The following is a 230,686-nucleotide window of genomic DNA, read 5'->3' on the forward strand; positions in this document are numbered from 1 at the left end:
GAGAGCGCGGCGACGACGTACAGCGGCCACACCGCCGGTCGCGGCATCAGCGCGTTGACCAGCAGTCCGCCGCACAGCAGCCCCTGCCCGGCCTCCGTGTAGAGGATCAGTTTCCGTTTGTCGAGGGCGTCGGCGAGGGCCCCGCCGTACAGCCCGAACACGATCAGCGGTACGAGTTCCACGGCCCCGATCGCCCCCACGGCCACCGCGGAGCCGGTCAGCACCTTCATCTGCACCGGCAGCGCGACGAAGGTCAGGAAGCTGCCGAAGTTGGTGATCAGCCCGGCCAGCCACAGCCGCCGGAAGTCGGCCGACGCCCGCCAGGGTGCGAGATCGGGCAGCAGCGACCGCAGTCGCGCACCGGCACCGGCACCGGCAGCGGTAGCGGCACCGGGTTCAGTGTGCGTGGGCAGCGCGGCGGGGGATACGGGGGCGTCGTCGGTCACGACGGCTCATGCTGAGCGGCGTCCTTCCTCGGCGGCAACTGCTTTTCCACCGCCCGGGACCGCCCCACTTCCCGACCGCCCCGCCGTCCCACTTCCCGACCGCCCCGCCGGCTCACCGCCCGCCGTGGCCTACCACCGCGCCGCCGGCGGAGCCGTCAGCTGGTCGGCGAGGCGGGAGAGCCGGTCGCGCAGGCGGCGCCGCCCCCGCGGCGAGGGCAGGGAGTTCTCCCCGGCCGCCGCGCTGACGAGGTGCTGCACGGTGTCCAGGTCGAGTTCCTGATCAGGCGGTACGGTCAGCGACTCGTGCGCCATCGCCCCGAGCTCACGGTCACCGGCGTCGAGCGCGAGCACGGTCGCCCCGGCCCGCCGCGCGTCGTGGATCCGCTCCAGGAGCGGCGCCCCGGGTGCGGCGGGCGACACCACGAGCAGCGTCTCGCCGCGCCGCGCCGCCTCGATTCGGCCGAGGCCCACGGCGAGATGGGCCGGGTCCGAGGCCCGCGCCCCGTGCCGCACCAGCGTCGGCGACAGCTCCGGCGTCCCCGACCAGGCCGCCTCGTCCACCAGGTGCGCGGCCAGGTGCCACGGCTCGTACTCCGCCGTGCCCACGAGCAGCAGCCCGCCCCCGTACGACACCACGGACCCCCTCAGGCCCTCCGCGAACCGCCGCGTGGCCCCCAACCACTCGGTTCCGGCGAGGACTTCGCGCAGCAACGCGACCCGTACGGCATCCATGCGCACGCATCCTGCCGCAATCGGCAACTGATCAGGCGGAGTTCACCATGAATTCGCCCAAGTGGGGCAGATCCCGGCGCATGACGGAAACAACCGGAACCGTTCCTAGAGACTGAGCGGGAGTGAGTCCTGTTGCCAGGTCTCATGCTCGGCCGAACGCCCCGGACGGTGTTGGGCGTTCTGATTGCCCGCGTTCGCTCCGCGCCCGGGCCCGACGGATTGTGTCCGTGGTCCGGGGATGCGGGGGCGGGTTCCCTCACGCCCAGGGACGCCTGGTCCGGCCTGGACGGTCCGATGCCCTTGCTCATCTCTCCGGTGAGCAGGGGGCGGTGCCGTCCGTCGCCGGATCGGGTGTCCCTGGGCGCGCCTTCCGATCGCCACGGCAGCAGCATCGTGGCGAGTGGTCTTGCGAGTCGTGCTGGTAAGGGGTTTCTGCCAGTATTGGGCGCCCCATCGGCTGGTGTAGGCCGGATCGACGGCGATGACCGCGACACCCGTCTGATCCGCCATCGAAGACAGCCGGGCGCGGAGCTTCCCGGTGGGCATGCCAGAGATGAGCTGCCGGAATCGTTTGCGGCGGCCGTGCTTATCGCGGGTCTTCTCCGCGGCGAAGTCCAGGTCCTCCACGGCGATCGCCTTCACGCCGCAGATGCGGGCCCAGTGCAGGAGGCGGGTGAGGGCGTGGCGGATCTGGGCGTCGCGGTGTTCGGCGGTGCCGGTCAGGTCGTAGAAGAAGCGGCGCGGGGCGCCGATGGGGTTGCCGTGGATGTCGAGGCGCCAGGCGGCGACGTGATCAGCGTTCATGTCGACGCCGATCACACCGTGCGCAAGCGCCGCCTCGATGGGCAGGGTGGGAGTGGGTGGTATCTGCCAGGACGCGGTCACGTACCAGCGGCCTCGGCCAGTGTCCAGGTGGATGCGGTAGGCGGTCGCCTGGTTGGCCGCGACCCTGTCGGCCCACTCGGTGCCCCGGTACACGAACGTGACCCGGCATGTCAGGACGTATCGCCCGTGCGGGGCGTTCGCCAGATGACCCAGCGGTACGGGGAGTTTGAGGCTCACCTCACCGTCCGGGCTGATACGGATCGTCTCGTTGCCGTACCGCTTGCCGGACTCCCCGTCCGCCTGACAGAACCAGCGCTCTGCCTCCCAACGCCCGCGCCACGCGGACTCCGTGAGCTGGGCCGCCTCCAAGTGATGGCGGGTGCGGGCCAGACGTTTGCCGCCCCGTGCGACGTGGACGACTCCGGCCTCCCGGTCGGCCCGCGCGGCGGCCAGCCGGTCCTCCAGCACCCGCAGCCGCCGTGACTTGGCATGCCATTCCCGCTGGGACCGGTAACCTCCGGGTGCCTTCTTCGTCCCCTTCTGCCCGACCGGTAGGGACAGCCGGTCCTCAATGGTGCGGACACCGGCTTCCAGGTTCTGGATGTGCGCCAACCGGCAGCGGCGGGCCAGCGCCCACTGGTCGTGAGTGGCTTTGGTGATACTGCCCGCCCACCGCGACGAGGAGAGCGGCGTCAACTCCCGCTTACGCGCCGCCCACGTCTCACCGGAGTGCTCCAGGCCGTCCCGGCAGCGGGCCTTGAGGTCCTTCGAGGCCAGCGAACCTAGATGCGCGCCCACCAGGCGCAACACCTTCTCATCGTCCGGCGTCAGGTGCTTGAGACGGGTCCGGACGGCCACACCACTCGGGCCGGACGCGACGAACGACGGCGCGATGTTCCTCAGCTCGCCCACCCCGTCACCCCCGCCCGGCCACACCTGAAGATCTCGTCGCCATGGGAAACGAGCGTCGCCCATGAAGGTCACGCATTCGATGAAAGAACGTCAGTTCGCCACGGAGAGCCAACCCCACGGCCGAGGCGCGCGACACGACGCTGAACACGCACGCTCACTCCCACTCACCAGAACGCTCTTGAACACACTCCAGCGGTAGCAGCTCCAGACCCCCACGGCAACAACCGCGGTCACCAGCACCCCCTTCCACGCGGGCCGCGAGGGCTACGCGAGCTTCCGAGTGACGACCCTCACCCGGGCCGCCGAAGCCCCCGAGGCGGGAACCGCGCCACGTAAGGTCGGCCCATGACCTCTACTGACAGTGCACAGAAGGCCCCCGCGAAGGACCCCTGGGACCTTCCGGACGTGTCCGGGCTCGTCGTCGGCGTGCTCGGCGGCACCGGCCCCCAGGGCAAGGGCCTGGCCTACCGGCTCGCCAGGGCCGGCCAGAAGGTGATTATCGGTTCGCGTGCGGCGGAACGCGCCCAGGCCGCCGCCGAGGAGCTGGGCCACGGTGTCGAGGGCGCCGACAACGCCGAGTGCGCGCGGCGCAGCGACATCGTGATCGTCGCCGTACCGTGGGAGGGGCACGGCAAGACCCTGGAATCGCTGCGCGAGGAGCTGACCGGCAAGCTCGTCGTCGACTGCGTCAACCCGCTCGGCTTCGACAAGAAGGGCGCCTACGCCCTGAAGCCGGAGGAGGGCAGCGCCGCCGAGCAGGCCGCCCTCCTGTTGCCGGACTCCCGGGTCGCGGCCGCCTTCCACCACCTCTCCGCCGTCCTCCTCGAGGACCCGGAGATCGACGAGATCGACACCGACGTGATGGTCCTCGGCGAGGAGCGCGCGGACGTCGAGATCGTGCAGGCGCTGGCCGGCCGTATCCCCGGCATGCGCGGCGTCTTCGCGGGCCGGCTCCGCAACGCCCACCAGGTCGAGGCGCTGGTCGCGAACCTGATCTCCGTGAACCGCCGCTACAAGGCCCACGCCGGCCTGCGGGTGACGGACGTATAGCGGGCGTACGGGCATGGGGGACATGAGGGACACTGGACGCCGTACGACTTCGTAGACCTCGTACGACCTCGTTCGAACCCTCCCGACAGGAGCCGACCCCCATGCCCCGCCTCGCCCTCTACACCCTGGTCGTCTGCGTCCTCTCCGTCGCCGCGGCCGTCGTCTCCTTCGTCCAGGGCAGCTGGCTGGGGATCGTGTGGGTGCTGCTGGCCGGACTGTCGTCCAACATGACCTGGTACTACGCGCGGCGCGGCCGCAGCGGGTCCTCGGTCAGCGGCTGACGGTGCAGTACTCGTTGACGCCGTCCCAGAAGCGGTACAGGTTCTGACCGCAGTAACGCTGGACGTCGTCGATGCCCAGGGCGCCCAGGATCGAGTAGATCGCGTCGAAGAACGCCGTGTTCACCGAGGGGATCCACAGCACCGCGAACACGGCGAGCAGGCCGAACGGCGCGAACGGCTCGACCTGGCGGCGGATGTTGTACGACAGCCAGGGCTCGATCACGCCGTAGCCGTCCAGGCCCGGGACCGGCAGGAAGTTCAGGATCGCGGCCGTGACCTGGAGCAGCGCGAGGAACGCCAGCGCGTAGCGGAAGGTGTCCGGGACGCCGTCCAGGGTGTGCAGCCAGAACGGCGCGGTGCACAGGACGGCGAACAGCACGTTCGTCAGCGGACCCGCCGCCGAGATCAGACTGTGCTTCCAGCGGCCCTGGATCCTGCCCCGCTCGATGAAGACCGCCCCGCCCGGCAGACCGATCCCGCCCATGATCACGAAGATCACCGGGAGCACGATGCTCAGCAGGGCATGGGTGTACTTCAGCGGGTTGAGGGTCAGATAGCCCTTGGCGCCGATCGAGATGTCGCCGCTGTGCAGGGCGGTGCGGGCGTGCGCGTACTCGTGCAGACACAGGGAGACGATCCACGCGGCCGTCACGAAGAGGAACACGGCCACACCGGGCTCCTCGGCGAACCCGGTCCATGTCGCCCACCCGGTCACCGCCATCACGGCCACGATCCCGACGAAGACGGGGCTGATCCTCCGGTCGCTGCTGCGACGGGAAGCGGCGGTGGTCATGGGGCTCCCTGGACTGGTACGCATGGTGCTGGGACTGCCCGACCGTACCGGGCTCACGGGGAAAACGTCTCGCGATCGGTCATTGGTTCCGGAGAGGGTGGGGGCCTGAGACAGTCATGCCACCGGAGACAATGGACCCCGTGCGCTACCGCATCCTCGGCACCACCCAGGCACTCCGCCCCGACGGCACGCCCGTCGTGCTCGGCGGGGCGCGGCTGCGCGCCCTTTTGACCGTGCTCGCGCTGCGGTCCGGACGGACCGTGCCCGCGGCCGTTCTGGTGGACGAGGTGTGGGACGGCGATCCGCCCGCGGACGCATCCGGCGCGCTGCAGGCACTGGTGGGACGGCTGCGCAGGGCGCTCGGGCCGGACGCGGTGGACTCGGGGGACGGCGGCTACCGGCTGGCCGCGGGCGCCGACGACATCGACCTGCACCGTTTCGAGCGGCTCGCGGGCGAGGGCGTACGCGCGCTCGCCGACGGCGACCCCACGAAGGCGGCCGAGGCCCTCGACGACGCCCTCGCCCTGTGGCACGGGCCGGCCCTCGCGGACCTCCCGGACCGCACCGCCGAGTCGGCCCGCTGGGAGACCCGCCGCCTCGACGTACGGCGCGCGAGGCTCACCGCGGCCCTCGCCCTCGGCCACGCCGAACAGTCCCTGCCCGAGCTCACCGCCCTGTGCGACCTCCACCCCTTGGACGAGCCTCTGCACGTCCTGCGCCTGCGCGCCCTGCGCGACGCGGGCCGCCCCGCCGAGGCCCTCGCCGCGTACGAGTCCGTACGGGAGCTGCTGGCCGACCGCCTCGGCTCCGACCCGGGCCCCGAGCTGCGCGCCCTGCACGGGGAGCTGCTCAGCCCCGCCGACGGTGGCGGCGGGGCGCACGCCCAGGGCCCACGGTCCGGCGCCGCGGGCCGGACCGGGAGCCACCCGCCACCGGCCGGGCGTGGCCGCTCCGTACCCCCGCCCCCCGGCAACCTCCGCGCCCGGCTCACCTCCTTCGTCGGGCGGGCGGCGGACATCGACACGATCCGGGGGGATCTGGCGGCGGCACGCCTCGTGACCTTGCTCGGGCCCGGTGGGGCCGGCAAGACACGGCTGTCGCAGGAGGCCGCTGAGACCATGGCGGACACCGCGCCGGACGGGGTGTGGCTGGCCGAACTCGCGCCGGTCGACGACCCGGAGGCCGTGCCCGAGGCCGTGCTCACCGCCGTCGGAGCCCGCGAGACCGTGCTGCGCGGCGCCGGTGCCGAGGAGATGCGGGCCGCCGCCGACCGGCACGACGACCCCCTCCAGCGGCTCGCCGAGCACTGCGCAAAGCGCCGCATGCTGATCGTCCTGGACAACTGCGAGCACGTCGTGGACGCCGCCGCGCGTCTCGTCGAGGCGTTGCTGGAGCGGTGCCCGGGACTGACGGTGCTGGCCACCAGCCGTGAACCCCTCGGCGTACCGGGGGAGTTGCTGCGTCCCGTGGAGCCGCTGCCGGAGCCGTTCGCGCTGCGGCTGCTGGCCGACCGGGGGGCCGCCGCCCGCCCGGGTTTCCGGGTCGAGGACGACCCCGCGGCCACCGCCGAGATCTGCCGCCGCCTCGACGGGCTGCCGCTCGCCATCGAACTCGCCGCGGCCCGGCTGCGGATGCTCACCCCGCGTCAGATCGCCGACCGGCTCGACGACCGGTTCCGCCTGCTGACCTCCGGCAGCCGTACCGTCCTGCCGCGCCAGCAGACCCTGCGCGCCGTCGTCGACTGGTCCTGGGACCTCCTCGACGAGGACGAGCGGGACGTGCTGCGGCGGCTGTCCGTCTTCGCGGGCGGCTGCGACCTCGCCGCCGCCGAGGCCGTCTGCGGACCGGCCGCCCTGGAAGCGCTCGGCTCGCTCGTCGACAAGTCCCTCGTCGTGGCCGCCCCTTCGGGGGACGGCGAGATGCGCTACCGGCTCCTGGAGACCGTCGGCGAGTACGCGGGCGAGCGCCTCGACGAGTCGGGGCAGCGCCCCGCCGCCGAGCGCGCCCACCTCACGCACTACCGCGAACTGGCCCGCACCACCGACCCCCAGCTGCGCGGCAGGGGCCAGCGCGCCGCCATCGAACGGCTGGAGACCGAGTCGGAGAACATCCGCGCCGCCCTCCAGCACGCCGTCGCCGCCCGCGACGAGCAGGAGGCGCTCTGCCTGGTCCTCTCCCTGGCCTGGTACTGGCAGATGCGCGATCTGCGGCTGATGGCCCGCCACTGGTCCCGCGAGGTCATGGCCCTCGGCCCGGACCCCTTCGACGGGCCCGTACGGCCGGCCGCCCCGTTGGTGGAGAGCTGCACCGACGCCCCGCCGCCGATGCGCCCCGAGGTCCTCGAGGAGGCCCGCCGCGGTGCCCACCTGGTCCATCTCTCCTGCATGGACATGGACATGGCGTCCTGGGACACCCCGCAGGCCAAGCGGAAGCTGCGCGTCATCAGCGAGACCTACCGCCCGGGCCAGCCGCAGACCTGCCGCAGCCCCGGCAACCTCTGGTTCTACGCCCTGATCCTGACCAGCGACATGGAGCGGATGCGCGCCGTCATCGACGCGACCGTCCAGACCTGCCGCGAACTCGGCTACGGGTGGGAACTCGCCGTCTCCCTCCAGATGCGCGCCAACATCCTCGCCAACCGGGCCACCTGGGCGGGCGACGCGACCCGGGACGCCGACGAGGCACTGGAACTCTTCACCCGGCTCGGGGACGCCTGGGGCGCCGCCGAGGCCCTCTCCGCACGTGGTGAGGCCCACGAGCGCCGGGGCGAGTTCGCGCTCGCCGCCGCGGACTACACGGAGGCCATGACCCACGCCGAAGGGCTCGGCGCGCACGCCCAGACGGCTGTCCTGAACACCCGGCTCGGCACCGTGCTCATCGAGTCCGGCGACACCGAACGCGGTGAACGGTTGCTCCGGGAGGTCCTGGAGCGCGGCGAGGGGGCCTACAACGAGGCCATGCCCGCCTCCCGGCTGTTCCTGTCGATGTGGCTGGGCCGCAGCGGCCGGGTCGCCGAGGCGCGCGAACAGATGCGGTTGCTGCGCGCGAACTTCGAAGCGGTCACCTTCGTGGTCTTCGACGGCTTCGTGGTGGGCATCGAGGCCTGGCTGGACGCGATCGAGGGCCTGCACGAGTCCGCCCTGGAGAAGGTGCGGCAGGCGCTGGCGCGGGCGGGCGACCCGTTGTCGCAGATCCTCGCCCCGCACATGTCCTCCGCGCATCTGACCACCGCCGCCATCGCCCTCACCGGCCTGGACGGCGGCCGCCGTGTGCGCGACGCGGCCGTGCTGCTCGGGGCCGCCGACCACCTGCTGCCGCCCGGGCACTTCGTGGGCCCGATGGAGGACGAGGTGCGCGCGCAGGCGGAGGCCGACGTACGGGCCGTGCTGGACGACGCGACGTACGAGGCCGCGTACGCCGAGGGCGGCGGGCTCTCCCTGGAGGAGGCCGCCGCCCTCGTATGACGCGGACCGGGGGTTTCCGTGTCCTGTGGACGAACGTCAGCTCTTGGTGCGGAACTTGTGGATCGCGATCGGCGCCATGACCAAGGTGAGTCCCGCCGTCCAGGCGAGGGTCACCCACAGGTTGTGCGTGACCGGTCCGCCCACCATCAGGGCGCGTGTGGTGTCCGCGAGCGCGGACAGCGGGTTGTAGTCGGTGAAGGCCTGCAGCCAGCCGGGCATGGTTCCGGTCGGCGAGTAGATGGACGAGCCGAACTGCAGGGGCATCAGCACCAGGAAGCCCATCGCCTGCACGGACTGCGCGTTCTTCATCGTCACCCCGAGGACCAGGAAGATCCACATCAGGGACGAGGCGAAGAGGACGGAGAGCCCCACGGAGGCGAACAGACCCGGCCAGTTCGTGATGTCGAAGCCGACCAGCACGCCGACGATCATGAGGACCGTCGTCGCGACGAGCATCCGCATCAGCTCCACCACGATCTTGGCGAAGAGCACCGAGCCCTGGCCGATCGGCAGGGTGCGGAAGCGGTCCATCACTCCCTTCTGGAAGTCCTCGTTGAAGCCGGTGCCGACGGCCGTCGCGATGTTCATGGCCGTCATGGCCATCAGACCGGGCACCACGTACTGGACGTACGCGTCCTGTCCGCCGCCCAGCGACTGCCCGATGGAGCCGCCGAAGACGTACACGAACAGCAGGGTGAAGATGACCGGCATCAGGACGGCGTCGAACATCGACTCCGGGTCCTGGCGGATCCACAGCAGGTTGCGGCGGACGAGGGCGCCGATGTGGCGCGCGTGCGCGCGGGGCGAGATACGGGGGTCGCCCTTCGCGGCGAGGGGGGCTTCGACAACGGCGGTACTCATGCGGAGACCTCCTCGTAGACACGGGCGGGGGTCTCGTCCTGTGGGGCACTGGCCTTGTGGCCGGTGAGGGACAGGAACACCTCGTCCAGACTGGGCAGTTCGGTGGAGATGGAGCCGATCGTGATGCCGCGCGCGGTGACCGCGCCGACCACGGCGGTGAGCTGTTCGTCGCTGAGGATCGGCACCAGCACGGTGCCGGTCTCGGTGTCCACGACCGAGGCGGCGAGACCGGTGAGGCCCAGCTCGTCGAAGAGCGAGGCCAGCGGGCGCAGCTCCAGCGGGTCCACCGGGCGGATGCGCAGCGTACGGCCGCCGACCCGGGCCTTCAGCTCGTCGATCCGGCCGCTGGCGACGATCTTGCCGCGGTCGATGACCGTGAGCTCGGAGGCCAGCTGCTCGGCCTCCTCCATGTACTGGGTGGTGAGCAGCACGGTGGCGCCGTCCGCGACCATCCGCTTGACCTCCTTCCACACCTCGTTGCGGGTGCGCGGGTCGAGCCCGGTGGTCGGTTCGTCCAGGTAGAGGACGGACGGGTGGCCGATCATGGAGGCGGCGAGGTCGAGACGGCGGCGCATACCGCCGGAGTACGTCGATGTCGGGCGCTTGGCCGCCTCGGTGAGCGAGAAGCGCTCAAGGAGCTCGTCGGCGCGCCGGCGGGCGTCCTTGCGGGGCAGGTCGAGCAGCCGCCCGATCATGTACAGGTTCTCCCAGCCGGGGAGCTTCTCGTCGACCGAGGCGTACTGACCGGTCAGGCCTATCACTCGGCGCAGCTGGCGGGGCTGGGTGAGCACGTCGTAGCCGGCGACGGTGGCCCGGCCGGCGTCGGGGGTGATGAGGGTGGACAGGATACGGACGAGGGTGGTCTTGCCGGCACCGTTGGGACCGAGCACCCCGAGGACGGTTCCCTCGCGGACGTCCAGGTCCACGCCGTCCAGTGCCTTGGTCTCGCCGTAGTGCTTGACCAGCCCCCGCACGGAGACGGCGCTGCGGGCGCCGCTGTCGGGGTTCTTGTCGATTCGCGTCATGCCCATCAAGGTGCCAGCCCCCACCGACAAACCACCTACAGCTCACCTACAGCGCCGGACGCTCACCGATATATCGCCGACAGACGTTCGCGCGTATCACTGCGGTGCGTGGGCTTCGCGCACGGCGACAGCCCGCCGATGGGGGAATTCGGCGGGCTGTCTTTGGTGCCGCAGTGGCTCAGTGGGCCTCAGTCGCTCAGTGGACCGAGTGCTCCTCGAGAGGGAACGTTCCGCCGACGACGTCGTCCGCGAACGCGCGCGCCGCGTTGCCCATGACCTCGCGCAGATCGGCGTACTTCTTCACGAACTTCGGCATCTTGCCGCCGGTGAGGCCGAGCATGTCGGTCCACACCAGGACCTGCGCGTCGGTCTCCGGACCCGCGCCGATGCCGACGGTCGGGATGTGCAGGGTGCGGGTGACCTCGGCGGCGAGCTCCGCCGGGACCAGCTCCAGGACGACCGCGAACGCGCCCGCGTCCTGGACCGCCTTGGCGTCGCGCAGCAGCTGCTGGGCAGCCTCCTCGCCGCGGCCCTGGACGCGGTAGCCCATGGAGTTCACGGACTGCGGGGTCAGGCCGATGTGCGCCATCACGGGGATGCCGGACTCCACGAGCAGCTCGATCTGGCGGTGCGAGCGCTCGCCGCCCTCCAGCTTCACCGCGCCGACCCCGGCCTCCTTGACCAGCCGGGTGGCGGAGCGCAGCGCCTGGACGGGGCCCTCCTGGTACGACCCGAAGGGCAGGTCGCCGACGATCAGGGCGCGGCTGGTGCCGCGTACGACCGCGGCGGAGAGCATGGTCATCTCGTCGAGGGTGACGGGGACGGTCGTCTCGTACCCCAGGTGGCAGTTGCCCGCCGAGTCACCGACGAGCATGACCGGGATGCCGGCCTCGTCGAAGACGGACGCGGTCATCGCGTCGTAGGCGGTGAGCATCGGCCACTTCTCGCCGCGCTCCTTGGCTGTGGTGATGTCGCGGACCGTGATGCGGCGGGTGCTCTTGCCTCCGTACAGCGCCTTGCTGCTGTCGGTGGTCGCCCGCGCACCCTCCGCGGACTGCTTCGGGGCAGCCGAAAGCTGCGTCATCGCAACGGCTCCTTCTGTCATCTCGAGGCGCCCTGACGGCGTCCCCGGATCCCCTACATGGTGGCACCTCGTGCCACCGCGTGCCAGACCGGGGCGAGCGGCGTGCGTCTCCCGTCCGCCGGTGCTCCACCGGTGCTCCGCGGGGACACGGGCGGTCGGAGGCCATCTCTTCGTAAGGTCTCTGTAAAGTATTTTCGATACGAGACGGTCCCGTATCGGAAATCGATAGGCTCCGCCCCATGACAACTCCCGCAGCTCACGTCGAACGGCGCGTGCCCGAAGAGGTCCATCGGCGCCGCTGGGCCATTCTCGGCGTGCTCATGCTCAGCCTGTTGATAGTGGTGCTGGACAACTCCATCCTCAACGTCGCGATCAAGACGATCTCGACGCCGGCGCCCACCGGACTCGGTGCCACCCAGAGCGAGCTGGAGTGGGCCATCAACGCCTACACGCTCGTCTTCGCGGGGCTGCTCTTCACCGCGGGCCTCTTCGGCGACCGGTTCGGCCGCAAGAAGGTCCTGCTCGCCGGACTCGCCGTCTTCGGCACCGGGTCGGCGCTGGCCGCGGAGGCAGGCTCGCCCGTCCAGCTCATCGTCTTCCGCGCGGTGATGGGCTTCGGCGCCGCCTTCGTGATGCCCGCCACCCTCGCCGTCCTCATGAACGTCTTCGAGCGCGAGGAGCAGCCCAAGGCCATCGGCATCTGGGCCGGCGGCGTCGGCATCGCCATCGCCATCGGCCCGATCACCGGCGGCGTGCTCCTCGCCCACTTCTGGTGGGGCTCGGTCTTCCTCATCAACGTGCCGATCGTGCTGCTGGCGCTCGGCCTGATGTTCTGGCTGGTCCCGGACTCCCGCGACCCGAACCCCGGCCGCATCGACCTCGTCGGCGTGGTCCTCTCGGTCATAGGGCTCGTCCTGCTCGTCTACGGCATCATCAAGGGCGGCCAGCTGGCCTCCTTCACCGACGCGGCGGTCCTCGCGACCATCGGCGCCGGAATCGCCGTCCTCGCCTGCTTCGTCATCTACGAGAAGCGCAGCGACCATCCGTCCATCGACATCACCTACTTCAAGAACAAGGTCTTCTCGGCCGCCATCGCCGCCATCGCGCTCGTCTTCTTCGCGATGATGGGCGTGACCTTCTTCTCCGTCTTCTACACCCAGAGCGTGCGGGGCTACTCGCCGCTGAAGACCGGTGTGCTGCTGCTGCCGCTCGCCGCGGCCCAGCTCTTCTTCGCACCGCGCGCCCGCCTCGTCGTCGACCGCTTCGGCAACCGGGCCACCTGCACGGCGGGCCTGCTGCTGCTCGGCGCGATGCTCGGCGCCTTCGCGACCCTGGACGCGGACACGCCGATCTGGCTCCTCGAGGTCATCTTCTTCCTCATGGGCGCCGGCATGGCGCACATCATGACCCCGACCAGCGTCGTCATCATGCAGGCCCTGCCGCGCGAGAAGGCGGGCTCCGCCTCCGCCCTGAGCAACGTCTTCCGTCAGGTCGGCGGCGCCCTCGGCATCGCGGTCCTCGGCTCGGTCCTGTCCTCGGCCTACCGCAACGGCATCGAGGACAAGCTCACCGTCCTCCCGGCCGGCCTGCGGCACACCGCGGGCGAGTCCATCGAGGCCACGCTCGGCGTCGCCGCCAAGCTCGGCCCCCGGGGCGACGCCCTCGTCACCCCGGCCAACGACGCCTTCCTGCACGCCATGCACGTCACCGCCCTGTGCGGTGCGGGTATCGCGCTGGTCGGCGCCGTGATCGTGGCCCTGTTCCTGCCGGGCCGCAGTTCGACCCCGGAACAGGGCAAGGAGGAGACGGAGTTGGTGGCCGCCGAGCACTGACAGGGCGCGGCAGGGAGAATTGCGCCAGCACCACCAAGGAAGGGAGCGACACATGAGCCTCGCGGACAGCCGAACCAGGCAGGAGGGTGCCCCCCGGGGGCGCCCCCGCAGCGAGGCCGTGGAGCGCTCCATCATCGAGGGCGCGATAAAACTCCTGGAGGACGGCGTCCCCCTCGGGGAGATCTCCATCGAGCGCCTGGCCCGGACCGCGGGCGTCGGCAAGGCGACCATCTACCGCCGTTGGAGCGGCAAGGAGGAACTCTTCGTCGACGTCATGCGCGCCACCGAGCCTCCGGACGCCGAACTCCCGGGCACCTCGATGCGCGACGACCTGATAGCCCTTCTGGAGCCGCTGCGCCAGCGGGGCCTGGCCAGCCGCTCCTCGGCGCTCCTGCACAACGTCTACGCCCAGATCAAGTCCAGCCCCAAGATCTGGGCCGCGTACCAGGCGATCGTCATCGAACCGCGGCGCCTGACCACCTTCGAGGTCCTGCGCCGCGGACAGCGGGACGGTGAACTCCGCGACGACGTGGACATCGAGGTCATCAACGACCTCTTCGTCGGACCCATGCTGGTCCGCGCCGTCATGCGCCCGGACGCCGAACTCCCCGAGAACCTGGCCGAACAGATCGTCGACACGGTACTCGCGGGACTGCGCCCCGCCGGAACCTAGGGCCTGTCCGGCGGACCGTGCCACAGACCTGGTTCACCCGCTCGGCGGGCGGCGCGAATGTGCGCGTTTCGTCACAGAGGCCGCACTCCGACCCCGTATTCGGAACCCCGGACACCGAGTTGTTCGTCCTCGTGCCCGTACGGCCGTCCCGGTACGGCGAGAACGACGCCGATCATCCCCTAGGGTCGTAGCCGAGGGGCTGACGGTGTGCACGGCAGGTTGTGAGGCGACGGTATGGCGCAGGCGTACATGACGGAGACAGGCAGCGACGGCTCAGGGCCCGAGCGCCGAGGTCCCCGGCTTCGGCGTCTGCTCGACAAGTTCCGGCGCCGGCTGGCCGCCTGGCGGGGCGACCGCGGCATCTGGCGCCGCGGACTGATCCTCGCCGCGCTCGCCCTGATCCTCGCCCTGGTGATGCTGCTGCACGCGCGGATCCCCAACAGGATCGGCAACCTGGGCAGTCTCACCGAGACGTTCCTGCCGTGGTTCGGCATCCTCATCCCCGTCCTGCTGGTCCTCGGCTTCGTACGGAAGTCCGCGACCGCCCTGATCGCCGTCCTGTTGCCCGCGATCGTCTGGCTGAACCTGTTCGGCGGACTGCTCATCGACCGGACCGGTGCCGGCGGCGACCTGACCGTCGCCACGCACAACGTCAACGCGGAGAACCCGGACCCCGCCGGCACCGCCCGTGACGTGGCCGCGTCCGGCGCCGACGTGGTGGCCCTGGAGGAGTTGAAGGCCGGGGCGGTCCCCACGTACGAGAAGGCGCTCGCCCCGACGTACAGGTACCACTCCGTGCAGGGCACCGTCGGGCTGTGGAGCAAGTACCCGCTGACCGGCATCAAGCCCGTCGACATCAAGCTGGGCTGGACCCGCGCGATGCGCGCCACGGTGACGACCCCGAACGGCCAGGTCGCGGTGTACGTCGCCCATCTGCCCTCGGTCCGGGTGAAGATGAAGGCCGGGTTCACCGCCCGCCAGCGCGACCGGAGCGCCGACGCGCTCGGCGAGGCGATCGCCGACGAGCCGCTGAAGAGGGTCGTCCTGCTCGGCGACCTCAACGGCACGATGAACGACCGCGCGCTGAACGCCGTCACCTCGCAGATGCGCTCCACCCAGGGCGCGGCGGGCAGCGGCTTCGGGTTCAGCTGGCCGGCGTCGTTCCCGATGGCCCGGATCGACCAGATCATGGTCAGGGACATCGAGCCGGTCACCTCGTGGACCCTGCCCGAGACCAGCAGCGACCACCTTCCGATCGCCGCCCGCGTCAAGGTCACGGCAACCGGGTCTTAACCTCCTGGAATACTGGGCCTGCGAGACTTTGTTCCACAGGTGAACTTATGGAGCCCGTGCACACCGGTGTGCACGGGCGCGTCCGTGCGTGTGTGTGCTCCCGGCCACGGTGGTGCACGCCCACGAAGCCGGGCTCGTCCCCGCCCGTCCGGTTCTCCCTTTTGCACTCCGCTCTTCTGAAAGGCCCCTCATGCCACTGGCCCTGCTCGCCCTAGCCGTGGGCGCCTTCGGCATCGGTACCACCGAGTTCGTGATGATGGGCCTGCTGCCCGACGTCGCGGACGACCTCCACATATCCATCCCGAGCGCCGGACACCTCGTCTCGGCCTACGCCCTCGGCGTGGTGATCGGCGCCCCGCTGCTCGCCGCGGCCACCGCCCGGATGTCCCGCCGCAAGGTCCTCATCGCCCTGATGGGGCTCTTCGTGGCCGGCAACGCGCTCTCCGCCTTCGCCCCCGACTACCACTGGCTGCTCGCCGCCCGCTTCGTCAGCGGCCTGCCGCACGGCGCGTTCTTCGGCGTCGGCGCCGTCGTCGCCACCAACCTCGTCGCCCCCGAGCGCAAGGCACGCTCCGTCTCGCTGATGTTCCTCGGCCTGACCGTCGCGAACATCGCGGGCGTCCCCGTCGCCACCTTCATCGGCCAGCACTTCGGCTGGCGGGCGACCTTCCTCGGCGTGAGCGCGATCGGCCTGGCGGCGATAGCCTCGCTCGCGTCGCTCATCCCGCGCGACCACACGCACGCCCCCACGGGCGGCCTGCGCGGCGAACTGGCCGCCCTGCGTTCGCTCCCCGTCTGGCTGGCCCTCGGTACGACGGTCGCGGGCTTCGGCGCCCTGTTCTCCGCGTACAGCTACATCACGCCGATGCTCACGGACTCCGCCGGGTACGCCGACTCCAGCGTCACGCTGCTGCTGGCGCTGTTCGGCGTCGGCGCGACGGCCGGCAACCTCGTGGGCGGCCGCCTCGCGGACCACTCCCTGCGCGGCACCCTCTTCGGCGGACTCGCCTCGCTGGTCACGGTCCTCGCCCTCTTCCCCGTCCTCATGAGCGCCCAGTGGAGTGCGGCCGTCGCCGTCACCCTCCTCGGTACGGCCGCCTTCATCACCGGCTCGCCGCTCCAGCTGATGGTCATGGAGAAGGCCTCCGCGGCGCCGTCCCTGGCGTCCTCCGCCAACCAGGCCGCGTTCAACCTCGCGAACGCCGGCGGTGCGTGGATCGGCGGCGTCGCGCTGGCCGCCGGCTTCGGTGCGACGTCACCGGCGCTGGCGGGAGCGCTGCTCGCGGTCCTCGGCCTCGCGGTCGCCGCGACGGCGTACGCCGTGGACCACCGCCGCGCCGAGGTCCTCGCACCCACGCCGGGCCGCCTGGTGGCGACCCACGTCCCCCCGCACCCGGAACACGCCCATCACTGACGCAAGGACCCGCGCCCAAGGGGCGCGGGGAACTGCGCGCCCAGCCCCCACAGTCCCGCAGGCAAGGAACTCACCCGGGGGTCTGGGGGGCGGAGCCCCCGGTTACGGGACGGGACGGGTAGGGGCGGCGGGGGCGAAAGAACTCACCCCCGCCCCCCACGGCGTCACGCGTGCTCGCGCCACCGATTCGTGATGGGAAGCCGCCGGTCCTTGCCGAACCCCTTGGCGGAGATCTTGGTGCCCGGCGGATACTGCCGGCGCTTGTACTCCGCCGTGTCCACCATCCGCAGCGTCTTCACCACCAGCTCCCGGTCGAACCCCGCCGCGACAATCCCGTCCGCGCCCTCGTCCCGGTCCACATACCGCTCGAGGATCGCGTCCAGCACGGGATAGTCGGGGAGGGAGTCCGTGTCGACCTGGTCGGGACGGAGCTCCGCGCTCGGCGGCTTGGTGATCGAGTTCTCGGGGATCGGCGGGGTCTGCCCCCGCTCGGCCGCCGCCCGGTTGCGCCACTCCGCCAGCCGGAAGATCGACGTCTTGTACACGTCCTTGATGGGCCCGTACGCCCCCACGGAGTCGCCGTACAGCGTCGAATACCCCACCGCCAGCTCGGACTTGTTCCCCGGCGCCAGCACGATGTGCCCCTCCTGGTTGGAGATGGCCATCAGCATGGTGCCCCGCAGGCGCGACTGGAGGTTCTCCTCGGCCAGCCCGGTCAGCCCCAGCGACGACATATACGCGTCGAACATCGGCTCGATCGCCACGGTCCGGAAGTTGAGCCCGGTCCGCCGCGCGAGCTCCGCCGCGTCCCCCTTGGAGTGGTCGGACGAGTACTTCGACGGCATCGAGACCCCGTACACGTTCTGCGCGCCGAGCGCGTCGCACGCGATCGCCGCGACGAGCGCCGAGTCGATGCCACCGGAGAGTCCGATCAGTACGGACCGGAACCCGTTCTTCGCGACGTACGCCCGCAGCCCGACGACCAGCGCCGAGTAGACCTCCTCGTCGGCGTCGAGCCGCTCCGCGTACCCGCCGGCGACCTCCGCCTCGTACGCGGGCAGCGGCTCCTGCGAGAGCACCAGCCGCTCGATGCGCAGCCCGTCGTCCACCACACCCGTCACCGGCTCGGCGGCGCCCGCCGGCAGCTCCAGGTCCAGTACGACGCACCCCTCCGCGAACTGCGGCGCCCGCGCGACGACCTCCCCGTCCCGGTCGACCACGATGGAGTCGCCGTCGAAGACCAGCTCGTCCTGCCCGCCGATCATGGCGAGGTAGGCGGTGGTGCAGCCGGCCTCCTGGGCCCGCTTGCGCACCAGTTCGAGGCGGGTGTCGTCCTTGTCGCGCTCGTAGGGGGAGGCGTTGATGGAGAGCAGCAGCCCGGCCCCGGCGGACCGGGCGGCCGGTACGCGCCCGCCGTCCTGCCAGAGGTCCTCGCAGATGGCGAGGGCCACGTCGATCCCGTGCACCCGCACGACCGGCATGGTGTCGCCGGGCACGAAGTAGCGGAACTCGTCGAACACGCCGTAGTTCGGGAGGTGGTGCTTGGCGAAGGTCAGCGCCACCCGGCCCCCGTGGAGCACGGCGGCGGCGTTCTGCGGGGCGCCGGCCGGCTGCCCGTACTTCGGCTGGGCGGTCTCGGACCGGTCGAGGTAGCCGACGATCACCGGCAGCTCCCCGAAGCCCTCGTCGGCCAGCCGCGCGGCCAGCGCGCGCAGCGCCGTGCGGGAGGCCTCGACGAAGGACGACCGCAGGGCCAGGTCCTCGACGGGATACCCGGTCAGCACCATCTCGGGGAACGCCACCAGATGCGCTCCCTGCTCGGCGGAGTGCCGGGTCCAACGGACGATCGCCTCGGCGTTGGCGGCGAGATCGCCGACCGTCGAGTCGATCTGATTCAGGGCGAGGCGTAGTTGAGGCACGGGCCCAGTGTAATCGTCAGAGCGACACAATGGGGTGTGGGGCGCCCCACGTGGAGACGCCCCGGCCCCTCAGGCCTCCAGGTCCTCAGCTCCGGTAGCCGAGGATGGTCATCATCCCCGCCTCCGAGTGGTAGACGTTGTGGCAGTGGATCATCCACAGCCCCGGGTTGTCGGCGTCGAAGTCGACCGTCAGCGTCCCGTTCGGCAGCACGATCGCGGTGTCCTTGCGCGCTCCGCCCGTGCCACCGGCCCCGCCGGCCAGGGCGAAGGTGTGCCCGTGCAGATGCACCGGGTGCCACATGCTCGTGGAGTTGGCGAACACCAGTCGCACCCGCTCCCCGGACCGCACGGGATGCCGCTGATCCGCGCGGTACGGCTTCTTGTCGAAGGCCCAGTCGTACTTCTCCATACCGCCCGTGAGCTGCAACTTCACCGTGCGGTCCGGCTCCTTTCGCGACAGCGCCACGGACTCGTCCGCCGTCAGTTTCTCGGCCGTCAGCAGCCGTCCGTCGAGCTCCTTCGGCCGTACGGAGGCGGCGGGCGCCGTCCCCGCGCCCGTACGCAGCAGTGCCCGCGTGGACGCCTTCTTGCCCTCGGCCAGCGCGGTCAGCGGGAAGACCCCGTCCTCGGCGGTGACCAGGACGTCGTAGCGCTCGCCCATGCCGAGCAGCAGCGCGTCCGTCGTCGCGTGCCGTACCGGGAAGCCGTCCGTGTGCGTCACCGTCATCTCGTGCCCACCGAGGGCGACCCGGAAGGCGGTGTCCCCGGCCGCGTTGATGATGCGGATGCGGATACGGTCACCGGGGCGGGCGCCGAAGGTGGAAGGGGCCTGCGCCGTACGCCCGTTGACCAGGTAGTGCGGGTACGCGACATCCCCCGCGTCGCCGCCCAGCAGCTCACTCTCGGCACCCATGAGCATGTGCGACCCGCTCATGTCCATGCCCATGTCCATGCCCTCGTGCATGCCGCCGCTGAGCTCCTTGAGCACGGCGTCCGGCGTGGAACCGTCCACCCCGTCGACCCAGTCGTCGAGGACGACCACCCACTCCTTGTCGTACGAGAGCGGCTCCTTGGGGTCCTCGACGATCAGCGGGGCGTACAGTCCGCGGTCCTGCTGGGTGCCCGAGTGGGGATGGAACCAGTACGTCCCCGGGTCCGGCACCGTGAAGCGGTACGCGAACTCCGCGCCCGGCCTGACCGCCCGCTGGGTGACGTCCGGCACGCCGTCCATGTCGTTGCGCAGGGCGATGCCGTGCCAGTGCAGGGACGTGGACTGGGGGAGGTGGTTGGCGAGGGTGAGGTCCAGCGTGTCGCCCGCGGTCACGCGGACCTCCTTGCCGGGCAGCTCGCCGCCGTACGCCCAGGACCTGACCGTACGGCCGCCGAGGTCGAGGGAGGTCGCGGCGGCGGTGAGGCGCACCTTGCGGACCGGGCCCGAGCCCCGCTTCCTCTCGGCGGCGGCGACCTCCGGGCCCGCCGGATCGACGTACCCCTTCGGTACGCTCCCGCTTCCCTCGTTCCCCTCGTTTCCTTCGTGGCCCGAATGTCCCGAACCCGGGCCGGAGTCCGAGCCCGAGCAGGCGGACAGAACTCCCGTGCCGACGGCCGTCCCGGCGACGGCGATCGACGCACCGAGAACGGTGCGGCGCGTGTGTATGCGCATGACTGAGTAACACCTCGTCGTGGTGATGTCGTGATGATGCGGCGTGCTGATGGGCGCGTCCGCCGCTTCCGGTACGAAGCGGCCGATGCGCCGGCCTAGATGCGCAGCACCGACAGACGGGCGAGGAGGGTTCGGGGTGGGGGAGCGTTCGGCCACAGGGCGTGCGGCAAGCGGATGCGCGCGGGTGGGCGGAGGAGGTCGGCCCCTGGGCGGCCCGGGGCCACCGCGAGCAGCAGTACGAGGGTGAGGCCCCCGAGCACGGCCAGACAGACGGAGAGCGGGTCCATGCCGCTCATGGGCGGCATCTTGGGTTCAGGGGCGGCGGACGGGGCCGACATGGCGGACGGGGCCGGCATGGCGTACGCGGAATGGTCGGAGCCGTTGTCCGCGCTCGTGCCCGCGCCGGTTCTCATGGCGGCGCTCATGCCCGTGCCCGTGCCGTGTCCGGAGGGGTGACCCAGCGTGTGCATGGTGACGATCCCGAAGAGCAGCGCGGCGAGCAGCGTCAGCTGTCCCCACCGTGCCCGGCTCCTCGTCGTCATGCTCGGCAGCTTACCCCCACCGGGTATCCGTACCACGCAGCCGCATGCCCGGAGACGGCGACGCCCGCCCCTCGACGAGGGGCGGGCGCAGTGGTGACGGGGGACCGTCAGTGACCGTGGTTCGAGCGGAACGACTCGATGTAGCCGGAGGTGGGCGTGCCCACACCGGTGACGTCGTCGTAGCCGCGCACGGCCTTCAGGGAGCTGTCCTTGCCGAGGCTGCGGACGGAGGTGAGCAGACCGGCCGACGCGTCGAAGGAGTTGGCGAAGTCCACGCGCGCCACGGCGAGTTCGGAGCCCGTGGGGGTGTCCGTCACGTCGTGGTACGCCTTGGAACCGTACTTCGCGTAGATCGACGGGTTGGCGAAACCGATCGCCTTGCCGCCACGCGCCTCCTGGGCCAGGGCCTGGACGGCCGCGATCACCGGCGCGGCGAGCGAGGTGCCGCCGATCCGGTACTCGCTGTACTGCTGGGACCCGTCCGGGAAGGTCTGCGTCTGGCCGACCTTGAAACCGGTGTTGGGGTCGGCGACCGCCGCGATGTCCGGCACGGTGCGCATGGCCGTGGTGCCGTTGGCCGTGGCGAGCGCGCCGGGCACGACACCCTTCTGGTAGAAGGGCTGCGCCACGGTCTTGCTGGTGCCGCCGCCCGCGCCCGAGGTGAACGCGCCCGGGAAGCCGGTCCAGCTCTTGCCGTCGGCCGCGAGCGAGGCCTTCTCGGTGCCCCAGCCGGTCTCGAACTGGTACTTGTCACCCTTGCCGACCGCCAGCGAGGTACCGCCGACCGCCGTCACCCACGCCGAGTTGGCCGGGGTGTCGACCTGCTTCGTACCGGTGTTGGCGACCTCGTCACCGTTGTCACCGGAGGAGAAGTAGAAGCCGATGCCCTCGACCGCGCCGAACTGGAAGGTCTGGTCGTAGGCGGCCGCGAGGTCCGGCGTCTGGTTGGCCTCGATGTCGCCCCACGAGTTGGAGACGATGTCGGCCAGGTGGTTGTCGACGATCTTGTTCAGCGAGTCGAGCAGATCGTTGTCGAAGCAGGACGCGGCACCGACGTACGTGATGCTCGCGTCCGGCGCGACGGCGTGCACGGCCTCGACGTCGAGGGTCTCCTCGCCGTACCAGCCGGCCGCCCCGCACGCCTCGGTCTGCGTGTAGGTGCCGGGCAGCACCTGACGCAGCTGGCTGCTGCTGTACGCCGCGTCACCGTGCTTCTTGGCGTACGTGGCCGCGTCGAACGCGATGGTCGGCGAGGCGTACGCGTCGGTGATGGCGACCCGCACCCCCTTGCCGGTGCGCTTGCCCGCGCCGTAGGCGGCGCGCAGCTGCTTGCCCGTGTAGCCCTGGATCGCGTACGGGATCTTCTTGCCGTACGCGTTCGGCAGCGTGCTCGCGGTGTTCGAGCCGTAGTACGAGGAGAACGGCCCGGAGTTCTTGAACACCGCGTCCGGGGGCGGCAGCGTGTCGTCGTGCGTCGCCTTGTGCGGGGCGTTGTCCAGGCCGGTGACGGTCAGGACGGCGCCGTTCAGGGCGGCCGGCGCGGAGGCCGTCTTCGACGGCGCCCGGTAGGTCTTCTTGCCCTTGGTGTAGTTGTGCAGCTGGGTGCCGAACGCCTTCTCGGCGGCGGCCACGTCACCGGTGACGGAGACGTAGTGCTGCGTGGTGCCGGTGACCTTCAGACCGGCCGACTTCAGCCACGAGGTCACCGCGGCGACCTGCGCCTTGGTGGCGCCGAAGCGGGCCTGCGTCTGCTTGGCGCTGAGGTACTTGCCGTACGAGGCCGAGTTCGGGTCGGACACGGCCTTGGCGTACGCGGCCAGACCGGCGGCGTTCCGGCCGGCCAGGTAGACCCGGGCGGAGACCTGGGAACTGTCGGACGCGGCTCCCTTGTCCGCCTTCGCCGTGGCCCACGCGGGCTTGGTGCCCGTGAGGGTGTCCCGGCTGGGGCCGTCCGCGGCGTTGGCCGTGGGTATACCGAGCGCCAGCGCACCGGCGAGCAGCGGCAGTGTCGCTGCCATGCTCACCCCGGCGCGCACGATGGCGCGATTGGATCTCATAAAACCCCCTGCGATGCGGTTCGTCGCATGTCCGGTCGTTCGTGATGTGCGAGACCGTGTGCCGGAATTGAGGGCACAGGGACTGGATCACGCTGGGGGTCACTCTGGCGATGATCCGTTCATGCCAGGGGAATGAGAAAGCCAAGGAAACACCAAGTGGCTGTGATTGAAGGGCATTTGGGGCGGTATGGCGGCACCCTCGCCCTCGATGTAGGGATATCCCTCGTTATCTTGTAAAGGGGTTCCCCACATTCGTCGGCGTATTGCGACATCGGCGGGTTCGTGGTTGGTCCCGGCGCTGGTGGGCGCATCCCGGCTCGGAGCGTGCGGGGGCTTTGAAGCGGCTGGATTCATACGACACGAAGGGTTCCGCCGGTGCGGCCATGCGAAGGCCCCAGGCGTCGACCGCGCCACGAAGGCCGAGTCGACGCCTGGCGAGGACGGCATCGGCGGCCGACCACCGATCCGCCGCGTGAACAACCCTGCGGGTCAATATTCCTGGGGTCTGTCCGGCGTGGGGTCCGTCCGGCATGGTCCGCCGGGCAGGTCCTAGTCGCGGGCCTTGGCGCCCCGCTCCTTGAGCATGTCCGCCATCAGCTGGATCTCCGACTGCTGCGCGTCGACCATGCCCTGCGCGAGCTTCTTCTCCACGCCGACCGTGCACTTCGCGACGCAGCCCTCGGCCATGTGGATGCCGCCCTTGTGGTGGTCGGTCATCAACTGCAGGTAGAAGACCTCCGCCTGCTTGCCGCTCAGCGTGTTCAGCTTCTTCATCTCGGTGTTGGTCGCCATGCCGGGCATCAGCGCGCCGTCCTTGCCGGACGCCATGTCGCCCATGCCCATCCAGGTCATGGGCGCGTCCGCCGACACCTTCGGCAGCTCCCACAGGTCGAGCCAGCCCAGCAGCATGCCGCGCTGATTGGCCTGCGTCTGCGCGATGTCGTACGCGAGCCGCCGTACCTCCACGTTGTTCGTACGGTCGCGCACGATGTACGACATCTCGACGGCCTGCTGGTGATGGACCGCCATGTCCCGCGCGAAACCCGCGTCCGCGGAGTCGGCCGACGGCACCTTCGTCCCGGAGGACCCCGAGCCGTCGCTCTCGGCGACCGCGTACGTGATCGCGCCGGCGGCGACCAGCGCGGCCGCCGTGGTCCCCGCGATCCAGCCCATCTGTCGCATCTGGATCACTGCGAGAGACCGTTGGTGCAGGCGGCGCCCGGCTCGGGCGTCTGCTTGCCCTGCACGAACTCCGAGAAGAACTTGTCGACGTTCGGGTCGCTCGCACTCGTCACCGTGCGCTGCTTGCCCCACGCGCTCAGCATGATCGGGTCCTTCTGGTCTTCGACCGGGCTCATCAGGGTGTACGGCGTCTTCTTGACCTTCGCTTCGAGCGCCTTCACGTCGGCGTCGGAGGCCTTGCTGTTGTACGTCACCCACACGGCGCCGTGCTCCAGCGAGTGCACGGCGTTCATGTTGTTGATCGCCTTGCCGTAGACGTCGCCGTTGCAGTTCATCCACACCGGGTTGTGGTTGCCGCCGACCGGGGGCTCCATCGGGTACTTCACGGTCTTGGTGACGTGGTTGCGGGACAGCGTCCCCGACCAGGTCTCCACACCGTCCTTGCCCGTGACGAAGTGCCCCGAGCCGCCCTTCGAGTCGCTGGCCGAGGTGCCGCTGTCGTCGGACTGCGACCGGACCAGGACGACACCGCCGACGACGAGACCGGCGACTATGACCGTGCTGGCCGTGATCGTGAGGATCCGGTTACGACGCTCCCGGGCACGCTCGGCCTTACGCATCTCTTCTATGCGCGCCTTGCGCTGCGCGGAGGTGGTGTTCTTGGCGGAACCCATGGCGAGTCCTTATGGGGATGGGACGGTCGGGTCCGCTGATCGTAATGGGGCGAGGGTGCTCAGCACGAAGGGAGGTCACAGAATGTCCAAAGGACAGCCTTGCGGCGGAGCGCCACGGAGGCGGGACGCGCCCCCTGTCCGAATGATCCATATGGATAATTTGAGCCGCAGATGCGTATTAAGTAGGCTGCCGGCATGAGGCTGCTGCGCTCCACCGACCTGGCCCTGCGAGTCCTGATGCGGCTCGCCGTCGCCGACGGGGCGACCCCCACCACCCGCGAGGTCGCCGCGGACATGGATGTCCCCTATACCCATGCCGCTAAGGTCGTCGCCGAACTCCAGCACCTCGGACTGCTCGCGGCCCGCCGCGGCCGCGGCGGCGGCCTCGGCCTCACCGAGGCGGGGCGCACGGCTTCGGTCGGTGCCATCGTCCGCACCTTCGAGGGCGACGGTGATGTGGTCGACTGCGAGGGGACCACGCCCTGCCCGCTCCGCTCCGGCTGCCGACTGCGGGGTGCGCTGCGGCAGGCTCAGGAGGCGTTCTTCGCCTCGCTGGACCCGCTGACGGTGGCGGACGTGGTCGCGGCGCCTACGGGGCCGCTGCTGCTGGGGATCTCCGGCAGGCCGACCTCGGCTCTGACGTCGGATGACGGCTGACACCTGACGAAATCTGTCATCTGTCATCCGTCATCTGTTATCTGACGTCTGATATCTGTTACCTGAAGTCCGCCGCCTGCCATCTGCCGCCTGCCGTCAGGTATCCGTCATCCGTCAACCGCCTCACCCCTGCGCGAGCCAGAGATCCGGCCCGAACACCTCGTAGTGGATGTCGGCCGGAGCCACACCCTTGTCGATGAGCTGCCCCCGCACCGCCCGCATGAAGGGCAGCGGCCCGCACAGGTACGCGCGCGTGCCCGACGCGACGGCCACGGAGGAGAGGTCCGCGCGCCCCGGGCGGCCGGCGCCCTCGGCGTCCCGCTCGTACCAGAAGTGGACGGCGGCGTCCGCGAGCTTCGCCGCGTACGCCTCGTGGTCGGCGCGCAGGGCGTGGTCGGCGGGGGAGCGGTCGGCGTGGACGACCGTGACGGGGGCGCGGTGTCCGGTGAGCGCGAGCTGCTCCAGCATGGCGATCATCGGGGTGACGCCGATGCCGGCGGAGGCGAGCAGTACCGGCGCGTCCGTGTCGTCGAGCACCAGATCGCCGTAGGGCGCGGAGAGCTCGAGCGTGCTGCCGACGTGTACACGCGCGTGGAGGTGGTTGGAGACCTCGCCGTCGGGCTCCGGGACGCTGCCGTGTATCCGCTTGACGCCGATCTGTCGTAGGGGGGAGCCGGGGGCGCTGGAGAGGCTGTACTGGCGTATCTGGTGGGCGCCGTCCGGCAGCTCGACGCGTACGGACACGTACTGGCCCGCCCGGAAGTCCGGCAGCGGCCCCCCGTCGGCCGGGCGCAGCCGGAAGGTGGCGACGTCGGCGGTCTCCTCGACGCGTTCCACGACCTCCCAGAGCCGCCACCCGCCCCTGCCGTCGCCGTGCTGTGCGTACAGCCGCCGCTCGATGTCGATGAGGGCGTTCGCCATCAGCCAGTAGACCTCGTCCCAGGCGGCCGCGACCTCGGGCGTGACCGCGTCGCCGAGGACCTCGGCGATCGCCGCGAAGAGGTGCTCGCGCACGATCGCGTACTGCTCGGGGGCGATCCCCAGGGAGGCGTGTTTGTGCGCGATGCGGTTCAGCAGCACGTCGGGGCGCTCGTCCGGCCGCTCGACGAGGTGGGTGGCGAAGGCGGCGATGGATCCCGCGAGCGCCCGGCGCTGGGTGCCGGAGGCCTGGTTGCCGCGGTTGAAGAGGTCGCGGAGCAGCTCCGGGTGGGCGGCGAAGAGCCGCTCGTAGAAGCGGTCGGCGATCTCTCCGATGGCCGCGCCGACGGCGGGGAGGGTGGCGCGCACGGTGGCGGCGGACTGCTCGGACAGCATGGGGACTCCTCAAGCACCTAGGACGGAACGGGGGGTTGCGGTCCCCGTGTCTGCCCCGCAGGGTAATAAAACTTGCATATAAGATGCAAATTAAAGCCCTGGTGGAGAGAGTCTCGGGGTCGGCCATTACAGACAGGCGGATGAGCAGGCAGTATGGGCACCAGAGCAGGACACCTGGCGTACGCGAGGCGTTCAGACCGTGGTCGCCCGGGCGATCATGGTCCGCAACGCGCATGAAATGGTGTTGTGGTGGGATGCTCAGGTGCCCCGACCGTCCCCGAGGCGTGGGAGCAGGCGGCCTGACCAGCAAGGATGGGTGGAAGCGGAAGATGGACAAGCAGCAGGAGTTCGTGCTCCGGACACTGGAGGAGCGGGACATCCGCTTCGTACGCCTGTGGTTCACGGACGTGCTGGGCTTCCTCAAGTCGGTGGCCGTCGCCCCGGCCGAGCTGGAGCAGGCCTTCGACGAGGGCATCGGCTTCGACGGCTCGGCCATCGAGGGCTTCGCCCGTGTGTACGAGTCCGACATGATCGCCAAGCCGGACCCGTCGACGTTCCAGGTGCTGCCGTGGCGCGCGGAGGCCCCCGGCACGGCCCGTATGTTCTGCGACATCCTGATGCCGGACGGCTCCCCGTCCTTCGCGGACCCGCGCTACGTCCTCAAGCGCGCCCTCGCGAAGACCTCCGACCTGGGCTTCACCTTCTACACCCACCCGGAGATCGAGTTCTTCCTGCTGAAGGACCGCCCGCTGGACGGCTCACGCCCGACCCCGGCCGACAACTCCGGGTACTTCGACCACACCCCGCAGAACGTCGGCATGGACTTCCGCCGCCAGGCGATCACCATGCTGGAGTCGATGGGCATCTCGGTCGAGTTCTCCCACCACGAGGGCGCCCCCGGCCAGCAGGAGATCGACCTGCGCTACGCCGACGCGCTCTCCACGGCCGACAACATCATGACGTTCCGCCTGGTCATGAAGCAGGTCGCGCTGGAGCAGGGCGTCCAGGCCACCTTCATGCCGAAGCCGTTCTCGGAGCACCCCGGCTCCGGTATGCACACCCACCTCTCCCTCTTCGAGGGCGACCGCAACGCGTTCTACGAGTCGGGCTCGGAGTACCAGCTTTCGAAGGTCGGCCGCTCCTTCATCGCGGGCCTGCTGAAGCACGCGGCGGAGATCTCCGCCGTGACCAACCAGTGGGTCAACTCCTACAAGCGCATCTGGGGCGGCTCGGAGCGCACCGCGGGCGCCGGCGGCGAGGCACCCTCGTACATCTGCTGGGGGCACAACAACCGCTCCGCCCTCGTCCGCGTCCCGATGTACAAGCCCGGCAAGACCGGCTCCGCGCGGGTCGAGGTCCGCTCGATCGACTCGGGCGCGAACCCGTACCTGGCGTACGCCCTGCTCCTGGCCGCGGGCCTGAAGGGCATCGAGGAGGGCTACGAGCTCCCGCCCGGCGCCGACGACGACGTCTGGGCCCTCTCCGACGCCGAGCGCCGCGCGATGGGCATCGAGCCCCTGCCCCAGAACCTCGGCGAGGCCCTCACCCTCATGCAGCGCAGCGAACTGGTCGCCGAGACCCTCGGCGAACACGTCTTCGACTTCTTCCTCCGCAACAAGAAGCAGGAGTGGGAGGAGTACCGCTCCGAGGTGACGGCCTTCGAGCTCCGCAAGAACCTGCCGGTGCTGTAGGCGCAGGCCGGTTCGGGTATCCCGGTACAACGGCACGTAGGGCCGACGGTCGCTGACCGTCGGCCCTACGGCGCCTTACGGGCCCTGGGCCGTCTGTGGGCCGTCGGGCGCTGAATCGATGCCCGCGACCCTGGCTACGCGTCAAGCCGGTTGTCGCGAGGGGCCTTTCCGCGCTAGTGGCGGTTGATGAGAAGCAGGGCGGAGCAGACGACGCAGCAGGCCAGCCCCGCGTACAGCAGGGGCGCGGCCCAGAACCACACCTCTTGGGTGCTGTAGCCGCTGGTCCAGTGGCAGGTGATGGACGGAGGGAAGCTGTCCACGCTCACCGCTGTCAGGCTGTAGTCCCGCCCGGCATCCATGTACACGCCGTTGCCGGTCTTGTCCCCGCACACGTCGAGCGGGTTCGTGAAGGCGAGCCCGTAGACGGTCCCAGCCCCATAGGCGGCGATCGATGCCGCGATCCCGATCACGGCCCAGCGGGCCGGCCTGGAGGGCTTCCTCCAGGCCACCCACAACGCGTACGGCAATGTCCCGACGGCGAAGAGGACGACCGTGATCGCGGGCGGGCCGAAGAGTGCGAAGAGAGACACCATGCACCTTGACGTTATTTCGAGCTGAGGAACCGTTACTGGTTCGCCTGGTACTCAGCCCGTCGGATCGTCTCCGTGGCGGCGGGCTGTACCAGGTAGTTGCCGAACGCGTCGCACCAGTCGTCGAGTTGACCGCTGGGAGAAGATACGGCATCAGGGTGGGCACGCCGCCGAATTTCCAGATCGACTGCTTGACGGGTGAGAGCAGAGAGGCCGACTGCCCCCGCCGTTGTGAGTCGGGGCAGTCGGCCTCGGAGGAACCGGGGCGCACGGTGAAGTGCATGACGTTCGCTGCGTCGCCGGTCTCGTCGTGGAAGAGGAGGCGGACGCACTTGCCGCCGGCGTGGCCGGCCATGTAGCCGTCGTTGTGGTTCTTGTCGCCGGGAAGCCGAACCGGCCCTGCTGGAACGGCGCAGAGCCGCGATGTGAGTCGCGCGTCGTCTACCCGGGCCTATGCGCATCCCGCTCGACGCTCACGATGGTGATGCGCGGGTTCGCGGGAGGCATGTGGCCGGGGTCCCTCGGAGAAGGGAAGAGACAGGCGATGGTCAGTCGCAGGCACCGACATGCGTCTGCCGGTCGATGATCGCCACGCTGCCCTCCCACATCAGCGCGTTCACCACGGCGCAGGCGGGATCGAAGTGGCTCTCGCTGCTCTCGAACTTGACCGGACCCGCGTACTCCAGGAACGTGCCTTCATCGACCTTGCACGTGGTCCAGCACAGCTTCAGCTTCATGTGCTTCTTGACCCCGACGTTGTTGTCGAAGACGGCACATGCCCCGTCCGCCCCGCCGCTCACGTACTTGGTGTACGTGAACAGGGTTCCGAACCGGCGGGAATCCGGAAGAACTTCCGCGATTGACAGCTTGTATCCGCTTCCGCACAACGTGGCGGCGGCCTGTACCGCTGCGGGATTGGCCGCCGCGAGGGCGCGCGTCTGCGAATCGCGCGCCGCGCTCGGCGAAAACTCCACACTGGTGCCGGGCACCTTCTCGGAAACCGGCTTCGAGTCCTGGGCCAAGGCTTGCGGAGCTGCCAGAACCGAGGAGATGAAAGCTGTGGACAGGGCGAGAGCAGGTAGCCACTTGCGCATGGCAGTGATCCCCCGTGTTGAAGGCGCAAGGAGACCGACCTGCGGCGGCACGCGCCTGTGTGGTCCCCGTTGCGCTGAGTGTGTAGTGGTCGTCCGCTCCCGTCCGGCCCGGATGTGACGGGCAGGCAGTTCCCCAACTGAACCGGGAGCAGGTCGTCACTTTAGCCACATAACTCACAGCAGACGCAAGGGCATAAGAGGGCACATGGCGAAAAAACGATGCATGCCGACGCGTAAGCGGAACCGTCGAGCATCCAGGTTCCCCATGCGTCTGCTGTGGAAACCGGAGTCAGTGGGCCGGTGTGAGTCATGGCGGAAACGCACCTCACCGTTACGGCCGGGAATCGCAGGAGCACACCGCCCTACGGTGCGGCGCACCGTCAGTTCCTCGACACCGCGACGCCGTCCTGTGAGGGGCGGCTCGGCTTCATTAGGGGTACGGCAATTTGCCTAAAGGTGTTAGGTAAATGCATAATCCGCCATAAAGGCTGAGGTTGAGACTGAGGGAGAGGGTATGGCTCGCGTCGGGCTGACCACTGAACGTCTGACCCTTGCCGGGGCGGAGCTGGCCGACGAGGTCGGCTTCGACCAGGTGACCGTCTCTGAGCTCGCCCGACGGTTCGACGTGAAGGTCGCGAGTCTGTACTCGCACGTGAAGAACTCCCAGGACCTCAAGACCAGGATCGCCCTGCTCGCTCTGGAGGAACTCGCGGACCGGGGCGCCGCCGCGCTGGCCGGGCGGGCCGGCAAGGACGCGCTGGCCGCTCTCGCGAACGTCTACCGGGACTACGCCCGGGAGCATCCCGGCCGCTATGCCGCCGCCCAGTTCAGGCTCGACCCGGAAACGGCCGCCGCCAGCGCCGGCGGTCGGCACGCGCAGATGACGCGGGCGATCCTGCGTGGCTACGCGCTGACGGAGCCGGACCAGACACACGCCGTTCGGCTGCTGGGCAGCTTCTTCCACGGCTACGTCAGTCTGGAGATGGGGGGAGGGTTCAGCCACAGCGCCCCCGATACACAGGAGACCTGGGTACGGATGCTGGACGCCCTCGACGCGCTACTGCGGAACTGGCCCGCGAGCGCGACAGCCTCGACAGCGGCAACAGCGTCCTGATCGTCCCTCCGGGTGAATCGGGCACCCGAGCCAGGCCCTAGTCCACGTACGCGGGAGACACCGCCGCGGTGCTTACACGGCGCGGCTCTCCCGTGCCGTCGGACGGGACGGTGTAGAGGTCGGCCCCGTAGTCGCCGGGGAGGGCGTAGACGAGGGTGCGGTCGTCGCGCCAGACCGCCTGGTCGTCGACGCTGCGCGGCTCGGCCAGCGGGGTTTCGCGCATCGTGCGCAGGTCGAGGACGTACAGGCGCCAGGGGGCGTCCTTCGACAGGCCCGGCACGCGCTTCTTGTAGGCGACGCGTGTGCCGTCGGGGGAGAGGGACGGGCACTCGACGTTGGTGTGGAGGGTCGTGAGGGTGCGGGCCCGGAGGTCTCCTCGGACCAGGTACGTCCTGCCCTTCGTCGCCAGGGTCGCGTAGAACGTGCGATCGTCGGCCGCGAACGTCACGCCCCAGTAGTTGACGTCCGCCGCGTGGTACGTCCTGCCGTCCTTCACGACGCGGAACGCCTCCAAGGAGGGGGTCAGTTTCCCTGTCCGCGTGTCCACGATCGCCGCGCGTGTGGAGAAGTTCGTCCCCGCGTACGAGTCACCGCCCACGAACGCCGTCCACGCGGCGTACCGGCCGCTGGGGGAGACGCGGGCGCGGGACGGGATGCCGGGGACGTCGTAGCGGGCCGTCTCGCGCAGGTGCGCGTCGAGGATGACGGCCCGGTAGGTGTCCTGCACCGGGCCGTGAACCGACTGGAGGCAGACGCCGGTGCCCGCGGCCGTGTAGAAGCGGAGGCACTTGACCTTGGACGCTGTTCTCGGGCCCGACGGGTTCGACGCCGGGACCGTGGTGAGTTCGTCGCGGTGCGGGCCCCAGGCCATGTTCCGGAAGATCATGCGGCTCCCGGCCCCGGTGGTGAGTGCGACCGTGCCCGCGCTGATCCTCGGGCCGCCCGGCTGCGGCTCGTTTTTGCGGTCCGCGCGGGCCGAGGCGTGCAGGACGGAAGCGGTGGCCACGCCCGCAAGGACGACCAGCGCCGAGATCAGGACCAGGATGCGGGTACGGAGGGTCATGCGAGGCCTTCTGAAGGGGCGGAGGGGGTGGGGCGCCGGAGCGTGAGCGCGAACAGGGCGCAGAGCGCCAGTGCCACCGTCGACGCCGTGAGCGCCGTACGGTCGCCCCAGGCCGTCCACGCCGCGCCGAAGCCGAGCGAGCAGACGAAGCGGGCCAGGGCCTGCCCGGTCTGGACGAGTGCGAGACCGGACGAGCGCAGTTCCTCGGGCACGCTCTCCGAGGCCACGGCCATCAGTACGCCGTCGGTGGCGGCGTAGAAGCAGCCGTGCAGGAGCAGGACGGCGTACGGCAGCGCCGTGCCGTGCCAGGACGTGAGCAGGAGCGCGTACGCGAGCAGCAGGGCGCCGTGGCCGGCCAGGAACACCCGCCAGCGGCCGATCCGGTCCGCGAGGCGGCCGAGCGGGACGGCCAGGAGGAGGAAGGCCGCCGCCGTGCCGAGGGGCAGTAGCGCGAACCAGCGGTCCGGTACGCCCAGGCGCCGCTGGAGGAGCAGGTAGACGAAGGAGTCGCTGACCGTCGCGAGGCCCAGGAGGAGCGCGCAGAGCGTGACGCGGCGCAGGTCGGGACGGGTGAGCAGGGCGAGGGCCGCGCGGAGGGTGGGGCGAGGTGCGGTGCCCCCGGAGGCTGCCTTCGGTGGCGTCCCCGTCGCTTCCGCCTTCGTACGAGCGCCGTTCGGCACGAACAGCACCAGGACCAGTACGCCCACCACCGCCACGCAGAAGCTCACCGTGAACACCGCGTCGTACCCGTCGACCGTGGCCCGCAGGATCAGGAAGGCCACGAGGGGACCGAACAGAGCGCCCGCCGTGTCCATCGCCCGGTGTACGCCGAACGCGCGCCCCCGTGTCTCCGGCGTGCTCGACAGCGAGATCAGCGCGTCGCGCGGGGCCGTGCGCAGGCCCTTGCCGGTGCGGTCGGCGGCCAGGATCAGGCCGATCGGGGTGAGCGTGTGGGCCAGGAGCAGCAGGGGCTTGCAGGCCGCCGAGAGGGCGTAGCCGAAGCCCGCCACCCACTTGTGGCGGCCGCCGCCGCGGTCGGCCAGGTGGCCCCCGATGAGCCGTACGAGTGCCGAGAAGCCGTTGTAGATGCCGTCCAGGAGACCGAAGCCCAGCGGTGACAGGCCGAGGCCCGTCACCAGGTACAGGGGCAGTACCGCCGTGACCATCTCCGACGAGACGTCGGTGATGAGACTGACCGTGCCGAGCGCCAGCACCGTGGGCGCGACCGCGGCGCGGCGCCGCCCGGCACGAGGCCGGACGGCGCCGTCCGCGGACACCGCACTGGTGGAGGCGCGGCTGTCCGCCACGTACATCTCAGGACGTCCAGATGCCGGTGATGTCCTTGCCGGAGGCGGCGTTGCCCGCGTGTGTCGACAGGCCCTGCGAGTCCTCCAGGGTGCGCAGCAGGTCGTAGTGGTTGTAGGTGGTCGAGCTGGTGGATCCCGCGGTCACCTGCTGGCCGTAGAACACGGTCGGGATCTTGTTGCCGCTGAGCCGGTTGTCCTCGTCGAAGGTGACGACGAGCAGGCTGTTGTGGGTCTTGGCCCAGGTCGCGTACGCGCCCAGCTTGTTCTTCAGCCAGGTGTCACCGGTCGACACCGAGCAGTCGTGCATGTCGCTGCACAGGTTGGGGACCACGAAGGAGACCTGCGGAAGCGTCGTGTAGTCCGTCGGGAACTGGGTGAAGGTCTTCGCGGTCGACGCGGGTACGTTGCTGAAGCCGAACCACGGGTTGTGCTTCTGCGCGTAGTTGCCGCTGCTGCACGTCGTGGAGCCCTGGCTGGGCAGCGTCTCGTTGTAGCTGGCCCAGGTCCTGCCCGCCGCGATCACCTCGGAGGCGAGGTTCGCGGCGGAGGAGAAGCCGGGGGTGACACAGCTGTCGTCGGTGACGCCCTGGGTGGAGCCGGAGAAGAGGGCGTAGTAGTTGGGCTGGCTCGGGTGCGTCTCGGCGTACGACGAGGTGAGGTTGGCGCCGCCGGTCTTGAGCGAGTTGATGTACGGGGCGCTGGAGGAGCCGATCACCTGGCTGTACGCGTGGTTCTCGAAGACGACGACGACCACGTGGTCCGGGGTGGGTACCCCGGCCGCGGCCTGGGCGGTCGTGGAGCCGCCGAGGCCGGTCCACAGGCCCACGGCGGCCGCGGTGAAGGCGAGGGCGGTCGCCACGAGGGTACGACTGCGGCGGTACACGGTTCTGCCGGACACTTCAGACCTCCGGTGGGGGGGAAGGTGGCGGTGGCGGTGCGGACAGAGCATGCACACGCCAACATTCCCCTGGCCCAAGCGCCCCAACCGGCGGGATGAAGACCGGATGAACTGATGGCCATGGGGCACTTCCAAGGGCACCTCCTACGGAAGCCGAATCCGGCGCGGGGCGCCACCGAGGGGACCGGGGTTAGGCTCAGCCTCGTACGACCTTGATCGGACCGGTCGTGCGACCTGATCCGACGGGAGGGCCCAGGATGATGGTGCCGGGGCGCAGGAGCAGTACCTTCACGCGGCTGCTGCGGCACGGCTTCACCGATCCCTCCGCCGCCGAGCGGCTCCTGGACGGCGCCGAGCTCGCATCCGTACGGTCCGATCCGGTACTCCTCGACGCACTCGGCGCCACCGCGGATCCCGACCTCGCGCTGCTCGGGCTCGTCCGGCTCGTCGAGGCGCAGGACGGTCACATCGCCGAGCGGGAACTGCTCGACACCCTGATCGCGGCCAAGCCGCTGCGCGACCGGCTGCTCGGTGTGCTCGGTGCCTCCGCCGCCCTCGCCGACCACCTCGCCCGGCATCCGAGCGACTGGCAGGAGCTCGTGACGTACGAGCCGCAGGACCTCCACCCCGGGGTGCGGGAGTTCGAACGGGGCCTGGCGCAGGCGACCGATCCCGTCCTGCTGCGCGTCGCCTACCGGCGCTGCCTGCTGTCCATCGCCGCGCGCGACGTGTGCGGTACCACCGACCTCGCCCAGACCGCCGCCGAACTCGCCGACCTCGCCACGGCCACCCTGCGCGCCGCGCTCGCCATCGCCAGGAGCGCCGCGCCCGACGACGCCGCGCTGTGCCGGCTCGCCGTGATCGCGATGGGCAAGTGCGGGGGACACGAGCTCAATTACGTGTCCGACGTCGATGTCATCTTCGTGGGGGAGGTCGTGGAAGGGGCTGACGAGCGCAAGGCGCTGCAGGCCGCCACCCGGCTCGCCTCCCACATGATGCGGATCTGTTCCGAGACCACCGTCGAGGGCAGTATCTGGCCTGTCGACGCGAATCTGCGGCCCGAGGGGCGCAACGGACCGCTGGTACGGACCCTGAGCAGCCATCTCGCCTACTACCAGCGGTGGGCCAAGACCTGGGAGTTCCAGGCGCTGCTGAAGGCCCGGCCCGTGGCCGGGGACCTTGAGCTCGGCGAGGAGTACGTGGCCACGCTGGCGCCCCTGGTGTGGCACGCCGCCGAGCGGGAGAACTTCGTCGCCGACGTGCAGAAGATGCGGCGGCGGGTCGTGGAGAACATTCCCGCCGCCGAGATCGAGCGTGAGCTGAAGCTCGGGCCGGGGGGACTGCGCGATGTCGAATTCGCCGTGCAGCTGCTCCAGTTGGTGCACGGGCGGGCCGACACCTCGCTGCGGAGCGGGACCACGCTGGACGCGTTGGGGGCGCTCGCGGCCGGTGGGTATGTCGGGCGGGCCGACGCCGTACAGCTCGACGAGGCCTATCGGTTCCTGCGGTCCATGGAGCACCGCATACAGCTCTACCGGCTGCGGCGGACTCATCTGGTGCCCGAGAACGACGCCGATCTGCGGCGCATCGGGCGGTCGCTCGGGCTCCGGGCCGATCCCGTCGTCGAGTTGAACCGTGAGTGGAAGCGGCACGCGGCTGTCGTACGGCGGCTGCACGAGAAGCTGTTCTACCGGCCGCTGCTGGACGCCGTGGCCCAACTCGCGCCGGGCGAGAGCCGGTTGAGCCCGACAGCGGCCAGGGAGCGGCTGGTCGCTCTTGGCTATGCCGATCCGGCGGCGGCGTTGCGGCATTTGGAGGCGCTGGCTTCCGGGGTCTCGCGGAAGGCGGCGATCCAGCGAACCTTGCTGCCCGTGTTGTTGGGGTGGTTCGCGGATTCCGCCGATCCCGATGCCGGGTTGCTGAACTTCCGCAAGGTGTCGGACGCCTTGGGCAAGACCCCTTGGTATCTGCGGCTGTTGAGGGACGAAGGAGCCGCGGCCGAGAACCTGGCGCGGGTGCTGTCGGCCGGGCGGCTCGCCCCCGACCTGTTGATGCGTGCGCCGGAGGCCGTCGCGCTGCTCGGTGACGGGGACGCGGGCGGACTCGGACCGCGCGGCCGTGCCCATCTCGAGCAGGAGATCCTCGCCGCGGTGCGCCGGGCCGACGGGGGCGAGCAGGCGGTGACCGCCGCGCGTGGTGTGCGGCGGCGGGAGCTGTTCCGTACGGCCGCCGCGGACATCGTCGCCTCGTACGGCACCGAGGAGACGCCGGCCGTCGCCGATCAGGGCGCGCTGGTGGACCAGGTGGGCGGTGCGGTGTCCGACCTGACGGCGGCGACGCTGGCGGGGACCCTGAGGGCCGTGGTGCGGGACGGGTGGGGGGACACACTGCCCACCCGGTTCACCGTCATCGGGATGGGGCGGTTCGGGGGGCACGAACTCGGTTACGGGTCCGACGCGGATGTGCTGTTCGTACATGAACCTCGCGAGGGAGTCGACGAGCAGGAGGCGTCCCGGGCCGCGGGCGCGGTGGTCTCCGAGATGCGGCGGCTGCTTCAGGTGCCCAGCGCGGATCCGCCCTTGCTGATCGACGCCGATCTGCGGCCCGAGGGGAAGTCCGGGCCGCTGGTACGGACGCTGAACTCGTACGAGGCGTACTACCGGCGGTGGTCGCTGGTGTGGGAGTCGCAGGCCCTGCTGCGGGCCGAAGTGGTGGCCGGGGAAGAGGACTTGGGGCGGCGGTTCATCGAACTGGTCGATCCGTTGCGGTATCCCATGGAGGGGCTCGGAGACGATGCCGTACGGGAGATCCGGCGGCTGAAGGCCCGGATGGAATCGGAACGGATGCCCCGTGGGGCCGACCCGACGCTGCACACCAAACTGGGGCGGGGTGGGCTGTCCGACGTGGAGTGGACCGTGCAGTTGTTCCAGTTGCAGCACGGGTGGGCGGAGCCGGGGCTGCGGACCACTCGGACGCGGGAGGCGCTGGGCGCGGCGTGTGCGGCGGGGCTCGTGTCCGGAGAGGACGCGGCCATCCTGGACGAGGCGTGGGTGCTGGCCACGCGGGTGCGTAACGCGGTGATGCTGGTGCGGGGGCGGGCCGGGGACACTTTTCCCTCCGATGGGCGTGAACTCGCCGCGGTCGGGCGGTACTTGGGGTACGGGCCCGGTCATGTCGGCGACATGCTCGAGGACTATCGGCGGACCACTCGGCGGGCTCGGGCCGTGGTGGAGGTGCTGTTCTACGGGGCGTGATCCTTGAGGGACCTGTGGTTTGTGGTCTGTGGTCTGTGGCCTGTGGTTCGGTGGCGTGCCCGCGGTCCGGTGGGGGTGGCGGGGCCGTGCCGGTACGTCAGCCCGTCGCCGCCGGATCAGGCGTTGCCCTGTGGGGAGCCGCTTCCAGACCCGGACGTAAGCGACGGGCTTTGACGTACCGGCACGGCCCCTTCCGTCCGGGGGCGGGTGCGGGTGGCTGCCACTCCGGCCAGGACCACCGCCATGCCCGCCAGCGTGCGGAGGCCGAGCGTCTCGTTCAGGACCAGTGCGCCTAGCGTCACGGAGACCACGGGGAGCAGGTAGCCGACCGTGGCCGCGCTGGTGGGGCCCTCTTCGGCGATCATGCGGTAGTTGAGGTAGAAGGTCAGGCCGGTGGAGAAGATGCCGAGGACGGTGACCGCCAGCAGGGCCGTGGTGTCGGGGTGGGTGGGGGCCGCGGTGGGGAGGGCCAGGGTGGCCCAGGCCGTGGCCATGAGGAGTTGGGCCGCCGATACGGCCAGGGGGGCGCCGCGGGGGGTGAGGTGGCGGGCCATGTAGGTGAAGGCGATCGCATAGCTGGCCGCGGCGGCCAGAAGGGCTCCGGCGCCCCAGCCGGCCAGGCCGTCGTGCTGCCAGGGGGCGAAGATCAGCAGGACGCCCGCGAAGCCCAGGAGCAGGCCGGTCAGGCGGAGGGGGTGGAGGGAGCGGTCCGTGCCCAGGACCGCGCCGAGCAGGAGCGACCAGAGGGGAGTGGTCGCGTTCATGACGCCGGCGATCCCCGAGTCGACCGTCTGCTCGCCCAGCGCGAAGAGGGCGAAGGGGATCGCGTTGCAGAACAGGGCCGCGACGGTCACGTGGACCCAGAGGGCGCGGGAGCGGGGGAGGCGTTGGTGCGCCCTGCCGGCCAGGAGCAGGAGGACCGTCGTGCCCAGGGCGCAGCGCGCGAGGGTGAGGTGGGCGGGGGACAGGCCGTGGTCCAGGGCCAGTTTGATCCAGAGGAAGCCGGAACCCCAGAGGAGCGCCAGGGTGGCCATGCGGAGAGAGGAACGGAGGGGGGAAGGGGGCGAGGTGGAGACGGGGCTCGGCATGCGTACTACGGTCGGTGGGTTTTGGATTGAGGACAAGTGAAGTGTTTTGCATGCACTGTTAAGGTGTGCTTCATGCTTGATGTGCGGCGTATGCAGGTTCTGCGGGCTGTGGTCGGCAGGGGGTCGGTGACGGCGGCCGCGGCGGATCTGGGGTACACGCCGTCCGCCGTCAGCCAGCAGATCGGGGCGCTGGAGAAACAGGCGGGGACCGAGCTGCTGGAGCGGGTCGGGCGCGGGGTGCGGCCCACCGCGGCGGGGCTGCTGCTGACCGAGTACGCGGACGCCATCGGGCGGCAGGTCGCCGAGGCGGAGACCGCCCTCGCGGATCTGCGGGCCGGGCGGACGGGACAGCTCTCGGTGCGGTACTTCGCCACGGCCGGGGCCGCGCTGGTCGCTCCCGCCATCGCGCGGTTCCGGCGCGAGCATCCCGGCGTGCGGGTGGAGTTGAGGCTGATCGACACGGAGGATCCGCTGCCCGACGTGAAGGAGGGGCGGGCCGATCTCGCGCTCGTGGTGCGGGCCGACGGCGCCGGGCCCGAGGGCATCCACCTGGTGCGTCTGCTCGACGACCCGTACCGGGTCGTGCTGCCCAGGGGGCATCGGCTCGCGGGGCGGCGGCTGCTCGAACTGGCGGAACTCGCCGATGAGCCGTGGGTCGGGAGCGAGTGGCCGGGGCCCTGCCTCGACGCGCAGTTGGACGCCTGTGCGGCTGCGGGCTTCAGGCCCTCGTTCGCGGTGCAGAGCGAGGACTACGCCACCGCTCAGGGGTTCGTGGCGGCCGGGCTCGGGCTGAGTCTGATCCCCCTGCTCGGGCTGGGCAGCCGGCATCCCGATGTGGCGGTGCGCAAAGTGCGCGCTCCCGAGCCGGTGCGGGTCCTCTACGCGGCGGTGCGGGAGACGGCTCCCGGTGCGGCGGACCGGCCGGCGTTGCGCGGGCTGCTGGCCGCGCTCCGGGACGCGGCCCACGCCGACCGGTAGCTCCGGCGGGCGACGCACGCGGCCCTCGCCGCGGGGGAGAGCCGCGAGACGGGACGTATCGCTGCGACCGGAACGGCGGCGATGTCAGGCCTCCAACGGCACCAGGGGCGCGCCACGCGTCCCGGGAACCCAGCGGGGCAGGGCGTACGGCAGGGCGCCGTACCAGAGACGGGTGACCGTGAAGCCGAAGGTCAGGCAGAGCAAGCCGCCCACCGCGTCCAGCCAGAAGTGGTTGGCGGTGGAGACGATGACCAGCAGCGTGGCCGCCGGGTAGAGCAGGCCCAGGACGCGGACCCACGGCACCGAGGCCAGGGCGAAGATCGTCAGACCGCACCACAGCGACCAGCCGATGTGCATCGACGGCATCGCCGCGTACTGGTTCGACATGTGCTTGAGGTCCCCGGAGGCCATCGAACCCCAGGTGTGGTGGACGACCACCGTGTCGACGAAGTCCCCGCCGTTCATCAGGCGGGGCGGGGCGAGCGGGAAGAAGTAGTAGCCGAGCAGGGCCACCGCCGTGGTGGCGAAGAGCGTGAGGCGTGTTGCCGCGTACCGGCCGGGATGGCTGCGATAGAGCCACACCAGGACAGCGAGCGTCACGACGAAGTGCAGCGTCGCGTAGTAGTAGTTCATCCCGATGATCAGCCATGACACCGAGTTCACGGCGTGGTTGACCGACTGCTCGACGGCGATCCCGAGGTGGTGCTCCGTACGCCAGAGCCAGTCGGCGTTGCGCAGCGCTTCCTGCTTCTGCTCGGGCACGGCGTTACGGACCAGTGAGTACGTCCAGTAACTCACGCCGATGAGCAGGACCTCGAACCAGACGCGGGGGCGACGCGGGGTGCGCAGCCGGCGCAGGAACGCCTTCCCCGCGTTCTCCTCCGCGACGGGGCGTGGAGCGGCCCGGTCCTGGCCTTCCAGTGTCGTCACGGTCGTCTCACCCATAGGGACAAAGTCTGCCAGAAAAGCGTTCCGCGACCGATCATCCCCTGGTTGGGTGCCGGCCGCACGTTCTACGACGGGAGGAGTCCTACGATGAACGTAGTCACTCCTCCTTAGGGACGATTTCGGTCCCCAGGGGCCGAAGCGGTCGAACCGCGCACCACCAGTTCCGGCATGAACACGAACTCACTGTGCGGCGCCGGAGTTCCACCGATCTCCTCCAGCAACGTCCGCACGGCCGCCTGTCCCATGGCCGGGACCGGCTTGCGGATCGTCGTCAGAGGCGGGTCGGTGAACGCGATCAGGGGGGAGTCGTCGAAGCCGACGACCGATATGTCCTTCGGGACCTCCAGGCCCCGCTGACGCGCCGCCCTTATCGCGCCCAGCGCCATCATGTCGCTCGCGCAGACCACCGCCGTGCACGCCCGGTCCATGAGGGCGGCGGCCGCGGCCTGACCGCCCTCCAGGGTGTACAACGAGTGCTGGACCAGTCGCTCCTCGATGTCGGCCGGGCTCAGCCCCAACTGCTCCTGCATCGTGCGCACGAAGCCCTCGATCTTGCGCTGCACGGGCACGAACCGCTTCGGACCCAGGGCGAGTCCGATGTTGGTGTGCCCGAGCGAGACGAGGTGCGTGACCGCGAGCGCCATCGCCGCGCGGTCGTCCGGGGAGATGAAGGGCGCCTGGACCTTCGGCGAGAACCCGTCGACCAGGACGAACGGGACGCCCTGGGCGCGCAGCTGCTCGTAGCGCTGCATGTCCGCCGAGGTGTCGGCGTGCAGACCGGAGACGAAGATGATCCCGGCGACGCCCCGGTCCACCAGCATCTCCGTCAGCTCGTCCTCGGTGGAGCCGCCCGGCGTCTGGGTGGCGAGGACCGGGGTGTAGCCCTGGCGGGTCAGGGCCTGGCCGATGACTTGCGCCAGGGCCGGAAATATGGGGTTCTCCAGCTCCGGCGTGATCAGGCCCACCAGGCCCTCGCTGCGCTGCCGCAGCCGGACCGGGCGCTCGTAGCCCAGGACGTCGAGCGCGGCCAGGACGGACTGGCGGGTGGTCGCGGCGACGCCCGGCTTCCCGTTCAGGACGCGGCTGACAGTCGCCTCGCTGACCCCCGCCTGGGCTGCGATGTCGGCAAGCCGTGTGGTCACAGGATTGGACTGTACCGGTCGCATCTCAGACTGCCCACCAGACCGTTGAATCCGCGGGCAGTTCGGTCGTTTCGGCACCCGGCTCGACGTCCGTGCTGGCCAGCAGCAGGGTGCCAGGGGTGGGCAGCGTGAGAGGGGCCGCGGTGAGGTTCACCGTGCAGACGAAGGAGCCCTCGGCGGTGTCGCGGCGGAAGGCGAGGACGCCGTCGGGCGTCGGCAGCCAGGTCACCTGGCGGCCCGCGCCGAGCGCCGGGTGCTCGCGGCGCACGGCGAGCGCGCTGCGGTAGAACTCCAGTGTCGAGGTGGGGTCGCCCTCCTGCGCCTCGACCGTGAGGTCCTTCCAGGACGCCGGCTGCGGCAGCCAGCTCGGGCCGCCCTCGACCGGACCGAAGCCGAACGGCGCGACCTCGCCGGACCACGGCAGCGGCACCCGGCAGCCGTCGCGGGTGCCGTCCTGGCCCGCGCTGCGGAAGAACGCCGGGTCCTGGCGGACCTCGTCGGGCAGGTCGACGACCTCGGGCAGCCCGAGCTCCTCGCCCTGGTAGAGGTACGCCGAGCCCGGCAGCGCCAGCATGAGCAGGGTCGCCGCCCGGGCCCGGCGCAGACCACGCGCCTCGTCCCCTTCCGCGAGACGCGTGGAGTGCCGAACCACGTCGTGGTTGGAGAGCACCCAGGTCGCGGGCGCGTGCACGGCGTTCATGGCGCCGAGCGAGCGGTCGATGACCTCGCGCAGGTCCGGGGCGTTCCAACCGGTGGTCAGGTAGGAGAAGTTGAAGGCCTGGTGCAGCTCGTCCGGGCGCAGGTACAGCGCGCTGCGCTCGACGGTCGGCGTCCACGCCTCGGCGACGGCGATACGTTCACCGGTGTACTCGTCGAGGATCCGCCGCCAGCTGCGGTAGATCTCGTGCACGCCGTCCTGGTCGAAGTACGGCACGGCCTCGGTGCCGAGCAGCTTGACCTGCTCGTCGTGGCCGATGTCGGGCAGACCCGCCGCCTTGACCAGGCCGTGGGCGACGTCGATGCGGAAGCCGTCGATACCGAGGTCCAGCCAGAAGCGCAGGATGGAGCGGAACTCGTCGTGGACGGCCGGGTGGTCCCAGTTGAAGTCGGGCTGCTCGGGCGCGAACAGGTGGAGGTACCACTCGCCGTCCGCGACACGGGTCCACGCCGGGCCGCCGAAGATCGACTCCCAGTCGTTCGGGGGCAGTTCGCCGTTCTCCCCCTTGCCGGGACGGAAGTGGAAGCGCTCCCGGATCGGCGAACCCGGGCCCTCGCGCAGCGCCTGCTTGAACCACTCGTGCTGGTCCGAGCAGTGGTTGGGCACCAGGTCGACGATCACCCGCAGCCCCAGGCCGTGCGCGTCCCGTACCAGGTCGTCGGCGTCCGTGAGGTTGCCGAACATCGGGTCCACCGCACGGTAGTCGGCCACGTCGTAGCCCGCGTCCGCCTGCGGGGAGGCGTAGAAGGGGGACAGCCACACCGCGTCGACACCGAGGCCCTTGAGGTAGGGGAGCCGGGCCCGGATGCCCGGCAGGTCACCCATGCCGTCGCCGTTGCCGTCCGCGAAGCTGCGCGGATAGACCTGGTAGATGACCGCGTCGCGCCACCACTCCCGGCGCCCGGAGGCGGCGGAGGAGGCGTCGGTGGGGAGTGCGTCGGTGACGTGCTGGGTCATGGATTCCCTTAGGGGTGCGGGGGGAACGACAGAAGCGCTTGCTAAGTACGAGGGGCCCGCTAAGTGCGGGCGGGCCGTCAGGATTTCGTGCCGCCGGCCGTCAGCCCGGAGACCAGGCTGCGCTGCACGAGCATGAAGACGAGGGCCGCCGGAATGGTGATGATGATCGCGGTGGCCGAGGTCCACGCCCAGTCGGGCCGCTGGTCCTGCGCGAAGGTGCGGATGCCGACGGCGAGCGTGTAGTGGTCGGACTGCATGAACTGCGTGGCGTACGCGACCTCGCCCCAGGCGGTGAGGAAGCTGTAGAACGCGGTCACGGCGAGGCCCGGCTTGGCCAGCGGCACGATCAGGCGCCAGAACGTGCCGAACGGGGTGAGCCCGTCGACCCGGCCCGCCTCGTCTATCTCCTTGGGAATGGTGTCGAAGTACCCCTTCATCATCCAGGCGCAGAACGGCACCGCCGTCGTCGCGTACGCCAGGATCAGACCGAGGTAGTTGTCCAGCAGGTTCAGCTCGGACATAAGGAGATAAAGCGGCACGATCAGCACGATACTGGGGAACATCTGCGTGACCAGGAAGGTCCACATCAGCTGCCTGCTGCCGGGGAACTTCATCCGGGACACCGCGTATCCGGCGGTCGCCGCGAGGAAGACACCGAGGACGGTGGTGCCGCCCGCCACGACGACGGTGTTCAGGAACCACTTCGGCAGGTCCGTCTGCGACAGCACATCGCTGTAGTTGTGCAGGCTGAGGTGCGAGAACACCTCGCCCGGCTGCTGCCAGGCGTTCTTCGGGCCGAGCGAGATGAACAGGATCCACATCACCGGGAAGGCCGCGATCACCGTGGCGACGATCAGCGTGCCGTGCAGGGCGATCGAGGAGCCGAGGCCGCGCTCCTCGCGGCCGCGCACCTTGTGGGGGGTGGTCACGGCGGACCGGTCGACGGGAGCGGTCGCGGGGGACTCGTGGGTTGCTGCGGTCATGGCGAGGGCTCCTTACGCCTGCTCGGACTTCAGGGTGCTGCGGCGGTAGAAGGTCGAGAAGGCCAGCAGGAGGGCGAGGATGATGATCCCGTACGTCGCCGCGCCCGCGTAGTCCGAGATGCCGGTGAACGCCTTGCGGAAGGCGAAGGTGACGAGGATGTCGGCGTCGCCGCTCGTGTTGTTGCCCAGCAGCAGATAGATGACGTTGAACATGTTGAACGTCCAGATGCAGCCGAGCAGGATCACCGTGTTCGACACCGGGCGCAGACCGGGCAGCGTCACGTTGACGAAGCGCTGCCATGGGGAGGCGCCGTCCATCTCGGCGGCCTCGTACAGCTCCCTGGGGATGGACTGGAGTCCGCCGAGCACCGCGACCATGTTGAAGGGGACGCCGATCCAGACGTTCACCATGATGACGGCGATCTTCTGGGCGAGCGGGGTGCCGAGCCAGTCCTGGGCCGGCAGGCCGAACGCGGTGATGATCTCGTTGAAGACGCCGTACTGGGAGTTGAGCATCAGCCGCCAGGCGAAGACGCCGATGAACGACGGGACGGCCCAGGGCAGGATCAGCATGGCGCGGTAGAAACCGCGGAAGCGGACCTTGCGGTTGAGCAGCACCGCGAGGCCCATGCCGATGCCGACCTGGAGGGTCACGCAGGACACCGTCCAGATGACCGTCCACAGCAGGCGGGGGTAGAAGTCGCTGTCCGCGCCCGACAGCACGTGCCAGTAGTTGTCGAGGCCGACGAACTTGTAGGTGGCCGGGCGGTGGAAGGCGCCGATGGTGGACGCCACGTTCGACTCGTTGGCGTCGGTCAGCGACTGGTAGATGCCGTACCCGAGCGGATACAGGACGAGGACGGTGAGGACGATGGCGACCGGGGTCACCATGGCCCAGGCGTACCAGTACTTGTCCCAGGACCGCCGGAGCGCCGAAACGCGCGGGGGGCGCGCGGCGTTCTTGCCGGGCGCTGGCTGGTCGGTCTTCTCGGTGCTCGCTGCGGTCGTCATCCTCATCGGCTCTTTCGCGGCGGAAATGCGGAGGTCTGGGGGGCGGGAGATCCGGTGACCCGGGGTCTGGTGACCTGGGGTCTGGTGGATCCGGGATTCGGGGGCTCGGGGGTCTGGGACCCGGTGGCCCCGGGATCCGGGATCCGGAATCCGGGTTCCGGTGGGTCTGGTGGCTCGGGGGGTCTGGTGGCTGGTGGGCTCGGATCCAAGGTCCGGTGGGCCCGGGGTCCGGGGTCCGGGCCTGGTGGATCCGGGATCCGGGACTCGGTCGACCCGCGGGGCCAGGGCCCTGGGGCCCCGGTGGATCTAGGGTCCGGTGACCCGGGGTCTGGTCAACCCCCGGGGGGTCTGGTGGGCCCTGAGATCCTGAGGGAACCGGTGATCGCAGCCCCGGGGGAGCCCCGTTCGGGGCGGCAGCGGGGAAAGCGTTCCCCGGGGCTGCGCGTTCTTCGGTTACCGGTGGGTCAGGGGGTGCCGGGTCAGCCGATGGTGTAGCCGGGCAGGAGCTTCTGGAACTCCTTGGCGGTGGCGTCGAGACCGGCCTTGACGTCCTCGCTGCCCTGAAGGATCTTCACGTAGTTCTGCGCGAGCGGCGTGAAGAGCGAGCCGACCTGCGGCAGCGCGACGCGCGGGCGGGCGGTCTGCTCCAGGATCGGCTTGAAGCCGGCGATCTTGGCGTCCGCGGTGACCTCGGCCGTGTAGGCGGACTTGCGGGTCGGCAGGGTGCCGGTGCCCTTGGCGATCTCGACCTGGCTGTCGGTCGAGGTCATGAACTGGGTGAAGAGGTACCCGGCGTCCAGGTTCTTGGAGCCCTGGTAGACCGCGAGGTTGTGACCGCCGGTCGGGGCCTGGGCCTTGCCGCCGGGGCCGGCCGGGACGGGCGCGTAGCCGAGGTTGGCCTCCTTGCCCTTGAAGGCGCTGCCGCTCAGGTCCTCGCTGACCGACCAGGGGCCCTGGATCAGCATGGCGACCTTGCCGGTCTTGAACGCCGTCTGCATGTTCTGGTAGGCGTTGGCGTAGTCGACCTTCATCGACGCCTCGTCCTGGATCTTCTTCGCCGTGGTGATCGCGGTGACGGCGTTGGCGTCGGAGATGGTGATCTTCTTGGCCGAGGTGTCGGCCATGTCCGCGTTGTTGCTGTAGAGCAGCGGGAGCAGGAAGTACGAGTCGGGGTTCAGGTAGGTGCCGTACGCCCCGGTCTTCTTCTTGATGGTCTTCGAGTCGGTGATGAACTCGTCCCAGGTGGTCGGCGGCTGCGCGATGCCGGCCTTCTTCAGGAGGTCCTTGTTGTAGAGGAGACCCAGGGTGTCGGTGACCGAGGGGACGCCGTACGTCTTGCCGTTGTACTTGGTGGTGTTCAGCGGGCCCGAGTTGAAGTCCGAGGTGTCCTTCAGCGCGATCGTGCCGTCGAGGGGCGCGATGTAACCGAGCGAGGCGTACTCGGCCATCAGGCCGACGTCGGTGCGGACGACGTCCGGGGCGCCCTTGCCGCTCTTCGCCGCCGACTTGAACTTCTGCTCGACGTCGCTGAACGGGACGCTCTGGTAGTTCACCTTGACCTTCGGGTACTTGGCCTCGAACTTCTTGATGAGAGCCTTGTACGTCGGGGCTTCGGTCGCCGCGTCCGATGTGTCCCAGTACGTGATCGTCCCGGAAATGTCGCCGACGGCCTTCGGCTTGCTCGACGAGTCGTCGTCGGAACCACCACAGGCGGTCGCGGTCAGCGCGATGACGGTCACCGCGGCGGCGATCGATATGCCACGTCGCATATGAACTCCTAGAAGAGGGTTTGCCCGGATCTTCCCTTGGGAGGACCGCGGGTGCCGTCTGTCCCATCGACGGCCGCCGGGCTGGGGAGGAAACTAACAGCGTTGCAAGTCCTTGCGAAAGACGTTGCAAGGAAATTTCCACAAGATCCCGCAAGCGTGACGTTCCCGTTACCGCGAGGTGTCGCGAAGAGGTCGCAAAGAGGAAAGCGCCGTATCGGGTATGTCCGATACGGCGCTTTCGGTACGGGTTCTGTGCGGGGTACCGCACGCCCTCCCGTACGGGCTTTCGCGCGGTCGGCGGACCTCGCTCAGCAGCTGGTCTTGCCCGCGTAGAGCGCCAGCGCCGTGTTCGCGCCAAGGGTCGCCGTGAACTGCCCGGAGCTGTTCACGGTCACGCTGGTGTTGTTCTGGACGTTGCAGTACATCCCCGCCGCGAGGGATGTCTGATAGGTCCGGGTCAGCGAGCCCGACTCGTGGTTGATGGCCACGTACCCCTTGGCGCCGCGGCCGAAGGCGATCGCGTCATTGCCGTCGTCCCACCAGTCGGTGACCGACTGGCCCCGGGTGGCGTTGCGGAAGGCGACCATCGACTTGATCTCCGGCCAGGCGTGCTGGCACTTCCAGCCGTCCTGCCAGCAGGCGTTGACGGTGCCACCATTGGGCGGGCCGGCGTCCACGTCCGACCACTCGTAGCCGGAGTTGATGTCCGGGGCGCCGTAGGGGTAGGCGAGCATGAAGACGTTGGCGAGGGTGTAGTTCGCCCCGTCCTTGTAGTTGAGCGTCGAGCCGTTGCGCTCGGTGTCGTGGTTGTCGACGAAGACCCCCGCGACGGAGCTGCTCATATAGCCCCAGCCCTCGCCGTAGTTCTTCAGATAGGCGAGGTTCTCGTTGTTGAAGACCCGCTTGAGGTCGTAGGCGTACCGGAACTCCTGCACGTCGCCGTTGCCGGTGTACTCGGTCGGCTGGACCGCCTCCCCGGTGCCGTAGATGACCTCCTGCTTCCAGTACACCGACGGATTGGTCAGCCGCGACTTGATGTTGGCGAGGTCGGCCGCCGGGATGTGCTTGGCCGCGTCGATGCGGAAGCCGTCCACGCCGTACCCGAGCAGGCTGTTCATGTATCCGGCGATGGTCTTGCGGACGTACTCCTCGCCGGTGTCCAGGTCGGCGAGCCCGACGAGCTCGCAGTTCTGGACGTTGGCGCGGTTGGTGTAGTCGCTGACCGCCGCCGTGCAGTCGTCCATGTCGTACGAGGAGTACAGGCCGGGGTAGTTGTACTTCGTGTACGAGGATCCGCCGGTGCCGGTGCCGGAACCCGCCGCCATGTGGTTGACGACCGTGTCCGCGACGACCTTCACGCCCGCCGCGTGACAGGTGTTGATCATGTTCTGGAAGGCGGTCGCGTCACCGAGCCGCCCGGCGATCCGGTAGCTCACGGGCTGGTACGAGGTCCACCACTGCGAGCCCTGTATGTGCTCGGCGGGTGGCGAGACCTGGACATAGCCGTAACCGGCCGGGCCCAGTGTGTTGGTGCATTCCTTGGCGACCGAGTCGAACTTCCACTCGAACAGAACGGCGGTGACGTCCTTCGTGCCCGGCGGGGAGGCCGCCGCGACACCCGGGGGGAGGGCCACCGAGACCGCCAGGCCCGCCGTGAGGGCGAACGAGGCGGCAAGTGTTTTCCTGGCCATGTTTCTTGCCATGTGGGTGCTCCTGCACTTCGTCGTGCGGGTGGGGGGAACGGAAGCTATCCGTTGGTTCGGGTTTCAGCAAGATGTCGAAAGAACTTCCAACGCGTGTATTGACGGGGCCCCTTGACCGCGCCCACTCTCGCACCGCGGTCAACTTGCTTCCCCAGCAACCCAGTTGGCCGCGATCCCGCACCTCCGTCCCCCGCAAGGAGTTGCTGTCATGCGCTGGATCAGATCACGGGCGTTACCCCTGGCCACAGCCGGATTACTGGCCCTCGGCGGGGCCGCCGCGCTGCCCGCCCCGGCCGCCCGCGCCGCCGTCTCCGACACCGGCATCCCCAACGGCGATGTGATCGCCAACCTGTGGGAGTGGAACTGGAAGTCGGTCGCCGCCGAGTGCACGAACGTCCTCGACCCGGCCGGCTACGGAGCGGTCCAGGTCGCCCCGCCCGCGGAGTCGTTGAAGCAGACGAACTACTACTGGTGGGACGTCTACCAGCCCTACGCCTACAACCTGAACAGCCGCTTCGGTACCGCGGCCCAGTTCAAGACCATGGTCGACACGTGTCACGCGGCCGGCATCAAGGTCTACACGGACGCCGTGATCAACCACACCGCCGCCCAGACCGGTACCGGCTACAACGGCACGGTCCTCACCAGCAAGTACGACACCCCCGACTACGACCCCGCCGACAGCGACGACTGCACGAAGACCATCTCCAACTGGTCCGACCGGTACGAGGTCCAGCACTGCGAGCTGCTCGGCCTGCCCGACCTGGACACCGCCGAGAGCGGCGTCCGCACGAAGGTCATCGGCTTCCTCAACCAGCAGATCGACCTGGGCGTCGACGGCTTCCGGGTCGACGCGGCCAAGCACATCGACGCCGCCGACCTGAGCGCCATCGTCGCCGGACTGCACACCACGACCTCGGGTGCGGCGCCGTACCTCACCCAGGAGATCTACCCCGGCACCCCGCCCGCGCAGAGCGAGTACTACGGCACCGGTGACGTCCTCGACTTCACCTTCGCCGCGCAGGTGAAGTCGCAGTTCCAGGGCGACATCGCCAACCTCGCGAGCTTCGGCAGCAGTTGGGGCCTCGCGGCCGAGGACAGCTCCAACACCTTCGTCACCAACCACGACACCGAGCGCAACGGCTACTCGCTCAGCTACAAGGACGGCGACACCGCGGTCCTGGCCAACGTCTTCCAGCTGGCCCGGGGCTACGGCCGCCCGTCCGTCTACTCCGGCTGGACCTTCAGCCAGAGCGACGAGGCCCCGCCGAACTCCGCCGGTTTCGTCACCGACACCGACTGCGCGAGCCGCTGGTACTGCCTCGACCGCAACACCGCCGTCTCCGGCATGATCGGCTGGCACAACGCGGCGAGCGGCTACGCGGTCGCCAACTGGCAGTCCCCGGCATCCAACGTCATCGGCTTCGGCCGTGGTGGGGCGGGCTTCGTCGCCCTCAACAACAGCTCAGGCGCCAACACGTACACGTACACGACCGGCCTGGCCGACGGGACGTACCCGAACGTGATCGACGGTGGCGCGACCACCGTCACGGTCACCGGTGGCAGGGCCTCCCTGACCGTGCCCGCGAAGTCGGCGGTCGCCTTCTACGACCCCGACTACATCTGCACGGTGAACTGCGGCGGGGACGGCGGGGGTGGAGGCGGCGGTGGCTCCACCAACGTCACCGCGACCTTCGACGAGTACGCCTCGACCACCACCGGCACCGATGTGTACGTGGTCGGTTCGGTCGCCGCGCTGGGCAGCTGGAACACGGCGAACGCGGTGAAACTGTCGTCGTCGGGCTACCCGGCCTGGAAGGCCGACGTCTCCGTTCCGGCGAGCACGAGCATCGAGTTCAAGTTCATCAAGAAGGACTCGTCCGGAAACGTCACCTGGGAGTCCAACGCCAACAGGACGCTCACCACCGGTACTTCGGCGGTCGAGGTCAACAGCTCCTGGAACGTGGCCGCCGCCGACGCCACGGACGTGACCTTCGGAGTGAACGCCACCACCGACTACGGCACCAACGTGTACGTCGTCGGCTCCCTCCCCTCCCTCGGCTCCTGGAACACCGCCGACGCCATCCCGCTGTCCTCGGCGTCGTACCCGTACTGGGGGCGGCTGGTCATCGTGCCCAAGTCGACGTCGTTCGCGTACAAGTACATAAAGAAGGACTCCTCCGGAAACGTGACCTGGGAGTCCGGCAGCAACCGTTCCTACAGCACCGGTTCGGGAACGGGCTACAGCGTCAGCGACACCTGGCGCTGAAAGTTCTTGCTCGAAGTTTCAAGACTCTTGCTGTAAGGCTTGCGTGGGCGATACCGTCGCGCCGGTCGCCCGGCATCGAGGCCGTGTCTCGGCTTGAAGCCGGTCCGGACGAGCTGTTCGAGCCGTAGCCGTACTGAGCCGTATTCACTAGGAGTTCACGCCTGTGGCCCTGATACCGAGATGGCCGGCGCCCGGGGCGCGCCGCCGTACCCCGCACCAGCGAAGAATCGCGGCCGTCGCCGTGGCCGCCCTCGCGGCGGCGTTCCTTCAGCCGATCGCGGCGCGGGCGCAGACCCCGCCCGCGCCGCCCTCGGACGCGAAACTCGCCGCCGAACCGGCCCGGCACGACGACACGCGCGAGCAGTTCTACTTCGTGATGCCGGATCGTTTCGCCAATGGCGACACGTCCAACGACCGGGGAGGGCTGTCCGGTTCGCGCCTTGCCACCGGGTACGACCCCACGGACAAGGGCTTCTACCAGGGCGGCGACCTGAAGGGGCTGACCGGCAAGCTCGACTACATCAAGGGGCTCGGCACCACCGCCATCTGGATGGCGCCGATCTTCAAGAATCAGCCCGTGCAGGGCGAGGGCGGCAACGCCTCGGCCGGGTACCACGGTTACTGGATCACCGACTTCACCCAGGTCGACCCGCACTTCGGCACCAACAAGGACCTCTCGACTCTCATCTCCAAGGCGCACGCCAAGGGCATGAAGGTCTTCTTCGACGTCATCACCAACCACACGGCCGATGTCGTCGACTACGAGCAGAAGTCCTACGACTACCTCTCCAAGGGGGCGTTCCCGTATCTGACCAAGGACGGGAAGCCCTTCGACGACGCCGACTACGCGGCGGGAGGCGCCGGCTTCCCGTCCGTGGGCGCCGGCTCCTTCCCCCGTACGCCCGTCGTGCCCGCCGCCAAGAAGAACGCCAAGGTGCCGTCCTGGCTCAACGACCCGACGATGTACCACAACCGCGGCGACTCCACCTACGCCGGCGAGTCCACCACCTACGGCGACTTCTCGGGCCTGGACGACCTGTGGACCGAGCGTCCCGAGGTCGTCAGCGGCATGGAGAAGATCTACGAGAAGTGGGTCAGGGACTTCGGCGTCGACGGCTTCCGGATCGACACCGTGAAGCACGTGGACATGGAGTTCTGGACGCAGTGGGCCACCGCGCTCGACACGTACGCGGCCGAGCGGGGCCGGAAGAACTTCTTCATGTTCGGCGAGGTCTATTCCGCCGACACGTCGATCACCTCCCCGTACGTCACCCAGGGCCGGCTCGACGCCACCCTCGACTTCCCCTTCCAGGACGCGGCACGCTCGTACGCCTCCCAGGGCGGCAGCGCCAAGAAGCTCGCCTCGGTCTTCGGTGACGACTACAAGTACACGACCGACAAGGCCAACGCGTACGAGCAGGTCACCTTCCTCGGCAACCACGACATGGGCCGCTTCGGGTACTTCCTGAACCAGGACAACCCGAAGGCCACCGACGCCGAGCTGGTGAAGAAGGACGAGCTCGCCAACGAGCTGATGTTCCTCGGCCGCGGCAACCCGGTCGTCTACTACGGCGACGAGCAGGGCTTCACCGGCGCGGGCGGCGACAAGGACGCCCGTCAGACGATGTTCGCCTCCAAGGTCGCCGACTACCTCGACGACGACGAACTCGGCACCGACCGCACGCACGCGAGCGACGCCTACGACACGAGCGCACCGCTCTACAAGGAGATCGCCGGTCTCTCGAAGCTCCGCAAGGACAACCCGGCCCTCGCGGACGGGGTGCAGACCGAGCGCTACGCGGCCGACGGGGCGGGCGTCTACGCCTTCTCCCGCACGGGCGGCGACAAGACCGAGTACCTCGTCGCGCTCAACAACGCGGACGAGGCGAAGACGGCGACCTTCGCGACCGGCTCCGCCGACATGACCTTCCGGGGGATCTACGGGACCTCCTCCCGGCTGACGAGCGACGCCGACAAGAACGTCACCATCACCGTCCCGGCCCATTCCGCCCTCGTCCTCAAGGCGGCCCGCCCGCTCGGCGCCCCCGCCGCGAAGCCCTCGCTCACCCTGAAGGCACCGGACGCGGGCGCGACCGGCACCGTCGAGCTGGGCGCCGACGTCACCGGCGGTCAGCTCGACCGTGTCGTCTTCGCCGCCCAGGTGGGCAACGGCAGGTGGCGGACGCTCGGCTCCGCCGACCACGCCCCGTACAAGGTCACCCAGGTCATCGGCAAGGACGTACCCGCCGGGACCGCCCTGCGCTACAAGGCGGTGGTCGTCGACTCGGCCGGGCACACGGCGAGCGCGACGGCCACGAGTACGAGTGGCACACCGCCCACCGCCGAAGTCCCCACCGCCTCCTCGCGCGACTACGCGATCGTCCACTACAAGCGCACCGACGGCGACTACACCGACTGGCGCCTCTACGCCTGGGGCGACCTGGCCGACGGCGAGTCGACGACCTGGCCCGTGGGCCACGACTTCATCGGACGGGACGCCTACGGGGCCTTCGCCTACGTGAAGTTGAAGCCGGGCGCGTCCAGTGTCGGCTTCCTCGTCATCGACAAGGACGGCAACAAGGACGTCGCCACCGACCGTACGATCGACGTCACCAAGACGGGCGAGGTCTGGGTCGAGCAGGGCAAGGAGGCCGTACAGACCCAGCGGCCCGACTACCCGGCGCAGGACACGACCAAGGCCGTACTGCACTACCACCGCGCCGACGGCGACTACACCGGCTGGGGACTGCACGTCTGGACCGGGGCCGCGACGCCCACGGACTGGTCCAAGCCCCTGGAACCGGTGAAGACCGACGCCTATGGCGCTGTCTTCGAGGTGCCGCTCGCCGAGGGTGCCACCAGCCTCAGCTACATCCTCCACAAGGGCGACGACAAGGACCTCCCGACCGACCAGTCCCTCGACCTCGCCGCGAACGGCCACGAGGTGTGGCTGGTGAACGGCCAGGAGAAGTACCTGCTCCCACAGCCCGCGGGCAGCGCGGCCGCGCTCGACCTGACCACCTCCAAGGCGGTCTGGATCGACCGGAACACCGTCGCCTGGAACGGCTCCGAGGCCGCGGCCTCCACCCAGTTGCTGTACTCCCACGACGGCTCGATCGCCGTCAAGGACGGGACGCTGACCAGCGACGACGAGCGGTGGCTCCGGCTGTCGAAGACCACCCTCAGCGACGCCCAGAAGGCCGCGTTCCCGTACCTCAAGGACTACACCGCCTGGTCCGTCGACCCGCGCGACCGAGGCCGGGTCAAGGAGGCCCTGAACGGTCAGCTCGTCGCCTCCGGGCGGGCCGCCAACGGCGCCGTGCTCGCGGCGACCGGCGTCCAGATCGCCGGCGTACTGGACGATCTGTACGACGCGACCGAGGCACAGCTGGGTCCGACGTTCCGCGACGGGCGTCCCACGCTGGCCGTGTGGGCGCCGACCGCGCAGAGCGTGGCGCTGGAGCTCGACGGCTCCACGGTCGCCATGAAGAGGAACGACACCACCGGCGTCTGGTCCGTCACCGGCGCGAAGTCCTGGCGGAACAAGCCCTACCGGTACGTCGTGAAGGTGTGGGCGCCCACCGTCCGCAAGGTCGTCACCAACAAGGTCACCGACCCGTACTCGCTCGCCCTTACCACCGACTCCGAGCGCAGCCTCGTCGTCGACCTGACGGACAAGTCCCTCGCCCCGAGCGGCTGGTCCTCGCTGAAGAAGCCCAAGGCCGTACCGCTGCGGGACGCCCAGATCCAGGAGCTGCACATCCGGGACTTCTCGGTGGCGGACAAGACCGTCCCCGCGAAGGACCAGGGCACCTACCTCGCCTTCACCGACAAGAACAGCGACGGGTCCAAGCACCTGCGGGCCCTCGCCCGGTCGGGCACCTCGTACGTCCACCTCCTGCCCGCCTTCGACATCGCCACCATCCCCGAGAAGAAGTCCGACCAGGCCACCGCAGGCTGCGACCTCGCCTCCTACCCCGCGGACTCCCAGAAGCAGCAGGAGTGCGTCGCCGCGATCGCCGCCAAGGACGCCTACAACTGGGGCTACGACCCCTACCACTACACGGTCCCGGAGGGCTCGTACGCGAGCGACCCGGACGGCACCGGCCGTACGGTCGAGTTCCGCCGGATGGTGAAGTCGCTGAACGAGGACGGCCTGCGGGTCGTCATGGACGTGGTCTACAACCACACCGCCGCCAGTGGTCAGGCGGACACCTCCGTGCTCGACAGGATCGTGCCCGGCTACTACCAGCGGCTCCTCGCCGACGGGTCCGTCGCCACCTCCACCTGCTGCGCGAACACGGCCACTGAGAACGCCATGATGGGCAAGCTGGTGGTGGACTCGATCGTCACCTGGGCCAAGGAGTACAAGGTCGACGGCTTCCGCTTCGACCTCATGGGGCACCACCCCAAGGCCAACATCCTGGCCGTCCGCAAGGCCCTCGACGCGCTGACCCCGGCGAAGGACGGGGTCGACGGCAAGAAGATCATCCTCTACGGCGAGGGCTGGAACTTCGGCGAGGTCGCCGACGACGCCCGATTCGTGCAGGCCACCCAGAAGAACATGGCCGGGACGGGCATCGCGACCTTCTCCGACCGGGCGCGCGACGCCGTACGCGGCGGGAGCCCCTTCGACTCCGACCCCGGCGTCCAGGGCTTCGCCTCGGGGCTGTACACCGACCCAAACTCCTCTCCTTCCAACGGCACTTCGGCCGAGCAGAAGGCCCGGCTGCTGCACTACCAGGACCTCATCAAGGTCGGGCTCAGCGGCAACCTCGCCGCGTACCGCTTCACCGACACCGACGGCAAGGAGGTCAAGGGCTCGGAGATCGACTACAACGGCCAGGCGGCCGGATACGCGGCGGCACCGGGCGACGCCCTCGCGTACGCCGACGCGCACGACAACGAGTCCCTGTACGACGCGCTCACCTACAAGCTGCCCGCCGCGACGAGCGCGAGCGACCGGGCCCGGATGCAGGTCCTCGCCATGGCGACCGCCACCCTCTCCCAGGGTCCGTCGCTCTCCCAGGCGGGCTCCGACCTGCTGCGCTCCAAGTCCCTCGACCGCAACTCGTTCGACAGCGGCGACTGGTTCAACGCCATCCACTGGGACTGCCGGGACGGCAACGGCTTCGGACGCGGACTGCCGATGGCGGCCGACAACGCGTCCAAGTGGCCCTACGCCACACCCCTGTTGAGCACCGTCAAGGTGGGATGCCCGCAGATCCAGGGCAGCTCGGACGCGTACCAGGACCTGCAGCGGATCCGGACGACCGAGAGCGTCTTCTCGCTGTCCACCGCTGGCCAGGTGCAGTCGAAGCTCTCCTTCCCGCTATCCGGCAAGGACGAGACACCCGGCGTGATCACGATGGAGCTCGGCGACCTCGTCGTCGTCTTCAACGCGACGCCCAAGGCGCAGGAGCAGACGGTCGGCGCCCTGGCCGGGACGGCGTACGCGCTGCACCCGGTGCAGGCGGCGGGCGCCGACCCTATCGTCAAATCCTCCTCGTACGCGGCGAAATCGGGCACGTTCGCCGTTCCGGGGCGCACTGTGGCGGTATTCTCCCGGATCTCCTGAAAGGGCATTACCTTGGTGGGGCAGACCTCGAACCCCGGTCTGCCCCACCGGTGTGTCCCAGGGCTGGCAGATGGACGTCAACGGCAAGCGGACTGACGCGACCGTGCTGGTCGTGGACGATGTGGCGGCCAGTCGGTACGCCATGAGCGCCGTGCTGCGCCGCGCCGGTCACCAGGTCGTCCCGGTCGCCACCGGCTCCGAGGCGCTCGTCGAACTCGACGTACGGCTGCGCAAGGGCGCCCTGCCCGACGTGGCGCTCATCGACGTGGACCTGCCGGACATGAGCGGCTTCGAACTGTGCCGTCGGCTCAAGGCCCGGCCGCACATGGCCGGCCTGCCCGTCGTGCACTTCTCGGCCGCCGCCATGGCTCCCGGCGACCGGTGCCGGGGCCTGGACGTGGGCGGCGAGGCGTATCTGACGGTGCCCGCCGAGCCCGAGGAGATCGACGCGGTGGTCCGGGCCGCCGTGCGTTCGGCTCGGCTGCGCGCCGACGACCAGGCGCTGGCACGGCGGCTGACGCGGCTGGCGGAGACGGTCGTCGCCATCCAGACCGCGCGCTCCCCGCAGGAACTCGCCAACGCCGCCGCCGACGGCGCCGCGCGCCTCACCGGCTCTCCCGCCGCCGTCTTCGTCCTCGGCCCGGACGACGAGCTGTACCGCGGCACCTCACGGGACCGTACCTCGCTCGCGATGCCCGACGAGGGCGCTCACCAGACCGTGGCCGGTCTGCTCCGACGGCTCGTCCGCGGGCAGTCGGGAGTCCAGATCACCACGGTGCCCGCGCCGCTGTGGCCCGCCGGGTTCTTCCGGCCGGGAGTGCAGCACGACGCCCGTATGGCGCTGATCCCCATCCAGGAGGGCCGGGCCTCGGTGTGCCTCGCCACGCCCACCCGCGGCGTGCGCCGGGTCGACCCCGACGACGAGGCGCTGCTGGCCCGGCTCGCCGAGGCCACCGCGCTCGCCGCCGAGCCGCTGCTCATGTACCAGGTCGAACGGCATGTCGCCCTCACCCTCCAGCGCAGCTTCCTGCCCCAGCCGCACCGGCTGGCCGAACTGCCGGGCGTCGACGTCGTGGTCCGGTACGTGCCCGCGTCCCAGGAGACGGAGATCGGCGGCGACTTCTACGCGGCCCTGCGCACCGACGAGGGCGTGCTCACCGCGGTCGGCGACGTCGTCGGGCACTCGCTGGAGGCGGCCACCGTCATGGTCGAGATCAGGCACGCGCTGCGCGCCTACAGCGTCGACGAGAGCGACCCGGCCGTGCTCGCCGAGCGCCTCGACCGGATGCTCCAGCGCTACCACGCCGAGGTCACCGTCACCGTCTGCCTGGTCCTGGTCGACCCCGCCACCGGACGCACCCGTATCGCCAACGCGGGCCACATCCCGCCGCTGATCGTCCGGGACAGCGGCAGCGCCGACTACGCCAAGGCCGCCGGCCCACTGCTCGGAGTGGGTCTGCCCCACCCGCCGCCCACGGAGCTGTTCCTCGAACCCACCGACCGGCTCCTCATGGTCACCGACGGCCTGATCGAGACCCGGGGCACCGACCTGGCGGTGTCGATGGAGCACCTCCGCGCGGCCGCCATCGGCGCCCTGCCCGGCCTGGACGCCCTGTGCGACACGCTCCTCGCCTGCTTCGGCCACGACCGCGAGGACGACATCGCGATGCTGGCGCTGCGACTAGGGTGACCGGGAATCCCTAGAACAGGAGTGCCCATGCCGAACATCACCGTCGAGCATTCCCCGGCTCTCGACCACGTCGACTGGCGCGCCTTCGCCCTCGCGCTGCACCCGGTGGTCGTCGAGACCGCCGCCGCGAAGATCGAGGCGTGCAAGACGCGGACGCTGCGCACCGAGGACGAGGTGGTGGGAGCGGAGGCGGACCCGGACGCGCACGCCATCGTGCACGTCACGCTCGCCCTGCTGGCCGGCCGCACCGAGGAGACCAAGGCGAAGCTCACCGAGGCCACCCTCGAGCTGCTGCGCAAGCACATCGATCCCACCGACGGGCTCACGCTGCACGTGTCCGCCGAGGTGCGCGACCTCGACCCGTCGTACCGGAAGTACGTGCAGTAACCGCTATGAGGCGACCGGGGGTGAGGCCAGTGCGAGCAACCGGACGGCGAGGTCGGTGAACGGCCCGTCGCCCGGCTCGCCCTTGAGCGCCTGGTGCAGCAGCGCGCCGAGTTCCTCGTCGTGCGTGGCGCTCACCGCCGCCAGCGCCGCGAAGTCCTGCACGAGCTGCACCTCCAGCTCGCCGCGCGGAATCCGCCGCCCGTCCAGCCAGATCAGCGCCGTCGACTCGACGAGCGAGATCCAGGAGCGGATCACCAACTCCAGGCGGGCGGGCGGATCCTCGATCATCAGATGCGACAGGATCTGGACGTACGCGGCCTGCCGCACCGCGTCGACGAGCGCGTTGGTCTTCGAGGAGCCGACCGCGGGACCGCCGCGCATCAGCGCCGCGAAACCGGGCCCGTGGTCGTCCACGAAGTCGAAGAACCGGCGCATGACCCGCAGCAGCCGCGAGCCCAGCGAGCCCTCGTGCGGTTCCACGAACCGGCTCGCGAGATCGTCCGAGGCGCGCTGCAACGCCGCCTCGTACAGGCTGAGTTTGCCGGGGAAGTAGTGGTAGACCAACGGCCGCGAGATACCCGCGGCCGAGGCTATCTCGTCGATGGAGACCTCGTCGGGTGAGCGTCGGCTGAAGAGGTCGAGGGCGACGCCGATCAACTGCTGCCGCCGCTCCTCGACACCCATCCTGCGGCGTACCCGGGTTGTCATGCGAACACCTTACCGATCGAATCCGGCCCCGAACGGGCCGGTCCGGCCATGGTCGTTCACAGGTCCCACACGATGCGGTCACCGCGCGCCTTGGCAGGTCCCGCGGAATCCCTGCTCGCCATCAGGCTCCCGGACCTAGCGCAGTCCGCTGACCGTCCGCCCGTCCGTCAGGGTTCCCTCCAGCCCGGCCTGATCCCCCTGCTTCGTGCGTACGGCGAGCAGCGCGCCGCGCGCCGACCCGCTCACCCCGCCCGTCGTGCTGATCGAGGCGGTGTCCTTGCTGCCCGCCGCGAGGAGGTACCAGTCGCCCGTGCCCGACTTCCACAGCACGCCCGCCAGCACATGGGGGTCACGGGGGCCGCACGCGGGCGAGTTCTGGGCCTTCGCCGCGACCGCGCCGTACGGCCCGCCAGGCGTGTGGAACTGCGCCAGGACACGGGTGCCGTCGCCCCGCCAGGTGTCGGCCCGGGTGCACACCCACGCGGCCTGCCCGCTCGCGTCGGGCAGCGGCTGCTGCGCGTACTGCCAGGCGTTCACGGACCGCACGCCCTCGGAACGCACGGCGGCCAGCGAGCAGGCGAACGGTGCCCAGTTCCGCAGCGCCGCCGGGCCCGCGGCCTCGTGGGGTGCGGCGGGCGGTCCCGAGGTGAGATGGGCCGGGATCAGCTCGCCGAGGTCGGTCAGCAGGTGCGGGCCCGAGGTGTCGGTCACCTCCATGACGTTCCACGAGGTGCAGCTGCCGGTCGGGGCCGGACCGGCCAGCGGGGTGCTGACGCCGTCGGCCGAGAGGGTGAGGGGCGTCGGGCCCGCGGTCGGCTTCAGCAGGTCGCGCTCGGCGGCCTTGGTCACCCAGGGGGCGGTCAGATAGCGGACGTTGCCGTCGGCCCTGTCCAGGACGAGCGCCTCCGCCTCGGCACCGGTCGCGCCGTCGACCCGGGCGAAGTCGAGGGCCGCGCCACCCGTGCCGTCGCGCGGCTCGGCGTACCGGGCGATGCGCAGTCCGTCGTAGAACAGCACCACGCGCGCCTGGTCCACGTCACCGGCGTACAGCAGTTGCGGTGGCCCGGCCGGGGCGCCCGAGGGGGTACCGGGCGTGGCCGAGACCTGCACGGACTCGCCGGGCCGGGCCCAGACGGCGAGCGCGCGGCGCAGCAGCGCGGTGTCCCCGGCGAGGTTGCCGCGCGCGGGCCAGACGGAGAAGTCGGTGCGTGCGGACGACCGCCACGCCGTCGGGGCGATCCGTGTCAGCCTCCCGGGGTCGAGGGCGGCCTCGGCGGCCGGGTTCTGCGCGTACGGCGGGGCCGCGGCGCCGTCGGGTCCCCAGCCGCCGCTGGGCAGGGCGAGCAGCGCGCCGCAGACGGCCGCCGCGACGCCGGCGGCGAGCGCGGCCTTCATGTGCTGCCTGCGCCGCATCAGGTCGGTGGGCCGGGCGTGCAGCGAACAGGGGTCAAACTCGGGGGACAGGAGCAGGGCGTCCTTGGCCTCGACGCCGCCCGCCTCCTTCAGCGCCGCGCCCGGATCGTCGACGCCCGCCGCCGTCAGCACCTTGCGCACGTCGGACTCGGGCAGCCTTTCCAGGCCGCGCAGGACGTACGCCGCGCGGGCGGCCGCGGACAGGGCCGACAGCCGCTGGTCCAGGGCGAGTTCGTCGGCGCCGCCCGAGCGCGGGAAGAGCCTGAGGCCCCACACCTGGGGCAGCAGCGGCGGCAGTTGGGACCGCTTGGGCCAGGCCGCGCGCCGCAGCGGTACGCCCGCCTCCAGTGCCGTACGCACGACCTGGAGGCGCACCAGGGCGTAGCCGAGGTCGCCGTCGCGGCCGGTGGCCTGGGCCGGGATCAGGGTGGCGGTCCTGCGGCCCCGGGGCAGGGCGCGCTGGGTGAGGGCGTGCGCGGTCAGTACCCGCCGGTTGCGGCCGAGGCTCGGCGGCAGCACCAGATAGGCGAGCCGGACGAGCCGCGGGTAGTGCTCGACGAGGGCGGCCTCGGCCTGCTCGACGTCGACGACCGGTCCTGGGGAGGCTGCGGAGCGCTGGGCTACATCCTGTGACTGCACGTTCAGCAAAACGAGCGAATCGGTCGATGGTCACCCCGGGGGCAGGAAGCCCGGAGGGGGCGCGTTCCGCCTCCGGGGCCAGCGTTGGTCGAGTGAGGTTCGCCATCGACCCCTGTTGACGCCCTCCCCCGCCAGAGGCGGGAGATTCCGGTCCGCACTACTAGACGAGTCATTCCGATGTGGTCAGTGGTCATAAGCGATCAAGGATCGTATGACGGGCTGGCCGGTCTTGTGGTTGTGCCAGATCGCGGCGGCCATCGCGAGGATGCGTTGGGCGACGCGGACGGCGACACCTTCGAAGGTCCGTCCACCGTGCCGTTCCAGGTCGAGCTGGCCTTTGAGGGTGTCGTTGACCGACTCGATCAGCTGCCGCACCGACTTCAGGAGGCTCTCGCCCCTGCGCTTCTTCTCGCGCTTGAAAGAAGGACGCAGCAACTCCGCGCCCCGGAAGGCCAGATCGGCCTCGAACTCCTTGGAGGCGAAGCCTTTGTCTGCGATCACCAGCAGGCTCGGCCGGTCCGTGGACAGGTGCGGTTCGCGGTCCAGCATCGCCGACAGCACCTCCCGCTCATCCAGTTTCGGGTTCGCCAGTGCCCACAGGATGGGCATCCCGGTCGGGGTGCATACCAGGAACAGGCGCAGGCCCCAGAAGAACCGGGAGTGCGAGGCGCAGTACCCGTATCCGGCCCAGCCGGCCATGTCCGACCGCTTCACCGTCGGACGCGAGCGGCCGCACTCCACCGGTGTGGAGTCGATGATCCAGTGGTTGTCGAACCAGAAGTCCGTATCGACGGCCAGCAGTCGTATTGCCCTCTTGACCAGTGGCAACGCTGCCCGCAGCCGCTTGTTCCAGCCCGGCTGCCTGGGCACGTACGGGAACATCGCTCCCAGTCGGGAGTCCACGAACCGCAGCCAGCGCGACTCCGAGGTGAAGCCCAGCAGCGCCTGGGCGACGGCAAGGGTGACCAGCTCAGAATCCGCCAGCTGCGGCGGTCGGCCAAGCCATCGGCTACCTCCGATCTCGTCGTCGATCTTCACGTACAGTGCGGTCAGCAGGGCGTCTAGGTTGTTCGTCACACAACGATCTTGGACGCCCTGTCTGCGTTCCCAGACACACCGTCAGCATTCGGAATGACTCGTCTAGTGCCGCGACAGGCAACGTTCGCCCCGTCCGGCGGTAGTCCGCCAGCTGTGCTGATCGGACAGCATGACCGTAGCGTGAGTTGATCGACTTCGGAGCCTACGGGCTTACGAGTGTGCCGGTTTCCGCTCCAGGGCGTGACGCAGTGGGCCTACGTTCGACTGAACTGTTCTTGGGCGGCGCGTCGATCACCGCCCGGAAGTCCGCCGCGTCCGCTTCTTCGTAGTCGTCGAACGTGGCCCAGGCCGCCGCCGTACGCTCTTCCCAGTCTTCGGTCACGGCCACACCTTCGCACGCACGTGCCCGTTGCGGCATCGGCACTCCCACAGGGTGTCTTTCCGTCCGTAACGGGGGCGATTGAGCACTTGGCGTGCCGGAGCCGTATCGAAGGCCAGGGCCCTCGCCGGGGCTCCCCACGGCGTGGGCGCCGACAGGCACCGGAGGAACGTATGAGGTTGACACGCGAAAAGCTGAGCGGGCACGGTCTGGCGGTCGTCGCGGCCGCGGCCCTGCTGGCGCTGACCGGCTGCGGCGGGTCGGGTGGCGGGGGAGGGACCAAGAGCGACTCGGCCGACCAGGTCCCGGCCACCGCGACCGGCAGTCTGGAGGATCTGGCGGCCGAGGTGAAGTGCAAGCCGAGCATTCAGACGGATGCCGACGAGATCCGTCAGGCGATCTGCAAGAACCCCGACGGCAAGTTCGTCCTCGCCACCTTCGCCACCGATCGCGGCCAGCGTGAGTGGATCAACGACGCGAAGGACTACGGGGGGTTCTATCTCGTCGGTGCCAAGTGGGTCGCCGTCGCCGACCAGAAGGTGGTCACGTCGCTGCGCGGCCAGCTCGGCGGGACCTTGGAGGAGGGGGTCTCGCACCACTCGGGCGGGAGCGGTGGTGGGGGAACCGAGACCGCGCACTCCGGTCACAGCGGCTGACCGCGCAGGATCTGGGGTAGGGGCTCCGATCGGAATCAGCGCCCGGCTCGCGACGCCCGGCACACATGCTCGTGGCGTTGCCGGAAGGCCCTCGTAGCTTCTCCGCTACGAGGGCCTTTTGGCGCCTTGCGATCGTACGCACCGGGCGCCGTGAGCTGATCGGACTCTCGTTCTGTTCGGAGCTCCAAGCGAAGGCCGGCGGCGGGAGATCCCACCGCCGGCCTTCTCAGTGCCGTGCTAGTTCTTCGGTGAAGCGACTACTGCCTTCGGTGAAGCGACTACTACCTGCACTGCTGGCCGGAGTTGACGCAGTTGGCGATCTTGTTCGCCAGGCCACCGGTCGTGACGCTGATGAAGTCGTCGTGGTCGGTCGCCGCCTTGTGGAGCTGCTCCGGGAAGCCGTCCACCGCGTACGCGTTCTTCACCACGCCGTTCTGGATGGTCGGCGGTGCGATGTTGTACGTCAGGCGCATCGTCAGCTGCGGGATCGCCTTGAAACCGTTGCCGCAGACACCGCTCGCGGGGTCGGCGAAGGCCACGTGCGTGCGGTGGTTGGCGCTGTCGATGTTCTGACCGTCCCAGCAGCTCTGGAAGGCGAACGTGCGCACCACCTTGCTGCCCTGCGGGCAGATCGGGTACTGCGACGTCAGCTGGACCTTGTTCTCGAAGCCGGTGCAGCTCCAGTGCGCGTTGGCGTTCGCCAGACCGTTGGTCGTGGTCTTGGCGTCACCGGTGATGATGCGCAGGAACTGCGGCATCGCGACGACCTTGCTGGCCGGGTTGCCCACGTACTTGATCTGGGCCGAGACGGGGGTCAGGATCTTACCGACGTTGCCTTCCTTGCCGCCGCCGTCCTTGTTCTGGTCGAAGTCCTGCGTGCCGTTCTGGATACGGACCACGGGCCAGTAGTACGACGACAGGTCGTTCTTGTTCGCGCAGCTGGTCCCGCCCTGCAGGAACGTCTGGTTGCTGGAGAACGCGTTGACCTTCTGGTTGCCGACGTAGTCGTGCAGGTGGTGCGCGCCGTTGGTCACGCCGGGCGCCACGATCACGTTGTCGGTGTTGAAGTTCTTGTTCGCGTTCACACCGCACTGCGTGGTGAACGTACCCCGCGAGGCGTTGGCGCCCTTCTGCGGCTTGCCCTGGACGTTCGCCGCGACCTTGGTGATGTCGACGAAGTCGGCTGCGACGGGGCCGTTTCCGGCCTGACCGCCGATGTTGGCCGGCGCGCTCGCGCTCGGAGCCGCGCTGGCCTGGGCGCCACCGTTGTTCTGCTGGCCGCCGTTGTTCTGGCCGTTGTTCTGCTGGCCACCGTTGTTCTGGCCGTTGTTGTTCTGCCCGCCGTTGTTCTGGCCACCGGCGGTGGTCTGAGCCTGGGCGGCGGTGGTGCCGGTGCAGGCGGCGAGACCGTCCAGCGTGGTGGGGGCGGCGGCGCCCACCCGCGTGAAGTCGATCTTGATTCGTCCGATGACCGCGTTCCGCTTTTCCTGGAGCGGAGACAGGATCGCGTTCTGGACGAAGCCCGCGTCATTGGCCTGGGCCTGACGCGACGAGGCCAGCCGGGCGTATGCCTCGGTGATCTGCTTGTCGAGCGTGGCCAGCTCCGCGTCGACATTCGACTTGGCGTTGGCGGGCACGTTGGTGAGCTTCTGCCCGATGTCGGGGCAGGAGATGGTGGCGACCTGGGCGGCGGCGGCCTTGACGGTGTTCGGGCTCGAGTTGGTCTCGTGCGCCGAGGCGTAGAAATTCGCCCAGATCAATCCGCCCCCACCGATCGCGAGCGCCGCGGATGCGGCAACGGCGCGAACAGCCAGTGGCGAACGTCGTTTGCGAGTGTTGCGTCCCATGGAACTCCTCTGACTTCCTTGCGGGGCATCGAGGCGCCCGACAGGAGTGAAGCGGCGTCCATCAGTACGCAGGTGACTCCTGAGGCGTTCAGAAACCCAGGAAAATCTTAGAAGTTCGTGAGGTCATTTCCGGCGCAATGGGCTCAGAAGTGCATGTTTTTCGGGGAGTTGATCTCGAAAAACAGGTTTGAATGATATTCAACGGTGTCGGTGGCCCCTCTCTCACGGTATCCATCCGCTGCCGCTCGGTGTTCCCTCAGTGGCCGCCGCGATCCAAATACGCCAGTACGGCGAGTACGCGCCGGTTGTCGTCGTCGGATACCTCCAGCCCCAGTTTGGTGAAGATGTTGGAGGTGTGTTTGGCGATCGCCCGTTCTGTGACCACGAGTTGGGCCGCGATCGCCGCGTTCGAGCGCCCCTGCGCCATCAGTTCGAGCACCTCGAGCTCGCGCGGGGTGAGCCGCCCGAGCGGCCGGCCGGTGTGCGAACGCCGCGCCAGCAGCTGCTGGATGACCTGCGGATCCATCGCGGTCCCGCCCGCCGCCACCCGCCGTACGGCATCGATGAACTGCTCCGCGTCGAACACCCGGTCCTTGAGCAGATAGCCGACCCCGCCGGTGCCGTCCGCGAGCAACTCCCGCGCGTACAGCTGCTCCACGTGCTGGGAGAGCACGAGCACCGGCAGCCCCGGCCGCTCCCGGCGGGCCTGGAGCGCGCACTGCAGCCCCTCGTCCGTGTGCGAGGGCGGCAGCCGTACGTCGACCACGGCGACGTCGGGCGCCAACTCGGCCAGGGCCCGGGTGAGTTCGGGCCCGCTCTCGACGGCGGCGGCGATCTCGAAGTCGTACGCCTCGAGCATCCGGACCAGCCCGTCGCGCAGCAGGAACAGGTCTTCGGCTAGGACAACGCGCAAGGGATCTCCATGGTGACCATGGTGGGACCGCCCGCGGGGCTGCTGACGGCCAGGACGCCGTCGAATGTACCGAGCCGTCGCTCGACCCCGGTGAGCCCCGAGCCCGCGCCGACCCGGGCGCCGCCCTCCCCGTCGTCGGTGACGGTGATACGGAGCATTCCGTCCCTGTGCTGGAGGTCGACCCAGAGGCGCTCGGCACCGGAGTGCTTGACCGCGTTGGTCAGTACCTCGCTGACGGCGAAGTACGCGGCGGACTCGACGGGTGCCTCCGCGCGGCCGTCCATGTCGACGTCCACCTCACTCGCGAGAGGCAGCCGAAGCGCCAACGCCCTTACGGCGTCGCAGAGTCCACGCTCGGCGAGCACGGGGGGATGGATACCCCGTACGAGGTCGCGCAGCTCGGTGAGCGCCTCGGCGGAGGACCGGCGGGCCTGGGTGAGCAGCCGGCGGGCCTTGGCCGGGTCCTTCTCGATGAGGGCGTCGACGGTCCCCAGATCCATCCCCATGGCGACCAGTCGCGCCTGTGCTCCGTCGTGCAAGTCCCTCTCGATACGGCGTAGTTCGGCAGCCGACGTGTCCACGGCGGCACGGCGGGTCTCGGTGAGGACGCGGACCCGCTCGGCGAGTTCGCCGTCGCCGGAGGCGAGAACGGAGCGGGCGAGGAGGAAATGGACCCGCAGGAGGGCGGGGGAGAGGAAGTAGGAGGTGACGAGGAGCGCCGCGCCGAGTACCCCCGCGAGGAGGGCGGAACCCTGCCCCGACACCGGCACGAAGCCGTACCACCACCCCACGTGGGTCCCGTCCGTGAAGACTCGCCACAGGCCGGCCGCCAGCGCGAAGCCCTCCAGGGGGTAGAGGAGGAGGGCGGCGGGCAGCAGCGCGGTCACGAACCCGGCGGTCATGTCGACCACCAGCCAGCCGAGGTCGCGCCAGGTCGCCGGGTCTCCCAGCATCCGCAAGCAGCGCGTCCATGGGCTCAGACCCGCGGGCAGACTCCTGTACGTGGACGGAATCCGTATCCCGCACCACTCGGCGGCGCTGATCCGCCGGCGGTCCGCGAAGGCCCGTACGCCGGTCAGGACCCAGGGGGTCGTGACGATCCCCACCCCCACGGGCACCAGCAGGATCGACACGACGGAGAGCACGAACAGAACGACCGCGCCGGTGAACCCCCCGACGGCCAGCACCAGCCCTCGCCCCCCGGCGACCAGCACTTCCGGCCCGCGTGCCCGTATGCCCCTGCCGCTCCACATCTCCATACCGCCAGTCTCGCCGACCCACCCCGCACGGTCACTGGGCCGAACCCCCGGGCGGAGGGTGGTGCCAGGTGCACCCCCGATCGGCCTGAAGATGCGGGGCGAAGCCCCCGCTCCAGGGGCGCGGGGAACTGCGCGACCAGCCCCCACGCACCCGCAGCGAAGAACACACCCCGGGGGGGTCTGGGGGCGGAGCCCCCAGGGATGGGACGGGTAGGGGCGGCGGGGGCGAGGACAAGGAGTGGGGTTACTGGGCGAGCACCTTGGCCTCCACGTCCGGCGGCAGCCCCACCGGCGGGCGCCCCGGCCGCTGAGGGGCCACCCCGCCGATGTCCTGGAGCCAGGCCCACGTGTCCGCGACCGTCTCCGCGACGGACCGACACCGCAGACCCGCCTCCACCGCCCGGGAGACATCCGCCCGATGAAGAGCGTCATGCATGTCGGTCCCCACCGGCACCCAGACCGGCAACTGCGTCCACGGCTGGATCCCGGCGTCGAGGACCACGGAAGGCTCGGTCCAACGGAGTTCCGCCCGCGCCCCCGTGACGCGAACACACGCGTCGAGCAGCTCGCCCATCGTCGTATGCCCCTGCGGACTCATCAGGTTGCACGCCCCGCTCACCCCCGCTTCCGCCGCCCCGAGAATCCACTCCGCCAGGTCACGGACATCGACGTACTGGAGGGGAAGCGACCGGGGTCCGGGCGCGAGCACGGGGCCGCCCCGGGCGATCCGGGTCAGCCACCACGGCAGTCGGCCGATGTTCTCGTACGGCCCGAGGATCAGCCCGGACCGTACGAGCAACGAGCGCTCCGCGCCGAACGCGGACACGGCGGCCAGCTCGCCGCCCAGTTTGTCCTGCGGGTAGTCGGTCTGTTCGGCGTCCTCGGACGCCCCCTCCACGAGCGGCGCGTCCTCGGCGTAGTCGGCGGGCGGAGCCCACGCGTAGACCGAGCAGCTCGACACGTACACATACCGCCCGGCCCGGTCGGCCAACAGGCGTGCCGTGTCGCGGACGGCCCGCGGCGCCGCCGACCAGGTGTCGACGACGACATCCCACTCACCCTCGGCGGAGGCGTCGGCGAGCGCCGCGAGCCCGTCCGGGGCGGTGCGGTCGCCCAGCAACGACCGCACCCCGGCGGGCGGTTCGCGGTGCCCCCGGTGGAAGACGGTCACCTCCCAGCCACGGCCGAGCGCCGCCTCCACCACGGCCCGCCCCGCGAAGTCCGTACCGCCCAGCATCAGCAGTTTCTTGGGTTTCATACGGACGACTCTGCCCGCACGGTCCGCCGGGCGGAACGGGAATCTGCTGACAGAAGAGTCGTTGAGCGGCGGGGTGGGTCAACGCCCCGTCGGAGGCGCGTACTTGTACCCGACCCGCCGTACCGTCTGGATCGCCTGCCGGTGCTGCGCCCCCAGCTTGCGCCGCAACCGCGCGACGTGGACGTCGACGGTCCGCCCGTCGCCCACGTGCCCGTAGCCCCACACCGTGGTGACCAACTGGTCACGGGTGTGCACCCGGTGCGGATGCGCGACGAGGTGCGCGAGCAGCTCGAACTCCAGGTAGGTGAGGTCGAGCGACTGCCCGTCGACCTCGGCGGTGCGCTGCACGGGGTCGATGCGCACGAGCGGGTCGGCCCCGACGGCGGCGTCGGCGGGGGCCGGCGAGTTCGGGACGGCGACCGGCAGCGGGGGCTGCTGGTCGGCCGGTACGAGGACCAGGTAGCCGATCATCGGCGGCTGGCCCGGCAGTACCGGCAGGGTGTGCGGGGGAGCGGGCAGCCAGGTGGCGCCCGGCGGCAGGAAGTCCGCGACGTCGGCCACCTCGTCCCGGTGGACGGCACGGAGTCGGTGCCGTGCGGGGGTGGGCACGGGTGCGGAGGGGGCCGCGACGGATGTGAAGGAACGAGTGGTCGCCATGAGAGGTCAGCTCTTTCGCGCGAGAAGTTCGTCGGGAAGGTCGACGACCGCGAGTTCGTGGTCGGGGCCGTCGAGGACGTACGTCGTGCGCGCTGGCCGAAGGCCGGGGTGTACGGCTTTAGAGGGCCCGCGCGTTCGTCGCGCGGCAACACACCCGGTCGAAGTCGTGATGCTGACGGGACGGCCAGAAGGGCTCCAGGTCGGGGCGACCCGTCGCGGTGTACCTCTGGAAGCTGGCCATGTCTCCATTGAAGCAGACACCGGGGCCGGGCAGGAGAGTCCTCTCACAGGTCGGACGCGTCCTTGGCGTGAACTTGACGTCGTTCTACGAGGTCGCCGTCGCGACGCGAGGAGGCGCCCACCGTGACGGTGAGCGCCTCCTCGTTCGAGTGCGGGGCGGATCAGACCTGGCCGGCCTTCTCCAGGGCGGCGCAGCAGGTGTCGACGAGCAGGCGCGTCACGACGTACGGGTCGACGTTGGCGTTCGGGCGGCGGTCCTCGATGTAACCCTTGCCGTCCTTCTCGACCTGCCACGGGATGCGGACCGAGGCGCCACGGTTGGAGACGCCGTAGGAGTACTCGTTCCACGGGGCGGTCTCGTGCAGGCCGGTCAGGCGGTCGTCGATGCCGGCGCCGTAGTTCTTGACGTGGTCGAGCGGCTTCGAGCCCTCGCCCAGCGACTCGCACGCGGTGATGATCGCGTCGTAGCCCTCGCGCATCGCCTTGGTGGAGAAGTTGGTGTGCGCGCCGGCGCCGTTCCAGTCGCCCTTGACCGGCTTGGGGTCGAGGGTCGCGGAGATGTTGAAGTCCTCGGCGGTGCGGTAGAGCAGCCAGCGGGCCACCCACAGCTGGTCGGAGACCTCGAGCGGCGCCAGCGGGCCGACCTGGAACTCCCACTGGCCGGGCATGACCTCGGCGTTGATGCCGGAGATGCCGAGGCCCGCCTTGAGGCAGTTCTCGAGGTGCGCCTCGACGACGTCACGGCCGAAGATCTCGTCCGCGCCGACGCCGCAGTAGTAGCCGCCCTGCGGGGCCGGGAAGCCGCCGACGGGGAAGCCGAGCGGGCGCTCCCCGTCGAAGAAGGTGTACTCCTGCTCGATGCCGAAGATCGGCTCCTGCGCGGCGAACTTCTCCGCCACCTCGGCGAGCGCGGCACGGGTGTTGGACTCGTGCGGCGTCATGTCGATGTTCAGGACCTCGCACATGACGAGGACGTCGTCACCGCCGCGGATCGGGTCCGGGAAGACGGCGACAGGCTTGAGTACGCGGTCCGAGGCGTGACCCTCGGCCTGGTTCGTGGAAGACCCGTCGAAGCCCCAGATCGGCAGCTCGGCACCCTTGGCTGATTTTTCGGAGTCCGCCAGTATCTTCGTCTTGGAACGGAGCTTGGCCGTCGGCTCGGTGCCGTCGATCCAGATGTACTCAGCCTTGAAGGTCACGGGCCACATCCTTCGGGGTGTGTCTTTGGGCGCACTGCGGGTGCTGCGGCGCTGCGGCACTGGGGCGCCGCGGTACTGCCCGGCAGCCTGTCAACAGGCGATTTCCCGATCATTGCTCGAATGTGAACCCCGTGTTACCGGGTACCTCTGTGCTGCGACTCACTCGCCGAGAGCGATTCGCGACCGCTATCAGCGGCCCGTTCGCGAAGCCCGCGATCATACGCGTCGGCCCATCGTGATCCTCCCGGCCCCGGTCGCGGCGGCTCGTATGCGATGGGTTTGCGGGCGCGCACCGGGCTCCACCTCTATGTGCCGGTCGTGCCTCGGCGTACCGGTCGCGCCTCGACGCGCCGGTCCCGCTGTTCGTGGCCGCGAACAGCGGGACCGGCACGCCGCGCCGGGTGGCGGAGTTCCTCAGCCGTCAGTCTGAGGCGCTCACCCCACCTTCTCGATCCGGGCCCGGCGGATCAGGAACTTGCCCGGCTCCCGGACCTGCTCGAACGCCGCGTTGTTGAGCAGTACGCAGCTGCCCGACACGGAGGTGACCTGCACGGTCGTGGACTTGTTGTTGTCCAGGTTCGTGACCTTGAGCTTGGTCCCGGCCGGGAACTGGTTGCTGGACGCGGCCGGGGCGCCGGCCTCACCCGAGAGGGTGACGGTCGAGCCGTTGCAGACCTGCTGGCCGGTGGCGGCGCCACCCCCACCCGCCCCCTGTGCGGGTGCGGTGGTCTGCTGCTGCGCGGGCGGGGTCTTCGCCGGCTGGGCGGACTGCGCGGGCTGCGTGGTCTGGGAGCCCTGAGCCGACTCCCCAACCGCGCAACCGGACGCCTTCTGCTGCACCTTGATCTGAGCGATGACCGCCTCGCGGTTGGCGATGCGTGCCGTCGACTGCGCGTCGGGATTGGCCCGCTGGCCGTCGATGAACTTCTGGTTGTTGCCGAGGGCGGTGGCGAGCCCCTGGCAGACCGTCGAGTCCGCGGCGGACAGAGTCCGGGCGTTCGAACTCGGCGCCGCGTTCGAGGTGGCCGCCATGGCGAAGGCGCCGCCTCCGGCCACGGCCGCGGCAGCGGCCAGCAGCGCGACCTTCTTCTTGCCGCTGAGAGTTCTCCTACGCGACATGCGCGCCTCCTGTCCGTGGCCGCCTCCGTCGGTGGCCTGTCGTGATCCGTATGCCGCTAAGTACGAGATCCCGAACAGGGTTGCTCAATGGTCGACACCAGTCATTGAAGTGGCCTGGATCACACGGGGAGTTGGCCGGGGAGGCGGCGGAGAGGACGTGCGCCGAGAAAACCGGGACCACCGCGCCTCTCGGGACCACCGCGCCTCTCGGGACTACCGGGACTACCGGGACAAGGCTTCCCGTACCGCTTCCTCCGTGCGTGCCACGACGGCCGTCCCGTCGTCCGCCGTGATGATCGGGCGCTGGATGAGCTTCGGGTGTTCGGCCAGGGCCTTGATCCACTGCCCGCGCGCGCTGTCGTCCCGCGCCCACGACTTCAGCCCGAGCTCCTTGGCGACGGCCTCCTGCGTCCGGGTGATGTCCCACGGCTCGAGGCCCAGCCGGTCCAGTACGTCCCGGATCTCGTCCTCCGTGGGTACGTCCTCCAGATAGCGGCGGACGGTGTACTCCGCACTTTCCGCGTCGAGCAGGCTGATGGCGCTGCGGCACTTCGAACAGGCCGGATTGATCCAGATCTCCATGCCGTACACGTTACGCGAGACGCCCTTTTCCACTGGCGTCACGCCACCCCCAAAGGCCCTGTGGCCAGGGGCTTTTGTCAGTGCCGGGCGGTAGAATAGAAGCAGTGTTCGAGGGTGTCGCCGGGGGGTCCGGATGGCGCCCTGACCGCGACAGGAGGATGCCTGTGCCCGCTGCCGCACTGAAGCCGCTGCCCACTCAGTCCACGTCCAAGAGGGCGGTCCTGATGGACCTGCCGTACGAGCCCGTGACGAAGCGCCCGCTGCCGCCGGGGCGGCCTCGCGAGTGGTACGTCACGCACAACCGCCGGCTCAAGGCGATGCGTCTCGCGATCGCTCTGCTCGATTCCGGTGTGTACGTTCCGAACCAGGCCCGCGACGAGAAGATCCGCAGCACCGCGGAAGCGATCGGTGTTCATCCGCCGTCGGACACCACGTGCCACATGGTGCGCGCGCTGATGCGTTACGCGCGCTGATGCGTTACGCGCGCTGAGCGCCGGGGCGGCGGGGCGGCTTTCCTCGCCCCCGCCGCCCCTACCCGTCCCATCCCGAAGATGCGGGGCGAAGCCCCGCTTCAGGGGCGCGGGGCTGTGACATTGTGCGGCTCCGCCGCGTGGGCGCGACCAGCCCCCACCCACCCGCAGTCGGTCGGCCTCACCCGATCGACGCCCCTGGCATGCGTACGCCCTGCTCACAGCCTTGACTGAAACGGGAATCCACAGCGGAACGTGGGGAGACGACATGGCGCGGCACGCGACGCAACGGATACGCGGGATGCGAGGGCTCGGCGTTCCGGGGGCGGGGGCTCTCGTCCTCCTTGTGGCCGTCGGCGCGTCCCTGACCGGCTGTTCCAACGGCGCCACCCCTTCCGACGTGGCCTCGTCCCTCGCGTCCGAGGCGGGCAACGCCCTCGCCTCCGCGACCGCCGAGGCCGGGCGGAGGCTCGACGAGTTCAAGAGCGGCCTGGACGCCAAGGACGAGGTGAAGGTGGGCGACCAGGTGACCACCGACTCCGCGGGGCGGGCCACCGTCAAGGTCACCGCCACCAACCCGACGTCCTCGGCGAGGAAGTACGCGGTCCAGGTCGACTTCCGCGACAAGGGCGGCAACCTCCTCGACACGGTCGTCGTCACCCTGAACGACGTCCCGGCGGGCGCCGCCAAGGACGCCACCGCCCGCAGCAACCGGGCCCTCTCCGGGGACGTCACCGCCGACGTCTCCCGAGCCGTGCGGATCTGACGGCCGTGCACCGGAACGGCACCTCGGCCCCCGGAGTCTGAACGCGGCCAGCCCCGCGGTCGCTCAGCCGTACAGCTCGAACAACCCGGTCACATACGCCGTCAGCCGTTCGCCCAGCAGCTCGGGGGTCAGGTCCGTGCGTCCCAGCTCCCGCCACGGCACCGCGAGCTTCTCGGCATCGGGGGAGTAGGCGAGCGCGTCCAGCAGCCGCCAGTACAAGTGACTTTCGGCGTCGGCCGGCGGACGTCCGCCGTGTGCCTCGTACCGTGCGCGGAACCCCAGGCCGTACTCCTCCCCGTGCAGCAGCGCGAGGGCCGTGGAGCAGTGGGCCACGTCCAGGTCGGCGGGTCCCCACGAGGTCTCCACCCAGTCGATCACCCCGCTGATCCGCAGCGTGTCACCTACTCCGTCGAAGAGCACGTTGCCGGGATGGAAGTCCCGGTGCAGGAAACACCCTTCGTACGCCGGGGGTTCGCGCCGGATCACGTCCACGGCCCGCTCCCACAGCGCGCCCCGGGGCGTACGGACGCGTTCGGGTGAGGTCCATGCCTGGTAGGTGCGCGGACGGTCGGCCGGAACCACCGCGTGGATACGGGCCAGTTGGCGGGCCAGCAGGTCGATGCGGCGGTCCAGGTCCTCCTCGTCGACCCGTACCCCGCCCGGCAGCGAGGACATCAACAGGGAGGGGTGGTCGCAGTGTTCGGCGGCGGCGTCGACGGCGCGCAGCTCGGGCGTGGGCACGTCCTCGTACGGGGCGAGCAGGGTGAGGACGGATGCCTCGCGGGCCAGCAGGCCGGGCGCGTGCCGGCGGTAGAAGGGCTTCACGAACGACCGCAGCACCAGACCCGTACCGTCGTCGAGGGTGAGCCGGCGCATCTGGGAGCTCCAGCCGCCGCGCAGGGCCGTGGACTCCCGGATGCTCCTGCCGGCCGGAAGCTGCTTGGCCACCCAGCTCCGGGTCGCGGTCCACCCGCGCTCGCCCAGTCCCAGGAGCACGGAGTCCACGAACCGCGCCCGGTCGGCGGAGTGTTCGCGCAGCCACAGGCCCAGCATGTGGTCGGCGTCGGGGAATTCGAGCCGGGTGAACTGGGCACGGGCGGTGAGCGCGTCCGTCACGGCCTCGGTGACGGCGGGCGGGATGACGGCGTCCGTGCCGGGTACGGCGAGGACGGCACGGCCGTCGTACCCGCGCAGCACATCGAGCGCGGGGGCCTGCCGCCAGCTGTCCGGCGCCCGGATGATCTCACTGAAGCGCCCGGCGCCCTCCCCGAACGGAACCGGCCAGGCCTCGGCGCCGTACACCGCGGGCGCGCACAGGCCCAGCGCCACCACGCGCCGCCCGTAGTGCCCGGCGAGATCGGCCACCGTCTGGCCGCTCATGCTGAATCCGACGAGGATCAGCGGACCGTCCGCCGGGACCGACGCGTCGATGACGGAGACGGCCTGCTCGAAGCGTCGGCGCAGGCTCAAGTCCTTGAGTTCGCCCGAGCTTTCGCCGTGTCCGGAGAAGTCGAGGGCGAGGCCCCGGCAGCCGCGCGCCACGAATTCCTCCAGCAGCGGGAGCAGGCGCTCCTTGTTGCCGACGCCCGCGCCGTGCAGCAGGACGACGGTGGCCGCGGTGCCAGGACCGTCGTCACCGCCGCCGCCGACGCAGCTCAGTCGTTCACCGTCATGATCGTGTGCGAAGGAGGCGAGCATCCCCCCATTTACCCACGCCCGCTCTTCCACTCTCCACGTACCGACGGCCCCGGCCCGGTCACAGGCCGGGGGCGCCCCAGATCGGGAACCAGCGGCTGAGGTCCTGCTCGATCCGCAGATCGTCCGCGAGTGCGGCCTTGACCTGCAGTTCCAGCGCGTTGTCGCGTCGTTGGGTCTCGCCGGCCAGCGGCGCGAAGGGATAGAAGGTGCCGCGCTTGTAGAGATAGACGAGCCCGAGCCGTCGCGGTCCGCCGTCCTGGAAGCCGGCCACGGAGCAGAGCAGTTGCGGTCCGAAGCCGCTGCCCTCCAGCGCGCTGTTGACCGCGTGCAGATCACTGACCAGCGCGGGCAGATCGTCCGGCTCCCGCCGCGAGACCAGCCACGAGTACCCGTACTCGTCCCGGCTGACCTCCACCGGCGGGCCCGTGCGTTCGGCATCCGCGTCGAGCAGCTCCTGCACCTCCCGGTGTGCCTGGGCGAAGGCCCCGCCCTCGACGCTCGCGAAGCACACCGCGCCCGTCCCGGTCGGCTTGAACCCGGCGGCGGCCTCCAGGGTCACGGCCGCCGACGGCAGCCCGAAGAGCTGGTCGAGATCGGGCGCGACGGCCTTGGTGCGCCCGAGCAGGATGTCCAGGAACCCCATACAGTCGGCTGCCTCTCGGGAAAGGACGATAGGGAAACGGCTCAGGACGGGTCAGGCCGTGTTCTCGGGAGTCGCCGCCTCGCCCAGCTCCGCCGAGATCCTGCCCAGTTGTTCGAGCCGCTGCTCCAGGCTGGGGTGGGTCGAGAAGAGCTTCGCGATCCCCGGTTCGGCGCCGAGGGCCGGCGTGAAGTAGAACGCGTTGAACGCCTGTGCCGTCCGCAGGTCCTCGGTCGGGATCCGCGCGATGTCCCCGGAGACCTTCGTCAGCGCGGACGCCAGCGCCGAGGGCCGGCCGGTGAGCAGGGCGGCGGACCGGTCGGCGGCCAGCTCGCGGTACCGGGACAGGGCCCGGATGAGCAGGAAGCTGATCGCGTACACGGCCGCGGAGACGGCCATCACCGCCATGAAGATCGCCACGGTGTTCTGGTCCTTGCGGCCGCGCCCGCCGAAGAGCTGAGAGTAGAAGGCGAACCGCACGATCAGCCCGGCGATCACCCCGAGGAAGGAGGCCACGGTGATCACGGCGACGTCCTTGTGCGCCACGTGCGACAGCTCGTGGGCGAGCACGCCCTCCAGCTCGTCCGGCTCCAGCCGCCGCAGCAGCCCGGTGGTCACGCAGAGCACCGCGTGATCGGCGTTCCGCCCGGTCGCGAACGCGTTCGGCATGTCGATGTCCGACACGGCGACGAGCGGCTTCGGCATGTCCGCGACGGCACACAGCCGGTCGACGACCCCGTGCAGCTGCGGATACTCCTCGCGCTCCACGATCCGGCCGTGCATCGCGTAGAGCGCGATCCGGTCCGAGAACCAGTACTGCGCGCCGAGCACCAGGGCCGCGACGATCACGACGAGCACCCAGGACTTCAGCAGCACGATCAACGCGGCGACGAAGGCCACGTACAACAATCCGAGCAGGAACAGCGTGACCGTCATGCGCATGGTCAATCGCGGATCGCTCCGGAAACGGCTCTGCATGTGTATCACCCCCGCAGTAGGGCACTCGTCCCACTGCCCAGTGTGCACCTGCGGATGCCCATGAAGCGGTTCCGAAGAGCCCTAGGAGGTGCAAAGGCAGCCTGTGGGATTTCCGTGTGTTCCCGGGTGCGCCCGGCACCCGTCCGCACCCGTTCCCGCCCACGTTTCGGCGCCCCGTTCTAGTCCAAGATGCTGAGTGGTCGATCACGGACTAGCCTTTACTCGCGACCAGCTCTCAATGAAGAGAGCCGCGATTGGGGTACGCCCGCTCGACGCGTCGACGGTTTGAACGTACTCCTCGTACTCGGGCGAGCACCGCGCCGGACCAATCCACTGCGGTCGCGGCCATCTGCCATCCGTCTCGCGCCCCCGAAAGACGGCACGAGAGGGTGGAAGGAGGATTCATCCATGAAGGCACAACGCGCCAGGCGCTTCTTCGCTGTATCCGCAATCGGCGTTCTGATGGCCGGTGGCGCCGCGGTCGGCGCAGCAGGCACGGCCTCAGCAGCCGCCCCGGCTCAAGCCTCGACGCAAGTCATCACCCATGGCTGTTCCAACTGGGGTGGCCGGGGCAACTGTGGCTTCGGCTTCAACAACGGCTTCGGCTTCAACAACGGCTTCAACACCGGCTTCGGCTTCAACAACGGCTTCGGCTTCAACAACGGCTTCGGCTTCAACAACGGCTTCGGCTTCAACAACGGCTTCAACAACGGCTTCAACCGTGGTGGAGTCGTAGTGATTGTGGTTCCCTGACGGACCACGTGCGAGGGCCGCCACCTGTACTCACAGGTGGCGGCCCTCGGCGTTGCGTCTGCCGTGCTCTTTAGACGCCGTGCTCTTTAGACGTCGTAGTAGAGCTCGAACTCGTGCGGGTGCGGACGCAGCTGCAGCGGCGCGATCTCGTTCGTGCGCTTGTAGTCGATCCACGTCTCGATCAGGTCGGACGTGAAGACGTCGCCCGCGAGCAGGAACTCGTGGTCGGCCTCGAGGCGGTCGAGGACGGCCGGCAGGGAGGTCGGGACCTGGGCGACGCCCGCGTGCTCCTCGGGAGCGAGCTCGTAGAGGTCCTTGTCGATCGGCTCGGCCGGCTCGACCTTGTTCTTGATGCCGTCGAGGCCCGCGAGCAGCAGCGCCGAGAAGGCGAGGTACGGGTTGCCGGAGGAGTCGGGCGCACGGAACTCGACGCGCTTGGCCTTCGGGTTCGAACCGGTGATCGGGATACGCATGGCAGCGGAGCGGTTGCGCTGCGAGTACACCAGGTTGACCGGGGCCTCGAAGCCGGGGACCAGACGGTGGTACGAGTTCACCGTCGGGTTCGTGAAGGCGAGGAGCGACGGGGCGTGCTTGAGGATGCCGCCGATGTAGTAGCGGGCGGTGTCCGAGAGGCCCGCGTAACCGGCCTCGTCGTAGAACAGCGGGTCGCCGTTGCTCCACAGCGACTGGTGGACGTGCATGCCCGAGCCGTTGTCGCCGAAGATCGGCTTCGGCATGAAGGTCGCGGTCTTGCCGTTGCGCCAGGCGACGTTCTTCACGATGTACTTGAAGAGCTGGAGGTCGTCGGCCGCGGCGAGCAGCGTGTTGAACTTGTAGTTGATCTCGGCCTGGCCGGCGGTGCCCACCTCGTGGTGCTGGCGCTCGACCTGGAGGCCGGACTTGGCCAGCTCCAGGGAGATCTCGGCACGCAGGTCGGCGAAGTGGTCGACCGGCGGGGTCGGGAAGTAGCCGCCCTTGTAGCGGACCTTGTAACCACGGTTGTCCTCGAGGGCACCGGTGTTCCAGGCGCCGGCCTCGGAGTCGATGTGGTAGAAGGCCTCGTTCGACTTGGTGTCGAAGCGCACGCTGTCGAAGACGTAGAACTCGGCCTCGGGGCCGAAGAACGCGGTGTCGGCGATGCCGGTCGACGCGAGGTAGGCCTCGGCCTTCTTCGCCACGTTGCGCGGGTCACGGGAGTACTGCTCGCCCGTGATCGGGTCGTGGATGAAGAAGTTGATGTTGACCGTCTTGTCGCGGCGGAAGGGGTCGACGCGCGCGGTGGACAGGTCGGCGCGGAGCGCCATGTCGGACTCGTGGATGGCCTGGAAGCCGCGGATCGAGGAACCGTCGAACGCGAGCTCCTCGGCCGGGTCGAAGGCCTCGGCCGGGATCGTGAAGTGCTGCATCACGCCCGGCAGGTCGCAGAAGCGGACGTCGACGAACTTGACGTCCTCGTCCGCGATGAACTTCTTGGCCTCGTCGGCGTTCTGGAACATCCAGCTCCTCCTACTCCCGCCCACAGTGGACCGGGGTGGTAGTTCGTTCGTGCGGCCAGTGCGGTGGCACACGCTGGAGCCGACCATAGGGATGGGGGATTTCTCCAGCGTGACCCATTTGTTTCGCCCAAGTTAACCGACCCGGGGCAGTCGGGCCCCTCCTGTCCGTATGCCAAAACGGGCGCAGTACCGTGGACGGGTGGACAATAGGCAAGCAATCGGATCGTGGCTCTCCGGACCCCGCGCGGCCATGGAGGACGCGGGTGCCGACCTCGGTTACCGGGGCAAGCAACTCGGCCTGCCGGAACAGGGCCCCGGCTCCATCGCCCGCCCGGGCCGCCGTCTCGGCGCCCTCGCGATCGACTGGGCCCTGTGCCTGTTGATCGCATACGGACTGCTCACCCACGGCTACAAGCCGGGGGCGACCGGCAACTGGGCGCTCCTCGTCTTCTTCGTCCTGGGCGTCCTGACCGTCGGCACGGTCGGCTTCACCCCGGGCAAGCGCCTCCTCGGCCTGCGGGTCGTCCCGGAGGGCGGCGGCCACCTCAACCCGCTGCGCGCCCTGCTGCGCACCGCCCTGCTGTGCGTGGCCGTCCCCGCCCTGATCTGGGACCGCGACGGCCGCGGCCTGCACGACCGCCTGGCCCGCACGATCGAGGTCCGGATCTAGCGTCCTTCCAGCAGGTCGTACGACGATGGGGGCGCCCGGAGTGATCCGGGCGCCCCCATCGTCGTAACTCTGCTCAGAGGAGTGTCAGCGGGCCTTCGGTCCGCCGCGCGGCATCCGCATGCCCTTGGGCATCGGACCCTTCGGAAGGGGCATGTTGCTCATCAGGTCGCCCATCGCGCGCAACCGGTCGTTGGTGGCCGTCACCTGCGGGCCGGTCAGGACGCGGGGGAACTTCAGCATCGTCGTGCGGAGCTTCTTGAGCCCCACCTGACCCTCACCGGTGCCCACGAGCACGTCGTGCACGGGCACATCGGCGACGATCCGCGCCATCTTCTTCTTCTCGGCCGCCAGCAGGCTCTTCACCCGGTTCGGGTTGCCCTCGGCCACCAGCACGATGCCGGCCTTGCCGACCGCACGGTGCACCACGTCCTGGCTGCGGTTCATCGCCACCGCCGGAGTCGTGGTCCAGCCCCGGCCGATGTTGTCCAGCACGGCCGCCGCGGCGCCGGGCTGGCCCTCCATCTGTCCGAAGGCGGCTCGCTCGGCCCTGCGCCCGAAGACGATCGCCGTCGCGAGGAAGGCGAGCAGAAGGCCGAGAATGCCCAGGTAGTACGGGTGGTCGATCAAGAGGCCGATCGCGAGGAAGACACCGAAGGTGACGATTCCGACTGCCGCGAGTACAAGACCGATCTTGGAGTCGGCCTTGCGAGTCATCTTGTAGGTCAGGGCGATCTGCTTGAGTCGCCCGGGGTTCGCAGCGTCCGCTGCAGTTTCCTTCCTCGCCATGCCACGAAGTCTACGTGGCCCGACAAGTGCCGACGACGGCAGTGTCCGGGCGGGCGGCGGCAGTGCCCGCACGGAGGGTCCGGCGACGGCTACGAACGCGTCGCCACGGACTCCAGCACGCGCTGTGCCTCGACCCGGTCCTTGGCGCGGCGGCGGTCCTCCAGGACGGAGGTCCAGGCGTTGCGGCGGGCGGTGCGCTGGCCACTGCTCATGAGCAGCGACTCGACGGCACGGAGTGCATCGGTGAACGACGGGATGGCGGTGGCGCGTACGGGCGCGGCCTGCATGATGGAGGTCCCCCCTCGGGATAGCGGCTCTGGACGGGGCGGTACGTGGCGTAAGACCAGGGTCACTGATTGGTGTTACCAGGGCGTGACCGACCGGTCAAACACCAATGAAGCCTTGATGCGTCGGGCCTCCGTCCTGACGCCGTCCTGACTCCTGTCCCCATCTGCGCGGACAGTCGGCAGCGCGGTGAATTGGCCACATTGTGAGGGGAGTTGCTTGTGCGCCGATTCACACGCGAGCGGTGGCACTGAGTGCCACCGCTCGGGTCTTACGACGTTTCCAATTGTGTCGCCCGCACTGGTCTGTACGGGTGTTCAGACCGCCTGCGAGGCGACGTACGCGCCCCGCTTCTCGACGGCCATCTGGTACAGCCGGCCGGCGCGGTACGAGGAACGCACCAGCGGGCCCGACATGACACCGGAGAAGCCGATCTGCTCGGCCTCCTCCTTCAGCTCCACGAACTCGTGCGGCTTGACCCAGCGCTCCACGGGGTGGTGGCGCACGGAGGGACGCAGGTACTGCGTGATGGTCACCAGCTCGCAGCCCGCCTCGTGCAGCTGCGTGAGGGCCTCGCTGACCTCCTCGCGGGTCTCGCCCATGCCGAGGATGAGGTTCGACTTCGTGACCAGACCGTAGTCCCGCGCCTCGGTGATGACCTTCAGCGAGCGCTCGTAGCGGAAGCCCGGGCGGATGCGCTTGAAGATCCGGGGGACCGTCTCGACGTTGTGCGCGAAGACCTCCGGGCGGGACGAGAAGACCTCGGCGAGCTGGGCGGGCTCGGCGTTGAAGTCGGGGGCGAGGAGCTCGACCTTGGTGCGGCCCTCCTCGCGCTCCGCGGTCTGCCGGTGGATCTGGCGGACCGTCTCGGCGTACAGCCACGCCCCGCCGTCCTCCAGGTCGTCGCGGGCGACGCCGGTGATGGTGGCGTAGTTCAGGTCCATCGTGACCACGGACTCGCCCACGCGACGGGGCTCGTCGCGGTCGAGTGCCTCCGGCTTGCCCGTGTCGATCTGGCAGAAGTCACAGCGCCGGGTGCACTGGTCGCCGCCGATGAGGAACGTGGCCTCGCGGTCTTCCCAGCACTCGTAGATGTTGGGACAGCCCGCCTCCTGGCAGACCGTGTGCAGGCCCTCGCTCTTCACGAGGTTCTGCATCTTCGTGTACTCGGGGCCCATTTTCGCCCGGGTCTTGATCCACTCGGGCTTGCGCTCGATGGGGGTCTGGGCGTTCCTGACCTCCAGGCGCAGCATTTTGCGTCCGTCGGGTGCGACTGCGGACACATCGGCTCCCTGTAGCTTCGATTCTTCGGCGTACACCAGGGTACGCCCGTATGGTTCTCGGTCCCCGTGGTGGGCAACCTTGCGGACCGGGGGTGCATTCCCGGGGGCTCCGCCCCCGGACCCCCGCATCGGCCTGAACGGCCTCGTCCTCAAACGCCGGACGGGCTGAAGGATGCGCGCCAGCGCCCTGAAGGGGCGCGGGGAACTGCGCGACCAGCCCCCACCCGCCCGCAGCCGAACGAATCGGCCGGGCGGGGGAGGCGGGGCGGAGCCCCGCTCTGGGGGCGCGGGGAACTGCGCGAGCAACCCCCACCGGCCCGCGGCCGGGCCACTTCGGACGGGCGGGGGATCAGGGCTACGCGGCATGCGTCAGGCCGAGGCCCGTTCGACCTCGCGGGGGCGCAGGTCCGCGTTCTCCAGGACGTCGCGCAGGTGCTTCTCGGCGACCGGCAGCACCTCCGCGATGGTGACGTCGCGCCCCAGCTCGTACGCCAGGGACGTCACCCCCGCGTCCCGGATCCCGCACGGGATGATCTTGTCGAAGGAGGATGTGTCCGGATTCACGTTCAGGGCGAAGCCGTGCATCGTGACGCCCTTGGCGACCCGGATGCCCATGGCGCAGATCTTCCGGTCCTCGCGCCGCTGCCCGGCGTTGGAGGGCGCGTACTCGGGCCCGTTCAGACGGGGGTCGAACTCCTCGTCCGTCAGCCGCGGGTCGAAGTCGAGGGAGAGCCCGCCGAGCGAGGGGCGTGAGTCGACGGGGTCGCCCAGGACCCAGACGCCCGCCCGGCCCTCCACCCGGCTGGTCTCGACGCCGAATTCGGCGCAGACGCGGATCATGACCTCTTCGAGCCGCCGCAGGTGAGCCACCACGTCCACCGGGCGCGGCAGCTTCTGGATCGGGTAGCCCACGAGCTGTCCGGGCCCGTGCCAGGTGATCTTGCCGCCGCGGTCCACGTCGACCACGGGCGTGCCGTCGAGGGGCCGTTCGTTCTCCGCCGTGCGCCGGCCCGCCGTGTAGACCGGCGGGTGCTCCAGGAGCAGGCAGGTGTCGGGGACCTCGTCCAGGAAACGGGCGGCATGCACACGGCGCTGCTCGTCCCAGGCCTCTTGGTACTCCACGGCCTCGGCACCGAATCCCATGCGGACGAACCGCAACTCACTCACGGCAAGCGCCTCCCTAGAAGAAGCCTCAGAACCTTCAGAACCTTTGGTACGGCATCCGACGGGCCCGTTGTCCGGCAGGCGAAAGAACCTTTCGTCAGGTACGTAACGCGCCCACGCCACTGTACGTCCGGGCCGCACGCGTCAGCCCAGCGGTCAATCCTCACACGATCGGATGAATGTATGTCGAAATGTGCGATCGGGTGCTTACTCTCCGCTACATTCGCGCCGTCCACGAGGCCATAAGGGCTGCTCACAGGCAATCCGGGCACCCAGTGATGTCCGGAAGGCAGGAGACCGCACCGCAGATGACGGAACGACCCGCGCAGCGCACTCCCAATCGTCAGCTCGCCGCGCTCATCGCAGAAGCGGGGTTCTCCAACGCAGGTCTCGCCCGTCGCGTGGACCAGCTCGGCCTCGAACACGGACTTGACCTGAGATATGACAAGACATCGGTGACGCGGTGGCTGCGCGGGCAGCAGCCCCGCGGCACCACGCCCGCCCTCATCGCCGAGGTGTTCACGAGACGCCTCGGCCGCCGCCTCACCGCGCAGGACCTCGGGCTCGACGCCTGCGCACCCGTCTACGCGGGCCTCGAGTTCGCCGCGACCCCCGAGGAGGCCGTCGACATCGTCAGCGGCCTGTGGCGCAAGGACTCCGGCAGCCATGCCGAACTCCGCAAGATCGCCTTCACCCCGGCGGGACTCGTCGTGCCCAGCCGCGACTGGCTCATCGGACGGGCCGACGACCGGGTGAGCCGGGGCGACCAGTCCGCCGCGCGCATCCCCGCCCAGGGGCGCCCCGCGGTCCCCCGCCAGCGCGGCCAGACCGAACGCGGACCCGGCCAGAAGGTCACCGGCGGGGACATCGCCGCCCTTCGGTCGGTCGGTGAACTGTTCCGCGCCCTCGACCACGCCTACGGCGGCGGCCACGCCCGCCAGGCCCTGGTCCGCTACCTGGAGCACGAGGCCGAGCCGATGCTGCGCGGCGTGTACGGCGAGCAGACCGGACGGCGTCTGTTCGCGGCCGCCGCCGACCTCACCCGCCTCGCCGGCTGGACCTCGTACGACATCGCCGCGCACGGGCTCGCGCAGCGCTACTTCGTACAGGCGCTGCGGCTGTCGCAGGCGGCCGGGGACCGGGCGTACGGCTCGTACGTCCTGGTCACCATGAGCCGGCAGGCGGTCTACCTCGGCCACGGGCGGGAGGCCGTGCAGCTCGCCCGGGTCGCCCAGCAGGGCGTCGGCTCGTCCGTGCCGCCCGTCGTCCAGGCGCTGCTGCACTCCGTGGAGGCGCGCGGGCACGGCGTCCTCGGGGAGGTGCGGGCCTGCACGGCGTCGCTGGTGCGTGCCGAGCGGGCCCTCGAATCCGCCCGGCCGGGGGACGAGGCCCCGCCCTGGGCGCGGTTCTTCGACGAGGCGCAGCTCGCCGACGAGTTCGGGCACTGCCACCGGGATCTGCAGCAGTACCGGGCCGCGGCGCAGCACGCCGAGCGCTCGCTGCAGTTGCGGGCGCCCGGGTTCGCGCGCAGCCGGCTGTTCTGCCGGGTGGTGCTCGCCTCGGCACGGCTCGGGCTCGGGGAGCTCGACCAGGCCTGCCAGTTGGGTGCGGAGGCCGCGGGGCAGGCGGCGGAGATGCGGTCGGTCCGGGCCGTCGAGTACGTACGGGACTTCGAGCGGCGGCTCGAACCGTACCGGGACGCGGCACCCGTACGGGGCTACCGGGATCGGGTGGCGGCCCTGGGCTGACTCACGCCGCCGTTTCCAGACGCTCCTCCGCGGCGGCCGGACGGGCGCCCAGGTCCATGAGAAGGGCGTGGGCGGCCCGGCGGCCCGAATGCAGGGCGCCCTGGACCGTTCCGGTGTCCCGGTGGTCCCCGCAGACGTACAGGCCCGCCAGGAGGCGTACAGGGCGGCGCAGGTCGTGCGGAGGGGGCATCGCGGGGACCGCGTCAGGGGTGTGGTGGACCGCGAGGAGTTCCCAGCGGGTCGTCGACGTCCTGTAGAGGCGGGCCAGTTGGGCGCGGACCGCGGTGTCCAGATGGGCGGCGGCCGGGGGAGTGCCCAGCACCGTCGAGGAGACGAGCGCCCGTCCGGCGGGGGCGCGGGAGGGGTCGACCTGGCTGATGACCGCCGTCTGCGCCACCGGGCCGCTGCGGTCGGCGTCCAGGAGCAGGGCGGGGTCGGTCAACGGGGGCTCGTCCGTGGTGTGGTGCAGGACCGTCACCGGATGGAAGGCCGGGACGCGCAGACCGGGCAGCAGCCGGGCCGCGGCGCGGGCTCCGGTCGCCAGCAGGATGGCCCGGCAGGTGAGTTCGCCGTGGTCCTTCGTCGTCACGGTGGTCGTGGAGACCGCGGTGACCTCGACACCGGTGTGGACGGTGCCCGGGGGCAGGGAGGCGGCGAGGAGTTCGGGCAGGGTGTCCGCGCCGCCCTCCGGCAGGCACAGCCGGCCCGACGCGAACGAATGCAGCGCCAGATCGGCGGCGCGGCTGGAGGTGGCGAGGGTGGGGTCGCACAGGAGTGCGGCGAGCAGGGGGCGCAGAAAACCGTCGACCGTACGGGGCGGGAGACCACGGGTGGTCAGCGCCTGTGCGGTGGGGAGATCCGGGCGGGTGAGCAGGCGTTCGGGTGGAGTGACGGCCAGGCGGGCGAGAGCGGTCGCCAGGCGGGTCTGGTCGAGGTGGCCGCCGAGGGGGCCGGGGCGGGAGGCTTGGCTCCGGGGGAGACGGGGGGCGCTTGCGAGGGCGCGCGCGGCGGTGAGTGCGCCCCTTGCGCTCCGGGGGATGACGGGGGCGGCGGCGCGGTGGTGACGGCCGTCGCTGTGCAGCAGCACGCCCGGGGAGAACGGGCGCAGGGCCAGGGTGTTCAGCCCCGGGGTGCGGTGCAGTTCGGGATACGAGGTGGACAGGAGCCGGCCGATGCGGTCGAGCCGGAAGCCGTCCACCTTCTCCGTCGTCATGCGGCCGCCCACGGTGGGGGCGGCCTCCAGAACCTTCGTCGTGAGGCCCGCCCTGGTCAGGTGCTGGGCGGCCGCGAGTCCCGCGGCTCCGGCCCCGACGATGACGACGTCCACGTCCGCCTTGCTTACGGGCTCTAGCACGTGCCCCTCCTCGAGGTTGCGCGGCCGGTGGAGACGTCATGCCCCCAACGGGCTCTAGGGATACCCGAGTTCGGTTCGAAGGTAGGTGCGCGGAGGGCCGCGGACAGTCGCGCGTCGGGCGTGCACGGTCGCATGGGGGTGCACGGGTTCCCTGTCTGCGGGCGAGTGGGGACTGATCGCGCAGTTCCCCGCGCCCCTGGGGCGGGACTCTGCCCCGCATCCCCCGTGTGCCCGATTCGTTTGGCTGCGGGTGCGTGGGGGCTTGGCGCGCAGTTCCCCGCGCCCCTGGGGCGGGGGCTTCGCCCCGCATCCCCGTCCGCCGTTGTCTTTTGGCCGACGGCCGGTGGGGGCTGGTCGCGCAGTTCCCCGCGTCCCTGAAGGGGCGCTGCGCGCATCTTCAGCCTGTCCGGCGTTTGAGGACGAGGCCGTTCAGGCCGATCGGGGGGCTGGGGGCGGAGCCCCCAGGTCGAGGATGGGACGGGTAGGGGCGGCGGGGGCGAAAGACGCTTGTCAGCGCAGGGCCGCTCGCAACGCTCCCTCGATCGACGGGAACGCGAAGGTGAAGCCCGAGGACAGCAGGCGGGAGGGGTGGACACGCTGGCTGCCCAGGATGTCGCCGGACATGTCGCCGAGGGCGAGGCGCAGGAGGGGAGCCGGGGTGGCGAAGACGGTCGGCCGGTGCAGGACGCGCCCCATCGCCTCGGTGATCTCCCGGTTGGTGAGGGGCGTCGGCGCGGTGAGATTCACCGGCCCGGACACCGACGACGTGTCGATGAGGTGCCGGATCGCGGCCACCTCGTCATGGAGGGAGATGAAGCTCCAGTACTGCCGGCCGTCTCCCATCCGCCCACCGAGCCCCGCCTTGAAGAGCGGAAACAGCTTCCCCCACGCCCCGCCCTCCCGCGCCACCACCAGCCCCGTACGGGCGAAGACGGTACGGACACCCGCCTCCTGGGCCGGCGCCGCGGCCCCCTCCCACGCCACGCACACGGAGGGAAGGAAACCCTCCCCGGGCGGCGCCGACTCGTCCACCACCCGGTCGCCCGTCTCGCCGTAGAACCCGATCGCACTCCCGTTGACGAACACCCGCGGCCGCTCGTCGAGCGAGGCCACCGCCTCGGCCAGCGTCGCCGTCCCCCGCACCCGGCTGTCCCGGATCTTCCGCTTGTACGCCTCCGTCCACCGCCGTGAAGCGACCCCCGCCCCCGCGAGGTTGACCACCGCCGCGCACCCGGCGAGCCCCCCGGCGTCCATCCGCTGCCCGTCCGGGTCCCACCGCAGCTCGTCCGTCCCGCGGGGCGCACGCCGTACGAGGCGGACCACCTCGTGTCCGTCCGCGATCAGGGAGCGCGTCAGTGCCGAACCGATCAGGCCGGACGCGCCGGCGATCGCGATACGGGACCTACGGGAATCCGGGGCAAGCGGTGAGTCGTTCATGCGCCCATCCTGCCGCGCGCACGGGGGAAACACCGGCCGGGACTCCACGGGGCCGCCGTACAGTGACCTTCATGCCGGTACCACAGATACGCATCGCCACCCTCGACGACGAGGACGCGCTCGGCCGTCTCGACCGTGCCACCTGGTCCACCCTGCACGCCGTCAAGCCGCGCCCCCAGCCGCCGTACGAATCCTTCTACAACGAGCGGTTCGGCCCCCGGGACCACCACGTGGCCGAACTCGACGGCGTCCTCGTCGGCTACATCAAGCTGGGCTATCCCACGCCCCTCGTCTCCAACTCCCACGTCCGGCAGATCCAGGGACTCGCCGTCGCCGAGGAGGCGCGCGGCACGGGCGTCGGACGGGCGCTGCTGCGGGCCGTGCGGGACGAGGCCCGACGCCAGGGTGCCCGGCGGATCACCCTGCGCGTCCTCGGCCACAACACCCCGGCACGGAAGCTGTACGAGTCCGAGGGCTTCGAGGTGGAGGGCGTCCTGCCCGAGGAGTTCCTGCTCGACGGCGAGTACGTCGACGACGTGTTCATGGGCCGCTTTCTCTGAGCGGCCCCGAAGCCGACCGCCCCGGAGCCGACCACCTCGGGGCCGATGGCTACGAGGTGATCAGGTCGCCCGTGTCCACCTGGGTCGTCGCGGTCGCCGCGCGCCGGGCGTCGCCCGCGACCTCGTCGGCCGTCAGGACGTAACCCGTCTCGTTGTCCGAGGTGGAGCGGGCGAACACGACGCCGTACACCCTGCCGTCGGTGGTGAGGAGCGGGCCGCCGGAGTTGCCGGGGCGGACGGTGGATCGGATCGAGTAGATCTCCCGGGTGACCATGCTCGAGCTGTAGATGTTCTGGCCCCGCGCGTTGATCCGGTTCGCGACCGTGGCCGCCTGGAGATCCAGACCGCCGTCCTGCGGATAGCCCGCGACGACCGCGGAGTCGCCGCGCTCGGCGCTGTCGTCGAAGCGCAGAAGAGGGACCCTGAGGTCCGGTACGTACAGGACCGCGACGTCCTTGCGAGGGTCGAAGAACACCACCCGCGCCGGGTACGCGCGGCCCACACCGCCCACCCGCACGGTCGGGTTGTCGATGCCCGCGACCACATGGGCGTTGGTCATCACATGCTGCGCCGCGTACGCGAACCCGCTGCCCTCCCGGCCCTGGTTGCCCGCGGCGCCCTCGATCTTCACCGTGCTGAGCTTGGCGGCGCTCGTCGCGGCCGCGGTGACGCTGTCGCCGGAGGGCTTCGCGACGCTCGTCGTCGGCTCGTTCTCGAACGGGTTGAAGACCTGCGGGAAACCCGCCTCCGTCAGCGCCGAGGTGGCCCGCGAGAACCAGGTGGGCGTGGTGTCCGGCATCGCGTTCTGTACCGCGCCCAGCAGCGCGGAGTTGCTGATCGACTGGGTGATGAGGGTGGACGAGGAGGCTCCCAGGACGCTCGCGGCCACCCAGGCCACCAGCAGCACCGCCACCGTGTTCGCCGCCGCGCCGCCGATCCCGTCGGCCACCCGCAGCGGCCCCTGGTCCAGTTCGCGGCGGAGTTTCAGCGCCAGCCGGCCCGCCAGCTCGTGGCCCACCACAGCAGGCACCAGCACCGTCAGCACGGCCGTCACCGTCGCCGCCGACGTCCCCGCCGCGACCAGGTCCATCATCCACGGCAACACCCATACGCCGATGACGGCACCGCCGACGAAACCGGCCAGCGAGACACAGCCGGCGACCAGGCCGCGCCGGTAGCCGGACGCCGCGTAAGCAAGGATCACCAGCAACAGCAGGATGTCGAGCAGGTCCACGGAGCCGCCTTTCTCTTGGGCCCCTTAGTACGTGTGGGGCGGGCCCAGTGATCAGGCACGCGCGCGGGGAGCCGGGAAACGGCCGCGCGCGCGTGGACCTGTAAAAACGTCCCGGACCAGGACGATGGTTCCACCAGGTGGCACAGCACACATCGCGGGGGGATCGGAACCGGGCCAGGGTGGCTCCATGCGTGTCTTCCGAAAAGCGTGGGGGGCATGGACGCGGCCCACGCCGAGAGGGCGGGCGCGGCGCGCCGCCGTCGTGCTCGGGTGCGTGCCCGGTCTGCTCGCCGTGCTCACGTTGGTGGTGTGTGCGGCCGGGGTGGACCGGAGGGTCGTCGAACCCGAACCCGAACCCGGATCCGAACGGCCGGCGGCCGCGCCGCTGCCCACGGTCATGCATCGCGCGGTGCGGCCGGTCATCGTGCCGCGGTCGCGGTGGCTGGACGCCAGGAGCACGCGCGCGCAGCCGCCCGCCCGCTACGACGACCACGTCGTCGCGGTCTTCGTGCACCACACCGACTCGCCGAACGCGTACGAGTGCGCCGACGTGCCCCGCATCATCCGCTCCCTCTACGACGGTCAGACCGGTGTCCGGCGGTGGGACGACATCGGGTACAACTTCCTCGTCGACCGCTGCGGCACGATCTACGAAGGGCGGGCGGGAGGGGTCGAGCGGGCCGTCACCGGTGCGCATACGCAGGGGTTCAACCACGGCACCGCGGGGATCGCGGCCATCGGTACGTTCGGGGCGGGGACGCCGGTGCCGCGGGCGCTGACCGAGGCGATCGCCGCGTTGGCGGCGTGGAAGCTGGGGCTGTCCGACGTGGACCCCCGTGCCACGGTGCGGCTCGTCTCCAGCAACAACCTCAGCCGGTACTCCGCCGGTACGGGTGCGCTCCTGCCCACGCTGGCCGGCCACGACGCCGGCTTCATGACCAACTGCCCCGGCGCCGCGCTGACGTCCCAACTCCCCCACATCCGAGCCCGAGCCGCCCACCTCCAGGGCCGCTGACCACGAACGCGTTCACAGACAGGCCACAGTCGGGTCAACGGTGTCTCAGATCGCCGCTCTCTAGCGTTCTTCCCGTAACAGCCGACTGGAGGTGGGGAAGATGAGCAGCAGGCGTACTGAGAAGACGGGCAAGGCGAACAAGGCGGCCGGTGCGGGGGGTTGGAACACCGCTTTGCGGACCCCGTGGACCGTGGCGTGCGCCGTGGTGACGGTCCTCGTGGGACCCGCCGCGGCCACCGCCTCGGCACTGGACCGAGCCAACGCCGCACCCCCGTACCACGCCCACGACAACCACGGGACACACCTCCCGTACGTCACCCCGTACGCCACACTGCCTCAGCCCCTGAAGCGCTCCCACAGCCTGGGATAGCGCTCGGAGAGCACGGACTCGTTCTCGAAGTCGAGCGGCGTACCTTCCGGCTCGGGCGGCGCCGGCGGAATGCCGAGGTCGGGCGCGACGACCCCGGTCAGCTGCTCGTACGCCTCGTCCGCGGCGTAACCGAGTTCCTCACCGTCCCCGTCGAGATCCTCGTCGAAGTCCTCCAGGAGGTCGGCGAGCGCGTCGGGATCGTGCATCGCGCCCTCGAAGACCTCCCGGCCCTGGCCGATCAGCCAGCAGCGGAAGAAGTCGAAGGCGTCGTCGCTCACCCCGTCGAGCAGGACCCATGCCGCGCCCCACAGATCCCAGCGGTAGGCGCGGTTGTAGCGGGCCTCGAAGTGACGGGCGAAGTCGAGCACGGCGTCCGGGTCCAGCTGGACGAGCCGCTCGACGAGCAGGTCGGCGTGGTCCTCGGGGTCGCCCTCGACGGCCTCGCGGGTCGTGTCCACCAGCTCCCAGAACTCCGTCTCGTCCATCACGGGTCCAGCATCGGGCCTGAACGGGAGTGACGCACGCGGAGTGCCGCAGATTGTTATGCGTGCACATGCCGACGGTAAAACCGCGGGCTACGAGGCGTTTTCCCGGTACAGCGCCGCCAGCCGCACCGCGTCCCCCGCGAAACGGCCCCGCAGCGCCGCGGGCGAGAGCACCTCCACCTCCGGCCCGAGCCCCGTCAGTTGCGCATGGGCGACCTCCTCGGACTCGACGGGGAGGGTGACCGTCACCCAGCCCCGCCCGTCGGGGTCACCGCACCCGCCCAGCGCCTGCCTCGCGGACGCGGGGTCGACGGCGTACGGAAGTCTCCGCACGCCCTCCGGAGACAGTCGCACGACGGCCTGCGCCCGCAGGATGGACCGCGCGAACTGCCCGGCCCGCTCGGCCCAGAACCCGGGCAGGTCGAACCCCGCCTCCCGGGTGAAGCACTCCGCGGCGGGCCGCACCTCGGTGAAGCGGTCGATGCGGTAGACCCGGAAGGGGCCGGGTCCGTCTTGCCCGGGTCCGTCTTGCCCGGGTTCGGGCACCCGCGCGCACAGGTACCAGATCCCCGCCTTCAGCACGAGCCCGTACGGTTCGAGGACCCGCTCCACCTCCGCCGTCCCGCGCCGGTACCCCGCGGTGATCCGACGGTCGTCCCAGACCGCCTCCGCGATCGCGGGCAGCAGCTCGGGCGTCTCCGGCTCGTCGAACCAGGCGGGCGCGTCCAGATGGAACCGCTGTCCCGCCGCCCGCGAGGCGTCCCGCAGGGAGGGGAGGAGGGCGGCGGACACCTTCAGGCGGGCGGCCGAGGCGGCGTCCTGAAGACCCATGTCCCGCAGGGCCCCCGGCACACCGCTCAGGAACAGCGCCTCCGCCTCCGTCCGCGCCAGGCCCGTGAGCCTGGTGCGGTAGCCGCCGATCAGGCGATAGCCCCCGGTCCTGCCTCGATCGGCGTACACCGGAACGCCCGCCTCCGACAGCGCCTGCGCGTCCCGCGTGATGGTCCGCTCGGACACCTCGAGCTCCCGCGCCAGCTCGGCGGCGGTCATCGACGGCCGCGACTGGAGCAGCAGCACCATCTTGATCAGGCGGGCAGCGCGCATACGGCCATGATGCCGGGCCCCACTGACAACGAAGGGGCGCGCCGGAAGGCCGAGGAGCGAGCCGGAACGCCGAAGGGCGCGGCGGCCGTGGCCACCGCGCCCCTCATGAAACAGGCGGACCGTCAGAGCCCGTAGCGCTCCCGCGCTTCCTTCACCGCGGACGCCTTGACCTCGCCCCGCCGTGCCAGCTGCGCCAGCGCCGCGACGACGATCGACTGCGCGTCGACGCCGAAGTGGCGACGGGCCGCCGCACGGGTGTCGGAGATGCCGAAGCCGTCGGCACCGAGCGAGGAGTAGTCCTGCTCGACCCACTGCGCGATCTGGTCCGGGACCTGGCGCATGTAGTCGGAGACCGCGAGGACCGGGCCCTCGGCGCCCTGCAGCGCCCGGCGGACGAACGGCACCCGCTCCTCGCCGCGCAGCAGGGCCGCGTCGGCCTCCAGCGCGTCGCGCCGCAGCTCCGTCCAGGAGGTCGCGGACCACACGTCGGCGGCCACGCCCCACTCCTCGGCGAGCAGCTTCTGCGCCTCGAGGGTCCAGTGGATCGCCGTGCCGGAGCCCAGCAGCTGGATGCGCGGGGCGTTGGCGACGGGGGACAGGCCCGCCGACTCGGCCGTGTTGAAGCGGTACAGGCCCTTGACGATGCCCTCGTCGACACCGAGGCCGCCCGGCTTGGCGGGCTGCGGCATCGGCTCGTTGTAGACCGTCAGGTAGTAGAAGACGTTCGGGTCCTCGCCCGGGGTCGCCTCGCCGTACATCCGGCGCAGACCGTCCTTGACGATCGTCGCGATCTCGTACGCGAACGCCGGGTCGTAGGACAGGGCGGCCGGGTTGGTCGCGGCGATGACCGGGGAGTGGCCGTCGGCGTGCTGGAGGCCCTCGCCCGTCAGCGTCGTACGGCCGGCCGTGGCGCCGACCAGGAAGCCGCGGCCGAGCTGGTCGCCGAGCTGCCACATCTGGTCGGCAGTGCGCTGCCAGCCGAACATCGAGTAGAAGATGTAGAAGGGGATCATCGCTTCGCCGTGCGTGGCGTACGCGGTGGACGCGGCGATGAAGTCCGCCATGGAGCCGGCCTCGGTGATCCCCTCGTTGAGGATCTGGCCGTCCGTGGCCTCCTTGTAGTACATCAGCTGGTCGCGGTCGACCGGCTCGTACGTCTGGCCCTTGGGCGAGTAGATGCCGAGGGAGGGGAAGAGGCTCTCCATGCCGAAGGTGCGCGCCTCGTCGGGGACGATCGGCACCCAGCGCTTGCCGGTCTGCTTGTCGCGGACCAGGTCCTTGACCAGGCGTACGAAGGCCATCGTCGTCGCGATGTTCTGCGAGCCGGAGCCCTTGTCGAAGGACGCGAACGCCTTGTCCGCGGGGGCGGGCAGCGGGGCGAGGGCGTGCGTACGGCGGGCCGGGGCCGGGCCGCCGAGGGCCGCGCGGCGCTCCTGGAGGTAACGGACCTCGGGGGCGTCGGCGCCCGGGTGGCCGTAGGGGACCACGCCGTCGATGAACTGGCTGTCGGAGATGGGGAGTTCGAGCAGGTCACGCATCTGCTTGAACTCGTCCACCGACAGCTTCTTCATCTGGTGGTTGGCATTCTTGGACGCGAAGCCCTTGCCGAGGGTGAAGCCCTTGACCGTCTGGGCCAGGATCACCGTCGGCGCGCCCTTGTGGGCAAGGGCGGCGCGGTAGGCCGCGTACACCTTGTGCGGCTCGTGGCCACCGCGGGAGATGTGGAAGCACTCGAGGATCTTGTCGTCGCCGATCAGCTTCGCCATCTCGACGAGGGCCGGGTCGGAGCCGAAGAAGTCCTGGCGGATGTAGGCGGCGTCGCGGGTCTGGTACGTCTGTACCTGCGCGTCGGGTACCTCGCGCAGACGGCGTACGAGAGCGCCCGTGGTGTCGAGCTGGAACAGCTCGTCCCAGGCCGAGCCCCACAGCGACTTCACGACGTTCCAGCCGGAGCCGCGGAACCGGGCCTCCAGTTCCTGCACGATCTTGAAGTTGGCGCGGACCGGACCGTCGAGGCGCTGCAGGTTGCAGTTGATGACGAAGGTCAGGTTGTCCAGGCCCTCGCGGGAGGCGAGCGTGAGTGCGGCCGTCGACTCCGGCTCGTCCATCTCGCCGTCACCGAGGAACGCCCACACGTGGGACTGCGAGACGTCCTTGATGCCGCGGCTGGTCAGATAGCGGTTGAAGCGCGCCTGGTAGATCGCCGACAGCGGGCCGAGGCCCATCGAGACGGTCGGGAACTCCCAGAGCCAGGGCAGGCGCCGCGGGTGCGGGTACGACGGGAGGCCGTTGCCGCCCGCCTCCTGGCGGAAGTTGTCGAGCTGCTGCTCGTTCAGCCGGCCGTCGAGGAAGGCGCGGGCGTAGATGCCGGGGGAGGCGTGGCCCTGGATGTAGAGCTGGTCGCCGGAGCCGTCCCCCTCCTTGCCCTTGAAGAAGTGGTTGAAGCCGATCTCGTAGAGCCAGGCCGCGGAGGCGAAGGTGGCGATGTGGCCGCCGACGCCGGCTTTCGCGCCCCGGGTCACCATCGCCGCCGCGTTCCAGCGGTTCCAGGCGGTGATCCGGGCCTCCATCGCCGCGTCGCCGTCCATGACGGGCTCGGAGGCGGTGGGGATGGTGTTGACGTAGTCGGTCTCAAGCAGCTTGGGCAGCGCGAGACCGTTGCCCTCGGCGCGCTCCAGGGTGCGGCGCATCAGGTACGCGGCACGGTGCGGCCCGGCCGCCTGGGTGACGGCGTCCAGGGAGGCCTGCCATTCGGCGGTCTCCTCGGGGTCGCGGTCCGGGAGCTGGTCGAGCTCGCTCGGCTGGATAGCGGTGGGGTCGGTCATTGCGCCGCCTTCCGGAGTCGAAGGGGTTCCCTACGAGGGTTGTTCGGGTGCCCTTTGTCTTTGGCAGGACAGGGCGGCGGGCTCTGGTGAAAGCCCACCGATGACTCTAACTCCCTGATCGATGATCGATCAAAGGGTTCAAGCCGAAAACCTCTTCGTATCGCGAAAGTCGGCACGGGGTGCCTTGACGGTAGGCACCGGGTGCCTTGGATTCCCAGGGTTTCCCCAGGTGAGCGTGGGTGTGCTCGGCTGTGTCACGGGCGCGGCGCGCAGCCCAGCACGTGTGCCTTCACCAGGTCGGCGATCAGTGGATCCCGGCGCCGGAAGGCGTCCACGAGCGCCTCGTGCTCCTCCGCGTACGACTGCTGGACGGTTCCCAGCCAGCGGATGGACAGGGCGGTGAAGACCTCGATGCCCAGGCCCTCCCAGGTGTGCAGGAGGACGGAGTTGCCCGCGGCGCGCACGAGTTCGCGGTGGAAGGCGACGGTGTGGCGGACCTGGCCGGTGCCGTCCGACAGCCGGTCGGCCTCGTACAGCGCCGCGACGTGCGGCTCCAGGGCCGAGCAGTCCTGGGCGAGCCGCTCGGCCGCCAGTTCGGCCGCGATGGCCTCCAGACCGGCCCGTACGGGGTAGCTCTCCTCCAGATCGGCGGCCGTCAGGTTGCGCACGCGTACGCCCTTGTTGGGCGCCGACTCGATCAGCCGCAGGGACTCCAGCTCGCGCAGCGCCTCCCGGACCGGGGTCTGGCTGACCTCCAGCTCGGTCGCGATCCGCCGCTCGACGATCCGCTCGCCCGGCTTCCAGCGCCCGCTGACGATCCCCTCCACGATGTGCTGGCGGATCTGTTCGCGCAGCGAGTGGACGACGGGCGCGGTCATGACGGGCTCCTTCACTCGGGGCGGGCCGGCCCCTAGGGCGTTGACCTTTAGACAATAAGGCCGCAGCCCTGTCGGGGAGAGGCGCACGGGGGCGCTTTCCCGCAGGTGAGACGAGACTTACACGCTGTCAGAGCGGCCGCGGCTGTCAAGACCCGTACCGGGTGGGATCCGGAGGCGTCACGTCCGTGTCACCCGGAGAACCCGCGGACCCCGCACGGTGTGTGGGTCGACACAGGGGTTTCGGCGCGGGGGCTTCCCCGGGGCTCGCGTGAACGGCAGGGGGTCGGCATGGGCGGATGGGGACGGAAGCGGGGATTTCGCTGGGCGGTGGCGGCCGGGGCGCTCGTGGCCGTGGCAGCGTGCGGGCCCGTGGACACGGGGGCGGCCGCGCAGCCGGGTGTGACGCGGGCCCACGGCACCTCGGACGCCTCCGGCGGCGCGTGTGTCTTCGTCAAGCCGGACGGCGCGCAGAAGTTCGGGCACGTCGGCTGGGGCTTCCGGATCACCGGCACCGACCGGTGGGTGTACGGCGCGGTGGAGAACCCGTCGAACGCGCTCTACACCCCGCCCGGCGGTGACATCGGCGCCTGGCACGCGGAGGGCACGTACGCCCGGATGCTCGGCGACATGTCACGTGACGCGGAGTATCCGGGGAAGTCCACGCATCCGTACAGCCGCTACCGCTGCACCGGCTCGTCGACCAGTGACGTGCGGGCCGCCCGCGCCATGATCCGTACGGTCGAGAAGCGGGGATTCCTCGTCGGCGTCGACCCGGCGACGGGGGACCTCGGTTCGCGCGACTGCCTGGACGCCACGTACGACGTCCTCAAGGCGTACCGGACGCGGCACCTGACCCCCGCGTACCAGACGGAGATCCCGAACATGTGGGTGGAGACGCTGGTGCTGTGGTCGGACGGCGCTCTGAAGCCGCGGTGACTCGGAGGGGAAACGCGAAGCCCCCGTCCGGAAGGTTCCGGACGGGGGCTTCGCGCGAGCGGGGGTTGTTACAGGCCGAGCTCGACCTCGAACTCGCCCGCCTCCAGGATCGCCTTGACCGCGGTCAGGTAACGGGCCGCGTCGGCGCCGTCCACCAGACGGTGGTCGTAGGAGAGCGTCAGGTACGTCATGTCGCGGACGCCGATGACCGTACCCTCCTCCGTCTCGATGACGGCCGGACGCTTGACCGTGGCACCGATGCCGAGGATCGCGACCTGGTTCGGCGGCACGATGATCGTGTCGAAGAGCGCGCCGCGCGAGCCGGTGTTGGAGATGGTGAAGGTCGCGCCGGACAGCTCGTCCGGAGTGATCTTGTTCGCCCGGACCTTGCCCGCCAGGTCGGCGGTGGCCTTGGCGATACCGGCGATGTTCAGGTCGCCCGCGTGCTTGATGACCGGGGTCATCAGGCCCTTCTCCGAGTCCACCGCGATACCGATGTTCTCGGTGTCGAAGTAGGTGATCGTGCCCTCGTCCACGTTGATCCGGGCGTTGACGGCCGGGTGGGCCTTCAGCGCCTGGGCCGCCGCCTTCACGAAGAACGGCATCGGGGAGAGCTTGACGCCCTCGCGGGCCGCGAAGGAGTCCTTCGCCTGCGCGCGGAGCTTCATCAGGCGGGTGATGTCGACCTCGACGACCGAGGACAGCTGGGCCTGCTCGTGCAGGGCCTTCACCATGTTGTCGCCGATGACCTTGCGGATGCGGGTCATCTTGACGGTCTGACCGCGGAGCGGGGAGACCTCCAGGGTCGGGGCCTTCTTGGCCACCGGGGCGGCGGCAGCGGCCGGAGCCGGGGCAGCGGCGGCGGCCTTCGCGGCCTCGGCGGCGGCGATGACGTCCTGCTTGCGGATACGACCGCCGACGCCGGTGCCCTTGACGGCGGCCAGGTCGACGCCGTTCTCGGCGGCGAGCTTGCGCACCAGCGGGGTCACGTACGCGCCGTCGTCAACAGCGGCGGCGGCGGGCGCCGGAGCCGGGGTGACGGGGGCGGGCGCGGCGACCGGCGCGGGGGCCGGAGCCGGCGCGGCGGGCGCGACCGGGGCGGCGGCCTGGACCGGAGCCGGGGGAGCGACGGGGGCGACCGGGGCGGCCGGAGCCGGGGCGGGCGCCGGAGCAGCGGGGGCGGCCGGGGCCGGGGCGGCAGCGACGGGGGCCGGAGCCGCGGGAGCCGGAGCGGCGGCCGGAGCCGCGCCCGGGGCACCGATGACGGCGAGCTTCGCGCCGACCTCGGCGGTCTCGTCCTCGGCGACCACGATCTCCAGCAGCACGCCGGCGACCGGCGCGGGGATCTCGGTGTCGACCTTGTCCGTGGAGACCTCGAGCAGCGGCTCGTCCTCCGCGACCTCCTCGCCGACCTCCTTGAGCCAGCGGGTGACGGTGCCCTCGGTGACCGACTCGCCCAGCGCGGGCAGCACGACGTCGGTGCCGGAGGCGCCACCGGCCGGAGCGGCGGGGGCGGCGGCGGGGGTGGCGGCGGGGGCCGGAGCGACCGGAGCCGCGGGGGCCTCGGCGACCGGGGCCGGAGCCGGAGCCGGGGCGGCCACGGGCTCGGCGGCCGGAGCGGGGGCGGCGGCGGGCGCGCCCGTGCCGTCGTCGATGACGGCCAGCTCGGCGCCGACCTCGACCGTCTCGTCCTCGGCGACCTTGATGGACGCGAGCACACCGGCGGCGGGGGAGGGGATCTCGGTGTCGACCTTGTCGGTCGACACCTCGAGCAGCGGCTCGTCGGCCTCGACGCGCTCGCCCTCGGCCTTCAGCCAGCGAGTGACAGTGCCCTCGGTGACGCTCTCACCGAGCGCCGGAAGGGTTACGGAAACCGGCATGGTTTCTGTTGCTCCTTACGAATGGTGCGGAAGTCTGTGGTCGTCGTCGCGCCCAGGGGCGACGCGGTGACTGAAATCAGCCGGGGACTGGATCAGTCGTGCGAATGCAGCGGCTTGCCCGCGAGGGCCAGGTGGGCCTCGCCGAGCGCCTCGCTCTGCGTCGGGTGGGCGTGGATGAGCTGGGCGACCTCGGCGGGCAGCGCCTCCCAGTTGTAGATCAGCTGGGCTTCGCCGACCTGCTCGCCCATGCGGTCGCCGACCATGTGGACGCCGACCACGGCACCGTCCTTCACCTGGACGAGCTTGATCTCGCCGGCGGTGTTGAGGATCTTGCTCTTGCCGTTGCCCGCCAGGTTGTACTTCAGGGCGACGACCTTGTCCGCACCGTAGATCTCCTTGGCCTTGGCCTCGGTGATGCCCACGGAGGCGACCTCGGGGTGGCAGTACGTCACCCGGGGAACTCCGTCGTAGTCGATCGGAACGGACTTGAGCCCCGCCAGACGCTCCGCCACCAGAATGCCCTCGGCGAAGCCGACGTGCGCGAGCTGGAGCGTCGGGACCAGGTCACCGACGGCGGAGATGGTCGGGACGTTCGTCCGCATGTACTCGTCGACCAGGACATAGCCGCGGTCCATCGCGACGCCCTGCTCCTCGTAGCCGAGACCGGCCGAGACCGGGCCGCGGCCGACGGCGACGAGCAGCACCTCGGCCTCGAACTCCTTGCCGTCGGCGAGGGTGACCTTGACACCGGTCTGGGTGTACTCGGCCTTCGAGAAGAAGGTGCCCAGGTTGAACTTGATGCCGCGCTTGCGGAACGCGCGCTCAAGAAGCTTGGAGGAGTTCTCGTCCTCGACCGGGACGAGGTGCTTGAGGCCCTCGATCACCGTCACGTCGGTGCCGAAGGACTTCCACGCGGAGGCGAACTCGACGCCGATGACGCCGCCGCCGAGCACGATCGCGGACTGCGGGACGCGGTCCAGGACCAGCGCGTGGTCGGAGGAGATGATCCGGTCGCCGTCGATCTCCAGGCCCGGCAGCGACTTCGGCACGGAGCCGGTCGCCAGCAGCACGTGGCGGCCCGTGATGCGCTGGCCGTTCACGTCGACCGAGGTCGGGGACGACAGGCGGCCCGTGCCCTCGATGTACGTCACCTTGCGGGACGCGATGAGACCCTGCAGACCCTTGTACAGGCCCGAGATGACCCCGTCCTTGTACTTGTGGACGGCCGGGACGTCGATGCCCTCGAAGGTGGCCTTGACGCCGAACTGCTCGCTCTCGCGGGCCTGGTCGGCGATCTCGCCCGCGTGCAGCAGGGCCTTGGTGGGGATGCATCCCCGGTGCAGGCAGGTACCGCCGACCTTGTCCTTCTCGATCAGGGCGACGTCCAGACCCAGCTGCGCCCCGCGGAGCGCCGCGGCGTAACCGCCACTGCCACCGCCGAGGATCACTAGGTCGAAAACGGTGCTGGCGTCGTTCGCCACGTCACGTCCTCCATGCATGTGCGCCACGCCGGTCTCCAGTGACCGGTCGGCGGCTGGTGTCCGGCCGCTCTTCTTCGGCCCTGTGGTGGGGGCCCTGTCCTGCCGAGAACCCATCTTCGCACTTGTCGGGAGCGTTCGAGACGCCGGGCCCGTGTGTGAGACGTCGCACTGTCCGAATACGGCGGTACCCCCGCGCCCTTGTCAGGGCCCGGGGGTACCGCGCGTCGGCCGCGAATCACCCGCGACCGCGGAACTCGCTCAGCCGAGATCGCCCGAGGCGGTCAGCTCGGCGAGCCGCACCAGCGTCCGCACCGCGGACCCCGTACCACCCTTCGGCGTGTAGCCGAACGGGCCGGACTCGTTGAACGCGGGCCCGGCGATGTCCAGGTGGGCCCACGTGATGCCCTCGCCCACGAACTCCTTGAGGAACAGACCGGCGACCAGACCACCGCCCATCCGCTCACCCATGTTGGCGATGTCGGCGGTCGGGGAGTCCATCCCCTTGCGCAGGTGCTCCGGCAGCGGCATCGGCCAGGACTCCTCGCCGACCTCCTCGGCGGCCTCGACGATCGCCGTACGGAACGCGTCGTCGTTGGCCATCACACCGAAGGTGCGGTTGCCGAGCGCGAGCACCATCGCGCCGGTCAGCGTCGCCACGTCGATGATGGCGTCCGGCTTCTCCTCCGACGCCTTCCACAGCGCGTCGGCGAGCACGAGACGGCCCTCGGCGTCGGTGTTGAGGACCTCGACGGTCTTGCCGCTGTACATGCGCAGCACGTCACCGGGGCGGGTGGCGGAACCGGAGGGCATGTTCTCGGCGAGCGCCAGCCAGCCGGTGACGTTGACCTCGAGGCCGAGACGCGCCGCGGAGACCACGGCGGCGAAGACCGCCGCCGCGCCGCTCATGTCGCACTTCATCGTCTCGTTGTGCCCGGCGGGCTTGAGGGAGATGCCGCCCGAGTCGTAGGTGATGCCCTTGCCGACGAACGCGAGGTGCTTGGTCGCCTTCGGGGAGGTGTACGACAGTTTCACCAGGCGGGGAGCGGCGGCCGAGCCCGCGCCGACGCCGAGGATGCCGCCGTAGCCACCCTTCTGCAGGGCCTTCTCGTCGAGCACCTGCACCTTGATGCCGTGCTCCTTGCCGGCGGCGGTGGCGACGGCGGCGAAGGCCTCGGGGTAGAGGTCGTTCGGCGGGGTGTTGATGAGGTCGCGGGCGCGGTTGAGCTCCTCGGTCACGGCGGTGGCGCGCGCGAGGGCCGCCTTGTACGCCGCGTCCCGGGGCTTGCCGCCGAGCAGCGTGACCTCGGCGAGCGGAGTCTTGCCGTTCTTCGCGTCCTTGCCGTTCTCCTTGTAGGCGTCGAAGGCGTACGCGCCGAGCGCCGCGCCCTCCGCCAGGACGCCCGCGTCGGCGGCGTCGGTGATCGGCAGGGCGAAGACGGCCTTCTTGGCACCGGCGAGCGCGCGGGCCGCGGCACCGGCCGCGCGGCGCAGCGCCTCGGCACTGAACGTGTCGTCGTTCTCCGGGACGGCTCCCAGTCCGACGGCCACGACGACGGGCGCCTTGAAGCCGGTCGGTGCGGGCAGCTTCGTCACCTCACCCTCGCCGCCGGATGCGCCGAGGGTCTCCAGGATTCCGGCGAGTGCGCCGTCGTACGCCTTGTCCACGGCCTCGGCACCCGGTGCGACGACCGGGCCCTTGGCGCCCTTCGCTACACCGACGACGATCGCGTCGGCCCGCAGGCCGGACGCCGCGGCGGTGCTGAGAGTCAGAGCAGTCACTGTGGTGAGATCTCGCTTCCATTGTTTTGCTGCGGCCGAATAGGGATGGGTCGACCGGGCCCTGACGAATGACCCTAGATCCGGCCTCAGGGAGTGTCTTTACCTGGGTGCCACATATTCGTGACGAGCCTACGCGCGCCGCCGGGTTTCGCTCATTCCTACGCTCGCTGGAAGTTCAGCCGAGGGAAAGCACCACGAGGGCGGTGGTCGCTGCCATCTCCGCGAGGCCGCCGAAGACGTCGCCGGTGATGCCGCCGAAGCGGCGTGTGCAGTGACGCAGAAGCAGTTCGGCGCTCGCGCAGCCGGCGAGAACGGCCAGCGGGGCGCGTACGAGGTCGTACGAGCCGAGGAGTGCGCCGGCGCCCGCCGCCGCGCCGACGACGGCGAGGGTCACCAGCAGCGCCGCGCGCACGGGCACCGTGCCCGCGACCGCGGCGCCCAGGCCCTCGGGGCGGGCCGGGGGCACCCCGGTACGCGCGGCCAGGGTGAGCGCGAGACGGGCCGCGGTCGCCGAGACGACGGCCGCGAGCACACCCCGGCCCCACGAGTCCTCGTAGGCCTGGAAGAGTGCGGCGACCTGCGCCATCAGCACGAAGAGCAGGGTGATCACGCCGAACGGGCCGATGTCGGACTGCTTCATGATCCGCAGTGCGTCCTCGGCGGGCTTGCCGCTGCCGAGGCCGTCCGCGGTGTCGGCGAGCCCGTCGAGATGCAGACCGCGGGTGAGCGCGGCCGGTACGGCGGCGGTGGCGACGGCGGCCAGCAGCGGGCCCGCGCCCATCGCGAGCAGCGTCACGCCCACCAGGGCCGCGCCCGCCCCGACGACCAGCCCGGCGACGGGGGCGCACAGCATTCCGCCGCGCGCCGCCTCACGGTCCCAGCGGGTGACCGTGACGGGGAGCACGGTCAGGGTGCCGAAGGCGAAGCGGAGGCCGTGGGGGAGAAGGGTCCTGAACACCGGCGCAGGCTACCCGGGGAGGTGGCGGGCCGACCGGGCGCGGGTGTGGCGGCCGGGCACGAGAGCCGCGGATAAAGTGCGCAATATGGGTCATTGGTTGCACAGAAACATCATCGAACCGGGAAAGCTGCCACTTCTGCTGGCACTGGCCTCCTTCGTGCTGACCTTTGTGATCACCCGTGTCATCGTCCGCCTCATCCGCGCCGGCAAGGGCCCGTTCGGCAACGTCAAGGCGGGCGGTCTGCACATCCACCACGTCGTGCCCGGTGTCGTCCTGACCGTGATCGGCGGCTTCGGCGCGGTGGCCAGCTCCCGGCACGGCGGCTTCGGCGCCGCCCTGTTCGCGGTGGTGTTCGGGATGGGCGCCGGGCTGGTGCTCGACGAGTTCGCGCTGATCCTGCACCTCGACGACGTGTACTGGAGCGAGGAGGGCCGCAAGAGCGTCGAGGTCGTCCTGGTCACGGCGGCCCTCGTCGGCCTGGTGCTCGGCGGTTTCCTGCCGTTCGGGGTCAACGACATGACCCAGGAGGAACTCCAGGACCGCGGCGGGGTCATCCTGAGCGTCGCCGTGAACTTCCTCTTCGCCCTGCTCGCCCTGAGCAAGGGCAAGGCCCGCATGGCGATCTTCGGCGTGATCGTCCCGTTCGTCGCCCTCATCGGCGCCGTCCGGCTGGCCCGCCCGGTCTCGCCGTGGGCCAGGCGCTTCTACCGCCGCAGGCCGCGCGCCCGGGCCAGGTCGGTCCTGCGCGCCTACCACCACGACCGGCGCTGGTTGGGCCCGCGCCGCAGGCTTCAGGACTGGATCGGCGGGAAACCGGATCCCGTCCGGCCGCTGCCCGGCCGCCGATGACGGTGGCGGCGGCGGTGACGCAGGATCGAGATCCCGTAGAGCACGAGGACCGCGACGAGCGCGGCGATGTGCTCCTTGCCCGCGAGGTTCCCCTTGAACGCCACCTCGATCACCATCGCCGCGATCACCCCCCACGCCGTCCAGTACGCGTGATAGCGCCAGGCGACGAAGACGGCGAGGCCGACCACGGCCGCCGAGGGACCGGTGTCCACGACCTGCGCGTCCGTCACGGGCAGCCCCAGCACAGTGTCCGGGCCCAGTGAGATCGCCACGCGCGCGTAGAGCGTGCCGGCCAGCGTGGTGACGTACGCGATGACGAGCATCCGCCACCAGCCCAGACAGATCTCGGCGATCCCGAACACGACGAGGAGCTGCAGCAGCGCGCCCCACACCGGCAGGTCGAGGGCCGGCACGAACAGGGAGAGCGGTGTGCGCAGCAGGTCGAGCCACAGCGGCTCCTCGGCCCGTACGGAACCGATGTCCTGGACGAACCGGAAGCCCCAGGGCTGGTTCTGGACGAACTGGAGGACGGCCGTCAGACAGACGGCCGTGAGCGTCACCGGAATCGCCCGCCAACGCTTCCTGGCGAGTGCCTCGCGCACGGTGACGTAGATCAGTCCCCATTCGGCGCGGGCGAGGCGGGCGAGGGTGTTCATGCAGCGGTCCCCATCTGTCCTGCCGTCCCGGTCCCCGTCCCCGTCCCCGTCCCCGTCCGCCGGACTCTCCCCGACTGTCCGGCCGTCCTCATCTGTGCGAGTCCAGGTGCCTGCGGTGCAGCCACTTCGGCAGTCCGGGTGCCTCGAGGAACCCCTCGGCGCGCGCGGCCGCGACGCCGATGCGCAGCAGGTCCGCGCTCTTCTCGAAGATCAGGAACCGGGGTTCCCAGATCGGCCGGTACTTGGCGTTGGCCCGGTACAGCGACTCGATCTGCCACCAACGCGAGAAGAAGCTGAGCAGGGAACGCCACAGCCGCAGCACCGGCCCGGCGCCGAGGCGTCCGCCACGTTCGAAGACGGAACGGAACATGGCGAAGTTGAGCGAGACCTGGGTGATCCCGATTTCCTGGGCGCGGCGCAGGAGCTCGATCACCATGAACTCCATCAGCCCGTTCTCGGAGTCACGGTCACGCCGCATGAGGTCGAGGGAGAGCCCCTGCGGCCCCCACGGCACGAACGACAGCAGCGCCCTCAACTCGCCCTGCCCGTCCGTGCACTCCAGCATCACGCACTGCCCGTCGTCCGGGTCGCCGAGCCGCCCGAGCGCCATGCTGAACCCGCGCTCGGTGGCCCCGTCGCGCCAGTCGTCGGCGCGCCGCAGGAGATACGTCATCTCGTCGGCCGGGATGTCCTCGTGCCGGCGGATGCGCACCTCGTACCCGGCCCGCTTCACCCGGTTGTAGGCCTGGCGGACCGTGCGCATGGCGCGTCCATCGAGGGTGAACTCGGCGGTTTCGACGATCGCCTCGTCACCGAGTTCGAGGGCGTCGAGACCGTGCCGCGAGTAGACGGTCCCCGCCTCCTCGCTCGCGCCCATGACCGCCGGGATCCAGCCGTGCGCGCGGGCCTCGGCGAGCCAGGGCTCGATGGCGCCGGGCCACGCCTCCGGGTCGCCGATCGGGTCGCCGGAGGCCAGTGACACCCCGCCGACGACGCGGTACGCGACCGCGGCCTTGCCGGTCGGCGACCAGACCACGCTCTTCTCCCTGCGCAGCGCGAAGTAGCCCAGCGAGTCGCGGTCGCCGTGCCGGTCGAGCAGGGCGCGCAGCCGTTTCTCGTCGTCCTCGGTGAGCGGGTCGACGGCGCGGCGCGAGCGGAAGGCGGCGTAGAACACGGCGAGGACCAGCAGGGTGCTGAGCACGTTGATGGTGACGTTGACCCAGTTGGCGATCTCCAGGCCGTGGAAGCGGGAGTCGTCGGCGGCGACCGACACCAGGCGCAGGGCGCCGTAGCGCCAGCGTTCCCAGAAGGTCGAACGGTAGGCGTCCCGTGCGCTGTTGGTGACCGTCACCAGCAGCACGGCGAGCAGGGAGGCGACGAGCAGACCACCGACGGCGACGGCCGCGGCGAGCCTGGGGTTCGAGCGGTCGCCCTTCGCGTAGAACTCCCGGCGGCCGACGACCAGCGTGATGACGAAGGCGGCGGTCAGGGCGAGCGAGACCCAGTTCTGGGCGTACTGGCGGATCTCCGGGAACGTCATCGCGACGGCGAACAGCATCAGGAACAGTCCGCTGAGCACGAAGTTGAGGATCCACGCGGCCCGTTTGCGGCGACGCATCGTGATGGCCAGGAACATGGTGAAGACACCCGACGCGAATCCTGCCGTCAGCAGGTACGGGGTGAAGAAGTTCTCGGTGTTGTGTCGCCGTACGTCCTGCCCGAGCGACACCCACACGGCGCTCAGGAAGTTGATGAACGCGACGGCCCGCAAGTACCAGACCGCGAAGGCGGCGGCTCTGCGCGACGCTCCCGTGGACAGGCGGTCCCCTTCACCCTGACGGGCCGGGACCCGCTCCTGATCAGCGGCAATTCGGGCATCTCCCATAAAGGGCGATGATATGGGGCGGGCCGCGTCGGGCGGGGGAGGGGCGGTGCGGGTGATGCGGGCCGGGGTTGTGTTGTCGAGTGGGTTTCCTCGGCGGCCGGGGGTGATCTCGCGGGTGCGGCCGGAAGGGACCTGATCGCGCGGTTCCCCGCGCCCTCAAGAGCCTTGGGGCGGGCGGCGTTTGTGGGCGAGGCCGGGGTGGGCGTACCCCGCCCACCCCGGCCCGCGGGGGTTACTTCTCGTCCTCGCCGGAGGCCTCGGCCTCGGGGGCGGCCTCGGGGTCGGGGGTCGGGGTTTCCGGGAGTTCGGCGGAGAGGGCGGCGGCGGCCTGGACGAGAGGGAGGGCGAGGAGGGCTCCCGCGCCCTCGCCGACGGTGACGCCGTGGTCGAGGAGGGGTTCGAGGGCCATCCGGTCCAGGGCCTTCGCCTGGGCCGGCTCGCCGCTGTTCTGGCCGGCCAGCCACCAGTCCGGCGCCCGGAAGGCGACCCGCTGCGCCACGAGGGCACACGCGGCCGAGACGACCCCGTCGAGGATCACCGGCATCTTCCGCACCGCGCTCTGCAGGAGGAACCCGGTCATCGCCGCGAGGTCGGCGCCGCCCACCACCGCGAGCAGCTGCAGCTGATCCCCGAGCACCGGCCGGGCCCGCCGCAAGGCGTCCCGCACGGCCGCGCACTTGCGCATCCACGCGAGGTCGTCGATGGGCCGCCCGCCCCGCCCGGTGACCACGGACGCGTCGGTCCCGCACAGCGCCGCGACCAGCACGGCCGCCGCGGTGGTCCCGCCGACGCTCACATCGCCGAGCACCACCAGATCCGTACCGGAGTCCGCCTCCTCGTCCGCGACGGCGACCCCCGCGCGGAACGCGGCCTCCACCTCCTCCGAGGTCAGCGCGTCCTCGACGTCGATGCGCCCCGAACCGCGCCGCACCCGATGCCGTACGACGTCCGCGGGAAGCTGCGCCGGATCGCAGTCCAGCGCCATGTCGACGACCCGTACCGGCACGCCGAGCCCGCGGGCCAGTACCGCCGCGGGGCTCGCGCCCTCCAGGACGGCCCGCACCAACTGGTCGGCGGTACCCGCGGGCCGCGCCGACACGCCGAGTTCGGCGACCCCGTGGTCGCCCGCGAACAGCACCACACGCGGGTGCTCGATCGGCCGCACCGGCACCGCGGACTGCGCCGCCGCCAGCCACTCACCCAGGTCGTCGAGGCGGCCCAGTGCCCCGGGCGGCACGATCTGGCGCTCCCGGCGCGCCTCGGCCTCCCGGCGCACGCCTCCGTCGGGGCGCTCGATCAGATCGGTGAAGTCGTCGAGATTAAGCGAGCTCATTCGCCGAACAGTACCGGCACCGATCGAACACGTCCGCGCCACGTCGTTGCGCCCCGGATCACGATCCGCTACGTACCGTTTGTGTCGGATTGTCGTACGGCTCGCTCGCGCACCCCACCGTCCCCCCACCCTGCCGTCCCCAGGAGCGCCCATGCCCCCCACGCCACCCCCGAGCGCCGAGCGCCGCGCCGCCTACGCGGCCGAACTCGCCCGAGGCACCGACCGGTTCCACGAGCCGCGCCGGGAGGACTGTCCCTGGTGCGGCTCGAAGCGGTTGCGCACCCGGCTGCGGACGCCGGACCAGGTGCAGCGCAAGCCCGGCACGTTCGTCGTCGACGAGTGCGCGGACTGCTCCCACGCCTTCCAGAACCCGCGGCTCAGCGCGGAGGGACTGGCCTTCTACCACCGGGACTTCCACGAGGGACTCGACGGCCTCACCGACCGGCTCCTCGGCGCCCGCGGCAGCAGAGGACGCCACCGCGCCGCAGCCCGCGCGCTGCTCCCGCACGCCGAGCCGGAGAGCTGGCTCGACGTCGGCACCGGGCACGGGCACTTCCCGGCCGTCGCCCGGGAGGTCCACCCGTACACGTCCTTCGACGGCCTCGACCCCACCCGGCGGGTCGAGAAGGCGCGGGCGGCCGGGCACATCGAGGAGGCCCACCGCGGCCGGCTCACCGATTCTCGGATCACCGGGCGGCTGCGCGCCCGCTACGACGTCGTGAGCATGTTCCACCATCTGGAGCACACCCGCGACCCGCGCGAAGAGCTGCGCGCCGCGCTGACGGTCCTGCGGCCGGGCGGTCACCTCCTCGTCGAAGTCCCGGACCCCGACTGCGCGTTCGGCGCGCTGCTGGGCAGATGGTGGGTGTCGTACGGCCAGCCGCGCCATCTGCACCTGATGCCGCTGCCCAACCTGTTGGGCGAACTCGAGTCCCTCGGCTGCGAGATCGTCGCGACGGACCGCCGCGAACCGCACATCCCGTACGACCTCGCGGGCGCCCTCGCGCTGGCCCTCGGCCGCGTCCTGCCCGACCTCGACGCCCCCTGGCGCCCCACCCCGCCGACGCCGCTCCAGCGCACCCTGCACACGGTCCTGGCCCGGGCCAGCGTTCCGCTGCTCGCCTCGGCCTCCGCCCTGGACCACGCGATGGCCCCGGTCTTCCGCCGCACCCGCTTCTCGAACGCGTACCGGATCATCGCCCGCAGGCAACCGTGAGCCCCGGTCAGCCCCGCAACACCAGTGCCTGCCCCGCCACCACCAGCAGCACGTGCTCGCACTCCGCCGCGAACCCCGCGTTCAGGCGGCCGAGTTCGTCGCGGTAGCGGCGTCCGGAGGCGGTGGCGGGGACGATGCCGGAGCCGACCTCATTGGAGACGGCGACGAGGGTGCGGCGGGTGTAGCGGACGGCGGAGGTGAGTTCCTCGACGCGCCCGCGCAGCGCGCGTTCACCGCCGCCGCCCCACTCCGCGTCGTCCCAGGCGTTCACGGAGTCCATCGCGTCCGTGAGCCAGAGGGAGAGGCAGTCGATGAGGAGGGGAGGGCCGGAGTCCTCCAGGAGCGGCACCAGGTCGCAGGTCTCCACCGTGCGCCAGGAGCCGGGCCGCCGCTCACGGTGGGCGTGCACGCGCGACGCCCACTCGTTGTCGCCGCTGCGGGATCCGCCCGTCGCGACGTACAGCACCTCGGGGAAGGACTCCAGACGCCGTTCCGCCTCCACGGACTTGCCCGAGCGCGCCCCACCGAGCACGAGGGTGCGGCGCGGTACGTCGGGTGCGTCCTCGTAGACGCCCACGTCCAGCGTCGTCCCGTCCGGGACCGCCCGCGCACCCGCCGCCGCGAGCCGCCGCCGCAGTTCGGGGCCCGGCGGCACGTCGTGGTCGAGGTGGACCGCGATCACGTCCGTCGTCGGCCCGACGGCCCCGACCGCGCGCAGCTTCGCCAGGGCGTCCGGCCGCCCCACCACATCGGCGACCACCATGGCGTACGAGTCGCCGTTCTCCTCCAGTCCCGCGGGCGCCGCGCCCGGCGGCAGATACAGCAGCCGTTGTCCGTCCGGCCCGGTGACGGCGTATCCGGTGCCGGGCGAGTCCATCGGCACCGCCCGCACCCGGTGCCCGGTCAGCAGCGCCAGTTCGCCGCCGTCCGGAACGCGTACGGGCTGCGGCAGCCCCGCCGGTACCTCGACCGCGGGCCCGTCGTGCGGATGCGACAGCAGTACCTGCCGTACGCCGCCCAGCGAGTGCCCGGCGCGGGCCGCGGCGAACGCGGCGCCGGGCGTGAGGTCGAGCAGCAGCGTGCCGTCCACGAGCAGCGCGGTGGCCGCCCGCGCGTCCTCGCCGAGCGCACTCGCACAGGCCGCACAGGGACAGTCGGGACGGGGCAGGCCCTCGGGGGCGCCGGTGCCGAGCAGAGTGAGTTCCACGCCCTGATTTTCCCGTGTCGTCGTGGGCGGCGCGCGTTCGGGTACAGCACCTGGAGGGGCGTGGGGCCGTTCACGACCCGCGCCCCGTGCCGCGACTCGCGATCTTCTGTTCCGCGCCCGGCTCAGCGCCTAGGCTTCGGACGGGAGCCGGATCTTGTGCGGTTTCCGCTGTGCAGTGTGCTCATACCTGGGAGGCGTACATGGCGGCATGGACGTGGCGGTTCGAGAAGTCCGACGGGACAGAGGTCCAACCCGCGGTGCAGCCCGAGGAGTTCACCACGCAGGGGGATGCGGAGTCCTGGATCGGCGAGGTCTGGAAGGACCTCCTGGAGGGCGGCGCGGACCAGGTGTTCCTCTTCGAGGACAGCACGAAGATCTACGGGCCGATGAGCCTGCACGCCGAACCGGAGTAGGCCGGCCGGGGTTGCCGGGACTGCTCCCGGCAACCCCGTTCGCCATGCGTCAACCCCTCGCCGCCGCCTTCACCCCGTGCCTACTGCTCGCCCAGCCGCACGCCGACCGTCCGCTCGGTCCCGCCCCGCAGGAACGTCACCCGGGTCCGCCGGCCGGGCTTGTCGGCCGCGAGCGCCTCGGCGAGCGAGGTGAGGGTGGTGATGTCGTTCGTGCCGATCCGGGTGATGATGTCGCCGGGCCGGATGCCCGCCGTGTCGGCCGCGCCGCCGGGCTGCACCTCGACCACGGCGACACCCGCGGGAGCGTAGGTCGCGTCGAGCACCGTACGGCCGGTGATGCCGAGCGCGGCCCGTCCCGAGTCGGTGACCTTGCCGGTTCTGATGATCTGGTCGGCGATCGTCCGCACCATCGAGGCGGGGATCGCGAATCCGATACCGGGCGCCGTGCCGCCCCCGAGGCTCGGGTCCGTCGCGGCCAGCGTGGGAATGCCGATGACCTGACCGTTCAGGCCGACGAGCGCGCCGCCGCTGTTGCCCGGGTTGATCGCGGCCGACGTCTGCACCATGTTGGCGATGGTGGCCCCCGTCCCGCCGTCGGCGCTGCCCTCGCTGACGGTGCGCCCGGTCGCCGACACGATGCCCTGGGTCACGCTGGACGACAGCCCGAGGGGCGAGCCCATCGCCAGCACGATCTGGCCGACCTCGACCTTCTCCGAGTTCCCCATGGTGGCCGCCTTCAGCCCGCTCGGCACCTTGTCCAGCTTGATGACGGCGAGATCCTGGCCCGGGTAGGTGTACACGAGCCTGGCCGTCAGCACGTTCTGGCTGTTGGCCGTCGTCACCCTGAACGTCGTCTCGTTCCCGACCACGTGCGCGTTGGTGACGATGTGTCCCCGGTCGTCGTACACCACCCCCGAGCCCAGTTCGTCGCTCGCCTGGATCTGCACCACCGAGGGCAGGACGTTCTTGATCACCTTCAGGTACGCGTTCTGCAGATCCTCGGCCGCGAGCGGGGCGACGGCCTGCGTCGTCCCCTCCTTCGTGGCGCCCTTCTCGGCCGGCGCCCCGGAGCCGGAACAGCCGCAGATCAGGACGGCGGCGCAGCCGAGGGCGGTTATGGGGAGCGACGGGCGCGGCACGTGGACACGGGTGGCAGCCATGTCCCGAGTGTCCCTTTCGCGGCTCCGCTCCGGCTTGTGGTGCAGGGCCGAACAGGGGGATCGGGCGGCGGTCGGCCGCGTCCGCCGCAGGAACCGGTCAGCCGCGTACGCCGCGGAGATACGTCAGCCGCGTCAGCCGCGTACGCCGCAGAGATGCAGCAGGGCCGCGACCTGGCGATAGGGGTCCGTCCGCCCGGCCCGCTCCTCCGCGGCCAGGAGAGTCTCCACGTCCTCGGGGACGGGGGTCCCGTCGGGCGCCGTGTCCGTGAAGACCCGTACGCCGTACCAGGCGTGCAACGGCGCCCCGATGCCCGCGAGAGTGGACGTGAGCGTGGCGAGCCGGTCCGCGCGGACGGCGAGGCCGAGCCGATTGACGTAGGCGTCCGTGTCGAACGCGGCCAGGGTCGCCGGCCAGTCCCCGGACAGGCCGGGCCGCACGGCCAGCGCGTCGGCGTTCCGTACCAGCAGCGAGAGCAGCCCGCCCGGGGCGAGCATCCGCGCCAGCCCCGCGAGCAGCGGGTCCGGCTCCTCGACGTACATGAGTACGCCGTGGCACAGCACCACGTCGAAGCTGCCGGGCAGGAAGTGCACGCCCGTCTCGCGTCCGTCGCCCTCGATGAGCCGCACCCGGCTCCGGATGCCCTCGGGCTCGGCGGCCAGCGCCTCCCGGGCCACCGCGAGCATCTTCGCGTCCTGCTCCAGGCCGGTCACCTGATGCCCGGCCCGGGCCAGCCGCAGCGCCTGCGTGCCCTGGCCCATTCCGACGTCGAGCACCCGCAACCGCTGCCCGACCGGGAAGCGCCCGGCTATCTGCTCGTCGAGCTGCCGGGCCACCAGCTCCTGTCGTACGACATCACGCAGCCCGCCCAGCTTGCTCAGCCAGGCATCCGCCGCACCTCCGGAGAACGATGTCGTGCTCAGGGCCGCTCTCCGCGCTTGACCTGCGGCTTGGGCAGCCGGAGGCGACGCATCTGGAGAGTGCGCATCAGCGCGTACCTGACCGCGCCCTTCGTGGGCACGTCGGGGAAGCGGGCGGGCAGCTGCTTCCTCAGCTGGATCACGATGACGATCGAGTCGACCACGATCATCACGATCACCACGAGCCACAGCAGCAGCGCGATGTTCTGCAGCGGGCCCACCCGCACCATGCTCAGTACGAGGATGACCACGGCCATCGGCAGGAAGAACTCCGCGACGCAGAAGCGCGAGTCCACGAAGTCGCGCGCGAACTTCCGCACCGGCCCCTTGTCACGGACGGGCAGATAGCGCTGGTCGCCGCTGGCCAGGGCCTGGCGCTGCTTCTCCATCTGGACACGACGCTCGTCGCGCTGGCGCTTGGCCGCGTCCTTGCGCGTCGTCGGCGTCTGGGCGACGCTGCGACGCTGGGTCTGGGCCTCACTGCGCTTGGGCGTGGGGCGGCCCTTAGGGGCCTGCGGGTCACGGGTCTGCTTGGAGTCGGTCACCGGCGCCTTGTCGGCGGGGGCCTTCTCTTCCTTGGCACGGCTACGGAACACAAAACCCAAGGGTACGGGGTGCGGCGGCATGGACGTCGTTCGAGTGGGGAACGATCCGGCAACACCGCGCGTCTGTAGTGGGACAGAGGGGACGTTGTGCACGGGTGGACCCCGAGTCCCACCTACTCCCTACGCCGGAGCGGTGCCGTACGCAGTCGTCCTTGGGGATGAGCGCATCCGTCCCCGAACAGTGCGGTAATGGATGCAGGGCCCGTACTGTGGGTTCTGTTGCAGTACCTGGAGCTGGAGTCCGTCAGAAGGGGGCGCGCGAAGCCCATGAGCGGTGTCATGAAGCGTATGGGGATGATCTTCCGCGCGAAGGCGAACAAGGCCCTTGACCGGGCCGAGGACCCGCGCGAAACCCTCGATTACTCGTACCAGAAGCAGCTGGAGCTGCTGCAGAAGGTGCGCCGCGGCGTCGCGGACGTGGCGACCAGCCGCAAGCGCCTCGAACTGCAGCTGAACCAGCTCCAGAACCAGTCCACCAAGCTGGAGGACCAGGGCCGCAAGGCGCTCGCGCTCGGCCGGGAGGACCTGGCCCGCGAGGCGCTCTCCCGCCGGGCGGCGCTCCAGCAGCAGGTGACGGACCTGGAGACGCAGCACCAGACCCTCCAGGGCGAGGAGGAGAAGCTCACCCTCGCGGCGCAGCGGCTCCAGGCCAAGGTGGACGCCTTCCGCACCAAGAAGGAGACCATCAAGGCGACCTACACGGCGGCCCAGGCGCAGACCCGCATCGGAGAGGCCTTCTCCGGCATCTCCGAGGAGATGGGCGACGTCGGCATGGCGATCCAGCGTGCCGAGGACAAGACCGCGCAGCTGCAGGCCCGCGCCGGCGCGATCGACGAGCTGCTCGCCTCCGGTGCGCTCGACGACCAGTCCGGTCTGGCCAAGGACGACATCCAGAGCGAGCTGGACCGGCTCTCAGGTGGTACGGATGTAGAGCTGGAACTGCAGCGCATGAAAGCCGAGCTCGCCGGCGGCTCCTCGCCGCAGCAGGCGATCGAGGGCGGTAGCGGACAGTCCCAGTCGCAGTCCCGGCCGCAGGACACTCCGCGCTTCGACAAGCAGTGACCCACACCTAAGGCGCCTGAGGAGGGCGACATGATCGTACGGATCATGGGGGAGGGGCAGGTGAGGTTGGACGACAGCCACCTCACCGAACTGAACAAGCTGGACGACGAGCTGCTCGCCGAGATGGAGAGCGGTGACGGGGCGGGCTTCCGGCGCACCCTGACCACTCTCCTGGACCAGGTACGGCGGCTCGGCGCTCCGCTCCCCGACGACGCCCTCGAACCCTCGGACCTCATCCTCCCGTCCCCCGACGCGACCCTCGAAGAGGTCCGCGAGATGCTGACGGACGAGGGCCTGATCCCCGGCTGACGGTTCCCTCCGGGGGTTGAGCGGGGGGACCTCCTCAGCTTCGGAAGTGCCTTGGCCGCAGGCCGGTGGGGGCTGGTCGCGCGGTTCCCCGCGCCCCTGAAAGCTCCGGCCCGTCCGGCGATCGAGGAACCGGCCGACGGTAGCCAGTAGCCCCGTTCCGCCCCCTGCGAGGGCCCCGTACCGTAAACCGGGTGAGCACCCTAGAGCGCACGAAGTACAGACTCCGCGCGCACCCGATGGCCCTGGACGCCGCCCTGGCGACCGGCGTACTCGTGACGATGATGGCCAGCTCCTTCATCGACCCCCACGGGGACGACGGAGCGACCTGGGGCGCGCACACCCCGAACCTCCTCAGCCTCACCCTCATGGTGCTCAGCGCCGCCGCCCTCGTGCTCCGCCGCCGCGCCCCCAGAACGATCCTCGCCACGACCGGCGCCCTCTCCGCCCTGGAACTGGTGGCCAGCGACCCCAGAGCCCCGGTGGTGATGTCCGCCGTCGTCGCCCTCTACACCGTCGCGTCGGCCACGGACCGCCCCACCACCTGGCGTGTCGGCCTGCTCACGATGACGGTGCTGACGGCCTGCGCGATGCTGGTCGGCCCCCTGCCCTGGTACGCGCAGGAGAACCTCGCGATCTTCGCCTGGACGGGCATGGCCGCCGCCGCGGGCGACGCCGTACGCAGCCGTCGTGCCTTCGTGCACGCCATCCGCGAACGCGCCGACCGCGCCGAGCGCACCCGCGAGGAGGAGGCCCGCCGCCGGGTCGCCGAGGAGCGGCTGCGCATCGCCCGCGACCTGCACGACGTCGTCGCCCACCACATCGCCCTCGTCAACGTGCAGGCCGGAGTCGCGGCTCATGTGATGGACAAGCGCCCCGACCAGGCCAAGGAAGCCCTCGCGCACGTCCGCGAGGCCAGCCGCTCGGCCCTCAACGAACTGCGTGCCACCGTCGGCCTGCTGCGCCAGTCCGGCGACCCCGAGGCACCCACCGAACCCGCTCCGGGCCTCGCCCGCCTCGACGAACTCGCCGACACCTTCCGCAACGCCGGACTTCCCGTCGAAGTCGCCCGCGCCGACCACGGCACCACCCTTCCCGCCGCCGTCGACCTCGCCGCGTACCGAGTCATCCAGGAAGCCCTCACCAATGTGCAGAAACACGCGGGTGCGGAGGCGAAGGCCGAGATCAGCGTCGTCCGGGTGGGACCGAACGTGGAAGTGACCGTCCTCGACAACGGACCCGGCCAGGACGACGGACCCGGCCAGGACGACGGTCCGCAGGAGGGCGGTCCGCAGGAGGGCGGCGGGCACGGTCTGCTCGGGATGCGCGAGCGGGTCACCGCGCTCGGCGGCACCTGCACGACCGGTCCCCGCTACGGAGGCGGCTTCCGGGTCCATGCGATCCTTCCGGTCAAGAACCGTGCCGCGCCCGCCCTGGGGGACTCCGCATGACCATCCGTGTCCTGCTCGCCGACGACCAGGCGCTGCTGCGCAGCGCGTTCCGTGTCCTCGTCGACTCCGAGCCCGACATGGAGGTCGTGGGCGAGGCGTCCGACGGAGCGGAGGCGCTGCGGCTCACCCGGGAGGCCCGCGCCGACGTGGTGTTGATGGACATCCGGATGCCGGGGACCGACGGCCTGGCCGCCACCCGGCTGATCAGCGCCGACCCGGGGCTCGCGCACGTGCGGGTGGTCATGCTGACGACCTTCGAGGTCGACGAGTACGTGGTGCAGTCGCTGCGGGCGGGGGCCTCCGGCTTCCTCGGCAAGGGCGCGGAGCCGGAGGAGCTGCTGAACGCCATCCGGATCGCGGCGGGCGGCGAGGCACTGCTGTCCCCGGCGGCCACCAAGGGACTGATCGCCAAGTTCCTCGCCCAGGGCGACGGCTGCGACGAGGGCCGGGACTCCGCCCGGGCCGAGCGGCTCGAGGCGCTCACGGGGCGCGAGCGCGAGGTGCTCGTCCAGGTCGCGGGAGGACACTCCAACGACGAGATCGCCGAGCGGCTGGAGGTCAGCCCGCTCACCGTGAAGACGCATGTCAACCGGGCCATGGCCAAGCTCGGCGCCCGCGACCGGGCCCAACTCGTCGTCATCGCCTACGAGTCGGGCCTGGTACGCCCCAGGGCGGAGTGATCCCCGGGTTACGGCAGCGCCAGCATCCGCTCCAGCGCCAGCTTCGCGAACGCCTCCGTCTCCTTGTCCACCTCGATGCGGTTGACCAGGTTGCCCTCGGCGAGGGACTCCAGGGTCCACACCAGGTGGGGGAGGTCGATGCGGTTCATGGTGGAGCAGAAGCAGACCGTCTTGTCGAGGAAGACGATCTCCTTGTCCTCGGCCGCGAAACGGTTCGCCAGGCGGCGGACCAGGTTCAGCTCCGTGCCGATCGCCCACTTGGAGCCGGCCGGGGCGGCCTCCAGGGCCTTGATGATGTACTCCGTGGAGCCGACGTAGTCCGCCGCCGACACGACCTCGTTCTTGCACTCGGGGTGGACGAGGACGTTCACGCCGGGGATGCGCTCGCGGACGTCGTTCACCGAGTCCAGCGAGAAGCGGCCGTGGACCGAGCAGTGGCCGCGCCACAGGATCATCTTGGCGTCGCGCAGCTGCTCCGCGGTGAGGCCGCCGTTCGGCTTGTGGGGGTTGTAGAGGACGCAGTCCTCCAGGCTCATCCCCATGTCACGGACGGCGGTGTTGCGCCCGAGGTGCTGGTCGGGCAGGAAGAGGACCTTCTCGCCCTGCTCGAACGCCCACTCCAGGGCCCGCTGGGCGTTGGAGGAGGTGCAGATCGTGCCGCCGTGCTTGCCGGTGAACGCCTTGATGTCGGCGGAGGAGTTCATGTACGAGACGGGTACGACCTGCTCGGCCACCCCGGCCTCGGTCAGCACGTCCCAGCACTCGGCGACCTGCTCGGCCGTCGCCATGTCGGCCATGGAGCAGCCGGCGGCGAGGTCGGGAAGGACCACCTTCTGGTCGTCGGACGTCAGGATGTCCGCGGACTCCGCCATGAAGTGCACACCGCAGAAGACGATGTACTCGGCCTCGGGGCGCGCGGCGGCGTCGCGGGCCAGCTTGAAGGAGTCGCCCGTGACGTCGGCGAACTGGATGACCTCGTCGCGCTGGTAGTGGTGGCCGAGCACGAAGACCTTGTCCCCGAGCTTCTCCTTGGCCGCGCGGGCCCGTTCCACGAGATCCGGGTCGGACGGCGAGGGCAGGTCTCCGGGACACTCCACGCCGCGCTCGCTCCTCGGGTCGGCCTCACGGCCGAGCAGCAGCAGGGCGAGGGGCGTCGGCTGTACGTCGAGCTCCTGGGTCTGGGCGGTGGTCACGACACGCACCCTTTCTGTTCTGCGGCTCGCTTGGATCACGGGGGCGATCCAGCGGAACATGCCTTTTCGTCGAATTGACGCTATCTATCATAACTGCTTCACGTCATATTGACGACGCCCATAGCGTCGATGTGACGTGAATCCCGGAGGTTGTCCACAGGCCGCTGTCCGTGCTCTGGAGCATGTGCGAGCATGAGAGGAGAGAACGAGGCGACCACGGAAAGGCAGACTCTCGGCCCGGAATGAATCCGCGGCCCCGACGGTTGCAGACGTCGGCAAGCAGTCTCCGTACAACCCGGGAGAAAAGCAGATGTCCGTATCGGACGAGAAGACCACCGTGAGCGACGGCATCGTGCTGTCCGACTCCGCCGCGGCCAAGGTCAAGGCCCTGCTCGACCAGGAAGGCCGCGACGATCTGGCACTGCGCGTCGCCGTTCAGCCCGGCGGCTGCTCCGGCCTGCGCTACCAGCTCTTCTTCGACGAGCGTTCCCTCGACGGCGATGTCGTCAAGGACTTCGGTGGCGTCAAGGTCGTCACCGACCGCATGAGCGCTCCGTACCTGGGCGGCGCGTCCATCGACTTCGTGGACACCATCGAGAAGCAGGGCTTCACGATCGACAACCCGAACGCGACGGGCTCCTGCGCCTGCGGCGACTCCTTCAGCTGAGCCCGGCCGACTGCTGAACGCGTAACGCGTACGAAGGCGGCGTCCCCCTCCGACAGGGACGCCGCCTTCGCGTGTTCGGGACCGACCGTCCGCAGAGCTCCCGCTCCCGCGCCTACCGCGCCTGAGGCGTCTTCAACGAGGCGCCGGCCACCTTGCCCTCCGGGATCGGCCTGCCGTCCGTGCCGACGACCTTCCGGTCGCCGAGCGGCTGGTCGAGACGCACCGTCTTCTCGTACACCTTGGCGATCAGGATGCAGATCTTGCCCTGCCACGGCGTCGCGGTGACCTTGACGGTCACCTTGTCCGTGGTCTCGCTCGCCGAGGCGGAGTAGTCCGCGCACACCCCGCCCGTGAAGCTCACGGTCAGGTCCTTGCCGTCGGCCGTGTAGCCCTGCACCTGGACGTCGTGGGAGGTCGGCGCCGCGGACGGCCGCGGGCTGGGGGTGGCGGTCGGCGCCCGGGTGGGCTCCGATGAGGTCAGATACTCCGGGTCGACCGCCGGATGCGTCACCGTGAAGGCGGAGTCCGTGCCCTTCGGCCGTACCTCGAACAGCCAGGACGGCACCAGCGTCCGGTGTCCGGACACGAAGTGCGAGGCCAGCCCGAAGACGGCCTTCTCGACGGCCACCGACTCCCGCTTCGGCACCACCGTCGACGCGCCGCACGGCGTCTCGTCACGGTCCTTCAGCGGTACGGCACTGGCGCAGCCGCCGGGTCCCATGCGCCCACCGCCCGGCGGCGCCACAGAGGCCGAGCCGTTCATAAGGTCCAGGGTCTTCTGTGCACCGAGCACGGGGTACGTGTCCCCCTTCACCGGCGTCTTCGCCTGGCCGTTGCCGCCCACCACCTGGCCGTCCGGGCCGACCTGGACGCCGGTGGTCCAGCCGTACGTGGGCAGGCCCCCGACCTTCGGGTCCGCGTTCACCACCCGCACGGCGCCCATGAGCTGACTCGCGTCCAGCTTGGCGTCGTCCTGGCCCAACGACTTCAGTACGGGCGCGGCGGCCTTCTTCGCGGCGGCCTCGCTCACCGCGTGGCTGCTCGGGGAGCCGGGGTCGCTCCTGCACACGGCGCCCTTGCAGTTGTCGGTGCCGGGCGCGTACCGGCTGAACGTCCAGGTCCCGGGAGCCCGCTGGTTCACCTGGAGGCTCGGTCCCGAGCCGTCCTTGTCCTGGCCGACCTTCCAGGTCTCGCCGGTGAGCTTCGGGGTGCCCGCGATGTCGAGGGCCTTCGCCAGGCGGGTCACCTCGGCGGCCGTGACCTCGCCCTTCGCCGCGTAGACGGGCGCGGAGTCCGGGCCGCCGGGCAGCTTGCCGTCCGCGTGATAGGTCGTGCCGTAGGGGTTGGGCTCACCGGGCGCGATGCCGCCCGTACCACTCGTGCCGCCCTCGGTGGAGCCGTCGAGGGCCAGCGGCGGGGGAGTGCCGTCGGTGCCGGGGGTCGCGGAGTGGCCGCGGTCGCTCCCGCCGCCGGATGCGGTCGCGGCGAAATACGCCCCGCCGCCTCCGACGATCAGCACGGCGGCGGCGACCGAGGCGACGGCCACCGGGGAATGGCGGCGGTGCGGCTTCACCGTCTCGCCGCCGTCCTCGGGGGGCTGGGTCGCTTCGCTGTCGGGTCGCTCGGTGCTCACCGCATCGCTCCTTCTGGTCGTACACCGCATCCCCTATACGGGGGACAGCGATGGGACGCAGCGGGGGAGCGCACGGTTCCCTGCGGGCGCCGTTCGTGGCCGCCCTTTTCGAGGTCCTTTCGGGCCCTGTCAGTCGCCGTAGTCGGACATCGCGTCCAGCAGGCGGGCGGACGCGGGCGGCACGGTCACCCCGTGGATGCGCGAAGGGGACACGGGAAGGTCGGGACGGGAGATGATCGGGTCCGGTGCCGCCCAGTCCCGGGCCATGGCGCCGTCGCCGCGCAGCGACGCCAGATCGCCTTCGAGGTCGTGCGGAGCGGAGCCGTGGATCTTGCGGTTCGTCATGACGGAACCGTATGCACGCCGAGTGTTACGAAGAAAGACCTACTATCGGGTAGTTTTGACCGCTTCAGAGGGCACGTGTCGACCGGGTAGCGTGAACTGTCAATCCCCTTCCGTCGCAGGAGCGTGTCCTCGCCGTGCGTATCGCAGTCACCGGCTCCATCGCCACTGACCACCTCATGACCTTCCCCGGCCGTTTCGCCGACCAGTTCGTCGCGGACCAGCTGCACACGGTCTCCCTGTCCTTCCTGGTCGACAACCTCGACGTACGCCGGGGTGGCGTCGGCGCGAACATCGCCTTCGGCATGGGACAGCTGGGCACCCGGCCGATCCTGGTCGGGGCCGCGGGCTCCGACTTCGACGAGTACCGGGCGTGGCTGGACCGCCACGGCGTCGACACCAGCTCGGTCCGCATCTCCGAGGTGCTGCACACCGCGCGCTTCGTGTGCACCACGGACTCCGACCACAACCAGATCGGCTCCTTCTACACGGGCGCGATGAGCGAGGCCCGGCTGATCGAGCTCAAGTCGGTCGCGGACCGGGTCGGCGGCCTCGACCTCGTCCTGATCGGCGCCGACGACCCGGAGGCGATGCTCCGCCACACGGAGGAGTGCCGCTCCCGCACGATCCCCTTCGCCGCGGACTTCTCGCAGCAGATCGCCCGTATGAACGGCGACGAGATCCGGATACTGCTGGACGGGGCGACCTACCTCTTCTCCAACGAGTACGAGAAGGGGCTCATCGAGTCCAAGACGGGCTGGAGCGACGAGGAGATCCTGTCGAAGGTCGGTCACCGTGTGACCACCCTCGGCGCACGGGGCGTGCGCATCGAGCGGTCCGGTGAGGACCCGATCGAGGTCGGCTGCCCGGACGAGGAGCGCAAGGCCGACCCGACGGGCGTGGGCGACGCGTTCCGCGCCGGTTTCCTCTCCGGCCTCGCCTGGGGCGTCTCCCTGGAGCGCGCCGCCCAGGTCGGCTGCATGCTCGCCACGCTGGTCATCGAGACGGTCGGCACCCAGGAGTACCAGCTGCGCCGCGCCCACTTCATGGACCGCTTCACCAAGGCGTACGGCGACGACGCGGCCATCGAGGTCCGGGCCCACCTGGCCTGATCAGGACACCCGGCGGACCACATAGGCGAAGCCGTGGTCCGCCGGCTCCTCCCCGACGTACTCCTGGCCCCGCATCTCGCACCACGCCGGGATGTCCAGCCGGGCCGCCTCGTCGTCCGAGAGGACGCGAACCGTGCCGCCCACCGGCACGTCCCCGATGACCTTGGCCAGTTCGATGACCGGGATGGGGCAGCGCTTGCCGAGGGAGTCCACCACCAGCGCGTCGGAGGGGGACGGGGAGGGCGGCGCCGGCGCCGTCGGGGCGCCGAGTCTCTCGCGTACGTCCGAGACCGCGTCCGGCAGTACCGACAGGAACCGGTCGACGTCCTCGGACGGCGTACCCGGTGGCAGCGAGACCCGGACGTTGCCCTCGCTCAGGACACTCATCGCCTTCAGGACATGGCTCGGGGTCAGTGTGCTGCTCGTGCAGGAGGAGCCGGAGGAGACGGAGAAGCCCGCCCGGTCCAGTTCGTGCAGGAGCGTCTCCCCGTCGACGTACAGACAGGAGAAGGTGACGATCCCCGGCAGACGGTGAACCGCGTCCCCGACCACCTCGACGTCCGGGACCAGTTCGGGCACCCGTACGCGGATCCGTTCCGTCAGTTCCCGTAGGCGCGCGGCCTCCGCGGCCGCCTCCGCCCGAACCGCGCGCAGTGACGCCGCCGCGGCCACGACGGCCGGGATGTTCTCGAAGCCCGCCGCCCGGCCCGACTCCCGCTCGTCCACGGGTCCTTGGGGAGCGAACCGCACCCCCTTGCGCACGACGAGCAGTCCGACCCCCGAAGGACCGCCCCATTTGTGGGCACTTGCCGTCAGCAGGGACCAGTCGCCCTCCACCCGGCTCCACGGCAGTGACTGCGCCGCGTCCACCAACAGCGGCACCCCCGCCACCCGGCACGCCTCCGCGACCTCCCGCACCGGCTGCTCCGTGCCCACCTCGTGGTTGGCGGACTGGAGGCAGGCGAGCGCGGTGTCGGGGCGCAGGGCGGCGGCGTAGGAAGAAGGAGAGACCCTGCCCGCGCGGTCGACGGGCACCGTCGTCACCGAGCCGCCCGCCGCCTCGTGGACCTCCGCCGAATGGAGTACCGACGAATGTTCGACCGATGACACGATCAGGTGGCGTCCGACGCGCCGACGGCCCGCCAGGGCGCCCTCGATTCCGGAGTGCACCGCCCGGGTGCCCGACGAGGTGAACGTCAGCTCGTCCGGGCGGCAGCCCACCGCCTCGGCCGCCGCCTCGCGCGCCGCGTCGAGCAGCATGCGGGCCCGCCGCCCTTCCCGGTAGAGCCGTGCGGGATCGGCCCATCCCTCGTCGAGCGAGGCCTGCAGGGCCTGCCGGGCGACGGGGTGGAGAGGAGCAGCGGAAGCAGCATCGAAGTAGACCACCCCCCAACGCTAAAGCCCCGGTCGGCCCAGCGCCGCAAAGGGGCGCGAGGCGGTGACAGCTGCGGCTCCGCCGCGGGGCGCGACAAGCCACAACAAGCCCGCAGCCGCCTTGATGTCTCCCCGTCCCGAGCTCCTGGGCGCCCCAAACCTCCGTCAGAAGTAGCCCGGAGCAGGGCAACCCACCCCCTTCGGCTGACCCAGCGGCGCGTTGGGCACCCTCCCCGCGCGACCCCAAATAGCGTCCAGTAGGGTTTGGTCCGCATAAACATCCAAACCCCTGCCCGACGCAGGGCGGCGACCGACCAGCGAGAAGGCCGCAGCCGACCGCGCGGGCGAGACTCTCGGGAAGGCGCTACGTGAGTCCCAACGGCTCCGACCGCTCGCCGCGGCGCCCGATGCGGCGGAAGCTGCTGCAGGCACTGACTGCGGGCCTGGTCCTGGCGACCGCCACCGGTTGCACATACAAGGACTTCCCCCGCCTTGGTATGCCCACCCCGACCACGGAAGAGGGTCCGCGGATCCTCTCCCTGTGGCAGGGGTCCTGGGCGGCCGCGCTCGCCGTTGGCGTGCTGGTGTGGGGCCTGATCCTGTGGAGTGTGTTCTTCCACCGGCGCAGCCGCACCAAGGTCGAAGTTCCTCCGCAGACCCGGTACAACATGCCCATCGAGGCGCTGTACACGGTAGTCCCGCTCATCATCGTCTCGGTGCTGTTCTACTTCACCGCCCGCGACGAGACGAAGCTCCTCAGCCTCAAGCCGAAGCCGGACGTCACGGTCAACGTGGTCGGCTATCAGTGGAGCTGGGGCTTCAACTACATCGAGGACGTTCCCGGTGTCACCGGCAACGCCAAGATCGACCCGAACCTGGCCGCCATCCCGGACCGGTTCAAGAAGGACTTCCCGGCGAACGCCGGCGGTGTCTACGAGGTCGGTACGCCGGGTGAGCGGAACCCGCAGACGGGCAACCCCGGTCCGACCCTCTGGCTGCCCAAGGGCAAGACGGTCCGCTTCGTCCTCACTTCGCGTGACGTCATCCACTCCTTCTGGGTGGTGCCGTTCCTGATGAAGATGGACGTCATCCCGGGCCACACCAACTCCTTCCAGGTGACCCCCAACAAGGAGGGCACCTTCCTGGGCAAGTGCGCCGAGCTGTGCGGCGTCGACCACTCCCGGATGCTCTTCAACGTGAAGGTCGTCTCCCCCGAGCGCTACGAGGCCCACCTCAAGCAGCTCGCGGCACAGGGACAGACCGGTTACGTCCCGGCCGGCATTGAGCAGACGGGCCACGAGAAGAACCGGGAGACGAACAACCTGTGAGCATCCTCAACGAACCTCAGGGTGCCGGGGCAGCCGAAGACTCGTACGAGAACGAGCTGCCGGTGCGGCGCAAGCAGCCGGGCAACGTCGTGATCAAGTGGCTCACCACCACCGACCACAAGACGATCGGCACGCTTTACCTGGTCACGTCGTTCGCGTTCTTCATCATCGGCGGCGTCATGGCGCTGCTGATGCGTGCCGAACTGGCGCGCCCCGGCACGCAGATCATGTCGAACGAGCAGTTCAACCAGGCGTTCACGATGCACGGCACGATCATGCTGCTGATGTTCGCGACGCCGCTGTTCGCCGGTTTCACGAACTGGATCATGCCGCTGCAGATCGGCGCGCCCGACGTGGCGTTCCCGCGGCTGAACATGTTCGCCTACTGGCTCTACCTGTTCGGCTCGACCATCGCGGTGGGTGGCTTCCTCACCCCGCAGGGCGCGGCCGACTTCGGCTGGTTCGCCTACAGCCCGCTGTCGGACGCGGTCCGCTCGCCGGGTGTCGGCGCCGACATGTGGATCATGGGTCTGGCCTTCTCCGGCTTCGGCACGATCCTCGGTGCGGTCAACTTCATCACCACCATCATCTGCATGCGCGCCCCCGGCATGACGATGTTCCGCATGCCGATCTTCGTGTGGAACGTGCTGCTCACCGCGGTGCTGGTGCTGCTGGCCTTCCCCGTGCTGGCGGCGGCGCTGTTCGCGCTGGAGGCGGACCGAAAATTCGGTGCGCATGTGTTTGACGCCGCCAATGGCGGAGCCTTGCTATGGCAACACCTCTTCTGGTTCTTCGGCCATCCAGAGGTGTACATCATCGCGCTACCGTTCTTCGGCATCATTTCCGAAGTCATCCCGGTGTTCTCCCGCAAGCCGATGTTCGGCTACATGGGCCTGATCGCCGCGACGATCTCGATCGCCGGTCTGTCCGTGACCGTGTGGGCGCACCACATGTACGTCACCGGTGGCGTACTGCTCCCGTTCTTCTCCTTCATGACGTTCCTCATCGCCGTACCGACAGGCGTGAAGTTCTTCAACTGGATCGGAACGATGTGGAAGGGGTCCTTGAGTTTCGAGACCCCGATGCTCTGGGCGGTCGGCTTCCTGATCACCTTCACCTTCGGTGGTCTGACCGGTGTCATCCTGGCCTCGCCGCCGATGGACTTCCACGTCTCGGACTCGTACTTCGTGGTGGCGCACTTCCACTACGTGATCTTCGGTACGGTCGTGTTCGCGATGTTCTCCGGATTCCACTTCTGGTGGCCGAAGTTCACCGGCAAGATGCTCGACGAGCGCCTCGGAAAGATCACCTTCTGGACGCTGTTCGTGGGCTTCCACGGCACGTTCCTGGTGCAGCACTGGCTGGGTGTCGAGGGCATGCCGCGTCGCTACGCGGACTACCTCGCCGCCGACGGCTTCACCGCGCTGAACACGATCTCGACGATCAGCTCGTTCCTGCTCGGCCTGTCGATCCTGCCGTTCTTCTACAACGTGTGGAAGACCGCCAAGTACGGCAAGAAGGTCGAGGTCGACGACCCGTGGGGTTACGGCCGCTCGCTGGAGTGGGCCACGTCCTGCCCGCCGCCGCGCCACAACTTCCTCACGCTGCCGCGGATCCGTTCCGAATCCCCGGCCTTCGACCTGCACCACCCGGAGATCGCCGCTCTCGACCAGCTCGAGAACGCCGGTCACGGTGAGAAGGCCCTCTCCGGTGGCAAGGAGGCCGGCAAGTGAAGGTCCAAGGCAAGATGTTCCTCTGGCTGGCTGCCTTCATCCTCGTCATGGCGATCGTCTATGGCGTGTGGTCGAAGGAGCCGGCCGGCACCACGGCGCTCTTCCTGGCCTTCGGCCTGAGCGTGATGATCGGCTACTACCTGGCCTTCACGGCCCGGCGGGTCGACCAGCTGGCGCAGGACAACGACGAGGCCGATGTCGCGGACGAGGCCGGCGAGGTGGGCTTCTTCAGCCCGCACAGCTGGCAGCCGCTCGCGCTCGGTTTCGGTGGGGCGCTCGCCTTCATGGCCGTCGTCTTCGGCTGGTGGCTGCTGTACTTCGGGTTCCCGATCATCCTGATCGGCCTGTGGGGCTGGGTCTTCGAGTACTACCACGGTGAGAACCGCACCCAGTAGCACGCTCACGGTCCCGTAGCGATCGCTGGACACCCGGGAAGCCCGGATTCTCCTGACGGAGAGTCCGGGCTTCCTCTTTTGCCGTACGCCACATCCCCCGCACGGCTCACTCGCCGCGCCGAGGCTGACGGGTGTTCATAGCGTGAGTCCATGAATCACGCACCGCGAATCCGCACGGTCGTCAGCCGCACCACGCTGGTGGTCGCCCTCGGCGCGGCCGCCGCTGCCTGCGGCGGAAGCGGCCACCCGCTCTCCGCCCGGCCGTACGACGCGGCGGGTCAGCTCTCCTTCACCGACGTGGTCGGCGACAGCCGCAAGGTCGACCCGGACAAGCCCCTGGAAATCACCGCCAAGGGCGACGACGAGCGCATCACCGATGTGACGGCCGTCGACGCGTCGGGGCGCTATGTGGCGGGCGAACTCGCCGCCGACGGCACCCGTTGGCACAGCACCTCACCGCTGGCCGCGGGCGCCCACTACACGGTGCATGTGAGCACGGAGGACGAGGACGGCGCACCCGGCCGGCAGATCGTCGCCTTCGAGACCACCGCGCCCACCACGAACAAGCCCCTCAACGTGACTCTGGGGCCCGCCGCGGGCGAGTACGGCGTCGGTCAGCCCATCACCGCCGAACTCAGCGCCCCGGTCAAGGACAAGGCCGCACGCGCGATCGTCGAGGGCGCCCTGAGGGTCGACTCCGTGCCCGCCGCGGAGGGCGCCTGGCACTGGGTGGACGACAAGACGCTGCACTATCGGCCCAAGGAGTACTGGCCCACCCACGCCACCATCCAGGCCCACAGCAACCTCAAGGGCATCAAGATCGCCGACCGGCTCTGGGGCGGCGACGCGAAGCCCCTGACGCTCACCACCGGGGACCGCTTCGTCGCCGTCACGGACGCCGCCGCGCACTCCATGACGATCTACAAGAACGACCAGGTGATCAATCAGATCCCCGTCACCACCGGCAAGCCGGGCTTCGAGACCCGCAACGGCGTCAAGGTCGTACTGGGCAAGGAGCCCTTCGTACGGATGCGCGGCACCACCGTCGGCATCGCCGAGGGCAGCGCGGACTCCTACGACCTGCCCGTCTACTGGGCGACCCGGGTCACCTGGAGCGGCGAGTATGTGCACGCCGCGCCCTGGTCGGTGGGGGAGCAGGGCTCCGCCAACGTCAGCCACGGCTGCACCGGGATGAGCACCAGCAACGCCGAGTGGTTCTTCAAGAACGTCCGCCAGGGCGACATCGTGAAGGTCCAGAACTCCAACGGCGACGCCATGACCCCGTTCAACAACGGCTTCGGCGACTGGAACGTCGCCTGGAAGGACTGGCGCAACGGCAGCGCCCTGACAGCGGGCGTCCCGGAGGGCCCGAAACTGACGGACCGGGCGAGGCTACGCCCGGAGAGCGTTTGAGAACGACCTGCCCCGCGCCCCGAGAGAGGCGCGGGGCTGTGTCCTTCCGCGGCTCCGAACTCTCAGGCGCCCAGGAGGGCCTTGCGGCGGAGCAGGGAGGCCAACGCGGAGGCGAACTCGACCGGATCCACCGGAAGGGTCACCGCCGCGTCCGCACGGCTCCACGTGGCCAGCCAGGCGTCCTGGGGCCGCCCGATGAGCACCAGCACGGGCGGGCAGTTGAAGATCTCGTCCTTGATCTGCCGGCAGACGCCCATGCCACCCATCGGAACCGCCTCGCCGTCCAGCACGCAGACGTCGATGCCGCCCTTGTCGAGCTCCGTCAGGACGGCGGCGGGCGTGGCGCACTCGATGAACTCGACCTGGGGAACGTCGGGGGCCGGTCTGCGGCCGGTCGCCAGCCGCACCTGCCCCCGGGTGTTGGAGTCGTCGCTGTAGACCAGCACCGTGGCGGTCGGCTGCATTGTTCCTCCACGCATCTAAGAAGCACAGCATTGGTCGGGAACTCCTGGTACCGATGGCGCGGATGCTACTCCCTCAAACACCTCGTCAACACCGGTTCGGACAGGGCTTCGATGGGCCATACGGGCTGGACACACCCCATCAACACCCCGAACGGCACCCCCGGGCGTGAGGGCGGGATAAGCGACCGACATAATGTCGGTCGTGGCGACAGCAACGACAGTAGAAACCGGGCACGCGCACCCGTCGGTCAATCGACCGAACCTCACCAGCGTCGGAACCATCATCTGGCTGAGTTCCGAGCTGATGTTCTTCGCGGCCCTCTTCGCGATGTACTTCACCCTGCGATCGGTGACCGGGCCGGATCACTGGAAAGAGATGGCCGACCATCTCAACATCCCGTTCTCGGCCTCGAACACCACGATCCTGGTGCTCTCCTCCCTGACCTGCCAGCTCGGCGTCTTCGCCGCCGAGCGCGGGGACGTGAAGAAGCTCCGGATGTGGTTCATCGTCACGTTCGTGATGGGTGCGATCTTCATCGGCGGTCAGATCTTCGAGTACACCAATCTGGTCAGGGAGGACGGGATCTCGCTCTCCTCCGACCCGTACGGCTCGGTGTTCTACCTGACCACCGGCTTCCACGGCCTGCACGTGACGGGTGGCCTCATCGCCTTCCTGTTCGTCCTCGGCCGCACCTACGCGGCCAAGAGGTTCACTCACGAGCAGGCGACCGCCGCCATCGTCGTGTCCTACTACTGGCACTTCGTCGATGTCGTCTGGATCGGCCTCTTCGCCACGATCTACTTGATCAAGTAACCGGGCGGCGTCCGCGGCGAACCGATCGCACGCGACGAACCGATCCATTTCCAGAAGCATCGACGCAGAAGATCCTGACACCGGGGTAATCCGTGAAAAAGCTCTCCGCACGACGACGCCATCCGCTGGCGGCGGTCGTCGTCCTACTCCTCGCGCTGGCGGCCACCGGGGGGCTGTACGCCGCGTTCGCACCCGCGAGCAAGGCGCAGGCCGATACGACCGCCCAGTCCCTTGCCATTGACGAGGGCAAGAAGCTCTACGCCGTGGGCTGCGCCAGCTGCCACGGAACCGGCGGTCAGGGGTCCTCCGACGGTCCGAGCCTGGTGGGCGTGGGCGCCGCGGCGGTCGACTTCCAGGTCGGCACCGGCCGTATGCCGGCCCAGCAGCCGGGCGCTCAGATCCCGAAGAAGAAGGTCATCTACTCGCAGGCCGAGATCGACCAGCTCGCGGCGTACATCGCCTCGCTGGGCGCTGGTCCCACGGTGCCTACGAAGAGCCAGGTCAGCCCCGAGGGCGCGGACATCGCCAAGGGCGGTGAGCTCTTCCGTACCAACTGCGCGCAGTGTCACAACTTCACCGGCAAGGGTGGCGCGCTGACGCACGGCAAGTTCGCGCCGAGCCTTGAGGGTGTCGACCCCAAGCACATCTACGAGGCCATGCAGACCGGCCCGCAGAACATGCCGTCCTTCCCCGACACCACGCTGTCGGAGAAGAACAAGAAGGACATCATCGCGTACCTCAACGCGGTCAACGGTGACGACACCGAGAGCCCCGGCGGCCTGGATCTGGGCGGCCTCGGGCCGGTCAGTGAAGGCCTCTTCGGCTGGATCTTCGGTCTTGGCGCCCTGGTCGCCGTCGCCGTCTGGGTCGCCGCTCGGACCGCAAAGGCCAAGAAGTCATGAGTAGCAAAGAGATTCCAGAAGAGAACCTGCCCGCTGAGCAGGTCGACGAGCACGGTCACAGCGCGGTAGCCGTCGCGGACGAGACCAACCCGTTCGCGGACCCGGGCCTGCCGCCCCACGAGCACCGCATCCAGGACATCGACGAGCGGGCCGCCAAGCGGTCCGAGCGCGTCGTCGCCATGCTGTTCACGTTGTCGATGCTGGCCACTGTCGGCTTCATCGCCTCGTACGTGGCGATCCCGCCGGACAAGTCGATCTTCGTGTTCCCCCTCGGCCACATCAGCGCGCTGAACTTCGCGCTGGGGATGACCCTCGGTGTGGCGCTGTTCTCGATCGGCGCGGGAGCGGTCCACTGGGCCCGCACCCTGATGTCCGACGTGGAGATCGCCGACCAGCGTCACCCGATCGAGGCGGAGCCCGAGGTCAAGGCCAAGGTCATGGCCGACTTCAAGGAGGGCGCCAAGGAGTCCGCGCTCGGCCGCCGCAAGCTGATCCGCAACACGATGTTCGGCGCGCTGGCCCTGTTCCCGCTCTCCGGCGTCATGCTGCTGCGCGACCTGGGCCCGCTGCCCGGCACCAAGCTGCGCCACACGCTCTGGTCCAAGGGCAAGCTGCTCGTCAACATGAACACGAACGAGCCGCTGCGCGCCTCCGACGTCGCCGTCGGCTCGCTCACCTTCGCCAAGCCCGAGGGCCTGGAGGAGCACGACGAGGACTTCCAGCTCCAGATCGCCAAGGCGGCCCTGATGATCGTCCGGCTCCAGCCGGAGAACATCAAGGACAAGCGCGAGCTCGCCTGGTCACACGAGGGCATCGTGGCGTACTCGAAGATCTGCACCCACGTCGGTTGCCCGATCTCCCTGTACGAGCAGCAGACGCACCACGTGCTCTGCCCCTGCCACCAGTCCACCTTCGACCTCTCCGACGGTGCCCGAGTGATCTTCGGCCCGGCCGGTCACGCCCTGCCGCAGCTGCGCATCGGTGTGAACGAACAGGGTTACCTCGAAGCGCTCGGCGACTTCGAAGAGCCCGTCGGTCCTGCCTTCTGGGAGCGCGGATGAGCACTACCACCACTTCCGACTCGGGCTCCTCGCGCGAGAAGGCCCCGGCCGGCGAGAGGGTCGCCGACTGGGCCGACGGACGGCTCGGGATCTACTCCCTTGCCAAGTCCAACATGCGCAAGATCTTCCCCGACCACTGGTCGTTCATGTTGGGTGAGGTCTGCCTCTACAGCTTCATCATCATCATCCTCACGGGTGTGTACCTGACGCTGTTCTTCCACCCGTCGATGAACGAGGTCACGTACCACGGCAGCTACGTCCCGCTGCAGGGACAGCTGATGTCCGAGGCGTTCAACTCGACGATGCACATCTCGTTCGAGGTGCGCGGTGGTCTGCTGGTCCGGCAGATCCACCACTGGGCCGCGCTGATCTTCCTCGCCGGCATGTTCGTGCACATGATGCGCGTGTTCTTCACGGGTGCGTTCCGCAAGCCGCGTGAGGTCAACTGGCTGTTCGGCTTCCTGCTGTTCGTCCTGGGCATGTTCACCGGCTTCACCGGTTACTCGCTCCCGGACGACCTGCTCTCCGGCACCGGTGTCCGCTTCATGGAGGGCGCGGTCCTGTCCGTGCCGATCGTGGGCACGTACCTGTCGTTCTTCCTCTTCGGCGGACAGTTCCCGGGCGGCGACTTCGTCGCGCGGTTCTACTCGGTCCACATCCTGCTGCTGCCGGGCATCATGCTCGGCCTGCTGGTAGCCCACCTGATCCTGGTCTTCTACCACAAGCACACGCAGTTCGCGGGCCCCGGAAAGACGAACAACAACGTCGTCGGCATGCCGCTGCTGCCGGTCTACACGGCCAAGGCCGGAGGCTTCTTCTTCCTGGTCTTCGGTGTCATCGCGGCCATCTCGGCGATCGCCTCGATCAACCCGATCTGGACCATGGGCCCCTACCGTCCGGACATGGTGTCCACGGGCGCGCAGCCCGACTGGTACATGGGCTTCTCCGAGGGCCTGATCCGTGTCATGCCGGGCTGGGAGATCAACCTCTGGGGTCACACACTCGTCCTGGGCGTGTTCCTCCCGCTGGTGATCTTCCCGCTGGTCCTGGTCGCGATCGCGGTCTACCCGTTCATCGAGTCCTGGGTCACCGGCGACAAGCGCGAGCACCACATCCTGGACCGCCCGCGCAACGTCCCGACCCGGACCGCGTTCGGCGCCGCCTGGATCAGCTGGTACTTCGTGCTGCTCGTCGGTGGTGGCAACGACATCTGGGCCACGCACTTCCACCTGTCGATCAACTCGATCACCTGGTTCGTGCGCGTCAGCTTCTTCATCGTGCCGTTCATCGTGTTCGTCATCACCAAGCGGATCTGCCTCGGCCTCCAGCGCCGCGACAAGGACAAGGTGCTGCACGGCCGCGAGTCGGGCATCATCAAGCGCCTGCCGCACGGTGAGTTCATCGAGGTGCACGAGCCGCTCAGCCAGGAGGCCCTGCACACGCTCACCGCGCACGAGCAGTACAAGCCCGCCGAGATCGGCCCGACGGTCGACGAGAACGGTGTCGAGCGCAGGGTGAAGGGCACGGAGAGGCTCCGCTCCAAGCTCAGCGAGGGCTTCTACGGGGAGGAAAGCCAGATCCCCAAGCCCACGGTCGAGGAGTTCAAGGAGATCACGAGCGGCCACGGCCACCACTGATCTTCCGACCGGTTGACCGGTCCTTACTGATCGCCACGGCGAGAGCCTCCGTCCATTGCCTGGACGGGGGCTCTTTGCCGTCTCCGGGCCTGGATAGGGTGTTCCCATCTACACGGAGTCCCTTTCCGGGACGGACCCAGGAGCGGCTTATGAGCGCTGTGAACCCCGCTGGAGGCAACACCGCGGCGGGCCGTTCCTGGCCCATGGTGCTGAACGGCCTGCTCGAGGGCCGCGACCAGAGCGCGGACGACACCGCCTGGGCGATGGACCGCATCATGAGCGGCGAGGCGACGGACGCGCAGATCGCCGGGTTCGCGGTGGCGCTGCGGGCCAAGGGCGAGACGGTCGAGGAGATCTCCGGTCTCGTCCGGACGATGTACGAGCACGCCAATGTGATCGAGGTGCCGGGGGACACCGTCGACATCGTCGGCACGGGAGGTGACGGCGCGAAGACGGTGAACATCTCCACGATGTCGTCGATCGTCGTGGCCGGTACCGGTGCCAAGGTCGTCAAGCACGGCAACCGGGCCGCGTCCTCGGCGTCCGGCGCCTCGGACGTCCTGGAGAAGCTCGGCGTCAATCTGGACCTGACGACGAAGCGGGTGGCCGAGGTCGCGGAGGAGGCCGGGATCACCTTCTGCTTCGCGGTGAAGTTCCACCCGGCGCTGCGTCATGTCGCTGCGGCGCGGGGGCAGTTGGGGATCCGGACCACGTTCAACGTGCTGGGTCCGCTGACGAACCCGGCACGGGTGAGGGCACAGGCCGTCGGAGTCGCGGACCTGCGCATGGCGCCGATCGTGGCGGGCGTGTTCGCCGAGCGCGGCAACTCCTCGCTCGTCTTCCGCGGCGACGACGGCCTGGACGAGCTGACCACCACCGCGACGTCCCGGGTCTGGATCGTCCGCGACGGCAAGGTCACCGAGGAGCGCTTCGACCCGCGTGACGTCGGCCTCGAGCTCGTCCCGGTGGAGGCCCTGCGTGGCGCCGACGCGTCCTACAACGCGGACATCGCCCGGCGGCTGCTCAACGGCGAGACGGGGCCCGTACGGGACGCCGTGCTCCTGAACTCCGCGGCGGCCCTCGTCGCCCTGTCCCCGACCGACGCACCGCTCGCGGACCAGCTCCGCGCCGGGATGGCGAAGGCGGCGGAGGCGATCGACTCGGGGGCGGCGAAACGAACGCTGGAACGCTGGGTGGCCGCCAGCCAGGCGTAGGCGTCCGACGGAGCCCCGGTTCTCCGTCCACGGGCCGGTGGGGCTTGCTCGCGCCGTTCCCCGCGCCCCTGAGGCGGGGCTGCGCCCCCATTTCCCCGTCCCTTCAGGGGCGCGGGGAACTGCGCGATCTTTTGGGGGTCTGGGGGCGGAGCCCCCAGGTAGGGATGGGACGGGTAGGGGCGGCGGGGGCGAGGAACGTGGGTGGCGTCCCCACGACCCGGCGTCCCGGTATACGGACGCCGGGTTGCGGGCGAAAGATCGTATGGCAGGATGCGGTATCAGGTCATGAGCGACAGCCATCAGGCCCCGGCCGGCTGTCCGGCAACCCTCCGTCCGTGGCGGGGTGCCCCGGGTGAAGACCAGGCCGTAGGCAGCGAGGTCTACGGCAAGCGCGGACCCCTCGAGAATCCCAGGGGTCCTGGTCGTTCGAGGGAGCCTTCTGTGAGCAAGCGAATGCGATAGGGCGTAGAGCCCCGCTTCCGCGTACCCCTTTTGCCTTTCCTCCCTGCGCCGAGCCGCGCGGGTGCACAGCGATACCCCCGTGCACCCGGCCCGCGCAGCGATTCCGCCTGCCTCTCACAGGAGCCTCGCCATGTCTGTCTCCACCGCTGCCGCCGACCAGACCTTTTGTGCCCCGCTGCCCGTTCTGGGCCGGGATGTCACCGTCCCGCTCGTGACCGGCGGCGAGGTCACCTACGCCGCGCTCGACTACGCCGCCAGCGCCCCCGCCCTGCAGCGCGTGTGGGACGACGTCGCCGCGTACGCCCCGTACTACGGCAGCGTGCACCGCGGCGCCGGGTACCTCTCCCAGTTGTCCACCGACCTCTTCGAGAACGCCCGCAGGACCGTCGCGGAGTTCCTCGACTGCCGAGGCGACGACCAGGTCGTCTTCACCCGCTCCACCACCGACTCCCTCAACCTGCTCGCCGCCACCCTCCCGGCCGACTGCCAGGTGTTCGTCTTCGAGACGGAACACCACGCCTCCCTGCTGCCGTGGAAGGACGCCCGGGTCACCTACCTCGACGCGCCCCGCACGCCCCAGCAGGCCGTCACGGCCCTCGAGCGGGCCCTCGCCGACCGCGACCCCTACGGCCCGGCCCTCGTCTGCGTCACCGGCGCCTCGAACGTCACCGGCGAGCTGTGGCCGGTGCGTGAGCTCGCCGCCGCCGCGCACGCGCACGGCGCCCGTATCGTCCTGGACGCCGCGCAGCTCGCCCCGCACCACCCGGTGTCGGTCCGGGACCTCGACGTCGACTGGGTCGCCTTCTCCGGGCACAAGCTGTACGCGCCGTTCGGCTCCGGCGTGCTCGCGGGCCGCGCCGACTGGCTGCGCGAGGCCGAGCCGTACCTCGCGGGCGGCGGCGCCAGCCGCAAGGTCACGCGGCGGACGAATGGGGGAGTCGACGTGGAGTGGCACGAGAGCGCCGCCCGCCACGAGGCCGGCTCCCCGAACGTCATCGGCGCCTACTCCATCGCCTCCGCCTGCAAGGCGCTCACCGAGGCCGGCTTCGACACCCTGGTCGCCCGCGAGCGGTACCTGATCGAGAAGGTCCGCGAGGGTCTCGCCGAGGTCCCCGAGGTCCGTGTCCTCTCCCTCTTCGGCGACGACGCCCCCCGGGTCGGTGTCATCTCGTTCGTCGTCGAGGGGTGGAACAGCTCGCACTTCGCGGCCGCGCTGTCCGCCGAGTACGGGATCGGGGTGCGGGACGGTCTCTTCTGTGCCCACCCGCTGGTGCGGACGCTGCTCGGCAGTGATCCGCAGACGCAGGGGGAGTGCGGGGCGCCCGAGGCGGCGCCGGGGGAGAAGTCCCTGAACGCGATCCGTGTCAGCTTCGGGGCCGGTACGCCCGACGAGCACGTGGAGCGGTTCGTCCGGGCCGTGAAGGAACTGGTGCGGGACGGGGCGAAGTGGAACTACCGCACGGAGGAAGGCCGCTGCGTTCCGGCGGTCTGAGGTTGGCTCGGGGTGCGTGGGAGTGCGTGGGGGCTCCGCCCCCACATCCCCCGAAGGACCGCGCGGCCGTGCCTAGCTGTCGAGGCCGATGGCGAACGCCGCCTCCAGGTCGTGCTGGGAGTACGTGCGGAAGGCGACATGGGTGTCGGTCCCCTCGACGCCGGGGATTTTGCTGATCTTGCCGGGGATGACGTCCGCCAGGTCGTCGTGGGCCTTCACCCGGACCATGGCGATCAAGTCGTACGTACCGGTGACGGAGAAGACCTCGCTGACACTGTCCAGCGCGGCGATCGACTCGGCGATCTCGGGGATCCGGTCCACGCTGGTCTTGATGAGCACGATCGCGGTGATCACGGCTGGTTTTCTCCCTCGGGGGCTGCTGCTGGGGTTTTCACTCTAGTCGGCCGCCCGAACCGCACCCACGCGTAGACGAACCCCAGCGAGAAGCCCACCAGGTGGGCCAGATAGGCGACCCCGGGGCCCGAGGGGCTGCGGCCCGCCGCCAGCCATTGCAGGGTCACCCAGAAGGGCAGCACGACCCAGGCGGGGAAGCGCAGCGGCAGGAAGAAGAGGAAGGGGAAGAGACTGGTCACCCGGGCCTTGGGGAACAGGTACAGGAACGCTCCGAGGACCGCGGAGATCGCCCCCGAGGCGCCGACCAGGGTCTGCTCGGAGCCGGAGTTGGCGATCGCGTAACCCAGCAGGGCGAGGTATCCGCAGACCACGTAGAAGACGGCGAACTGGACGTGGCCCATGCGTTCCTCGGTCATCGCTCCGAAGACGTAGAAGAAGAGCATGTTGCCCAGGAGGTGCAGCCAGCTGCCGTGGATGAACAGGGCCGTGGCCGGGGTGAGCCAGGCGCTCGGGATCCCGTCGAAGAGCTCGACGGGGATCACGCCCCAGCGCCGGAAGTAGGTCCGCTGGGCGACCACCAGCGCGTCCCCGGTGCCGAACGACGGATTGAGTCCCGAGGCGGGGCCGATCAGGAAGATCAGGCAGCACACGAAGATCAGTCCGTACGTCACCGGCGCGGACTGGCCGCGCATCGTCCTGCCGACCGCGGTACCCCAGGTACTGATCATGGAACAGAGCATGACGTAACCGGACCGATGTACACAGAGTGCCTCGCCGCTGTGGACGGCCGAGCGTCGAGTACCCGCCAGGCCGTAGGGTAACGAGCCACACGCACCAGAGACTGGCGCTGGACGGACACTAGAAGGAAAGCGACTGCCACATGACGGTTCCCCTCCCGACCGCCGAGACTCGCTGGCGCTGCACACTCTGCGGCAACCTCACGCGATTCGACGTGACCCGCTCGTCCAAGGTCGTCGAGTATGTGCACCTCGACCTGGCCGGTGAGCCGAACGTCGAGGAGCGCAAGGTGGTCAGTGAGACCATCGAGTCGGTGCGCTGCCGGTGGTGCAACGCGGTGGATCAGGTGGAACTGGTGGACAGGCCGGGCGCCGGCTCCTGAGGGAGCGGGCTCCGCACAGACATTGGGGTGACGGATGGTGGAGACCACAGGCGGGGAGCCGGACGACGGCGCCGCTGAGGTGCTCGACCGTCCGCTGCCCGACGGCGTGCGCCGACGGGTCGTGCAGATCGTGTCGGACGGGTTCGGCGGTTTGACCGTCGCGGAATTGCCCGCCCAATTGCGGCAGTATGCGCGGTTCGCTCCCAACCGGCGGGCGAAGTTCGCAGGCAACGCCATGGCCGCCGCGCTGGAGACCGACCCGCTGTTCCGTCAGCGTATCGCCGAGAAGCTCAGAGAGGCGCAGCCGGAGCTCACCGGCGCCCTCGACTCGGGCGCGCCGCCGCCGGCCGCGGATCCCCTGGACGTGGCGGCCGCGGCCTATGTGCTGCGCCCCACGGGCTGGGTGAAGCTGGTGACCGCCGCGGGCGAGGAGGCCCTGCGGGCCGACGCCGAGCGCGCCGACGACGAGAGCCGGGCGGAGCTGGAGCGGCTGCGCGAGGAGCTCGCGCACGCGCGCGGGCAGACCAAGGCCGAAACCGAGCGGTTGCGCACGGAGTTGGAGTCCGCGAAGAAGGAAGCGGAATCGCTTCACCGCAAGCTGCGCGGAGCCCTCAGCGACGTCAAGCGGGGCGAGGCCGCGCTGCGCAAGCTGCAGGGCGAGATGGACACGGCGCGGGCGGAGGGGCAGGCCCAGGTGTCCGCCGCCGAGAGCGAGACCCGGCGGCTCAAGGCGCGGCTCTCGGAGGCCGAGGCGGCCCTGGAGGCCACCCGCAAGGCGGCGCGCGAGGGGCGCAGCGTCGAGGACATGCGCGTACGGCTGTTGCTCGACACCGTGCTGGACGCGGCGCAGGGGCTGCGCCGTGAGCTCGCGCTGCCGCCCGTGTCCGTACGGCCCGCGGAGACCGTGGACGCGGTCGAACCGGGGCGCATGACGCCCAAGGACATCGCCGCACGCGCCCTGTCCGAGAACGATCCCGCGATCCTCGACCAGCTGCTCGCGCTGCCGCAGGCGCATCTGGTGGTCGACGGCTACAACGTCACCAAGACCGGCTATCCGCAGATGCCGCTCGAGAAGCAGCGACTCAGACTCCTGGGGCAGCTGTCGCAGCTCGCGGCGCAGAGCGGGGCCGAGGTGACGTGTGTCTTCGACGGGGCCGAGCTGGCGGCGCCCGTGCTGCTGGCACCGCCGCGCGGGGTGCGGGTGCTGTTCTCCAAAGCGGGTGTCACGGCGGACGAGTTGATCCGCCAGCTGGTGCGCGCCGAGCCGCCCGGGCGGCCCGTCATCGTCGTCTCCACCGACCGTGAGGTGGCCGACGGGATCGCCAAGGCGGGGGCCCGTCCGGTGGCCTCCGTGGTGCTTCTCAAGCGCTTTTCGCGCGGCTGAACCAGCGGCGAACCGGCGACTGAACCGACGGTCGGCGATCTGCGCCGTGTGTCCCAATAAGCCCGTACGCACCATGTGCAACATCCAGGCGTTGTGCCCGAATTGGCGAAACCTTCACGCAACGTAGCGTCAGCCCCGCATCACTGCATGTGAGTTGAGTGCAAAGAATGCGCTGGGGGACAAAGAATTTTCAGGTTTGGATTTGAACTGATCACAGGAAGGTCACTAGGGTCTGGGCTCGAACCTCCACTCGGGTGATCACTCATTGGGAGTGACGGTGGGGGGACACCGCCCGTCGGCGTCTCGGCAGGCGGCTGAAGGAAGAAGGAGCTCGCCTTCGTGGCGTCCCACCGTCGACCCAAGCAGCCGAGCCGCACCCGTGTGACCGTGCTCACCACCGCCGCAGCCGCTGCCGTTGTCCTCAGCGCCAACGCCGCCAACGCCGCGCCCAGCGAGAAGCTGAACAAGGACGAGGTCAAGAGCAAGGTCGACAAGCTTTACGAGGAGACCGAGCAGGCCACCGAGAAGCTCGACGGGGCCAAGGAGAAGCAGGACAAGCTGGAGAAGGAAATCAGCACCCTGCAGGACAACGTGGCCCGCGGCCAGGACGAGCTCAACGCCCTGCGCGACGGCCTCGGCACGATGGCCAGTGCCCAGTACCGCACCGGCGGCATCGACCCCTCCGTGGCGCTCTTCCTCTCCTCGAACCCGGACGACTACCTCGACAAGGCGTCCGCGATGGACCAGCTGAGCAGTCAGCAGGTCGAGGCGCTGAAGAAGGTCCAGGAGAAGCAGCGTTCGCTCGCCCAGCAGCGGCAGGAAGCCTCCGCGAAGCTCAAGGACCTCTCCGACACCCGCGCGGAGCTGGCCAAGCAGAAGAAGACGGTCCAGACCAAGCTCGCCGCGGCGCAGAAGCTCCTCAACTCCCTGACCGCCAAGGAGAAGGCGGCTCTCGACGCGGAGCAGAACCGTGCCACCCGCGCCAGCGAGCGCACGGTCCTCGACGGCAACACGCCGACTGGTTCCGGCCGGGCCGGCGCCGCGTTCTCCGCGGGCCAGACCAAGATCGGTACGCCGTACGTCTACGGTGCCACCGGCCCCAGCTCCTTCGACTGCTCGGGCTTCACCTCCTGGGCGTACGCCCAGGCCGGTGTCTCCATACCGCGTACCTCGGAGGCGCAGGCGAACTACGGCACCCGGATCTACTCGCAGAGCGATCTGCAGGTCGGCGACCTGGTCTTCTTCTTCGGCGACCTGCACCACGTCGGTCTCTACGCGGGCAACGGCCAGGTGCTGCACGCCCCGCGCACCGGAACGGTCGTGCGCTACGAGTCGATGAGCACCATCGGCGGAGCGTTCCAGTTCGGCGTCCGGGTCTGATCCACCGAACACTTGCCCGCAGCTGCATCCTTCGGGGTGGAGGTGCGGGCTTTTCGCTTCGAGTGGCCCGGAGAGGCGCGGAACCAGGGTTAGAGTCGCTGCGTCCTGCGGCGGAGTCGTGGGACCTACCGCCGGACGGGCGGGAAGTGACGCCTGTGGAGGCCCGCGTAAGACCGATCTCCCTGGAGACCGGCAAGGGCCCGTGAAGCAGGAACCCGTGGTGGTGCCGCGTAGCGGTGCGGACCGGAATCTCCAGCCTGCGGGGTTGGCGAGGGCGTCAATGTCTGGCGCGTTTCCCCCGGAACTCGGGGGACCGTCAGCATCCGTCAAAGGAAAGGGAGAGCGGCTACTCGTGGGGTCCCATCGCTGCCGTCCACCGTCCGGGTTCGACCGGGGCGTCAGTGCCACGGGCATCGCCGGCATCGCCGTGACCGTGATGTCCGTCGCGGCCGCCGCCCTCGGGGCCGTACCGGCCGCCGCAGCACCGAAGGACGACACCCGGGCCGAGGTGGACCGCCTGTACATCCAGGCGGAGAAGGCAACCGAGGCGTTCAACAAGGCCGATGAACGCGCAGACGCCCTGCGTAAGGAGGTGAGCACGGCACAGGACCGCATCGCCCGGCAGCAGGAGCGCATCAACACCATGCGGGACGCGCTCGGTTCGCTCGCCGGGGCCCAGTACCGCGCGGGCGGCCTCGATCCCTCCCTGGCGCTGCTCTTCTCCGACGACCCCGCGGAGTACCTCGAAAAGGCCGCCGCGCTCGACCGGATCAACGCCCACCAGGCGGGCGAACTCACGGACCTCCAGCTCGCCATGCGCGACCTCGCCCAGGAGCGCGACGAGGCGACCGCCAAGCTCGCCGAGCTGGAGAAGAGCACCAGGGCCGTCGCCCTGCACAAGCGGACCGTCGAACAGAAACTGGCCAAGGCGCGCCGACTGCTCAACTCGCTGCCGTCCGCCGAGCGCGCCGCCTACGACCGGGCCTCCCGTACCGAACGCTCCGACGTGCCCGAACTCGGCGGTGCCACTCCTGCCTCGGGGCGCGCCGCCGCCGCCCTCGCCGCGGCCCGCTCCGCACTCGGCCGCCCCTATGTGTGGGGTGCCAACGGGCCCGGCGGATTCGACTGTTCGGGCCTCATGCAGTGGTCGTACCGGCAGGCGGGCATCGGTCTGCCACGCACCTCCCAGGAGCAGCGGTACGCCGGACGGCACGTGTCGCTCTCCCAGGCCCAGCCCGGCGACCTCATCACCTACCGCTCCGACGCGAGCCATGTCGCGATGTACGTGGGCAACGGCCAGGTGATCCACGCGCCCTATCCGGGTGCGCCGGTGCGCTACGACCCGGTGGGCATGATGCCCATCTCGTCCGTGACACGGGTCTGACCCCCGCGCCCGGGCGCCGTACGATCGGGAACGTGGCTGGTCGAAGGCGTGCGTCGCGGGCGGGGTGCTCTCTGGTGCTGCTGCTCGCCGTGCTGGCGGGCTGCGGCGGCGGGCCGTCCCCGGACACCGCGTCCGCCGATGTGCAGCGGGTCCTCGACCGGCGGGCCGCCGCGGTCCTGGACCACGACGAGTCGGCGTACCGGGCCACCGGGGAACCGTCCGGTTCGACCACGGAGTTCACCCGGCTGCGCGCCGTCCCGCTGGCCGCCTGGTCGTACCGCCTGACGGACCTGCGCCACTCCGGCGACCGCGCCACCGCGGACGCCCAGCTGCGCTACCGCATCGAGGGCTACGACAAGGCGCCCGTCACGGCGGCCCGCACCCTGATCCTGGTGCGCGACGGCGGGACCTGGCGGGTCTCCTCCGACGTGCCCGCCAAGCGCGCCAGCCAGCAGCTGTGGGAGCAGGGGGCGGTGACGGTCGTACGGGGCGCGCACAGCCTCGTCCTGGGGGTCGGGCAGTCCGGTGAGCGCCTGCGCGCGTACGCCGGCCTCGCGGACCACGCCGTGCCCGCCGTGACGGGGGCCTGGGGCGCGGACTGGTCGGGGCATGTCGTCGTCCTCGTACCGAAGTCGCTGGAGGGCATGGCGGGGCTGCTCGGGGCGCCCGCGTCCGGGTACCGGGGCATCGCGGCGGTCACCACCGGAGAGGCGGGGGGCACGGCAGGCGCGCCCGCGGACCGGATCATCGTCAATCCCGACGCGTACGGCCTCCTCGGCGACTTCGGCAAACAGGTCGTGCTCACCCATGAGACGACGCACGTGGCCACCCGCGCCCACACCACCGCCGCCACGCCCTTGTGGCTCTCCGAGGGCTTCGCGGACTGGGTCGGCTACCGCGGCAGCGGCCGTACGGCGACGCAGGCGGCGCCGGAGCTGGAGCGGGCCGTGCTGGACGGGCACGTACCGGCCGCGCTGCCGGACGACAAGGACTTCGGGTTCACCGGGGACGCGGCACGGCTGGCGCGGGCGTACGAGGGCGGCTGGATGGCCTGCCGGCTGATCGCCGACCACTGGGGCGAGGTCCGGCTGAACGAGTTCTACCGGGCTGTCGGCGACCACAAGAAGCGGGCGGGGGCCGTCGAGGGCGCGCTGCGGGACGTGCTGCACACGACGCCGGAGGCGTTCACGCAGCAGTGGCGCGCGTACCTGAAGGCGCAGCTCGGCTGAATCAGCGCCCCGTGGTGTCCCGTTGGGCGACGGACTCGGGCCGGCCACTCCCGCCGCGCCTCGCCGGGCGCCCGGCTCGCCGTCAGGAGGAGGTCAGGGGCTCCTTGGTGCGGGTGGCCTGAGCGGGCAGGGCCGGAGCCGGGTCGGACACCGTGGCCCGCCACAGTTCGAGGGCGGCGAGCAGGGCCGCGATCACCAGCAGACCGTTGCGCAGGAAGAGCAGGGTGATGCCCAGCCGGTCGCTGCCCACGACGTGCGAGAACCAGATCGGGAACTCCAGGACGGTCACCAGGCACGCGGCCAGCACCAGACCGACCGGCACGGTCATCCGGCTGCGCCGGAAGCACAGGCAGACCGCGCCGATCCCGACCAGCCACACCATGTACTGGGGGCTGATGACGCGGCTCGTGGCCGTGAACATCAGCACCGCCACGAACGCGGCGTCGGCGAGCGTGTGCGGCCGGAAGCGCTGGGCGCGCAGCCGCCACAGCAGCAGCCAGGCGAAGGCGATCGCGGTGAGCGCCAGGGCCAGCCTGCTCACCACGTCGACGTACGGGCCCAGGAACTCCACCGAGCCGTAGTTGAGCAGCACCTGACCGTCCCAGCCGAAGTGCCGGCCCACATGGAAGACGAGGGAGCCCAGCGACTCCACCTCGGTGCCCCGGTCGCGCTGGAAGGTCAGGAAGGAGAAGGCGCCGGGCATCGACAGCCCGAACAGCACCGCGATCCCGCCGGCGGTGACCGCCGCCGCGGCCCACGCACGCCGCTTCACGGCCCCCAGGAGCAGGAGCGCCGGCCACACCTTCACCAGCGCCCCGAAGCCCACCAGAGCGCCCATCACCCGCGGATGGCGGGCTCCCGCGAGGAGCGCCGCGACCGCCAGGGCCGTGACCATCACGTCGTAGCGTGCGTAGACGGTCGGTCCGAGCAGCGGGACGCCGATCACCCACACCCACGCGCCGCGCAGCGTCTTGCCGGGGCGCCGGCCGGCGTAGTGGAGCAGCGCGTACACCACCAGGTCGGCGACGAAGGCCAGCAGGAAGAAGGCGTGCGCGTAGTCGAGGAAGGGCAGCAGGCCGGGGGAGAGGATGGCGAGCGCGGCGGCCGGCGGGTACTGCCAGGTCACGTCGTCGAGCGGGAAGGTGCCGGTGCGCAGGACCTCGTACCAGCCCTGGTAGATCACCGAGACGTCACTCGTGACGTCCGGGCCCGGGAAGACGAACACCTTGAAGACGAAGAGCAGAAGCATGAGCCTGGTCAGGCCCCAGGTTCCCAGCAACGCGTACGGAAACCTTTCCCCCCGTGTGCCCTTCATGCTCACCTGGCCCTCGTTCGTCGGCTGTCTGTGCGGTCGTGCGGTCGTGCGGTGGAGACGCAGTGCGGTTGTGCGGAAGCATGATGACGCGCCGGGCTGTGCGAGGCCCATGAAGCACGGCCGTACGCGGCTGTGACCACCGACGGAATACAGCTTCGCCGCTGTGGACCGCTCGCGTGGGGATTCGAAGGTTTCGGTAGTGTCGAACGCGATGCACAAGACCCTGATCGTGACCAACGACTTCCCGCCCCGCCCCGGCGGCATCCAGGCGTTCCTGCACAACATGGCGCTACGACTCGATCCCGAGCGGTTCGTAGTCTACGCATCCACGTGGAAGCGGAGCCCGGAGGGCATCGAGGCGACGGCCGCCTTCGACGCCGAGCAGCCCTTCACCGTCGTCCGGGACCGTACGACGATGCTGCTGCCCACACCGGGCGCCACCCGGCGCGCCGTCGGGCTGCTGCGCGAGCACGGCTGTACGTCGGTGTGGTTCGGGGCGGCGGCCCCGCTCGGCCTGATGGCGCCCGCGCTGCGCAGGGCGGGCGCCGAGCGACTGGTGGCCACCACGCACGGCCACGAGGCGGGCTGGGCCCAGCTGCCCGCCGCACGGCAGCTGCTGCGCCGTATCGGCGAGTCCACCGACACGATCACCTACCTCGGTGAGTACACGCGCTCGCGTATCGCGTCCGCGCTGACGCCCGAGGCCGCCTCCCGTATGGTCCAGCTGCCTCCGGGGGTCGACGAGGAGACCTTCCACCCCGGCTCGGGCGGCGACGTGGTCCGTGCCCGCCTCGGCCTCACCGACCGCCCGGTGGTGGTCTGTGTCTCCCGCCTGGTCCCGCGCAAGGGCCAGGACACGCTGATCCTCGCCATGCCCCGCATCCTCGCCAAGGAGCCGGAGGCGGTGCTGCTGATCGTCGGCGGCGGGCCGTACGAGCAGGACCTGCGCAAGCTGGCGTACGACACCGGGGTCGCCGACGCGGTCCGCTTCACCGGTGCGGTGCCCTGGTCGGAGCTGCCGGCCCACTACGGCGCGGGCGACGTCTTCGCGATGCCCTGCCGCACCCGCCGGGGCGGCCTCGACGTCGAGGGCCTGGGCATCGTCTACCTGGAGGCCTCCGCGACGGGCCTGCCGGTCGTCGCGGGCGACTCGGGCGGCGCCCCCGACGCGGTCCTCGACGGCGAGACGGGCTGGGTGGTCCGAGGTGATCTTCCGGACGACTCCGCCGACCGCATCATCACCCTCCTCGGCGACCCCGAACTCCGCCGCCACATGGGCGAACGGGGAAGGCGCTGGGTGGAGGAGAAATGGCGCTGGGACCTGCTGGCGGAGGGCTTGAAAGAGTTGCTCTAGGCGCGCGACCGGCCACAAACCACCCGTACTCTCCCCGCTCAGCGCGGCGCCCCCTGAAAACCCGGCAAAAAGCCTAGGCGGAAGCAAATAATCCGCCGATGCTGCGCACATGACAGAAAAACTGACTCATCATCAGATGAGTAACCGTCAGCTGACAAACCGTCACCTGACCAGACGCCAGATCCTGGGCATGGTCGCCCTCCAGACGGCCGCCGCCGCCGGTCTCACCCGCGTAGGCCTCCAGTCCGCCCACGCCGCGGAGCCCGCCGCGGTCGACACCGCGCCCGCCATCGTCATCGGATCGGGCTACGGCGCCGCCGTGGCCGCCCTCCGCCTCGGCCAGGCCGGCATCCGCACCCTCGTCATAGAGATGGGCAAGCTCTGGAACACCGCCGGCTCCGACGGCAAGGTGTTCTGCTCCACCAGCGCCCCCGACGAGCGCTCGATGTGGTTCCGCACCCGCACCGAGGCCCCGCTCGCCACCTTCCTCTGGCTGGACGTCGTCAACAAGGACATCGGCCTCTACCCCGGAGTCCTGGACCGGGTCCACTACGACAACATGTCGGTCTACGTCGGCCGAGGCGTCGGCGGTGGCTCGCTGGTCAACGGCGGAATGGCCGTCACGCCCCTCCAGACGTACTTCTCCGAGCAGTTCCCCACGGTCGACGCCGCCGAGATGTACAACACCTACTTCCCGCGCGCCCGCACCATGCTCGGCGTCAACACGGTCGACCCCACCTGGTTCGAGTCCACGGAGTGGTACCAGTTCACCCGCACCTCCCGTAAGGCCGCCGCCAACACCGGCCTGAAGACCACCTTCGTCCCCAACGTCTACGACTTCGCCTACATGCAGCGCGAGGCCGCCGGCACCGCCACCAAGTCCGCACTCGCGGCCGAGGTCATCTACGGCAACAACTACGGCAAGAAGAGCCTCGACAAGACCTACCTCGCGGCGGCGCTCGGCACCGGCAACGTCACCATCCACACCCTGGAGAAGGTCCGGGCGATCAGCCGGGCCACGGACGGCACGTACACCCTGACCGCCGATCGGATCGACACCACCGGCGCGGTCGTGGAGACCAAGCAGTACAGCTGCACGTACCTCTTCCTGGGCGGCGGCAGCCTCGGCACCACCGAACTCCTCGTCCGGGCCCGGGAGACGGGCACCCTGCCCGCCCTGGACGCGAGCGTCGGCACCGGCTGGGGCACCAACGGCAATGTGATGACCGGCCGCGCGAACCACATCTGGGACACCGTCGGCGCCAACCAGGCGACCATGCCCGTCATGGGCATCGACGACTGGGCCAACACGGCCAATCCCGTCTTCGCCGAAATCGCCCCGATACCCACGGGGTTGGAGACCTGGATCAGCCTCTACCTCGCGATCACCAAGAACCCGGAGCGCGCGTCCTTCACGTACGACGCGGCGACGGACTCCGCCAAGCTCGGCTGGACCGCGGCGCAGAGCGCGGTCTCCGTCAGCATGGCCAAGAAGCTCTTCGACCGGATCAACTCGGCCAACGCGACGATCTACCGCTACGACCTCTTCGGCAACAACAAGACCTTCGCCGACGACTTCTGCTACCACCCGCTGGGCGGCTGCGTGCTGGGCAAGGCCACGGACAGCTACGGCCGCGTGAAGGGCTACCCGCACCTGTACATCACCGACGGCTCGCTCGTGCCGGGCTCGATCGGGGTGAACCCGTTCCTCACGATCACCGCGCTCGCCGAACGCGGAATGGCGCGGATCCTCGCCGAGGACACCGCGCCATGAGAACCGCCGGGTCGGGCCGTCAGCCCCGGTAGATGGCCTCGATCTCGTCCGCGTAGTCCTTCGCCACCACGTTGCGCTTGAGCTTCAGGGACGGCGTGAGGTGGCCCGACTCCTCCGTGAACTGGGAGGACAGAATGCGGAACTTCCGCACCGATTCCGCCTTCGACACCGCGGCGTTGCCGTCGTCGACCGCGTCCTGGATCGCAGCGATCAGATCCGGGTCCTCGCGCAGCGACGCCGCGGTGGAACCCGCCGGCTTGCCGTGCTCCTCGGCCCAGTGGCCCAGGAACTCCTCGTCGACGGTGACCAGCGCGCCGATGAACGGGCGTCCGTCGCCGACCACCATGCACTCCGCGACCAGCGCGTGCGCGCGGATACGGTCCTCGATCACGGCCGGGGCGACGTTCTTGCCGCCCGCGGTGACGATGATCTCCTTCTTGCGGCCGGTGATACGGAGGTAGCCGTCCTCGTCGAGGGTGCCGATGTCACCCGTGTGGAACCAGCCGTCCGCGAGCGCCTCGGCGGTCGCGGCCTCGTTGTTCCAGTACTCCTTGAACAGGTGCTCGCCGTGCAGCAGCACCTCGCCGTCGTCGGCGATACGGATCACGGAGCCGGGCAGCGGCTGGCCGACCGTACCGATCTTCGTACGGTCCCAGGGGTTGAACGCGGTGGCCGCGCAGGACTCGGTCAGGCCGTAGCCCTCCAGGACCGTGAAGCCGATGCCGCGGAAGAAGTGGCCCAGGCGCTCGCCGAGCGGGGCGCCGCCGGAGATCGCGTACTCACCGCGACCGCCCAGCACCGCGCGCAGCTTGCTGTAGACGAGCTTGTCGAACGTCTTGTACTTGATCTTCAGGCCGAGCGACGGGCCGGAGGGGGTGTCCAGGGCGCGGCTGTACGCGATCGCCGTGTCCGCCGCCTTGTCGAAGATCTTGCCCTTGCCGTCCGCCTGCGCCTTGGCGCGCGCCGAGTTGTAGACCTTCTCGAAGACGCGCGGCACACCGAGGATCAGCGTCGGCCGGAACGCGGCCAGCTCGTCGGTGAGGTGCTTGATGTCCGGGACGCAGCCCAGCTTGATCGGCGCCATCATCGGCGCGACCTGCACCAGCCGTCCGAAGACGTGCGCGAGCGGCAGGAAGAGGAGGACGGAACACTCGCCCGTACGGAACAGGGGGCGCAGCCGCTCCACGATGTTGCCGCACTCCGCGAAGAAGGCGCGGTGGGTGAGGACACAGCCCTTGGGGCGGCCGGTCGTACCGCTCGTGTAGACGATGGTCGCCGGGTCGTCGGCCTTGGCGAGCGAGCTGCGCTCCTCGACGGTGGCGTCGCTGACGTCCTTGCCCGCGCGCTCCAGTTCCTCCACCCCGCCGGCCTCGATCTGCCAGACGTGCTTGAGGGCGGGCAGCCGGTCGCGCAGCGACTCCACGCAGGCCGCGTGCGTGTCCAGCTCGACGATGCAGGCGGTCGCGCCCGAGTCGCCGAGTATCCACTGCACCTGCTCGGCCGAGCTGGTCTCGTACACCGGCACGGTGATCGCGCCCGCGCTCCAGATCGCGAAGTCGAGCAGCGTCCACTCGTAGCGGGTACGGGACATCAGGGCGACCCGGTCGCCGGGCTGTACGCCCGAGGCGATCAGACCCTTGGCCGCGGACCGCACCTCGGCGAGGAAGGCGGTGGCGGTGACGTCCGTCCACGTGCCGTCGACCTTGCGGGCGATGACGGCGACGTCGGGATGCTGCGCGGCGTTTCTGCGGACGATGTCGGTCAGATTTCCGTCCGCAGGGACCTCGTACAAAGCCGGAAGGCTGAACTCGCGCAAGACTGCTGCTCCTCATAGGGCGCCGACGCCACGACGGTGTGTGATGCGACGGAGCGGGTCCAAGGCTCGGGCAGGTACCCAGGAACATCATTGTTGAAATCCTGAGTACGACTGGACTGCCCGGACGTTACCCACCGGTACGGCTGTTTCGATAGGGGGTCCCGGCGAGATGTTCCCTGCGTCACACGGGTTGGCTCGCCACACCGGCTGGCGTTCCTTCACGCACAGTAGTCCACGCCCTTCTTGCCATGCCAGTAACCGCAGGTCCGACCGCCTCTATTCACGTTTGCCCCACACGCCTACGCTTGATCGTCATGGCACCCACACCAGGCGGTAACCGCAGGACGCGTATTCATGTGGTCAGCGACGTGCACGGCAACGCACGTGACCTGACCCGGGCCGGCGAAGGCGCCGACGCCCTGCTCTGCCTCGGTGACCTGGTGCTCTTCCTCGACTACGCCGACCACTCGCGCGGCATCTTCCCCGACCTCTTCGGCGCCGAGAACGCCGACCGGCTGGTCGAGCTGCGCACCGCCCGCCGCTTCGCCGAGGCACGGGAGTTCGGACGGCAGCTGCGGGCCGAGGTGGGGATGGACTATCCCGTGGCCGTCGAGAAGGCGGTGCGCAAGCAGTACGCCGAGCTGTTCGCCGCGTTCCCGACGCCGACGTACGCGACCTACGGCAATGTCGACATGCCGCCGCTGTGGGGGGAGTACGCCGGACCCGGTACGACGGTGCTCGACGGTGAGCGGGTGGAGATCGGCGGCCGGGTCTTCGGCTTCGTAGGCGGGGGCCTGCGCACCCCCATGCGGACGCCCTACGAGATCGACGACGAGGAGTACGCGGCGAAGATCGAGGCGGTCGGCGAGGTCGACGTGCTGTGCACGCACATCCCGCCGGACGTACCGGAGCTGGTCTACGACACGGTGGCGCGCCGCTTCGAACGCGGGTCCGGTGCCCTCCTGGACGCGATCCGCCGCACCCGCCCCCGTTACTCCCTCTTCGGCCACGTCCACCAGCCACTCGCGCGCCGGATGCGCATCGGGGCGACCGAGTGCGTGAACGTCGGCCATTTCGCCGCGTCGGGCCGCCCGTGGGTCCTGGAGTGGTGAACGCCAGGTGGGGTGGCGATGGGTCGGCGGGCGCGCGGTAGCCTTCACGCTGCACACACGTGCGCACCACCCTCCCTCACCGGACCGCATCTGGAGGAGCCACGGCGATGGCGGAACACACCAGCTCGAGCATCACGATCGAGGCGGCACCGGCTGACGTCATGGCGGTCATCGCCGACTTCGCCCGCTACCCGGACTGGACCGGAGAGGTGAAGGAGGCGGAGGTACTCGCCACGGACGGGCAGGGCCGCGCCGAGCAGGTACGCCTCGTCATGGACGCCGGTGCGATCAAGGACGACCAGACCCTGGGCTACACCTGGACCGGCGACCACGAGGTCTCCTGGACCCTGGTCAAGTCCCAGATGCTCCGCTCCCTGGACGGCTCGTACATCCTCAAGCCCGCGGGCGCCGGCGCCACCGAGGTCACCTACCGGCTCACGGTCGACGTCAAGATCCCCATGCTGGGCATGATCAAGCGCAAGGCCGAGAAGGTCATCATCGACCGGGCGCTGGCGGGGCTGAAGAAGCGAGTGGAGTCGGGCGAGGCGAGCTGACCCCGCTCCACGGGGCGCCCCTTAAGTCGGGGCTTCGCCCCGGAGCGCGGTCCGGCCGCGGTGTCTTGGCCGCGGGCCCGTGGGGGCTGGTCGCGCAGTTCCCCGCGCCCCTGACGGGGTGCGCCCGCGTTTTCAGCCTGTCCGGCGTTTGAGGACGAGGCCGTTCAGGCCGATGCGGGGGTCCGGGGGCGGCAGCCCCCGGGGGATGGGACGGGTAGGGGCGGCGGGGGCGCTCGACGCAGGTAGCGTTCATGTAATGCGCACCATCCTGATCACCGGCCAGGGCGGCACGGGCCGTACGACGGTCGCGGCGGCCACCGCGCTGAAGTCCGCCCGCGAGGGCACCCGTACCCTCCTGCTCACCGCCGACCGCACCGACACCCTCGGCGCCGTCCTCGGCGTGTCCACCGGGGCTGCGCCCACCGACGCCGCGCCGCACCTCACCACCTGGCGCCCCGACGCGAACGCCCGCTTCCGCGAGGACCTCACCGCCTTCCAGGACCGCGCGACCACCGCGCTGGACCTGCTCGGCGCCGCCCGCCTGGACGCCGAGGAACTCACCCCCCTGCCCGGCGCCGAGGAACTCGCCCTGCTGCGCGCCCTGCGTGACGCGGCGACCTCGGACACGTACGACCTGCTGGTCGTGGACCTCCCGCCGACCCCGCAGGCACTCGCCCTCCTCGCCCTCCCGGAGGAGCTGCGCCGCTACCTGCGCCGGCTGCTCCCGCCGGAGCGTCAGGCGGCCCGCGCCCTGCGCCCCGTCCTCGGCCGTCTCGCGGGCGTCCCGATGCCCGCCGAGTGGCTGTACGAGACGGCGGCACGCTGGGACATCGAGCTGGCCGCCGTCGCGGCGGTCGTCGAGGACCGCGCCACGACCGTACGGCTGGTCGCCGAGCCCGGCCCGGCCGGCACCGACGCCGTACACGCCGCCACCACCGCCCTCGCCCTGCACGGTCTGCGCGTCGACGCGCTGGTCGCGAGCCGGGTGCTGCCCGCCGCCAGCGCGGACGCCTGGCTGGGCGCCCTCGCCGCCCAGCAGCGCAAGGCACTGGACGAGTGGCAGGAGACGTACACCGTCCACGAGGTCTTGCACCTCGGCCGCGACCCGCGTGGCACCGACGACCTCGGCGCGCTCCCCGTGCCCGGTGTCAACCGGGTGCCCACCCCGGTCGAGTGGCCGGTCCTCGACCACCTCGCCGACGACGGCGTCCTCGTATGGCACATCCCGCTGCCCGGCGCGATACGCGAGGAACTGGACCTGATCCGCCGGGGCGACGAACTCGTCATCACCGTGGGGCAGTTCCGCAGGATCGTGCCGCTGCCGTCCGCGCTGCGCCGCTGCACCGTGGCCGGCGCCGCCCTGCGGGAGGGGGAACTCAGGGTCCGTTTCGCGCCGGACCCGGATCTGTGGCCCCGCGCACGGTGAACGGCGTACCCCCGTTCGGGTACCGTCGAAAGGAAGAACCGTAGGCAGGAGTCCGCCATGAGCGAAGAGCGCCCCACATCCGACGCCGCTCAGGAGGCGAACGACGAAGCGCGCGCGAGCGACGCCGACGCCTGGGCGAAGGCGTGCGCCGAGGACCTCGCGGCGGAGAAGGCCCGCCGCCGCGCCCAGTACGGCCCGCCGCCCGGCTCCGCCGCGGAGGAGCTGCGCAAGCTGGTCGACGCGGTCGCCGACAAGCTCTCCGGACTGAACTCGCCGCTGTTCGGCGTGGTCGCCTCCGGCACCGCGCACCAGATGGTCAACCAGGTCGTACAGCAGGCCAAGGCGGCCGTCGAACCGGTCATAGAGCGCAACCCCGATGTCTTCGACCACCTCGCGGCCGCGGGCAACGAGCTGCTCGCCGCCTACCGCTCGGCCGTCGAGGCCCAGGAACGGCGCTGGACCACCCGGGAGCGTGGCCCCCGTGGCGAGGGGACCGGTCCGGGGGAGCGGATTGACTTGGACTAAAGGCCGCTCGGGTACGGTTGGCCGTAGCGGGGCTCGACCGAAACTGAGGGATTCATGGGACTCACCATCGGCGTCGATATCGGCGGCACGAAGATCGCGGCCGGTGTGGTCGACGAGGAAGGCAACATCCTCTCGACCCACAAGGTGCCGACCCCCACCACGCCGCAGGCCATTGTGGACGCCATCGCCGCCGCCGTGGAAGGTGCGCGCGCGGGTCACGACATCGTCGGCGTGGGCATCGGTGCCGCCGGATACGTGAACCGCCAGCGCTCGACCGTGTATTTCGCGCCCAACATCGACTGGCGGCAGGAGCCGCTCAAGGCCGAGGTCGAGGCGCGCGTGGGGCTGCCGGTCGTCGTGGAGAACGACGCGAACGCGGCGGCGTGGGGCGAGTACAAGTTCGGCGCGGGCAAGGGCCACCGGAACGTCATCTGCATCACGCTGGGCACCGGCCTCGGCGGCGGCATCATCATCGGCAACAAGCTGCGCCGCGGGCACTTCGGTGTGGCCGCCGAGTTCGGCCACATCCGGATGGTGCCGGACGGCCTGATGTGCGGCTGCGGCTCGCAGGGCTGCTGGGAGCAGTACGCCTCCGGGCGCGCCCTCGTCCGCTACGCCAAGCAGCGGGCCAACGCCACCCCCGAGAACGCGGAGATCCTGCTCGCGCTGGGCAACGGCTCCCCCGACGGCATCGAGGGCAAGCACATCTCGGTGGCCGCGCGCCAGGGCGACCCGGTCGCGGTGGACTCCTACCGCGAGCTGGCCCGCTGGGCCGGCGCCGGCCTCGCCGACCTGGCCTCGCTCTTCGACCCCTCCGCCTTCATCGTCGGCGGCGGCCTCTCGGACGAGGGCGAACTGGTCCTCGACCCCATCCGTAAGTCGTACAAGCGCTGGCTAGTCGGCGGCAACTGGCGCCCCGTGGCCGAGGTGATCGCCGCCCAGCTCGGCAACGAAGCCGGTCTCGTGGGCGCGGCGGACCTGGCCAGGGAGCCCGACCCGATCATGTAACCGACTTGATCACGCAGTACACACACCTCGCCCGCCGCGCCCTTCAGGGGTACGGCGGGCGAGGTCGTACCGCGCCCCTTTCGGCGGGGGGCGCGAATGGCGCCCCTCAGGGGCGCGGGGCTGTGACATCTTGCGGCTCCGCCGCGTGGGCGCGACCAGCCCCCACCAGCCCCCACCGGCCCGCAGCCGACAAAGCACCCGCAGCGTTCCGGCTCCCCCCAGCAGCGCATCCACGTATGTTGATCCACATGGCGACGACCCCGCTGCCCCGCTCCCACACCGAATCCGACGGCTCCGCCGTCATCCGTGTGCTCAGCTACAACATCCGCTCGATGCGCGACGACACCCGCGCCCTCGCCCGCGTCATCCAGGCCTGCGCCCCCGACCTGGTCCTCGTCCAGGAAGCCCCCCGCTTCTTCCGCTGGCGCAAGAAGCTGGCCCGGCTCGCGGCCGCGTCCGGCCAGACGATCCTGTCCGGCGGCGCGACCGCCGCGGGCCCCGCGCTCCTGTGCTCGATGCGGGCCACCGTCGAACGCACCGAGGACGTCCTGCTGCCCCTCACCCCCGGCCTGCATCGCCGTGGCCTCGCCACCGCCGTCGTCCGCTTCGGCGCCGCCCGGCTCGGCGTGGTGAGCTGCCATCTCTCGCTCCAGAAGGACGAGCGGTACACGCAGGGCGGGCTGCTCCTCGACCGCCTCGCGACCCTCGGCACCCCGCACGCCCTCGTCGGCGGCGACCTGAACGAACGCCCCGACGGCCCCACCTTCACCCGCCTCGCCGCCGAGCTCCAGGACTGCTGGGCCACCGCCCCCTGGGGCACGGAGCACACGTCGACGCCCACCGACCCCCATCAGCGCATCGACGCGATCTTCGCCACCAGCGGCATCGAAGTCCTCGGCTGCGGGGTCCCGTACGGTCACCCGGGGGTCACGGAGACAGACCTGAGGGCGGCCACGGACCATCTGCCCGTGCTGGCCGCCCTCAGAGTGCCCGCCGTGTAGCGGGCCGGATCAGACCACCGCGCCCCGTCCGGGATCGTCCTCGTCCTCGTCGTCGGGCTTCATGCGTGCCACGAGGGTGGCGAAGCCGCCGAGGAAACCTCCTATGCCGACCGTGGCGATCCACCACGTCATGTCCCAGCCGAGGAGGATGGTCAGAAGGAGCAGGATCGGGCCGCCGACGACGGCGAGCCAGGCGAACTTGGCCGTGGTGTCGGCGGTGGGCAGCGGGGGTGGCTCCGGGGGAACGAAGTGGCCCTCGTCGTCCGCGTCGAAGTCATCCTCGGAGGGCTCGGGCGCCTGGTAGTCACGCGGGCCGCCGACGCCGGGCGCGAACGCGACGGAGCTGCCGAGGGGTTTCGCCGCGGTGGGCGGCTCCCCGGCCTCGTCGCTCTTCGCGTCCTTCTCGTCCGTCCCGCCGGTCTCGTTCTTCTTGCCCTTCTCGGGCTTCTCGGGTGCGTCACCGCCGCCCGGGGCGTCGTTCGTCACCGGGTCGAGGAGCGCAAGGTCCTCGATCGACTTGAACGGTTTCGCGCCGGGCGGGTCCGGCGGTTCCTCGCCGTACCCCGCGACGATCGCCTGCCACGCGGCGTCCTCGTCGAACGGCACACTCTGCTCGTCACCGAGAGGCTCGCCGACGGGTACGCCCTTCTCGTCGGGCTCGCCGCGCTCCGCGTCGTGCTCAGCCACCAGTGGCCGTCCCTTCCTGCTGACCCACCTGACCCGTACCGGACGGCTTGCCGACACCGGGCGCGAGCCGGGCGATGAACGCGTAGCTCTCCTCGAAGATCCGGTCCGCATCATGGTCCAACGTCGCCACGTGGTAACTGTGTTCCAGCAGGATCTCCGTCACGTCGGTGGACGACACCCGGCTCAGGACGCGGGCCGAGTCGACGGGCGGCACCACATGGTCCTGGGGGCTGCGCAGCAGCAGCATCGGCTGGGTGACCTGGGGCAGTTCACCGTCGACCATCCGGTAGAAGTTCCGCATGGAGTGGGCGGCGTGCAGGGGCACCCGGTCGTAGCCCACTTCCGCGACGCCCTCCTTGGCGATGTCGCTCGTGATGCCGCTCACCGTCCGGACGAGGTGACGGAGCACCGGGAGGGCCTGCGCCGCTGCCCCGTGCACCTTGTTCGCCGGGTTGACGACGACGATGCCGCTCACCTCGTCCCCGTGCTTCGCGGCGAGCCGGAGAGTCAGAGCCGCGCCCATGGACAGGCCGAAGACGAACACCTGGGTGCAGCGCTCCCGCAGGGCGCGCAGCTCACGGTCCACCTCCGCGTACCAGTCCTGCCAGCCCGTGAGCTGCATGTCCTCCCAGCGCGTGCCGTGCCCGGGCAGCAGGGGCAGCGCGACGGTCAGACCGCGCTCGGCGAGATACTCCGCCCAGGGGCGCAGTGACTGCGGGGAACCGGTGAAGCCGTGGCAGAGAAGGACACCGACCTCTCCGCCCTCGTGGCGGAACGGCTCGGCTCCAGGAAGGACCGGCACCTTCGGTCTCCTGTTCATCAGACGGACGGAATGCGAGCGGAACGGAACAAGACGGACGGACGGAACGGATACGGAACGGACACGGAACGCATCTCGCTCTCGACCCCGAGGGTTCGAGGCGTACTTCACCGTACGCGACCGCACTGACACCGACCAGGGTCGTCGGGGCCTTTGACCGTGCTCCGGGATAAGGTCTCATCGACTACACAGGAGGCATTCGGTTGATCTACGGCGCCATGAAGTTTTCCATCGGAGGGCCGCTGAAGCTTGCCTTCAGGCCCTGGGTGGAAGGCCTCGAGAACATTCCCGCCGAGGGCCCCGCCATCCTGGCAAGCAATCACCTGTCCTTCTCGGACTCGTTCTTCCTGCCCGCGGTCCTCGACCGCAAGGTGACCTTCATCGCGAAGGCCGAGTACTTCACGACGCCCGGCGTCAAGGGCCGGATGACAGCCGCCTTCTTCAAGGGCGTCGGCCAGCTCCCGGTGGACCGCTCCGGCGCGCGCGGCGCGGGCGAGGCGGCCATCAAGAGCGGCATAGACGTCATCGAGCGCGGTGAGCTCTTCGGCATCTACCCGGAGGGCACGCGCTCGCCCGACGGTCGGCTGTACCGCGGCAAGCCGGGCGGCCTCGCGCGCGTGGCGCTCGCCACCGGCGCCCCGGTGATCCCGGTCGCCATGATCGACACTGAGAAGATCCAGCCGCCGGGCAAGGTGATGCCCAAGCTGATGCGCCCGGGCATCCGCATCGGCGAGCCGCTCGACTTCAGCCGCTACAACGGCATGGAGCACGACCGCTTCGTGCTGCGCGCGGTGACCGACGAGGTCATGTACGAGATCATGAAGCTCTCCGGCCAGGAGTACGTCGACATCTACGCGACGGCCGCCAAGCGGCAGATCGCGGACGCGGCGAAGGCCGAGAAGCAGGCGCTCAAGGAAGCCGAACAGGCGCACAAGGAGGCCGCGAAGGCGGCCGAAGCCGAAACCGAAGAAGGACGGGCCGGCTCCTAGACGCTTATGTCGGGGGGGGCTTGGTGGGGTGGGGGACATGGCCAAGCGCGAGAGAGTCATGAGGATGTCGGTCGAGCAGCCGCTGTGGCGTGCGCTCAGCGGCTACCGCGTGCTGACGATGCTGTACGCGATCGGGCTCTTCGCCACCGCGTTCCGCAAGTTCGCCCACCCCTGGGTGGCCGTCGGGTACTTCGCCGTCCTGTTCGTGTGGACGCTCGCCACCCTGCCCAGGGTCGCGAACGCGGCGAGCTGCACCAAGCGCTTCCTCGCCGTCGACCTGACCATCGCGCTCACCGGCATCATGCTCACGCCCGTCGCGGACGCCCACCACCGCGTGGTGAGCGGCGGCCCCACGCTCCCGTCGATATGGACCGCGGGCTCCGTCCTCGCCTTCGCCGTCAAGGGCGGCTGGCGCTGGGCGGCCTTCGCCTCTACGCTCGTGGCGGTCGCCAATCTCGTCGAGCGCGGCGCCCCCACCCGCGACACGATCCACAACGTGATCCTCGTCTGGGTCGCCTCCATCGCCATCGGCTACGTCGTCCAGGTCGCCCGCGCCTCCGAACTCACCCTCGCCCGCGCCCTGGAGATCGAGGCCGCGACCCGTGAGCGCGAGCGCCTCGCCCGTGACATCCACGACGGTGTCCTGCAGGTCCTCGCCATGGTGCAGCGACGGGCCTCCGCGCTCGGCGGCGAGGCCGCGGAGCTGGGCCGGATGGCCGGCGAACAGGAGGTCGCGCTGCGCACGCTGGTCTCGGGCGGCCTGGTGCCCGTCTCCCGGGTGTCCGAGGACGCCGCGCTCGGCGCGGTCGTACGGGCCGTCGAGGAACCGGACGACGACCAGGACTCCCGGGGCCCTGTCGACCTGCGCGCACTGCTCGCCCCGTACGCCACCGCGCGCGTGACGTTCTCCGAGCCCGGCGCCCCGGTTCCGCTCCCCCCGGCCGCTGCCCGGGAGTTGGCCGCCGCCGTCGGTGCCGCCCTGGACAATGTCCGCAGGCACGTCGGCGAGGACGCCCGGGCCTGGATCCTCGTCGAGGACGAGCCGGACGAGGTGATCGTGACCGTACGCGACGAGGGCCCGGGCATCCCGGAGGGGCGGCTCGCCCAGGCCGAGGGGGAGGGGCGGCTCGGTGTGGCCCTGTCGATCCGGGGCCGGCTGCGCGACCTCGGCGGCGCGGCCGAACTGATCTCGGTGCCGGGCCAGGGCACGGAGGTCGAGCTGAAGGTACCGAAGGTTTCCAGGGTTTCACGGGGGAAGGCGGAGCAGCGATGACGGAGGTCACGGACGTGGTGGGGCAGGATCCGATCAAGGTCATGGTGGTGGACGACCACCCCATGTGGCGCGACGCGGTCGCCCGCGACCTGGACGCGTCCGGCTTCGCCGTGGTCGCCACCGCGGGCGACGGGGAGCAGGCGGTGCGCCGCGCCCAGGCCGCCGCGCCCGACGTCCTGGTGCTCGACCTGAACCTGCCCGCCAAGCCCGGCGTCCAGGTCTGCAAGGAGCTGGTCGGCGCCAACCCGGCGCTGCGCGTCCTCGTGCTGTCGGCCAGCGGTGAGCACGCGGACGTGCTGGAGGCGGTGAAGTCCGGTGCCACCGGCTATCTGCTGAAGTCGGCGTCCACGGAGGAGCTGATCGACGCCGTGCGCCGCACCGCGGTCGGCGACCCGGTGTTCACGCCGGGCCTCGCGGGCCTGGTCCTCGGCGAGTACCGCCGGCTGGCCTCCGAGCCCGCCCCCGCGGCGGGCGCCGACGAGCCCAAGGCCCCGCAGCTCACCGACCGCGAGACCGAGGTGCTGCGCCTGGTCGCCAAGGGCCTGAGCTACAAGCAGATCGCCGAGCGTCTGGTCATCTCCCACCGCACGGTCCAGAACCATGTGCAGAACACCCTGGGCAAGCTTCAACTCCACAACCGGGTGGAGCTGGTGCGCTATGCCATAGAGCGCGGTCTCGACGAGGCGTAGACCCCGACGAGTGGCCGGCGTAAACCCTGGTTGACCCACCATCGAGTGAAGGCGTGTGATCAACACCCGCACAATTCACCGGAATTGACCTTCCGCCCCATGCCGAAGTGACCTGGGTCACTATTAGCGTGAGTCCCATCAGGCAACCGCGGCGAAGGGACTTTTCCATGCGGGTCGGAGTACTGACCGGAGGCGGCGACTGCCCCGGACTCAACGCCGTCATCCGGGGCATCGTCCGCAAGGGCGTGCAGGAGTACGGATACGACTTCGTCGGCTTCCGGGACGGCTGGCGGGGACCGCTCGAGAACGACACCGTCCGGCTGGACATCCCCGCCGTGCGCGGCATCCTGCCGCGCGGCGGCACCATCCTCGGCTCCTCGCGGACGAACCCGCTCAAGCAGGAGAACGGCATCCGCCGCATCAAGGAGAACCTCGCCAAGCAGGACGTCGAGGCGCTCATCGCGATCGGCGGCGAGGACACGCTCGGCGTCGCCGCGCGTCTCACCGACGAGTACGGCGTGCCCGTCGTCGGCGTGCCGAAGACCATCGACAACGACCTGTCCGCCACCGACTACACCTTCGGCTTCGACACCGCCGTCGGCATCGCCACCGAGGCGATCGACCGCCTGCACACCACCGCCGAGTCGCACATGCGCGTCCTCGTCTGCGAGGTGATGGGCCGTCACGCGGGCTGGATCGCCATCCACTCGGGCCTGGCCGGCGGCGCCAACGTCATCCTCATCCCCGAGCAGCGCTTCGACGTCGACCAGGTGTGCGCCTATGTGACCTCGCGGTTCAAGGCCTCGTACGCGCCGATCGTGGTCGTCGCCGAGGGCGCGATGCCCAAGGACGGCCAGATGGTCCTCAAGGACGAGTCCCTCGACTCCTTCGGCCACGTACGCCTCTCCGGGGTCGGCGAGTGGCTGGCCAAGGAGATCGAGAAGCGCACCGGCAAGGAGGCCCGCACCACGGTCCTGGGCCACATCCAGCGCGGCGGCACCCCCAGCGCCTTCGACCGCTGGCTCGCCACCCGCTTCGGGCTGCACGCCATCGAGGCCGTCCGCGACGGCGACTTCGGCAAGATGGTCGCCCTGCGCGGCACGGACATCGTCCGGGTCCCGATCGCGGACGCCACGGCCAAGCTGAAGACGGTCGACCCGAAGCTGTACGAGGAGGTCGGGGTCTTCTTCGGCTGACGTTCCCCCTCCCCGCTCGTTCCCCTCCCCGCGATCCCGCCGGCCGCACGGGCCTCCCGACACCCGTGCGGCCGGCGTCCCCGTGTCCGCCGGGATCGGCGCTCTCGCTGCCGATCGCCCTGGTCGCCGCGGGTTGGTGACACCACGCCGCGCAACGTCCCCGGCTACCGTCCCCGACTACACGGAGGGCCGCCGCTCGGCCAACGTACCGACGCCCCGCAGCTGACCGATCAGCTCCCGTACGACGGCGGTACCGTTCAGCGTCAGCACCGACTCCGGGTGGAACTGCACGCCCGCGAACCCGGGCCCGCGCAGCGCGTGCACCTCACCGCTTCCGGTACGGCTGACCTCGATGCCATGGGCCGACAGCTCGACCGCCGTCTCCTCGTCGCAGTGCGCCACGAAGCTGTTGTAGAAACCGACGGTCTCGGCCCGCCCGAAGAGGTCGATCTCCGTCTGCGCGCCCTGGTACGGGACCTCCTTGCGCACCATCTCCAGGCCCAGCTCCGCCGCGATCAGCTCGTGCCCGAGACAGACGCCGAGCACCCCGTGCTCATGCCCCCTGATCACCTCGGCGGTGAGCTCCCGCAAGAAGCGCATCTTGGGATCGTCCACGTCCGAAGGGTCACCCGGGCCGGGGCCCAGGACCAGCGGCCCTTCGTGCGCCCGCACCGCCTCCCGCAGACCCGGCTCGTCGTACCGCCGCACGGTCACCTCGAGTCCCGAGGACCGCAGCACATGCGCGAGCATCGCCGTGAAGGTGTCCTCGGCGTCCACGACCAGCGCGTGCCCCTCCAGCTCGCGCGCCTGCTCCCGCATCCGCAGCCAGAACGGCGCGAGCGAGGCCCGCCGCCCGTCCAGCGCCGCCCGCACCCGCGGATCGTCGGCCAGCCTCGGCCGTACGCCCTCCACGCGCGCCCTGGCCTCCACGACCCCCAGCGCCGCCAGCACCCCCGCCGCCTTCGCATGCGTCTCGGCGACCTCGCCCGCCGGATCCGATCCCCGGACGAGGGTGGCGCCGACCGGCACCCGCAGCCGCCCGTCCACGTCGATGTCGGCGGTCCGGATGAGGATGGGGGAGTCCAGTGTCTGGGCGCCGCCCGCGTCCCGGCCGATGAGGGCCAGCGCACCCGCGTAGTAGCCGCGCCCGCCGACCTCGTGCCGCTCGATCACCCGGCACGCGTTCTGCACCGGCGACCCCGTGACGGTCGCCGCGAACATCGTCTCCTTCAGGACCTCGCGCACATCCAGCGAGGACCGGCCTCGCAACTCGTACTCGGTGTGCGCGAGGTGGGCCATCTCCTTCAGCCGCGGACCGATCACCACGCCGCCCATGTCACCGACCGTGCACATCATCTTGAGCTCCTCGTCGACGACCATCGAGAGCTCCTCGATCTCCTTGCCGTCGGCGAGGAAGCCGAGCAGGTCGTCCGCACAGGGCCCCTCGGCGGGATAGCGGTACGTGCCGCTGATCGGGTTCATCACGACGGTCCCGCCGGACATCCGTACGTGGACTTCGGGGCTCGCGCCGACCAATGTGCGTTCCCCGGTGTGCACGACGAACGTCCAGTACGCGCCCCGCTCACCGACCAGCAGCCGCCGGAACAGCGCCAGGGCGTCGGCCCTCCCGAACCCCGGGATCCCGCCCTCGTACGTGCGCCGGATCACGAAGTTCGCGCCCTCGCCGCGCCCGATCTCCTCCTCCAGCACGCGTCCGACGATCCCCGCGTACTCCTCGTCGGCGACGTCGAAGCCCCCGCCGGTGACGCGCACCTCATGCGTCGGCAGCTCCGCCAGCGCCCGCTCCAGCGGCAGTACGTGCGTCTCCTCGGGAACCAGCACCGCCAGCGGTGTGCCGTCGTCGCGGACATCGAAGCCGCGCTCCCGGATCTGGCGGAAGGGGATGAGCGCGAGGCCCTCGTCGGGAAGGCCGGCGAGGCGGTCGCAGGTGCGGACCGGGCCGAGCAGCAGTTCGACGGTGTCGTGGTCGTGACCGGGGGTGCGGCGGCGCAGCAGGGCGAACGGACGGGGATCGTCCAGCAGGTCGAGCAGGTTCATCGGTCCTGGTCCTTCTCTCGGATTCTCGGATTCTCGAAATCCCGGAGAGGAACGGCCCGTGTCCGCGAACACCGAAGGCCGCCCCTCGGGCGGCCTTCGCGAAGTCTTGCGTACGCGCAGTCAGTGGGCCGCCGGATGAGCGGTCCACCACCAGTTCTGGGTCGAATGCGCGAACATGCGCCGCACCCTACCCGACGTCAGGGGGCGGGCAACAGCGTGAACCGTCCGCGCGCGGCGTTCCTACCGCTCGGTCACCGGCCATGGATGGCATGGCCAGGAAGCCCGACCGAGGAGAGAACCATGTACGCAGCCCGTTCACCCCGGCATCGCCGAGGCGGCGTCCGAACCCTCACAGTGTGCGCCGCGGCCGCGGTCCTCGCCGCGGGCCCGCTCGGCACCGCACGCGCCACCGGGACCGACGACACCGCCGAGGTCACCTACCGCGGCCACGAGTTCACCGTTCCGGCCTCCTGGCCGATCGTGGACCTGGAGAAACATCCGGACGTCTGTGTCCGCTTCGACCGGCACGCCGTGTACGTCGGCACGCCCGGCGACCAGCAGCATTGTCCGGCGGGGGCGAGGGGACGTACCGAGGCGTTCCTGATCCAGCCGTCCGCCGTCAAAGGCCGCACCGCCACCGAGAACCGCACGGCCCGCATCTTCCGGGTCACCGCCGACCGGATCGCGGTGACCGCCGCGTACGCGGAGGACCGTACGAGGATCCAGGACATCCTGCGCGGCGCGGGTCTGTCCGTCGCCGCCGCCGGGACCGAGCCGACCGCGGGGGCGCCCGCCGCGGCGCCGCTGCCCGCCGACGCGACGTCCTTCAGCGGCGAGGGCTTCGACGCCTGTACCGCGCCGGGCCAGACGGCGATGGACGCCTGGCGGGACGACTCCGACTACGGGGCCATCGGCGTCTACATCGGCGGGATCAACCGCGCCTGCGCCCAGAGCAGACTCACCGCCGCCTGGCTGCGGACGCAGTACGCGAACGGCTGGCGGTTCTTCCCGCTGTACGTCGGCCGTCAGCCCACCACCGACGGAGGCAGCTGCACAGGCGGCTGCGCGGCGATCACCGACCCCGTGCCACAGGGCACCGAGGCCGCCGACGACGCGGTCAAGCAGGCCACCACGCTCGGCTTCCCCAAGGGCACGGTGATCTACAACGACCTGGAGAACTACACACCCGGCTCCACCGTCACCAACCGGGTGCTCTCCTACCTCGACGCGTACACCAAGCGCCTGCACACACTGGGCTACCGCTCCGGCGCCTATGGCAACACCTCGTCCCTGGTCACCGACCTGGTGGCCAACAAGAGCCGCGTCACCCTGCCCGACGTGCTCCACTTCGCCCGCTGGAACGGCAAGTCGACGACCACCGACTCGACCATCCCCTCGAACCTCTGGGCCGACCACCAGCGCATCCACCAGTACATGGGCGACACCACCGAGACGCACGGCGGCGTGCGGATCTCCATCGACCGGGACCGACTCGACGTGGAGTAGGTCGCTCCCCGCCCGCTCCGGGCGGCCGCAGGGACCTGTCGTCCGGCCGCCCGGAGCGCCTCCCGATCGAGCGCGGTCCGTCTCAATTGATGGGCATTGGGATGGACGCCCGACACGACCCCGTAATGTTGTCAGGGTGACCGTGAACGCTAAGCCCAGCGCGAGCGCTGGCAACACCTGGCGAGACCTGCCCGCGGCGCAGCAGCCCGAGTACCCCGATGCCGAGGCTCTGCGCGATGTGATCGCGGACCTCGAGTCGTATCCGCCGCTCGTCTTCGCGGGCGAGTGCGACCAGCTGCGCGCCCGGATGGCGTCCGTCGCCAAGGGAGAGGCGTTCCTTCTCCAGGGCGGCGACTGCGCCGAGGCCTTCGACGCGGTGTCGGCCGACCACATCCGCAACAAGCTCAAGACCCTGCTCCAGATGGGCGCCGTGCTCACGTACGCCGCCTCGGTGCCGGTCGTGAAGGTCGGCCGCATCGCCGGCCAGTACTCCAAGCCGCGCTCCAAGGGGACCGAGACCCGCGACGGCGTGACCCTGCCGACGTACCGCGGTGACTCGGTCAACGGCTTCGACTTCGACGAGAAGGCCCGCATCCCGGACCCCGAGCGCCTGAAGCGGATGTACAACGCGTCCGCCTCCACGCTCAACCTGGTGCGCGCCTTCACCACCGGCGGCTACGCCGACCTGCGCCAGGTGCACGCCTGGAACCAGGACTTCGTGAAGTCCTCCCCGTCCGGCCAGCGCTACGAGCAACTGGCGCGGGAGATCGACAACGCGATGAACTTCATGCGGGCCTGCGGGACCGACCCGGAGGAGTTCAAGACCGTCGAGTTCTACGCCTCCCACGAGGCGCTGCTCCTGGACTACGAGTCGGCGCTGACCAGGGTCGACTCGCGGACGGGCCACCTGTACGACGTCTCGGGCCACATGGTGTGGATCGGTGAGCGCACCCGGCAGCTGGACGGCGCGCACATCGAGTTCGCCTCGAGGATCCGCAACCCGATCGGCATCAAGCTCGGCCCGACGACGACGGCCGAGGACGCGCTGAAGTACATCGACCGCCTGGACCCGGACCGCGAGCCCGGCCGGCTGACGTTCATCGTGCGGATGGGCGCGGACAAGGTCCGCGACAAGCTCCCCGAGCTGGTCGAGAAGGTCACGGCGTCGGGCGCTGTGGTGGCCTGGGTGACCGACCCGATGCACGGCAACACCTTCGAGGCGGCCTCCGGTCACAAGACCCGCCGCTTCGACGACGTGCTCGACGAGGTCAAGGGCTTCTTCGAGGTCCACAAGGGTCTGGGCACGCACCCGGGCGGCATCCACGTCGAGCTCACCGGTGACGACGTCACCGAGTGCGTGGGCGGCGGCGACGAGATCTTCGTCGACGACCTCCACCAGCGCTACGAGACGGCCTGCGACCCGCGCCTGAACCGCAGCCAGTCCCTCGACCTGGCCTTCCTGGTCGCGGAGATGTACAGGGACCAGTGATGGGTTCGCCTGTTACACCTGAGTGAAGTGGGGCGCGGATCACATACGATCCGCGCCCCCTCCCACTTTTGCGGTTCCTGGGTGATGGGTAAGGTTAGGTTAGCCTCACCGATTAACGGGACGGCGCCAGACATCGATCCCCGCCGGGAGGTGAACCGCGTGTACGTATGCAGTTGCTTCGGAGTCACTGAGCAGCAGGTCAAGCAGCACGCGGAGAACGGCGCCTGCACGCCCCGCCAGATAGCCTCCGCCTGCAAGGCCGGCACGGACTGCGGCTCCTGCGTCCGCCGCATCCAGGCGATCCTCGGCCGAGGCGCCTGCCCCCGCCGCGAGCTGGCAGAACAGGGCAAGCCGGTGCTGGCCGAGCTGTCCTCGGCGCGGGGCCTGGAAGAGGCCGCCTAGCCCGTCCGGCGGATCATGCCGCGGGGCGCGGGACGGCAGTCCTAGCTCTCCGGCTGCTCGATCAGCTGGGCGATGTAGAGCGCCTCGCCGAGCTTTTCCACCAGCTCCAGCTGGGTGTCCAGGTAGTCGATGTGGTGCTCCTCGTCCTCGAGGATCGACTCGAAGATGTTCGCGGACGTGATGTCGCCCTTGTTGCGCATCACCTCGATCCCGCGCTTGAGGCGGTCGATCGCCTCGACCTCCACCTGCCGGTCGGCCTGGAACATCTCGGTGACCGTCTGACCCACCCGGACGTGGAAGAGCCGCTGATAGTTCGGCAGCCCCTCCAGGAAGAGGATCCGGTCGGTGAGCACCTCCGCGTGCTTCATCTCGTCGAAGGACTCGTGGCGCGTGTACTTCGCGAGCTTCGTCCAGCCGAAGTTCTCCTGCATCTTCGCGTGCAGGAAGTACTGGTTGATCGCGGTCAGCTCGCCGGTCAGCTGCTCGTTGAGGAATTCGATGACCTCGGGGTCGCCCTGCATCGCAGAGGCTCCTTCCAAGCGGGGGACTGGGCAGGTTGCGCCGCATCCTCGCATCGGCACCCCTGGCCGTCCAGTAAGTGCACGCTTAGTACGAGTTGCCCGATTCGGCTTGGGCTGGTCATGTGCACTGTCCCGGGTCTGTCAGGATGGAGTCATGGGTCAGCCGGTGGAACGTGGAACGGGAGAAGCGGCACAGTCGGAGCTTCCGCCGGGACAGCGACTGCAGCGCGGCTGGCCGGTCACGCACTACGGTCCCGTACCCAAGTTCCGTCCCGAGCGCTGGGAGTTCAGGGTCTTCGGCGCCACCGCCGACGGTGAGAAGCACTGCTGGACCCACGAGGAGTTCACGGCCCTGCCGTACACCTCGGTCGTGGCCGATCTGCACTGCGTCACGAAGTTCAGCATGATCGGGGCCGAATGGGGCGGCGTTCCGGCGCGCACGATCCTCGAGATCGCCCCACCCGCGCCCACCGTCACCCATGTCATGGTCTGGGCGGAGTACGGCTTCAGCTCGAATCTGCGCCTCGACGACTTCGCCTCCGACCGCACGATCTTCGCCACCCACAAGGACGGCGAACTCCTCACCGCGGAGCACGGCTTCCCGCTCCGCCTCGTCGTCCCCCACCTCTACGCCTGGAAGGGCCCCAAGTGGGTGCGCGGAGTCGAGTACATGACGGCCGACCGCCGCGGCTTCTGGGAGGAGCGCGGCTACCACAACATCGGCGACCCCTGGCGCGAGCAGCGCTACTCCTACCAGGAGGAGCCCGGGGACGGCCCCGAGCTCTGAGCCCTCGGTGTCAGCCGTCCCTGAGTTTCTTCAGGCGCTCCACGTCCGCCGCGTGCCCTTCCTTCCCACCCGGCGTCTCGATGATCAGCGGGACGCCCTCGGTGGCGGGGTGGGTCATCAGCGCGCGGAACGGGTCCTCCCCGATGTGACCGGAGCCGATGTTCTCGTGGCGGTCCTTGTGGGCGCCGACCACGTCCTTGGAGTCGTTGGCGTGGATCAGCTTGAGCCGGCCCTCGCCGACCGTGTCCACCAGCAGGTCGAGCGTCTGGTGCATCCCGCTCGGCCCGGTCAGGTCGTGCCCCGCCGCGTAGATGTGACAGGTGTCGAGGCAGACGCCCAGCTTCGGGTGGGCGTCCAGTGCCTCGAAGTACGGCCCGAAGTCCCAGGTGCGTGAGCAGAGCGAGGCGCCCTGGCCCGCGGTCGACTCCAGGAGCAGATACGGGTCGTCGTCATGGGTCAGCTCGTCCAGCAGGGGCAGCAGATGCTCACGTACCTGCTTGAGGGCGACGGCCCGCTCCCGTCCCCCGGTGGCGCTCCCCGTGTGCACGACCACGCCGAGCGCGCCGATCTCCCGGCCCCGCCGCAGCGAGTGCCGCAGTGACTCCACCGACTTCTCGACCGTCGCCTCGGTGTGCGAGCCGAAGTTGATCAGATACGGGGCATGGACGTACGCGGGGATCGACTCGGCGGCGCAGGCCGCCCGGAACTCCTCGTCCTGGCGGGGACTGCCGACGGGCGTCGCCCAGCCGCGCGGGTTGGCGACGAAGACCTGGACGGTCTCGGCGCCCATCTCACGTGCGTAGGTCAGGCCGACGGAGTTGAGGCCGCCGGCCACGGGGACATGGCCGCCGACGGGATTGCGGAGCTGCTTGCTGGTCACACCCTTCAGGGTGTCACGCGCTCCCGGACGGCCCGTCGGCGGACCTCACCGCCTCGGCCCTCAGCGGATCACGATGGTGATCGTCGACCCCTTGGGCGCGGTCTTGCCGCCCTTCACCGACTGGCTCTTGACGTGATCACCGAAGAGCCCGAGCAGCCCGCGGTCCTCGTCGACCTGGAACCCGGCGTCCTCCAGCGTCTTCTTCGCGTCGTCCACGCTGTTGCCCACCACGTCCGGCACCGAGATCATTTCGGGGCCCTTGGAGACCGTCAGCGTGACGGTGTCGCCCCCGGCCACCTGGCTGCCGGCCTTCGGCGACTGCCGGGCGATCTGGCCCTGGTCGAACTCCGAGTTGACCTGCTGGGTGGCGATCTTCACCTTCAGGCCCGCCTGCTCCAGCTCCGAGGTGGCGTCCGCGACGGACGCGCCCGTGACGTCCGCGACCTCCACCGGGCTGCCCTTGCTGACGACGAGGGCGATGGCCGAACCGGCGTGCCGCTCCGTGCCCGCGCCCGGATCCGAACGGATCACGAAGCCCTTGGGAACGTCCTGGTCGAACTCCCGGGTGACCATGCCCGCGGCCAGTCCGGCCCCCTTCAGGACCTCCCGCGCCTTGAACAGCGCGAAGCCCGTCAGGTCGGGCACCTTCGCCGTCTCCGGGCCGTCGGAGATGGTCAGCGTCACGGAGTCGTTGTCCCGGATACGCGTGCCCGGCGCCGGGTCGCTGCGGATGACGGTGCCGCGCGTCACGGTGTCGCTGTAGGCGTGCTTGACCTGCCCGACATCGAGTCCGGCCTGCTGGATCCGCGCCTTGGCCTGCGTCTCGGTCTTCGCCAGCAGCAGCGGGACCTTGGTGAACTGGCCGGAATTGATGTACCAGACGCCCGCTCCGAGCCCGAGCACCAGCACGACCGCGGCGATGATCGCCAGCGTTCCGCGCCGGGGCCGTGAGCCGCGCCGCGGGGGAGCGGGCGGTTCGGACTCGAACGGGCTGGTCTGCTCGAACCGGCTGGTCCGGTTCAGCGGGTCGCCGCCGTTCTCGTAGTCCTCGTTCACCGGCAGCAGGCGCGGCACGGACAGCGAGCGCGGGATCACGCTCGTACGGTCGCCCGCGTTGTCATGTCCTACGGCGAGCGCCTGCGGGGGTACGGCGTCGAGCTGTTCGGCGGTGAGCCCGGCCCGCGCCTGGAGGACCTGGCCGAGCAGCGCCACCGCGTCGTACGGGCGCACCTCGGGGTTGCGGGCGGTCGCCGAGGCGACCAGCTCGTCGAGGGCGTAGGGCATCGAGGGCACGGCGGCCGAGGGCGGCGGCACGTCCGCGTGCAGGTGCTGGTAGAGCACCTGGGCGGGGGAGTCCCCGGAGTGCGGCTTGCCGCCGGTGAGCATCTCGTAGAGGACGACCCCACAGGCGTAGACGTCGACGCGGGTGTCCGCGGTGCCGTGCTCGATCTGTTCGGGGGCGAGGTACGACACGGTGCCGAGCACGGCCCCGGTCGTGTTGGTGACGGTGTCCACGGCCCTTACGAGGCCGAAATCGGCCACCTTGACCCGGCCGTCGTCCCCTATCAGGACGTTCTCCGGCTTCATGTCGCGGTGTACGAACCCTGCGCGGTGCGCGGCGCCGAGCGCGGCGAGCACCGGTTCCAGGACGTCCAGGGCGGCCCGCGGCTGCAGCGCCCCGCGCTCCCGCAGTACGTCGCGCAGGGTGCAGCCGGCGACGTACTCCATGGCCAGATAGACGTACGACCCGTCCGTGCCCTGGTCGAAGACCTGCACCACGTTGGGGTGCGCGAGCCGGGCCACCGACTTGGCCTCCCGGATGAAACGCTCGACGAACGAGCCGTCGGCGGCCAGCGTCGGGTGCATCACCTTGAGCGCGAGCACGCGGTCGAGGCGGGTGTCCAGGGCCCGGTAGACCGTGGCCATCCCGCCGACCGCGATCCGCGCGTCCACGCGGTAGCGGCCGTCGAGCACCTGCCCGACAAGCGGGTCCTGAAGGGTCGTATCCACGCAGGCGAGTCTACGAGCCGCCACTGTCACCCCCACCCTTCCGGCCGATTCCGGAGCGGGACTGCAGCCGACCTGTGACGCATCTCGTACGGGTGATCGATGGGTTCCACACGCGGTGCACAGAGACGCAAACCGAGCGGCCCCCGCCCCCGCAGCCGCCCCCTCCGCCCCCCCCGCAGCCGCCAACGACGCTCCACCCCCACAGGCGACGCACACTTTCCAGCCGACTGGAAACGGGCGGTGCGCGGGCGGGAGAAAGAACACACCGGCGCCGGATGCCTAGAAAGCAGGACGCTCAGGATCCAACCGCGCCAGCCCCTCCGCAGGGGACGACGCGGAGGCGAAGTGCCGCCGAGGAATCCGCCCCGCACGCCAGGCGAGCCGCCCGGCTTCCACCGCGTGCCTCATGCCCTCGGCCATCAGTACCGGCTCCTGCGCCCGGGTCACGGCCGACGCCAGCATGACCCCCGCGCACCCGAGCTCCATCGCGAACGCCGCATCCGACGCCGTACCGGCCCCCGCGTCCAGAATCACCGGCACACGCGCGTGCTCCACGATCAGCTGGAAGTTGTGCGGGTTGCGGATGCCGAGACCGGACCCGATGGGCGACCCGAGCGGCATGACCGCCGCGCACCCCACGTCCTCCAGCTTCCGTGCGAGCACAGGATCGTCGTTGGTGTACGGCAGCACGGTGAACCCGTCGTCGACGAGGGTCTCGGCGGCGTCCAGCAACTCGATCGGATCCGGCAGCAGGGTCCGCTCGTCGGCGATGACCTCCAGCTTGATCAGCTCCGTACCGAGCGCCTCGCGCGCGAGGCGCGCGGTCAGGACGGCCTCGCCCGCCGTGAAACACCCGGCCGTGTTCGGCAGCACCCGGATGCCCAGCTTGTCGAGCACGGACAGCACCGAGCCGTGCGCCGCGGGATCCACCCGCCGCATCGCGACCGTCGTCAGCTCCGTGCCGGACGCGACGAGCGACCGCTCCAGGACGTCGAGGCTGGGCGCACCCCCCGTACCCATGATCAGCCGGGACGAGAAGGACGTACCTCCGAGGACGAACGGATCGTCGGCCATGGTTCAGCCTCCTTGGACTGCGGTGAGGACTTCGACGCGGTCTCCCTCGGAGAGGGCCGTGCACGACCACTGCGCCCGTGGGACGACGGTCTCGTTGAGCGCGGCGGCGATGCCGGAGGGCGCGACGGTGAGGGTGGCGACGAGCGTGTCGAGGGCCGTGTCGGTGGCGACGAGCCGTCGCTCTCCGTTGACGAAGATGTTCATACGGTCTGCTCCGTGAGTGCTGTGCTGAAGCGCCCGGGGGTGAAGGGGCGGGCCTCTTCCGGGAGTTCCCCGGTGGTCAGGACGTGCGCCATGACGTCCCCCGTGACGGGTGTGAGCAGGACGCCGTTGCGGTAGTGCCCGGTGGCCAGCAGCAGCCCGTCGAGCGCGGTCGGGCCGAGTAGCGGCGCGTTGTCGGGCGACCCGGGCCGCAGGCCGGCGCGGGTCTCGGTGAGCGGCAGCTCGGTGATCCCGGGCACCAGCTCGTGCGCGTCGCGCAGCAGCTCGTACACCCCGCCCGCGGTCACCGTCGTGTCCCAGCCCAGCTCCTCGCTGGTGGCGCCCACGACGAGCTCACCGTTCTCGCGCGGCACCAGATAGACCTGGCTGCCGCGCACCACGGCCCGCACGGTCCGGCTCAGGAACGGCGCGTACCGCTTCGGCACGGTCAGCCGCAGCACCTGCCCCTTCACGGGCCGCACGGGCGGCAGTACGGCGTCGGGAACGCCCGCGAGCTCCCCGCTGTGGCTCCCGGCGGCGAGCACCACCTGCCCCGCCGCCAGCCGCTCACCACCCGTCGTGACGACCCCGGCGGCCCGGTCCCCCACGACGGTCAGGCGCTCCGCCCACGTCCGGTGGAACTCCACTCCGGCCCGCTCGCACGCCGTGACCAGGGCCTTCGCGAGCCGGCGCGGGTCGATCTGGTGGTCGCCGTCGACCCGCAGCCCGCCGCGCACGCCGGGCGCGAGCATTGGTTCCAGACGACGGCACTCCCGGCCGCTGAGCCACTCCGACTCGAGCCCCGAGCGGTGTTGCAGGGCATGCAGTTCGCGCAGGTGAGCGCGGTCGTCGGCGTCCATCGCGACGGCCAGCGTGCCGCACCGGCGGTAGCCGAGGTCCTGGCCGCTCGCCTCGGTGAGTTCCGCCACGAAGTCGGGATAGCGGCGCGCGGAGGCCAGGTTCAGGCCCAGCAGGGTCTGCTCGCCGTAGTGCAGCTCGGTGACGGCGGCGAGCATTCCGGCGGCCACCCGTGCGGCCCCGCCGCCCGGCTCGGGGTCCACGACCGTGACGGTGAACCCGCGCTGCGCGGCCCGCCAGGCGGTCACGAGACCGATGATCCCGCCGCCGATGACGAGGACGTCTGAAGCACGTGCGTCCGATGACGGCGCATCCGATGAACGTGCAGGTGTACGCGTAGGCGACATGGGCGTCCAGCCCCTCCCTTCGCCGGCATGACCCGGATCAGGTTCGTACGGTCGGAGGCCGCCAGCCTCCCTCTCAGCCCGGTACGTCCGGGCTCCCGCGAGTGCTTTACGTTGGCCACCCTAGCCCCACGCCGTATGTCTCAGTAAGGGAGCCTCCGTCCATGGCCCGTTCGCTCGACGGCCTCGTCCTCGCCCCGGTCGCCGACCAGGCCCCCGGGCAGGTCGGTACGCGCACCCGGTTCACGTACCACGAGAAGGACGGCGAGATCTGGGCCGAGTACACGGGCGGGGACGTCGTACGCGGTCACCTCGTGGGGACGCGGGAGGGCGACCGCCTCGACTTCCGGTACGTGCAGCTGAAGCACGACGGCAGCACCTCGTCGGGCCACTGCGTGTCCGTGGTCGTGGAGCTGACCGACGGACGGGTGCGCCTGGAGGAGACCTGGGCGTGGGAGTCCCAGGACGGGAGCGGGACGAGCGTTGTGGAACAGGTCACTGCGCACGTCCCCTGACTGACAGATTGTCAGTTGTCTATGGTGATCAGGTGAGCGAGCAGACGCGGGCACAGGGGCGTACGGCACGGCGGGTCGTCATCGTGGGCGCGGGCATGGCCGGCGTGCAGACGGCGGTCGCCCTGCGCGAACAGGGGTTCACCGGGGACGTGACGCTGATCGGCGCCGAGCCGCACCAGCCGTACGACCGGCCGCCGCTGTCCAAGGCGGTGCTGCTCGGCAAGGCCGAGGGCTCCGCCTTCGACATCGACTTCGAGGCACTGGGCATCGAACTCCGGCTCGGCTGCGAGGCGCTGGGTGTGCGCCCCGCGGACCATGAGCTGGACACCGAGGCGGGACCGGTGCCCTACGACGTCCTGGTCCTGGCGACCGGCGCGGAGCCGATCCAGCTGCCCGGCGCGCAGGGAGTGCCCGGCGTCCATCTGCTGCGGACCCTGGACGACGCCGAGCGGCTGCGCCCCGTGCTGGCCCAGCAGCACGACATCGTGGTCGTCGGGGCGGGCTGGATCGGTGCGGAGTTCGCGACGGCGGCGCGTGACGCCGGGTGCGTGGTGACGGTCGTCGAGGCCGCCGACCGGCCGCTGGCCGGGGCGTTGCCCGCGGAGGTGGCCGAGCCGATGACCGCCTGGTACGCGGCCAGCGGCGCCTCGCTGCGCACCCACGCGCGCGTGGAGCGCGTGGAGCCCGGCGCGGTGGTACTGGACGACGGCTCGCGGGTCCCCGCGGACGCCGTGGTCGTCGGTATCGGCGCGCGTCCCGCCACCGCCTGGCTGGCCGGCTCCGGCATCGAGCTCGGCGACCACCGGGAGGTCGTCGCCGACAACCACCTGCGCACCTCCGTGCCGGACATCTACGCGGTCGGCGACTGCGCCTCCTTCCCGTCCGGCCGCTACGAGGAGCGCCTCCTCGTCCACCACTGGGACAACGCCCTGCAGGGCCCGCGCACGGTCGCGGCGAACATCATCGGCGAGGCCCCCGCGGCGTACGACCCGGTCCCGTACTTCTGGTCCGAGCAGTTCGGCCGTTTCGTCCAGTACGTCGGCCACCACGCCCCCGCCGATACGACCATCTGGCGGGGCGACCCGTCGGGCGCGGCCTGGTCGGTCTGCTGGCTTCGCGAGAGCCGCCTCGTCGCCCTCCTCGCCGTGGGCCGCCCCCGCGACCTGGCCCAGGGCCGCCGCCTGATCGAGGCGGGCATGCCCATGAACCCGGACATCCTGTCCGACTCGTCCCGCCCCCTGAAGGACGCCACGGCATGACGCCACGGCATGACGGCCCGGTTTCCGTCGCCCGGACGGCGGTCCGGGGGGCGCTCGGGTACCGAGTGTCAGTCCGGGATGGCAGGCTTGTCCCGTGACCGAGATTGACGCAAAGATCGATGCTCTCGTCCCCGCCTGGCTCACCCTCCCCGACATCGCCGAACAGCTCGGCGTCGAGGTGACCCGCGTCCGGCAGCTGGTCAAGGAGGGCCAGCTGATCGCCGTACGCCGTGGTGAGAACCGCGCGCTGCACGTCCCCGCCGACTTCATCGACGGGGCCGAGCAGAAGGTCGTCAAGGGCCTGACCGGCACCTTGACGCTCCTGCGGGACGACGGCTTCACCGACGAAGAGATGCTCGAGTGGCTCTTCACCCCCGACCCGAGCCTGCCCGGCACCCCCGCGCAGGCTCTGAGCGAGAATCGCGGCACGGAGGTGAAGCGCCGCGCCCAGGCGCTCGCCGTCTGATTCGACCGACCGTCCGGCGTACGGACCACGGCCGGCCCCGGACCACCCCGGCCGCCGCGGTCCGTACGCACCGCACCACGTCCGTAGGGTGCGTACGACATCCGTACGCACCGCACCACGGGGGACACACCCATGCCCGAGAACGCCGCCCGCACCCGCCTCGCCGACGCCCGCGTCTACCTCTGCACGGACGCCCGTAAGCGCCAGGGCGACCTCGGCGAGTTCCTGGACGCGGTCCTGGCCGGCGGCGTCGACATCGTGCAGCTGCGCGACAAGGGCATGGAGGCCGCCGAGGAGCTGGAGCACCTCCAGGTCTTCGCGGACGCCTGCGCCCGCCACGGCAAGCTCCTCGCGGTCAACGACCGCGCGGACGTCGCCCACGCCATCGGCGCCGACGTACTCCACCTGGGCCAGGGCGACCTCCCGGTCCCCGCCGCCCGCGCGATCCTCGGCGACGAGGTCCTGATCGGCCGCTCCACGCACGCCGAGTCCGAGGCCGCGGCCGCCGCCGTCCAGGACGGCGTGGACTACTTCTGCACCGGCCCCTGCTGGCCCACCCCCACCAAGCCCGGCCGCCACGCCCCGGGCCTCGACCTGGTCCGTTACGCGGCGTCCCTCGCCACCGACCGCCCCTGGTTCGCCATCGGCGGCATCGACCTCGGCAACCTCGACGAGGTACTGGAGGCGGGCGCCCGCCGCGTCGTCGTCGTTCGGGCGATCACCGAGGCGGCCGATCCGGGGGCGGCGGCGGGGGAATTCGCGAAGCGGCTGCGTCAGGCGTAAGCCGCGGCCGCGTCAGGCACAGCGGGCGTTTCGATGGTCCGATCAATGGTCGGACCGCTTGTCCCACAGGTGTCCGAGGGGTGGACAAGAACTCGACAAATCGGACAATTGTCGTCGGTTCGGTTGGGTGACCGCCGCCCCCTGACTAACCTGCGGGTATGGCCCTCGGATCTGCTTCCACCAGGACTGATCGCGCACGCACCGTGCGCGACATGCTCGCCACCGGCAAGGCGACGTACTCGTTCGAGTTCTCCGCGCCGAAAACCCCCAAGGGCGAGCGGAACCTGTGGAACGCGCTGCGCCGCGTCGAGGCCGTCGCCCCCGACTTCGTCTCCGTCACCTACGGTGCCGGTGGCTCCACCCGCGCGGGCACGGTCAAGGAGACCGAGCAGATCGTCGCCGACACGACGCTCACCCCGGTCGCCCACCTCACCGCGGTCAACCACTCCATCGCCGAACTGCGCAACATCATCGGTCAGTACGCCGACGCCGGTATCCGGAACATGCTCGCGGTCCGCGGCGATCCGCCCGGCGACCCGATGGGCGAGTGGGTCCCGCACCCCCAGGGCCTGACCTACGCCGCCGAACTCGTCCGTCTCATCAAGGAGTCCGGCGACTTCTGTGTCGGCGTCGCCGCCTTCCCCGAGATGCACCCCCGCTCCGCGGACTGGGACGTGGACGTCGCGCACTTCGTGGACAAGTGCCGGGCCGGCGCGGACTACGCGATCACCCAGATGTTCTTCCAGTCCGATTCGTATCTGCGCCTGCGTGACCGGGTGGTGGCCGCGGGATGTACGACGCCGGTCATCCCGGAAGTCATGCCGGTGACAAGTGTGAAGATGCTGGAACGACTTCCGAAGCTCAGCAACGCTTCATTCCCGGACGTCCTGAAAGAGCGGATCCTCACAGCCAAAGACGATCCGGCGGCTGTACGCTCCATTGGCATCGAGTTCGCAACGGAGTTCTGCGCGAGGCTGTTGGACGAGGGAGTCCCCGGTCTGCACTTCATTACGCTCAACAACTCCACGGCGACGCTGGAAATCTACGAGAATCTGGGCCTGCACCACCCGCAGCAGGCCTAGACCGGTCGCACCCACGTACGACACACTGCGTAGCGGCCACTGGGAGAGGGGCGTACATGGGCTGGACGGTCCTCTATATCGCGTTCGGTGTCGTCGCGCTGTGGCTGCTCGGCGAGGTGCTGCTGCAGTACAAGGCGCGGCTGCGCTGGCGGCTGCTCGCGTTCGTCGGCTTCCTCGGTGTCGTCTTCGGCGTGCTGATCCCTTCGGTGATCGTCATCGCGCTCGGCGCGGCGGCCTTCGCGGTCGGCCAGACCTACGTCACCCTGTCGTTCCGCCGCGGCTTCGCGGAGGGCTGGGCCGTGGGCAACCGTCAGGGTGCCGACAGCGGCGCCGGCAAGGGCTTCGGCAAGAGCAAGCGCCGCCGCGGTGAGGACGACCAGGAACTGGGGCCGGAGGACTCCGGCCTCGAAACGGCCGAGGGTTCCGAGGCCATGGCCGAAGCACCGGTCCGCAGCGCGGCGTACCTCCAGGACGACGACTACGCCCGCGATGACGACGTGTTCTCGCCCGCGCAGTCCGACCGGTTCACGCAGCCCGGCTCCGGCCACCAGGCGGCCGCCGAGAGCACCGCCGTGTACGAGCCCCAGCCCCTGCCCGACGACACCGGCTCGTACGGCGTCTACAGCGCCACCGCCTACGCGGCCGCCACCGACCAGTCCTACGCCGCCGCTGCCCAGTCCCAGGACCAGCAGGCGTACGCGTACGACGGCTACTCGACCGGCTACGACCAGCAGCAGTACGGCTACGACAACAGCCAGCAGCAGTACGCCGCCTACTCCGACCCGTACACCGGCACGCAGACCTACGGCGGAGCCTCGTACGACACGACCTACGGTGGCGGCGACCAGCAGTACACGCAGCAGCAGGCCTACGGCCAGGACCAGTACGCCACCAACGGCTACGCCGGGGAGACCCAGACCCCGGCCGGCGGTGTCTGGGTCCCGCAGCAGCGCAGCACCGACGACCCCTACGGTGGTGAACTCCCGCCGGAGCAGCCCTACCCGTACCAGGACAACGGCAACGGAAACGCCAACGGCGCCGGGTACGACGAGCGGTACCGGTACTGAAGGCTGACCTCCCCGGGCGGCCTTCGGCACACCGGTGCGCTCACTGAGAGCCCCGGAACTCCGGTCCCTCCACGATCAACCCGGACACCAGGGCGCCCGACATGCCCGCGTGCGGGAGGCCACCGCCCGGGTGGGCCCAGCCGCCGACCGCGAACAGCCCCTGCGTACGGGTGGTGTTCGGCGCGTGCAGCAGCCGCCCCTCCGCCGCGGCGAGCGCCGGTGCGGGGACGGCACCGCCCGCCGCGCCCGTCTCCCGCGCGATGTCGGCCGGGGTGCGGACCTCGTGCCACAGCAGACGGTCGCGCAGGTCCGGTATCGCGCGCTCGGCGACGCCGAGCACCCCCTCCACGTCCGCCTCGGACACCGGCAGGCCGGACGGCACGGTGACGCTCAGCGTGACCGCCTCGTGCCCCGCGTCCGGCGCGAGAGCGGGGTCGTCCGGCCGCGACACCGTCACGGTGGGCGAGGAGGGCAACCCCGGACGCTCACCGAAGAGCCGGTCCAACTCCTCGGCACGGTCCGCCGCGTGCACCACCGTCCGATGTGCCGCCCCCTCGGGACGCCCTCCACGCAGCGCCAGCAGCACGGTCAGCCGACTCGGCGCCCCGCGCTGCGGCGCGACCTCGTCACCGCCCCGTAGCGCCGTCCCGGGGGCCAGGGCGTCCAGCACTCCGGGCGCGACACCGGCGACCACGAAGTCCGCGTCCGCGACCTCGCCGTCGGCCAGCTCCACACCCGCCGCCCGGCCGTCCTTCTCGACGATCCGCTCGACCGGGGCGCCGAAGCGGAACTCCACCCTGCGGGCCACGCACCTTTCGTACACCGCGCGCGCCAACTCCCGTATGCCGCCGCGCACATACCAGGTGCCGAAGGCGTGCTCCATGTACGGCAGCACGGCCGCGCTCGCCGGGGTGGCGCGCGGATCGAGCCCGTAGGCGAGGGCGTGGCACTCCAGCAGGGCCGTGAGGCGCGGGTCGCGCAGCTCCCAGGCGCCGACCTCGGCGAGGGTCGTGGCGCGGCGGGTGCGCAGCAGCTTCTTGTGCGGCATCGAGGGGTAGGGCTCGCGCTCGGCGAGCACCGACCAGTTCGGCCACAGCGGCTCCTCCAGGAGCGGTCTGCGGGTGCGGTCCCAGGCCTCGCGCGCCCGCACCAGGAAGTCGCCCCACCGTGCGCCCGCGCCCGCCCCGAGCGCCTCGTCGAGGGCGGTGACGACGCCCGCGCGCGAGGCGTTGGGCAGAGCCACCTCCGTACCGTCGGCGAACACATGCCGCGAGGACGGGTCCACCTGGACCAGCTCGACGCACGCCTCCAGCGGCTCCTTGCCCGTCTTGACGAACAGATCGCGGTAGACCGCGGGCAGCGGGAGCAGCCCCGGGCCCGTGTCGAACACGAAGCCGTCGCGCTCGAAGCGGCGCACCGCCCCGCCGTACGTCTCCGCACGCTCGTACACCACCACCCGGTGGCCCGCGACGGCCAGCCGGGCGGCGGCCGCCATCGCGCCCATCCCGGCGCCGATCACCGCAATCCGTCCCATGGCGGCGACTTTATCGGCCGCCACCGACAACCCGGCCCGCGGTGCTCAGTCGGGAGGCCGTCCCACCCGCTCGGCCATGTGTTTCTCCTCCCGGCGCTGGGCCCTGCGGCGCAGGAACCGGCGGATCCGTGAGATCAGGAAGAAGAGCGCCAGCAGCCCCGCGAGCAGCAGCACGCCCGCGATGATCGCCGCGGCCTCGGGGTGGAACATCGCGAAGGTCAGGATCCCGGCGACCCCGAGATCCTCGGCGGTGCTCATGACCAAGTTGCTGAACGGCTCCGGCGAGGTGTTGATCGCCATCCGCGTCCCGGCCTTGACCGTGTGGCTCGCCAGCGCCGTAGAACCGCCGATCGCGCCCGCGGCCAGATCGGAGAGCGAGCCGCTCTGTCCGGCGAGCAGCGCCCCCACCCAGGCTCCCGCCACCGGCCGGATCACGGTGTGCACCGAGTCCCACACCGAGTCCACGTACGGGATCTTGTCGGCGACCGCCTCGCACAGGAAGAGAACGCCCGCTGTGATCAGGATCTCAGGGCGCTGCAGGGACTCCGGGACGTCGTCGCTCAGACCGGTCGCTCCGAAGACGCCGAGGAGCAGCACCACCGCGTACGCGTTGATGCCGCTGGCCCAGCCGCTGGTGAAGACCAGGGGGAGTACGGACACGGACGCGATCGTAACCAGTCGACGACAGTGCGTCCTGGGGATGAGTGCGTACGACTGAGTATCCGTACCTAGTGAGTGAGATGAGTACGCGCGCGGATGGGCCCGACCTGCGCGGACGAGAGAGTGGAGGCACGGAAGGGGGCGCGGCTCCGGCACCGCCGACACGGGGCGGCGGAACGGTCCTCGCGCCCTTGGCCGCTCCTTCCGCCGACGCCGTCGGCGGGAGTGAGGCACGGGGGAACCCGGGGGACGACCGAACGGGGCCCAACGGGGGAAACGACGGGGGGAGCACGGCGAAGCGCCGGTTCGAGGTAGCCCGCGGGGGACGCGGCCACCTCGGACCGGCGCTTCGCCGTGCTCCGTTTCCCTGCCGCCCCCGCGGAGCTCACCGGTTGCCGCTCACGCGCCCCTGGAGCAGCCGCGACAGCGCCGCGTGGACGTCGTCCAGGGAACGCTCGGGCTGGAAGGCCTGCCAGTCCAGGGCGGCCACCAGGACCATCCCGACCAGCGCGGCGGCCGTCAGCGGAATGTCGATCTCGTCGCTGAGCTCGCCGTTCGCCACCCCTTCGCGCAGCACGCCCTCGACGACCGCGACCGCCTCCTGCCGGACCACCATGAGCGTGGACTGCCAGGCACGGTTGGTGCGCCAGAGCTCGGCCACGTAGAGCTGGGTGAAGGCGGGGTAGCGGTTGATGAAGGCGAGCCCGGCCCTGATCATCGCGTCCAGCGCGTCGACCTTGGTGCCGCCGTCCCGCTCGGTGCGCTCCGCGGCCTCCCGCAGGGAGGCGGTGAGGAGTCCCACGCCGTGCCGCAGGAGCTCCTCGAAGAGGACGGACTTGCTCGCGAAGTTGTAGTAGACCGTGCCTTTCGCGACCCCGGCCCGCTCGGCGATCTCGTCGACGGTGGTGGCGGAGAATCCCTGTTCCGCGATGAGGGTGACCGCCGCCTCGTAGAGCTTCTGCCGGGTCGCCTCGCGACGACCGCCGCCTGCCGTGGTGCTGCTGCTTTCCATGGCCATGATTGTCACAGGCTCAGCTCGGGGTGCAGACGGTCGAGGGTCCACACCTGTTTGCGGTGTGCCGACAGGGCGGTGAGCGCGAGCGCGCCCGCGGTGAACGCCGCGAGGACGGCGCACGCCTGCCAGACCGGTCCGAGGCCGCCGCCCGTGATGAGCCTGCGGAGGGCCTCGACGACGTAACTCATCGGCAAGAAGGGGTGGATCGCGTTGAAGAAGCCCGGACTGGTCTGGACGGGGTAGGTGCCGCCCGCCGAGGTCAGCTGGAGCATCAGGAGGGCGAGCACGAGGATCCGGCCCGCCGCTCCGAAGCGTGCGTTCAGCCACTGCACGAGCGCCGCGAAGCACGCCGTCACCAGGCACAGGAATCCGACCGTCCCGGCCGCCCGCACCATCTCCAGGCCGATCGCCCAGTGCAGCACGGACATCAGGGCCACCGTCTGGAGCACGCCCAGAGCGGCCACCGGCAGCCAGCCCGCCAGCGCGACACGCCAGGCCGAGGCACCCACCGCGAGCGCGCGCCGGTTCAGCGGCTGGATCAGCATGTAGGCCACCATCGCGCCCACCCACAGGGACAGCGGGATGAAGTACGGGGCGAAGCCGGTGCCGTAGTTGGGCGCCTTGTGCAGGTCCTTGGAGGCGAGCTTCACCGGGTCGGCCATGACCTGGGTGCGCAGGTCGCGGTCCTGCCGGTCGTAGTCGGGGATCTGCCCGGCGCCGTCGTGCAGTCCGCCGGCGAGTTGTCCCGAGCCGCCGACGAGCTTGTACATGCCCTCGTCGAGGGTGCTCGCGCCCGTCTTCAGCTCGCCGACACCCGTGTCGAGGTCCGCCGCGCCGGTCCTGGCCGTGCCGAGCCCGGCGCGCAGCTTCCTGGCCCCCGTGGCGACCTTCTCGGCGCCCTCGTTCAGCTTGTCGACCTTGGAGACGGCGTCGGCGAGGTCTTCGGAGAGGTGCGGCGAGCGGTCGGCGAGGGCCTGGGCCTGCTTCTGGAGGGTGCCCAGGTTCTTGTCGAGCCGGTCGAGATCGCCGTTCTGATCGCCGATGAGCGTGTTCACGTCGTCGGCGACCTCGGCCACGTCCGCGGCCGCCTGCCGGGCCTTCTTCAGGTCGGGGCACGCGGCGTCGGGCACCGGCAGGGTCTCGCAGCGCGCCCTGTAGACGGCGTTCAGCGCGTCGGACGCCGTGTGGGCGCCCTTGGCGGCGGCCGGGGCCGTCGTCACCAGGGTGTCGAGGTTGTGGCGGATCCCCGCGGCGGAGTCGGCGACGAGGCGGGCCGTGTCGCCGATCGACTTCTCGTTGTCCTTCAGGAAGGGGCCCACCTTGTCGGCGACCCCGTTGACCTTGTCGGCCAGCGCCTGCGTGCCGTCGGCCACCTGCCGCGAGCCGTCGGCCAGGTCGCCCGCGCCCTTGTCGAGCTTCCTCAGGCCCCCGGAGAGCTCGCCACTGCCCTCCTTGGCGTCCTTGAGGCCGTCGGCGAGGTCCTCGGAGCCCTTCCGCGCCCGGCTGATCCCGCCGCTGAGCTGGTCGGCCCCCTTGGCGGCCTTCTCGGTCGCCCCGTGGATGTCCGAGAACGAGATGAAGATCTTGTCGAGGAACGACCGCGAGGCCTTCGTGGACGCCGCCGTGCGCACCTCGCCGAACACCGTCCGCGAGATCTGCCCGACGATGTAGTTGTTCGCGTCGTTCGTGCGCACCTGGAGGGCGCCCGTCTGCGGTGCCTCTCCGGAGCTGGAGGCGATCCTCCTGCTGAAGTCGGACGGCATGGTCAGCGACAGGTAGTACGTGCCGTCCTCGACGCCCCGGCGGGCCTCGGCAGCGCTCACCTCGTGCCACTCGAAGGTGTCGCTGTCGCGCAGTCCCTTGGTGATGTCCTCGCCCGCCGAGAGCTTCTTGCCCGCGACACTCGCTCCCTTGTCGTCGTTCACGAGCGCCACGGGGATACGGTCCAGTCGGCCGTACGGGTCCCAGAACGACCACAGGTAGAGGGCGCCGTACAACAGCGGCAGCAACAGGAGCGCGGCCAGCGCGGCGCGCGGGAGCTTGCCCCGGCCGAAGCGCCTGAGTTCAAGAGCGGCCAGTCTCGGCGAGCGCATCGGCCGTCTCCTTGTCGTCGGTCTCGCTGGTGTGGTCGGCCTGGCCGGTGGACACGAGGACGGCCCCCTCGGGGGCCTCGCTGCACACCGCCACGACCGTGGTGCCCGACTGGGCGATCGACTTCAACAGGGCCCAGACCTCGGCCCGTTCGACGGCCGACAGCTTGAGGTCGGTGTCGTCGACGCCGAGCAGTCCCGGGCGGCCGACGAGAGCCAGTGCGACGGACAGCCGCAGGGCTTCGAGGCGTTCCAGGTCACGTACGGCGGTCCGGGAGCCCTTGGGCAGGGACTCCCGGTCCAGGCCGGCGGCGGCCAGCGCGGAGTCGATCCGCGGCTTCCCCTCGGCCGCCCGCTCGCTGCGCGGACGCGCCAGTCCGCGCAGCGAGTTCTTCAGGGAACCCCCGAACCGCCGCTGCAGCAGCGCCCGTTCGAGCAGGTGCTCCCCGACGGTCAGGGCGGGGTCCAGGTCGGTGACACCCGGGACATGGGCGAGCGCACCGGCGCGACGCACCGCGGCCATCTGCCGCGGCAGCGTCGCCCTGCCCACGGTGGCCGTCCCCTCGGTGGAGCGCATCCGGCCCGAGAGCGCGAGCAGCAGACACGTACGGCCCGAGCCGGACGGCCCCTCGATCGCGATCAGCGAGCCGGGTTCGGCATCGACACCGATCCCTCGGAACGCCCAGCCGCGAGGGCCCTGGAGTCCGAAGTCCCTTGCCGTGACACCGAATCCGCGCGGACCGTCCACAGCGTCCCCATCCCCTGAACATTTTTTGAACTGACTGGTCAGTGCAAAAACTAACCCGAACCTTCGATCGAAGCAAAGGCGCAGGTCAGAACGGATTGTCAGTGGCATACCTCACTATGGGCACATACGGCCACAGTGCCGTCACACAGACGACAGGAGGTTCGTCATGGCCACCTCTTCCGCAGCAGCCGCACACCGGCGCCGCGCCACCGGCCCTGCCCCCTCACTGACCGGCCCGGCGAGCGATGTGCACCCCGTGCTCCGCCGGGCCACGGCCCCGCCCGCCGCCCTCGACCTGCTCGCCCAGGCCCGCGCCGGCCTCGACGAGGCGATCGCCCTGGAAACGCCCAATGAGCGCTACGCGACAGCGCACTTGGCGGCCCTGCGCACCGCCGCCGCCGTCCTCGCCGCACGAGGCCGCCCGGAGCCCACACCGCGACGCCGCGCCCGCATCCGCAGCGCCTGGGAGGTGCTCCCCGAGATCGCACCCGAACTCACCGAGTGGAGCGCCCTGTTCGCCTCCGGGGCCGACCGGCGCGCCCGCGCCGAGGCGGGTATCCGGGGCGCGGCCGGCACCCGTGACGCCGACGACCTGATACGCGACGTGGCGATGTTCCTGCGCCTCGTCGAGCGGATGCTGGTGCTGCAACCCGTACTGCCCCAGCCCCGGCGGAACGGGAAGGAAGGGGACGAAGACAGGGAGGACATGGAGGACATGGAGGTCCGGGAAGTCCCGGACGCGGGCTGACCCCGTGATCCGCCGCGCGAGGTGAGGCCTGGTCCGAGGCCTGGTCCGAGGCCTGATCCGACGCATGATCCGCTGCGTGAGACGGAGGGTCGGGTATGACGGCGGAGGCAATAGGGTGGAGGCGCCTGAAGCCTCCTGCCGGGAGGCCCCCCGATCGCTCCGCCGCGCAAGAGGCGGTGCCGCTCCGAGGAGTCAACTGCCGTGCCGGACTCGATGCGCCCCCGCGCCTCTCTCCGTACCGCCGTGGTCTGGGAGGTCCTCAAGGACGCCCTCGACCGCCGGGTCAAGGCCACGGGGCGGGAGTCCCTGGACGTCCTCGACACTGGAGGCGGCAGCGGCAACTTCGCGGTGCCCGTGGCCCGCCTCGGTCACCGCGTCACCGTCGTCGACCCCAGCCCGAACGCGCTGTTCGCGCTGGAACGCCGGGCCGCCGAGGCCGGAGTCGCCGACCGGGTCAAGGGCGTCCAGGGCGACGCCCACGGCCTCTTCGACGTCGTCCAGCGCGGTGGCTACGACGTCGTGCTGTGCCACGGGGTCCTGGAGTACGTGGACGACCCCGCCGACGGCGTGCGCAACGTGGTGGACGCGCTGCGCCCCGAGGGCGTCCTCAGCCTTCTCGCGGCGGGCCTTGGCGGGGCCGTGCTCGCCCGCGCCCTCGCCGGGCACTTCAAGGAGGCCAGGCAGGCGCTCGACGACCCGGACGGACGCTGGGGCGAGGGTGATCCCGTACCCCACCGCTTCACCGCCGACCAGCTCACCGCGCTCGTCGAGGGCGCGGGTCTGCGCGTCGGCGCCGTGCACGGCGTACGGGTCTTCGCGGACCTGGTCCCCGGCGTCCTCGTGGACACCGAGCCGGGTGCCGTGGAAGCCCTCCTGAAACTCGAGGCGGCGGCCGCCGAACTGCCCGCGTTCCACTCCGTGGCCACGCAGCTTCATGTGCTGGGTGAGACGCGGGGGGCCGACGAGGGGTGAGCCGCCTCTCCTGTTGCGCCCCTGATCAGGGGCGGGGCGGCAGATGGAGTACGCCACACGCCACCCGATCGGACGCTCGGCGCCGTATGATCGAGGGAGACCGTCCGGCATGACGGGCCGGTCGCTGGGGAATGCACGCCTCAGTGAATCGGGGTGCCATGGCGGGTTCCGGTTGGCGAATTGGCGCAGAGGGGCGGGTTTCACGGGGGCGATTCCCTGCCTATCCTGAAGGGGACCCCCGGTCGCCCCGGCGACTGCACGATGAGGAGGACGCCGTGCCGCTCTCGGAGCACGAGCAGCGAATGCTCGAGCAGATGGAGCGAGCGCTGTACGCCGAAGATCCCAAGTTCGCGACAGCGCTTGAGGGAAGCGGGCTGCGTACGTACACCCGGCGACGGGTCTACCAGGCGGTCGCGGGCTTCCTGGTGGGTATCGCGCTCCTCATGGCCGGAATGGTCTCGAAGCAGATCTGGGTAAGCGTGGTGGGTTTTCTCGTCATGCTGGGCTGTGCGGTGCTCGCCGTGACCGGTTGGCGCAAGGCTCCCAAGCCGGGTGAGCAACCGGCCGCGCCCGGCACAGCCGCCGCGCGCCGCCAGGGCCGACAGCGCCGCTCCATGATGGACCGCATCGAACAACGCTGGCAGCGACGCCGGGACGAGCAGGGTCAGTAGCCCTGCGGGCGCCCGCAGTCGAAGACAACGCGTGAGGGGGTGTCCCACCCGGGCCGGGTGGGACACCCCCTCAGCCGTACCCCGAGGCATCTCCCTCGCCTGTGGGACGCCGGGCCGGCACCGCCGGTGCGGTAACCACCGGAGCCGGCCCCGGTGCGCGCACCAACCACATGTGGCCCGTTTCCCCGGCCGGGGAAACGGGCCACACGGTTCAACGCGACGTCAGCTGTTCTGTCCCGAAGGACGTCGCAGCAGGGTCTCCCTGCGCGCCGCCAGCCGGGCCGACAGAGCCGCCCAGTAGGCCGACGTCGCCCAGACCACCCGGACGGCTGAGCGGGGCGCCAGCAGCGCGCGCAGGCGGGCCGTACGGCTCGCCCTGGCGTGCAGGGCGTCCGCGACGCGACGCGCGTCTTCCGCGAGCCCCGTCGTCAGCCGTGGGTGCGGGGCGTACAGCACCTGCTCCACCGCAGCGGCCATCCGGTGCACCGCCTCCGCCGCCTCCGACGCCTCCGCGTCGAGGTGCCCGAGTCGCACGATCCGCGCCGCGGCCTTCCGTGGCGTCTGGGACTCGTCCGGCACGATTCCGTAGTCCCACGCCGTGTCGGTCACCTCCAGCCACGTCGCGAGCGTGTACGCGGGCGCGTCCGCCTCACTGCGGCCGTGCGCGCCCAACCGCACGGACCGCTGCCGGATCCGCCACAGCATCGGCAGCAGCGGCACGACCAGCAGCAGGAGCCCGGCCAGTGTGTACCCGAGGATCGGCAACCACGGAGTGCCGTCGTCCTTGGAGCCCACCGTGGCCAGCGCCGACTGGCTCGTGCACGCCTCCAGCTTCTTCTGCTCGGCCAGGCAGTTGCCGCTGGCCGAGGGGGCGGTGGACGGCGCGGCGGAGGTCGACGTCGACGGCTTCGGCACGGTGGGCGAGTCCGACCCGGGCGTCTGCGTCTGCGTGTACTCCGGCACCGAGCCCCGGTTGGGGGTCGGCTCGAAGCGGGTCCAGCCCACCCCTTCGAAGTACAGCTCGGGCCAGGCGTGCGCGTCCCGCAGCCCCACCGACATCGAACCGTCGGCCTGCGGAGAGCCGGGCGTGAAGCCCACCGCGACCCGGGCCGGTATCCCCAGCGTGCGGGCCATCGAGGCCATCGCGAAGGAGAAGTGGACGCAGAAACCCTGCTTGTCCTTCAGGAACCGCGCGATCGCGGCCGAGCCGCTGCCCACCTGCACCTGGGTGTTGTAGGTGAATCCGCCGTTCACCGCGAAGTAGTCCTGGAGTTTGACCGCCTGCTCGTAGTGGTTCGTCGAGCCCGCGGTGACCTTGCGCGCCGTGTCGGCCACCACCGCGGGCAGCGACGACGGCACCTTGGTGAACTCGCGCTTCAGGGCCTTCGACGGCTCCGGAGCGTTCGCCAGTTGCTCCGCGGTCGGCTGCACGATCAGGCTCGTCACCTCGTACTGCACGCCGCGCGTGTTCTGGCCGTGGTCACCGACGAGCGTGCGCCCGACCGGCTCGTACCGCCAACTGCCGTTGATGTTCACCTTGCTGGCCGGGTACGGCATCGGGAGCCAGTCCTGCGCGTACCAGTCGGCCGCCGCGACGCGGGTCTGGATCTCGCTGCGCTGGACATCGGCCCCGAGGCCGATCGGTGTCGGGAAGGTGTCCGGCACGTCCTCGATATGGCGCTGGGCCGGCTTCCACGCCGTGCCGTCGAAGTCGTCCAGCGACACGATCCGCAGATACATGTCCTGGGTGTCGTCGGTGTTGGTGCGGTAGGACAGGACCTGGCGGTCCTCGTCCACGTTCAGGCTGTCGCGGAGCGAGACCAGCGGGTTCACCGCGGAGATCGTGCCGCCCCCGGAACCCGAGCCGACGCCTGTCCCCGTGCCGCCCAGCAGACCGCCGTCGAGCGCGGGCAGGGCGAGGGGCACCGCCAGGGCGATGCCCAGCGCGACCGCGCTGATGCGCCGCCCCGTACGGACGGGTGCGACCGTGCCGGAAGAGGCGTCCAGCCCCTGTGAGCGGGGTGCGCCGCCGAAGACCCGACCCCACTGCGAGAGCCGGTCGCGGCCCTCCGCCAGGAGCAGCATCAGATAGCCGGCGGCCGCGAGCAGGAACCACAGCCAGGCCCAGCCGCCGCCCGACAGTCCCGCGGCCACCGAGTACAGCGCGAGCAGCGGGAGCCCGGCGGGGGCCGCGCTGCGGAACGTCACCGCGAGCGTGTCCACCGCGAGCCCGATCACCAGGACGCCGCCGATCAGCATCAGGCGGATGCCGTCGGACAGCGGCGCCGGGATCGCGTACCGCCCCACGTCGTCCGTGCCCGCCTGCAGCAGATCGCCGAAGTGCCGGAACGCGTCCGGTCCCGGGACGAAGCCGGCGAGGGCCTGTTGCTGGGCGAAGACCAGTGTGAGCAGCATCAGTGTCATCAGCGCCTGCGCCGCCACCGTCAGTGGCCGGGCCAGCGGAACCCGCCGGGTCAGCGCGCCCACACCGGACTGCAGCGACAGCAGGAACGCCGCCTGGAGGAACCATGTGGCCGGCTTGACCAGCGGCAGCAGCGCGCACGCCGCCATCAGTGTGGCCGCCGCCGAGTACAGCGTCAGCCGAGCCCGCCCGCTCATGAGCGCCCACCCCCTGCCGTACTGCCCGTCGACGCGGCACCCGTGCGCTGCCGGTCCGCCTGCCGCCACAGATCGGCGAGCTCCGCCCCCCGTGGCACCGTCACGGCTGTCCAGCCCGCCTCACGCAGCATGCGCAGTCGATCCTCGCTCCTGTCCAACGGGCCGGGGACGTCGGTCGGTTCCCGCACCCATGTCTCGCTGTCCAGCAGGAAGGCGACGGCCCCGCCGCTGCGCTGGCGCATCTTGGCGAGCACCGTCGCCTGCTCCTCGTCGAGGTCGCCGAGAAAAGCGATCAGCAGCCCTTCGTTGCCGCCGCGCAGGACGTCGTACGCCCGGGACAGCCCGGCGCCGTCCGAGTGGTCGATGACCGCGAGGGTGTCCATCATCAGTCCGGCCGCGTCCGCCGACTCCTGGCTCGCGCCCGCGAACCCGTCGGCGCCCTCGCCGGGCACCGAGTTGCCGTCGTCCGTCAACAGCCGCACCGAGAAGCCCCGCTCGAGCATGTGCACCAGCGTCGACGCCGTGCCCGACACCGCCCACTCGAAGGCGGAGTCCGGGCCCGCGCCTTCGTAGGCGATGCCCCGGGTGTCGAGCAGCACCGTGCAGCGGGAGCGCTGCGGCTGTTCCTCGCGACGGACCATCAGCTCGCCGTAGCGCGCGGTCAGGCGCCAGTGCACCCGGCGCAGGTCGTCGCCGTAGCGGTAGCCGCGCGGGATGATGTCGTCCTCGCCGGCCAGCGCCAGCGAGCGCTGCCGCCCGTCGCCGTACCCCTTCGCCTCACCGCTCAGCCGTACCGGCGGCAGCGGTTCCACGCGCGGGATGACCGTCAGGGTGTCGTACGTCGAGAACGAGCGGGTCAGTTCGCACATCCCGAACGGGTCCGTCAGGCGCAGTTGCAGCGGACCCAGCGGATACCTGCCGCGCAGGTCGGAGCGCACGCGGTAGGACACCTCGCGCCGGCCACCCGCCTCCACCCGGTCCAGGACGAACCGGGGCCGGGGGCCGAGGACGTACGGCACCCGGTCCTGGAGCATCAGCAGGCCGGTGGGCAGCCGCGAGACGTTGTCCATCCGCAGATGGACGCGGGCCTCGGAACCGGCGGGTACCCGTCCGGGGGAGAGCCTGCGGGTGCCCGCCACCCGGTAGCGCGTGCGGTACAGCACGGTCGTGCAGACCAGTGGCAGGACCGCGAGGAGCAGGCCGACCCGCAGGAGATCGCTCTGCCCCAGGACGTACGCGCAGATCGCGGCCGCGATGCCGGCGGCCAGGAACGAGCGTCCGCGGGTGGTGAGTCCGGCGAGCGCGGTGCGCAGCCCGCCCTTGTCCTCCTCGGCGTCGCCCGTCCCCCCGGACGCCATCACAGCCTCCGGGGCGGTTGCTGGCCGTACGCGGGCGCGCCGCGGCCCATCGTGAAGCCCGACCCCGACTGCTGCTGGGGCGCCGCGGGAACGGGGGTGTGCTGCAGGATCTCCTGGACGACCTGCTCGGCCGTACGACGGTTCAACTGCGCCTGGGCGGTGGGGAGCAGACGGTGGGCCAGGACCGCCACGGCGAGCGCCTGGACGTCGTCCGGCAGCGCGTACTCCCGGCCGCTGAGCGCCGCGGAGGCCTTCGCCGCGCGCAGCAGATGCAGCGTGGCACGCGGCGAGGCGCCGAGTCTGAGGTCGGGGTGGGTGCGCGTGGCGGCGACCAGATCCACCGCGTACCGCCGGACCGCCTCCGCGACGTGGACCGTGCGGACCGCGTCGATCAGCTTCACGATCTCGTGCGCGTGCGCCACCGGCTGGAGGTCGTCCAGCGGGGACATCCCGCCGTGCACGTCCAGCATCTGCAGCTCGGCCTCCGCGCTGGGGTAGCCGATGGAGACGCGGGCCATGAAGCGGTCGCGCTGGGCCTCCGGCAGCGGGTAGGTGCCCTCCATCTCGACCGGGTTCTGTGTGGCCACCACCATGAAGGGACTGGGCAGTTCGTAGGTCTGCCCGTCGATGGTGACCTGGCGCTCCTCCATCGACTCCAGGAGCGCGGACTGCGTCTTGGGAGAGGCGCGGTTGATCTCGTCGCCGATCACGATCTGCGCGAAGATCGCACCCGGCTTGAACTCGAAGTCCCGGCGCTGCTGGTCCCAGATGGACACACCCGTGATGTCCGAGGGCAGCAGGTCGGGCGTGAACTGGATACGCCGCACCGAGCAGTCGATGGACCGCGCCAGTGCCTTGGCGAGCATGGTCTTGCCGACGCCTGGGACATCCTCGATCAGAAGATGTCCCTCGGCGAGCAGCACGGTCAGCGAAAGCCGTACGACCTCAGGCTTGCCTTCGATCACTCCTTCCACCGAACTGCGGACACGCTCCACAGTGGCGGTCAGATCTGTAAGGCTCGCTCGATCGTCATAGGTCGTCACCCGGCCCTCCTCGGCCCGTTCTCGGGCCGACGCCCTGTGCGGACCGGCCCACCCCGAAACACGGACACCACGCGAGAGTGGTTCCGCGTGACGCCACAACCGCATTCTTGTTGCCGTTACCGGTTCGTGTCACTCGCCTGTGGATAACTGGCTGCGATATGTCAGGTCTTGCGACCCTTTGGGCGCCGGCGGGTCGGGGTTCTTTCGTGAAGTGAGGGTCCCACGAGGGCCCCAGGAAGTCTTACGAGGGGCCCGGTGGGAGCGTTCAGGCGGGGTCGATCTCGCGCAGCAGACCCGTCGTCACGTCGAAGACGAAGCCGCGCACGTCGTCCGCGTGGAGGAGGAACGGCGAGGTGCGCACGCGCTGCATCGACTGCCGTACGTCCTGTTCGACGTCCCGGAAGGCTTCGACCGCCCAGGCGGGGCGCTGGCCGACCTCCATCTCCAGGTCGTGCCGGAAGTCCTCGGTGAGGGACTCCAGGCCGCAGCCGGTGTGGTGGATGAGAACGACGCTGCGGGTGCCGAGCGCCCGCTGGCTGATGGTGAGGGAACGGATCACGTCGTCGGTGACGACGCCGCCCGCGTTGCGGATGGTGTGGCAGTCGCCCAGTTCCAGGCCGAGGGCGGCGTGCAGGTCGAGCCTGGCGTCCATGCACGCGACCACCGCGACGTGCAGCACGGGGCGGGCGTCCATCCCGGGATCGGTGAACGCGCCCGCGTACCGCTGGTTCGCCTCGACGAGGCGGTCGGTCACGCTGCCGCCCGTGGTTATGGCGTCTTCGGGCTCTGTGGGTACGGATGCAGAAGTCGTCATAGCTATGACGGTACTGGTCACATATGAAGTAGTCCTGCTGTGAGAGGGGACAAAGAACGTCATCGTGTCTTGTTGTGAGGTAACCCACATGGGCACTCAGACATCGCCCGGATAGGTGATTTTTGCCGATTCGTAGCTTCGATCGGGGGTTCGTGGAGGAGTGGTCCGCGACGCGCAGGCCAGTTGATTGACCGCGAGACACCGTGGACTAAAGTGACGCGAAGCGGGAGGCGAGACTCTCCCTGCTGGACTGCTTTCCCCTGGAGACCCGGCGATTTTCCGGCGTCTCCTCCCACGTGCTCGGCGCGTACGTACGGCTCGGCCTCCTCCCGCTCCCGGTCGGCTGACGCCACTCACCCGGCGCCGGCAGGCCTCCCCTTCTCGAGCGGGTGGGGACCCGGCGGTGCGTACGGCCGCGCCGGACCTGAGAGGGCCCCTTGAGTCAGAGTCGACATGTCCCGGTGATGCTCCAGCGGTGCCTGGACATGTTGGCCCCGGCCCTCACCGAGCCGGGCGCCGTGGTCGTCGACTGCACCCTGGGACTCGGCGGCCACAGCGAGGCGCTGCTGACCCGGTTCCCCGAGGCCCGTCTCGTCGCCCTCGACCGCGACAAGGAGGCGCTGCGCCTCTCCGGGGAGCGGCTCGCCCCCTTCGGCGACCGTGCGACCCTCGTGCACGCGGTTTACGACGAACTGCCCGAGGTGCTCGACCGCCTCGACATCCCGCATGTCCAGGGCGTCCTGTTCGACCTGGGTGTCTCCTCCATGCAACTCGACGAGGCCGACCGCGGCTTCGCCTACGCCCAGGACGCCCCGCTCGACATGCGGATGGACCAGACGACCGGCATCAGCGCGGCCGAGGTGCTCAACACCTACCCGCCGGGCGAACTGGTGCGGATCCTGCGCGCGTACGGCGAGGAGAAGCAGGCCAAGCGGATCGTCTCCGCCATCGTGCGCGAACGCGAGAAGGAACCCTTCAGCAACAGCGCACGGCTCGTCGAGCTGATCCGCGACTCCCTGCCGCAGGCTGCCAAGCGCACCGGCGGCAACCCCGCCAAGCGCACCTTCCAGGCGCTGCGCATCGAGGTCAACGGGGAGCTCAGCGTTCTGGAGCGGGCGATTCCCGCGGCCGTGAAGGCGCTCGCCGTCCGCGGCCGGATCGCCGTCCTGTCGTACCACTCGTTGGAGGACCGGCTGGTCAAGCAGGTGTTCGCGGCGGGTGCCGCCACCACCGCGCCGCCCGGTCTGCCGGTCGTGCCCGAGCGCTACCAGCCCCGGCTCAAGCTGCTCACCCGCGGTGCCGAACTTCCCACCGAGGAAGAGGTCGCCGAGAACCGGCGAGCGGCTCCCGCACGGCTGCGCGGCGCCCAGCGCATCCGGGAGGACGCCGAGTGAGGCGCCAGGAGGGGGAGATCGAGTGAGCAGGAAACCCGAACTCAGAGGGCGGGCCGCCCGGCTCGCCCGGCTTCTCCCCGCCGGCGGGGCCCGAGCCGCCCGCACCCCCTTCGTCCTGCTCGTCGTGCTCCTCCTCGGCGGCGGCCTGATCGGCCTCCTCGTGCTGAACTCCGCGCTGAGCGAGGGCTCGTTCCGCCTCGACGACCTCCAGCGGGACACCAAGAGCCTCACCGACGAGGAGCAGGCGCTGCAGCGGGACGTGGACACCTACTCCGCGCCCGACGCCCTCCAGCGCCGCGCCCGCGAGCTGGGCATGGTGCCCGGCGGCGACCCGGCCTTCCTCAACCCGGACGGCAGCGTCAAGGGCGTCCCCGGAACGGCCGCCCAGCAGTCCTCCGCACGCAACCCGGTGGTGCGCCCGCCGGAAGTCCTCGCTCTCACGCAGACCGCGACTCCGCGGACCGCGACTCCGCGGACAGCGAGTCCGCGGACCGCGAGCCCGGCTCCGGCCACCAGCGCCCCGGCGGCCGCCGTCCCCGCCGTCCCCTCCGTCGGCGCCGCCACCCCGCAGACCGTGCCCCCGCGGTCCCTGTCCCCGCAGACCGTGCTTCCGCGGATCCCGACCCCGCAGCCCCCCGCCCCCACCCCGTCCGCGCAGCCCTCCTCGACCCCCGGCAGGTGACGGAAGTGTCCGACAGGGAACCGCCGCGTCGCCGTGTGCCAGGCCCCGCCAGGCCCGTACGCCCCGGCGGCCAGCGGCGTCCGGGCCCCGGCGCCCGTCCCGCACGCCGCCCGGGCGCGCCCCGGCCCGGCGCTCCGCAGGTCCTGCGGCTGGGCAGCCCCCGGCCCCGGTTGCGCATGGTCAGCCTCGCCCTGACGCTGGTGATGATCGCCTTCGTGGTGCGTCTGCTCCAGGTGCAGGCCGTGGACGCCAACGCGTACGTCTCGAAGGCCGAGCAGAACCGGTATGTCGGCCGCACCCTGGCCGCCACCCGCGGCGGGATCACGGACCGCAACGGCGTGGAGCTCGCGACGAGCGTGGACGCGTACGACATCACGGCCGACCCCACGATGTTCACGCGGGAAGCGACGAAGGTGACGGACGCACCCGAGCAGGCCGCGGCGCTGCTCGGACCGATCCTCGGCCAGGACATGGACACCGTCGCCAAGAAGCTCCGCACGAAGAACACCCGCTACACCCTGCTCGCGCACCGCCAGACCCCCCAGGTCTGGAAGCAGATCAAGGACCTGAGGACCACGCTCGCGGTCAAGGCGGAGACCGACAAGAGCACCGTCAACTTCCTCGCGGGCGTCCTCGCGGTCCCGGCGAGCAAGCGGGTGTATCCGAACGGCGATCTCGCCGCCGGGATACTGGGCTGGGTCAACGCCGACGGCAAGGGCGGCGGCGGAGTCGAGCAGGTGCTGAACAAGGAACTCGCCGGCAAGGACGGCAAGATCCGCTACGCCCAGTCCGGCGGCCGTCAGGTGCCGACCGTCGGGTCGACGGAGACACCCGCCGTGGCGGGCTCCGACGTGGAGCTGACCATCAACCGCGACATCCAGTGGGCCGCGCAGAACGCCATCACCGAGCAGGTGAAGGCGTCCAAGGCGGACCGCGGGTACGTGGTCGTGCAGGACGCCCGCAGCGGCGAGATCCTGGCCATGGCGAACTCGCCGGGCTTCGACCCCAACGACCTCACCCAGGCCAACGCGGCGGCCCTGGGCAACGCGGCCCTCCAGGACGCGTACGAGCCCGGCTCCACCGCCAAGGTCATGTCGATGGCCGCCGTACTGGAGGAGAACGTCGCCACCCCCGCGACGCACGTGGTCGTGCCCAACCGGCTGCACCGCGGTGACCGCCTCTTCCAGGACGACGTCGACCACGCGACCTGGAACCTGACGCTCAACGGCGTGCTCGCCAAGTCCAGCAACATCGGCACCATCCTGGCCACCGGCCAACTTGGCAAGACGCAGGAGGAGGCGAACCAGGTCCTCTACTCGTATCTGCGCAAGTTCGGCATCGGCAGCTACACCGGGCTCGGGTTCCCCGGCGAGACGAAGGGCATCCTCGCGCCCGCCGACAAGTGGTCGACCTCCCAGCAGTACACGATTCCTTTCGGCCAGGGCATGTCGATCAACGCGATGCAGGCGGCCTCCGTCTACTCGACGATCGCCAACGGCGGTGTACGCGTCGAGCCGACGCTGGTGCGCGGCACGAAGGGGCCCGACGGCCGGTTCGCTCCGGCCGCCCAGCCCAAGAAGACGCGGGTCGTGAGCGAGAAGACGGCGAAGACGCTCGCCCAGATGCTGGAGTCCGTAGTGGACGACGAGCAGGGCACCGGCGCCAAGGCGCGTATCCCCGGCTACCGGGTCGCGGGCAAGACGGGTACGGCCAACCGCGTGGATCCGGCCACCGGCAAATACCACGGCTACACCTCGTCGTTCGCCGGATTCGCCCCCGCCGACAAGCCCCGGATCACCGTCTACTGCGCGATCCAGAACGCCACCAAGGGCAGCTACTTCGGTGGCCAGATCTGCGGACCCATCTACAAGCAGGTCATGGAGTTCGCGCTCAAGACCCTCCAGATCCCACCCACCGGGGCGGGGGCCGCCAATCTGCCCGTGACCTTCACGCCGTGATCCATTCCGGCCTTATCCCCTGATCAGGCCTTGATCAGGTCCGGCTCAGCCCCGGACAAGACCGCACGTACGACGGAACCAGGAACCAGCTCGTGACAACGATCACCCCGGATTCCGGGAACCACGGCCCGCCGGGCCCCTCGCTTCGCTCCGGCGGGGGTGAGCCCGGTACGCTCACCGCCGTGCCACACGCTGATCAGTCCCAAACCACCCAGAAGGGCGTTCCTGTGACATATCCGGGGCCGCCGCGACCGGTCCAGAACTCCGCCACACCCCTCGCGGAGCTCGCCGATCAGCTGGGTGTCACCGCCCCGGCGTCGAGCGCGGAGGTCACGGGCATCACCCATGACTCCCGCGCGGTGCGCCCCGGAGACCTCTACGCCGCGCTGCCCGGCGCCCGCATGCACGGCGCCGACTTCGTGACGCAGGCGGCCGGTCTCGGCGCGGTCGCCGTGCTGACCGACCCGACCGGCGCCGACCGCGCCGCCGCCACCGGGCTGCCGGTCCTCGTCGTCGACGACCCGCGCGGCCGGATGGGAGAGCTCGCGGCCACCATCTACGGCCACCCCGGGCGCGACCTGCTCCAGATCGGCATCACCGGTACCTCCGGCAAGACCACCACGGCCTATCTCGTCGAGGGCGGGCTGAAGACGCTCCGCTCCACCGGCCTGATCGGCACGGTGGAGATGCGCATCGGCGAGGAGCGCATCAAGTCGGAGCGCACCACCCCCGAAGCAACCGATCTCCAGGCGCTGTTCGCGGTCATGCGCGAGCGCGGCGTCGACGCGGTCGCCATGGAGGTCTCCAGCCACGCGCTGGTCCTCGGGCGGGTCGACGGCTGTGTCTTCGACATCGCCGTCTTCAACAACCTCAGCCCGGAACACATGGAGTTCCACTCCGACATGGAGGACTACTTCCGGGCCAAGGCGCAGCTGTTCACACCGCAACGCAGCAAACTCGGCGTCGTCAACCTCGACGACGAGTACGGGCGCAGGCTCGTCGAGGAGGCCACCGTCCCCGTCGTCACCTTCTCCGCCGAAGGGCACCCGGACGCCGACTGGCGCGCCGAGGAGGTCGAGGTCGGCCCGATGGACTCGGCGTTCGTCGCGGTCGGCCCCAAGGGCGAGCGGATCACCGCCAGGTCGCCGCTCGCGGGCCCCTTCAACGTGGCGAACACCCTCGCCGCGATCGTCGCCCTCGCCGCCGCCGGGATCGACCCGCAGACCGCCGCGGACGGCATCGCCGCCGTCCCGGGCGTGCCGGGCCGCCTGGAGCGCGTGGACGCGGGCCAGCCCTACCTCGCGGTCGTCGACTACGCCCACAAGACGGACGCCGTCGAATCGGTCCTGCGCGCGCTGCGCAAGGTCACCGAAGGCAAGCTGCACGTCGTGCTCGGCTGCGGCGGCGACCGTGACAGGACCAAGCGGATGCCGATGGGCGCCGCCGCGGCACGGCTCGCCGACACCGCCGTACTGACATCGGACAACCCCCGCTCGGAGGACCCCCTCGCGATCCTCGCGACGATGCTCGCGGGCGCCGCGGAGGTGCCGGCGCACGAGCGCGGCGAGGTCCAGGTCTTCGAGGACCGGGCCGCCGCCATCGCCGCCGCCGTCGCCCGGGCGCGGCCCGGCGACACCGTGCTGGTCGCGGGCAAGGGCCATGAGCAGGGCCAGGACATCGCCGGGGTGGTGCGTCCCTTCGACGACCGCCAGGTGCTCCGCGAAGCTATCCAGAAGACCCAGGGATGAACTTGTGATCGCCCTCTCTCTCGCCGAGATCGCAGCAGTCGTCGGCGGGCAGACGTACGACATACCGGATCCGGCGGTACAGGTCACCGGACCGGTCGTCAGAGACTCCCGTGAAGTGGAGCCAGGCAGCCTCTTCGTCGCCTTCGCCGGCGAGCACGTGGACGGCCACGACTTCGCCGAGGCCGTCGTCGCCGCGGGCGCCGTCGCCGTACTGGCCTCCCGGCCCGTCGGCGTGCCCGCGATCGTCGTCGCGGACGTGCAGGCGGCGCTGGGCGCCCTCGCGCGTCACGTCGTCGAACGGCTCGGCGCGACCCTCGTGGCCCTCACCGGCTCCGCGGGCAAGACCAGCACCAAGGACCTGATCGCCCAGGTCCTGCGGAGCAAGGCGCCGACCGTCTTCACGCCCGGCTCGTTCAACAACGAGATCGGACTGCCGCTGACCGCGCTGAGCGCCACCGAGGACACCAGGTTCCTCGTCCTGGAGATGGGCGCCCGCGGCATCGGCCACATCAGCTACCTCACGAACCTCACGCCACCGAGGATCGGCCTCGTCCTGAACGTCGGGACCGCCCACATCGGCGAGTTCGGCGGCCGCGAACAGATTGCACAGGCGAAGGGCGAGCTCGTCGAGAGCCTCCCGCCGGCGGAAGCGGGCGGCGTCGCCGTCCTCAACGCCGACGATCCCCTCGTACGCGCCATGGCGTCCCGGACGAAGGCGCGCGTGATCCTCTTCGGAGAGTCCGGCGAAGCGGACGTACGTGCCGAGAACGTCCGTCTCACGGACGCCGGACAGCCCGCATTCAGGCTTCACACACCCTCCGGGTGCAGCGATGTGACCATGCGCCTGTACGGTGAGCACCACGTGTCGAACGCGCTCGCCGCGGCCGCCGTCGCCCATGAGCTGGGCATGTCCGCAGACGAGATCGCCCTCGCGCTCTCCGAGGCGGGCACCCTCTCCCGCTGGCGGATGGAGGTCACCGAGCGCCCGGACGGCGTGACGGTCGTCAACGACGCCTACAACGCGAACCCCGAGTCCATGCGAGCCGCCCTGCGGGCGCTCGCGGCCATGGGTCAGGGACGTCGTACGTGGGCGGTGCTCGGTCAGATGGCCGAGCTCGGGGACGAGGCGCTCGCCGAGCACGACGCCGTCGGGCGGCTCGCCGTCCGACTCAACGTCAGCAAGCTCGTCGCGGTCGGGGGCAGGGAAGCTTCCTGGCTCCAACTGGGCGCATATAACGAGGGTTCGTGGGGTGAGGAGTCGGTGCACGTGTCCGACGCACAGGCGGCTGTCGACCTGTTGCGCAGCGAGTTGCGCCCGGGGGACGTCGTGCTCGTGAAGGCGTCCCGGTCGGTGGGGCTCGAACGGGTGGCGCAGGCGCTGCTCGACGGCGGTGCCGAGGGTGAGGTCGCGGCCCGATGATGAACCAGATCCTGTTCGCAGGAGTCATTGGTCTGTTCCTGACCCTGATCGGTACGCCGCTGCTGATCAAGCTGCTCGCCCGCAAGGGCTACGGGCAGTACATCCGCGACGACGGCCCGAAGGAGCACCACAGCAAGCGCGGTACGCCGACCATGGGTGGTATCGCCTTCATCCTGGCGACGATCATCGCGTACTTCCTGTCCAAGGTGATCACGGGCAAACCGCCGACCTTCTCGGGCCTGCTGGTGCTCGGCCTGATGGCCGGCATGGGCCTGGTCGGCTTCCTGGACGACTACATCAAGATCGTCAAGCGGCGTTCGCTCGGTCTGCGGGCCAAGGCGAAGATGGCCGGTCAGCTGATCGTCGGCATCTCCTTCGCGGTCCTCGCGCTGCAGTTCGCGGACAACCACGGCAACACCCCGGCCTCCACCAGGCTCTCCTTCGTGGAGGACTTCGGCTGGACCATCGGCCCGGTGCTCTTCGTGGTCTGGGCCCTGTTCATGATTCTCGCCATGTCCAACGGCGTGAACCTGACGGACGGCCTGGACGGTCTCGCCACCGGCGCCGCGACCATGGTCTTCGGCGCGTACACCTTCATCGGCGTCTGGCAGTTCCAGGAGTCCTGCGCCAACGCGCAGACCCTGACCAACCCGGCCGCCTGCTACGAGGTACGAGATCCACTCGACCTCGCGGTCGTCGCCTCCGCCCTGATGGGAGCCTGCTTCGGCTTCCTGTGGTGGAACACCTCGCCCGCCAAGATCTTCATGGGTGACACCGGCTCGCTGGCCCTCGGCGGCGCGCTCGCCGGCCTCGCGATCTGCTCCCGCACGGAGCTGCTGGTCGCGCTCCTCGGCGGCCTCTTCGTCCTGATCACCATGTCGGTCGTCATCCAGGTCGGCTCCTTCCGGCTCACCGGCAGGCGCGTCTTCCGCATGGCACCACTGCAGCACCACTTCGAACTAAAGGGGTGGTCCGAAGTCCTTGTCGTGGTCCGCTTCTGGATCATCCAGGGAATGTGCGTCATCGTGGGTCTGGGCCTCTTCTACGCAGGATGGGCAGCCAAGAAGTGACCAACTGGCAGGGCAAGCACGTCACCGTCGCCGGGCTCGGCGTCTCCGGCATCCCGGCGGCCAAGGTGCTGCACGGTCTCGGTGCCGTCGTCACGGTCGTCAACGACGGCGACGACGAGCGCTCCCGGGCGCAGGCCGCGGAGCTGGAGGCGCTCGGCATCACCGTGCGCCTCGGTGACGGCGCCACCCTGCCCGAGGGCACCGAACTCATCGTCACCGCGCCCGGCTGGAAGCCGGACAAGCCGCTGTTCGCCGCGGCCGCCGCGGCGGACGTCCCGGTCTGGGGCGACGTCGAACTGGCCTGGCGGCTCAGGGGCCCCGACGCGGCTCCCTGGCTGGCCGTCACCGGCACCAACGGCAAGACCACGACCGTGCAGATGCTCGCCTCCATCCTGGAGGCGGCCGGGCTGCGCACGGCCGCCGTCGGCAACATCGGGGTCTCGCTGCTCGACGCGGTCCTCGGCGAGGAGCGGTACGACGTCCTGGCGGTGGAGCTGTCGAGCTACCAGCTGCACTGGGCTCCGTCGCTGCGCGCGCACTCGGCCGCCGTCCTGAACCTGGCACCGGATCACCTCGACTGGCACGGCTCCATGGAGGCGTACGCCGCCGACAAGGGCCGTATCTACGAAGGCAATCGGGTCGCCTGCGTCTACAACCTCGCCGACAAGGCCACCGAGGACCTGGTGCGCGAGGCGGACGTCGAGGAGGGCTGCCGGGCGGTCGGCTTCACCCTCGGCACCCCCGGACCGTCTCAACTCGGCGTCGTGGAAGGCATCCTGGTCGACCGCGCCTTCGTCGAGAACCGGCAGAAGAACGCCCAGGAACTCGCCGAGGTCTCCGACGTCAACCCGCCCGCCCCGCACAACATCGCCAACGCCCTTGCGGCGGCGGCCCTGGCGCGCGCCTTCGGGGTGCCCGCCGCGGCCGTACGGGACGGGCTGCGGGCCTTCACACCGGACGCCCACCGCATCGCGCACGTCGCCGACGTGGACGGCGTCGCGTACATCGACGACTCCAAGGCGACCAACACGCATGCCGCGGAGGCCTCTTTGGCGGCCTACGAGTCCATCGTGTGGATCGCGGGCGGGCTCGCCAAGGGCGCGACCTTCGACGAGCTGGTCGCCAAGTCGGCGAAGCGACTTCGGGGCGTCGTGCTCATCGGCGCGGATCGGGCGCTGATCCGTGAAGCCCTTGTGCGACACGCGCCGGAAGTACCCGTCGTCGACCTCGACCGGACCGACACTGGGGCGATGCTCGCGGCGGTTCAGGAGGCGCGGAGGCTCGCCCGCGAGGGCGACACGGTGTTGCTGGCGCCGGCCTGCGCCTCCATGGACATGTTCGCCAACTACAACAAGCGCGGGGACGCGTTCGCGGAGGCGGTTCGCGAACTCGGCGCGAGCGCCTGACGGCGGGTCTCGGACGGTCCGGGCGCGCCCGGGACCTTTGGGAGGGACGCGTGACGCCATTGTGGGGACCCCCATCGCCCCCGGGGACGCCGTACCGGGGCATGGCGAACGGAGCCGGTGATGGCCAGTAGCCGTACTGGCCGTCCCCCCGTCCAGCGTGCCCCACGGCGCCCCGCCGGACGCCCCCGTCCCCCGCGCGACAACCCCCTGCGCCTGCTCTACACGCGCGCCCGCAAGGCCTGGGACCGGCCGCTCACCGCGTACTACCTGATCTTCGGCAGCAGCCTGTTGATCACCGTGCTGGGCCTGGTCATGGTCTACTCGGCCTCGATGATCACGGCGCTGCAGCTCTCGCTGCCGGGATCGTTCTTCTTCCGCAAACAGTTCCTCGCGGCCTCCATCGGCACCGTGCTGCTCCTGATCGCCATGCGGATGCCGGTGAAGCTGCACCGGGCGCTGGCGTATCCCATCCTGGCCGGCGCGGTCTTTCTGATGATCCTGGTGCAGGTCCCGGGGATAGGAATGGCGGTCAACGGCAACCAGAACTGGATCTCCCTCGGCGGCTCGTTCCAGATCCAGCCCAGCGAGTTCGGCAAGCTCGCGCTCGTGCTGTGGGGCGCCGACCTGCTCGCCCGCAAACAGGACAGGGGCATGCTGGCGCAGTGGAAGCACATGCTGGTGCCGCTCGTCCCGGGCACCTTCCTGCTGCTCGGACTGATCATGCTCGGCGGCGACATGGGCACGGCGATCATCCTCACCGCCATCCTCTTCGGGCTGCTGTGGCTGGCCGGAGCGCCCACGCGGCTGTTCGGGGGCGTGCTGGCGGTCGCCGTGACGATCGGTTTCATCCTGATCAAGACGAGCCCCAACCGGATGTCCCGGCTCGCCTGCATCGGCGCCACCGAACCCGGCCCGAACGACACCTGCTGGCAGGCGGTGCACGGAATCTACGCTCTCGCCTCCGGCGGACTGTTCGGTTCCGGCCTCGGTGCCAGTGTGGAAAAATGGGGCCAACTCCCGGAAGCGCACACCGACTTCATCTTCGCCATCACCGGGGAGGAACTCGGCCTCGCGGGGACGCTGTCGGTGCTCGCCCTCTTCGCGGCTCTAGGCTATGCGGGTATCCGCGTGGCCGGACGCACGGAGGACCCCTTCGTGAGGTATGCCGCGGGAGGCGTGACCACCTGGATCACGGCCCAGGCCGTGATCAACATCGGTGCGGTGCTCGGTCTGCTGCCGATCGCCGGTGTCCCGCTCCCGCTGTTCTCCTACGGAGGGTCCGCCCTGCTGCCGACCATGTTCGCCATCGGGTTGCTGATCGCCTTCGCGCGCGACGAGCCCGGTGCGCGGGCGGCGCTTGCGATGCGGCAACCCCGCTTTGGTAGAAAGCGTGCTGCGGTGAGAGGCTCCGCGGGGGCCGCGGGGCCTCGGAGATGGAACACGATGCGACGGCGTGCCTCGGCGGCGCGCTCGTCCGGAGAGCGGTGAATTTCGGTGCATGTCGTACTCGCCGGCGGGGGGACCGCCGGCCACATCGAGCCCGCGCTCGCCCTCGCGGACGCCCTGCGCAGGCAGGACCCGACCGTGGGGATCACGGCCCTGGGCACGGAACGCGGACTTGAGACCCGGCTCGTACCGGAGCGGGGCTACGAACTCGCGCTGATCCCCGCCGTCCCGCTGCCGCGCAAGCCCACACCCGAGCTGATCACCGTCCCTGGACGGCTGCGCGGCACGATCAAGGCGGCCGAGCAGGTCCTGGAGCGCACCAAGGCGGACGCGGTCGTCGGCTTCGGCGGCTATGTGGCGCTGCCCGCCTACCTCGCGGCCAAGCGGCTCGGCGTGCCCATCGTGATCCACGAGGCCAACGCCCGGCCGGGCCTCGCCAACAAGATCGGTTCCCGGTACGCGGCGCAGGTCGCCGTCTCGACCCCGGACAACAAGCTGCGCGGCGCCCGCTACATCGGCATCCCGCTGCGCCGCTCGATCGCCACCCTCGACCGGGCCGCCGTACGCCCCGAGGCGCGCGCCGCGTTCGGTCTCGACCCCTCGTTGCCGACCCTGCTGGTCTCCGGCGGCTCGCAGGGCGCACGGCGCCTCAACGAGGTCGTCCAGCAGGCGGCTCCCTACCTGCAGCAGGCCGGTATCCAGATCCTGCACGCGGTCGGCCCGAAGAACGAACTGCCGCAGGTCCACCAGATGCCGGGAATGCCCCCGTACATCCCGGTACCGTACGTGGACCGGATGGACCTCGCGTACGCCGCGGCCGACATGATGCTCTGCCGCGCGGGCGCGATGACCGTCGCCGAGCTCTCCGCCGTCGGGCTGCCCGCCGCCTACGTCCCGCTGCCCATCGGCAACGGTGAACAGCGGCTGAACGCCCAGCCGGTGGTCAAGGCCGGCGGCGGACTGCTGGTCGACGACGCGGAGCTGACCCCGCAGTGGGTGCAGCAGAACGTGCTGCCCGTGCTCGCCGACCCGCACCGGCTGTACGAGATGTCCCGCGCCGCCAGCGAGTTCGGCCGCCGGGACGCCGACGACCTGCTCGTCGGCATGGTGTACGAGGCGATCGCCTCTCGCCACCGCTAGGGGGTGTTTGAGAAGTCCAGTGCGGTGCCCGCGGTGTTCGGTGCGTGCCCTCGGCGTGCCGGACGAAGGTCCTCGTAGCGGAGCTACTAGGGTCTTTGGCCGGTGCGGCGAGGGTGCGTGCCGGGTGCCGCGGGTGCTGTGCGGGACTTCTAAAACACCCCCTAGGACCGCATGAGGGAAGGCAGGGAGCGTGGCCGGACCGACGACCGCCGAGCGCGGTGAACGGCAGAAGTTGGAGTCCGGCTCGCCCCGCCTCAGGCGGCTGCGCCGTCTTCGTATGCTCATCATCCTTTTGAGTGCGGTGGTGTTGGCGGGAGCCGCCACCATCTGGCTGCTCTACGGCTCGCCGTGGCTGCGGGTCGAGAAGGTGTCGGTCTCTGGGGTGCGGGTGCTGACCGACCAGCAAGTGCGGGACGTGGCCGACGTGTCGATCGGATCGCCGCTGATTTCCGTCGACACCGACGCCATTGAGGCGCGATTGCGCCGTAAATTGCCCCGAATTGACGCGGTTGATGTCGTCCGTTCCTGGCCGCACGGAATCGGGTTGAAAGTGACCGAACGTACCCCGGTCCTCATTCTCAAAAACACCGGAAACGGCGGCAAGTACGTCGAAGTGGACGCCAAGGGCGTGCGTTTCGCGACGGTTTCGGCTGCCCCGAAGGGGGTGCCCGCACTGGAATTGGCGGTGTCCAGGTCGGCCGTCCTGCGCCGCTTCCCCGTCGACCGGCTGGTGCGCGAGGCGGTGGGGGTGGCGGGGGACATTCCGGCCGCCGTCCGTCGCGACACCCGGGTCGTCAAGGTCCGCTCGTACGACTCGATCTCGCTGGAGTTGAGCGGTGGCCGCACCGTCGAGTGGGGGAGCGGCGAGAAGGGCCGCGCGAAGGCCAGGACGCTCACCGCTCTCATGAAAGCAGCTCCGGGGGCCCGGCACTTCGATGTGAGTGCCCCCATCGCACCCGCGTCATCGGGTAGTTGACGCACATCAGCGCAGGCCAGCACCCTGGTTGGGCAGCGCTACGGCTGATCACATAGGGTGAAAAGAAAAACGGGAGGTTCGGCGTGTTCGTTGAACGTGCGCCACTTGTCGACTTAGTGTCCTGTTCGGAAGAGTCCAAAGAACAGGCACACTGGTAACCCTAAACTTCAGCGTTAGGGTTCGGGTCGGCGTTCGGACCGTCCCATTCGGCATCAGTCGTCGGATCGCGAGCGTGCGAGGCGACGACACGTAACTCGAGGCGAGAGGCCTTCGACGTGGCAGCACCGCAGAACTACCTCGCAGTCATCAAAGTCATCGGTGTCGGCGGCGGTGGTGTCAATGCCATCAACCGGATGATCGAGGTCGGTCTCAAGGGCGTCGAGTTCATCGCCATCAACACGGACGCGCAAGCTCTGTTGATGAGCGACGCCGACGTCAAGCTCGACGTCGGCCGCGAACTCACGCGCGGACTCGGCGCCGGAGCCAACCCGGCCGTCGGCCGCAAGGCGGCCGAGGACCACCGCGAGGAGATCGAGGAGGTCCTCAAGGGGGCCGACATGGTCTTCGTGACGGCCGGTGAAGGCGGCGGCACCGGCACCGGCGGCGCGCCCGTCGTGGCCAACATCGCCCGCTCGCTCGGCGCCCTCACCATCGGCGTGGTCACCCGCCCCTTCACCTTCGAGGGACGGCGCCGCGCCAACCAGGCCGAGGACGGCATCGCGGAACTCCGCGAAGAGGTCGACACCCTCATCGTCATCCCCAACGACCGACTGCTGTCCATCTCGGACCGCCAGGTCTCGGTCCTCGACGCGTTCAAGTCGGCGGACCAGGTCCTGCTGTCGGGTGTTCAGGGCATCACCGACCTCATCACCACGCCCGGTCTGATCAACCTCGACTTCGCCGACGTCAAGTCCGTGATGTCCGAGGCGGGCTCCGCGCTCATGGGCATCGGCTCGGCCCGCGGCGACGACCGCGCGGTGGCGGCCGCCGAGATGGCGATCTCCTCGCCGCTCCTGGAAGCCTCCATCGACGGCGCACGCGGCGTCCTGCTCTCCATCTCCGGCGGCTCCGATCTCGGCCTGTTCGAGATCAACGAGGCCGCCCAGCTGGTCAGCGAGGCCGCGCACCCCGAGGCCAACATCATCTTCGGCGCGGTCATCGACGACGCGCTCGGTGACGAGGTGCGGGTCACCGTGATCGCCGCCGGCTTCGACGGCGGCCAGCCGCCGGCCAAGCGGGACAACATCCTCGGCTCCACCTCGGCCAAGCAGCGCGAGGAGCCCGTGCCGGTGCGGGCCGCCGAGAGCCGTCCGTCCTTCGGCTCGCTCGGCAGCGTCACGCCGAAGGAGGCCCCGGAGCCCGTCCCGGAGCCGGTCAACGAGGTCCAGGTCGCTCCGCCGGTCCCGCCGTCCCGCGCCTACTCGGACAGCGCGGCCGAGGAACTGGACGTGCCGGACTTCCTGAAGTGATAGGACATCGCTCCGAAACGAGCACCGTGAGCGGCGCGCACTTCGCCTTCACCGACCGGTGGGGCGGGGTGAGCGCCGTTCCGTACGAGGAGCTCAACCTCGGCGGAGCGGTCGGCGACGACCCCGAGGCCGTACGGACCAATCGTGAACTGGCGGCCAAGTCGCTCGGACTGGACCCGGCCCTGATCGTCTGGATGAACCAGGTGCACGGGCCGGACGTGGCGGTGGTCGACGGACCGTGGCTCTCCTCGGAGATCCCGTCCGTCGACGCGATCGTCACCACGCGACGCGGGCTCGCCCTCGCCGTCCTCACCGCCGACTGCACGCCGGTGCTGCTGGCCGACCCGGTCGCCGGGATCGTGGCCGCCGCCCACGCGGGACGGCCCGGCATGGTCGCCGGGGTCGTCCCCGCCGCCGTACGGGCCATGATCGAACTCGGCGCCGAACCCGAGCGGATCGTCGCCCGCACCGGACCCGCTGTCTGCGGCCGCTGCTACGAAGTGCCGGACGAGATGCGCGCCGAAGTCGCCGCCGTCGAGCCGGCGGCGTATGCCGAGACCAGTTGGAGCACGCCCGCGGTCGATGTGACCGCCGGAGTGCACGCGCAGCTGGAACGACTCGGGGTGTGCGACCGGGCGCAGTCGCCGGTGTGCACGCTGGAGTCGGACGACCACTTCTCGTACCGACGGGACCGCACGACCGGGCGGCTCGCAGGCTATGTCTGGCTGGACTGATGGGGCATGACGGACCGTAAGGCTCAACTCGCCGGAAATCTGGCGAAAGTGGAAGAGCGCATCGCGGCGGCGTGTGTGGCCGCCGGGCGCAAGCGCGAAGAGGTGACCCTGATCGTGGTCACCAAGACCTACCCCGCGGGTGACGTGCGGCTGCTGTCGGAGCTCGGTGTGCGCCACGTTGCCGAGAACCGGGACCAGGATGCCGCGCCCAAGGCCGCGGCTTGCTCGGATCTGCCCCTCTCGTGGCATTTTGTCGGTCAGTTGCAGACCAACAAGGTGCGTTCTGTGGTCGGTTATGCGGATGTGGTGCAGTCCGTGGACCGTGCCCGGCTTGTCGCGGCCCTGTCGAAGGAAGCGGTGCGGGTGGAGCGCGAGGTGGGCTGCCTGATCCAGGTCGCCCTGGACGCGGAGGAGAGCGGCCGGGGCGAGCGGGGAGGTGTCGGAGTCGGCGGAATCGAAGAGTTGGCCGACCTCGTCGCCGAGGCGCCCGGGCTCCGGCTCGACGGGTTGATGACCGTCGCACCGCTCACCGGGGTGTACTCCGGACGCCAACAAGCGGCGTTTGAGCGGCTGATGGATTTGTCGACTGCTATGCGCCGCACGCATCCGGCTGCGAACATGGTGTCTGCAGGGATGAGTGCGGACCTCGAGGAGGCCGTGGCGGCCGGAGCGACACATGTACGCGTCGGTACGGCGGTACTCGGAGTCCGACCCGGGCTCGGGTAACGTCGCCAAGAAGTCGGACCACAGCAGAAAATATGGTCATTACCGCCAATAGCGGGCATAACGACCTCGTGGATCGCGGGCACTTGGCAATTCGTCAGCCGATCCACCACAGAGCGGAGGACTCAGAGCATGGCCGGCGCGATGCGCAAGATGGCGGTCTACCTCGGCCTCGTGGAGGACGATGGGTACGACGGCAGGGGATTCGACCCCGATGACGAGTTCGAGCCCGAGCTCGACCCGGAGCCCGAGCGTGACCGGCGGCGGCACGAGCCGCCCCATCAGTCACATCAGGCGCATCAGTCCCTAAGGGACGAATCGGTACGAGTGGTGCAACCTCCGGCGCCTCGCGATCCGGTGCCTCATTCCGCTTCACTCTCCGCGGAATCCGGCCGTCCGGCGCGCATCGCGCCCGTGGCATCCATCACACAAGAACGCGCAAGCCTGGAGAAGAACGCACCGGTGATCATGCCCAAGGTCGTGTCGGAACGAGAGCCGTACCGGATCACCACACTTCACCCGCGGACCTACAACGAGGCCCGTACCATCGGGGAACACTTCCGTGAGGGCACCCCGGTGATCATGAATCTGACTGAGATGGATGACACAGACGCGAAGCGACTTGTCGACTTTGCGGCCGGTTTGGTGTTTGGTCTCCACGGCAGCATCGAGCGGGTGACGCAGAAGGTGTTCCTGTTGTCGCCTGCTAACGTCGATGTCACGGCGGAGGACAAGGCCCGCATCGCAGAGGGCGGGTTCTTCAACCAGAGCTGAGACGCAGGACCGGGAACAACGCACGGAAACAGGGGAGAGGGAAGCACGGATCATGAGCGTGGTCGGGCAGGTTCTCTACATCGCGCTGATGTGTTTCCTCATCGTGCTGATTTTCCGGTTGGTCATGGACTACGTCTTCCAGTTCGCCCGCTCATGGCAACCCGGCAAGGCGATGGTGGTCGTTCTTGAGGCCACCTACACTGTCACCGATCCACCGCTCAAGCTTCTGCGGCGGTTCATTCCGCCGCTGCGTCTCGGGGGCGTGGCGCTAGACCTGTCCTTCTTCGTTCTGATGATCATCGTCTACATCCTGATCTCCGTCGTGAGCCGGCTGTGAACGATACGGTCTTGCCGAATGCCGACGACTACGTTGAGGTGAAGAGATGCCGTTGACCCCCGAGGACGTGCGGAACAAGCAGTTCACGACCGTCCGCCTCCGAGAAGGCTATGACGAGGACGAGGTCGATGCCTTCCTCGACGAGGTCGAAGCCGAACTGACTCGCCTGCTCCGCGAGAACGAGGACCTGCGCGCCAAACTGGCGGCGGCCACGCGCGCGGCTGCGCAGAACCAGCAGCAGGGCATGCGTAAGCCGCCCGAGCAGCAGGACCAGCAGCAGGGCCCGCCGCAGGGCATGCGAGGTCCCGGCGCTCCCGTACCCGCCGGCATATCGGGCCCGCCGCAGCAGCAGATGGGTGGCCCCATGGGTGGTCCGCCCCAGCTGCCGAGCGGTGCGCCGCAGCTGCCCGCGGGCCCCAGTGCCCAGGGCGGCCAGCAGGGCCAGGGCCCCATGGGTCAGGGTCCGATGGGCCAGGGCCCGATGGGTCAGGGTCCGATGGGCCAGGGCCCCATGGGTCAGGGCCCGATGGGTCAGGGTCCGATGGGCCAGGGTCCCGGCCAGCAGATGCAGCAGCAGATGCCGGGCCAGATGCAGCCCCAGATGCAGCAGCAGATGGGTGGCCCGATGGGCGGACCCATGGGTGGCCCCATGGGCGGTCACGGCCCGCAGATGCCGCAGCAGGGCCCCGGTGGCGACAGCGCCGCGCGTGTCCTCTCGCTGGCTCAGCAGACCGCCGACCAGGCGATCGCGGAGGCCCGTTCCGAGGCCAACAAGATCGTCGGCGAGGCCCGCAGCCGCGCCGAGGGTCTCGAGCGTGACGCCCGCGCCAAGGCGGACGCGCTGGAGCGGGACGCGCAGGAGAAGCACCGTGTCGCGATGGGCTCCCTGGAGTCCGCCCGCGCCACGCTGGAGCGCAAGGTCGAGGACCTGCGTGGCTTCGAGCGCGAGTACCGCACTCGTCTGAAGTCCTATCTGGAGTCGCAGCTGCGCCAGCTGGAGACGCAGGCGGACGACTCGCTCGCCCCGCCGCGCGCTCCGGCCACGGCCTCGCTGCCCTCGCCCTCCGCGCCCTCGATGGCTCCGGCCGGCGCGAGTGCGCCGTCGTACGGCGGTCAGGGCATGGGCGGCGCCCCGGCACCGGCCGCGCCCTCCTACGGTGGGCAGCAGCAGATGTCGCCGGCGATGACCCAGCCGATGGCTCCGGTACGGCCCCAGGGGCCGTCGCCGATGCAGCAGGCGCCCTCGCCGATGCGTGGGTTCCTCATCGACGAGGACGACAACTGACGGCCTGAGGACGCCGTAGGCGTCGGCAGCGTTCAGGGCGGAGCCCCGGATCTCTTCCGGGGCTCCGCCCTTTTGCTGTGCTGTTTCGGGCGGGCGTGCGGTTTCCTTGGGGCATCTGTACGGGGTACGCAACGCCGAAGGCCGGGGCCCACCAAGATCTTTGGGATCTTTGGTGGGCCCCGGCCGGGTTGTTCCTCGGCTGCGGGTGGGTGGGGGCTGGGCGCGCCCACGCGGCGGAGCCGCACAACGGCGCAGCCCCGCGCCCCTTGGGCCGGGGCTGCGCCCCGGCCCCCCGGCCGCCCTGATTCGTCTGGCTGACGGCCGGCGGGGGCGTGGAAACGGCCCCGCCGCCCGGGGCTACGCCTTGCGGAGCCGGAACGTGAGGGACAGGCCCTCGTCGGTGAACGGGGCGCCGTAGGTGTCGTCGGCCTCGCCCTGGGCGAAGTCCGTGGCGAGGACCTCGTCGGCGATCAGCTCGGTGTGCTCGCTCAGCGCGGCGATGACCGCAGGATCCGTGGACGTCCAGCGCAGCGCGATCCGGTCGGCCACGTCGAGGCCGCTGTTCTTGCGAGCCTCCTGGATCAGCCGGATCGCGTCACGGGCGAGGCCCGCCTGCCGCAGCTCCTCGGTGATCTCCAGGTCCAGGGCGACCGTGGCACCCGAGTCGGACGCCACCGACCACCCCTCGCGCGGGGTCTCCGTGATGATGACCTCGTCCGCGGCCAGCGTCACCGTCTCGCCGTCGACCTCGACCGACGCCGTGCCCTCGCGCAGGGCGAGGGAGAGAGCCGCCGCGTCGGTCTCGGCGATCGCCTTGGCGACCGCCTGGACACCCTTGCCGAAGCGCTTGCCCAGCGCGCGGAAGTTCGCCTTGGCCGTGGTGTCGACCAACGAGCCGCCCACCTCGGAGAGCGAGGCGAGGGATGTGACATTCAGCTCTTCGGTGATCTGCGCGTGCAGCTCACCGTCGAGGGACTCGAAGCCGATCGCCCCGACCAGCGCGCGCGACAGCGGCTGGCGCGTCTTGACGCCCGACTCCGCGCGCGTGGCGCGGCCCAGCTCCACGAGACGGCGGACGAGGACCATCTGCCGGGACAGCTCCGGGTCGATGGCGGACAGGTCCGCCTCCGGCCACGAGGACAGGTGTACGGACTCGGGGGCGCCCGGCGTCACGGGGACGATCAGGTCCTGCCAGACCCGCTCGGTGATGAACGGGGTCAACGGGGCCATCAGCCGCGTGATGGTCTCCACGACCTCGTGCAGGGTGCGCAGCGCGGCCTTGTCGCCCTGCCAGAAGCGGCGGCGCGAGCGGCGCACGTACCAGTTCGAGAGGTCGTCGACGAACGCGGAGAGGAGCTTTCCGGCGCGCTGGGTGTCGTAGGCCTCCAGCGCCTGGGTGACCTGGTCGGTGAGCGCGTGCAGCTCGGAGAGCAGCCAGCGGTCGAGGACCGGGCGGTCGGCCGGGGCCGGGTCGGCCTCGGAGGGGGCCCAGTCGGAGGTGCGGGCGTAGAGGGCCTGGAAGGCGACGGTGTTCCAGTAGGTGAGGAGCGTCTTGCGCACCACCTCCTGGATGGTGCCGTGGCCGACGCGGCGAGCCGCCCAGGGGGAGCCGCCGGCCGCCATGAACCAGCGCACCGCGTCCGCGCCGTGCTGGTCCATCAGCGGGATCGGCTGCAGGATGTTGCCCAGGTGCTTGGACATCTTGCGGCCGTCCTCGGCGAGGATGTGGCCCAGGCACACGACGTTCTCGTACGACGACTTGTCGAAGACGAGCGTGCCGACCGCCATGAGGGTGTAGAACCAGCCGCGGGTCTGGTCGATGGCCTCGGAGATGAACTGCGCCGGGTAGCGGCTCTCGAAGAGCTCCTTGTTCTTGTACGGGTAGCCCCACTGCGCGAACGGCATCGAACCCGAGTCGTACCAGGCGTCGATGACCTCCGGCACGCGCGTCGCCGTCAGCCCGCAGCCGTCCTGCGGGCACGCGAAGGTGACTTCGTCGATGAACGGGCGGTGCGGGTCCAGGTTCGACTGGTCGGTGCCGGTCAGCTCGGTGAGCTCGGCGCGGGAGCCGACGCAGGTGAGGTGGCCCTCCGCGCAGGTCCACAGCGGGAGCGGGGTGCCCCAGTAACGGCTGCGGGACAGCGCCCAGTCGACGTTGTTGTTCAGCCAGTCGCCGAAGCGGCCGTGCTTGACCGAGTCCGGGAACCAGTTGGTCTTCTCGTTCTCCTGGAGGAGGCGGTCCTTGATGGCCGTGGTGCGGATGTACCAGGACGGCTGCGCGTAGTAGAGGAGCGCGGTGTGGCAGCGCCAGCAGTGCGGGTAGCTGTGCTCGTACGGGATGTGCTTGAAGAGCAGACCCCGGTCCTGGAGGTCCTCGGTGAGCTTTTCGTCCGCCTTCTTGAAGAAGACACCGCCCACGAGGGGGACGTCCTCCTCGAAGGTCCCGTTCGTGCGGACGGGGTTCACCACCGGCAGGCCGTACTCGCGGCAGACCTTGAGGTCGTCCTCACCGAAGGCGGGGGACTGGTGGACCAGACCCGTGCCGTCCTCGGTCGTCACGTACTCCGCGTTCACCACGTAGTGGGCTTCCGCGTCCGCCGGGAACTCCACCAGTTCGAACGGACGTTGATACGTCCAGCGCTCCATTTCGGCGCCGGTGAAGGTCTCGCCGGTGGTCTCCCAGCCCTCGCCGAGGGCCTTCTCGACGAGCGGCTCGGCGACGACGAGCTTCTCCTCGCCGTTGGTCGCGACGACGTAGGTGACCTCGGGGTGCGCGGCGACGGCGGTGTTGGACACCAGCGTCCACGGGGTCGTCGTCCACACCAGGAGCGCGGCCTGGCCGGCCAGCGGACCGGAGGTGAGCGGGAAACGGACGTACACGGAGGGGTCGACGATCGTCTCGTAGCCCTGCGCCAGCTCGTGGTCCGACAGGCCCGTCTCGTCTTGCGGGCACCATGGGGCGACGCGGTAGTCCTGGACCAGCAGCCCCTTGTTGAAGATCTCCTTGAGCGACCACCACACGGACTCCACGTACTCGGGGTCCATGGTGCGGTACGCGTCGTCCAGATCGACCCAGTAGCCCATGCGGTTCGTGAGCTCGGTGAAGGCGTCGGTGTGACGGGTCACGGACTCGCGGCACTTGGCGTTGAACTCCGCGATGCCGTACGCCTCGATGTCCTGCTTGCCGGTGAAGCCGAGCTCCTTCTCCACCGCGAGCTCGACCGGGAGGCCGTGGCAGTCCCAGCCGGCCTTGCGGGCCACGTGATAGCCGCGCATGGTGCGAAAGCGCGGGAAGACGTCCTTGAAGACGCGCGCCTCGATGTGGTGGGCGCCCGGCATGCCGTTCGCGGTGGGCGGGCCCTCGTAGAACACCCACTCCGGTTGGCCCTCGGACTGCTCAAGGCTCTTGGCGAAGACCTTCTGCTCGCGCCAGAAATCGAGCACGGCGTGCTCGAGGGCGGGCAGGTCGACCTGGGCGGGCACCTGGCGGTACGTCGGCGTTGTCATCAGCGAGCTTCCTCCGGCGGACTTTCTGCCTTCCGTCCGGAGGGACGAGAGCCTGAGCAGCCATCTCCTGGATGCTGCGGACGCCGTGCGCGGCGCGCTCCCGCGGTACCACCCTCCTTGGCTCCCCGGTGCGTGCTGTGTGCACCAGTGAGCCCCCTCATTGGGGTCGCGATGCCGGTTCTACCGGCCGCTGCTCGCTCGCTGCGGCTTTCTTCCGGCGGCTCCGGGGTGATCTTCGCGTCGCGCTCGCCCCCGGGCTTCCACCGTCCCCGGGTCGCTCTTGGCTGCGTACGCCGCTACTCGTCCCCATCCACGCTTCTCGCTGCGCCCAGTGTACGGCGCCGTGCGGACAGCGGCCGACCGGTTTTCCGGGGCGCGCCGCCGGGGGCGCCGGGGTGGTGCCACGGCCTGCGCGGTGACCCGAATGGCGAGGCGTGGGCGTCCGGATCCTGGGACGTCCGACCTGGCGGATTACCCGGCGGGGAGTTGGGCACAACGCATGCAGGTTCGTCGCGCGGGGCCCGCGGGGCGGACGGAACGTTGGTGCGCCCCGTTGCCGCGGGCCGGAAGTCGATTTATCGTCCCAGCACGATTTGCGCGCAAAATCACAATATGTGAAGGGGCCGCGGCCATGGTGGCGAAGAAGACCGCCGTACAGCAGTCGGCGTCCAGCAGATCCACGGGTCCGGCGGCCAAGGACGTGGGTGGGAAGAAGAGCGCGTCGGGGGCACCCGTGGCGCACACGGCCAAGCCGGTGAAGACCGTCACGAAGACGGCCACCAAGACGGCCACGAAATCCGCCGCGGGCAAGAAGGCGGCGGCCACCAGGAAAGCGGCTGCCGGCAAGGCCGCCGGAGCCAAGAAGACGGCCGACACGAAGACCGCCACGGGAAAGGTGGCCGCCACGAAGACGGCCGCCAGGAAAGCGGTGGCCAAGAAGGCCGTCGGGAAGAAGACCACGAGCGTGGAGACCGTCCCGGAAGGGACGGACCCGACGAGGACCGACACGGCGAAGGGCGGCATGACGAAGAGGGCCGACGGGAAGAGCGCGGCCAAGAAGAGCGCCGGCACGGCAAGGAAAAGCATCGGCACGGCGAAGAAGACGGTCGCTTCCGCGGCCGAAGGCGCGGCCAAGGCCGCGAAGACGACGGGAGCCACGACGGTGGTTGCGAAGAAGACTCCTGGCACGGCCACGGCGGCTCAGAACCCCACCGCGGTCCCCAAGGCGCGGATCGCCGCGGTGGAGCCCGGCGAGCTCGCGGTGCGCCCCGGTGAGGACCCCTGGACCCCGGAAGAGGTCGCGGAGGCGCGCACCGAACTGCAGTCCGAGTCGCTGCGGCTGAGCACCGAGATCTCGTCGTCCGAGGAGTCGATCGCGGGACTGATGCGCGACTCCGGTGACGGCGCCGGTGACGATCAGGCGGACACCGGGACGAAGAACATCACGCGCGAGCACGAGATGGCCCTGGCGGCCAACGCGCGCGAGATGCTGGAGCAGACCGAGCGTGCGCTGGAGCGGCTCGACGCGGGCACGTACGGGCTCTGCGAGAACTGCGGCAACCCCATCGGCAAGGCGCGGATGCAGGCCTTCCCGCGCGCCACCCTGTGCGTCGAGTGCAAGCAGAAGCAGGAACGCCGCTCCTGAACGGCGCGGGAGGACTCCTGAGCATGTGGGCGCCGGGGGGTGTGCCGTACCCTCGTCCTCAGTCAGGAACCTAGGTCGAGGGACTCACTCACGTGGCAGAGGCGGAACGCATCATCGGTACGCCGGACACCCCAGAAGCGGGGGGCGCCGAGCCGGAGCAGTCCGGCGTGGAAGGGGCCGCGGCCGAGCGGCCCAGGGGCAAGCGCAGGATCGCCGTCCTGTTCACGGTCGCCGCCCTGGCGTACGCCCTCGACCTGGTCAGCAAGCTGATCGTGGTCGCGAAGCTGGAGCACCACGCGCCGATCCAGATCGTCGGGGACTGGCTGAGGTTCGAGGCGATCCGCAACGCGGGCGCGGCCTTCGGCTTCGGCGAGGCGTTCACGATCATCTTCACGGTGATCGCCGCGGCCGTGATCGTGGTGATCGCGCGGCTCGCGCGCAAGCTCTACAGCCTGCCCTGGGCGATCGCGCTCGGTCTGCTGCTGGGCGGTGCGCTGGGCAACCTGACCGACCGGATCTTCCGCTCGCCCGGGATCTTCGAGGGCGCGGTCGTGGACTTCATCGCGCCCAAGCACTTCGCGGTCTTCAATCTGGCCGACTCGGCGATCGTCTGCGGCGGCATCCTGATCGTGCTGCTGTCCTTCCGCGGGCTCGACCCGGACGGCACGGTCCACAAGGACTGACCGGCCTGCACGGATCGTCGTACGGGGGACGTCCGGACGGACGTCGGGAAAGCGGGTCCAAGGGCACTGTTGTTCGGGCGGTGGTCCGGCGGTGTCCGACCCGTCCGGCATACTCGACGGGTGAGCACGATTCCCGAGATCCGTAACCTGCCCGTGCCCGACGGCCTGGAGGGCGAGCGCGTCGACGCCGCCATCTCTCGCATGTTCGGCTTCTCCCGCACGAAGGCCGCCGAGCTTGCCGCGGCGGGGAAGGTCACGGTCGACGGCTCGGTGGTCGGCAAGTCCGAGCGGGTGCACGGCGGCGCCTGGCTGGAAGTGGAGATGCCGCAGGCTCCCGCTCCCGTGCAGATCGTCGCCGAGCCCGTCGAGGGCATGGAGATCGTGCACGACGACGACGACATCGTGGTGATCATCAAGCCGGTCGGCGTGGCCGCCCACCCGAGCCCCGGCTGGAGCGGTCCGACGGTGATCGGCGGCCTCGCGGCGGCCGGATACCGGATCTCGACCTCGGGTGCCGCCGAGCGGCAGGGCATCGTGCACCGGCTGGACGTCGGTACCTCCGGGCTGATGGTCGTGGCCAAGTCGGAACGCGCGTACACCTCGCTGAAGCGGCAGTTCAAGGAACGCACGGTCGACAAGCGGTACAACGCGCTGGTCCAGGGGCACCCCGACCCGATGAGCGGCACCATCGACGCGCCCATCGGCCGCCACCCCAACCACGACTACAAGTGGGCGGTGACGGCCGAGGGCAAGCCGTCCGTCACGCACTACGACCTGATCGAGGCGTTCCGCGCGGCCAGCCTGCTCGACATCAAGCTGGAGACCGGCCGCACCCATCAGATCCGTGTCCACATGGCGGCCCACCGGCACCCCTGCGTGGGCGACCTGACCTACGGCGCGGACCCGACGATCGCCAAGCGGCTCGGTCTGACCCGGCAGTGGCTGCACGCGGTGCGGCTCGGCTTCGAGCACCCCGGGGACGGGCAGTGGGCGGAGTTCGAGAGCCACTACCCCGAGGACCTGCAGAAGGCGCTCGACAAGGTGCGTGAGGAGAGCAACGCGTGAGCGGCTCGGACGGGGGCCGGGGCGGCTCCTACGTGGTGCGGGTGGCCGAGGACGCCGCGGACCGCGAGGCGTGCTTCGCGGTGCGCAAGGAGGTCTTCGTCAGCGAACAGGGCGTCCCCGAGGACATCGAGTACGACGCCTACGACGCCGGTGCCCTGCATGTGCTGGCCATCCGCGAGGACGGGGTGCCGCTGGGCACCGGGCGGCTCCTGTACGGCCCCGAGGCGGCCGCGAAGACCGACGGCGACCTGACGGTCGGCTCGCTCGGGCGGCTCGCCGTGACGAAGGCGGCGCGCGGGCTCGGCGTCGGCGGCGCCCTCGTACGGGCTATCGAGGACGCGGGACGCGCGCGTGGGCTCGCCGCGGTGGATCTGCACGCGCAGACGCAGGCGCTGGGGTTCTACGAGCGGCTCGGGTACGTGGCGTACGGCGAGGAGTTCCTCGACGCAGGGATCGACCACCGGGCGATGCGCAAGGCTCTGTGAGACGGCGCTCATCGCACGCGGGTTGCCGGGAAGGCATTGTCGTAGGCGCGTGGCAGGCTTGGGGTGTGGCTCTTCCTTGATCGCCTAGACCTCGCCGGAGCGCTGACCGTGGACCAGTTGGCCCTGTTGTTCGTGCTGCTGCTCGGGGCCTTGGTGAGCGTCCCGGTGGGGGACCGGTTCGGGCTGCCGGCGCCCGTGCTGATGACGCTCCTCGGGATCGTGCTGGCCGTGCTGGACTTCGTGCCCAACGTGGACATCCCGCCCGACCTGATCCTGCCCGCGCTGCTGCCGCCGCTGCTGTACGCCTCGGTGCGGCGCACCTCGTGGAGACAGTTCGCCGCCAACAAACGGCCGATCTTCCTGCTGGCCGTGGCGCTGGTGTTCGTCACCACGGCGGCCGTGGCCTTCGTCGCCAATGCCATCGTGCCGGGGCTGCCGATCGCCGCCGCCGTTGCCCTGGGCGCGCTGGTGGCGCCGCCCGACCCGGTCGCCGCGACCGCCGTCGCGGGGCAACTCGGGCTGCCGCGTCGACTGGTGTCGATCCTGGAGGGCGAGGGGCTCTTCAACGACGTGACGGCCATCGTGCTCTACCACGTCGCGATCGCCGCCGCGGTGAGTGGCACCTTCTCGCCGTGGCGGGCCGGGCTGGATCTCGTGCTGTCCGCCGTGGTCGCGGTGGCCGTCGGGCTGGCGCTGGGATGGGCGGCGAACAAGCTGATGTCGCTGCTCGGAGACGCCACGCTGCAGATCGGGATGACGCTGCTGGTGCCCTTCGCGTCGTACGTCCTGGCGGAGGAGCTGCACGGGTCCGGGGTGCTCGCCGTGCTCACCACCGCGCTGTTCCTCGCGGAGTACGCCACCGACGCCGACGACTTCGTGATGCGGCTCGCCGGCCACACGTTCTGGGACGTGGTGGACACGCTCGTCACCGGAGTCGCGTTCGGGCTGATCGGGCTCGAGCTGCACAACGCGATCAGGACGGCGTCGGGGCGGTGGGCGGAGATGTCGGGGTGGGCCGCTGCGATCGTCGCCGTCGTGGTGCTCGTACGGCTGGTCTGGCTGTTGCCGGCGACGTGGCTGACGAAGCGGCTGCACGCGAAGCGGGACTACGACGAGGAGATCCCGACCTCGTGGCGGGAGACCGTGATCATGTGGTGGTCGGGGATGCGCGGGGTCGCGTCCGTGGCCCTCGCGCTGGCCATTCCGCTGAGGATGGACGACGGGTCGCCGTTTCCCGACCGGGACGAGATCGTCTTCATCGCGTTCGGGGTGATCATGGCGACGCTGGTGCTCCAAGGGCTCACCCTGCCGTGGCTGGTGCGCAGGCTCGGGGTGCGGGCCGATGAGGATGTCGAGAAGGCGTTCGAGAAGGAGCTGGCGGTGCGGGCCGCGAAGGCGGCGAAGCGGAGGCTCAAGGAGATCGAGGAGGTGGAGGAGCTGCCGGAGGAGGTCTCCGAGCAGCTGCTGCGGCGGGCCTTCGACATCGGGACGCGGATCAGTCCGGATCTGGGGGACGAGGAGCGGAGGGAGGCGCATGAGCAGCGGGTTCGGCGGATCAAGCGGATGCGGCGGATTCAGGGGGAGATGTTGAGTGCGGCGCGGCACGAGGTGTTGTCGGCGCGGAGTGAGCCGGGGGCGGATCCGGAGATCGTGGACCGGGTGTTGAGGCACCTGGACGTTCGCAGCTTGCGGTGACGTTGCACTGGGCCTGGGCCGGGCCTGTTCTCCCGCCCGCGCACCGCCCGTTTCCACCCCGCTGACAAGTGACCGTCGCCTGTGGGGGTGACTCGCCGTCGGCGACTGCGGGGAGAGGCAGGCGGATACGCTGCGCGGCCTGCGGCCTGCGGCCTGCGGCCTGCGGCCTGCGGCCTGCGGGTGGTGGGTGGTGGGGGGCTGGAGGGGATCAGCCTCGGCCTGGGCCCGTTCGTGGGGGGTCGGGGGTGTGGGGGGTTGTCGGGGCGGTCACCGCGGCGTCGGTGTCGTCGTGGGCCGGGCGGCGGGGGTGGCCGTCGGGCCGGCCCAGGGGCAGGATCGCCTCGGCCGTGTTGACGCGGGGGAGGGCGTAGGGGTGTACGTCGGTCAGCCAGCGGATCATGCGCTCGCGCACCGTGACCCGTACCGTCCAGATGTCGTCAGCGTCCTTCGCGGTGACCAGGGCGCGCACCTGCATGGTGTTGGGCGTGGAGTCGGTGACGGCGAGGCCGTAGTCGCGGCCGTCCCAGGCCGGGCACTCCCGCAGGATGTCGCGGAGCTGCTCGCGCATCGCCTCCACCGGCGCCGAGTGGTCGAGGTGGAAGAAGACGATGCCGGTCATCTGGGGGGTGCCGCGGGACCAGTTCTCGAAGGGCTTGGAAGTGAAGTACGACACCGGCATCGTGATCCGGCGTTCGTCCCACGTGCGTACCGTCAGGAACGTCAGTGTGATTTCTTCGACGGTGCCCCACTCGCCGTCCACCACGACCGTGTCACCGAGGCGCACCATGTCGCCGAAGGCGATCTGCAGCCCGGCGAAGAGATTCGCCAGGGTGGACTGGGCGGCGACACCGGCGACGATGCCGAGGATGCCGGCCGAGGCCAGCAGCGAGGCACCGGCCGCGCGCATCGCGGGGAAGGTGAGCAGCATCGAGGCGACGGCCACCACGGTGACGATCGCGGACACCACCCGTTGGATCAGCGTCACTTGTGTGCGCACCCGGCGGACCCGCGCCGGGTCGCGGTGGGCGTTGGCGTAGCGGGTGTAGGAGGTCTCGACGATCGCTGTCGCGATGCGGATCACGAGCCACGCGGCGGACCCGATGAGGATCAGGGTCAGGGTGCGGCCGACGCCGACCCGGTGTTCCACGAGCAGCTTGGCCTGGTCGTACGAGCCGCGCAGCAGGGCGGCGAACAGCACGAGCTGGAAGGGGACCCGTGCGCGACGCAGCAGGCCCCACAGGGAGTCTTCCTGGTGCCGGGCGTCGGCCTTGCGCAGTACGCGGTCCACGGCCCACCCGATGAGCAGCGTGAGCACGACCGAGCCACCGACGACGATCAGGGGACGCAGTACGTTCTCCATGCCTGAGACCGTAACCGGCCAGGGGCCGCCCTGAACATGTCGCCCGGGTCTCTGGGACTCGATCCGGCGTTGTCAGTCCTGGCTGGCACCATGGAGCGCATGAACATCATGCTCTTTCACTCGACCTACGGGCTGCGGCCCGCGGTGCGCGCGGCGGCCGACCGGCTGCGTGCCGCGGGGCACGAGGTGTGGACGCCGGACCTCTTCGAGGGACGCACCTTCGAGACCGTGGAGGAGGGCATGGCCTTCAACGACGGGATCGGCAAGGAGGAGTTGCTCAGACGCGCCGTTCTGGCCGCCGCTCCCTATTCCGAGCGTGGCCTGGTGTACGCGGGGTTCTCGCTCGGCGCCTCCATCGCGCAGACCCTGGCGCTCGGCGACGAGAAGGCCCGTGGGCTGCTGCTCCTGCACGGCACGTCGGACATCGCCGAGAGTGCGTCGGTGGATGAACTGCCGGTCCAGCTGCACGTCGCCGAGCCCGACGCGTTCGAGACGGACGACTGGCTGAGTGCCTGGTATCTGCAGATGCAGCGGGCGGGGGCGGACGTGGAGATCTACCGGTACGCCGGAGCCGGGCACCTCTACACCGACCCCGACCTGCCCGACTACGACGCGGAGGCGGCCGAGGCCACCTGGAAGGTGGCGCTCGGCTTCCTCGACAGCCTGTAGGCCCCGACCGGCAGCCCGTAGGGCCCGTCCGGCGCCGCTACGGGTGTCACACCGGGTCGTACGTCCGCTCCACCTTCTGTGTGCCGCTGGGCGTGCGGTAGGAACGGGCCCAGGACGACGTGGCGTTCGGGCTGGTGCGGTCGGAGATCACGTAGTAGTCCATCTGCGCGCGGTCGGCGGTGATGTCCAGGACGCCGTAGCCGTGGCGGTCGGTGTCGACCCAGTGGACGTGCCGGTTCGCGGCGCGGATGATCGGCGAGGCGATCGCGGACACGGTGCCCTCGGGGACCTTGACGATGTCGTCGAGGTTGTCGGAGGTCATCGAGGTGATGACGAACTCCGTGGCGGCGGACGCGGACAGCGGGTAGGTACCGGCGTCCATGGGCACGTCGTTGGCCCACGACATGTGGATGTCGCCGGTCAGGAAGACCGTGTTGCGGATGGCGTTGGAGCGCAGGTGCGCCAGCAGTTCGCGGCGGTCGTCCGTGTAGCCGTCCCACTGGTCGGTGTTGAGGGCGATGCCGTCCTGCGGCAGGCCGAGCAGCTTGGCGAGCGGCTTCAGCAGGTCGGCGGAGAGCGAGCCGATCGCGAAGGGCGCGATCATCACCGAGTTGCCGACCAGCCGCCAGGTGGTGTCGGACGCCTTCAGTCCGGCCTTCAGCCAGTCGAGTTGGGCCCGGCCCGTGATCGTACGGTCCGGGTCGTCGACCGTGCCGCTGCCCGTGGACGCCTGCTGGGAGCGGAAGGACCGAAGGTCGAGGAGGGAGAGGTCGGCGAGCTTGCCGAAGCGCAGTCGGCGGTAGGTGGTGCCCTCGACCGCCGGGCGCACCGGCATCCACTCGAAGTAGGCCTGCTTCGCGGCGGCCTGACGTGCCGTCCAGGTGCCCTCGGCACCCTCGGTGTGGTTGACCGCGCCGCCCGACCAGGCGTTGTCGGCGAACTCGTGGTCGTCCCAGATCGCCACGACCGGCGCCTTGTGGTGCAGGGCCTGGAGGTCCGGGTCGGTCTTGTAACGGCCGTGCCGGGTGCGGTAGTCGGCGAGGGTGATGATCTCGTTCGCGGGGGAGTGCGGCCGGACGACCGTGCCGCGCGCCGCGTACTCGCCGGACTTGTACTCGTAGATGTAGTCGCCCAGGTGCAGCCAGGCGTCCAGGTCGCCGCGCGCGGCGAGGTGGCGGTACGAGGAGAAGTAGCCGGCCTCCCAGTTGGCGCAGGTGACCACGCCGAAGCGCAGGCCCGTCACGGCGGCGTCGGCGGCCGGGGCGGTGCGGGTGCGCGCGACGGGCGAGTCGGTGCCGCCCGCGGAGAAGCGGAACCAGTAGTCGGTGGCCGGTTCCAGGCCGCGGATGTCCGCCTTCACGGTGTGGTCGGAGGTGGCCGTCGCGGTGAGGGAGCCCTTGGCGACGATCGAGGTGAACGCCTTGTCCTTGGCGACGGTCCAGCTGACCTCGGTGTCCGGGCCGACGCCGGAGCCGGGTATCGCCGCGGAGGTGGGCGTCACCCGGGTCCACAGCAGGATGCCGTCCGGCAGCGGGTCGCCGGAGGCGACGCCGTGCAGGAAGGTGGGCGCCTCGGCGGCGCGGGCCGGAAGCGACGCCGCGAGCGGGGCGGCGAGGACGGCGGTGGCGGCCGCGGCCTTGACGACCGTACGGCGGCGCGGGGCGCGGGAGTTGACGGCGCCCGAGGAGTCGGATGATCTGAGACGACTGGTCACGAGCGATCAGGTTACCGATCAGTACAGCGACGGGCGGGCGAACCGGGAAATGTTCGCCCGCCCTTCACGGCTCGTTCGAGTCGCTGCCGGACCGGCCGGAAAGCGGTCCCTAGCGCCGCAACCGGATCCGCGTAACGATCACGGATGTGGAAGGGGTCCTCAGCGGGTACCGCGCGCCGTCTTCGGCTCGGGCCACCAGGCCGCGTCCGAGATCGGGGTCGCCGGTGAGCCGGTGAGCCGGGGGACGACGTCGGTGACCACGGAGACCTCGCCCTTCTCGATCGCCTGGAACCACGAGATCCAGGTCTCGATCTGCTCCCCGCTCATGCCCAGCCGGAATCGCCGCGCGAAGGCTTCCTCGAAGGTCTCGGTTTCGAAGCGGTAGGGCCGGCCGGTGGCCGCGGCGATCCGGGTGACCGCTTCGTCGAGGGTCAGCGCCTCGGGCCCGGTGATCTCGAGGATCGCGCCGTCGTGCTCGGAGCGGGGACCCTCGTCGAGGGCGACGGCCGTGATCACGTCGGTGATGTCCTCGTGGGTGACGAAGGCGGCCCGGCCGGTGCTCGCGGGGCCGCTCACGACGAACTCCTCGTCGGCGAGGGCGGCCGGCGTCGACGTGTAGAAGCCCGCCCGGAGCACCGTGTGGCGGACCCCGGCCCCCGCCAGGAACTGTTCGGTCTCCCACTGGTCGCGGGCGTTGAGGTAGGTGGCGACGGGCGAAGCGCCGACGAGGGACACATAAAGGACCCGGTCCACGCCGACCGCGATCGCGGCCTCGACGGCGGTGGCGTGTTCCTCCAGCCGGTGCCCCGTGCGGTGTCCGGAGACCAGGACGAGGGTCGACGCGCCCTTGAGCGCCCTGCGCATGGCCGGGGCGTCGCCGTAGGCGGCCGGACCGCGCCGCTGGGCGCCCGGCAGTTCGGGTATGCGGTCGGGGTCGCGTCCGACGAGGAGCTGGGGGACGCCACGGTCGGCGAGCCGGGCCGCGATCCGGCTGCCCAGCGCCCCGGTCACCCCCGTGACCGCCACCGTGGCGTGGTTTCCCTCGGCCATGGGTTCCCTCCGTCCGGCGTCGCGGCCGATCGCGGAACCCCTGCTTCCGAGGCCCGGCCGGCACGTCCACCATGACCCACCACTTCACGGTCCTGTCCGAGTCCAGCCTCATCCGGACCGTCGGTTGCGGCAACCGCAAGGGCGTGACCCTGCGGCGCGCCCGGCCTCGCGAACACGTACGTGCCCGGTCGCGCAGGAGTTCTCGGCGGCGCGGAAAAAGCCCGCCGGCCGGCCCCTGTGACGGGTGCCGGCCGACGGGCTGCGCTTCGGGAAGCGTCTCTAGAACCGATGCGTTACTAGGCCTTGAGCGCCGTGCTGATCGCCGTGTTGAAGTCGGCGACCGTCATGGGCGCGCTCTGGCTGTCGGAGCCGGTGAGCTTCTTGCCGTCCATCACCAGGCTCGGCGTGCCGTTGACGCCGTCCTTGTTCGTGTTGAACGTCTCCGACATGGCCAGCGCCCAGGCGTCGTACGTGCCGTTCTTGACGGCGTTCTGGAACTTCGTGTTGTTCTTCAGGGTGCCGACCGTGTTCGCGACCTTGATCAGGTAGTCGTCGCTCTTGAACTTGTCGACCGTCTCGTCGGGGTGGTACTTCGACGAGTAGAGGGCGGTCTTGTACTCCAGGAAGGCTTCCGGGCTCACATTCAGCGCGGCGCCCAGAGCGCTCATCGCGTTCTTGGAGCCTTCGCCGCGGGAGCCGATCGTGATCTTCCCGTTCTTGTCGGAGTCGCCGTCGAGGAACGTACCGCCGATGTACTGGATCTTGAACTTGCCGCTGTCGAGGTCCGTCTTGACGGTGGAGCCGACGGTCTGCTCGAACTGGGCGCAGATCGGGCAGCGCGGGTCCTCGTACAGCTTGAGGGTCTTCGTCGCGGTGCTCTTGCCGAGCACGACGGTCGTGCCGTTCGTGCCGGTGGTGTTGGCCGGTGCGACGATCTTGGCGTCCTTGGCGGCGGACTCCCAGTAGCTCGGCTTGTTGTTCTGCACGACCGCGTAGCCGATGCCGCCGGCTATCGCGAGGACGGCGACGAGGGAGCCGGCCACGACGGCCTGGCGCTTGACCTTGTCGCGCTTGGCCTGGCGCTCGCGTTCGAGGCGCAGCTTCTCTCGGGCCGCCGACTTCGCCGCCAGGCTGTTTCGCTTGCTCATGTTGGTGATCTCCATGGGGGACGCGCATACGTCGTACGCGGGATACGTAGGGGGACTGCTGGTGCTCAGGGGCTGTCGCGCGGAAGCGATGGCTCAGGCGAAAGCGGCCGAGAGCGGCGGTCCACGCCGTCCCAGGGAGTGCACGAACAGGCGGTTGCGGGCGCCGGTGCTCCGGCGTGCGGGGCGCGGCAGCCGGCGCACCGGGGCGAGCCGTACGGTCACCGCGGCGACCGCGATCAGCAGGGGGCGGAAGGTGGCCGCGGCCACCGCGCGCAGCAACTGGTCCAGGGCGCGCTCACCGCGGCGCAGCCAGGCGGCCGCGAGCAGCCCGACGGTGACATGGGCGGCGAGCAGCAGCCAGGCGGCGGCCGGGTCGGCATGAGCGAGCAGGGCCGCGGCGCGGTCGCCGCTGCCGCCGGTGACGCGGGCCAGCGGGGTGCCCACGCTGCCGCCGCACAGCACGTCGAAGCCGACCGAGCGCAGCGGACCCGCGACGGGGCCGCCCGCCCTGCCGTAACAGACGTGCTGGCCCGTGGTGAACACGGTGTCCGCGGCCAGCTCCAGCGGGATGAGCAGGGCGGCGATCCGGCCGAAGCCGCGTTCGCGGCCCGCCAGCGCGTACGCGAGGACGAAGACGGTGGCGGCGACCGCCGCCACCGTGCCCAGCGGCAGGGCGACCCGGGACAGCAGCACGTGCGACGCGGTGGAGAGCGTCACGACGACAGCCGTGAACAGTGCCGCGCGCACGGCTCTGAGCTGGGTCCCGGATATGTCCATAGCGGAGCCGAGTGTCCCACGGGCTCCCGTAAGGGCCCCCTAAAGGGTTCCTATGCGTTACGGGAGCGTTGTGAGTCCGTCGTCAGGGCTGCCCAGCCATCAGGGGTGCCTACAGGCCCGGGATCCGGCCGTTGCGGAACAGGTCGACGAAGATCTGGTGATCGGCACGTGCGCGTGCGCCGTAGCTGTGCGCGAAGTCCACCAGGAGGCCCGCGAAGCCGTCCTCGTCGGCGGCGATCGCCGCGTCGATGGCCCGCTCGGTGGAGAACGGGACCAGCTCCGAGTGGCCGCTCTCGTCGTCGGCCGCGGCGTGCATGGTGGCCGTGGCCCGGCCGAGGTCGGCGACGACCGAGGCGATCTCCTCCGGGTCGTCGATGTCGCCCCAGTCCAGGTCCACCGCGTACGGCGAGACCTCGGCGACGAGCTGGCCCGCGCCGTCCAGCTCGGTCCAGCCCAGCCACGGGTCGGCGTGTGCCTGCAGGGCGCGCTGGGAGATCACCGTGCGGTGGCCCTCGTGCTGGAAGTACTCGCGGATCGAGGGGTCCGTGATGTGCCGGGAGACGGCCGGGGTCTGGGCCTGCTTGATGTAGATCACCACATCGTTCTCCAGGGCGTCGCTGTTGCCCTCCAGAAGGATGTTGTACGAGGGCAGACCGGCCGAGCCGATGCCGATGCCGCGGCGGCCGACGACGTCCTTCACCCGGTAGGAGTCCGGGCGGGTCAGGGAGGACTCCGGGAGCGTCTCCAGGTAGCCGTCGAAGGCCGCGAGCACCTTGTAGCGGGTGGCCGCGTCGAGCTCGATGGAGCCGCCGCCGGGCGCGAAGCGGCGCTCGAAGTCACGGATCTCGGTCATCGAGTCGAGCAGCCCGAAGCGGGTCAGCGAGCGGGCGTCACGCAGCGCGTCCAGGAGCGGACCCTCGGCGGTGTCCAGCGTGAAGGGCGGCACCTCGTCGCTCTTGGCGCCGGTGGCCAGGGCGTGGATGCGCTCGCGGTAGGCGGCCGCGTACACCTTGACCAGCTCGGTGATCTGGTCGTCGCTGAGCGCCTTCGCGTACCCGACGAGGGCCACGGAGGCGGCGAAGCGCTTGAGGTCCCAGGTGAAGGGGCCGACGTACGCCTCGTCGAAGTCGTTCACGTTGAAGATCAGGCGGCCGTTGGCGTCCATGTACGTGCCGAAGTTCTCGGCGTGCAGGTCGCCGTGGATCCAGACGCGCGAGGTGCGCTCGTCCAGATACGGTCCGCCGCGCTTCGACCCGAACCCGATGTCCGCGGTGAGGTCGTGGTAGAAGAGGCCCGCCGTGCCCCGGTAGAACGCGAAGGCGGAGGCCGCCATCTTGCGGAACTTCACGCGGAACGCGGCCGGGTCGGCGGCCAGGAGCTCGCCGAAGGCGGTGTCGAAGACGGCGAGGATCTGCTCGCCGCGTTGCTCGGCGCTGAGCTGCGGGACCGACATCGCTGGGTGCCTCCTGGTGCAGGTGGTGCGTGACATGAGGGAAGGACGTGTCCGTCCGCCGGGACGGTTGCTTCCGTCCTGTCCCAACGGACGAAGGTACGCGGGAGTGCCCGCGCGCCGGTACGCCCCGCACGAAGGTACGGGTCGTCCGCCGCGGAGTGTCAGTCCAGCGTCATAGACTTCGACGCTGTCCCCCCAGACTGTCCGCAGCCTGTCGGCAATTGTTCTTCTTGGAGGCCGAAGCCGTGTCAAAGCCGCCGTTCACGCACCTGCACGTCCACACCCAGTACTCGCTGCTGGACGGTGCCGCGCGGCTCAAGGACATGTTCAATGCCTGCAATGAGATGGGCATGACGCACATCGCCATGAGTGACCATGGCAACCTTCACGGGGCGTACGACTTCTTCCACACGGCGAAGAAGGCGGGCGTCACGCCGATCATCGGCATCGAGGCGTACGTCGCCCCCGAGTCCCGGCGCAACAAGCGCAAGATCCAGTGGGGTCAGCCCCACCAGAAGCGCGACGACGTGTCCGGTTCGGGTGGTTACACCCACAAGACGATCTGGGCGGCCAACCGGACGGGCCTGCACAACCTCTTCCGGCTCTCCTCGGACGCGTACGCCGAGGGCTGGCTGCAGAAGTGGCCCCGCATGGACAAGGAGACCATCTCCCAGTGGTCCGAGGGGCTCATCGCCTCCACGGGCTGCCCCTCCGGCGAGCTCCAGACCCGCCTGCGCCTGGGCCAGTACGACGAGGCCCTGAAGGCGGCCTCCGAGTACCAGGACATCTTCGGCAAGGACCGCTACTTCCTGGAGCTGATGGACCACGGCATCGAGATCGAGCGCCGGGTGCGCGACGGACTCCTGGACATCGGCAAGAAGCTCGGCATCCCGCCCCTGGTGACGAACGACTCGCACTACACGTACGCGCACGAGGCGACCGCCCACGACGCCCTGCTGTGCATCCAGACCGGCAAGAACCTCTCCGACCCGGACCGCTTCCGCTTCGACGGCACCGGCTACTACCTGAAGTCCACGGACGAGATGTACGCCGTCGACTCCTCGGATGCCTGGCAGCAGGGCTGCGCCAACACCCTCCTGGTGGCCGAGCAGATCGACACCTCCGGCATGTTCGAGGCGAAGAACCTCATGCCGAAGTTCGACATCCCGGACGGCTTCACCGAGGTCACCTGGTTCAAGGAGGAAGTCCGGCTCGGCATGGAGCGCCGCTTCCCCGGCGGCGTCCCCGAGGACCGCCAGAAGCAGGTCGAGTACGAGATGGACGTCATCATCCAGATGGGGTTCCCGGGGTACTTCCTCGTCGTCGCCGACTTCATCATGTGGGCCAAGAAGCAGGGCATCGCGGTGGGCCCGGGCCGTGGCTCGGCGGCCGGTTCGATCGTCGCGTACGCCATGGGCATCACCGACCTCGACCCGATCCCGCACGGTCTGATCTTCGAGCGGTTCCTGAACCCCGAGCGCGTCTCCATGCCCGACGTCGACATCGACTTCGACGAGCGCAGGCGCGTCGAAGTGATCAGGTACGTGACCGAGAAGTACGGCGCCGACAAGGTCGCCATGATCGGCACCTACGGAAAGATCAAGGCGAAGAACGCCATCAAGGACTCCGCGCGTGTCCTGGGCTACCCGTACGCCATGGGCGACCGCCTCACCAAGGCGATGCCCGCCGACGTCCTCGGCAAGGGCATCGACCTCAGCGGCATCACCGACTCCTCGCACCCGCGCTACAGCGAGGCCGGCGAGATCCGGGCGATGTACGAGAACGAGCCGGACGTGAAGAAGGTCATCGACACCGCCAAGGGCGTCGAGGGCCTGGTCCGGCAGATGGGCGTGCACGCCGCCGGCGTCATCATGTCCAGCGAGCCCATCGTCGACCACGCGCCGGTCTGGGTACGGCACACGGACGGCGTGACCATCACGCAGTGGGACTACCCGCAGTGCGAGTCGCTCGGCCTGCTGAAGATGGACTTCCTCGGCCTGCGCAACCTGACGATCATGGACGACGCCGTCAAGATGGTGAAGTCCAACAAGGGCGTCGACCTCGAC

197 protein-coding genes, 1 pseudogene and 2 riboswitches (2 of these 200 running past the window's edge) are annotated in these 230,686 nt (G+C 70.4%); of the genes and pseudogenes, 98 read left to right on the plus strand and 100 right to left on the minus strand.

What is annotated here, in order from left to right:
- From OG568_RS35025 to OG568_RS35035, 3 genes and pseudogenes are all read right to left on the minus strand, one after another.
- On the minus strand, positions 1–413 hold the start of the coding sequence (locus tag OG568_RS35025; RefSeq protein ID WP_443077904.1) for an MFS transporter. Its footprint begins 931 nt before the window's first position; the window shows 413 of its 1,344 coding nt (coding positions 1–413); it begins with the start codon at positions 411–413; the stop codon falls past the left edge of the window.
- A 162-nt stretch (positions 414–575) separates the two neighbouring features.
- Complete coding sequence (locus OG568_RS35030) at positions 576–1,178, minus strand: hypothetical protein (RefSeq protein ID WP_266414494.1); 603 nt, start codon at positions 1,176–1,178, stop codon at positions 576–578.
- A 105-nt stretch (positions 1,179–1,283) separates the two neighbouring features.
- A pseudogene (locus OG568_RS35035) lies at positions 1,284–2,915 on the minus strand (IS200/IS605 family accessory protein TnpB-related protein).
- Between the two features lie 345 nt (positions 2,916–3,260).
- Here OG568_RS35035 and npdG point away from each other — a divergent pair.
- Positions 3,261–3,965, plus strand: coding sequence for an NADPH-dependent F420 reductase (gene npdG, locus OG568_RS35040; protein ID WP_266414496.1), 705 nt, complete (start codon positions 3,261–3,263; stop codon positions 3,963–3,965).
- Between the two features lie 101 nt (positions 3,966–4,066).
- Positions 4,067–4,246 carry a hypothetical protein gene (locus OG568_RS35045; protein WP_329534461.1) on the plus strand — a complete coding sequence of 60 codons (180 nt, stop codon included), beginning with the start codon at positions 4,067–4,069 and terminating at the stop codon, positions 4,244–4,246.
- On the opposite strand, the gene OG568_RS35050 is transcribed toward OG568_RS35045, so the two are convergent.
- Positions 4,236–5,039 carry a site-2 protease family protein gene (locus OG568_RS35050; RefSeq protein ID WP_329534462.1) on the minus strand — a complete coding sequence of 268 codons (804 nt, stop codon included), beginning with the start codon at positions 5,037–5,039 and terminating at the stop codon, positions 4,236–4,238. The genes OG568_RS35045 and OG568_RS35050 overlap by 11 nt on opposite strands.
- 131 nt (positions 5,040–5,170) lie before the next feature.
- On the opposite strand from OG568_RS35050, the gene OG568_RS35055 reads away from it, so the two are divergent.
- The gene (locus OG568_RS35055) at positions 5,171–8,503 is read left to right on the plus strand and encodes an AfsR/SARP family transcriptional regulator (RefSeq protein ID WP_329536548.1); all 3,333 of its coding nucleotides are present in this window, start codon (positions 5,171–5,173) and stop codon (positions 8,501–8,503) included.
- Between the two features lie 36 nt (positions 8,504–8,539).
- On the opposite strand, the gene OG568_RS35060 is transcribed toward OG568_RS35055, so the two are convergent.
- The 3 genes from OG568_RS35060 to panB form a co-directional block, all read right to left on the minus strand.
- The gene (locus tag OG568_RS35060; protein ID WP_329534463.1) at positions 8,540–9,364 is read right to left on the minus strand and encodes an ABC transporter permease; all 825 of its coding nucleotides are present in this window, start codon (positions 9,362–9,364) and stop codon (positions 8,540–8,542) included.
- Positions 9,361–10,389, minus strand: coding sequence for an ATP-binding cassette domain-containing protein (locus OG568_RS35065; protein WP_266582168.1), 1,029 nt, complete (start codon positions 10,387–10,389; stop codon positions 9,361–9,363). Before OG568_RS35065 ends, OG568_RS35060 begins: the two co-directional genes overlap by 4 nt.
- A gap of 196 nt (positions 10,390–10,585) precedes the next feature.
- Positions 10,586–11,473 (minus strand): 3-methyl-2-oxobutanoate hydroxymethyltransferase, encoded by an 888-nt coding sequence (gene panB, locus OG568_RS35070; RefSeq protein WP_266582167.1) that lies wholly within the window; start codon positions 11,471–11,473, stop codon positions 10,586–10,588.
- 239 nt (positions 11,474–11,712) lie between these two features.
- On the opposite strand from panB, the gene OG568_RS35075 reads away from it, so the two are divergent.
- The 4 genes from OG568_RS35075 to OG568_RS35090 all read left to right on the plus strand — a co-directional run bounded on the left by OG568_RS35075 (position 11,713) and on the right by OG568_RS35090 (position 16,685).
- Positions 11,713–13,305: an MFS transporter gene (locus OG568_RS35075; protein ID WP_329534464.1), complete on the plus strand. Its 1,593-nt coding sequence runs from the start codon at positions 11,713–11,715 to the stop codon at positions 13,303–13,305.
- Positions 13,306–13,357: 52 nt separating this feature from the next.
- The gene (locus OG568_RS35080) at positions 13,358–13,978 is read left to right on the plus strand and encodes a TetR/AcrR family transcriptional regulator (RefSeq protein WP_329534465.1); all 621 of its coding nucleotides are present in this window, start codon (positions 13,358–13,360) and stop codon (positions 13,976–13,978) included.
- A 234-nt stretch (positions 13,979–14,212) separates the two neighbouring features.
- Positions 14,213–15,271 carry an endonuclease/exonuclease/phosphatase family protein gene (locus OG568_RS35085; RefSeq protein ID WP_329534466.1) on the plus strand — a complete coding sequence of 353 codons (1,059 nt, stop codon included), beginning with the start codon at positions 14,213–14,215 and terminating at the stop codon, positions 15,269–15,271.
- A 190-nt stretch (positions 15,272–15,461) separates the two neighbouring features.
- Positions 15,462–16,685, plus strand: a complete 1,224-nt coding sequence (locus OG568_RS35090; RefSeq protein WP_329534467.1) for an MFS transporter — start codon at positions 15,462–15,464, stop codon at positions 16,683–16,685.
- A gap of 164 nt (positions 16,686–16,849) precedes the next feature.
- Here OG568_RS35090 and OG568_RS35095 read toward each other — a convergent pair whose 3' ends face one another.
- The 6 genes from OG568_RS35095 to OG568_RS35120 form a co-directional block, all read right to left on the minus strand.
- Positions 16,850–18,604 (minus strand): NAD+ synthase, encoded by a 1,755-nt coding sequence (locus OG568_RS35095; RefSeq protein WP_266582164.1) that lies wholly within the window; start codon positions 18,602–18,604, stop codon positions 16,850–16,852.
- 85 nt (positions 18,605–18,689) lie between these two features.
- Positions 18,690–20,267, minus strand: coding sequence for a multicopper oxidase family protein (locus OG568_RS35100; protein ID WP_329534468.1), 1,578 nt, complete (start codon positions 20,265–20,267; stop codon positions 18,690–18,692).
- A 95-nt stretch (positions 20,268–20,362) separates the two neighbouring features.
- Positions 20,363–20,809: a hypothetical protein gene (locus OG568_RS35105; protein ID WP_329534469.1), complete on the minus strand. Its 447-nt coding sequence runs from the start codon at positions 20,807–20,809 to the stop codon at positions 20,363–20,365.
- A 107-nt stretch (positions 20,810–20,916) separates the two neighbouring features.
- On the minus strand, positions 20,917–22,866 hold the full coding sequence (locus OG568_RS35110) for a S53 family peptidase (protein WP_329534470.1): 1,950 nt from the start codon (positions 22,864–22,866) through the stop codon (positions 20,917–20,919).
- 549 nt (positions 22,867–23,415) lie between these two features.
- Entirely contained in the window at positions 23,416–24,048 is a 633-nt protein-coding gene (locus OG568_RS35115) for a DUF305 domain-containing protein (RefSeq protein ID WP_266652814.1), read from the minus strand.
- A 5-nt stretch (positions 24,049–24,053) separates the two neighbouring features.
- Positions 24,054–24,722: a DUF3105 domain-containing protein gene (locus tag OG568_RS35120; RefSeq protein WP_266582160.1), complete on the minus strand. Its 669-nt coding sequence runs from the start codon at positions 24,720–24,722 to the stop codon at positions 24,054–24,056.
- Between the two features lie 195 nt (positions 24,723–24,917).
- Between OG568_RS35120 and OG568_RS35125 the strand changes: the two genes are divergently transcribed.
- Positions 24,918–25,379, plus strand: a complete 462-nt coding sequence (locus OG568_RS35125) for an Rrf2 family transcriptional regulator (RefSeq protein WP_266414524.1) — start codon at positions 24,918–24,920, stop codon at positions 25,377–25,379.
- Positions 25,380–25,502: 123 nt separating this feature from the next.
- Here the strand turns inward: OG568_RS35125 and OG568_RS35130 are convergent, their stop codons facing one another.
- Positions 25,503–26,693, minus strand: a complete 1,191-nt coding sequence (locus tag OG568_RS35130) for a globin domain-containing protein (protein WP_329534471.1) — start codon at positions 26,691–26,693, stop codon at positions 25,503–25,505.
- Between the two features lie 329 nt (positions 26,694–27,022).
- On the opposite strand from OG568_RS35130, the gene glnA (OG568_RS35135) reads away from it, so the two are divergent.
- The gene (gene glnA / locus OG568_RS35135) at positions 27,023–28,384 is read left to right on the plus strand and encodes a type I glutamate--ammonia ligase (protein ID WP_266414529.1); all 1,362 of its coding nucleotides are present in this window, start codon (positions 27,023–27,025) and stop codon (positions 28,382–28,384) included.
- 173 nt (positions 28,385–28,557) lie between these two features.
- Here the strand turns inward: glnA (OG568_RS35135) and OG568_RS35140 are convergent, their stop codons facing one another.
- Together OG568_RS35140 and OG568_RS35145 are read right to left on the minus strand one after the other, a co-directional pair.
- The gene (locus OG568_RS35140) at positions 28,558–28,977 is read right to left on the minus strand and encodes a hypothetical protein (RefSeq protein ID WP_329534472.1); all 420 of its coding nucleotides are present in this window, start codon (positions 28,975–28,977) and stop codon (positions 28,558–28,560) included.
- A gap of 545 nt (positions 28,978–29,522) precedes the next feature.
- A complete protein-coding gene (locus OG568_RS35145; protein WP_329534473.1) occupies positions 29,523–30,068 on the minus strand; it encodes a hypothetical protein in 546 nt (181 codons plus the stop codon).
- A 514-nt stretch (positions 30,069–30,582) separates the two neighbouring features.
- Between OG568_RS35145 and OG568_RS35150 the strand changes: the two genes are divergently transcribed.
- Positions 30,583–31,182, plus strand: coding sequence for a TetR/AcrR family transcriptional regulator (locus OG568_RS35150; RefSeq protein WP_266414538.1), 600 nt, complete (start codon positions 30,583–30,585; stop codon positions 31,180–31,182).
- A gap of 37 nt (positions 31,183–31,219) precedes the next feature.
- Here OG568_RS35150 and OG568_RS35155 read toward each other — a convergent pair whose 3' ends face one another.
- From OG568_RS35155 to OG568_RS35165, 3 genes are read right to left on the minus strand one after another with little or no spacing between them, the layout of a single operon-like run.
- Positions 31,220–32,245, minus strand: a complete 1,026-nt coding sequence (locus OG568_RS35155; RefSeq protein WP_329534474.1) for a TolB family protein — start codon at positions 32,243–32,245, stop codon at positions 31,220–31,222.
- Complete coding sequence (locus OG568_RS35160) at positions 32,242–33,558, minus strand: MFS transporter (protein WP_329534475.1); 1,317 nt, start codon at positions 33,556–33,558, stop codon at positions 32,242–32,244. Before OG568_RS35160 ends, OG568_RS35155 begins: the two co-directional genes overlap by 4 nt.
- Position 33,559: 1 nt before the next feature.
- Positions 33,560–34,450, minus strand: a complete 891-nt coding sequence (locus tag OG568_RS35165; RefSeq protein ID WP_329534476.1) for an alkaline phosphatase family protein — start codon at positions 34,448–34,450, stop codon at positions 33,560–33,562.
- Between the two features lie 257 nt (positions 34,451–34,707).
- On the opposite strand from OG568_RS35165, the gene OG568_RS35170 reads away from it, so the two are divergent.
- On the plus strand, positions 34,708–37,704 hold the full coding sequence (locus OG568_RS35170; RefSeq protein WP_329534477.1) for a bifunctional [glutamine synthetase] adenylyltransferase/[glutamine synthetase]-adenylyl-L-tyrosine phosphorylase: 2,997 nt from the start codon (positions 34,708–34,710) through the stop codon (positions 37,702–37,704).
- A 116-nt stretch (positions 37,705–37,820) separates the two neighbouring features.
- Here OG568_RS35170 and OG568_RS35175 read toward each other — a convergent pair whose 3' ends face one another.
- Positions 37,821–38,738: a DMT family transporter gene (locus OG568_RS35175; RefSeq protein WP_329534478.1), complete on the minus strand. Its 918-nt coding sequence runs from the start codon at positions 38,736–38,738 to the stop codon at positions 37,821–37,823.
- 126 nt (positions 38,739–38,864) lie between these two features.
- Here OG568_RS35175 and OG568_RS35180 point away from each other — a divergent pair, with 126 nt between their 5' ends.
- Entirely contained in the window at positions 38,865–39,770 is a 906-nt protein-coding gene (locus OG568_RS35180; RefSeq protein ID WP_329534479.1) for a LysR family transcriptional regulator, read from the plus strand.
- A gap of 84 nt (positions 39,771–39,854) precedes the next feature.
- On the opposite strand, the gene OG568_RS35185 is transcribed toward OG568_RS35180, so the two are convergent.
- From OG568_RS35185 to OG568_RS35215, 7 genes are all read right to left on the minus strand, one after another.
- Positions 39,855–40,715: a phosphatase PAP2 family protein gene (locus OG568_RS35185; RefSeq protein WP_329534480.1), complete on the minus strand. Its 861-nt coding sequence runs from the start codon at positions 40,713–40,715 to the stop codon at positions 39,855–39,857.
- Positions 40,716–40,825: 110 nt separating this feature from the next.
- Positions 40,826–41,860: a LacI family DNA-binding transcriptional regulator gene (locus tag OG568_RS35190; protein WP_266414556.1), complete on the minus strand. Its 1,035-nt coding sequence runs from the start codon at positions 41,858–41,860 to the stop codon at positions 40,826–40,828.
- Positions 41,861–41,885: 25 nt separating this feature from the next.
- The gene (locus OG568_RS35195; protein WP_329534481.1) at positions 41,886–43,535 is read right to left on the minus strand and encodes a glycoside hydrolase family 13 protein; all 1,650 of its coding nucleotides are present in this window, start codon (positions 43,533–43,535) and stop codon (positions 41,886–41,888) included.
- A gap of 77 nt (positions 43,536–43,612) precedes the next feature.
- Positions 43,613–44,518, minus strand: a complete 906-nt coding sequence (locus OG568_RS35200) for a sugar ABC transporter permease (protein WP_266414561.1) — start codon at positions 44,516–44,518, stop codon at positions 43,613–43,615.
- Between the two features lie 12 nt (positions 44,519–44,530).
- Positions 44,531–45,535, minus strand: a complete 1,005-nt coding sequence (locus OG568_RS35205) for a carbohydrate ABC transporter permease (protein WP_402037125.1) — start codon at positions 45,533–45,535, stop codon at positions 44,531–44,533.
- Positions 45,536–46,008: 473 nt separating this feature from the next.
- Positions 46,009–47,298, minus strand: a complete 1,290-nt coding sequence (locus OG568_RS35210; RefSeq protein WP_266582147.1) for an extracellular solute-binding protein — start codon at positions 47,296–47,298, stop codon at positions 46,009–46,011.
- Positions 47,299–47,606: 308 nt separating this feature from the next.
- Positions 47,607–48,989: an alpha-amylase gene (locus OG568_RS35215; protein WP_329536549.1), complete on the minus strand. Its 1,383-nt coding sequence runs from the start codon at positions 48,987–48,989 to the stop codon at positions 47,607–47,609.
- Between the two features lie 220 nt (positions 48,990–49,209).
- Between OG568_RS35215 and OG568_RS35220 the strand changes: the two genes are divergently transcribed.
- From OG568_RS35220 to OG568_RS35235, 4 genes are all read left to right on the plus strand, one after another.
- The gene (locus tag OG568_RS35220) at positions 49,210–51,270 is read left to right on the plus strand and encodes a carbohydrate-binding module family 20 domain-containing protein (protein WP_329534482.1); all 2,061 of its coding nucleotides are present in this window, start codon (positions 49,210–49,212) and stop codon (positions 51,268–51,270) included.
- Positions 51,271–51,439: 169 nt separating this feature from the next.
- Positions 51,440–56,848, plus strand: a complete 5,409-nt coding sequence (pulA, locus tag OG568_RS35225) for a pullulanase-type alpha-1,6-glucosidase (protein ID WP_329536550.1) — start codon at positions 51,440–51,442, stop codon at positions 56,846–56,848.
- A 70-nt stretch (positions 56,849–56,918) separates the two neighbouring features.
- A complete protein-coding gene (locus OG568_RS35230) occupies positions 56,919–58,538 on the plus strand; it encodes a fused response regulator/phosphatase (RefSeq protein WP_329536551.1) in 1,620 nt (539 codons plus the stop codon).
- A 27-nt stretch (positions 58,539–58,565) separates the two neighbouring features.
- Positions 58,566–58,925, plus strand: a complete 360-nt coding sequence (locus tag OG568_RS35235) for a 5-carboxymethyl-2-hydroxymuconate Delta-isomerase (protein WP_266582144.1) — start codon at positions 58,566–58,568, stop codon at positions 58,923–58,925.
- A gap of 3 nt (positions 58,926–58,928) precedes the next feature.
- On the opposite strand, the gene OG568_RS35240 is transcribed toward OG568_RS35235, so the two are convergent.
- From OG568_RS35240 to OG568_RS35255, 4 genes are all read right to left on the minus strand, one after another.
- Positions 58,929–59,633 (minus strand): TetR/AcrR family transcriptional regulator, encoded by a 705-nt coding sequence (locus OG568_RS35240; protein WP_266624223.1) that lies wholly within the window; start codon positions 59,631–59,633, stop codon positions 58,929–58,931.
- 135 nt (positions 59,634–59,768) lie between these two features.
- Positions 59,769–61,685, minus strand: a complete 1,917-nt coding sequence (locus tag OG568_RS35245; protein WP_329534483.1) for a hypothetical protein — start codon at positions 61,683–61,685, stop codon at positions 59,769–59,771.
- A gap of 183 nt (positions 61,686–61,868) precedes the next feature.
- Entirely contained in the window at positions 61,869–62,762 is an 894-nt protein-coding gene (locus tag OG568_RS35250) for an IS982 family transposase (protein ID WP_329534484.1), read from the minus strand.
- Between the two features lie 163 nt (positions 62,763–62,925).
- Positions 62,926–63,105 carry a hypothetical protein gene (locus OG568_RS35255; protein ID WP_329534485.1) on the minus strand — a complete coding sequence of 60 codons (180 nt, stop codon included), beginning with the start codon at positions 63,103–63,105 and terminating at the stop codon, positions 62,926–62,928.
- A gap of 170 nt (positions 63,106–63,275) precedes the next feature.
- Between OG568_RS35255 and OG568_RS35260 the strand changes: the two genes are divergently transcribed.
- Positions 63,276–63,758 (plus strand): hypothetical protein, encoded by a 483-nt coding sequence (locus OG568_RS35260; RefSeq protein WP_329534486.1) that lies wholly within the window; start codon positions 63,276–63,278, stop codon positions 63,756–63,758.
- Positions 63,759–64,039: 281 nt separating this feature from the next.
- Here the strand turns inward: OG568_RS35260 and OG568_RS35265 are convergent, their stop codons facing one another.
- The 8 genes from OG568_RS35265 to OG568_RS35300 form a co-directional block, all read right to left on the minus strand.
- Entirely contained in the window at positions 64,040–65,605 is a 1,566-nt protein-coding gene (locus OG568_RS35265; protein ID WP_329534487.1) for a DUF1996 domain-containing protein, read from the minus strand.
- A 256-nt stretch (positions 65,606–65,861) separates the two neighbouring features.
- On the minus strand, positions 65,862–66,518 hold the full coding sequence (locus tag OG568_RS35270; protein WP_266414585.1) for a LuxR C-terminal-related transcriptional regulator: 657 nt from the start codon (positions 66,516–66,518) through the stop codon (positions 65,862–65,864).
- Positions 66,503–67,771 carry a sensor histidine kinase gene (locus tag OG568_RS35275; RefSeq protein WP_443077905.1) on the minus strand — a complete coding sequence of 423 codons (1,269 nt, stop codon included), beginning with the start codon at positions 67,769–67,771 and terminating at the stop codon, positions 66,503–66,505. Before OG568_RS35275 ends, OG568_RS35270 begins: the two co-directional genes overlap by 16 nt.
- 250 nt (positions 67,772–68,021) lie before the next feature.
- Positions 68,022–69,014 (minus strand): NAD-dependent epimerase/dehydratase family protein, encoded by a 993-nt coding sequence (locus OG568_RS35280; protein WP_266591058.1) that lies wholly within the window; start codon positions 69,012–69,014, stop codon positions 68,022–68,024.
- Positions 69,015–69,113: 99 nt separating this feature from the next.
- Positions 69,114–69,692, minus strand: coding sequence for a winged helix-turn-helix domain-containing protein (locus tag OG568_RS35285; protein ID WP_329534489.1), 579 nt, complete (start codon positions 69,690–69,692; stop codon positions 69,114–69,116).
- A gap of 401 nt (positions 69,693–70,093) precedes the next feature.
- Positions 70,094–71,131, minus strand: a complete 1,038-nt coding sequence (gene glnII / locus OG568_RS35290) for a glutamine synthetase (RefSeq protein ID WP_329534490.1) — start codon at positions 71,129–71,131, stop codon at positions 70,094–70,096.
- 435 nt (positions 71,132–71,566) lie between these two features.
- A complete protein-coding gene (locus OG568_RS35295; RefSeq protein WP_329534491.1) occupies positions 71,567–72,250 on the minus strand; it encodes a hypothetical protein in 684 nt (227 codons plus the stop codon).
- Between the two features lie 222 nt (positions 72,251–72,472).
- A complete protein-coding gene (locus tag OG568_RS35300; protein WP_266414599.1) occupies positions 72,473–72,832 on the minus strand; it encodes an arsenate reductase family protein in 360 nt (119 codons plus the stop codon).
- 164 nt (positions 72,833–72,996) lie between these two features.
- On the opposite strand from OG568_RS35300, the gene OG568_RS35305 reads away from it, so the two are divergent.
- Together OG568_RS35305 and OG568_RS35310 are read left to right on the plus strand one after the other, a co-directional pair.
- Positions 72,997–73,305, plus strand: a complete 309-nt coding sequence (locus OG568_RS35305) for a hypothetical protein (protein WP_266414600.1) — start codon at positions 72,997–72,999, stop codon at positions 73,303–73,305.
- Between the two features lie 265 nt (positions 73,306–73,570).
- Positions 73,571–74,068, plus strand: coding sequence for a hypothetical protein (locus tag OG568_RS35310; protein WP_266582137.1), 498 nt, complete (start codon positions 73,571–73,573; stop codon positions 74,066–74,068).
- A 63-nt stretch (positions 74,069–74,131) separates the two neighbouring features.
- Here OG568_RS35310 and OG568_RS35315 read toward each other — a convergent pair whose 3' ends face one another.
- The 3 genes from OG568_RS35315 to htpX are packed head-to-tail and all read right to left on the minus strand — an operon-like array spanning position 74,132 to position 77,384.
- Positions 74,132–75,766 carry an alpha/beta fold hydrolase gene (locus OG568_RS35315; protein WP_329534492.1) on the minus strand — a complete coding sequence of 545 codons (1,635 nt, stop codon included), beginning with the start codon at positions 75,764–75,766 and terminating at the stop codon, positions 74,132–74,134.
- Between the two features lie 58 nt (positions 75,767–75,824).
- Positions 75,825–76,409, minus strand: a complete 585-nt coding sequence (pspAB, locus tag OG568_RS35320) for a PspA-associated protein PspAB (RefSeq protein WP_329534493.1) — start codon at positions 76,407–76,409, stop codon at positions 75,825–75,827.
- A 51-nt stretch (positions 76,410–76,460) separates the two neighbouring features.
- Positions 76,461–77,384 (minus strand): zinc metalloprotease HtpX, encoded by a 924-nt coding sequence (gene htpX / locus OG568_RS35325; RefSeq protein ID WP_329534494.1) that lies wholly within the window; start codon positions 77,382–77,384, stop codon positions 76,461–76,463.
- Positions 77,385–77,792: 408 nt separating this feature from the next.
- On the opposite strand from htpX, the gene OG568_RS35330 reads away from it, so the two are divergent.
- A complete protein-coding gene (locus tag OG568_RS35330) occupies positions 77,793–78,137 on the plus strand; it encodes a hypothetical protein (RefSeq protein ID WP_329534495.1) in 345 nt (114 codons plus the stop codon).
- Between the two features lie 86 nt (positions 78,138–78,223).
- Here the strand turns inward: OG568_RS35330 and glnA (OG568_RS35335) are convergent, their stop codons facing one another.
- Positions 78,224–79,633 carry a type I glutamate--ammonia ligase gene (gene glnA / locus OG568_RS35335; protein WP_266414612.1) on the minus strand — a complete coding sequence of 470 codons (1,410 nt, stop codon included), beginning with the start codon at positions 79,631–79,633 and terminating at the stop codon, positions 78,224–78,226.
- A gap of 199 nt (positions 79,634–79,832) precedes the next feature.
- Between glnA (OG568_RS35335) and OG568_RS35340 the strand changes: the two genes are divergently transcribed.
- Positions 79,833–80,303, plus strand: a complete 471-nt coding sequence (locus OG568_RS35340; RefSeq protein WP_329534496.1) for an RDD family protein — start codon at positions 79,833–79,835, stop codon at positions 80,301–80,303.
- 84 nt (positions 80,304–80,387) lie between these two features.
- Here OG568_RS35340 and OG568_RS35345 read toward each other — a convergent pair whose 3' ends face one another.
- The 4 genes from OG568_RS35345 to lipB all read right to left on the minus strand — a co-directional run bounded on the left by OG568_RS35345 (position 80,388) and on the right by lipB (position 83,824).
- Positions 80,388–81,089, minus strand: coding sequence for a DUF4191 domain-containing protein (locus OG568_RS35345; RefSeq protein ID WP_101405563.1), 702 nt, complete (start codon positions 81,087–81,089; stop codon positions 80,388–80,390).
- A gap of 89 nt (positions 81,090–81,178) precedes the next feature.
- Positions 81,179–81,376, minus strand: a complete 198-nt coding sequence (locus OG568_RS35350) for an SCO2195 family GlnR-regulated protein (RefSeq protein WP_054229278.1) — start codon at positions 81,374–81,376, stop codon at positions 81,179–81,181.
- 315 nt (positions 81,377–81,691) lie between these two features.
- Positions 81,692–82,657: a lipoyl synthase gene (gene lipA / locus OG568_RS35355; RefSeq protein ID WP_266414638.1), complete on the minus strand. Its 966-nt coding sequence runs from the start codon at positions 82,655–82,657 to the stop codon at positions 81,692–81,694.
- A 369-nt stretch (positions 82,658–83,026) separates the two neighbouring features.
- Entirely contained in the window at positions 83,027–83,824 is a 798-nt protein-coding gene (gene lipB / locus OG568_RS35360; RefSeq protein ID WP_266414639.1) for a lipoyl(octanoyl) transferase LipB, read from the minus strand.
- A gap of 305 nt (positions 83,825–84,129) precedes the next feature.
- Between lipB and OG568_RS35365 the strand changes: the two genes are divergently transcribed.
- A complete protein-coding gene (locus OG568_RS35365; protein WP_329534497.1) occupies positions 84,130–85,569 on the plus strand; it encodes a regulator in 1,440 nt (479 codons plus the stop codon).
- 1 nt (position 85,570) lies between these two features.
- On the opposite strand, the gene OG568_RS35370 is transcribed toward OG568_RS35365, so the two are convergent.
- Together OG568_RS35370 and OG568_RS35375 are read right to left on the minus strand one after the other, a co-directional pair.
- Positions 85,571–86,923, minus strand: a complete 1,353-nt coding sequence (locus tag OG568_RS35370; protein WP_329534498.1) for an NAD(P)/FAD-dependent oxidoreductase — start codon at positions 86,921–86,923, stop codon at positions 85,571–85,573.
- A 510-nt stretch (positions 86,924–87,433) separates the two neighbouring features.
- The gene (locus tag OG568_RS35375) at positions 87,434–88,360 is read right to left on the minus strand and encodes a TIGR01777 family oxidoreductase (protein WP_329534499.1); all 927 of its coding nucleotides are present in this window, start codon (positions 88,358–88,360) and stop codon (positions 87,434–87,436) included.
- A gap of 71 nt (positions 88,361–88,431) precedes the next feature.
- Between OG568_RS35375 and OG568_RS35380 the strand changes: the two genes are divergently transcribed.
- A complete protein-coding gene (locus tag OG568_RS35380) occupies positions 88,432–88,920 on the plus strand; it encodes a GNAT family N-acetyltransferase (RefSeq protein ID WP_266582131.1) in 489 nt (162 codons plus the stop codon).
- Positions 88,921–88,969: 49 nt separating this feature from the next.
- Here the strand turns inward: OG568_RS35380 and OG568_RS35385 are convergent, their stop codons facing one another.
- Positions 88,970–90,154, minus strand: a complete 1,185-nt coding sequence (locus tag OG568_RS35385; protein ID WP_266414649.1) for a MarP family serine protease — start codon at positions 90,152–90,154, stop codon at positions 88,970–88,972.
- Positions 90,155–90,341: 187 nt separating this feature from the next.
- Between OG568_RS35385 and OG568_RS35390 the strand changes: the two genes are divergently transcribed.
- Positions 90,342–91,169: a peptidoglycan recognition protein family protein gene (locus tag OG568_RS35390; protein WP_329534500.1), complete on the plus strand. Its 828-nt coding sequence runs from the start codon at positions 90,342–90,344 to the stop codon at positions 91,167–91,169.
- 100 nt (positions 91,170–91,269) lie between these two features.
- Positions 91,270–91,539, plus strand: a complete 270-nt coding sequence (locus OG568_RS35395) for a hypothetical protein (RefSeq protein WP_266582129.1) — start codon at positions 91,270–91,272, stop codon at positions 91,537–91,539.
- On the opposite strand, the gene OG568_RS35400 is transcribed toward OG568_RS35395, so the two are convergent.
- The 4 genes from OG568_RS35400 to OG568_RS35415 form a co-directional block, all read right to left on the minus strand.
- Positions 91,506–92,024 carry a DUF4240 domain-containing protein gene (locus OG568_RS35400; protein ID WP_266421857.1) on the minus strand — a complete coding sequence of 173 codons (519 nt, stop codon included), beginning with the start codon at positions 92,022–92,024 and terminating at the stop codon, positions 91,506–91,508. The genes OG568_RS35395 and OG568_RS35400 overlap by 34 nt on opposite strands.
- A gap of 90 nt (positions 92,025–92,114) precedes the next feature.
- Positions 92,115–93,128, minus strand: coding sequence for a helix-turn-helix transcriptional regulator (locus OG568_RS35405; RefSeq protein ID WP_329534501.1), 1,014 nt, complete (start codon positions 93,126–93,128; stop codon positions 92,115–92,117).
- A 122-nt stretch (positions 93,129–93,250) separates the two neighbouring features.
- Entirely contained in the window at positions 93,251–95,953 is a 2,703-nt protein-coding gene (aceE, locus tag OG568_RS35410; RefSeq protein ID WP_329534502.1) for a pyruvate dehydrogenase (acetyl-transferring), homodimeric type, read from the minus strand.
- Positions 95,954–96,207: 254 nt separating this feature from the next.
- Entirely contained in the window at positions 96,208–96,831 is a 624-nt protein-coding gene (locus OG568_RS35415; protein ID WP_266414659.1) for a GntR family transcriptional regulator, read from the minus strand.
- Between the two features lie 288 nt (positions 96,832–97,119).
- Between OG568_RS35415 and OG568_RS35420 the strand changes: the two genes are divergently transcribed.
- Positions 97,120–97,767, plus strand: a complete 648-nt coding sequence (locus OG568_RS35420; protein WP_329534503.1) for a hypothetical protein — start codon at positions 97,120–97,122, stop codon at positions 97,765–97,767.
- Between the two features lie 68 nt (positions 97,768–97,835).
- On the opposite strand, the gene sucB is transcribed toward OG568_RS35420, so the two are convergent.
- From sucB to OG568_RS35440, 4 genes are all read right to left on the minus strand, one after another.
- A complete protein-coding gene (gene sucB / locus OG568_RS35425; RefSeq protein WP_329534504.1) occupies positions 97,836–99,647 on the minus strand; it encodes a 2-oxoglutarate dehydrogenase, E2 component, dihydrolipoamide succinyltransferase in 1,812 nt (603 codons plus the stop codon).
- A 92-nt stretch (positions 99,648–99,739) separates the two neighbouring features.
- Entirely contained in the window at positions 99,740–101,128 is a 1,389-nt protein-coding gene (gene lpdA, locus OG568_RS35430; protein WP_266414664.1) for a dihydrolipoyl dehydrogenase, read from the minus strand.
- A 258-nt stretch (positions 101,129–101,386) separates the two neighbouring features.
- A complete protein-coding gene (locus OG568_RS35435) occupies positions 101,387–102,907 on the minus strand; it encodes a leucyl aminopeptidase (protein WP_329534505.1) in 1,521 nt (506 codons plus the stop codon).
- Between the two features lie 175 nt (positions 102,908–103,082).
- Positions 103,083–103,865, minus strand: a complete 783-nt coding sequence (locus OG568_RS35440; RefSeq protein ID WP_329534506.1) for an adenosylcobinamide-GDP ribazoletransferase — start codon at positions 103,863–103,865, stop codon at positions 103,083–103,085.
- An 85-nt stretch (positions 103,866–103,950) separates the two neighbouring features.
- Here OG568_RS35440 and OG568_RS35445 point away from each other — a divergent pair, with 85 nt between their 5' ends.
- Entirely contained in the window at positions 103,951–104,715 is a 765-nt protein-coding gene (locus OG568_RS35445; protein ID WP_329534507.1) for a hypothetical protein, read from the plus strand.
- On the opposite strand, the gene OG568_RS35450 is transcribed toward OG568_RS35445, so the two are convergent.
- The 3 genes from OG568_RS35450 to cobT all read right to left on the minus strand — a co-directional run bounded on the left by OG568_RS35450 (position 104,658) and on the right by cobT (position 108,589).
- Positions 104,658–105,371, minus strand: a complete 714-nt coding sequence (locus tag OG568_RS35450; RefSeq protein ID WP_329534508.1) for a hypothetical protein — start codon at positions 105,369–105,371, stop codon at positions 104,658–104,660. The genes OG568_RS35445 and OG568_RS35450 overlap by 58 nt on opposite strands.
- Positions 105,372–105,459: 88 nt before the next feature.
- Positions 105,460–107,256: a phosphatidylglycerol lysyltransferase domain-containing protein gene (locus OG568_RS35455; protein ID WP_329534509.1), complete on the minus strand. Its 1,797-nt coding sequence runs from the start codon at positions 107,254–107,256 to the stop codon at positions 105,460–105,462.
- Between the two features lie 232 nt (positions 107,257–107,488).
- Positions 107,489–108,589, minus strand: coding sequence for a nicotinate-nucleotide--dimethylbenzimidazole phosphoribosyltransferase (cobT, locus tag OG568_RS35460; RefSeq protein ID WP_329534510.1), 1,101 nt, complete (start codon positions 108,587–108,589; stop codon positions 107,489–107,491).
- 151 nt (positions 108,590–108,740) lie between these two features.
- Between cobT and OG568_RS35465 the strand changes: the two genes are divergently transcribed.
- Positions 108,741–109,805 carry a class I SAM-dependent methyltransferase gene (locus OG568_RS35465; RefSeq protein WP_329534511.1) on the plus strand — a complete coding sequence of 355 codons (1,065 nt, stop codon included), beginning with the start codon at positions 108,741–108,743 and terminating at the stop codon, positions 109,803–109,805.
- 7 nt (positions 109,806–109,812) lie between these two features.
- Here the strand turns inward: OG568_RS35465 and OG568_RS35470 are convergent, their stop codons facing one another.
- Entirely contained in the window at positions 109,813–111,012 is a 1,200-nt protein-coding gene (locus OG568_RS35470) for a bifunctional adenosylcobinamide kinase/adenosylcobinamide-phosphate guanylyltransferase (RefSeq protein ID WP_329534512.1), read from the minus strand.
- A 200-nt stretch (positions 111,013–111,212) separates the two neighbouring features.
- Between OG568_RS35470 and OG568_RS35475 the strand changes: the two genes are divergently transcribed.
- Positions 111,213–111,425: a hypothetical protein gene (locus OG568_RS35475; RefSeq protein WP_054231569.1), complete on the plus strand. Its 213-nt coding sequence runs from the start codon at positions 111,213–111,215 to the stop codon at positions 111,423–111,425.
- An 80-nt stretch (positions 111,426–111,505) separates the two neighbouring features.
- Here the strand turns inward: OG568_RS35475 and OG568_RS35480 are convergent, their stop codons facing one another.
- The 3 genes from OG568_RS35480 to OG568_RS35490 form a co-directional block, all read right to left on the minus strand.
- Positions 111,506–112,585 (minus strand): S1C family serine protease, encoded by a 1,080-nt coding sequence (locus tag OG568_RS35480; protein ID WP_329534513.1) that lies wholly within the window; start codon positions 112,583–112,585, stop codon positions 111,506–111,508.
- 132 nt (positions 112,586–112,717) lie between these two features.
- Positions 112,718–113,419, minus strand: a complete 702-nt coding sequence (locus OG568_RS35485) for a class I SAM-dependent methyltransferase (RefSeq protein ID WP_266582115.1) — start codon at positions 113,417–113,419, stop codon at positions 112,718–112,720.
- Between the two features lie 83 nt (positions 113,420–113,502).
- On the minus strand, positions 113,503–114,129 hold the full coding sequence (locus OG568_RS35490) for a DUF3043 domain-containing protein (protein WP_266414689.1): 627 nt from the start codon (positions 114,127–114,129) through the stop codon (positions 113,503–113,505).
- Between the two features lie 246 nt (positions 114,130–114,375).
- Here OG568_RS35490 and OG568_RS35495 point away from each other — a divergent pair, with 246 nt between their 5' ends.
- From OG568_RS35495 to OG568_RS35510, 4 genes are all read left to right on the plus strand, one after another.
- The gene (locus OG568_RS35495) at positions 114,376–115,170 is read left to right on the plus strand and encodes a PspA/IM30 family protein (protein WP_266414692.1); all 795 of its coding nucleotides are present in this window, start codon (positions 114,376–114,378) and stop codon (positions 115,168–115,170) included.
- A 30-nt stretch (positions 115,171–115,200) separates the two neighbouring features.
- Positions 115,201–115,479: a PspA-associated protein PspAA gene (gene pspAA / locus OG568_RS35500; RefSeq protein ID WP_329534514.1), complete on the plus strand. Its 279-nt coding sequence runs from the start codon at positions 115,201–115,203 to the stop codon at positions 115,477–115,479.
- A gap of 191 nt (positions 115,480–115,670) precedes the next feature.
- Complete coding sequence (locus tag OG568_RS35505) at positions 115,671–116,927, plus strand: sensor histidine kinase (RefSeq protein WP_329534515.1); 1,257 nt, start codon at positions 115,671–115,673, stop codon at positions 116,925–116,927.
- The gene (locus OG568_RS35510) at positions 116,924–117,607 is read left to right on the plus strand and encodes a response regulator (RefSeq protein ID WP_266414699.1); all 684 of its coding nucleotides are present in this window, start codon (positions 116,924–116,926) and stop codon (positions 117,605–117,607) included. Before OG568_RS35505 ends, OG568_RS35510 begins: the two co-directional genes overlap by 4 nt.
- Before the next feature lie 8 nt (positions 117,608–117,615).
- Here the strand turns inward: OG568_RS35510 and nadA are convergent, their stop codons facing one another.
- Positions 117,616–118,800 carry a quinolinate synthase NadA gene (gene nadA, locus OG568_RS35515; protein WP_266582110.1) on the minus strand — a complete coding sequence of 395 codons (1,185 nt, stop codon included), beginning with the start codon at positions 118,798–118,800 and terminating at the stop codon, positions 117,616–117,618.
- A 310-nt stretch (positions 118,801–119,110) separates the two neighbouring features.
- Between nadA and OG568_RS35520 the strand changes: the two genes are divergently transcribed.
- Complete coding sequence (locus OG568_RS35520; protein ID WP_266414703.1) at positions 119,111–119,467, plus strand: HesB/IscA family protein; 357 nt, start codon at positions 119,111–119,113, stop codon at positions 119,465–119,467.
- 112 nt (positions 119,468–119,579) lie between these two features.
- On the opposite strand, the gene OG568_RS35525 is transcribed toward OG568_RS35520, so the two are convergent.
- Together OG568_RS35525 and OG568_RS35530 are read right to left on the minus strand one after the other, a co-directional pair.
- Complete coding sequence (locus tag OG568_RS35525) at positions 119,580–121,100, minus strand: hypothetical protein (protein WP_329534516.1); 1,521 nt, start codon at positions 121,098–121,100, stop codon at positions 119,580–119,582.
- Positions 121,101–121,229: 129 nt separating this feature from the next.
- Entirely contained in the window at positions 121,230–121,445 is a 216-nt protein-coding gene (locus OG568_RS35530; protein ID WP_266414707.1) for a hypothetical protein, read from the minus strand.
- 134 nt (positions 121,446–121,579) lie between these two features.
- Here OG568_RS35530 and OG568_RS35535 point away from each other — a divergent pair, with 134 nt between their 5' ends.
- Positions 121,580–122,554 (plus strand): carbohydrate kinase family protein, encoded by a 975-nt coding sequence (locus tag OG568_RS35535; protein ID WP_329534517.1) that lies wholly within the window; start codon positions 121,580–121,582, stop codon positions 122,552–122,554.
- Here OG568_RS35535 and OG568_RS35540 read toward each other — a convergent pair whose 3' ends face one another.
- Positions 122,555–123,940, minus strand: coding sequence for a cysteine desulfurase/sulfurtransferase TusA family protein (locus OG568_RS35540; protein ID WP_329534518.1), 1,386 nt, complete (start codon positions 123,938–123,940; stop codon positions 122,555–122,557).
- A 356-nt stretch (positions 123,941–124,296) separates the two neighbouring features.
- Between OG568_RS35540 and ctaC the strand changes: the two genes are divergently transcribed.
- The 4 genes from ctaC (at position 124,297) to OG568_RS35560 (ending at position 128,797) form a co-directional block, all read left to right on the plus strand.
- Positions 124,297–125,256 (plus strand): aa3-type cytochrome oxidase subunit II, encoded by a 960-nt coding sequence (ctaC, locus tag OG568_RS35545; RefSeq protein WP_266414714.1) that lies wholly within the window; start codon positions 124,297–124,299, stop codon positions 125,254–125,256.
- Positions 125,253–126,989: an aa3-type cytochrome oxidase subunit I gene (gene ctaD / locus OG568_RS35550; protein WP_266414717.1), complete on the plus strand. Its 1,737-nt coding sequence runs from the start codon at positions 125,253–125,255 to the stop codon at positions 126,987–126,989. Before ctaC ends, ctaD begins: the two co-directional genes overlap by 4 nt.
- Positions 126,986–127,384, plus strand: coding sequence for a cytochrome c oxidase subunit 4 (locus tag OG568_RS35555; RefSeq protein WP_266414719.1), 399 nt, complete (start codon positions 126,986–126,988; stop codon positions 127,382–127,384). Before ctaD ends, OG568_RS35555 begins: the two co-directional genes overlap by 4 nt.
- A gap of 150 nt (positions 127,385–127,534) precedes the next feature.
- Positions 127,535–128,797 (plus strand): L,D-transpeptidase, encoded by a 1,263-nt coding sequence (locus OG568_RS35560; protein WP_329534519.1) that lies wholly within the window; start codon positions 127,535–127,537, stop codon positions 128,795–128,797.
- Positions 128,798–128,859: 62 nt separating this feature from the next.
- Here the strand turns inward: OG568_RS35560 and OG568_RS35565 are convergent, their stop codons facing one another.
- Complete coding sequence (locus OG568_RS35565) at positions 128,860–129,261, minus strand: response regulator transcription factor (protein WP_075026437.1); 402 nt, start codon at positions 129,259–129,261, stop codon at positions 128,860–128,862.
- Between the two features lie 193 nt (positions 129,262–129,454).
- Here OG568_RS35565 and ctaE point away from each other — a divergent pair, with 193 nt between their 5' ends.
- From ctaE to OG568_RS35595, 6 genes are all read left to right on the plus strand, one after another.
- Positions 129,455–130,075, plus strand: a complete 621-nt coding sequence (gene ctaE, locus OG568_RS35570; RefSeq protein WP_329534520.1) for an aa3-type cytochrome oxidase subunit III — start codon at positions 129,455–129,457, stop codon at positions 130,073–130,075.
- 92 nt (positions 130,076–130,167) lie between these two features.
- Positions 130,168–130,977 carry a cytochrome bc1 complex diheme cytochrome c subunit gene (qcrC, locus tag OG568_RS35575; protein WP_266414729.1) on the plus strand — a complete coding sequence of 270 codons (810 nt, stop codon included), beginning with the start codon at positions 130,168–130,170 and terminating at the stop codon, positions 130,975–130,977.
- On the plus strand, positions 130,974–132,038 hold the full coding sequence (qcrA, locus tag OG568_RS35580; protein ID WP_329534521.1) for a cytochrome bc1 complex Rieske iron-sulfur subunit: 1,065 nt from the start codon (positions 130,974–130,976) through the stop codon (positions 132,036–132,038). Before qcrC ends, qcrA begins: the two co-directional genes overlap by 4 nt.
- Positions 132,035–133,675 (plus strand): cytochrome bc1 complex cytochrome b subunit, encoded by a 1,641-nt coding sequence (gene qcrB, locus OG568_RS35585; RefSeq protein ID WP_329534522.1) that lies wholly within the window; start codon positions 132,035–132,037, stop codon positions 133,673–133,675. The genes qcrA and qcrB overlap by 4 nt, the downstream gene beginning before the upstream one ends.
- Before the next feature lie 149 nt (positions 133,676–133,824).
- A complete protein-coding gene (gene trpD, locus OG568_RS35590) occupies positions 133,825–134,889 on the plus strand; it encodes an anthranilate phosphoribosyltransferase (protein ID WP_266414733.1) in 1,065 nt (354 codons plus the stop codon).
- A gap of 281 nt (positions 134,890–135,170) precedes the next feature.
- Positions 135,171–135,287, plus strand: a riboswitch (SAM riboswitch).
- Between the two features lie 194 nt (positions 135,288–135,481).
- Positions 135,482–136,843 carry an aminotransferase class V-fold PLP-dependent enzyme gene (locus OG568_RS35595; protein WP_329534523.1) on the plus strand — a complete coding sequence of 454 codons (1,362 nt, stop codon included), beginning with the start codon at positions 135,482–135,484 and terminating at the stop codon, positions 136,841–136,843.
- Between the two features lie 72 nt (positions 136,844–136,915).
- Here OG568_RS35595 and OG568_RS35600 read toward each other — a convergent pair whose 3' ends face one another.
- Together OG568_RS35600 and OG568_RS35605 are read right to left on the minus strand one after the other, a co-directional pair.
- Positions 136,916–137,197 (minus strand): Lrp/AsnC family transcriptional regulator, encoded by a 282-nt coding sequence (locus tag OG568_RS35600; RefSeq protein WP_054231546.1) that lies wholly within the window; start codon positions 137,195–137,197, stop codon positions 136,916–136,918.
- On the minus strand, positions 137,194–137,925 hold the full coding sequence (locus OG568_RS35605; protein WP_266414740.1) for a rhomboid family intramembrane serine protease: 732 nt from the start codon (positions 137,923–137,925) through the stop codon (positions 137,194–137,196). The genes OG568_RS35600 and OG568_RS35605 overlap by 4 nt, the downstream gene beginning before the upstream one ends.
- Before the next feature lie 152 nt (positions 137,926–138,077).
- On the opposite strand from OG568_RS35605, the gene OG568_RS35610 reads away from it, so the two are divergent.
- The 5 genes from OG568_RS35610 (at position 138,078) to OG568_RS35630 (ending at position 143,694) form a co-directional block, all read left to right on the plus strand.
- A complete protein-coding gene (locus tag OG568_RS35610) occupies positions 138,078–138,317 on the plus strand; it encodes a hypothetical protein (RefSeq protein ID WP_054231545.1) in 240 nt (79 codons plus the stop codon).
- Between the two features lie 34 nt (positions 138,318–138,351).
- The gene (locus tag OG568_RS35615; RefSeq protein WP_266582103.1) at positions 138,352–139,701 is read left to right on the plus strand and encodes an NYN domain-containing protein; all 1,350 of its coding nucleotides are present in this window, start codon (positions 138,352–138,354) and stop codon (positions 139,699–139,701) included.
- 339 nt (positions 139,702–140,040) lie between these two features.
- Positions 140,041–141,081, plus strand: coding sequence for a C40 family peptidase (locus OG568_RS35620; protein WP_266414752.1), 1,041 nt, complete (start codon positions 140,041–140,043; stop codon positions 141,079–141,081).
- Between the two features lie 352 nt (positions 141,082–141,433).
- Positions 141,434–142,465, plus strand: a complete 1,032-nt coding sequence (locus tag OG568_RS35625; protein ID WP_329534524.1) for a C40 family peptidase — start codon at positions 141,434–141,436, stop codon at positions 142,463–142,465.
- 32 nt (positions 142,466–142,497) lie between these two features.
- Entirely contained in the window at positions 142,498–143,694 is a 1,197-nt protein-coding gene (locus OG568_RS35630; protein WP_329534525.1) for a hypothetical protein, read from the plus strand.
- Between the two features lie 82 nt (positions 143,695–143,776).
- On the opposite strand, the gene OG568_RS35635 is transcribed toward OG568_RS35630, so the two are convergent.
- Entirely contained in the window at positions 143,777–145,009 is a 1,233-nt protein-coding gene (locus OG568_RS35635; RefSeq protein WP_329534526.1) for a glycosyltransferase family 87 protein, read from the minus strand.
- 211 nt (positions 145,010–145,220) lie between these two features.
- Here OG568_RS35635 and OG568_RS35640 point away from each other — a divergent pair, with 211 nt between their 5' ends.
- Together OG568_RS35640 and OG568_RS35645 are read left to right on the plus strand one after the other, a co-directional pair.
- Positions 145,221–146,363, plus strand: a complete 1,143-nt coding sequence (locus OG568_RS35640) for a glycosyltransferase family 4 protein (RefSeq protein ID WP_266582100.1) — start codon at positions 145,221–145,223, stop codon at positions 146,361–146,363.
- Positions 146,364–146,553: 190 nt separating this feature from the next.
- Positions 146,554–148,137, plus strand: a complete 1,584-nt coding sequence (locus OG568_RS35645; RefSeq protein WP_329536552.1) for a GMC oxidoreductase — start codon at positions 146,554–146,556, stop codon at positions 148,135–148,137.
- A 19-nt stretch (positions 148,138–148,156) separates the two neighbouring features.
- On the opposite strand, the gene OG568_RS35650 is transcribed toward OG568_RS35645, so the two are convergent.
- Positions 148,157–149,953, minus strand: a complete 1,797-nt coding sequence (locus OG568_RS35650) for an AMP-dependent synthetase/ligase (protein ID WP_329534527.1) — start codon at positions 149,951–149,953, stop codon at positions 148,157–148,159.
- Positions 149,954–150,267: 314 nt separating this feature from the next.
- On the opposite strand from OG568_RS35650, the gene OG568_RS35655 reads away from it, so the two are divergent.
- The 6 genes from OG568_RS35655 to OG568_RS35680 all read left to right on the plus strand — a co-directional run bounded on the left by OG568_RS35655 (position 150,268) and on the right by OG568_RS35680 (position 155,579).
- Positions 150,268–151,065: a metallophosphoesterase family protein gene (locus OG568_RS35655; protein WP_266414764.1), complete on the plus strand. Its 798-nt coding sequence runs from the start codon at positions 150,268–150,270 to the stop codon at positions 151,063–151,065.
- Between the two features lie 107 nt (positions 151,066–151,172).
- Complete coding sequence (locus tag OG568_RS35660; RefSeq protein ID WP_266414766.1) at positions 151,173–151,619, plus strand: SRPBCC family protein; 447 nt, start codon at positions 151,173–151,175, stop codon at positions 151,617–151,619.
- 256 nt (positions 151,620–151,875) lie between these two features.
- Positions 151,876–153,045: an ArsA family ATPase gene (locus tag OG568_RS35665; RefSeq protein WP_329534528.1), complete on the plus strand. Its 1,170-nt coding sequence runs from the start codon at positions 151,876–151,878 to the stop codon at positions 153,043–153,045.
- 57 nt (positions 153,046–153,102) lie between these two features.
- Positions 153,103–153,570 carry a DUF5304 domain-containing protein gene (locus OG568_RS35670; protein WP_329534529.1) on the plus strand — a complete coding sequence of 156 codons (468 nt, stop codon included), beginning with the start codon at positions 153,103–153,105 and terminating at the stop codon, positions 153,568–153,570.
- Positions 153,571–153,624: 54 nt separating this feature from the next.
- Entirely contained in the window at positions 153,625–154,578 is a 954-nt protein-coding gene (locus OG568_RS35675) for an ROK family glucokinase (RefSeq protein WP_266414772.1), read from the plus strand.
- Between the two features lie 248 nt (positions 154,579–154,826).
- Positions 154,827–155,579: an endonuclease/exonuclease/phosphatase family protein gene (locus OG568_RS35680; protein ID WP_329534530.1), complete on the plus strand. Its 753-nt coding sequence runs from the start codon at positions 154,827–154,829 to the stop codon at positions 155,577–155,579.
- Between the two features lie 9 nt (positions 155,580–155,588).
- On the opposite strand, the gene OG568_RS35685 is transcribed toward OG568_RS35680, so the two are convergent.
- Together OG568_RS35685 and OG568_RS35690 are read right to left on the minus strand one after the other, a co-directional pair.
- A complete protein-coding gene (locus OG568_RS35685; protein WP_329534531.1) occupies positions 155,589–156,266 on the minus strand; it encodes a hypothetical protein in 678 nt (225 codons plus the stop codon).
- Positions 156,259–157,068, minus strand: coding sequence for an alpha/beta hydrolase (locus tag OG568_RS35690; RefSeq protein ID WP_266421861.1), 810 nt, complete (start codon positions 157,066–157,068; stop codon positions 156,259–156,261). The genes OG568_RS35685 and OG568_RS35690 overlap by 8 nt, the downstream gene beginning before the upstream one ends.
- A gap of 236 nt (positions 157,069–157,304) precedes the next feature.
- Between OG568_RS35690 and OG568_RS35695 the strand changes: the two genes are divergently transcribed.
- The 4 genes from OG568_RS35695 (at position 157,305) to OG568_RS35710 (ending at position 161,233) form a co-directional block, all read left to right on the plus strand.
- Positions 157,305–158,075 carry a lysophospholipid acyltransferase family protein gene (locus OG568_RS35695; RefSeq protein ID WP_266651076.1) on the plus strand — a complete coding sequence of 257 codons (771 nt, stop codon included), beginning with the start codon at positions 157,305–157,307 and terminating at the stop codon, positions 158,073–158,075.
- A 37-nt stretch (positions 158,076–158,112) separates the two neighbouring features.
- Positions 158,113–159,348, plus strand: a complete 1,236-nt coding sequence (gene macS, locus OG568_RS35700; RefSeq protein ID WP_266414780.1) for a MacS family sensor histidine kinase — start codon at positions 158,113–158,115, stop codon at positions 159,346–159,348.
- 41 nt (positions 159,349–159,389) lie between these two features.
- On the plus strand, positions 159,390–160,037 hold the full coding sequence (locus OG568_RS35705) for a response regulator (RefSeq protein WP_385072655.1): 648 nt from the start codon (positions 159,390–159,392) through the stop codon (positions 160,035–160,037).
- Between the two features lie 167 nt (positions 160,038–160,204).
- Positions 160,205–161,233: a 6-phosphofructokinase gene (locus OG568_RS35710; protein ID WP_095855129.1), complete on the plus strand. Its 1,029-nt coding sequence runs from the start codon at positions 160,205–160,207 to the stop codon at positions 161,231–161,233.
- 177 nt (positions 161,234–161,410) lie between these two features.
- Here the strand turns inward: OG568_RS35710 and OG568_RS35715 are convergent, their stop codons facing one another.
- Complete coding sequence (locus tag OG568_RS35715) at positions 161,411–163,291, minus strand: anthranilate synthase family protein (RefSeq protein WP_329534532.1); 1,881 nt, start codon at positions 163,289–163,291, stop codon at positions 161,411–161,413.
- Between the two features lie 120 nt (positions 163,292–163,411).
- Positions 163,412–163,468 (minus strand): trp operon leader peptide, encoded by a 57-nt coding sequence (locus OG568_RS61515; RefSeq protein ID WP_071528813.1) that lies wholly within the window; start codon positions 163,466–163,468, stop codon positions 163,412–163,414.
- A 123-nt stretch (positions 163,469–163,591) separates the two neighbouring features.
- Between OG568_RS61515 and OG568_RS35720 the strand changes: the two genes are divergently transcribed.
- From OG568_RS35720 to OG568_RS35730, 3 genes are all read left to right on the plus strand, one after another.
- Positions 163,592–164,797: a glycoside hydrolase domain-containing protein gene (locus OG568_RS35720; RefSeq protein WP_329534533.1), complete on the plus strand. Its 1,206-nt coding sequence runs from the start codon at positions 163,592–163,594 to the stop codon at positions 164,795–164,797.
- Between the two features lie 136 nt (positions 164,798–164,933).
- Positions 164,934–166,286: a class II 3-deoxy-7-phosphoheptulonate synthase gene (locus OG568_RS35725; protein ID WP_266582089.1), complete on the plus strand. Its 1,353-nt coding sequence runs from the start codon at positions 164,934–164,936 to the stop codon at positions 166,284–166,286.
- 150 nt (positions 166,287–166,436) lie between these two features.
- Positions 166,437–166,688, plus strand: coding sequence for a (2Fe-2S)-binding protein (locus OG568_RS35730; RefSeq protein ID WP_266582088.1), 252 nt, complete (start codon positions 166,437–166,439; stop codon positions 166,686–166,688).
- 41 nt (positions 166,689–166,729) lie between these two features.
- Here the strand turns inward: OG568_RS35730 and bfr are convergent, their stop codons facing one another.
- Complete coding sequence (gene bfr / locus OG568_RS35735; RefSeq protein ID WP_153291042.1) at positions 166,730–167,209, minus strand: bacterioferritin; 480 nt, start codon at positions 167,207–167,209, stop codon at positions 166,730–166,732.
- 154 nt (positions 167,210–167,363) lie between these two features.
- Here bfr and OG568_RS35740 point away from each other — a divergent pair, with 154 nt between their 5' ends.
- Positions 167,364–167,996: a sulfite oxidase-like oxidoreductase gene (locus tag OG568_RS35740; protein ID WP_266414799.1), complete on the plus strand. Its 633-nt coding sequence runs from the start codon at positions 167,364–167,366 to the stop codon at positions 167,994–167,996.
- A gap of 10 nt (positions 167,997–168,006) precedes the next feature.
- Here OG568_RS35740 and OG568_RS35745 read toward each other — a convergent pair whose 3' ends face one another.
- The 5 genes from OG568_RS35745 to thiO all read right to left on the minus strand — a co-directional run bounded on the left by OG568_RS35745 (position 168,007) and on the right by thiO (position 173,366).
- Positions 168,007–168,876 (minus strand): deoxyribonuclease IV, encoded by an 870-nt coding sequence (locus OG568_RS35745; RefSeq protein ID WP_266414801.1) that lies wholly within the window; start codon positions 168,874–168,876, stop codon positions 168,007–168,009.
- A gap of 60 nt (positions 168,877–168,936) precedes the next feature.
- Positions 168,937–170,886 (minus strand): Stk1 family PASTA domain-containing Ser/Thr kinase, encoded by a 1,950-nt coding sequence (gene pknB, locus OG568_RS35750; RefSeq protein ID WP_329534534.1) that lies wholly within the window; start codon positions 170,884–170,886, stop codon positions 168,937–168,939.
- A 279-nt stretch (positions 170,887–171,165) separates the two neighbouring features.
- On the minus strand, positions 171,166–171,960 hold the full coding sequence (locus OG568_RS35755) for a thiazole synthase (RefSeq protein ID WP_266414806.1): 795 nt from the start codon (positions 171,958–171,960) through the stop codon (positions 171,166–171,168).
- 3 nt (positions 171,961–171,963) lie between these two features.
- Positions 171,964–172,164, minus strand: a complete 201-nt coding sequence (gene thiS / locus OG568_RS35760) for a sulfur carrier protein ThiS (protein ID WP_329534535.1) — start codon at positions 172,162–172,164, stop codon at positions 171,964–171,966.
- The gene (gene thiO, locus OG568_RS35765) at positions 172,161–173,366 is read right to left on the minus strand and encodes a glycine oxidase ThiO (protein ID WP_329534536.1); all 1,206 of its coding nucleotides are present in this window, start codon (positions 173,364–173,366) and stop codon (positions 172,161–172,163) included. The genes thiS and thiO overlap by 4 nt, the downstream gene beginning before the upstream one ends.
- A riboswitch (TPP riboswitch) is annotated at positions 173,364–173,475 on the minus strand. (Overlaps the previous gene by 3 nt.)
- Positions 173,476–173,527: 52 nt before the next feature.
- On the opposite strand from thiO, the gene OG568_RS35770 reads away from it, so the two are divergent.
- The 6 genes from OG568_RS35770 (at position 173,528) to OG568_RS35795 (ending at position 178,535) form a co-directional block, all read left to right on the plus strand.
- Positions 173,528–173,878 (plus strand): hypothetical protein, encoded by a 351-nt coding sequence (locus OG568_RS35770; RefSeq protein WP_266414812.1) that lies wholly within the window; start codon positions 173,528–173,530, stop codon positions 173,876–173,878.
- A 32-nt stretch (positions 173,879–173,910) separates the two neighbouring features.
- On the plus strand, positions 173,911–175,137 hold the full coding sequence (locus OG568_RS35775; RefSeq protein ID WP_329534537.1) for an NAD(P)/FAD-dependent oxidoreductase: 1,227 nt from the start codon (positions 173,911–173,913) through the stop codon (positions 175,135–175,137).
- 94 nt (positions 175,138–175,231) lie between these two features.
- Positions 175,232–175,603, plus strand: a complete 372-nt coding sequence (locus OG568_RS35780; RefSeq protein WP_266414816.1) for an Rv2175c family DNA-binding protein — start codon at positions 175,232–175,234, stop codon at positions 175,601–175,603.
- Between the two features lie 132 nt (positions 175,604–175,735).
- A complete protein-coding gene (gene thiE / locus OG568_RS35785) occupies positions 175,736–176,386 on the plus strand; it encodes a thiamine phosphate synthase (RefSeq protein WP_329534538.1) in 651 nt (216 codons plus the stop codon).
- A gap of 158 nt (positions 176,387–176,544) precedes the next feature.
- Positions 176,545–177,468 (plus strand): methylenetetrahydrofolate reductase [NAD(P)H], encoded by a 924-nt coding sequence (metF, locus tag OG568_RS35790; protein WP_266414821.1) that lies wholly within the window; start codon positions 176,545–176,547, stop codon positions 177,466–177,468.
- A gap of 56 nt (positions 177,469–177,524) precedes the next feature.
- Positions 177,525–178,535: an SCO2102 family sporulation regulator gene (locus OG568_RS35795; RefSeq protein WP_329534539.1), complete on the plus strand. Its 1,011-nt coding sequence runs from the start codon at positions 177,525–177,527 to the stop codon at positions 178,533–178,535.
- A gap of 40 nt (positions 178,536–178,575) precedes the next feature.
- Here the strand turns inward: OG568_RS35795 and OG568_RS35800 are convergent, their stop codons facing one another.
- The 5 genes from OG568_RS35800 to OG568_RS35820 all read right to left on the minus strand — a co-directional run bounded on the left by OG568_RS35800 (position 178,576) and on the right by OG568_RS35820 (position 184,582).
- Positions 178,576–180,069, minus strand: a complete 1,494-nt coding sequence (locus tag OG568_RS35800) for a phytoene desaturase family protein (protein ID WP_329534540.1) — start codon at positions 180,067–180,069, stop codon at positions 178,576–178,578.
- A gap of 45 nt (positions 180,070–180,114) precedes the next feature.
- Positions 180,115–180,729, minus strand: a complete 615-nt coding sequence (locus tag OG568_RS35805; protein WP_329534541.1) for a DUF4126 domain-containing protein — start codon at positions 180,727–180,729, stop codon at positions 180,115–180,117.
- Positions 180,730–181,114: 385 nt separating this feature from the next.
- Positions 181,115–181,741 (minus strand): TetR/AcrR family transcriptional regulator, encoded by a 627-nt coding sequence (locus tag OG568_RS35810; RefSeq protein WP_054231506.1) that lies wholly within the window; start codon positions 181,739–181,741, stop codon positions 181,115–181,117.
- Positions 181,742–181,752: 11 nt separating this feature from the next.
- On the minus strand, positions 181,753–183,837 hold the full coding sequence (locus OG568_RS35815) for a YhgE/Pip domain-containing protein (RefSeq protein WP_329534542.1): 2,085 nt from the start codon (positions 183,835–183,837) through the stop codon (positions 181,753–181,755).
- Positions 183,809–184,582 (minus strand): ATP-binding cassette domain-containing protein, encoded by a 774-nt coding sequence (locus OG568_RS35820; protein ID WP_329534543.1) that lies wholly within the window; start codon positions 184,580–184,582, stop codon positions 183,809–183,811. Before OG568_RS35820 ends, OG568_RS35815 begins: the two co-directional genes overlap by 29 nt.
- 166 nt (positions 184,583–184,748) lie before the next feature.
- Between OG568_RS35820 and OG568_RS35825 the strand changes: the two genes are divergently transcribed.
- The 3 genes from OG568_RS35825 (at position 184,749) to OG568_RS35835 (ending at position 186,973) form a co-directional block, all read left to right on the plus strand.
- Positions 184,749–185,330, plus strand: a complete 582-nt coding sequence (locus OG568_RS35825) for an SAV_6107 family HEPN domain-containing protein (RefSeq protein ID WP_329534544.1) — start codon at positions 184,749–184,751, stop codon at positions 185,328–185,330.
- Positions 185,331–185,531: 201 nt separating this feature from the next.
- Complete coding sequence (locus tag OG568_RS35830; protein ID WP_266414836.1) at positions 185,532–186,302, plus strand: methyltransferase; 771 nt, start codon at positions 185,532–185,534, stop codon at positions 186,300–186,302.
- Between the two features lie 275 nt (positions 186,303–186,577).
- Positions 186,578–186,973, plus strand: a complete 396-nt coding sequence (locus tag OG568_RS35835) for a DUF3040 domain-containing protein (RefSeq protein ID WP_266414838.1) — start codon at positions 186,578–186,580, stop codon at positions 186,971–186,973.
- Between the two features lie 222 nt (positions 186,974–187,195).
- Here OG568_RS35835 and OG568_RS35840 read toward each other — a convergent pair whose 3' ends face one another.
- From OG568_RS35840 to OG568_RS35855, 4 genes are all read right to left on the minus strand, one after another.
- Entirely contained in the window at positions 187,196–189,592 is a 2,397-nt protein-coding gene (locus OG568_RS35840) for a transglutaminase TgpA family protein (RefSeq protein ID WP_329534545.1), read from the minus strand.
- On the minus strand, positions 189,589–190,950 hold the full coding sequence (locus tag OG568_RS35845; protein WP_266624100.1) for a DUF58 domain-containing protein: 1,362 nt from the start codon (positions 190,948–190,950) through the stop codon (positions 189,589–189,591). The genes OG568_RS35840 and OG568_RS35845 overlap by 4 nt, the downstream gene beginning before the upstream one ends.
- Complete coding sequence (locus OG568_RS35850) at positions 190,950–191,993, minus strand: AAA family ATPase (protein WP_329534546.1); 1,044 nt, start codon at positions 191,991–191,993, stop codon at positions 190,950–190,952. Before OG568_RS35850 ends, OG568_RS35845 begins: the two co-directional genes overlap by 1 nt.
- Positions 191,994–192,258: 265 nt before the next feature.
- The gene (locus OG568_RS35855; RefSeq protein WP_266414846.1) at positions 192,259–192,807 is read right to left on the minus strand and encodes a beta-class carbonic anhydrase; all 549 of its coding nucleotides are present in this window, start codon (positions 192,805–192,807) and stop codon (positions 192,259–192,261) included.
- A gap of 437 nt (positions 192,808–193,244) precedes the next feature.
- On the opposite strand from OG568_RS35855, the gene rsmH reads away from it, so the two are divergent.
- The 16 genes from rsmH to OG568_RS35935 all read left to right on the plus strand — a co-directional run bounded on the left by rsmH (position 193,245) and on the right by OG568_RS35935 (position 211,369).
- The gene (gene rsmH / locus OG568_RS35860) at positions 193,245–194,201 is read left to right on the plus strand and encodes a 16S rRNA (cytosine(1402)-N(4))-methyltransferase RsmH (protein WP_329534547.1); all 957 of its coding nucleotides are present in this window, start codon (positions 193,245–193,247) and stop codon (positions 194,199–194,201) included.
- A gap of 22 nt (positions 194,202–194,223) precedes the next feature.
- A complete protein-coding gene (locus OG568_RS35865; RefSeq protein ID WP_329534548.1) occupies positions 194,224–194,883 on the plus strand; it encodes a septum formation initiator family protein in 660 nt (219 codons plus the stop codon).
- A gap of 5 nt (positions 194,884–194,888) precedes the next feature.
- On the plus strand, positions 194,889–196,841 hold the full coding sequence (locus OG568_RS35870) for a peptidoglycan D,D-transpeptidase FtsI family protein (RefSeq protein ID WP_329534549.1): 1,953 nt from the start codon (positions 194,889–194,891) through the stop codon (positions 196,839–196,841).
- 227 nt (positions 196,842–197,068) lie between these two features.
- Complete coding sequence (locus tag OG568_RS35875; RefSeq protein WP_266591052.1) at positions 197,069–198,589, plus strand: UDP-N-acetylmuramoyl-L-alanyl-D-glutamate--2,6-diaminopimelate ligase; 1,521 nt, start codon at positions 197,069–197,071, stop codon at positions 198,587–198,589.
- A 4-nt stretch (positions 198,590–198,593) separates the two neighbouring features.
- Entirely contained in the window at positions 198,594–200,009 is a 1,416-nt protein-coding gene (locus tag OG568_RS35880) for a UDP-N-acetylmuramoyl-tripeptide--D-alanyl-D-alanine ligase (RefSeq protein ID WP_266686351.1), read from the plus strand.
- A complete protein-coding gene (gene mraY / locus OG568_RS35885) occupies positions 200,009–201,079 on the plus strand; it encodes a phospho-N-acetylmuramoyl-pentapeptide-transferase (RefSeq protein ID WP_177323990.1) in 1,071 nt (356 codons plus the stop codon). The genes OG568_RS35880 and mraY overlap by 1 nt, the downstream gene beginning before the upstream one ends.
- A complete protein-coding gene (murD, locus tag OG568_RS35890) occupies positions 201,061–202,485 on the plus strand; it encodes a UDP-N-acetylmuramoyl-L-alanine--D-glutamate ligase (RefSeq protein WP_266414857.1) in 1,425 nt (474 codons plus the stop codon). The genes mraY and murD overlap by 19 nt, the downstream gene beginning before the upstream one ends.
- Before the next feature lie 120 nt (positions 202,486–202,605).
- Complete coding sequence (ftsW, locus tag OG568_RS35895; RefSeq protein WP_266582055.1) at positions 202,606–203,973, plus strand: putative lipid II flippase FtsW; 1,368 nt, start codon at positions 202,606–202,608, stop codon at positions 203,971–203,973.
- 6 nt (positions 203,974–203,979) lie between these two features.
- On the plus strand, positions 203,980–205,071 hold the full coding sequence (murG, locus tag OG568_RS35900) for an undecaprenyldiphospho-muramoylpentapeptide beta-N-acetylglucosaminyltransferase (RefSeq protein WP_101405646.1): 1,092 nt from the start codon (positions 203,980–203,982) through the stop codon (positions 205,069–205,071).
- Between the two features lie 190 nt (positions 205,072–205,261).
- On the plus strand, positions 205,262–206,047 hold the full coding sequence (locus OG568_RS35905) for a cell division protein FtsQ/DivIB (protein ID WP_329534550.1): 786 nt from the start codon (positions 205,262–205,264) through the stop codon (positions 206,045–206,047).
- Between the two features lie 275 nt (positions 206,048–206,322).
- Complete coding sequence (gene ftsZ / locus OG568_RS35910) at positions 206,323–207,516, plus strand: cell division protein FtsZ (protein WP_266582051.1); 1,194 nt, start codon at positions 206,323–206,325, stop codon at positions 207,514–207,516.
- 26 nt (positions 207,517–207,542) lie between these two features.
- Entirely contained in the window at positions 207,543–208,250 is a 708-nt protein-coding gene (gene pgeF / locus OG568_RS35915; RefSeq protein WP_329534551.1) for a peptidoglycan editing factor PgeF, read from the plus strand.
- Between the two features lie 6 nt (positions 208,251–208,256).
- A complete protein-coding gene (locus tag OG568_RS35920) occupies positions 208,257–208,976 on the plus strand; it encodes a YggS family pyridoxal phosphate-dependent enzyme (protein ID WP_329534552.1) in 720 nt (239 codons plus the stop codon).
- 129 nt (positions 208,977–209,105) lie between these two features.
- On the plus strand, positions 209,106–209,747 hold the full coding sequence (sepF, locus tag OG568_RS35925; RefSeq protein ID WP_266414869.1) for a cell division protein SepF: 642 nt from the start codon (positions 209,106–209,108) through the stop codon (positions 209,745–209,747).
- A 52-nt stretch (positions 209,748–209,799) separates the two neighbouring features.
- Positions 209,800–210,084 carry a YggT family protein gene (locus OG568_RS35930; RefSeq protein WP_028803186.1) on the plus strand — a complete coding sequence of 95 codons (285 nt, stop codon included), beginning with the start codon at positions 209,800–209,802 and terminating at the stop codon, positions 210,082–210,084.
- A 46-nt stretch (positions 210,085–210,130) separates the two neighbouring features.
- On the plus strand, positions 210,131–211,369 hold the full coding sequence (locus tag OG568_RS35935) for a DivIVA domain-containing protein (RefSeq protein WP_266582047.1): 1,239 nt from the start codon (positions 210,131–210,133) through the stop codon (positions 211,367–211,369).
- A gap of 357 nt (positions 211,370–211,726) precedes the next feature.
- On the opposite strand, the gene ileS is transcribed toward OG568_RS35935, so the two are convergent.
- The gene (gene ileS / locus OG568_RS35940) at positions 211,727–214,876 is read right to left on the minus strand and encodes an isoleucine--tRNA ligase (protein ID WP_329534553.1); all 3,150 of its coding nucleotides are present in this window, start codon (positions 214,874–214,876) and stop codon (positions 211,727–211,729) included.
- A gap of 631 nt (positions 214,877–215,507) precedes the next feature.
- Here ileS and OG568_RS35945 point away from each other — a divergent pair.
- From OG568_RS35945 to OG568_RS35965, 5 genes are all read left to right on the plus strand, one after another.
- Complete coding sequence (locus OG568_RS35945; RefSeq protein ID WP_329534554.1) at positions 215,508–216,521, plus strand: TraR/DksA family transcriptional regulator; 1,014 nt, start codon at positions 215,508–215,510, stop codon at positions 216,519–216,521.
- 92 nt (positions 216,522–216,613) lie between these two features.
- Positions 216,614–217,204 (plus strand): signal peptidase II, encoded by a 591-nt coding sequence (gene lspA / locus OG568_RS35950; RefSeq protein ID WP_329534555.1) that lies wholly within the window; start codon positions 216,614–216,616, stop codon positions 217,202–217,204.
- 120 nt (positions 217,205–217,324) lie between these two features.
- Positions 217,325–218,269, plus strand: coding sequence for an RluA family pseudouridine synthase (locus OG568_RS35955; protein WP_266414887.1), 945 nt, complete (start codon positions 217,325–217,327; stop codon positions 218,267–218,269).
- Entirely contained in the window at positions 218,266–218,754 is a 489-nt protein-coding gene (locus OG568_RS35960; RefSeq protein ID WP_329534556.1) for a GNAT family N-acetyltransferase, read from the plus strand. The genes OG568_RS35955 and OG568_RS35960 overlap by 4 nt, the downstream gene beginning before the upstream one ends.
- A 108-nt stretch (positions 218,755–218,862) precedes the next feature.
- Positions 218,863–220,449, plus strand: a complete 1,587-nt coding sequence (locus tag OG568_RS35965; protein ID WP_266582040.1) for a Na+/H+ antiporter — start codon at positions 218,863–218,865, stop codon at positions 220,447–220,449.
- Positions 220,450–220,657: 208 nt separating this feature from the next.
- On the opposite strand, the gene OG568_RS35970 is transcribed toward OG568_RS35965, so the two are convergent.
- Positions 220,658–221,809, minus strand: coding sequence for a mechanosensitive ion channel family protein (locus OG568_RS35970; RefSeq protein ID WP_329534557.1), 1,152 nt, complete (start codon positions 221,807–221,809; stop codon positions 220,658–220,660).
- 99 nt (positions 221,810–221,908) lie between these two features.
- On the opposite strand from OG568_RS35970, the gene OG568_RS35975 reads away from it, so the two are divergent.
- Positions 221,909–222,478 (plus strand): dienelactone hydrolase family protein, encoded by a 570-nt coding sequence (locus OG568_RS35975; protein ID WP_266582036.1) that lies wholly within the window; start codon positions 221,909–221,911, stop codon positions 222,476–222,478.
- Between the two features lie 46 nt (positions 222,479–222,524).
- On the opposite strand, the gene OG568_RS35980 is transcribed toward OG568_RS35975, so the two are convergent.
- The 5 genes from OG568_RS35980 to OG568_RS36000 form a co-directional block, all read right to left on the minus strand.
- Positions 222,525–224,192 (minus strand): alkaline phosphatase D family protein, encoded by a 1,668-nt coding sequence (locus OG568_RS35980; RefSeq protein WP_329534558.1) that lies wholly within the window; start codon positions 224,190–224,192, stop codon positions 222,525–222,527.
- Positions 224,193–224,351: 159 nt separating this feature from the next.
- Positions 224,352–225,242 (minus strand): NAD(P)H-binding protein, encoded by an 891-nt coding sequence (locus OG568_RS35985; protein WP_329534559.1) that lies wholly within the window; start codon positions 225,240–225,242, stop codon positions 224,352–224,354.
- Between the two features lie 296 nt (positions 225,243–225,538).
- Positions 225,539–226,390 carry a thioredoxin domain-containing protein gene (locus OG568_RS35990; protein ID WP_329534560.1) on the minus strand — a complete coding sequence of 284 codons (852 nt, stop codon included), beginning with the start codon at positions 226,388–226,390 and terminating at the stop codon, positions 225,539–225,541.
- Between the two features lie 93 nt (positions 226,391–226,483).
- Positions 226,484–227,167, minus strand: a complete 684-nt coding sequence (locus tag OG568_RS35995) for a hypothetical protein (protein ID WP_329534561.1) — start codon at positions 227,165–227,167, stop codon at positions 226,484–226,486.
- Positions 227,168–227,276: 109 nt separating this feature from the next.
- On the minus strand, positions 227,277–228,620 hold the full coding sequence (locus OG568_RS36000) for a DUF2252 domain-containing protein (protein ID WP_266414909.1): 1,344 nt from the start codon (positions 228,618–228,620) through the stop codon (positions 227,277–227,279).
- Between the two features lie 245 nt (positions 228,621–228,865).
- Here OG568_RS36000 and dnaE point away from each other — a divergent pair, with 245 nt between their 5' ends.
- On the plus strand, positions 228,866–230,686 hold the 5' portion of the coding sequence (dnaE, locus tag OG568_RS36005) for a DNA polymerase III subunit alpha (RefSeq protein WP_266414911.1). Its footprint extends 1,719 nt past the window's final position; only the first 1,821 of its 3,540 coding nucleotides appear in the window; it begins with the start codon at positions 228,866–228,868; its stop codon lies beyond the right edge, outside the window.

Origin of the sequence: Streptomyces sp. NBC_01450, from assembly GCF_036227505.1 — a bacterium.
Classification (GTDB): Bacteria; Actinomycetota; Actinomycetes; order Streptomycetales; family Streptomycetaceae; genus Streptomyces.

Excerpts from the sequence above, each read along its gene's own strand:
- OG568_RS35030 (WP_266414494.1), bottom strand. The coding sequence starts at position 1,178 with ATGGATGCCGTACGGGTCGCGTTGCTGCGCGAAGTCCTCGCCGGAACC.
- npdG (WP_266414496.1), top strand. The coding sequence starts at position 3,261 with ATGACCTCTACTGACAGTGCACAGAAGGCCCCCGCGAAGGACCCCTGG.
- OG568_RS35045 (WP_329534461.1), top strand. The coding sequence starts at position 4,067 with ATGCCCCGCCTCGCCCTCTACACCCTGGTCGTCTGCGTCCTCTCCGTC.
- OG568_RS35050 (WP_329534462.1), bottom strand. The coding sequence starts at position 5,039 with ATGACCACCGCCGCTTCCCGTCGCAGCAGCGACCGGAGGATCAGCCCC.
- OG568_RS35055 (WP_329536548.1), top strand. The coding sequence starts at position 5,171 with ATGGACCCCGTGCGCTACCGCATCCTCGGCACCACCCAGGCACTCCGC.
- OG568_RS35060 (WP_329534463.1), bottom strand. The coding sequence starts at position 9,364 with ATGAGTACCGCCGTTGTCGAAGCCCCCCTCGCCGCGAAGGGCGACCCC.
- OG568_RS35065 (WP_266582168.1), bottom strand. The coding sequence starts at position 10,389 with ATGACGCGAATCGACAAGAACCCCGACAGCGGCGCCCGCAGCGCCGTC.
- panB (WP_266582167.1), bottom strand. The coding sequence starts at position 11,473 with ATGACGCAGCTTTCGGCTGCCCCGAAGCAGTCCGCGGAGGGTGCGCGG.
- OG568_RS35075 (WP_329534464.1), top strand. The coding sequence starts at position 11,713 with ATGACAACTCCCGCAGCTCACGTCGAACGGCGCGTGCCCGAAGAGGTC.
- OG568_RS35080 (WP_329534465.1), top strand. The coding sequence starts at position 13,358 with ATGAGCCTCGCGGACAGCCGAACCAGGCAGGAGGGTGCCCCCCGGGGG.
- OG568_RS35085 (WP_329534466.1), top strand. The coding sequence starts at position 14,213 with ATGGCGCAGGCGTACATGACGGAGACAGGCAGCGACGGCTCAGGGCCC.
- OG568_RS35090 (WP_329534467.1), top strand. The coding sequence starts at position 15,462 with ATGCCACTGGCCCTGCTCGCCCTAGCCGTGGGCGCCTTCGGCATCGGT.
- OG568_RS35100 (WP_329534468.1), bottom strand. The coding sequence starts at position 20,267 with ATGCGCATACACACGCGCCGCACCGTTCTCGGTGCGTCGATCGCCGTC.
- OG568_RS35105 (WP_329534469.1), bottom strand. The coding sequence starts at position 20,809 with ATGACGACGAGGAGCCGGGCACGGTGGGGACAGCTGACGCTGCTCGCC.
- OG568_RS35110 (WP_329534470.1), bottom strand. The coding sequence starts at position 22,866 with ATGAGATCCAATCGCGCCATCGTGCGCGCCGGGGTGAGCATGGCAGCG.
- OG568_RS35115 (WP_266652814.1), bottom strand. The coding sequence starts at position 24,048 with ATGCGACAGATGGGCTGGATCGCGGGGACCACGGCGGCCGCGCTGGTC.
- OG568_RS35120 (WP_266582160.1), bottom strand. The coding sequence starts at position 24,722 with ATGGGTTCCGCCAAGAACACCACCTCCGCGCAGCGCAAGGCGCGCATA.
- OG568_RS35125 (WP_266414524.1), top strand. The coding sequence starts at position 24,918 with ATGAGGCTGCTGCGCTCCACCGACCTGGCCCTGCGAGTCCTGATGCGG.
- OG568_RS35130 (WP_329534471.1), bottom strand. The coding sequence starts at position 26,693 with ATGCTGTCCGAGCAGTCCGCCGCCACCGTGCGCGCCACCCTCCCCGCC.
- glnA (WP_266414529.1), top strand. The coding sequence starts at position 27,023 with ATGGACAAGCAGCAGGAGTTCGTGCTCCGGACACTGGAGGAGCGGGAC.
- OG568_RS35140 (WP_329534472.1), bottom strand. The coding sequence starts at position 28,977 with ATGGTGTCTCTCTTCGCACTCTTCGGCCCGCCCGCGATCACGGTCGTC.
- OG568_RS35145 (WP_329534473.1), bottom strand. The coding sequence starts at position 30,068 with ATGCGCAAGTGGCTACCTGCTCTCGCCCTGTCCACAGCTTTCATCTCC.
- OG568_RS35150 (WP_266414538.1), top strand. The coding sequence starts at position 30,583 with ATGGCTCGCGTCGGGCTGACCACTGAACGTCTGACCCTTGCCGGGGCG.
- OG568_RS35155 (WP_329534474.1), bottom strand. The coding sequence starts at position 32,245 with ATGACCCTCCGTACCCGCATCCTGGTCCTGATCTCGGCGCTGGTCGTC.
- OG568_RS35160 (WP_329534475.1), bottom strand. The coding sequence starts at position 33,558 with ATGTACGTGGCGGACAGCCGCGCCTCCACCAGTGCGGTGTCCGCGGAC.
- OG568_RS35170 (WP_329534477.1), top strand. The coding sequence starts at position 34,708 with ATGATGGTGCCGGGGCGCAGGAGCAGTACCTTCACGCGGCTGCTGCGG.
- OG568_RS35175 (WP_329534478.1), bottom strand. The coding sequence starts at position 38,738 with ATGGCCACCCTGGCGCTCCTCTGGGGTTCCGGCTTCCTCTGGATCAAA.
- OG568_RS35180 (WP_329534479.1), top strand. The coding sequence starts at position 38,865 with ATGCTTGATGTGCGGCGTATGCAGGTTCTGCGGGCTGTGGTCGGCAGG.
- OG568_RS35185 (WP_329534480.1), bottom strand. The coding sequence starts at position 40,715 with ATGGGTGAGACGACCGTGACGACACTGGAAGGCCAGGACCGGGCCGCT.
- OG568_RS35195 (WP_329534481.1), bottom strand. The coding sequence starts at position 43,535 with ATGACCCAGCACGTCACCGACGCACTCCCCACCGACGCCTCCTCCGCC.
- OG568_RS35200 (WP_266414561.1), bottom strand. The coding sequence starts at position 44,518 with ATGACCGCAGCAACCCACGAGTCCCCCGCGACCGCTCCCGTCGACCGG.
- OG568_RS35205 (WP_402037125.1), bottom strand. The coding sequence starts at position 45,535 with ATGAGGATGACGACCGCAGCGAGCACCGAGAAGACCGACCAGCCAGCG.
- OG568_RS35210 (WP_266582147.1), bottom strand. The coding sequence starts at position 47,298 with ATGCGACGTGGCATATCGATCGCCGCCGCGGTGACCGTCATCGCGCTG.
- OG568_RS35215 (WP_329536549.1), bottom strand. The coding sequence starts at position 48,989 with ATGGCCAGGAAAACACTTGCCGCCTCGTTCGCCCTCACGGCGGGCCTG.
- OG568_RS35220 (WP_329534482.1), top strand. The coding sequence starts at position 49,210 with ATGCGCTGGATCAGATCACGGGCGTTACCCCTGGCCACAGCCGGATTA.
- OG568_RS35230 (WP_329536551.1), top strand. The coding sequence starts at position 56,919 with ATGGACGTCAACGGCAAGCGGACTGACGCGACCGTGCTGGTCGTGGAC.
- OG568_RS35235 (WP_266582144.1), top strand. The coding sequence starts at position 58,566 with ATGCCGAACATCACCGTCGAGCATTCCCCGGCTCTCGACCACGTCGAC.
- OG568_RS35240 (WP_266624223.1), bottom strand. The coding sequence starts at position 59,633 with ATGACAACCCGGGTACGCCGCAGGATGGGTGTCGAGGAGCGGCGGCAG.
- OG568_RS35260 (WP_329534486.1), top strand. The coding sequence starts at position 63,276 with ATGAGGTTGACACGCGAAAAGCTGAGCGGGCACGGTCTGGCGGTCGTC.
- OG568_RS35265 (WP_329534487.1), bottom strand. The coding sequence starts at position 65,605 with ATGGGACGCAACACTCGCAAACGACGTTCGCCACTGGCTGTTCGCGCC.
- OG568_RS35275 (WP_443077905.1), bottom strand. The coding sequence starts at position 67,771 with ATGTGGAGCGGCAGGGGCATACGGGCACGCGGGCCGGAAGTGCTGGTC.
- OG568_RS35280 (WP_266591058.1), bottom strand. The coding sequence starts at position 69,014 with ATGCTGGGCGGTACGGACTTCGCGGGGCGGGCCGTGGTGGAGGCGGCG.
- OG568_RS35285 (WP_329534489.1), bottom strand. The coding sequence starts at position 69,692 with ATGGCGACCACTCGTTCCTTCACATCCGTCGCGGCCCCCTCCGCACCC.
- OG568_RS35295 (WP_329534491.1), bottom strand. The coding sequence starts at position 72,250 with ATGTCGCGTAGGAGAACTCTCAGCGGCAAGAAGAAGGTCGCGCTGCTG.
- OG568_RS35300 (WP_266414599.1), bottom strand. The coding sequence starts at position 72,832 with ATGGAGATCTGGATCAATCCGGCCTGTTCGAAGTGCCGCAGCGCCATC.
- OG568_RS35310 (WP_266582137.1), top strand. The coding sequence starts at position 73,571 with ATGGCGCGGCACGCGACGCAACGGATACGCGGGATGCGAGGGCTCGGC.
- OG568_RS35315 (WP_329534492.1), bottom strand. The coding sequence starts at position 75,766 with ATGCTCGCCTCCTTCGCACACGATCATGACGGTGAACGACTGAGCTGC.
- pspAB (WP_329534493.1), bottom strand. The coding sequence starts at position 76,409 with ATGGGGTTCCTGGACATCCTGCTCGGGCGCACCAAGGCCGTCGCGCCC.
- htpX (WP_329534494.1), bottom strand. The coding sequence starts at position 77,384 with ATGCAGAGCCGTTTCCGGAGCGATCCGCGATTGACCATGCGCATGACG.
- OG568_RS35330 (WP_329534495.1), top strand. The coding sequence starts at position 77,793 with ATGAAGGCACAACGCGCCAGGCGCTTCTTCGCTGTATCCGCAATCGGC.
- glnA (WP_266414612.1), bottom strand. The coding sequence starts at position 79,633 with ATGTTCCAGAACGCCGACGAGGCCAAGAAGTTCATCGCGGACGAGGAC.
- OG568_RS35345 (WP_101405563.1), bottom strand. The coding sequence starts at position 81,089 with ATGGCGAGGAAGGAAACTGCAGCGGACGCTGCGAACCCCGGGCGACTC.
- OG568_RS35350 (WP_054229278.1), bottom strand. The coding sequence starts at position 81,376 with ATGCAGGCCGCGCCCGTACGCGCCACCGCCATCCCGTCGTTCACCGAT.
- OG568_RS35365 (WP_329534497.1), top strand. The coding sequence starts at position 84,130 with ATGACGGAACGACCCGCGCAGCGCACTCCCAATCGTCAGCTCGCCGCG.
- OG568_RS35375 (WP_329534499.1), bottom strand. The coding sequence starts at position 88,360 with ATGAACGACTCACCGCTTGCCCCGGATTCCCGTAGGTCCCGTATCGCG.
- OG568_RS35380 (WP_266582131.1), top strand. The coding sequence starts at position 88,432 with ATGCCGGTACCACAGATACGCATCGCCACCCTCGACGACGAGGACGCG.
- OG568_RS35390 (WP_329534500.1), top strand. The coding sequence starts at position 90,342 with ATGCGTGTCTTCCGAAAAGCGTGGGGGGCATGGACGCGGCCCACGCCG.
- OG568_RS35395 (WP_266582129.1), top strand. The coding sequence starts at position 91,270 with ATGAGCAGCAGGCGTACTGAGAAGACGGGCAAGGCGAACAAGGCGGCC.
- OG568_RS35400 (WP_266421857.1), bottom strand. The coding sequence starts at position 92,024 with ATGGACGAGACGGAGTTCTGGGAGCTGGTGGACACGACCCGCGAGGCC.
- OG568_RS35405 (WP_329534501.1), bottom strand. The coding sequence starts at position 93,128 with ATGCGCGCTGCCCGCCTGATCAAGATGGTGCTGCTGCTCCAGTCGCGG.
- aceE (WP_329534502.1), bottom strand. The coding sequence starts at position 95,953 with ATGACCGACCCCACCGCTATCCAGCCGAGCGAGCTCGACCAGCTCCCG.
- OG568_RS35415 (WP_266414659.1), bottom strand. The coding sequence starts at position 96,831 with ATGACCGCGCCCGTCGTCCACTCGCTGCGCGAACAGATCCGCCAGCAC.
- OG568_RS35420 (WP_329534503.1), top strand. The coding sequence starts at position 97,120 with ATGGGCGGATGGGGACGGAAGCGGGGATTTCGCTGGGCGGTGGCGGCC.
- sucB (WP_329534504.1), bottom strand. The coding sequence starts at position 99,647 with ATGCCGGTTTCCGTAACCCTTCCGGCGCTCGGTGAGAGCGTCACCGAG.
- OG568_RS35445 (WP_329534507.1), top strand. The coding sequence starts at position 103,951 with ATGGGTCATTGGTTGCACAGAAACATCATCGAACCGGGAAAGCTGCCA.
- OG568_RS35450 (WP_329534508.1), bottom strand. The coding sequence starts at position 105,371 with ATGAACACCCTCGCCCGCCTCGCCCGCGCCGAATGGGGACTGATCTAC.
- OG568_RS35455 (WP_329534509.1), bottom strand. The coding sequence starts at position 107,256 with ATGGGAGATGCCCGAATTGCCGCTGATCAGGAGCGGGTCCCGGCCCGT.
- cobT (WP_329534510.1), bottom strand. The coding sequence starts at position 108,589 with ATGAGCTCGCTTAATCTCGACGACTTCACCGATCTGATCGAGCGCCCC.
- OG568_RS35465 (WP_329534511.1), top strand. The coding sequence starts at position 108,741 with ATGCCCCCCACGCCACCCCCGAGCGCCGAGCGCCGCGCCGCCTACGCG.
- OG568_RS35475 (WP_054231569.1), top strand. The coding sequence starts at position 111,213 with ATGGCGGCATGGACGTGGCGGTTCGAGAAGTCCGACGGGACAGAGGTC.
- OG568_RS35480 (WP_329534513.1), bottom strand. The coding sequence starts at position 112,585 with ATGGCTGCCACCCGTGTCCACGTGCCGCGCCCGTCGCTCCCCATAACC.
- OG568_RS35490 (WP_266414689.1), bottom strand. The coding sequence starts at position 114,129 with ATGCCGCCGCACCCCGTACCCTTGGGTTTTGTGTTCCGTAGCCGTGCC.
- OG568_RS35495 (WP_266414692.1), top strand. The coding sequence starts at position 114,376 with ATGAGCGGTGTCATGAAGCGTATGGGGATGATCTTCCGCGCGAAGGCG.
- pspAA (WP_329534514.1), top strand. The coding sequence starts at position 115,201 with ATGATCGTACGGATCATGGGGGAGGGGCAGGTGAGGTTGGACGACAGC.
- OG568_RS35510 (WP_266414699.1), top strand. The coding sequence starts at position 116,924 with ATGACCATCCGTGTCCTGCTCGCCGACGACCAGGCGCTGCTGCGCAGC.
- OG568_RS35520 (WP_266414703.1), top strand. The coding sequence starts at position 119,111 with ATGTCCGTATCGGACGAGAAGACCACCGTGAGCGACGGCATCGTGCTG.
- OG568_RS35530 (WP_266414707.1), bottom strand. The coding sequence starts at position 121,445 with ATGACGAACCGCAAGATCCACGGCTCCGCTCCGCACGACCTCGAAGGC.
- OG568_RS35560 (WP_329534519.1), top strand. The coding sequence starts at position 127,535 with ATGAATCACGCACCGCGAATCCGCACGGTCGTCAGCCGCACCACGCTG.
- OG568_RS35565 (WP_075026437.1), bottom strand. The coding sequence starts at position 129,261 with ATGCAGCCGACCGCCACGGTGCTGGTCTACAGCGACGACTCCAACACC.
- ctaE (WP_329534520.1), top strand. The coding sequence starts at position 129,455 with ATGTCGGTCGTGGCGACAGCAACGACAGTAGAAACCGGGCACGCGCAC.
- qcrA (WP_329534521.1), top strand. The coding sequence starts at position 130,974 with ATGAGTAGCAAAGAGATTCCAGAAGAGAACCTGCCCGCTGAGCAGGTC.
- qcrB (WP_329534522.1), top strand. The coding sequence starts at position 132,035 with ATGAGCACTACCACCACTTCCGACTCGGGCTCCTCGCGCGAGAAGGCC.
- trpD (WP_266414733.1), top strand. The coding sequence starts at position 133,825 with ATGAGCGCTGTGAACCCCGCTGGAGGCAACACCGCGGCGGGCCGTTCC.
- OG568_RS35595 (WP_329534523.1), top strand. The coding sequence starts at position 135,482 with ATGTCTGTCTCCACCGCTGCCGCCGACCAGACCTTTTGTGCCCCGCTG.
- OG568_RS35605 (WP_266414740.1), bottom strand. The coding sequence starts at position 137,925 with ATGATCAGTACCTGGGGTACCGCGGTCGGCAGGACGATGCGCGGCCAG.
- OG568_RS35610 (WP_054231545.1), top strand. The coding sequence starts at position 138,078 with ATGACGGTTCCCCTCCCGACCGCCGAGACTCGCTGGCGCTGCACACTC.
- OG568_RS35615 (WP_266582103.1), top strand. The coding sequence starts at position 138,352 with ATGGTGGAGACCACAGGCGGGGAGCCGGACGACGGCGCCGCTGAGGTG.
- OG568_RS35635 (WP_329534526.1), bottom strand. The coding sequence starts at position 145,009 with ATGAAGGGCACACGGGGGGAAAGGTTTCCGTACGCGTTGCTGGGAACC.
- OG568_RS35640 (WP_266582100.1), top strand. The coding sequence starts at position 145,221 with ATGCACAAGACCCTGATCGTGACCAACGACTTCCCGCCCCGCCCCGGC.
- OG568_RS35645 (WP_329536552.1), top strand. The coding sequence starts at position 146,554 with ATGGTCGCCCTCCAGACGGCCGCCGCCGCCGGTCTCACCCGCGTAGGC.
- OG568_RS35655 (WP_266414764.1), top strand. The coding sequence starts at position 150,268 with ATGGCACCCACACCAGGCGGTAACCGCAGGACGCGTATTCATGTGGTC.
- OG568_RS35660 (WP_266414766.1), top strand. The coding sequence starts at position 151,173 with ATGGCGGAACACACCAGCTCGAGCATCACGATCGAGGCGGCACCGGCT.
- OG568_RS35665 (WP_329534528.1), top strand. The coding sequence starts at position 151,876 with ATGCGCACCATCCTGATCACCGGCCAGGGCGGCACGGGCCGTACGACG.
- OG568_RS35670 (WP_329534529.1), top strand. The coding sequence starts at position 153,103 with ATGAGCGAAGAGCGCCCCACATCCGACGCCGCTCAGGAGGCGAACGAC.
- OG568_RS35675 (WP_266414772.1), top strand. The coding sequence starts at position 153,625 with ATGGGACTCACCATCGGCGTCGATATCGGCGGCACGAAGATCGCGGCC.
- OG568_RS35680 (WP_329534530.1), top strand. The coding sequence starts at position 154,827 with ATGGCGACGACCCCGCTGCCCCGCTCCCACACCGAATCCGACGGCTCC.
- OG568_RS35695 (WP_266651076.1), top strand. The coding sequence starts at position 157,305 with ATGAAGTTTTCCATCGGAGGGCCGCTGAAGCTTGCCTTCAGGCCCTGG.
- macS (WP_266414780.1), top strand. The coding sequence starts at position 158,113 with ATGGCCAAGCGCGAGAGAGTCATGAGGATGTCGGTCGAGCAGCCGCTG.
- OG568_RS35705 (WP_385072655.1), top strand. The coding sequence starts at position 159,390 with ATGGTGGTGGACGACCACCCCATGTGGCGCGACGCGGTCGCCCGCGAC.
- OG568_RS35710 (WP_095855129.1), top strand. The coding sequence starts at position 160,205 with ATGCGGGTCGGAGTACTGACCGGAGGCGGCGACTGCCCCGGACTCAAC.
- OG568_RS35715 (WP_329534532.1), bottom strand. The coding sequence starts at position 163,291 with ATGAACCTGCTCGACCTGCTGGACGATCCCCGTCCGTTCGCCCTGCTG.
- OG568_RS35720 (WP_329534533.1), top strand. The coding sequence starts at position 163,592 with ATGTACGCAGCCCGTTCACCCCGGCATCGCCGAGGCGGCGTCCGAACC.
- bfr (WP_153291042.1), bottom strand. The coding sequence starts at position 167,209 with ATGCAGGGCGACCCCGAGGTCATCGAATTCCTCAACGAGCAGCTGACC.
- OG568_RS35740 (WP_266414799.1), top strand. The coding sequence starts at position 167,364 with ATGGGTCAGCCGGTGGAACGTGGAACGGGAGAAGCGGCACAGTCGGAG.
- OG568_RS35755 (WP_266414806.1), bottom strand. The coding sequence starts at position 171,960 with ATGGCCGACGATCCGTTCGTCCTCGGAGGTACGTCCTTCTCGTCCCGG.
- thiS (WP_329534535.1), bottom strand. The coding sequence starts at position 172,164 with ATGAACATCTTCGTCAACGGAGAGCGACGGCTCGTCGCCACCGACACG.
- thiO (WP_329534536.1), bottom strand. The coding sequence starts at position 173,366 with ATGTCGCCTACGCGTACACCTGCACGTTCATCGGATGCGCCGTCATCG.
- OG568_RS35770 (WP_266414812.1), top strand. The coding sequence starts at position 173,528 with ATGGCCCGTTCGCTCGACGGCCTCGTCCTCGCCCCGGTCGCCGACCAG.
- thiE (WP_329534538.1), top strand. The coding sequence starts at position 175,736 with ATGCCCGAGAACGCCGCCCGCACCCGCCTCGCCGACGCCCGCGTCTAC.
- metF (WP_266414821.1), top strand. The coding sequence starts at position 176,545 with ATGGCCCTCGGATCTGCTTCCACCAGGACTGATCGCGCACGCACCGTG.
- OG568_RS35795 (WP_329534539.1), top strand. The coding sequence starts at position 177,525 with ATGGGCTGGACGGTCCTCTATATCGCGTTCGGTGTCGTCGCGCTGTGG.
- OG568_RS35800 (WP_329534540.1), bottom strand. The coding sequence starts at position 180,069 with ATGGGACGGATTGCGGTGATCGGCGCCGGGATGGGCGCGATGGCGGCC.
- OG568_RS35810 (WP_054231506.1), bottom strand. The coding sequence starts at position 181,741 with ATGGAAAGCAGCAGCACCACGGCAGGCGGCGGTCGTCGCGAGGCGACC.
- OG568_RS35815 (WP_329534542.1), bottom strand. The coding sequence starts at position 183,837 with ATGCGCTCGCCGAGACTGGCCGCTCTTGAACTCAGGCGCTTCGGCCGG.
- OG568_RS35825 (WP_329534544.1), top strand. The coding sequence starts at position 184,749 with ATGGCCACCTCTTCCGCAGCAGCCGCACACCGGCGCCGCGCCACCGGC.
- OG568_RS35840 (WP_329534545.1), bottom strand. The coding sequence starts at position 189,592 with ATGAGCGGGCGGGCTCGGCTGACGCTGTACTCGGCGGCGGCCACACTG.
- OG568_RS35845 (WP_266624100.1), bottom strand. The coding sequence starts at position 190,950 with ATGGCGTCCGGGGGGACGGGCGACGCCGAGGAGGACAAGGGCGGGCTG.
- OG568_RS35855 (WP_266414846.1), bottom strand. The coding sequence starts at position 192,807 with ATGACGACTTCTGCATCCGTACCCACAGAGCCCGAAGACGCCATAACC.
- mraY (WP_177323990.1), top strand. The coding sequence starts at position 200,009 with ATGAACCAGATCCTGTTCGCAGGAGTCATTGGTCTGTTCCTGACCCTG.
- murD (WP_266414857.1), top strand. The coding sequence starts at position 201,061 with ATGGGCAGCCAAGAAGTGACCAACTGGCAGGGCAAGCACGTCACCGTC.
- ftsW (WP_266582055.1), top strand. The coding sequence starts at position 202,606 with ATGGCCAGTAGCCGTACTGGCCGTCCCCCCGTCCAGCGTGCCCCACGG.
- OG568_RS35920 (WP_329534552.1), top strand. The coding sequence starts at position 208,257 with ATGACGGACCGTAAGGCTCAACTCGCCGGAAATCTGGCGAAAGTGGAA.
- sepF (WP_266414869.1), top strand. The coding sequence starts at position 209,106 with ATGGCCGGCGCGATGCGCAAGATGGCGGTCTACCTCGGCCTCGTGGAG.
- OG568_RS35930 (WP_028803186.1), top strand. The coding sequence starts at position 209,800 with ATGAGCGTGGTCGGGCAGGTTCTCTACATCGCGCTGATGTGTTTCCTC.
- OG568_RS35935 (WP_266582047.1), top strand. The coding sequence starts at position 210,131 with ATGCCGTTGACCCCCGAGGACGTGCGGAACAAGCAGTTCACGACCGTC.
- ileS (WP_329534553.1), bottom strand. The coding sequence starts at position 214,876 with ATGACAACGCCGACGTACCGCCAGGTGCCCGCCCAGGTCGACCTGCCC.
- OG568_RS35945 (WP_329534554.1), top strand. The coding sequence starts at position 215,508 with ATGGTGGCGAAGAAGACCGCCGTACAGCAGTCGGCGTCCAGCAGATCC.
- OG568_RS35970 (WP_329534557.1), bottom strand. The coding sequence starts at position 221,809 with ATGGAGAACGTACTGCGTCCCCTGATCGTCGTCGGTGGCTCGGTCGTG.
- OG568_RS35975 (WP_266582036.1), top strand. The coding sequence starts at position 221,909 with ATGAACATCATGCTCTTTCACTCGACCTACGGGCTGCGGCCCGCGGTG.
- OG568_RS35985 (WP_329534559.1), bottom strand. The coding sequence starts at position 225,242 with ATGGCCGAGGGAAACCACGCCACGGTGGCGGTCACGGGGGTGACCGGG.
- OG568_RS35990 (WP_329534560.1), bottom strand. The coding sequence starts at position 226,390 with ATGAGCAAGCGAAACAGCCTGGCGGCGAAGTCGGCGGCCCGAGAGAAG.
- OG568_RS35995 (WP_329534561.1), bottom strand. The coding sequence starts at position 227,167 with ATGGACATATCCGGGACCCAGCTCAGAGCCGTGCGCGCGGCACTGTTC.
- OG568_RS36000 (WP_266414909.1), bottom strand. The coding sequence starts at position 228,620 with ATGTCGGTCCCGCAGCTCAGCGCCGAGCAACGCGGCGAGCAGATCCTC.